Source organism: Archangium minus (assembly GCF_044360475.1).
Taxonomy (GTDB): Bacteria; Myxococcota; Myxococcia; order Myxococcales; family Myxococcaceae; genus Archangium; species Archangium minus.
The window spans coordinates 5,570,776-5,797,236 of the sequence record NZ_CP043494.1 but is presented as its reverse complement, the minus strand read 5'-3'; the positions used below and the strand labels follow the sequence as shown (position 1 = coordinate 5,797,236).

204 protein-coding genes and 1 pseudogene (2 of these 205 cut by a window edge) are annotated in these 226,461 nt (G+C 67.4%); 67 read left to right on the top strand and 138 right to left on the bottom strand.

Features of this window, described 5'->3' with window-relative positions:
- The 4 genes from thrC to F0U60_RS23750 all read right to left on the bottom strand — a co-directional run.
- On the bottom strand, positions 1–689 hold the 5' portion of the coding sequence (gene thrC / locus F0U60_RS23765; protein WP_395823581.1) for a threonine synthase. Its footprint begins 640 nt before the window's first position; only the first 689 of its 1,329 coding nucleotides appear in the window; the start codon lies at positions 687–689; its stop codon lies beyond the left edge, outside the window.
- Between the two features lie 5 nt (positions 690–694).
- Positions 695–1,258, bottom strand: coding sequence for a hypothetical protein (locus F0U60_RS23760; protein ID WP_395823579.1), 564 nt, complete (start codon positions 1,256–1,258; stop codon positions 695–697).
- A gap of 72 nt (positions 1,259–1,330) precedes the next feature.
- The gene (locus F0U60_RS23755) at positions 1,331–1,972 is read right to left on the bottom strand and encodes a protein-L-isoaspartate(D-aspartate) O-methyltransferase (RefSeq protein ID WP_395823577.1); all 642 of its coding nucleotides are present in this window, start codon (positions 1,970–1,972) and stop codon (positions 1,331–1,333) included.
- An 83-nt stretch (positions 1,973–2,055) separates the two neighbouring features.
- Positions 2,056–3,711: a glycoside hydrolase domain-containing protein gene (locus F0U60_RS23750; protein WP_395825411.1), complete on the bottom strand. Its 1,656-nt coding sequence runs from the start codon at positions 3,709–3,711 to the stop codon at positions 2,056–2,058.
- A 294-nt stretch (positions 3,712–4,005) separates the two neighbouring features.
- On the opposite strand from F0U60_RS23750, the gene F0U60_RS23745 reads away from it, so the two are divergent.
- Positions 4,006–4,368, top strand: coding sequence for an STAUR_1299 family protein (locus F0U60_RS23745; RefSeq protein ID WP_395823575.1), 363 nt, complete (start codon positions 4,006–4,008; stop codon positions 4,366–4,368).
- 61 nt (positions 4,369–4,429) lie between these two features.
- Positions 4,430–5,632, top strand: coding sequence for a DHHA1 domain-containing protein (locus F0U60_RS23740; protein WP_395823573.1), 1,203 nt, complete (start codon positions 4,430–4,432; stop codon positions 5,630–5,632).
- A 60-nt stretch (positions 5,633–5,692) separates the two neighbouring features.
- Here the strand turns inward: F0U60_RS23740 and F0U60_RS23735 are convergent, their stop codons facing one another.
- Both F0U60_RS23735 and F0U60_RS23730 read right to left on the bottom strand, forming a co-directional pair.
- Complete coding sequence (locus F0U60_RS23735) at positions 5,693–6,397, bottom strand: GAF domain-containing protein (protein WP_395823571.1); 705 nt, start codon at positions 6,395–6,397, stop codon at positions 5,693–5,695.
- Positions 6,394–6,846, bottom strand: coding sequence for a hemerythrin domain-containing protein (locus tag F0U60_RS23730; protein ID WP_395823569.1), 453 nt, complete (start codon positions 6,844–6,846; stop codon positions 6,394–6,396). The genes F0U60_RS23735 and F0U60_RS23730 overlap by 4 nt, the downstream gene beginning before the upstream one ends.
- Positions 6,847–7,137: 291 nt before the next feature.
- Between F0U60_RS23730 and F0U60_RS23725 the strand changes: the two genes are divergently transcribed.
- The gene (locus F0U60_RS23725) at positions 7,138–8,535 is read left to right on the top strand and encodes a PAS domain-containing protein (protein ID WP_395825408.1); all 1,398 of its coding nucleotides are present in this window, start codon (positions 7,138–7,140) and stop codon (positions 8,533–8,535) included.
- A gap of 9 nt (positions 8,536–8,544) precedes the next feature.
- Here F0U60_RS23725 and recG read toward each other — a convergent pair whose 3' ends face one another.
- Together recG and greA are read right to left on the bottom strand one after the other, a co-directional pair.
- Positions 8,545–11,349 (bottom strand): ATP-dependent DNA helicase RecG, encoded by a 2,805-nt coding sequence (gene recG / locus F0U60_RS23720; protein WP_395823567.1) that lies wholly within the window; start codon positions 11,347–11,349, stop codon positions 8,545–8,547.
- 91 nt (positions 11,350–11,440) lie between these two features.
- Positions 11,441–11,953, bottom strand: a complete 513-nt coding sequence (greA, locus tag F0U60_RS23715) for a transcription elongation factor GreA (RefSeq protein ID WP_395823565.1) — start codon at positions 11,951–11,953, stop codon at positions 11,441–11,443.
- A gap of 193 nt (positions 11,954–12,146) precedes the next feature.
- Here greA and F0U60_RS23710 point away from each other — a divergent pair, with 193 nt between their 5' ends.
- Entirely contained in the window at positions 12,147–12,668 is a 522-nt protein-coding gene (locus F0U60_RS23710; protein WP_395823563.1) for an FHA domain-containing protein, read from the top strand.
- A gap of 13 nt (positions 12,669–12,681) precedes the next feature.
- Here F0U60_RS23710 and F0U60_RS23705 read toward each other — a convergent pair whose 3' ends face one another.
- From F0U60_RS23705 to mutL, 6 genes are all read right to left on the bottom strand, one after another.
- Positions 12,682–13,194: a hypothetical protein gene (locus F0U60_RS23705; RefSeq protein WP_395823561.1), complete on the bottom strand. Its 513-nt coding sequence runs from the start codon at positions 13,192–13,194 to the stop codon at positions 12,682–12,684.
- 112 nt (positions 13,195–13,306) lie between these two features.
- A complete protein-coding gene (locus tag F0U60_RS23700; protein ID WP_395823559.1) occupies positions 13,307–13,513 on the bottom strand; it encodes a hypothetical protein in 207 nt (68 codons plus the stop codon).
- Between the two features lie 195 nt (positions 13,514–13,708).
- The gene (locus tag F0U60_RS23695; RefSeq protein WP_395823557.1) at positions 13,709–14,746 is read right to left on the bottom strand and encodes a tol-pal system YbgF family protein; all 1,038 of its coding nucleotides are present in this window, start codon (positions 14,744–14,746) and stop codon (positions 13,709–13,711) included.
- Positions 14,747–14,880: 134 nt separating this feature from the next.
- Positions 14,881–15,573 carry a hypothetical protein gene (locus tag F0U60_RS23690; RefSeq protein ID WP_395823555.1) on the bottom strand — a complete coding sequence of 231 codons (693 nt, stop codon included), beginning with the start codon at positions 15,571–15,573 and terminating at the stop codon, positions 14,881–14,883.
- Between the two features lie 3 nt (positions 15,574–15,576).
- A complete protein-coding gene (locus F0U60_RS23685; protein ID WP_203404273.1) occupies positions 15,577–15,732 on the bottom strand; it encodes a hypothetical protein in 156 nt (51 codons plus the stop codon).
- A gap of 72 nt (positions 15,733–15,804) precedes the next feature.
- On the bottom strand, positions 15,805–17,694 hold the full coding sequence (gene mutL / locus F0U60_RS23680) for a DNA mismatch repair endonuclease MutL (RefSeq protein WP_395823553.1): 1,890 nt from the start codon (positions 17,692–17,694) through the stop codon (positions 15,805–15,807).
- A 100-nt stretch (positions 17,695–17,794) separates the two neighbouring features.
- On the opposite strand from mutL, the gene F0U60_RS23675 reads away from it, so the two are divergent.
- The 3 genes from F0U60_RS23675 (at position 17,795) to F0U60_RS23665 (ending at position 21,274) form a co-directional block, all read left to right on the top strand.
- On the top strand, positions 17,795–18,757 hold the full coding sequence (locus F0U60_RS23675; protein WP_395823551.1) for an NAD-dependent epimerase/dehydratase family protein: 963 nt from the start codon (positions 17,795–17,797) through the stop codon (positions 18,755–18,757).
- Between the two features lie 2 nt (positions 18,758–18,759).
- Positions 18,760–20,613, top strand: coding sequence for a 1-acyl-sn-glycerol-3-phosphate acyltransferase (locus F0U60_RS23670; RefSeq protein WP_395823549.1), 1,854 nt, complete (start codon positions 18,760–18,762; stop codon positions 20,611–20,613).
- Positions 20,614–20,689: 76 nt separating this feature from the next.
- A complete protein-coding gene (locus F0U60_RS23665) occupies positions 20,690–21,274 on the top strand; it encodes a hypothetical protein (RefSeq protein WP_395823547.1) in 585 nt (194 codons plus the stop codon).
- Positions 21,275–21,625: 351 nt separating this feature from the next.
- Here the strand turns inward: F0U60_RS23665 and F0U60_RS23660 are convergent, their stop codons facing one another.
- From F0U60_RS23660 to F0U60_RS23620, 9 genes are all read right to left on the bottom strand, one after another.
- Positions 21,626–22,435 (bottom strand): sigma-70 family RNA polymerase sigma factor, encoded by an 810-nt coding sequence (locus F0U60_RS23660; RefSeq protein WP_395823545.1) that lies wholly within the window; start codon positions 22,433–22,435, stop codon positions 21,626–21,628.
- A 202-nt stretch (positions 22,436–22,637) separates the two neighbouring features.
- Entirely contained in the window at positions 22,638–22,784 is a 147-nt protein-coding gene (locus tag F0U60_RS23655) for a hypothetical protein (protein ID WP_395823543.1), read from the bottom strand.
- A 71-nt stretch (positions 22,785–22,855) separates the two neighbouring features.
- Complete coding sequence (locus F0U60_RS23650) at positions 22,856–23,197, bottom strand: rhodanese-like domain-containing protein (protein ID WP_395823541.1); 342 nt, start codon at positions 23,195–23,197, stop codon at positions 22,856–22,858.
- Between the two features lie 75 nt (positions 23,198–23,272).
- Positions 23,273–23,734 carry a DUF6691 family protein gene (locus F0U60_RS23645; RefSeq protein ID WP_395823539.1) on the bottom strand — a complete coding sequence of 154 codons (462 nt, stop codon included), beginning with the start codon at positions 23,732–23,734 and terminating at the stop codon, positions 23,273–23,275.
- Between the two features lie 12 nt (positions 23,735–23,746).
- Positions 23,747–24,172 carry a YeeE/YedE family protein gene (locus F0U60_RS23640; protein ID WP_395823537.1) on the bottom strand — a complete coding sequence of 142 codons (426 nt, stop codon included), beginning with the start codon at positions 24,170–24,172 and terminating at the stop codon, positions 23,747–23,749.
- Positions 24,173–24,385: 213 nt separating this feature from the next.
- A complete protein-coding gene (locus F0U60_RS23635) occupies positions 24,386–25,486 on the bottom strand; it encodes a metal-dependent hydrolase (RefSeq protein ID WP_395823535.1) in 1,101 nt (366 codons plus the stop codon).
- A 75-nt stretch (positions 25,487–25,561) separates the two neighbouring features.
- A complete protein-coding gene (locus tag F0U60_RS23630; protein WP_395823533.1) occupies positions 25,562–26,203 on the bottom strand; it encodes a hypothetical protein in 642 nt (213 codons plus the stop codon).
- A gap of 20 nt (positions 26,204–26,223) precedes the next feature.
- Positions 26,224–27,102 carry a diguanylate cyclase gene (locus F0U60_RS23625; protein ID WP_395823531.1) on the bottom strand — a complete coding sequence of 293 codons (879 nt, stop codon included), beginning with the start codon at positions 27,100–27,102 and terminating at the stop codon, positions 26,224–26,226.
- Positions 27,103–27,228: 126 nt separating this feature from the next.
- A complete protein-coding gene (locus tag F0U60_RS23620) occupies positions 27,229–29,562 on the bottom strand; it encodes a carboxypeptidase-like regulatory domain-containing protein (RefSeq protein ID WP_395823529.1) in 2,334 nt (777 codons plus the stop codon).
- A 198-nt stretch (positions 29,563–29,760) separates the two neighbouring features.
- Between F0U60_RS23620 and F0U60_RS23615 the strand changes: the two genes are divergently transcribed.
- A complete protein-coding gene (locus F0U60_RS23615; protein WP_395823527.1) occupies positions 29,761–30,057 on the top strand; it encodes a DUF721 domain-containing protein in 297 nt (98 codons plus the stop codon).
- Positions 30,057–31,568, top strand: a complete 1,512-nt coding sequence (locus tag F0U60_RS23610) for a CAP domain-containing protein (RefSeq protein ID WP_395823525.1) — start codon at positions 30,057–30,059, stop codon at positions 31,566–31,568. Before F0U60_RS23615 ends, F0U60_RS23610 begins: the two co-directional genes overlap by 1 nt.
- 58 nt (positions 31,569–31,626) lie before the next feature.
- Here F0U60_RS23610 and F0U60_RS23605 read toward each other — a convergent pair whose 3' ends face one another.
- Positions 31,627–31,860, bottom strand: a complete 234-nt coding sequence (locus F0U60_RS23605) for a hypothetical protein (protein ID WP_203412396.1) — start codon at positions 31,858–31,860, stop codon at positions 31,627–31,629.
- 398 nt (positions 31,861–32,258) lie between these two features.
- On the opposite strand from F0U60_RS23605, the gene F0U60_RS23600 reads away from it, so the two are divergent.
- Complete coding sequence (locus F0U60_RS23600) at positions 32,259–34,409, top strand: transglycosylase SLT domain-containing protein (RefSeq protein WP_395823523.1); 2,151 nt, start codon at positions 32,259–32,261, stop codon at positions 34,407–34,409.
- A 91-nt stretch (positions 34,410–34,500) separates the two neighbouring features.
- Here F0U60_RS23600 and F0U60_RS23595 read toward each other — a convergent pair whose 3' ends face one another.
- Positions 34,501–35,421, bottom strand: coding sequence for a pseudouridine-5'-phosphate glycosidase (locus F0U60_RS23595; protein WP_395823521.1), 921 nt, complete (start codon positions 35,419–35,421; stop codon positions 34,501–34,503).
- 352 nt (positions 35,422–35,773) lie between these two features.
- Here F0U60_RS23595 and F0U60_RS23590 point away from each other — a divergent pair, with 352 nt between their 5' ends.
- On the top strand, positions 35,774–36,706 hold the full coding sequence (locus tag F0U60_RS23590; protein WP_395823519.1) for a DMT family transporter: 933 nt from the start codon (positions 35,774–35,776) through the stop codon (positions 36,704–36,706).
- A 12-nt stretch (positions 36,707–36,718) separates the two neighbouring features.
- Here F0U60_RS23590 and F0U60_RS23585 read toward each other — a convergent pair whose 3' ends face one another.
- The 3 genes from F0U60_RS23585 to F0U60_RS23575 are packed head-to-tail and all read right to left on the bottom strand — an operon-like array spanning position 36,719 to position 40,328.
- On the bottom strand, positions 36,719–38,446 hold the full coding sequence (locus F0U60_RS23585) for a sigma 54-interacting transcriptional regulator (RefSeq protein ID WP_395823517.1): 1,728 nt from the start codon (positions 38,444–38,446) through the stop codon (positions 36,719–36,721).
- Positions 38,447–38,454: 8 nt separating this feature from the next.
- Positions 38,455–39,627 (bottom strand): DUF2314 domain-containing protein, encoded by a 1,173-nt coding sequence (locus F0U60_RS23580; protein ID WP_395823515.1) that lies wholly within the window; start codon positions 39,625–39,627, stop codon positions 38,455–38,457.
- Positions 39,624–40,328, bottom strand: coding sequence for a deoxynucleoside kinase (locus F0U60_RS23575; protein WP_395823513.1), 705 nt, complete (start codon positions 40,326–40,328; stop codon positions 39,624–39,626). Before F0U60_RS23575 ends, F0U60_RS23580 begins: the two co-directional genes overlap by 4 nt.
- 207 nt (positions 40,329–40,535) lie before the next feature.
- Between F0U60_RS23575 and F0U60_RS23570 the strand changes: the two genes are divergently transcribed.
- From F0U60_RS23570 to F0U60_RS23560, 3 genes are all read left to right on the top strand, one after another.
- Positions 40,536–41,324, top strand: coding sequence for a lysophospholipid acyltransferase family protein (locus F0U60_RS23570; RefSeq protein WP_395823511.1), 789 nt, complete (start codon positions 40,536–40,538; stop codon positions 41,322–41,324).
- Between the two features lie 84 nt (positions 41,325–41,408).
- Positions 41,409–42,734, top strand: a complete 1,326-nt coding sequence (locus F0U60_RS23565; RefSeq protein WP_395823509.1) for a tetratricopeptide repeat protein — start codon at positions 41,409–41,411, stop codon at positions 42,732–42,734.
- A gap of 48 nt (positions 42,735–42,782) precedes the next feature.
- Entirely contained in the window at positions 42,783–43,421 is a 639-nt protein-coding gene (locus F0U60_RS23560) for a hypothetical protein (RefSeq protein ID WP_395823507.1), read from the top strand.
- Between the two features lie 85 nt (positions 43,422–43,506).
- Here F0U60_RS23560 and rplQ read toward each other — a convergent pair whose 3' ends face one another.
- The 36 genes and pseudogenes from rplQ to F0U60_RS23380 form a co-directional block, all read right to left on the bottom strand.
- A complete protein-coding gene (gene rplQ / locus F0U60_RS23555; protein ID WP_203404257.1) occupies positions 43,507–43,932 on the bottom strand; it encodes a 50S ribosomal protein L17 in 426 nt (141 codons plus the stop codon).
- Between the two features lie 174 nt (positions 43,933–44,106).
- Positions 44,107–45,168: a DNA-directed RNA polymerase subunit alpha gene (locus F0U60_RS23550; RefSeq protein WP_395823505.1), complete on the bottom strand. Its 1,062-nt coding sequence runs from the start codon at positions 45,166–45,168 to the stop codon at positions 44,107–44,109.
- 199 nt (positions 45,169–45,367) lie between these two features.
- Positions 45,368–45,994: a 30S ribosomal protein S4 gene (rpsD, locus tag F0U60_RS23545; RefSeq protein WP_073563501.1), complete on the bottom strand. Its 627-nt coding sequence runs from the start codon at positions 45,992–45,994 to the stop codon at positions 45,368–45,370.
- Positions 45,995–46,059: 65 nt separating this feature from the next.
- The gene (gene rpsK / locus F0U60_RS23540) at positions 46,060–46,506 is read right to left on the bottom strand and encodes a 30S ribosomal protein S11 (RefSeq protein WP_395823503.1); all 447 of its coding nucleotides are present in this window, start codon (positions 46,504–46,506) and stop codon (positions 46,060–46,062) included.
- A gap of 68 nt (positions 46,507–46,574) precedes the next feature.
- Positions 46,575–46,958, bottom strand: a complete 384-nt coding sequence (gene rpsM / locus F0U60_RS23535) for a 30S ribosomal protein S13 (RefSeq protein WP_203404254.1) — start codon at positions 46,956–46,958, stop codon at positions 46,575–46,577.
- A 51-nt stretch (positions 46,959–47,009) separates the two neighbouring features.
- Positions 47,010–47,126: a 50S ribosomal protein L36 gene (rpmJ, locus tag F0U60_RS23530; protein ID WP_002633586.1), complete on the bottom strand. Its 117-nt coding sequence runs from the start codon at positions 47,124–47,126 to the stop codon at positions 47,010–47,012.
- Between the two features lie 79 nt (positions 47,127–47,205).
- Complete coding sequence (gene infA, locus F0U60_RS23525; RefSeq protein ID WP_043409051.1) at positions 47,206–47,424, bottom strand: translation initiation factor IF-1; 219 nt, start codon at positions 47,422–47,424, stop codon at positions 47,206–47,208.
- 137 nt (positions 47,425–47,561) lie between these two features.
- Positions 47,562–48,326, bottom strand: coding sequence for a type I methionyl aminopeptidase (gene map / locus F0U60_RS23520; RefSeq protein WP_395823499.1), 765 nt, complete (start codon positions 48,324–48,326; stop codon positions 47,562–47,564).
- Between the two features lie 87 nt (positions 48,327–48,413).
- On the bottom strand, positions 48,414–49,061 hold the full coding sequence (locus F0U60_RS23515; protein WP_395823497.1) for an adenylate kinase: 648 nt from the start codon (positions 49,059–49,061) through the stop codon (positions 48,414–48,416).
- A gap of 138 nt (positions 49,062–49,199) precedes the next feature.
- Positions 49,200–50,546 carry a preprotein translocase subunit SecY gene (gene secY / locus F0U60_RS23510; RefSeq protein ID WP_395823495.1) on the bottom strand — a complete coding sequence of 449 codons (1,347 nt, stop codon included), beginning with the start codon at positions 50,544–50,546 and terminating at the stop codon, positions 49,200–49,202.
- A 126-nt stretch (positions 50,547–50,672) separates the two neighbouring features.
- Positions 50,673–51,188, bottom strand: coding sequence for a 50S ribosomal protein L15 (gene rplO, locus F0U60_RS23505; RefSeq protein ID WP_395823493.1), 516 nt, complete (start codon positions 51,186–51,188; stop codon positions 50,673–50,675).
- An 18-nt stretch (positions 51,189–51,206) separates the two neighbouring features.
- Positions 51,207–51,461, bottom strand: coding sequence for a 50S ribosomal protein L30 (gene rpmD, locus F0U60_RS23500; protein WP_203404249.1), 255 nt, complete (start codon positions 51,459–51,461; stop codon positions 51,207–51,209).
- Positions 51,462–51,463: 2 nt separating this feature from the next.
- Positions 51,464–51,982 (bottom strand): 30S ribosomal protein S5, encoded by a 519-nt coding sequence (gene rpsE / locus F0U60_RS23495; RefSeq protein WP_204227941.1) that lies wholly within the window; start codon positions 51,980–51,982, stop codon positions 51,464–51,466.
- Between the two features lie 27 nt (positions 51,983–52,009).
- On the bottom strand, positions 52,010–52,366 hold the full coding sequence (gene rplR / locus F0U60_RS23490) for a 50S ribosomal protein L18 (RefSeq protein WP_395823491.1): 357 nt from the start codon (positions 52,364–52,366) through the stop codon (positions 52,010–52,012).
- Positions 52,367–52,462: 96 nt separating this feature from the next.
- A complete protein-coding gene (rplF, locus tag F0U60_RS23485) occupies positions 52,463–53,032 on the bottom strand; it encodes a 50S ribosomal protein L6 (protein ID WP_395823489.1) in 570 nt (189 codons plus the stop codon).
- Positions 53,033–53,086: 54 nt separating this feature from the next.
- On the bottom strand, positions 53,087–53,488 hold the full coding sequence (gene rpsH / locus F0U60_RS23480; protein WP_203404245.1) for a 30S ribosomal protein S8: 402 nt from the start codon (positions 53,486–53,488) through the stop codon (positions 53,087–53,089).
- A 176-nt stretch (positions 53,489–53,664) separates the two neighbouring features.
- A complete protein-coding gene (locus F0U60_RS23475) occupies positions 53,665–53,850 on the bottom strand; it encodes a type Z 30S ribosomal protein S14 (RefSeq protein WP_043409024.1) in 186 nt (61 codons plus the stop codon).
- Positions 53,851–53,865: 15 nt separating this feature from the next.
- On the bottom strand, positions 53,866–54,519 hold the full coding sequence (gene rplE, locus F0U60_RS23470; RefSeq protein WP_108075880.1) for a 50S ribosomal protein L5: 654 nt from the start codon (positions 54,517–54,519) through the stop codon (positions 53,866–53,868).
- A 174-nt stretch (positions 54,520–54,693) separates the two neighbouring features.
- Positions 54,694–55,023, bottom strand: a complete 330-nt coding sequence (rplX, locus tag F0U60_RS23465) for a 50S ribosomal protein L24 (protein ID WP_108075879.1) — start codon at positions 55,021–55,023, stop codon at positions 54,694–54,696.
- 37 nt (positions 55,024–55,060) lie between these two features.
- Entirely contained in the window at positions 55,061–55,429 is a 369-nt protein-coding gene (gene rplN / locus F0U60_RS23460; RefSeq protein ID WP_043409019.1) for a 50S ribosomal protein L14, read from the bottom strand.
- Between the two features lie 107 nt (positions 55,430–55,536).
- Positions 55,537–55,851, bottom strand: a complete 315-nt coding sequence (gene rpsQ / locus F0U60_RS23455) for a 30S ribosomal protein S17 (RefSeq protein ID WP_395823485.1) — start codon at positions 55,849–55,851, stop codon at positions 55,537–55,539.
- 10 nt (positions 55,852–55,861) lie between these two features.
- Positions 55,862–56,068, bottom strand: coding sequence for a 50S ribosomal protein L29 (rpmC, locus tag F0U60_RS23450; protein ID WP_203404242.1), 207 nt, complete (start codon positions 56,066–56,068; stop codon positions 55,862–55,864).
- A 60-nt stretch (positions 56,069–56,128) separates the two neighbouring features.
- The gene (gene rplP / locus F0U60_RS23445; RefSeq protein ID WP_395823483.1) at positions 56,129–56,548 is read right to left on the bottom strand and encodes a 50S ribosomal protein L16; all 420 of its coding nucleotides are present in this window, start codon (positions 56,546–56,548) and stop codon (positions 56,129–56,131) included.
- A gap of 56 nt (positions 56,549–56,604) precedes the next feature.
- Positions 56,605–57,270, bottom strand: a complete 666-nt coding sequence (rpsC, locus tag F0U60_RS23440) for a 30S ribosomal protein S3 (protein WP_203404240.1) — start codon at positions 57,268–57,270, stop codon at positions 56,605–56,607.
- A gap of 46 nt (positions 57,271–57,316) precedes the next feature.
- The gene (rplV, locus tag F0U60_RS23435; RefSeq protein ID WP_203404239.1) at positions 57,317–57,661 is read right to left on the bottom strand and encodes a 50S ribosomal protein L22; all 345 of its coding nucleotides are present in this window, start codon (positions 57,659–57,661) and stop codon (positions 57,317–57,319) included.
- Positions 57,662–57,701: 40 nt separating this feature from the next.
- Positions 57,702–57,983 carry a 30S ribosomal protein S19 gene (rpsS, locus tag F0U60_RS23430; RefSeq protein ID WP_043409002.1) on the bottom strand — a complete coding sequence of 94 codons (282 nt, stop codon included), beginning with the start codon at positions 57,981–57,983 and terminating at the stop codon, positions 57,702–57,704.
- Between the two features lie 15 nt (positions 57,984–57,998).
- Entirely contained in the window at positions 57,999–58,844 is an 846-nt protein-coding gene (gene rplB / locus F0U60_RS23425; protein ID WP_203404238.1) for a 50S ribosomal protein L2, read from the bottom strand.
- A gap of 32 nt (positions 58,845–58,876) precedes the next feature.
- A complete protein-coding gene (locus F0U60_RS23420) occupies positions 58,877–59,170 on the bottom strand; it encodes a 50S ribosomal protein L23 (protein WP_203404237.1) in 294 nt (97 codons plus the stop codon).
- On the bottom strand, positions 59,167–59,790 hold the full coding sequence (gene rplD / locus F0U60_RS23415) for a 50S ribosomal protein L4 (RefSeq protein WP_203404236.1): 624 nt from the start codon (positions 59,788–59,790) through the stop codon (positions 59,167–59,169). The genes F0U60_RS23420 and rplD overlap by 4 nt, the downstream gene beginning before the upstream one ends.
- A 53-nt stretch (positions 59,791–59,843) precedes the next feature.
- Complete coding sequence (gene rpsJ, locus F0U60_RS23410; protein WP_002625389.1) at positions 59,844–60,152, bottom strand: 30S ribosomal protein S10; 309 nt, start codon at positions 60,150–60,152, stop codon at positions 59,844–59,846.
- A 193-nt stretch (positions 60,153–60,345) separates the two neighbouring features.
- Positions 60,346–61,535 (bottom strand): annotated as a pseudogene (gene tuf / locus F0U60_RS23405) (elongation factor Tu).
- Positions 61,536–61,654: 119 nt separating this feature from the next.
- Complete coding sequence (gene fusA / locus F0U60_RS23400) at positions 61,655–63,730, bottom strand: elongation factor G (RefSeq protein WP_395823479.1); 2,076 nt, start codon at positions 63,728–63,730, stop codon at positions 61,655–61,657.
- Positions 63,731–63,869: 139 nt separating this feature from the next.
- Positions 63,870–64,340: a 30S ribosomal protein S7 gene (gene rpsG / locus F0U60_RS23395; RefSeq protein ID WP_043408972.1), complete on the bottom strand. Its 471-nt coding sequence runs from the start codon at positions 64,338–64,340 to the stop codon at positions 63,870–63,872.
- A gap of 142 nt (positions 64,341–64,482) precedes the next feature.
- Positions 64,483–64,854 carry a 30S ribosomal protein S12 gene (gene rpsL / locus F0U60_RS23390; protein ID WP_108075645.1) on the bottom strand — a complete coding sequence of 124 codons (372 nt, stop codon included), beginning with the start codon at positions 64,852–64,854 and terminating at the stop codon, positions 64,483–64,485.
- A 207-nt stretch (positions 64,855–65,061) separates the two neighbouring features.
- A complete protein-coding gene (gene rimI, locus F0U60_RS23385; protein ID WP_395823476.1) occupies positions 65,062–65,577 on the bottom strand; it encodes a ribosomal protein S18-alanine N-acetyltransferase in 516 nt (171 codons plus the stop codon).
- On the bottom strand, positions 65,574–66,290 hold the full coding sequence (locus F0U60_RS23380; protein WP_395823474.1) for a hypothetical protein: 717 nt from the start codon (positions 66,288–66,290) through the stop codon (positions 65,574–65,576). Before F0U60_RS23380 ends, rimI begins: the two co-directional genes overlap by 4 nt.
- 115 nt (positions 66,291–66,405) lie before the next feature.
- On the opposite strand from F0U60_RS23380, the gene dnaJ reads away from it, so the two are divergent.
- From dnaJ to F0U60_RS23355, 5 genes are all read left to right on the top strand, one after another.
- Positions 66,406–67,578, top strand: coding sequence for a molecular chaperone DnaJ (gene dnaJ, locus F0U60_RS23375; protein ID WP_395823472.1), 1,173 nt, complete (start codon positions 66,406–66,408; stop codon positions 67,576–67,578).
- A gap of 100 nt (positions 67,579–67,678) precedes the next feature.
- Positions 67,679–68,404, top strand: a complete 726-nt coding sequence (locus tag F0U60_RS23370; RefSeq protein ID WP_395823470.1) for a HEAT repeat domain-containing protein — start codon at positions 67,679–67,681, stop codon at positions 68,402–68,404.
- A gap of 213 nt (positions 68,405–68,617) precedes the next feature.
- On the top strand, positions 68,618–70,297 hold the full coding sequence (locus F0U60_RS23365; RefSeq protein ID WP_395823468.1) for an ATP-binding protein: 1,680 nt from the start codon (positions 68,618–68,620) through the stop codon (positions 70,295–70,297).
- A gap of 77 nt (positions 70,298–70,374) precedes the next feature.
- Positions 70,375–72,093, top strand: a complete 1,719-nt coding sequence (gene argS, locus F0U60_RS23360) for an arginine--tRNA ligase (protein ID WP_395823466.1) — start codon at positions 70,375–70,377, stop codon at positions 72,091–72,093.
- A 42-nt stretch (positions 72,094–72,135) separates the two neighbouring features.
- Complete coding sequence (locus tag F0U60_RS23355; protein WP_395823464.1) at positions 72,136–74,688, top strand: 1-acyl-sn-glycerol-3-phosphate acyltransferase; 2,553 nt, start codon at positions 72,136–72,138, stop codon at positions 74,686–74,688.
- Between the two features lie 42 nt (positions 74,689–74,730).
- Here F0U60_RS23355 and F0U60_RS23350 read toward each other — a convergent pair whose 3' ends face one another.
- From F0U60_RS23350 to F0U60_RS23340, 3 genes are read right to left on the bottom strand one after another with little or no spacing between them, the layout of a single operon-like run.
- The gene (locus F0U60_RS23350) at positions 74,731–75,168 is read right to left on the bottom strand and encodes an Ig-like domain-containing protein (protein ID WP_395823462.1); all 438 of its coding nucleotides are present in this window, start codon (positions 75,166–75,168) and stop codon (positions 74,731–74,733) included.
- A complete protein-coding gene (locus tag F0U60_RS23345) occupies positions 75,168–76,343 on the bottom strand; it encodes a cytochrome c3 family protein (protein ID WP_395823460.1) in 1,176 nt (391 codons plus the stop codon). The genes F0U60_RS23350 and F0U60_RS23345 overlap by 1 nt, the downstream gene beginning before the upstream one ends.
- Positions 76,344–77,705 (bottom strand): hypothetical protein, encoded by a 1,362-nt coding sequence (locus tag F0U60_RS23340; protein ID WP_395823458.1) that lies wholly within the window; start codon positions 77,703–77,705, stop codon positions 76,344–76,346.
- 166 nt (positions 77,706–77,871) lie between these two features.
- Here F0U60_RS23340 and F0U60_RS23335 point away from each other — a divergent pair, with 166 nt between their 5' ends.
- Positions 77,872–79,026 (top strand): type II CAAX prenyl endopeptidase Rce1 family protein, encoded by a 1,155-nt coding sequence (locus tag F0U60_RS23335; protein ID WP_395823456.1) that lies wholly within the window; start codon positions 77,872–77,874, stop codon positions 79,024–79,026.
- Positions 79,027–79,056: 30 nt separating this feature from the next.
- Here the strand turns inward: F0U60_RS23335 and F0U60_RS23330 are convergent, their stop codons facing one another.
- The 5 genes from F0U60_RS23330 to F0U60_RS23310 are packed head-to-tail and all read right to left on the bottom strand — an operon-like array spanning position 79,057 to position 92,859.
- Positions 79,057–79,977 carry an alpha/beta fold hydrolase gene (locus F0U60_RS23330; protein WP_395823454.1) on the bottom strand — a complete coding sequence of 307 codons (921 nt, stop codon included), beginning with the start codon at positions 79,975–79,977 and terminating at the stop codon, positions 79,057–79,059.
- Between the two features lie 15 nt (positions 79,978–79,992).
- A complete protein-coding gene (locus F0U60_RS23325; RefSeq protein ID WP_395823452.1) occupies positions 79,993–81,006 on the bottom strand; it encodes a fatty acid desaturase family protein in 1,014 nt (337 codons plus the stop codon).
- Positions 81,003–85,688 carry an SDR family NAD(P)-dependent oxidoreductase gene (locus tag F0U60_RS23320; RefSeq protein ID WP_395823450.1) on the bottom strand — a complete coding sequence of 1,562 codons (4,686 nt, stop codon included), beginning with the start codon at positions 85,686–85,688 and terminating at the stop codon, positions 81,003–81,005. The genes F0U60_RS23325 and F0U60_RS23320 overlap by 4 nt, the downstream gene beginning before the upstream one ends.
- Complete coding sequence (locus F0U60_RS23315; protein WP_395823448.1) at positions 85,685–91,099, bottom strand: SDR family NAD(P)-dependent oxidoreductase; 5,415 nt, start codon at positions 91,097–91,099, stop codon at positions 85,685–85,687. The genes F0U60_RS23320 and F0U60_RS23315 overlap by 4 nt, the downstream gene beginning before the upstream one ends.
- Positions 91,096–92,859, bottom strand: a complete 1,764-nt coding sequence (locus tag F0U60_RS23310) for a fatty acyl-AMP ligase (protein WP_395823446.1) — start codon at positions 92,857–92,859, stop codon at positions 91,096–91,098. Before F0U60_RS23310 ends, F0U60_RS23315 begins: the two co-directional genes overlap by 4 nt.
- A gap of 197 nt (positions 92,860–93,056) precedes the next feature.
- On the opposite strand from F0U60_RS23310, the gene F0U60_RS23305 reads away from it, so the two are divergent.
- The 3 genes from F0U60_RS23305 to F0U60_RS23295 all read left to right on the top strand — a co-directional run bounded on the left by F0U60_RS23305 (position 93,057) and on the right by F0U60_RS23295 (position 95,364).
- Entirely contained in the window at positions 93,057–94,139 is a 1,083-nt protein-coding gene (locus F0U60_RS23305) for a fatty acid desaturase (protein WP_395823444.1), read from the top strand.
- Between the two features lie 75 nt (positions 94,140–94,214).
- Positions 94,215–95,000, top strand: coding sequence for a HipA family kinase (locus tag F0U60_RS23300; protein WP_395823442.1), 786 nt, complete (start codon positions 94,215–94,217; stop codon positions 94,998–95,000).
- Complete coding sequence (locus F0U60_RS23295) at positions 94,978–95,364, top strand: DUF3037 domain-containing protein (protein WP_395823440.1); 387 nt, start codon at positions 94,978–94,980, stop codon at positions 95,362–95,364. The genes F0U60_RS23300 and F0U60_RS23295 overlap by 23 nt, the downstream gene beginning before the upstream one ends.
- 32 nt (positions 95,365–95,396) lie before the next feature.
- Here F0U60_RS23295 and F0U60_RS23290 read toward each other — a convergent pair whose 3' ends face one another.
- From F0U60_RS23290 to F0U60_RS23265, 6 genes are all read right to left on the bottom strand, one after another.
- Positions 95,397–95,612, bottom strand: a complete 216-nt coding sequence (locus tag F0U60_RS23290) for a DUF5818 domain-containing protein (protein ID WP_395823438.1) — start codon at positions 95,610–95,612, stop codon at positions 95,397–95,399.
- A complete protein-coding gene (locus F0U60_RS23285; RefSeq protein WP_395823436.1) occupies positions 95,609–97,474 on the bottom strand; it encodes a S8 family serine peptidase in 1,866 nt (621 codons plus the stop codon). Before F0U60_RS23285 ends, F0U60_RS23290 begins: the two co-directional genes overlap by 4 nt.
- Before the next feature lie 139 nt (positions 97,475–97,613).
- A complete protein-coding gene (locus tag F0U60_RS23280; RefSeq protein WP_395823434.1) occupies positions 97,614–98,246 on the bottom strand; it encodes an alpha/beta hydrolase in 633 nt (210 codons plus the stop codon).
- A 39-nt stretch (positions 98,247–98,285) separates the two neighbouring features.
- Positions 98,286–98,804, bottom strand: coding sequence for a hypothetical protein (locus F0U60_RS23275; protein ID WP_395823432.1), 519 nt, complete (start codon positions 98,802–98,804; stop codon positions 98,286–98,288).
- Between the two features lies 1 nt (position 98,805).
- Positions 98,806–99,111: a hypothetical protein gene (locus tag F0U60_RS23270; RefSeq protein ID WP_395823430.1), complete on the bottom strand. Its 306-nt coding sequence runs from the start codon at positions 99,109–99,111 to the stop codon at positions 98,806–98,808.
- On the bottom strand, positions 99,105–99,482 hold the full coding sequence (locus tag F0U60_RS23265) for a HEPN domain-containing protein (RefSeq protein WP_395823428.1): 378 nt from the start codon (positions 99,480–99,482) through the stop codon (positions 99,105–99,107). Before F0U60_RS23265 ends, F0U60_RS23270 begins: the two co-directional genes overlap by 7 nt.
- A 161-nt stretch (positions 99,483–99,643) precedes the next feature.
- Here F0U60_RS23265 and F0U60_RS23260 point away from each other — a divergent pair, with 161 nt between their 5' ends.
- The gene (locus tag F0U60_RS23260; protein ID WP_395823426.1) at positions 99,644–100,063 is read left to right on the top strand and encodes a type III secretion system chaperone; all 420 of its coding nucleotides are present in this window, start codon (positions 99,644–99,646) and stop codon (positions 100,061–100,063) included.
- A 22-nt stretch (positions 100,064–100,085) separates the two neighbouring features.
- Here F0U60_RS23260 and F0U60_RS23255 read toward each other — a convergent pair whose 3' ends face one another.
- On the bottom strand, positions 100,086–100,394 hold the full coding sequence (locus F0U60_RS23255) for a hypothetical protein (protein ID WP_395823424.1): 309 nt from the start codon (positions 100,392–100,394) through the stop codon (positions 100,086–100,088).
- Positions 100,388–100,765 carry a hypothetical protein gene (locus F0U60_RS23250; protein ID WP_395823422.1) on the bottom strand — a complete coding sequence of 126 codons (378 nt, stop codon included), beginning with the start codon at positions 100,763–100,765 and terminating at the stop codon, positions 100,388–100,390. Before F0U60_RS23250 ends, F0U60_RS23255 begins: the two co-directional genes overlap by 7 nt.
- Positions 100,766–100,879: 114 nt before the next feature.
- Here F0U60_RS23250 and F0U60_RS23245 point away from each other — a divergent pair, with 114 nt between their 5' ends.
- On the top strand, positions 100,880–101,680 hold the full coding sequence (locus F0U60_RS23245; RefSeq protein ID WP_395823420.1) for a DUF4261 domain-containing protein: 801 nt from the start codon (positions 100,880–100,882) through the stop codon (positions 101,678–101,680).
- Positions 101,681–101,711: 31 nt separating this feature from the next.
- On the opposite strand, the gene F0U60_RS23240 is transcribed toward F0U60_RS23245, so the two are convergent.
- From F0U60_RS23240 to F0U60_RS23225, 4 genes are all read right to left on the bottom strand, one after another.
- Positions 101,712–102,908, bottom strand: a complete 1,197-nt coding sequence (locus tag F0U60_RS23240; protein ID WP_395823418.1) for a class I SAM-dependent rRNA methyltransferase — start codon at positions 102,906–102,908, stop codon at positions 101,712–101,714.
- A complete protein-coding gene (locus F0U60_RS23235; protein ID WP_395823416.1) occupies positions 102,905–103,726 on the bottom strand; it encodes an HAD-IIB family hydrolase in 822 nt (273 codons plus the stop codon). The genes F0U60_RS23240 and F0U60_RS23235 overlap by 4 nt, the downstream gene beginning before the upstream one ends.
- A 156-nt stretch (positions 103,727–103,882) precedes the next feature.
- The gene (locus F0U60_RS23230; RefSeq protein WP_395823414.1) at positions 103,883–105,766 is read right to left on the bottom strand and encodes a M4 family metallopeptidase; all 1,884 of its coding nucleotides are present in this window, start codon (positions 105,764–105,766) and stop codon (positions 103,883–103,885) included.
- 379 nt (positions 105,767–106,145) lie between these two features.
- The gene (locus tag F0U60_RS23225) at positions 106,146–107,315 is read right to left on the bottom strand and encodes a hypothetical protein (protein ID WP_395823412.1); all 1,170 of its coding nucleotides are present in this window, start codon (positions 107,313–107,315) and stop codon (positions 106,146–106,148) included.
- Positions 107,316–107,447: 132 nt separating this feature from the next.
- Here F0U60_RS23225 and corA point away from each other — a divergent pair, with 132 nt between their 5' ends.
- From corA to F0U60_RS23210, 3 genes are all read left to right on the top strand, one after another.
- Positions 107,448–108,392, top strand: coding sequence for a magnesium/cobalt transporter CorA (gene corA, locus F0U60_RS23220; RefSeq protein WP_395823410.1), 945 nt, complete (start codon positions 107,448–107,450; stop codon positions 108,390–108,392).
- A 16-nt stretch (positions 108,393–108,408) separates the two neighbouring features.
- The gene (locus tag F0U60_RS23215) at positions 108,409–109,191 is read left to right on the top strand and encodes an alpha/beta fold hydrolase (RefSeq protein ID WP_395823408.1); all 783 of its coding nucleotides are present in this window, start codon (positions 108,409–108,411) and stop codon (positions 109,189–109,191) included.
- Between the two features lie 237 nt (positions 109,192–109,428).
- Entirely contained in the window at positions 109,429–110,925 is a 1,497-nt protein-coding gene (locus F0U60_RS23210; protein WP_395823406.1) for a nitrous oxide reductase family maturation protein NosD, read from the top strand.
- A gap of 30 nt (positions 110,926–110,955) precedes the next feature.
- Here F0U60_RS23210 and F0U60_RS23205 read toward each other — a convergent pair whose 3' ends face one another.
- From F0U60_RS23205 to F0U60_RS23185, 5 genes are all read right to left on the bottom strand, one after another.
- Positions 110,956–111,333 (bottom strand): hypothetical protein, encoded by a 378-nt coding sequence (locus F0U60_RS23205; protein WP_395823404.1) that lies wholly within the window; start codon positions 111,331–111,333, stop codon positions 110,956–110,958.
- Between the two features lie 45 nt (positions 111,334–111,378).
- Positions 111,379–112,395 (bottom strand): dipeptidase, encoded by a 1,017-nt coding sequence (locus F0U60_RS23200; RefSeq protein WP_395823402.1) that lies wholly within the window; start codon positions 112,393–112,395, stop codon positions 111,379–111,381.
- Positions 112,396–112,509: 114 nt separating this feature from the next.
- Complete coding sequence (locus F0U60_RS23195) at positions 112,510–113,091, bottom strand: hypothetical protein (protein ID WP_395823400.1); 582 nt, start codon at positions 113,089–113,091, stop codon at positions 112,510–112,512.
- Between the two features lie 200 nt (positions 113,092–113,291).
- On the bottom strand, positions 113,292–113,813 hold the full coding sequence (locus F0U60_RS23190) for a hypothetical protein (RefSeq protein WP_395823398.1): 522 nt from the start codon (positions 113,811–113,813) through the stop codon (positions 113,292–113,294).
- 7 nt (positions 113,814–113,820) lie between these two features.
- Positions 113,821–114,339 (bottom strand): hypothetical protein, encoded by a 519-nt coding sequence (locus F0U60_RS23185; RefSeq protein WP_395823396.1) that lies wholly within the window; start codon positions 114,337–114,339, stop codon positions 113,821–113,823.
- 48 nt (positions 114,340–114,387) lie between these two features.
- Here F0U60_RS23185 and F0U60_RS23180 point away from each other — a divergent pair, with 48 nt between their 5' ends.
- Complete coding sequence (locus F0U60_RS23180; protein WP_395823394.1) at positions 114,388–116,433, top strand: ArnT family glycosyltransferase; 2,046 nt, start codon at positions 114,388–114,390, stop codon at positions 116,431–116,433.
- A 17-nt stretch (positions 116,434–116,450) separates the two neighbouring features.
- On the opposite strand, the gene F0U60_RS23175 is transcribed toward F0U60_RS23180, so the two are convergent.
- From F0U60_RS23175 to F0U60_RS23145, 7 genes are all read right to left on the bottom strand, one after another.
- Positions 116,451–116,834 carry a hypothetical protein gene (locus F0U60_RS23175; protein ID WP_395823392.1) on the bottom strand — a complete coding sequence of 128 codons (384 nt, stop codon included), beginning with the start codon at positions 116,832–116,834 and terminating at the stop codon, positions 116,451–116,453.
- A 181-nt stretch (positions 116,835–117,015) separates the two neighbouring features.
- Complete coding sequence (locus F0U60_RS23170; protein WP_395823390.1) at positions 117,016–119,574, bottom strand: hypothetical protein; 2,559 nt, start codon at positions 119,572–119,574, stop codon at positions 117,016–117,018.
- Between the two features lie 5 nt (positions 119,575–119,579).
- On the bottom strand, positions 119,580–124,859 hold the full coding sequence (locus tag F0U60_RS23165; RefSeq protein WP_395823388.1) for a hypothetical protein: 5,280 nt from the start codon (positions 124,857–124,859) through the stop codon (positions 119,580–119,582).
- 157 nt (positions 124,860–125,016) lie between these two features.
- Positions 125,017–126,033 carry an SH3 domain-containing protein gene (locus tag F0U60_RS23160; RefSeq protein ID WP_395823386.1) on the bottom strand — a complete coding sequence of 339 codons (1,017 nt, stop codon included), beginning with the start codon at positions 126,031–126,033 and terminating at the stop codon, positions 125,017–125,019.
- Between the two features lie 455 nt (positions 126,034–126,488).
- Complete coding sequence (locus tag F0U60_RS23155; protein ID WP_395823384.1) at positions 126,489–127,634, bottom strand: SH3 domain-containing protein; 1,146 nt, start codon at positions 127,632–127,634, stop codon at positions 126,489–126,491.
- 345 nt (positions 127,635–127,979) lie between these two features.
- On the bottom strand, positions 127,980–129,125 hold the full coding sequence (locus tag F0U60_RS23150; RefSeq protein ID WP_395823382.1) for an SH3 domain-containing protein: 1,146 nt from the start codon (positions 129,123–129,125) through the stop codon (positions 127,980–127,982).
- Positions 129,126–129,237: 112 nt separating this feature from the next.
- A complete protein-coding gene (locus F0U60_RS23145) occupies positions 129,238–131,862 on the bottom strand; it encodes an alpha-amylase family glycosyl hydrolase (RefSeq protein WP_395823380.1) in 2,625 nt (874 codons plus the stop codon).
- Positions 131,863–132,086: 224 nt separating this feature from the next.
- Between F0U60_RS23145 and F0U60_RS23140 the strand changes: the two genes are divergently transcribed.
- Positions 132,087–132,515, top strand: coding sequence for a hypothetical protein (locus F0U60_RS23140; RefSeq protein ID WP_395823378.1), 429 nt, complete (start codon positions 132,087–132,089; stop codon positions 132,513–132,515).
- A 60-nt stretch (positions 132,516–132,575) separates the two neighbouring features.
- On the opposite strand, the gene F0U60_RS23135 is transcribed toward F0U60_RS23140, so the two are convergent.
- From F0U60_RS23135 to F0U60_RS23125, 3 genes are all read right to left on the bottom strand, one after another.
- Positions 132,576–134,393 carry a serine/threonine protein kinase gene (locus tag F0U60_RS23135; protein WP_395823376.1) on the bottom strand — a complete coding sequence of 606 codons (1,818 nt, stop codon included), beginning with the start codon at positions 134,391–134,393 and terminating at the stop codon, positions 132,576–132,578.
- A complete protein-coding gene (locus F0U60_RS23130; RefSeq protein WP_395823374.1) occupies positions 134,390–135,217 on the bottom strand; it encodes a DUF2381 family protein in 828 nt (275 codons plus the stop codon). The genes F0U60_RS23135 and F0U60_RS23130 overlap by 4 nt, the downstream gene beginning before the upstream one ends.
- A 118-nt stretch (positions 135,218–135,335) precedes the next feature.
- Positions 135,336–136,250 carry a hypothetical protein gene (locus F0U60_RS23125; RefSeq protein ID WP_395823372.1) on the bottom strand — a complete coding sequence of 305 codons (915 nt, stop codon included), beginning with the start codon at positions 136,248–136,250 and terminating at the stop codon, positions 135,336–135,338.
- Between the two features lie 180 nt (positions 136,251–136,430).
- Between F0U60_RS23125 and F0U60_RS23120 the strand changes: the two genes are divergently transcribed.
- From F0U60_RS23120 to F0U60_RS23100, 5 genes are all read left to right on the top strand, one after another.
- Positions 136,431–138,914: a glycoside hydrolase family 3 protein gene (locus F0U60_RS23120; RefSeq protein WP_395823370.1), complete on the top strand. Its 2,484-nt coding sequence runs from the start codon at positions 136,431–136,433 to the stop codon at positions 138,912–138,914.
- Between the two features lie 151 nt (positions 138,915–139,065).
- Positions 139,066–140,094, top strand: coding sequence for a hypothetical protein (locus tag F0U60_RS23115; protein WP_395823368.1), 1,029 nt, complete (start codon positions 139,066–139,068; stop codon positions 140,092–140,094).
- Entirely contained in the window at positions 140,094–140,981 is an 888-nt protein-coding gene (locus tag F0U60_RS23110) for a DUF4129 domain-containing protein (RefSeq protein WP_395823366.1), read from the top strand. Before F0U60_RS23115 ends, F0U60_RS23110 begins: the two co-directional genes overlap by 1 nt.
- A complete protein-coding gene (locus tag F0U60_RS23105) occupies positions 140,978–142,180 on the top strand; it encodes a DUF4350 domain-containing protein (RefSeq protein ID WP_395823364.1) in 1,203 nt (400 codons plus the stop codon). Before F0U60_RS23110 ends, F0U60_RS23105 begins: the two co-directional genes overlap by 4 nt.
- A 65-nt stretch (positions 142,181–142,245) precedes the next feature.
- Positions 142,246–142,869 (top strand): TIGR02265 family protein, encoded by a 624-nt coding sequence (locus F0U60_RS23100; protein ID WP_395823362.1) that lies wholly within the window; start codon positions 142,246–142,248, stop codon positions 142,867–142,869.
- 56 nt (positions 142,870–142,925) lie between these two features.
- Here the strand turns inward: F0U60_RS23100 and F0U60_RS23095 are convergent, their stop codons facing one another.
- The 10 genes from F0U60_RS23095 to F0U60_RS23050 form a co-directional block, all read right to left on the bottom strand.
- Positions 142,926–144,188, bottom strand: a complete 1,263-nt coding sequence (locus tag F0U60_RS23095) for a TolC family protein (protein ID WP_395823360.1) — start codon at positions 144,186–144,188, stop codon at positions 142,926–142,928.
- Positions 144,185–147,379, bottom strand: a complete 3,195-nt coding sequence (locus tag F0U60_RS23090; protein ID WP_395823358.1) for an efflux RND transporter permease subunit — start codon at positions 147,377–147,379, stop codon at positions 144,185–144,187. Before F0U60_RS23090 ends, F0U60_RS23095 begins: the two co-directional genes overlap by 4 nt.
- A 15-nt stretch (positions 147,380–147,394) precedes the next feature.
- Entirely contained in the window at positions 147,395–148,525 is a 1,131-nt protein-coding gene (locus F0U60_RS23085) for an efflux RND transporter periplasmic adaptor subunit (RefSeq protein ID WP_395823356.1), read from the bottom strand.
- A 232-nt stretch (positions 148,526–148,757) separates the two neighbouring features.
- A complete protein-coding gene (locus F0U60_RS23080) occupies positions 148,758–150,983 on the bottom strand; it encodes an FUSC family protein (protein ID WP_395823354.1) in 2,226 nt (741 codons plus the stop codon).
- Positions 150,984–150,995: 12 nt separating this feature from the next.
- Complete coding sequence (locus F0U60_RS23075) at positions 150,996–151,460, bottom strand: hypothetical protein (protein ID WP_395823352.1); 465 nt, start codon at positions 151,458–151,460, stop codon at positions 150,996–150,998.
- Positions 151,461–151,599: 139 nt separating this feature from the next.
- Entirely contained in the window at positions 151,600–152,802 is a 1,203-nt protein-coding gene (gene exoP / locus F0U60_RS23070) for a spore coat polysaccharide biosynthesis glycosyltransferase ExoP (RefSeq protein WP_395823350.1), read from the bottom strand.
- A complete protein-coding gene (locus tag F0U60_RS23065) occupies positions 152,789–153,850 on the bottom strand; it encodes a glycosyltransferase family 4 protein (protein ID WP_395823348.1) in 1,062 nt (353 codons plus the stop codon). The genes exoP and F0U60_RS23065 overlap by 14 nt, the downstream gene beginning before the upstream one ends.
- Before the next feature lie 19 nt (positions 153,851–153,869).
- Complete coding sequence (locus tag F0U60_RS23060) at positions 153,870–154,397, bottom strand: serine O-acetyltransferase (RefSeq protein WP_395825405.1); 528 nt, start codon at positions 154,395–154,397, stop codon at positions 153,870–153,872.
- Positions 154,398–154,515: 118 nt separating this feature from the next.
- Positions 154,516–156,039, bottom strand: a complete 1,524-nt coding sequence (locus F0U60_RS23055) for a lipopolysaccharide biosynthesis protein (RefSeq protein ID WP_395825401.1) — start codon at positions 156,037–156,039, stop codon at positions 154,516–154,518.
- Positions 156,040–156,059: 20 nt separating this feature from the next.
- Positions 156,060–157,163: a polysaccharide deacetylase family protein gene (locus F0U60_RS23050; protein ID WP_395825398.1), complete on the bottom strand. Its 1,104-nt coding sequence runs from the start codon at positions 157,161–157,163 to the stop codon at positions 156,060–156,062.
- 536 nt (positions 157,164–157,699) lie between these two features.
- On the opposite strand from F0U60_RS23050, the gene ccmA reads away from it, so the two are divergent.
- From ccmA to F0U60_RS23010, 8 genes are all read left to right on the top strand, one after another.
- On the top strand, positions 157,700–158,365 hold the full coding sequence (gene ccmA / locus F0U60_RS23045) for a heme ABC exporter ATP-binding protein CcmA (RefSeq protein WP_395823346.1): 666 nt from the start codon (positions 157,700–157,702) through the stop codon (positions 158,363–158,365).
- Positions 158,362–159,057: a heme exporter protein CcmB gene (locus tag F0U60_RS23040; protein WP_395823344.1), complete on the top strand. Its 696-nt coding sequence runs from the start codon at positions 158,362–158,364 to the stop codon at positions 159,055–159,057. Before ccmA ends, F0U60_RS23040 begins: the two co-directional genes overlap by 4 nt.
- Before the next feature lie 16 nt (positions 159,058–159,073).
- A complete protein-coding gene (locus F0U60_RS23035; protein WP_395823342.1) occupies positions 159,074–159,889 on the top strand; it encodes a cytochrome c biogenesis protein in 816 nt (271 codons plus the stop codon).
- Entirely contained in the window at positions 159,889–160,059 is a 171-nt protein-coding gene (locus F0U60_RS23030; RefSeq protein WP_395823340.1) for a hypothetical protein, read from the top strand. Before F0U60_RS23035 ends, F0U60_RS23030 begins: the two co-directional genes overlap by 1 nt.
- 3 nt (positions 160,060–160,062) lie before the next feature.
- On the top strand, positions 160,063–160,548 hold the full coding sequence (locus tag F0U60_RS23025) for a cytochrome c maturation protein CcmE (protein ID WP_395823338.1): 486 nt from the start codon (positions 160,063–160,065) through the stop codon (positions 160,546–160,548).
- Complete coding sequence (locus tag F0U60_RS23020) at positions 160,545–162,569, top strand: heme lyase CcmF/NrfE family subunit (protein ID WP_395823336.1); 2,025 nt, start codon at positions 160,545–160,547, stop codon at positions 162,567–162,569. The genes F0U60_RS23025 and F0U60_RS23020 overlap by 4 nt, the downstream gene beginning before the upstream one ends.
- Positions 162,566–163,105 (top strand): TlpA family protein disulfide reductase, encoded by a 540-nt coding sequence (locus F0U60_RS23015; protein ID WP_395823334.1) that lies wholly within the window; start codon positions 162,566–162,568, stop codon positions 163,103–163,105. Before F0U60_RS23020 ends, F0U60_RS23015 begins: the two co-directional genes overlap by 4 nt.
- A 74-nt stretch (positions 163,106–163,179) precedes the next feature.
- The gene (locus F0U60_RS23010; protein WP_395823332.1) at positions 163,180–164,304 is read left to right on the top strand and encodes a zinc ribbon domain-containing protein; all 1,125 of its coding nucleotides are present in this window, start codon (positions 163,180–163,182) and stop codon (positions 164,302–164,304) included.
- A 28-nt stretch (positions 164,305–164,332) separates the two neighbouring features.
- Here the strand turns inward: F0U60_RS23010 and F0U60_RS23005 are convergent, their stop codons facing one another.
- Positions 164,333–164,641 carry a hypothetical protein gene (locus tag F0U60_RS23005; protein ID WP_395823330.1) on the bottom strand — a complete coding sequence of 103 codons (309 nt, stop codon included), beginning with the start codon at positions 164,639–164,641 and terminating at the stop codon, positions 164,333–164,335.
- A 119-nt stretch (positions 164,642–164,760) separates the two neighbouring features.
- Here F0U60_RS23005 and F0U60_RS23000 point away from each other — a divergent pair, with 119 nt between their 5' ends.
- Positions 164,761–166,146, top strand: coding sequence for an MBL fold metallo-hydrolase (locus tag F0U60_RS23000; protein WP_395823328.1), 1,386 nt, complete (start codon positions 164,761–164,763; stop codon positions 166,144–166,146).
- A gap of 199 nt (positions 166,147–166,345) precedes the next feature.
- Here the strand turns inward: F0U60_RS23000 and argG are convergent, their stop codons facing one another.
- Positions 166,346–167,695: an argininosuccinate synthase gene (gene argG / locus F0U60_RS22995; protein ID WP_395823326.1), complete on the bottom strand. Its 1,350-nt coding sequence runs from the start codon at positions 167,693–167,695 to the stop codon at positions 166,346–166,348.
- Between the two features lie 465 nt (positions 167,696–168,160).
- Here argG and F0U60_RS22990 point away from each other — a divergent pair, with 465 nt between their 5' ends.
- The 4 genes from F0U60_RS22990 to F0U60_RS22975 all read left to right on the top strand — a co-directional run bounded on the left by F0U60_RS22990 (position 168,161) and on the right by F0U60_RS22975 (position 172,523).
- Positions 168,161–168,547, top strand: coding sequence for a hypothetical protein (locus F0U60_RS22990; RefSeq protein ID WP_395823324.1), 387 nt, complete (start codon positions 168,161–168,163; stop codon positions 168,545–168,547).
- Positions 168,548–168,685: 138 nt separating this feature from the next.
- The gene (gene hutU / locus F0U60_RS22985; RefSeq protein ID WP_395823322.1) at positions 168,686–170,341 is read left to right on the top strand and encodes a urocanate hydratase; all 1,656 of its coding nucleotides are present in this window, start codon (positions 168,686–168,688) and stop codon (positions 170,339–170,341) included.
- A gap of 3 nt (positions 170,342–170,344) precedes the next feature.
- Entirely contained in the window at positions 170,345–171,610 is a 1,266-nt protein-coding gene (gene hutI / locus F0U60_RS22980; protein ID WP_395823320.1) for an imidazolonepropionase, read from the top strand.
- Between the two features lie 70 nt (positions 171,611–171,680).
- On the top strand, positions 171,681–172,523 hold the full coding sequence (locus F0U60_RS22975; RefSeq protein WP_395823318.1) for a class II glutamine amidotransferase: 843 nt from the start codon (positions 171,681–171,683) through the stop codon (positions 172,521–172,523).
- A gap of 3 nt (positions 172,524–172,526) precedes the next feature.
- Here F0U60_RS22975 and F0U60_RS22970 read toward each other — a convergent pair whose 3' ends face one another.
- The 3 genes from F0U60_RS22970 to F0U60_RS22960 form a co-directional block, all read right to left on the bottom strand.
- Positions 172,527–173,615 carry a nitrous oxide reductase family maturation protein NosD gene (locus F0U60_RS22970; protein WP_395823316.1) on the bottom strand — a complete coding sequence of 363 codons (1,089 nt, stop codon included), beginning with the start codon at positions 173,613–173,615 and terminating at the stop codon, positions 172,527–172,529.
- Between the two features lie 236 nt (positions 173,616–173,851).
- The gene (locus F0U60_RS22965) at positions 173,852–174,286 is read right to left on the bottom strand and encodes a hypothetical protein (RefSeq protein ID WP_395823314.1); all 435 of its coding nucleotides are present in this window, start codon (positions 174,284–174,286) and stop codon (positions 173,852–173,854) included.
- A 90-nt stretch (positions 174,287–174,376) separates the two neighbouring features.
- Positions 174,377–175,306 (bottom strand): LysR family transcriptional regulator, encoded by a 930-nt coding sequence (locus F0U60_RS22960; RefSeq protein ID WP_395823312.1) that lies wholly within the window; start codon positions 175,304–175,306, stop codon positions 174,377–174,379.
- A 128-nt stretch (positions 175,307–175,434) separates the two neighbouring features.
- Between F0U60_RS22960 and F0U60_RS22955 the strand changes: the two genes are divergently transcribed.
- Positions 175,435–176,424, top strand: a complete 990-nt coding sequence (locus F0U60_RS22955; RefSeq protein ID WP_395823310.1) for a zinc-binding alcohol dehydrogenase family protein — start codon at positions 175,435–175,437, stop codon at positions 176,422–176,424.
- 6 nt (positions 176,425–176,430) lie between these two features.
- Here the strand turns inward: F0U60_RS22955 and F0U60_RS22950 are convergent, their stop codons facing one another.
- The 9 genes from F0U60_RS22950 to tilS form a co-directional block, all read right to left on the bottom strand.
- Complete coding sequence (locus F0U60_RS22950; RefSeq protein WP_395823308.1) at positions 176,431–177,081, bottom strand: YigZ family protein; 651 nt, start codon at positions 177,079–177,081, stop codon at positions 176,431–176,433.
- Positions 177,060–177,545, bottom strand: a complete 486-nt coding sequence (gene tsaE / locus F0U60_RS22945; RefSeq protein WP_395823306.1) for a tRNA (adenosine(37)-N6)-threonylcarbamoyltransferase complex ATPase subunit type 1 TsaE — start codon at positions 177,543–177,545, stop codon at positions 177,060–177,062. Before tsaE ends, F0U60_RS22950 begins: the two co-directional genes overlap by 22 nt.
- Positions 177,542–179,074: an NAD(P)H-hydrate dehydratase gene (locus F0U60_RS22940; protein ID WP_395823304.1), complete on the bottom strand. Its 1,533-nt coding sequence runs from the start codon at positions 179,072–179,074 to the stop codon at positions 177,542–177,544. The genes tsaE and F0U60_RS22940 overlap by 4 nt, the downstream gene beginning before the upstream one ends.
- Positions 179,075–179,077: 3 nt before the next feature.
- Positions 179,078–179,455, bottom strand: a complete 378-nt coding sequence (gene acpS / locus F0U60_RS22935; protein WP_395823302.1) for a holo-ACP synthase — start codon at positions 179,453–179,455, stop codon at positions 179,078–179,080.
- Between the two features lie 6 nt (positions 179,456–179,461).
- Positions 179,462–180,187: a pyridoxine 5'-phosphate synthase gene (locus F0U60_RS22930; protein ID WP_203404163.1), complete on the bottom strand. Its 726-nt coding sequence runs from the start codon at positions 180,185–180,187 to the stop codon at positions 179,462–179,464.
- A 90-nt stretch (positions 180,188–180,277) separates the two neighbouring features.
- Positions 180,278–181,672, bottom strand: coding sequence for a phosphoglucosamine mutase (glmM, locus tag F0U60_RS22925; RefSeq protein WP_395823299.1), 1,395 nt, complete (start codon positions 181,670–181,672; stop codon positions 180,278–180,280).
- A gap of 191 nt (positions 181,673–181,863) precedes the next feature.
- On the bottom strand, positions 181,864–183,114 hold the full coding sequence (gene folP, locus F0U60_RS22920; RefSeq protein WP_395823297.1) for a dihydropteroate synthase: 1,251 nt from the start codon (positions 183,112–183,114) through the stop codon (positions 181,864–181,866).
- A 91-nt stretch (positions 183,115–183,205) separates the two neighbouring features.
- A complete protein-coding gene (gene ftsH / locus F0U60_RS22915; protein WP_395823295.1) occupies positions 183,206–185,125 on the bottom strand; it encodes an ATP-dependent zinc metalloprotease FtsH in 1,920 nt (639 codons plus the stop codon).
- 181 nt (positions 185,126–185,306) lie between these two features.
- Complete coding sequence (gene tilS, locus F0U60_RS22910) at positions 185,307–186,677, bottom strand: tRNA lysidine(34) synthetase TilS (protein WP_395823293.1); 1,371 nt, start codon at positions 186,675–186,677, stop codon at positions 185,307–185,309.
- A 443-nt stretch (positions 186,678–187,120) separates the two neighbouring features.
- On the opposite strand from tilS, the gene F0U60_RS22905 reads away from it, so the two are divergent.
- Both F0U60_RS22905 and F0U60_RS22900 read left to right on the top strand, forming a co-directional pair.
- Entirely contained in the window at positions 187,121–187,333 is a 213-nt protein-coding gene (locus tag F0U60_RS22905; RefSeq protein ID WP_002628981.1) for a TIGR04563 family protein, read from the top strand.
- Between the two features lie 5 nt (positions 187,334–187,338).
- The gene (locus tag F0U60_RS22900; protein ID WP_395823291.1) at positions 187,339–187,566 is read left to right on the top strand and encodes a TIGR04563 family protein; all 228 of its coding nucleotides are present in this window, start codon (positions 187,339–187,341) and stop codon (positions 187,564–187,566) included.
- Between the two features lie 24 nt (positions 187,567–187,590).
- On the opposite strand, the gene F0U60_RS22895 is transcribed toward F0U60_RS22900, so the two are convergent.
- Positions 187,591–188,430, bottom strand: a complete 840-nt coding sequence (locus F0U60_RS22895; protein WP_395823289.1) for a 5'-nucleotidase C-terminal domain-containing protein — start codon at positions 188,428–188,430, stop codon at positions 187,591–187,593.
- Positions 188,430–191,171 carry a TonB-dependent receptor domain-containing protein gene (locus F0U60_RS22890; RefSeq protein ID WP_395823287.1) on the bottom strand — a complete coding sequence of 914 codons (2,742 nt, stop codon included), beginning with the start codon at positions 191,169–191,171 and terminating at the stop codon, positions 188,430–188,432. Before F0U60_RS22890 ends, F0U60_RS22895 begins: the two co-directional genes overlap by 1 nt.
- A gap of 107 nt (positions 191,172–191,278) precedes the next feature.
- On the opposite strand from F0U60_RS22890, the gene F0U60_RS22885 reads away from it, so the two are divergent.
- Positions 191,279–192,829: a ChaN family lipoprotein gene (locus tag F0U60_RS22885; RefSeq protein WP_395823285.1), complete on the top strand. Its 1,551-nt coding sequence runs from the start codon at positions 191,279–191,281 to the stop codon at positions 192,827–192,829.
- A 6-nt stretch (positions 192,830–192,835) separates the two neighbouring features.
- Positions 192,836–193,363 carry a hypothetical protein gene (locus tag F0U60_RS22880; RefSeq protein ID WP_395823283.1) on the top strand — a complete coding sequence of 176 codons (528 nt, stop codon included), beginning with the start codon at positions 192,836–192,838 and terminating at the stop codon, positions 193,361–193,363.
- 54 nt (positions 193,364–193,417) lie between these two features.
- Here the strand turns inward: F0U60_RS22880 and F0U60_RS22875 are convergent, their stop codons facing one another.
- Both F0U60_RS22875 and F0U60_RS22870 read right to left on the bottom strand, forming a co-directional pair.
- A complete protein-coding gene (locus F0U60_RS22875; RefSeq protein WP_395823281.1) occupies positions 193,418–194,410 on the bottom strand; it encodes a M91 family zinc metallopeptidase in 993 nt (330 codons plus the stop codon).
- Positions 194,411–194,678: 268 nt separating this feature from the next.
- Positions 194,679–194,969 (bottom strand): hypothetical protein, encoded by a 291-nt coding sequence (locus tag F0U60_RS22870; protein WP_395823279.1) that lies wholly within the window; start codon positions 194,967–194,969, stop codon positions 194,679–194,681.
- Between the two features lie 789 nt (positions 194,970–195,758).
- Between F0U60_RS22870 and F0U60_RS22865 the strand changes: the two genes are divergently transcribed.
- Both F0U60_RS22865 and F0U60_RS22860 read left to right on the top strand, forming a co-directional pair.
- Positions 195,759–201,080: an AAA family ATPase gene (locus F0U60_RS22865; RefSeq protein WP_395823277.1), complete on the top strand. Its 5,322-nt coding sequence runs from the start codon at positions 195,759–195,761 to the stop codon at positions 201,078–201,080.
- 198 nt (positions 201,081–201,278) lie between these two features.
- Positions 201,279–201,713: a YciI family protein gene (locus F0U60_RS22860; protein WP_395823275.1), complete on the top strand. Its 435-nt coding sequence runs from the start codon at positions 201,279–201,281 to the stop codon at positions 201,711–201,713.
- Between the two features lie 8 nt (positions 201,714–201,721).
- Here F0U60_RS22860 and F0U60_RS22855 read toward each other — a convergent pair whose 3' ends face one another.
- Together F0U60_RS22855 and F0U60_RS22850 are read right to left on the bottom strand one after the other, a co-directional pair.
- Positions 201,722–202,246: a hypothetical protein gene (locus F0U60_RS22855; protein WP_395823273.1), complete on the bottom strand. Its 525-nt coding sequence runs from the start codon at positions 202,244–202,246 to the stop codon at positions 201,722–201,724.
- 3 nt (positions 202,247–202,249) lie between these two features.
- On the bottom strand, positions 202,250–202,648 hold the full coding sequence (locus F0U60_RS22850; protein WP_395823271.1) for a hypothetical protein: 399 nt from the start codon (positions 202,646–202,648) through the stop codon (positions 202,250–202,252).
- A 138-nt stretch (positions 202,649–202,786) separates the two neighbouring features.
- Between F0U60_RS22850 and F0U60_RS22845 the strand changes: the two genes are divergently transcribed.
- Both F0U60_RS22845 and F0U60_RS22840 read left to right on the top strand, forming a co-directional pair.
- On the top strand, positions 202,787–203,401 hold the full coding sequence (locus F0U60_RS22845) for a hypothetical protein (RefSeq protein ID WP_395823269.1): 615 nt from the start codon (positions 202,787–202,789) through the stop codon (positions 203,399–203,401).
- A 319-nt stretch (positions 203,402–203,720) separates the two neighbouring features.
- Positions 203,721–204,758, top strand: coding sequence for a hypothetical protein (locus F0U60_RS22840; RefSeq protein WP_395823267.1), 1,038 nt, complete (start codon positions 203,721–203,723; stop codon positions 204,756–204,758).
- A 37-nt stretch (positions 204,759–204,795) separates the two neighbouring features.
- Here the strand turns inward: F0U60_RS22840 and F0U60_RS22835 are convergent, their stop codons facing one another.
- Positions 204,796–205,713, bottom strand: a complete 918-nt coding sequence (locus tag F0U60_RS22835) for a LysR family transcriptional regulator (RefSeq protein WP_395823265.1) — start codon at positions 205,711–205,713, stop codon at positions 204,796–204,798.
- 109 nt (positions 205,714–205,822) lie between these two features.
- On the opposite strand from F0U60_RS22835, the gene F0U60_RS22830 reads away from it, so the two are divergent.
- Complete coding sequence (locus F0U60_RS22830; protein WP_395823263.1) at positions 205,823–206,515, top strand: type 1 glutamine amidotransferase domain-containing protein; 693 nt, start codon at positions 205,823–205,825, stop codon at positions 206,513–206,515.
- Here F0U60_RS22830 and F0U60_RS22825 read toward each other — a convergent pair whose 3' ends face one another.
- Positions 206,516–207,523 (bottom strand): NAD(P)-dependent alcohol dehydrogenase, encoded by a 1,008-nt coding sequence (locus F0U60_RS22825; protein ID WP_395823261.1) that lies wholly within the window; start codon positions 207,521–207,523, stop codon positions 206,516–206,518.
- A 128-nt stretch (positions 207,524–207,651) separates the two neighbouring features.
- Between F0U60_RS22825 and F0U60_RS22820 the strand changes: the two genes are divergently transcribed.
- Positions 207,652–208,632 carry a LysR family transcriptional regulator gene (locus F0U60_RS22820; protein ID WP_395823259.1) on the top strand — a complete coding sequence of 327 codons (981 nt, stop codon included), beginning with the start codon at positions 207,652–207,654 and terminating at the stop codon, positions 208,630–208,632.
- 8 nt (positions 208,633–208,640) lie between these two features.
- Here the strand turns inward: F0U60_RS22820 and F0U60_RS22815 are convergent, their stop codons facing one another.
- Positions 208,641–210,635, bottom strand: coding sequence for a PAS domain S-box protein (locus F0U60_RS22815; protein WP_395823257.1), 1,995 nt, complete (start codon positions 210,633–210,635; stop codon positions 208,641–208,643).
- Positions 210,636–211,320: 685 nt separating this feature from the next.
- Here F0U60_RS22815 and F0U60_RS22810 point away from each other — a divergent pair.
- Positions 211,321–212,505 carry a hypothetical protein gene (locus tag F0U60_RS22810; protein WP_395823255.1) on the top strand — a complete coding sequence of 395 codons (1,185 nt, stop codon included), beginning with the start codon at positions 211,321–211,323 and terminating at the stop codon, positions 212,503–212,505.
- Between the two features lie 172 nt (positions 212,506–212,677).
- On the opposite strand, the gene F0U60_RS22805 is transcribed toward F0U60_RS22810, so the two are convergent.
- Positions 212,678–213,397, bottom strand: coding sequence for a hypothetical protein (locus tag F0U60_RS22805; protein WP_395823253.1), 720 nt, complete (start codon positions 213,395–213,397; stop codon positions 212,678–212,680).
- 66 nt (positions 213,398–213,463) lie between these two features.
- On the opposite strand from F0U60_RS22805, the gene F0U60_RS22800 reads away from it, so the two are divergent.
- Together F0U60_RS22800 and F0U60_RS22795 are read left to right on the top strand one after the other, a co-directional pair.
- Positions 213,464–214,264 carry an aminoglycoside adenylyltransferase domain-containing protein gene (locus F0U60_RS22800; RefSeq protein ID WP_395823251.1) on the top strand — a complete coding sequence of 267 codons (801 nt, stop codon included), beginning with the start codon at positions 213,464–213,466 and terminating at the stop codon, positions 214,262–214,264.
- Positions 214,265–214,409: 145 nt separating this feature from the next.
- Complete coding sequence (locus F0U60_RS22795; protein WP_395823249.1) at positions 214,410–214,985, top strand: glutathione S-transferase family protein; 576 nt, start codon at positions 214,410–214,412, stop codon at positions 214,983–214,985.
- A 66-nt stretch (positions 214,986–215,051) separates the two neighbouring features.
- On the opposite strand, the gene F0U60_RS22790 is transcribed toward F0U60_RS22795, so the two are convergent.
- Together F0U60_RS22790 and F0U60_RS22785 are read right to left on the bottom strand one after the other, a co-directional pair.
- Positions 215,052–215,471, bottom strand: a complete 420-nt coding sequence (locus F0U60_RS22790; protein WP_395823247.1) for a VOC family protein — start codon at positions 215,469–215,471, stop codon at positions 215,052–215,054.
- Between the two features lie 156 nt (positions 215,472–215,627).
- Positions 215,628–216,014: a hypothetical protein gene (locus F0U60_RS22785; protein ID WP_395823245.1), complete on the bottom strand. Its 387-nt coding sequence runs from the start codon at positions 216,012–216,014 to the stop codon at positions 215,628–215,630.
- Between F0U60_RS22785 and F0U60_RS22780 the strand changes: the two genes are divergently transcribed.
- Entirely contained in the window at positions 216,009–217,838 is a 1,830-nt protein-coding gene (locus tag F0U60_RS22780; protein ID WP_395823243.1) for an ATP-binding protein, read from the top strand. The genes F0U60_RS22785 and F0U60_RS22780 overlap by 6 nt on opposite strands.
- Before the next feature lie 99 nt (positions 217,839–217,937).
- Complete coding sequence (locus F0U60_RS22775; RefSeq protein WP_395823241.1) at positions 217,938–218,459, top strand: hypothetical protein; 522 nt, start codon at positions 217,938–217,940, stop codon at positions 218,457–218,459.
- Positions 218,460–218,478: 19 nt separating this feature from the next.
- On the opposite strand, the gene F0U60_RS22770 is transcribed toward F0U60_RS22775, so the two are convergent.
- Complete coding sequence (locus F0U60_RS22770) at positions 218,479–219,696, bottom strand: threonine aldolase family protein (protein ID WP_395823239.1); 1,218 nt, start codon at positions 219,694–219,696, stop codon at positions 218,479–218,481.
- Between the two features lie 181 nt (positions 219,697–219,877).
- Here F0U60_RS22770 and F0U60_RS22765 point away from each other — a divergent pair, with 181 nt between their 5' ends.
- Entirely contained in the window at positions 219,878–221,227 is a 1,350-nt protein-coding gene (locus F0U60_RS22765; protein WP_395823237.1) for an alpha-amylase family glycosyl hydrolase, read from the top strand.
- 12 nt (positions 221,228–221,239) lie between these two features.
- On the opposite strand, the gene F0U60_RS22760 is transcribed toward F0U60_RS22765, so the two are convergent.
- Positions 221,240–223,270 (bottom strand): ATP-binding protein, encoded by a 2,031-nt coding sequence (locus F0U60_RS22760; protein WP_395823235.1) that lies wholly within the window; start codon positions 223,268–223,270, stop codon positions 221,240–221,242.
- A 390-nt stretch (positions 223,271–223,660) separates the two neighbouring features.
- Between F0U60_RS22760 and F0U60_RS22755 the strand changes: the two genes are divergently transcribed.
- Entirely contained in the window at positions 223,661–224,950 is a 1,290-nt protein-coding gene (locus tag F0U60_RS22755; RefSeq protein ID WP_395823233.1) for an OmpA family protein, read from the top strand.
- 21 nt (positions 224,951–224,971) lie between these two features.
- Here F0U60_RS22755 and F0U60_RS22750 read toward each other — a convergent pair whose 3' ends face one another.
- Positions 224,972–225,310, bottom strand: coding sequence for a hypothetical protein (locus tag F0U60_RS22750; RefSeq protein ID WP_395823231.1), 339 nt, complete (start codon positions 225,308–225,310; stop codon positions 224,972–224,974).
- Positions 225,311–225,522: 212 nt separating this feature from the next.
- On the opposite strand from F0U60_RS22750, the gene F0U60_RS22745 reads away from it, so the two are divergent.
- On the top strand, positions 225,523–226,461 hold the 5' portion of the coding sequence (locus F0U60_RS22745) for a cytochrome P450 (RefSeq protein WP_395823229.1). Its footprint extends 243 nt past the window's final position; only the first 939 of its 1,182 coding nucleotides appear in the window; the start codon lies at positions 225,523–225,525; its stop codon lies beyond the right edge, outside the window.

Here is a 226,461-nt window from a genome sequence, read left to right as displayed (position 1 = left end):
AGCGAGTTCATCGAGTTGGCCAGGTACAGGCCCGAGTCCTGCGTCACCTGCTGCACCAGCTTCATGCAGCCGTCGAAGTCCGTGTCCAGCGACAGCACCCGCGCCCCATTGGCCACCGGCTGCACGAGCTGCGACAGCGACACCTTGTCCTTCGGCAGGAACACCACCGACGGAATCCCCGCCGCCGCGCAGTAGGCCGACAGCGCCGCCGACGTGTCTCCCGTGGACGCACACGCCACCGCTCGGATGGGCACGCCCCGCGCGCGCATGTGCTTCACCGACGACACCAGGACCGTCATGCCCCAGTCCTTGAAGCTGCCCGTCGGCGAGACACCGCACTCCTTCAAGTCGAGGCTCGCCAGCCCCAGCTCCGCCGCCATCCTCGGCAGCGGCTTGAGCGGCACCCGCCCCTCTCCCAGCGAGACCATGTCCTCCACCGGCAGCTCCGGGAGCACCCACTCGTGCTTGCCCCAGACGCCCGAGGCGTACGGCAGCCGCGAGGATCCAAAGCGCTGCTCGAAGCGGCGCCGCCACTCCTCCGCGGGCACCGAACGCAGTGCCTCGACGTCGTGCGCTACCTCCAGCAACCCCTGGCAGCGCGGGCAGCGGTAGACGACCTCCAGCAGCGGAGCACGGAATCCGCACCCCTCACTGCAGGCATACTCGGCATGAAAGGCTGGCTTGCTCATGGTTCTCATTCGGCCGCCGGAACAAGGGTCCCGCAGGTGACGCAGGCCCGGCCAGCGTACGCGGGAGAGTGGCACTTCGAGCACGTCGTCCGCGCCCCGGCCTGGGGCAGCGCGGAAGCCGTCGCCTCGGGCTGCGTCAGTCGCACCTTGGGCAGACGCATACCACAGCGATCGCACACCGCCCCGCTCTCCTGCACGTTGCGGCAGTAGCGGCAGACAATCGGACCCGTGGGCGCCGCCGTCCTGTACCCATCCGAGGCGGCTCGCCCCGTGTCTATGTCCTGAATGGGTGCCACCAGGACGTTGCCCGCCGAGGCCGAGCGGCCCGTGTCCAGCTCGGGCACTGGCTGCACGACGATGTCCCGCACCGCCTGCCGGGCCGTCAGCTCCAGGTCCGGAATGGCCGCGACGGGCACGGGCGCACGGCCTCCGGCAAGCTGGGTCTGCTCCAGCTCGGCCAGCGGCGCTACCGCCACCACCACCGGGGCAACCGCGGTGAGCTTCTTTCCACAGACTTCACACTCGGTGCCCTGAGCCTGCTGGTGCTCGCACACGGGGCAGATGATCATGAATCGAGAGGTTAGCGGCCCCGCTCCACCCGAGCAATGCACGACATCTCTCCACAGGGAGAGGAGGCAGCCTCAGTGCAGCAACCGCGGCGGCGGCGTGCTCGTCATCGGGACGAAGCGCACCGACAGCAGCTTCTCCACCGTGGGTGTCTCCCCCGCAAGCGGCCGAGTGATGCGGATCAGCTCCTGCGCTCCATGCCTCGGGCCCACTGGCAGGACCAGGCGACCGCCCGGCCGGAGCTGCTGGTAGAGGGCGGGGGGAAGCCGCTCTGGCGCCGCCGTGCCGATGATGGCGTCAAAGGGCGCGACCTCCGGCCAGCCAGCCGTGCCGTCGCCTACCAGGTAGTGGATGTTGTTGAGACCCAACCGGCCTAGCCGCTCGCGGGCCGACTCGGCGAGCTCGGGAACGGTCTCGACGGTGTACACCTCACCACACAGCCGCGAGAGCACGGCCGTCTGGTAGCCGGAGCCCGTTCCAATCTCCAACACCCGCTCCCCAGGCTGGGGGTTCAAGGCCTGTGTCATGAAGGCCACGATGAACGGTTGGCTGATCGTCTGCCCGTGGCCGATGGGCAGCGGCGCGTCCTCCCCCGCCGAGCTCCGCATCGACTCTGGAACGAACTCCGCCCGTTCGAGGTCCCGGATCACCTCCAGCACACGTGTGTTGGAGATGCCCTGCCGCCGAAGTGCCTCCGCGAGCGCCACGTCACCCATGGGGCCTAGCCTAACCACGCGGTGAATCCGATGCAGGCCCTTTCCCGCTCCCTCGTTCACCGGACGGCCCTTCCTCCCCCGCCTCACTGCTCAAGGCGGACGGGCTCAATCACGTCTCGCGACGGCAGGCCGGGGTGCTCACTCAGGTAGGTGTCCATGGCTTCGGGAACCTCGGCGCCGATCATCAGGAGGTAGCGTTGGATCAGCCGCACGCGGGCCCGCTCGAAGAGCTCGCCATCGTCGGGGACCCGCCAGGGAGCGGGGACGACCTCTCGTGCCACCTCGTGCGCGAATGCCGGATCCGCTTCGCCCACCCGCTTCAGCCACTCGTAGTCCTGCAGCCCCTGGCGGATCAGCTTGAGCCGCAGGGAGGGCAACGGCACGTCCACGGTTCCTCCAATGACGGGGACCGTCCCCGGGTAGAAGAGCGTCCCGTCCCCATTGCCGCCGTAGGTGTACTGGTTCGTCCAGGCCGTGGAGAGCATCTCCGCCACCTGGTAGTAGAGCTCACCCGTCGCCCCCATCTGGAAGGAGATCCACTCCAGGGCCCGAGCCTTCGCGGCCGGGCGATCCATCATGTACGAGGGCCAACCCTGCCCCGGCACGTTCTCGGGCCGAGAGCCACCACAGCCGTGGTTGTAGCAGCTCTGGTAGAGCCACAGCTCTCGGTTGGGCCGGCGGAGGAATGCCTCGTAGGGAGAGGGAGTACCGGCCCTCTCGGACAGCACCCGCGTCGAGAAGATGCTGTCCACCATCACCACGGCGATGTCGATGAGATCGGACAGCCCCCACCGCTCCAGGTCCTCGAGGGAGTAGATGGTCAGCATCGTCCGCAGCTGCGGCGTCAGCTGCCTCGACAGCGTGGCGCGCGCGCGCACCTCCTCGAACGAGGAGTGCCAGGGAGGCTCGTCCCCCACGACGGTGAAGGAGAGGGGCAGCAGGCCGCGCGCTCCCAACTGGGCGAGATAGTCGGCGCGCTGCGCGGGGGTGGGTTGCCCCAAGAACTGCACGCTCGTCATCCGCGCACCGGGCAGGCGCAGGGGCGCGGTCCCCCAGAGGAATGGATCCCACCAGGTCTCGAAGGTGGTCCAATCCGGGATCTCATGGGTATCGAAGTGGCTGGAGAGCGTGATGCGGTGCTCGAGCCCCAGCTTATGGAAGTAAGACAACAACCGCAGCTGGTCCTCCCGCGAGCACTCCCGCTGGCCGGTAAACGCCTTGCACACGGCGGGCGTCCACAGGAGGAAGTTCGTCCGCAGCGACGACGTGCTCGGCATCACCCAGTCCACCACCGTGAGGGACACGTCCACCTGCGCGCGGTAGCCCATCCCCACCACCTCGACCGTGCCGCGGTACTCGCCCGGAGGGGCATCTATTGGCACGTGCACGTCCACCCAGAGGGCGCGCGACTCCCGCGCAGGCACATCCATCGGGAAGGCCTGGCGCTTCTCTCCCAAGGTCTCGTCCACGTCCGGCACCAGTCCGTCCGGCCACCACCCCGCCTCCGAGTGCTGCGTGGACGGAACCGTGACGAGCAGCAGGGCCTCCCGGTAGAGGACGATGTCGGCGCCCTCGATGCGCGCGGGGCCCTCCAACGCGGGGAGGCTCGCGCTCACCCCACTCCATCCCGAGTCCCCTCCGTGCAGTCCCACTTGGAAGGAGACGAACTCATTGCGCGCGGCGAACAGCTGCACGCTCGAGCGGGTACCCGGTGCCGTCTGCGGCCGCACCTTCTCCATCGTGCTCACGGCCCAGACTGACGGGTAGGAAACCGCCCAGGCGGGCCATCCCAACACCAGCGCTAGCACACCGAAAAAACATGTGAGGGCTCTCATGGTGTTGTTCAGCATGGGAATCATTCCCCACCCCGTCGTCCCGTCCATCGGTGCGATGTGAACAAAGGGAGTGACAGAGAGGGGGCCAATCGCAGCGCGGGCCGCCGCTTCCCCAGGCGGCTGCCATGACTTCGGCGCGGGAAGTCTCTTGCGCTCGCCGTTAGGGCGTGGTGGGAATCCGCACAGGAGGATTCACGCATGGACGCCGCCGCCGACGAACTGCTCCGCCTCGCCTTCGACCGCGCGCCCGCTCTCGAGGCCAACCAGGCCATCGCGCGCATCCGCGACCAGGAGGGCGATGAGCTCTCCGGTTCCACCAGCTACGAGCTCGTCCTCCCCGCCGAGAACGTCCGCTCTTACCTGCTCGACTACACGATGCCGCGCCTCGTGGACTACCTCGAATCGAGCGGCGCCAAGCTGCCCCACTGCGGCGGCGTATTCCTCTCCGTGTTCGCCGGAGACACGCTCTACTTCCTGCACGCCAAGGACGTGGTGGAGCTGCTCTCCCGGTGGAGCGGCCTGTCCATGGCCGAGCTCAAGACGCGCTACGGGCCCAAGTAGTCTCGCCGGCGCAGGGCGCTGCAATACCTGGCTCCCGAGGCGTGTTATTCCTCCCCGAGCCATGACTTCCACCGAGCGCCTCTACTTCAGCGATCCCTTCCTCTTCCGCTTCACTGGACGCGTCGTCGCGCATGGCACGTGGAATGGTGCCCCCTCCCTCGTGCTCGACCGCACCGCCTTCTACCCCGAGGCCGGCGGCCAGATGGCCGACCGCGGCGTGCTCGGAGGCCTCGCCCTGCGCGACGTGCAGGTGGACGACACGGGCGTTGTGCACCACGTGCTGGAGCTGCCCGAGGGCACCGGGCTCCCCGAGGTCGGCGCCGAGCTGTCCGGGGAGATCGACCGCATCCGCCGCCGCGTTCACATGGCGCTGCACACCGGCCAGCACATGCTGTCACGCGCGCTGGTGGACGTGGCCAACGCCCAGACTGTGTCCTCCCGGCTGGGCGAGACGGTGTGCACCATCGACGTGGACCTGGATGTGCTCGACGAGCGGCGCGTCGCGGAGGCCGAGGACCTGGTCAACTCCGTCATCGATGACGACATCGCCATCCGCTCCTTCTTCCCCACCCCCGAGGAGCTGGCCGCCCTTCCCCTGCGCCGTGCCCCCAAGGTGACGGACAACATCCGCGTGGTGCAGATTGGCGAGTTCGATGTGTCGCCCTGCGGCGGAACTCACTGCACGCGCTCGGCGCAGGTGGGCATGGTGCGCGTGGTGGGAGTGGAGCGCTACAAGGGCAAGGGCCGCGTCCTCTTCTCCGCGGGCCGCCGCGCCCGGACCGAGCTGTGGGAAGAGGCTGGGACGCTGCGCTCGCTGGGCCGGGCCTTCTCGTGCGGACCACTTGACGTGCCGGCCTCCGTGGACAAGCTGCGTCGTGATCTCACCGATGTCCGTGAGTCGCTCGGGGCCGCTCGGGCAAAGCTTGCAGAGGCTACTGCCGCCGAGCTCGCCACGCAGTTGGAGCAATCCCCGGACAAGCGTGTGGTGGCGGTACTTGAGGGGGCTACTCCCGAGTACCTGCGCTCCGTCGCCGCCCGCCTCACGAGCCGACCCGAGGCGGTGGTGTTGCTCGCCGGCCGCTCTCCCGAGGGACTGGCGGTGTTGATTACTCGCGGCAGTGGCTCCAGCTTCGGTTGTGGCGCCTTCCTTAAGCGTGCCGCTGAGGTCGCGGGTGGACGCGGAGGGGGGCGTCCTGAGCACGCGGAGGGACGTCTTCCTCCTGGCACTGATTGGACGGCCCTCGTGGCTTCGATCCTCGGGTGAGATCCCGGGGTCTGGATACCCTCACCCTCGCCCTCTCCCAGAGGGAGAGGGGATGACTTGCTATCGCTCAGGCGATTGGACGGGCGGCGGAGCCACCAGCCCCGCCAGGGCCCCGAGGCCCCGTTGGAACTCCTCGAGCGAGAGCTTCCCCTCAGAGAACCGCTCGCCGAGGCTCAGCAGGGGCCGGAGCTCGGCGACCTCCATCCAGGCTCGCCAGGCCTTCTGGTCGGCCTCGGAGAGCGGCGTGTAGACGGGTTTCTGGCACGCCAGGCTCTCCAATCGAGCGCTCGCGCGCTGGGCCAGCTCATCCAGCTTCGCTAGGACCTCCGCCTCCAGCCGCGCCGGCTTCACGTCGATCACGCAGAGCGAGCCCACCGTCCGACCCATCACTCGCAACGGAAAGCCCACGTAGGCCCGGATGCCGTAACGCTCCACCAAATCCCTGGGCAGGTCGGGCAGGGACGTCGCGTCCTCGATCTCCAGTCCATCCTCACCCGCCACGACGAACTGGCAGAAGGACGTGCAGCGATCCGTGGCCAATGCCGCCACGAGATCCGGCGGCAGCCCCACGTGCGCTCGGAAGAACTGGATCTTCCGCACCACCAGGCTCACCAGCGAGATCGGAAATCCGCTCAACGCCGTCGCCTCGGAGACGATCGCCTGGAGCTCTGGGTCCGGCGTGGAATCCAGCAGCGACGTATCGAAGGAGGACAGCCGCTCGGTGTCGTCGAGCACCGAGAGATCCTGAGGAAGTCGGGAGTTCATCGTCCACCATCCCGCCGCGGCGGAGAGGAGAGGGTCTCGAAGCGAATCACCTGAGCAGGCCGAGGGCTGGCGCTCTGGCGAAGGCACAGCGGGAAAACGGTCTTCTCTTCGGTGTCCATCAGGGAGCGCAGGGCGTTGGACACCGTACGAAAACGCTGCCCAAGCCGCTCCGGATCCGAGTCCACGTTCACGAGAAAGCCCAGCACCGCGTTGGACATCACCGACAGGTTGGTGCGGAAGATGTTCAGCAGCGTGAGCGTGCTCGCGTCCGGGCGGGAGGCAACCACAGCCTCGTAGAGCTGATCCTTGGCCCGCTGGTGAGGCACGAAGACGTCATGGAGCTGCCGCAGCAGGCCGGGTAACTCCACGGGGCTCGCAGTGTCGCAGGCCCGGAGGAGCACACGCAGTTGGCCATGCTCTCTCTTCAACGTCTCCACACGGTTGATCATGACAAGGGAACATCTTGCCACGGATGTGCCAGCCTCCAACCATCGGAGCCCCAAGGAGGTTGCCTGGTAACCGTTGTGGCGTCCCGCCACAACTCGGACCCCCGCCCCAAGGACTGTGGCACTTCGGGACTGTGGCGTTGCACCACACGCCTCAGGTGTGAGCCGCCCAACGATGAGGGTCCGAGCACTCGCGCAGTTCTGACCTTCCCCGTTCACTGCCGTGCGCTGGGAGCCAATGGGGGCGGGCAGTCGCGAGAACGACCTGTCACGCTTCCTTGCATGCTTCCCTTGATGGACCTACCCAGCTCCGCTCCCCCACGGCTCGATCAACTCCTCGATGTCGTCACGGACGGAGTGCTCGCACTCGACGTCCAGGGACGGCCTACCTACATCAACACCAGCGCCGAGCACATCCTGACACGCTCTCGGCATGAGCTCCTGGGTCAGTGCCTGTGGACGGTGTTGCCGGAGCTGAAGCAGACGGAGCTCGGCCGGGCCTGCCAGCGCGCGCTCGCGGAGGGCATCCCCGAGACGGTGGAGGAGTACCTCGAGGCCCTGGGCGCCTGGCTGGAGGTCCGGGTGTTCCCCACTCGGGAGGGACTGCTCGTGCTGCTCCGGGACGTGACACCACTCAAGCAGGTGGAGACCGAGTATGCCCGCCTGCATGCGCTCGTGATGTGCGCTCCCGCCGTGGCCTTCGTGACGCGCGGGCCCCAGCACATCTTCGAGCTGTCCAACCCCCGCCACCGCCAGCTCCATGGAGGGCGGCAGATGCTCGGCCGGCCCGCCCGCGAGGCCTTGTCAGAGCTGGAGGGTCAGAGCCTGCTTGAGGTGTTGGATCGGGTCTACGTCACCGGCTCCCCCTTCGTCCTGGAGCAGGTGTCTCTCTGGGTGGAGGGCCCCAACGGCCAGCGCGAGGAGCTCCTCTTCCACCTCACCTGCCAGCCGCTGCGCAACGCCGTCGGACGAGTGGACGGCGTGGCCGCGTTCGCCTTCGAGATATCGGCGCAGGTGCGCGCGCGCTGGATGGCGGAGCAGGCGCGCGATCGGGCCGAGGAGGCCAACCGCACCAAGGACGAATTCCTGGCCACCGTCGCGCACGAGCTGCGCACACCGCTCACGACCATCCTCGGGTGGACCAGCATCCTGCGCGCCAACATGATCTCCCCCGAGAAGCAGGCGCACGCCTTGGAGACGGTGGAGCGCAGCGCCAGGGTCCAGGCGCAGCTCGTCGACGATCTGTTGGATCTCTCGCGCCTCGTCGCCGGGAAGATGCGCCTGGAGATGCAACTGGTGTCACTGGCCCCCGTGGTGGAGGCCGCGCTGGACGCAGTGCGTCCCGTGGCGGAGGCCCGGGACATCCGCATCGAGCCCCAGCTGGAGCCCGTCCTGGACCCTGTCCGGGGGGACCGCCGCCGGCTCCAGCAAGTGGCGTGGAGCCTCCTGTCCCTCGCCATCAAGTTCACACCGGAGGGCGGACAGGTGACGGTCCGGTTGCGGCGCGAGGAGGCGCATGTGGCGCTGGAGGTGGTCGGTGCGGAGGGCTGCGCCCCCCAGAAGCATGGGAGCCAGGGTCTGGGGCTGTCCATCGTGCGCTACCTCGTGGAGCTGCACAGCGGAACCGTTCAGACTGACAGCGAGGGCCACGGCGCCCGCCTCACCGTGCGGCTCCCGTCGGATGGGACGTGAAGCCCCGCCCTACCCGACCCGCGCGAGGGCCAGCCGACCCTCCCAGCGCTCCTCGAGCGCCTTCACCAGGCCCTGGTGCTCGGCGGCCTCGAGCCGCGGATCCTTCGCGAGGATCCTCCGGGCCTCCTCCTGGGCCAGCGACAGCAGATCTCCGTCTCGCGCGAGGTTCGCCACCGCCAACTCCGGCAGGCCGCTCTGGCGCGTGCCGAGGAACTCGCCCGGACCCCGGATCTCCAGGTCCTTCTCCGCGATGACGAAGCCGTCGCTGCTGTGCTCCATCACGCCCAGCCGCTCCGAGGAGTCCATCGAGGAGCGCGCCAGGTTCGCCACCAGGTAGCAGTAGCTCACCGCCGCGCCCCGGCCCACGCGGCCACGCAGCTGGTGCAGCTGCGACAGGCCAAAGCGCTCCGCGGACTCGATGACCATCACCGACGCGTTCGGCACGTCCACGCCCACCTCCACCACCGTGGTGCACACGAGGATCTGGATGCTCCCCGCCCGGAAGGCGTCCATCACCAGATCCTTCTCCTCGGGCTTCATCCGCCCGTGGAGCAGCCCCACCTCCACGCCCGGGAACACCTGCCGCAGCTTGTCCGCCCCGCGCGTGGCGTCCTCCAGGTCCAGCTTCTCCGACTCCTCCACCAGCGGGTACACCACGTAGGCCTGGTGGCCCTTCTGCACCTCGGACGCCACCGCCTCGTACACGCGCGCCCGCTGCTTGTCGTTGAAGACCCGCGTCTTCACCGGCGTGCGCCCAGGCGGCAGCTCGTCGATGACCGACACGTCCAGGTCCCCGTACAGCGTCATCGCCAGCGTGCGCGGAATCGGCGTCGCCGTCATCACCAGCACGTCCGGGAACACGCCCTTGCTCATCAGCGTGTGCCGCTGCAGCACTCCGAACCGGTGCTGCTCGTCGATCACCACGAAGCCCAGCTTCTGGAAGCCCACGTCCTGCTGGATGAGCGCGTGCGTCCCTACCGCCAGGTGGATCTCCCCTCGCGCCACCGCCTCGCGGATCTCCCGCTTGCGCTTCGCCGTCCCCGCCGCGCTGACCAGGCCGACCTTGTAGCCCAGTGGCTCCAGCAGCTTGCGGAACGTGCGCTCGTGCTGCTCCGCGAGGATCTCCGTGGGCGCCATCACCGCCACCTGGTAGCCGTCCTGCAACGCCAACAGCGACGCCACCACCGCCACCGCCGTCTTCCCCGAGCCCACGTCGCCCTGCACCAGCCGGTTCATCGGCTCGGTGCGGCCCATGTCCCGCGCCACTTCCTCGATGACCCGCTTCTGCGCCCCCGTGAGCTGGAATGGCAGCGCCCCGCGCGCCTTCTCCATCCGCGGCGCCGACACGTCGAAGGTGATGCCCTTCTCCTGCTTCACCCCCTGCCGCTTCAGCCCCACCCCCAACTGCAGGAAGAAGAGCTCGTCGAACGCCAGCCTCCGGTGCGCCGGGCTCAGGTGCCGATCCAGCATCTCCGGATCCGCGTCTCCCGCCGGGAAGTGGATGGCCCGCAGCGCCTCCGGCAGCGTCATCAGCTCCAGCTTCCTCCGCAGCGACTCCGGCAGCGGCTCCTCCACGTGGTTCGAGTAGGACTCGCTCACCACCGACGCCAGCTCCCGGAACATCCGCTGATCGCCCCGCTCGAAGCCCGGGTACACCGGGACGATCCGGTTGAAGTGCACCGAGGACACCTCGAGGTCCTCCGCCGGCTCGATCTCCGGGTGCGCCATCTCACGCCCCGACAGCGACGCGCGCACCTCCCCGGACAGCACCAGCCTCTTGCCCACCGGGAAGCGTGCTTTCAGCCACGGGCCCGCGTTGAAGTACGTCGCCGCGATGCTCCCCGAGCGGTCCGCCACCACCGCCCGGAAGTAGCGCTTCCCCGTCCGGCTCGGCACGAAGTCCGCCAGCTTCACCTCGCCCACCGTCACCCCTCGCTCCCCAGGCATCAGCTCGGCGATTGTCTGCAGCTTCCGTCGATCCTCGTAGCAGCGCGGCAGCAGGAAGAGGATGTCCCCTACCCGCTTCAGCCCCTTCTTGTTCAGCGCCGCCAGCAGCCTCGGGCCCAGCTTCTTGCCCATCGTCTTCAGCGGAATCGCCAACGGCCCTGAGCGCGGCGCGATCGACAGCAGCTTCGCCTCCGCCCTCGACTCCTCCTGCCCCTTCGCCGCTCGCTTCTTGCGCTTCGCTCCGGGCTTCTGTTTCTCCTCGGGCGCGGGTTTCGCTGGCGCGGGCTTCGCCGGCATGGGATTCACCAGCGGCGGCTGGATGGGTCGGGTCGGGGTCGGCCGGGTCGGGACCAGCGTCGGACGCGCTACCGCCGGACGGTGGGCCAGGGGCTGCAAGGTGCCTTCCACCACGGAGCTGGGGGGCGCTGTTCGCGTTCCCGGGGGCCCGGGAAGCGGATCCTTGGACTTCCAGGGGGGGACCCCCTCGGGACGACTCTCCGCACGGCTCAACCCGGGGTTCTCGATACCCTCACCCCGTCCCTCTCCCGGAGGGAGAGGGGTGGTGGGGGGCACTACCTGCGCCAGTTCTTCCGGTAGCGGGACTCCGCTGAGTTTGAGCCCCGCTACCACCCTCCTCAACGCCGCCTTGCGCCTCTCCACCGTCGGATGGTCCACGTGCGGCAACGCCGCTCGCAGATGCTTCAGCGCCTCCGCGTCCAGCCCCGTCGCCCCCGCCAACGCACGCTCCAACAGACTCCGAAGGTCCTTCACCGTCGACAGATGGGCGAAGTCACTCCTACAGGCGTATTTCAGGGGTCCAACAAGGCTGGCGAGCGGGTGGTTCACAGGGCTGTCCGAGCGATTCATCCTAAAGCGAGCTCTGCTCTCCGCCCACTAGAACGACACAGGGGAGCGAGCTTTCGCCCGCTCCCCCGTTCGGCTGGCCACAGGAGGGCCCTCAGCCCTCCGAAACCGGCTCGTCCTCTGGGTCCTCGAAACGGACCTCCTGCACCTCGTACTCGCGCGTGCCGCCCGGGCTCTGCACCGTGGCGATATCGCCCACCTTCTTGCCAATGAGCGCCCTGGCCACCGGCGACGTCACCGCGATCCACCGCTTCTTCAGGTCCGCCTCCAGCTCGCCCACCAGACGGTAGGTGACCGTCTTGTCGGTCTCCACATCCAGCAGGTCCACCGTCGCCCCGAACACGACCTTGTCCCCACCCAGCTTGCTCGGATCGATGACCTCCGCACGGGCGATCCAGTCGTTCAGATCCAGGATGCGGCCCTCGATGTGCGACTGCTTCTCCTTGGCCGCGTGATACTCGGCGTTCTCACGCAGGTCCCCGTGCGCGCGCGCCACCTCGATCTCCCGGGAGATCTTCCCGCGCTCAACCGTCTGAAGGTGCTTCAGCTCCGCCTTCAGCTTCCGCAGACCCGAGGGAGTCATCGGAATGTTCCCGCTCCCGCTCATCGACACTGCTCCTTCCCACGGCAAAAGGTGATCGCTGGGGCCAGCCGCCGCCCTTCACCATGGCGGCGCCCAGGCCGAAAGGGAAACTGTAAGAGAGGTTTGACGACCCGGTCAATGAAACCCGCTCGTCGCACCAGCGACAACGTACCTTCCGCACGCCGCCACCGCCGGACTTCTGGCATGCTGACGCACCGTGCTGTCCATCCAGGAACTCCGCGCGCTCGGCGCGTCACTGTCCATCGGGGCCTTCCGCCGTCAACTCGGCCCCTTCGTCCTCATCCAACGCTCGCCGGGCCGGCCCTCGTCCCTCGTGCTCGAGCCCACCCGCGTGGCCGCCGCGTCGGACATCGAAAAGGGCATGCTCTCGCTCCTCTTCGAGTTCGATGACCTGCTCATCACCACCCTCCCCCCGCTGGCCCGCGTGGAGGAGCTCGGCGTAGGCCGGTTGCCCGACTGCGACCTCGTCATCGACGACAGCTCTGTGTCCAAGCGCCACGCCACCCTGCGCTGGAGCGAGCCCCAGGGCCGCTGCACCGTGAAGGATCTCGGCTCCACCAACGGCACCTTCCTCAACGGGGCGTCGCTCGGCACGCGCGAGGCCACGATCAGGGACGGGGACATCCTCAGCTTCGGAAATGTTCAGTTTTGGTTCTTGATGACGGACACGCTGCACGCCCGGCTCCACGGGCCTCCGTCCGGGAAGCCGAGCTACTGAGGCAGGCGAACGCTCAGGGCAGCCGGCCCGCCGCGGGGTTCTTGCGCGCCGCGGAGAAGGCCCCGTGCAACCCGTCCACCGCGCCGCCCACCTCGCCCGCGTACTGCACCGCGTGGATGGTGTAGAGGTCCTGCACCTCCTCCAGGCGGCGGAACACTTCCTTGAGGCTCGTGCGGTCGCGCGAGCCGAGCGCGCACTGAGCCTCGCGATCCGTCACCCGCTGCAGCCAGGCAGTCCGGAACTCCATCCACTGCCTGTCCACCTTGCTGGCCGGCGTGGTGCGCACCAGCTTCTCCCGCTCGGACTCGAGCTGGGACCACAGCTCTTGCGCTGCATCGAGGCACTCGCGGTAGGACAGCACCTGCTCCGCCTGGGGCTTGCGCTCCGGCGTCATCGCCGCCACCGAGCGTGACACGCTGATGGTGATCGCCAAGCAGAACGCCACCACCACGGCGATGTAGATGCCGTAGGCAGCAGCTCGGAAGGGACGGAAACGGGGGTCTTTCCGGGGATCGGGCGCGGACACGGGGCCCGTCTTACGACCCTGAGCCTCTCGTGGCAACGTCCGGATGAGGTGCAGGGCGGGGGCATGGGGCCTGGAATGCCCCCTCCCGAGGTACCATCGCCCTCAGCTTCGACTACGCGAGCGCCCGCTTCTCGGGGGGCGGCACCACCTTGCCCCCCTGGGTCAGCAGCGCACGCATGAAGCGGAAGGCGAGCACGCTCTCACGAGCAGGGCCGAGGAAGGCCTCGGCGAGCACGCTGGCCTCGACGCGCAGCAGCTTCAGCGCACCAGGCTTGGGAGCATCAGCGCGGGGGGTCTTCAAGAGGGACGCGACATTCATGGGGAGCCTCCGTTGGCGGGGAGTCACCCTAAGTGTTGGCTATCCTCGTCAAGTCCTCGTGACGCGCAGGTCAATTCTCCGCGACGCCCCACTTACGAAGTTGGCTCCTCAGCACTCCAGGCGAGGACTCGGGCCCTCGATACCCTCACCCCGACCCTCTCCCGGAGGGAGAGGGAGGGGGGGTGGAGAGCCTGTTTACTGCGCCGGAGCGGGCGCGGGCGCGGACGCAGGCACGGCCGCAGGTGCCGCCGCCGGGCCAGCCGCGGGCACCGCCGCCGGAGCCGCCTCGGTGCCACCCGACTTCAGCCGACGCGCCGTCGCCAGCCGGCCACGGAACTGCGGGATGAACTCGCTGGCCGGGTGCTGCGCCACGCCGTCCATCACCGTCTGGATCGCCTTATCCAGCTCGCCCGTCTCCTGGTACGACTGCGCCAGCAGCAGCATCGCGTAGTCACGGTTCTTCGCCTTCTTGTCGCTCTCGACGAAGCGCGCCAGCTGCGGCACCGCCAGGTCGTGCTTCTTCTCCATGTTGTAGGCCACGCCCAGGAAGAACGACGCGTCCAGCAGCTGCTCCTGCGGCGGGTTCATCGCCACGAAGCGCTTGATCTCCTCGATCGTCGACTTCATGTCGTTGCGCCGGAAGGCCGCCTTGCCCCGCTCGAACGCCGCGTCGCCGATCTCCCGCCGCAGCTGCGCCGCCTTGTCGTTGAGCGCGTGGCGCTCCAGCTGCGTCAGCTTCGAGGTGTCCAGCTTCACCAGCTCATCCACGCCCTTGAGCCGCTCATCACCCGGCAGCGTCGTCATCAGCCGGAAGACCTCGGCCGCCGCACGCTGGGCCGACTGCGACGCCGTCTGCTCCGCCCGAGCCTTGTCCAGCTGCGTCGTCAGCTCGGCCACCGCCTTCTCCAGCCGCTCGCGCTCAGCGCCCGCGCTGGAGCTGCGCGCGGACGTCACCACCACCGCTCCCGCCACGCACAACGCCGCGAAGATGGCATACGCCACGCCCGAGGAGATCCACTGCCGCTTCTGGAGATCCTCGTGACGCTTGCCAATGGCCTTCACCTCGGCGTGAAGGTTCTTCAGCAGGCTGTCCGTCTTGATCACGAGGTTGCGGGCCTCGATGACCTCCTTACGGATCTCGCTCAGTTCCTTGTTTTGCTCAGGCTTCGTCTCAGCAGCAGCCATGGACATCTTCCTGTTGGGCCCGGAAATGATCTCGGCCTCTTCGCGCATCGTAGGGGCTCCCATCGGGCGGTTCGTGGAATCTCCACACCCGTCGTGTGTCGGCCCCGGAAACAGGCCCCAGGCCCCAAGGAATTTCCGGGTGCATTCCGTTGGGACAAGGGACCAGGGAAGCAACCCCCTGCTTATAATGGGCTGAACGGCCGGGAGGGTTCCGGCGCCAGCATGTACGTCACGCCCAGTGCGAACCAGTTCCCTCCTCCATTGAAGGAGGCGAGGTTCTTGTACTCGGGGCGGGTGTTGAAGACGCTCTGGCCTCGCGCAAAAGCCAGGCGGTACTCGGCGGTAATCCCCCACCGGGAAGACAGCCGAAAGGTTGCTCCCACGCTCCCTACCCAGGCCTGGGTGACGACCTCCCTGTTCCCGACGTCCTTGGCCAGCGAGTACAGCAGGGTGGGACCCGTATGCAGGCCCACGAAGGGCACCACGCCCTCGGGCGTGAGGATGTCCCACAGCGTCTGGAAGCGCAGCCCTATCAGTGCGCCATAGGTGATGTTGGTGAGCGTGGGAGCGCCCGTCAGCCGCAGCTGCTCGGCCGTGGCGAATACGTCGATGCCCAGCTCGAAGAGCTCCGACACGGAGTACCCGAAGGATCCTGCCAGGAAGGGACCCCCCGGAGAGACAGGGGCTCGCGCCATGCCCTGGTGGGCCGGCAGCGAGTAGAAGCTGTCATAGAAGGTGTTGTTCGTGGTCAACCGCCAGCCACCCTGGACGGTGATGCGGCCCACCCCATTGAGCGGGGCCAGCGGCTCCTCGTACTCCTGAGCGGAGGCGCTCGCGGCGACGAGCAGGGCGGAGAGCAGGATGAAACGACGCATCACTCAGGAGTCCTTCAGGCGCAGCGCGACTTCAAGAAACGTGGTCCGGCGACGGGACAGCGCGGCGAGCAGGCAGCGTGCCACGCACATTGAGCCGAACTCCCGCCGGACCAGGCCCAGGTTCGCCATCACGTCCCGCAGGGTGATCACGCCGCGCATGCGCTCCTCCTCGCGTCAGTCCGCCTCGGTGCTACAGGCAGGTGGCGCACCGTAGCAGCGACATTTGGAGGGTCAAATTTTCGGGTTGGGAGGCCGCAACGCGCGCCGCTCCAGCTCCAGCAGCGGCACCTCGAGCACCACCACCGTGCCGTGGATGCAGGCGGGATGGAAGTCCGCCGCGTCCAGCTCACCGAGCAGCGCCCGGAGCTTGCCCTCGGTGAGCTGGCCCTCGGCATGGCGCGCGGCGTGGCAGGCCAGCACCCGGAGGGACTCGGCCAGGGACACCGCGTCGAGCGCCCCGCCGGGAGGAGGCAGCGCGCGAGCCAGGGCCTCCAGCAGCGCCCGGGCATCCGCCCCCACCAACACGGGCGGCACCGCCTTGAGCGCCAGCGTCGTCCCACCGAAAGGCTCCACCTCCAGCCCCAGCCGGGCGAGCGCCTCACGTCCCTCCACCAGCGCCTTCGCCACCGCCACCGGCAGCTCCACGGTGGCACCGAAGAGCGTGGGCACTGGGGGCTCCTCCCGCTCCAGCATCCGCTGGAAGGTCATCAGCCGGGCCCGCTCCAGGGCCGCGTGTGCGTCGAGCACCACCAGAGTGCCCCCCGGCCCCTCGCACACGTGGAAGCGCTCACCCAGCACCCCCATGGGCCGCAGCGCACCGAAGTAACCCGGAGGCGGCGCCTCGTTGAGCTGAGGCAGGGCCTGTCCGAAGGCGGGCGAGCGCCCCGGCGCCAACGGCGTGACGGGCGCGAAGCTGGAGCCGGACGCCGCGGGCAGGGGCATGGACATGGCGGCGAAGGGCGACTCCGAAGGGCCCGCCGCGGGAGCATCCTGGGTGCCCGGCAGCGGCAGCGGCGCGCCCCAGGTGGCCTCCTGCGCACGGGTGAGGAAGCGCTCCACCGCCATGGCGTAGTGGGCGGCCTGTCGGGGCTGCTCGGGTCCCCCACCCTCCCCCTTGTTCCCCAGCCAGGGAGCGGCTCGGAGCGCGCGCGAGAGGGCCGCGTGCACCGTGTCGCCCACGCCCTTGCCGTCCGCGAAGCGCACCTCCTGCTTCTGCGGGTGCACGTTCACGTCCACCGCCCGGGGATCCACGTCGATGAACAGCACCACCACCGGCTGGCGCCCGGCCGCGAGGAACTCCTGGAAGGCTCGCTGAATGGCGCTGTTGAGGCCGCGATCCCGGATGTAGCGGCGGTTGACGAAGGTGTAGATGCCGCGCGCGTTGGGCAGCGTGTACTCGGGCGAGGCGATGTGCCCGGTGACGCTCACCCCCAGCCGCCGCTCCTCCACCGGCACCAGGTGCGGGTGCACCCCCGGCCCCAGCGCCGCGGCGATGCGCTCGCGCGGATCCGCTGGACTCGCCGGGCTGGTGAAGAGCTGCTGGCCCCCATGCTCCACGAAGAAGGACACGTCCGGGTGCGCCAGCGCCAGCCGGATGACGGCCTCCTCCGCGTGCTGCAGCTCGGTGGACTCGCGCCGCATGAACTTGCGCCGCGCCGGTGTGTTGAAAAACAGATCTTCCACCGTGATGACCGTGCCCACCCGCGGCGGAGCCTCCTCCACCTGTAGATCACTCCCGCCCTCCACCACCACCCGCGTGCCCACCTGCGCCCCGGGCTCGGCCGTGTGCAGGGTGAACCGCGACACGGAGGCGATGGCCGGCAGCGCCTCGCCCCGGAACCCCTTGGTGTTGATGGTGAACAGATCGTCCAGCTCGCGCAGCTTGCTCGTCGCGTGGCGCTCCAGGCACAGCCGCGCGTCGTCGGGCCCCATGCCATGCCCATCGTCTGAGATAGTGATACGCCCGAGCCCTCCCCGCTCCAGCGACACGCGCACGGTGTGAGAGCCAGCGTCGATGGAATTCTCCACCAACTCCTTCACGACGGAGGCGGGGCGTTCCACCACCTCGCCGGCGGCGATCTTGTTGATCAGGACATCACTGAGACGGGCAATACGTGCCATGAGAAGTCACATCATGCGCAGGACCCGTGGAGTTGGCCACCATTCCTGACGCGTCGCGGCTGACAACGTGGAACTTCTGAGCTATCACGCCCACCTCCGTATGGAAGCAACTCAGGCGAGCAAGGGGGGACTTCGCGTCGCGGTGACGGGCGCCGCCGGTGACCTGGGCGGACTGCTGCTGCCACTGTTGGAGCGAGACCCCGATGTGGAAAGCATCCTGGTCCTCGACGTGGCCAAGCCGGCCGGGGACAAGGTGGATTTCCATCGCGTAGACCTCACGCGGCACGACGCGGAGAGCGAGCTGTCCGACGTGCTCGCCGAGCTGCCCGTGGATGTCTTCTACCACCTGGCCTTCCTCTATGGGCCAGTGCGCGATGGCTCGCTGGCACACGAGCTCGAGGTCATCGGCACCATGAACGTGCTGAGCGCCGTGGGACGCGCCCGCGTGCCGCGGCTGATCGTCCCCTCGATGACGGCGCTCTACGGGGCGCGCGGCCAGAACCCGGCCCTGCTGGGCGAGGAGACGCCGCTGCTGGGCTGCCCCGGCAGCCGCTTCGTCACCGACAAGGTCGAGGTGGAGAAGCAGGTGCGCACCTTCCGTGAGCGCCACCCGGAGACGCGCGTCATCGTCCTGCGCTTCGCGCCGCTGTTCGGCCCGCACATGAACAACCCGGCCACCCGCATGGTGGCGCGCAGGGTGGTGCCCACGCTGCTGGGGTTTGATCCGCTCTGGCAGGCCCTCCACGAGGAGGACGCCGCCCGGGCGCTCTACCAGGCCTTGAGCGCCAACGCGGAGGGCGAGTTCAACATCGTCGGTCGCGGGGTGCTGCCGCTCTCCGGCCTCATCCGACAGGCGGGCGGCCAGCCGCTCCCTCTGCCTGGACCGCTCTACCGTGCAGCCCTGAGGACGATGTCCACGTTGGGGGGACCGGGATTCCCCACCGCCCTACTCGACTACATGCATTACGGATGGGTCGCTAACGGCGAACGAGCAGAAGAGGAGCTCGGCTTCATCCCCATGTTCCACGCCCGGGATGCCGTGGCGACGATGCGGAGGAGTTGATCATGGCCAAGGGAGTGCTCGGGAACGATCCGTTCCAGCGGGGCGCCGCGCAGCGTCCCTCGGAGTCCAAGGCAGTCAGTCCGGCCCCTGCCGCCCCGGAGCAGAAGAAGGCCCACGCCGCGCCGCCGCCAGCGAAGAAGGCAGCCCCAGCGAAGGCCGCGAAGAAGGCGCCCGCTCCGAAGGAAAAGCCCGCGGCAAGAGCCGCTACGCCGAAGCCGGTGGAGTCCAAGTCGGCACCCAACAAGCCCGCCACCACCAAGCCCCACGCCAGGACCGCCGCGCTCAAGCCGGTGGCGGTTGCGCGTGGAAAGAAGGCGGAGACCTCCAAGGGCAAGAGCCCCGCGACGGGGAGCGCGTCACCCCGAGCCGTGGTGAGCACACCGTCCGAGACGGCCAGTCCCTCGAGCGCCGGGAGAACGTCGCCCATCGAGGCCAGGGAGACTCCGCCTCAGCCGGAGGCCCACCTGCCGCCCGAGGCGGCCACTACCGCAGGGGCCGGGGCAGGTACGCCTGTCGCGCCGCCGCCCTCGCCTGCCTCGACTCCGGCCGGAGCAGAGGCGCGAGCCGTCTCCGAGGAGCCAACAAAGTCGCGTGAGTCTGCCAACGCCGAGCCGCCCGCCGCCGAAGAAGCGGAGGTGGACGCGGAGCTGCTGGAGCGGGCGGCGGAGGCCCTCTCTGCCGCGGAGGCCCTGCGAGAGCTGGAGAGGACCATTGGAGAGCCGCTGCCCACGGGGCCGGTCTCCATGCCCGGGTTCGAGGACGCGGTGGCGACTCCGGTGGCCGGGACGGTGGTCGTCGAGGTGCTCGACTCCAGTCAGGACGAGTACGCCCCGAGCAGCGAGGCCGAAGCCGTAGAGGAGGCGCGCATCGAGGTGGAGGTGGAAGCCGCCCTGGCGCCCGTCCTGCCCGCCGCGAGCACCACCACCCGAGACATCTTCTTCACCTCCGACTCGCCGGGAGCGGAGTCCCCGCGGCTTGGAGCACGTCTGTCGGGGTTGATGTCGCTGGCGAAGGAGGTCGCCTTCCATGCGCTGGCCAGCGAGCGGTTCGGCAAGACACTGGGCTCGGCGCAGGGGATTCTGAGCGCGGCGCTGGCGGGGATTGGCGTGGGAGGCGGCACGGCCATCGACGAGTACGGCAAGGACGCGGAGCTCGGCGGCGTGCTGCACCCGGTGCTGGACTTCCTCTACGAGCGCTACTGGCGGGTGTCAGTCCAGGGAGCGAGCCACGTGCCGGGCGGGCCCGTGCTGCTGGTGGCCAACCACTCGGGAGCGCTGCCCTTCGACGGGCCCATGTTGCAGCAGGCGCTCTCGCGCGAGCGGCCGGACCTGCAGGAGGCGCGCTGGCTGGCGGAGGACCAGGTCTTCTACGCGCCGATGCTGGGCACGTTGATCAACCGACTCGGCGCGGTGCGGGCCTGCCCGGAGAACGCGCTGCGGCTGCTGGACGAATTGCGCCCGGTCATCGTCTTCCCCGAGGGGATTCAGGGTCTGGGCAAGCCCTTCGCGCAGCGCTACCAGCTCAAGCGCTTCGGCCGGGGCGGCTTCGTGAAGCTGGCCTTGCGCACGGGCGCGCCCATCGTCCCGGTGGCCATCGTGGGAGCCGAGGAGACGGCGCCGCTGTTCGGGAAGATTCCGGCCCGCTTCCTGGGGATTCCCTACCTGCCGGTGACGCCGCCGCCGCTGCCGGCGAGGTGGACCATCCGCTTCGGCGAGCCCATCGGCATGGGCGAGCTGCCACCGGAGGCCGCCGAGGACATGTCCCAGGTGCAGCGGCTCACCGAGCGCACCCGCGAGTCCATCCAAGGCATGCTCCAGGCCCTGCTCAAGGAGCGCCGCTCCGTCTTCGCGGGGTGAGCCCCAGGCCCATCGGAGTCAGAGCAGATACCGGTGCGATGCGCCTCTGACCCGCGACAGGAAGGACGAGGGGTTCATGACCGCGCAAATCAGCGACAGCGTCCAGTACACCAACCGAACCTTCTCGCTTCGAGGCGTGAAAGGTTCGGGCCTGTTCGAACCCAGACAACACGGGCTGAATCCCCAGATGGTGTCGACAGCCTGCTACCGGGGCTACATCTGCACCTATGACGTCTCCAACGGCGGCCTGTTCCTGGAGGAGCTACTCCTCGGTTTGGAACCACGGGAGGAACTGGCAGCCAGGCATGGCAAGGGAAAGCCCCTGTTCGGCCGGGTGCCGCGATACATGGGCCAACCGCATGGAAGCGTCGTGTACGAGCAACTCCACTGGCCCACGCTGTTCTCCGGCGGGCTGCTCGTGGCTACCGACTTCATTCAGGAGCTGTCCGTTCATACGGGCATCCATCCCGCATGGAGGTTCAAGGAGGTCCACGAACTGCTCTTCGAGGAGGGCCGGCTGGTGGAAGCGTTCGACTGCTCCGTGGCCATGACCCGGGTACGCGAGCGGATGCACGTGAGCACACTCACTCCGGGCAGGTCGCTCAGCCGGAGTGAAATCGAGCAACGACTCGAGGCGCTTTTCCGTCTGGACTACAGCTGACTCCCGCGACCCAAGCCAGCACGCAGTCAGGAGCGGCAGGTCTGGACCACTCCAATCCCTCACAGTCATCAAGGCCGCGACCCGGACTCCTTGACGCAGACAGGCGGCTCGGGGTGCGAGGAGTGAGCGCAGTAATAACCCGCGGGACACTCAACGCCGTCAGCCGTATCGCAAATAATCCCGCAGGCCTTGACGGCTTTGTACTCGGCCGACCAGGGTCGCGTATGCCATTCATAACGCGTGACGGCGAGGAGGGACTTCGAAGCCGCCGTCAGGCTGCCCCCGGGAAGAACCAGCAAGGTCTCTCCCGGGGCGGCCGGCGTATGACGCCGTGACGAATTGCTTGCGGGCTCAGGCGGGCAGCGCGCGCAACAGCGCCTGGCGCACCGCCGCGCGCACGGGCGCGGGAACTTCATCTCCCGGAATCCGCCGGCACAGGGACACCGTGCGCTTGAGCGAGTCGCACGCCTCCGTACAGCGCGGGCAGCGTGACAAATGGTCCTCGAGGCGCACGCAGGTGGCCTGATCCACCTCCTGCGCGGCGAACTCCGAGAGCTCCTGCGCCAGCTCCGGGCATCCCTGGGCCTCGCCCTGGGCGCCCTCCCCCATCAGCGTGGAGAGGTGCTCGCGCAACTGGCGCCGAGCACGGTGCAACCGGCTCTTGAGCGCTCGCACCTCGATCCCCACCACCTGCGCCGCCTCCTCGGCCGTGAGCCCCTCCACGTCCCGGAGGATGAGCACCTCGCGATGGGCTTCTGGCAGCGCGAGGATGGCCGCTTGCAACACCTCCCCCATCTGCCGCGCGTGGGAGGCCATGTCCGGAGTCGCATCCTCCGCCGCGACGTGGGTGGCCGCGGGAGAGTCGAGGGACTGGAATTCCTCGGGTGCTCCGACGCGCTTGCGGCGCAGGCGGAGGCAGTGCGTGCGGGCCACCTGGTACAGCCACGTGGACAGCTCCGCATCGCCCCGGAACGCGTGGATGCCACGGAAGGCCGCGAGGAGCGTCTCCTGGAGCACCTCCTTGGCGTCCGCCTCCGAGCCGCACATGCGAAGACCGAAGCGGTACACCTGCTTCTCGTGACGGGCGAGAACCTCATCCAAGGCCTTGTCATCGCCAGCGCGCGCAGCCTCCATCAGCTGCTGATCGGTTCGCGTCGTCATCACCCGGCCACCTCCTCCTCTCGCTCCCGCCATTTCCGAGACAGGGAACGCTCGGTCGCCAGGATGCCGTCCTGGCCATCCTCATGGGGATACATAGCGGGAACCTGACGCCGGTGCTGAAGGGACAGGCTCAGCTGCCCCACGGTTCTGAGCCCCCTCCAACCTTCCACGTGTCACGCGCACCATGGAACACGAGGTTTGCTCACTGCACCTGCTGGGTGCGCAGCACGGACGGGAGGTCCTCGCCCACCGCGCGCCCCTCCAGCGAGTTGTGCAGGCGAGGCTTGCTGGCGAGGAAGCGGCGCACCGCCTCGTGCGCGTCCACGTCGAGCACGCGACGCATCATCATGGAGCACTTTGGAGAGGAGGAAGACAGCGGAGGGGACATGAGGACGACCGTGCCGAGTTCCCATCGGCTCGTCACTCCCAGGCCGACATGGGGCCGAGGTTGAAGACCTGCTGGAAGCCACGCTCCTTCAGGAGACGCTCGGCCCGGCTGCTGCGTGCACCACTGCCACAGTAGACGACCAGGGACTTCTCCGGAGCACCGAGCTCCCCGAGCCGCTGAGGCAACTCCTCCACGGGGATGTTCACCGCCCCGGGCAGGTGCCCGGCGGCGAACTCCTCCGGAGTACGGACATCCACCAGCATGGCACCCGCCTCCACCCGCCGGTGGGCTTCGGCCCCCACCGACCGCTGGTGCGTGCAGGAGACGAGGAACAGACCGACGAACAGGGCTGAGACAACGAGAACGGTCTTCATGGAACGGCTCCATCGGATTCCGAAGGCCCTTGGGCCTCCGAGTGAAGGGGTACGGCCGGGTGAGAGGTGCCGGGACTACGGTGAAAGCGTCGCGCCCAGGCTCGGCGTCTCCACGCTCGCGCTCCGTCGCGCTTGCAGCACCTGGGCGAGGTACATGCCGGCGAACATGGCGGGCACGAAGACGAACACCTGCGTCGCACCGCTGGCGAGCGAGGTGAGTGCGGGGCCGGGGCAGTAGCCTCCGAGCCCCCAGCCCACGCCGAAGAGACCCGCGCCCACGAGGAGCTTGCGGTCCACCCCGCTGGCGGAGAGGGAGGGGAACTTCGCGGCGAAGAGGGGCCGCTCGCGCTTGTGGATGAAGTGCCGCAGCGCCGCGTGCACGGCGATGGCACCGCCCATGACGAACGCGAGCCGGTAGTCCCAGTCACCGGCGATGTCGAGGAAGCCGATGACGTTGGCCGGCTTCGTCATGCCGCTGAGGCCCAGGCCCAGGGCGAAGATGACGCCGCTGAGAAACGCACTGACATTGGAACGCATGGGGAACTCTCTCTAGAAGACGTGGCGGGCGAGGAAGACGGTGAGGACGCCGGTGGCCATGAAGGTGAGCGTGGCCGCGATGGAGCGGACCGAGCCACGGCTGATGCCGCAGACGCCATGCCCACTGGTGCAGCCGTTGCCCAGCCGCGAGCCGAGGCCCACCAGCAGTCCCGCCGCCACCAGCAGGGACACTCCGCCCGCGCTCAGGGACGCCGGGGTCGCGAAGGACACGGGGCGCAGCCACGCCAGCAGCAGGCCGCCGGTGACCAGCCCGCCGAAGAAGAGGACGCGCCAGGCGATGTCGCCGCGAACGGGGGCCAGCAGCGAACCCACCACGCCACTGATGCCGGCCACCCGGCCGTTGGCCAGCAGGAGAAGGGAGGCGCTCAGCCCGATGAGCGCCCCGCCCAGGAGGGGAGGAAGAAGGGAAGCAGTCATGTCGTTTGAGAGCCAGATTCCAGAAAGAGGATTCACCCGCTCAGCACCTGGGCCCGCCGTGTCCACAGAGCCCCGCCGCGGCCTCACCGCCGGAAGCACACATGGGGCGGGATGGCCGCTCCCGGCCAACCGCGCCTGCGGGCACACGGCGCCCTCACAGCAAGGGGCCTGAGTGCCCTGAACAAGTGTTCCACTTCGCCGGAATACGCAAGCTCAGCGAGGGCGAAGCTGACGGTCCAGTTCCACGACCGCCGTGCCAATACCATTGCGCGTCCGGGAGTACCTGACGTCCTGGAGGATGACGCGGTAGCCGTCCGCCTGTTCCTCCACCTGATACGTGGGGAAACGCAGCCAATTGACAAATCCTCTCACCCCAGGAGCCTCCAGCGCGGCCTGCACGATGGGACCGGGCACTCCACGCGGAAGGCTCGGGTGGCTGATGCGGAAACGCCCCTCCTCGCCCGCCAGCCAATCCACCTCCACGAACTCGTAACGGCTGGGGACCAGCACGATGACGTCGCGTTTGAACGGATTGGCTGGGAGTGGACCCGCCATGATGCGCTCCGGCTCCATTCCCCGCTGGCGCAGCCACTCCGTCACCTGCCGCTCGGCGAGCCGCGAGCCAGCAAACATGGCCACTAAATAGACAAACAGCGTGATGCCGCAAACCGTGGCCACGCGCTCGACAGGTAGGAAGCGAACACCTCGGACGCGCAGGAACACGATGGCAGTGATTCCCACCAGCCAAAGCAGCTTCACGGGAAGCGGGGCCAGCTCCGTGGAGACGATGAGACCCGTGGTCGCCGCACCCAGGAGCAACCAGCCGCCGATGCTCCAGCGCGCCCGGGCGTCCGCCATGACAACGGCAGCCCCCGCGAGCAGCCACATCCACGGGTCGAGGATGAAGAGCGCGTCACCGTAGAACCACCGCCCATCGAAGGGCATCAGCACTCGCACGCCGTAGGTGTTCATCCAGTCCAGCAGCGGGTGGCTGAGCACGGAGAGGTAGGAGAGCGCCAGCAGCGGCCAGAAGCGCGCCGGCTCCTTCTCTGGATGTCGCCGCCGTCTCAGGTACCTGTCCCCGAGCATGACCGCGCCCGCGAGCAACCACGGCAGCACGGCCATGGCGATGACGCCGTGAGTCAGTCCCCGGCGCAGCAGGAGCGAGGTGTCGCTGCCCGCGAGCGTCGTGAAGCCGTCGATGTCCGGCAGGTTGGCGCCGATGACAAGCGTCACGGTGGCCAGCGGCGTCTTCCGCTTGAGACCAGCCTCCGCCATCCAGGCCCCTACCAACGCGTGGGCGAGATTATCCACAACCCAGAGCTCCTTACGCTTCCTGGCGGTTCACGGGCGCCAGAGGCCGGTTCACGGCTCCGATGGACTCACGAATTACGGCTGAATGAGCCAGAGGCCAAACACGAAGAACGGCGCATGCTCGGGCACGCGTTCGTCGCTGGCGTCCCGGAACTCCAGCGCCTGCTCCAGGTCCCCCAGCAGATGGTGCTCGTTCAGGTGTCGCGCCCATTGCGCTCGGAGACTCGGGGCCTCGGTCTCCGTGTAGCCGCAGTTGGTGAGGCCGCTGATGAACCCGCCATCCGCCACGTCGAAACCGAGGAACCTCCAGCCCTCCTCGCGCACGGAGGGCACCGTCTGCTCGCGGTAGGGAACTCCCTGCCAGGCGCCTTCCTCGGGCCTTCCGTCCCAGAGCCAGCTCACCGCGATGAGCGCATGCGGCTGCTTCCGCACCGCGCCAAGTGCGCTCAGGTCACTCCGCATTCGCTCCAGATCGTCCCACAGCGGCGCGTTCGGGCCCGTCCACTCCGGCCGGCTCGCATCACGCAGCCCCAGCCGCTCACGCTCGCTCTCGGGGAGTCCCTCTCCGAAGAGGGAGGGCCAGACCCGCGCATCCGTCGCCAGCGGCTTCCTCGCGTCCTCCCGGAGCAGGTAGAGCCCCCGCCGAGACGCGTCCCACTGGCGCCCCACGTCGAGCCACAGCTCTCGCGCATCGAAGCCCAGGAGGAACTCCTGCACGGGGCGGCGCTCCGGCGGGCTCACGCGCACACGCGATTTCGGCCCGCCGCCTTCGCCTCGTATAGCTTCCCGTCCGCCGCTCGCTTCAGGTCCGCCGAGTCCCGATGGTCCGCCGCCAGGATCGCGACTCCCAGCGAGATCGACACCGGGATGATGTTCTTGTCGAACTCGAAGCGCTGCTTCTCCACCAGCTTCCGCACCTTGTCCGAGAGCTTCACTGCTCCCTGCAGGTCGATCTCCGGCAGCAGCAGCCCGAACTCCTCCCCGCCGTACCTCGCGAACACGTCCTCCCGCCGGATCTTCGTGCGCAGCGTCGACGCCAGCTGCTTCAGCACGTAGTCCCCCGCCAGGTGCCCGTACCGATCGTTCACCTGCTTGAAGTGGTCCACGTCGAACATCACCAGCGCCAGGCTCCGCTCGTACCGCCTCGAGCGCGAGACCTCCCGCTCCAGCGCCTCCTCGAAGTAGCGCCGGTTGTAGATCTGCGTCAGCCCGTCCATCGTCGTCAGCCGGTAGATCTCATCGTGGTACGCCGCCTCGATGTTCCCTCCCGCGATGAACTTGAAGATCGTCCGCCCGATCTTCACCAGATCTCCGTTGCGCAGCTCCTTCTCGCCCTGCACCGGCTCGTCGTTCACGAACGTGCCGTTCGTGGACTCCAGATCCTTGATGAACACCCCCCGTCGGGTGTTCGTGATGCACGCGTGGTTGCGGCTGATGGACTCCTGGTCCACCTGGATCTCCGCCTTCGAGGAGCGTCCAATCAGGATCTCCTCCTTGGACAGATCGTGCTTCCTGCCCAGATCCAGGCCGTAGATGACCACCAGGGCCGCGTCTTGATTGACCGGCCGCTCGGAGATCTTCGAGATGACCGTAACGACCGTCTCGTTCTGCGCCATACCGGATAGGACGGTACCACCCGGAAAACGTCCGTAGCCAGCCGTTGCACATTCGTTGCTGTGCGGCGGTGTACGCGAGCCCCGTGGCTCACAAGGCGGTGTCACTCACTTTCTTATAAGGTAAGATTAAGGTGAGGTCGGGTTCAGCGACGACCACGCCACCGTCAGCGCCCCCAGCTGCGCCAGGTCCACGCCGTCCGCCTCCAGCAGTCCGCGCAGCGCCAACGCCGCGCCCTCCGGTCTCCCCATCCGGCGCAGCGCCAGCGCCTGGAGGCCGAGCGGCGAGCGTGAGCCCGTGTGGTCACCGGCGTACGTCCGATCCTCGAACCTGCCCGTGGGCTCCTCGACGGAAGCGGGAGGTATGGGCAGCCGCAGGCCGTTCTCGGCACTCGCCACGTCCATCAGCACCACCCACCGGTGCTGCGCCCGGTTCGAGAACACCGCTCGCAGCACCGTCATCGCGGGCAGCGGCGGTGATTCCGGGGGGGGCTCGAGGCGAAGCTGTCGGCCCTCGAGGCGCAAGCCCTCGGGCACGGGCAGGAAGGGCCGACTCACGACGAGCGGTGTGCTTCCCTTCGGATCAAAGGGCAGCTTCTCCAGCGTCCGGTGGATGAGCACGCTGGAGGCCAGGCCTGTTGTCGCGGCGTCCGTGTCGTTCTCGGCGGCCGAGGATGAGGCCGTGACGATCAGCTCGTACGGGCTGCCCTCGAGCCCGTGGTGCGCCGGCGCCATCCGCACGAGCACCAGTCCCGGCCCCGGCAGGCCCGCTTGCTGGTCCGTATTCGGATCCGCAGGGGTCGTGTTCACCGCCATGCCCATGCCCAGGGGCACCACACCGCGCTCCGGTACCCGTGCCACGCCCAGCACCGCCACGCTGTCCATCCACTCCCCCAAGTAGCGCGGCAGCGCCGGCACTCGGATGGCGAATGGGAAGGCCAGCTCCATGCGCTGGTCCGCGGCGAAGTCGTGGTCCACTTCCACGAAGTGCGACTGATCGCTGAAGTCCGGCGCGCCCGTGCCCGCCCCCGGAGTCACCTTCAGCCGGAACCCCACGTCCCGCACCACCGAGGAGCTGAAGGTGCGCAGCACGGGAAGGGTCTGTGCCAGCAGCTGCCCCACATCCATCGTCTCGCTCGACAGCAGAGGCAGGGACTTGAGCGGAATGTCTCCACCCAGTGCCCACGCCGTCCGCGTGCCGCATGCCCCCAGGGCCATCTCCGCCTCGGGGTTCTCCACGCCCGCGAGCGTCGCGTCGCACACGCCCGCCAGCCCCTGCGCAGACACATCCGTCACCTTCAGCGTGGTGCCCGGAAGCACCACGTACGCCCCCGCCGGCACCGTCGCCTCGCGCGTCTGCCCTCCCAGGGTGGTGAAGGTCACCCGGCGCGTCGGCCCCATCAGCAGCGACGCCGATGGATCCGTCACCCCATCCGGCCACGACAGCCCCGCCAACCCCGTGTGCATGTCCAAGCCAGTCGGCATGTTCCGGAAGGTGCCCTTGTAGCCCCCGTACCGGTCCGTCGGGTTGCGCCGCAGCGGCAGTGCCAGATGCCTCGGCTCTTCAAGGCCTCCGGACCCCGCGTACGCCACCGTGAGGAAGTCGAAGTCCCTGTGGAATACCGAGATGCTCCCCGCCCCCGTCGGCTCCGCCAGTGTCGCGACTCCGCTCGCGTCCGTCCTGGCCGAGGCTGTCACCGCCCCCAGCGCATCCGCCGCCACCACCACCGCGCCCGGGAGGGGGCGGCCCGTCTGCTCGTCCGTCACCACCGCGCGCAGCCGCCCCGGCGTCACCGCTCCCAGCACACGCACCCGCGCCGTGCACGTGGCGCTCCCCACCCGCGCCTGCACCGACGCCTGCGCCTCCTCCGTCGCCGCCGACAGCACGAAGGAAGAGGACACGCCCTCCCCGCCCCCCTGCACGCTCGCGTCCACCGCCGTCCAGGTCGCGCCCGAGGGCACCATCACCGCCCGGCCCGCCGCATCCACCGCCAGCACGGAGAAGCGCACGGACGTCCCCTTGCGCCCCACCACGTAGTCCGGTGCCACCCGGCACGCCCTCACGGCGCTCGCCTCCGGCGCCTGCGCACACCGGCCGTTGCGGCACACCTTCCCCGAACCCTCGCACTCCGCGTCCGCCGAGCACAGCGCCTCCACGCACCGGTTGTTGTCACACCGGCAGCCCAGCGGGTTGGTGTCGCACTGGGAGAGCCGGTACTGGCCTCGCCTCGCGGACGTGCAGTCCTCCTGCGTCCGACAGGCAGCAAGACAGCGCGACGTCACGGTGTCGCAGAAGAAGAGCCCGGGCGCCGGGCAGTCCTGATCCACCTGACACGCGCCCTCGTTCGGCGTGTCCGGTGACTCGCCGGGGGGCGCTAACTCATTGCTCGGAGCACAGGCGCTCCACAGGCTCGTGCACGACACCAGGACGGCGCATAGCACCAGACGAAGGGGGGGACTCATCGGCGGCTCCAGTCAGGGGGGAGGGAAACGACTCCCCTCGGACCTTGTCAAGCGGGGCTCGGCAATACCGTCTAGCGAGCCTCATGCCAGGGCCTGATTCCGCGAGCTTGCACGTCTGTAGCCCCACCAACCCGCGACAGCCCCGCCCTGCACTCGCCGGTTGGCATCCCCCCCACTCCGGTTGATGATGACTCCCTCATGGCCCGGCGCGACCCGAAGACCCTCGACCAACTCCTCCCCAACGTCCTGGCCCGACTGGCCGAACAGTCCGGGAAGGGTCGCCCTCTCGTTCCGGTTTGGAACGCCACGGTGGGGCCCCATATCTCCAAACACACCCGGCCCCACTCCCTCGAAGGAGGCACCCTGGTGATCAACGTGGTCAGCGCCGAGTGGGCCCACACCCTCTCCCGGCAGCAGGACTCCTTGCGCGAGCAGCTCAACACCCGCTTGGGGCCCGGTGCCGTGTCCGCCCTCGTCTTCCGGCTGGAGGAGTGATGCTCGCCCTCGCCCTCGGCGCCCTGCTGGCCGCTACTCCGCTCACGTCCGCCTCCATGGAGCAGCAGGCCTCGCGCTACGTCCTCCAGGAGTTCGAGCGCGTGGGCCGGCGCGCCCCCCAAGCGGACCCCGCCCTCACCCAGGCCGCGCGCAGGCTCGCCCGCGAGGCGCTCGATGACAGCCCCTCCGGCGCCGTGGAGCAGCTCGCTCTCATCGAGGCCGTCAGCGACTCGGGCGGCTCCGAGCCCAACCCCCGCTCCTACGTCATCCGCGCCTGGGAGCGCGAGCACGCCGTGGACACCCTGCTCGCCCGGAAGGATCTCAACCAGGAGCCCGCCAGCCACATGGGCCTGGGCGTGGCGGTAAAGGGAGAGCGCGCCGCGCTCGTGCTGCTGCTCACCGAGCGCAAGGCCACCCTCGAGCGCTTCCCCCGCACCTTCGACAAGGCCGGCGGTGGCCAATCCCTGTGCGGCCAGTTGGAGTCCCCGCTGCGCGGCTCCGAGGTCTACGTCACCCGGCCCGATGGGCGCGTGGATCGTCCCGCGCTCACGCGCGAGTCGGGCCCCTCGTTCTGCTCCCGGATTCTCTTCCCCACCGAGGGCCGCTACACCGTGGAGATCATCGGCCGCGGCGAGCGGGGGCCCGAGGTGGCCGCGCTCTTCCTCGTGGATGTAGGGAGCTCGAAGCAGCGCGGCGAGCGCGAGCGCCTGGTGGAGCCCACCACCGTGGAGGACGCCCGCGTGGCGGTGCTGGCCCGCATCAACGCTCTGCGCCGCGGCCATGGCCTGCAACCCCTGGCGCTCGACGACACCCTCAACGGCGTGGCCCAGGCCTACAGCGATCGCATGGCGAAGGAGGGCTTCTTCGCCCACGTGGCTCCAGATGGCTCGGACCTGCGGGGTCGCCTGACCGCTGCCGGCACCCCCTACCGCATTGCCGGAGAGAACCTCGGCCTGGCCTCCGGGCCGCTCGCCGCCCACTTCGGCATCGAGCTCAGCCCAGGCCACCGCAGCAACCTGCTCGGCACGCAGTTCACCCATGCCGGCATTGGAGTGACCTTCCAGAAGCTGGACGGGCGCGACCAGGCCATCGTCACCGAGGTCTTCTCCGCTCACGGCGGCGCCCCCGCGAACGCCTCGGTGGATCCTCTCGAGGAGGCCTATCAGGCCCTCGCCACGCACCGCGCCTCGCATGGCCTGCCGCCACTGGAGCGCAACCCTGCGTTGGAGCAGATTGCCCGGGACCATGCCCGGCGCGCGCTGGAGCAGGACCAGCCCCGCGTGCAGCTGCCCGGCTCCAAGGTGCACGAGCGCGTCTTCGAGGCCTTGGACAAGGCGAAGAGCGCGTCGGTGGACTTCTATGTGGCGGAGAGTCCTTCCCTGCTCCCGGACTCCAAGAACCTCGGGGAGCGCAAGAACACCCTGGTGGGCGTGGGCGCCGTCCGGGGGGACTCGCGCACCTACGGGAAGGGTCAGTACTGGATGGTCATCATCTACGCCGCTACGCGTTGAGCGTGGCTCCCGGCCCGGCACGCCGGGAGCCGCCCCTCGCGCATGAACGGTTGCCGCCTTAGATGGCGCGGCGCTGCGTGGCGTACGCCTCGATGCCCATCTGTGGCGGAGCCACTTGCTGGTTCATCTGGCACTTCACGCAGGTGAAGGACTGCCAACCGCGACGCACAGCCTCATCGAGACAGTTGTCGTAATAGCTGCAGTTGAGATTGCGGTGAGTCTCGACGCCAGCCCGCTTGGGCCCGGCCTCGGGGTTGATGGTCTGCGGCAGATCAGTCGGACACGGCTTCAGCATGGAACGGAGCCCTCCCAGTAGAGCTGTTTCCCCCCCGAACTCATGGGGCCACCATTGGCCCAGAACGCCTTGTCACCTCATCGGTGACCTCTCAGGTCATGCGCCTGAAAGGCCGCACAACCTAAGAAGCGCTCCCTTATGACGCAACGGGCCAGGACCACTTACGCCAAGTAACGCTCATTTCACGGGTGCCAGCGGCGACTGAACTGATTGCTGCTGGACATCCGGGTCCCTGCCGTTGCGGGGGCCGATCTAGGGCTTGTCGGCCCGGCTGTCAAACCACCCCCTGGACGGGTTGGGTACGACCTGGTGGGTGTAGTAGGTGGGAATGTGTAGTCCGGGGCTCCTGTTTCTAAGCCCTTCGCTGCGCGAGGAAAGCGCAAAAGGAGATGCACATGCGGCGGTGGACCGGGACCGGTTTGCTCACGGTGGTGTTGGGCGCGGGAGGGGCGTGGGCCCAGTCACCGCAGACGTTGGAGGCAGTACGCCTACACCGCGCCGAGGCCCGGGCTCTGGCTCGCAAGGACCTCGAGGCCTGTACGGCCAGCAAGTGCTCCGACCCCGGCCGCATCGCCCTGCTCGCGGGGACCCTCGCGCTGGCGGAGGGGGATGTGGCAGAGGCTCGCACCCTGCTCACGGGCGCGCGCGTGTCCGCGCCACTCCAGCCCTACCTGGCCTACTACCAGGGACAAGCGCATTTCTACTCGGGTGACGCGGCGGCCGCGGCGGTGGCCTTTGGACAGGCGGTGGAGAAGGGCTCACCTGCCCTGGTGACGCGGGCGCGGGCTCGGCTGGGCGAGGCGCTGCTGGCCGCGGACAAGGCGAAGGAGGCCGCCGTGGCGCTGGAGGAGGCTGCGAAGGAAGAGCCCTCCGCGGAGCTGCTCTACCAGCGGGCGCAGGCGCGGAAGGTGGCGGGCAATCCCACCGGCGAGCGGGAGGATTTGAAGGCGGTGGCGTTGCGCTACCCCGCGCACGCGTACGCGGACGAGGCGCTGACGGCGCTCGAGGCGACGAAGCCCCCCCTGCGGTTGACGCTGGCCGAGCACCTGCAGCGGGCGCGTGGGCTGCTCGACGCGGGCGCGCTCAAGCGCGTGCTGGAGGAGTTGGAGAAGGCCGAGGCGCGGAAGCTGGTGCGCACGAAGCAAGACAAGGCGCTGGTGGCGCTGGTGCGCGCGCAGGCGCTGTACGCCACTGGGAAGAGAGAAGAGGCGGAGCAGGCGCTGGCTGTGGCGCGCCAGGGGCCTCCCTCGGTGGCCGCCGAGGCCGCCTATGTCACCGCGCGCCGCGCGCTCAAGGCCGACGACAACGCGAAGGCCCGCGAGCTGATGGCGGCCGTGGAGAAGGCCTACCCCAAGGAGAGCGTGGCCGACGAGGCGGGCTTCTACGTGGGTTGGTTGGACCTGCAGGGCGGGCGCTTCGAGGACGCGGTGCAGTCCTTCAAGGCCTTTGATCAGCGGCACGCGCGCTCGCGGCGCCGCGATGAGGCCATGTGGTACCGAGCGCTGGCGCACCTCCGGCTGGAGCAGTACGGCGCGGCCCGCGAGGTGCTCGACACGCTGGCGAACACCTTCCCGCGCAGCAGCCTGGTGCCCCAGGCGCGCTACTGGTCGGCCCGCAGCCATGAGCTGGAGGGCGCCAAGGTGGACATCACCGGGCCCGGCTACGCGGCCGTCATCACCACCGCGCCCAACTCGTACTACGCGCTGCTCGCCACCGAGCGGCTGCGCGAGCTGGGCCGTGAGCCGCCCGCGGCCTTCCCCGAGTCGCCCAAGCAGCTGGAGACGGGCGAGGTGCCGCCGGAGCTGAAGCTGGCGGTGGCGCTCTCCGAGGCGGGGCTGTTCAGCGACGCAGCGGAAGAGGTGCAGTCGCGCACGGCACGCATCCGCAACCAGGAGCAGGCGCTCACCTTCGCGCACGCGCTGCTGCGGCTGGGCGAGTACGGACACGCGCACGCGGTGGCCGCGCGGCACCTGTGGGGCCGAGCCTTCGGAGCGCGAGTGCCCGAGGCGCTCGCGGCCTTCTACCCGCGCGCCTTCGCCAGCGCGGTGGAGAGCGAGGCCTCGCGCTACAAGGTGAGCCCGTTCCTCGTGTGGGCCATCATGCGCCGCGAGAGCGCCTTCCGCCCCGAGGTGGCCAGCGCCGCCGACGCGCGTGGGTTGATGCAGGTGATTCCGCCCACGGCGCGAGCCATCGCGAAGAAGCTCGAGGAGCCAGAGCCGGCGCCCGCGGAGCTGTTCTCTCCGTCGCTGAGCATCCGGTATGGGGCCTGGTACCTGTCCCAGCTGATGAAGCGCTTCTCGCACCCGGCGCTCGCGGCGGCGGCCTACAACGCAGGGCCGGACGCGGCGGTGAAGTGGGTGAAGCAGAAGGGCTCGCTGCCGTTGGATCTCTTCGTCGAGGAGATTCCGTTCCGCGAGACGCGCGGCTACGTGAAGCAGGTGCTCGCGGACCTGTATCTGTACCAGTCCTTCTACGGGAAGGACGCCACACCGCAGCGGCTGTCGCTGACAGTGCCCGCGCCCTCCGTCGAGGGCGTGAGCTTCTAAGCCAGTCGAAGAATGTCTCGTCAGGGAGCCGCGCGAGGTGGGCCCGCTGTTCTCAGGGGCCGCAACCTCGCTCTCGGCGCGCAGGAGGAGCTCAGGCCTTCGAGCCCTGAGCGGCGTAGGCCACGGCGAGCTGCCCCGCGAAGCGAGCGTTGTTCGCGAGCAGCGCGAGGTTGGCGCGCAGGGTCTTGCCGCTGGTGCGCCGGGCCATCTCCGACAGCAGGAAGGGCGTGACCGCCTTGCCACGAATGCCCTGCCGCTCGGCCTCGGCCAGCGCCGAGGCGATGTGCAGCTCCACGTCGGAGCGAGGCAGCGAGGTGTCCTCGGGAGGAGGCACCGTGAAGAGCAGACCACCCTGCCCCAGCGTCTCGAAGCGGGCCCGGGTGACGCGGGCCGCCTCGGCCGCGTCCTCTACCCGGTGCTCCAGCATCAGCCCGGACGAGCGGCTGTAGAAGGACGGCAGCTCGTCCGTCCCCACGCCGATGACAGGCACCGCGGCGCTCTCCAGCGCCTCCATCGTCTTGGGGAGATCCAACACGGACTTGGCCCCAGCACACACCACCGCCACGGGGAAGCGGGCCAGTGCCCAGATGTCCTGGGAGATGTCGAGGTGCTCGGCGACGCCCCGGTGGACACCGCCGATGCCGCCCGTAGCGAAGACGCGGATGCCCGCCACCGCGGCCAGCTCACAGGTGGCGCTCACGGTGGTGCCTCCGGTGGCGCCTCGCGCGACGGCCACGGCCAGATCTCTCGAGGCCAGCTTCAGCAATCGCTCACGACCCTCGGCGAGCCGGCGCATCTGCGGCTCCTCCAGGCCGATGCACACCTGTCCGTCCACCACGGCGATGGGGGCAGGCACGGCACCCGCCCGGCGCACGGCCTCCTCGCAGGCGCGCGCCGCCCCGAGGTTGTCCGGGTACGGCAGCCCCTGCGCCACCACGCTCGTCTCCAATGCCACCAGCGGCACGCCCTGCTCCTTCGCGCGCCGGACCTCTTCGGAGTAACGCAAGTCCATGGCCGGCATATACGCCATGGGCCCGAGGGCAGGACAAGCACGGAGACACGCCCCGCCCCAGGACCGTTCGACAGAAGGCGCGCACCGGTCAGGAGAGCTCCGACATCTCCCCCTGCTGCGTGCCAGAGTGGACTGCCTGCCCGCGGACGTGGAGGCGCTCATCGCCACGTGCTCCGCGAGCAACCCGAGGTCCTCGTACTCCACGGGGGACCGGACGAGCCCTCGACGGAGCGACGGGGCAGCGCTGTCATCCGCGCGGAGCTCGAAACGCGGGAGGGGCCGAGCCGTGCGGCTCCAACGGGCCTGAGCGCGAGGGGCCCCACCGGCATTGCCAGCGCTCCCCGGCGGCGGTATGCCGCTGCTCGCCTTGAGCACCCCCAGCACCGCTGTCGTCTCTGCCCCCGACGCCGCCCCGCGCGCGTTCTCCCTATCGGATCTCGCCCTCGTCCTGGTCGTCATCATTTGGGGGACCAACTACACAGTGGTGAAGGAGGCGCTGAGCAGCATTCCACCGCTGGCCTTCATGGCGCTGCGCTTCGGGCTCGCGGCGGTGGCCATGGCCGTGGTGCTCCACGTGCGCGAGGGGTGGAAGCCGCTGCCCCGCGCCACGCTGCTCAAGCTGGTGGGGCTCGGGTTCGTGGGCAACACCGTCTACCAGGTGTGCTTCGTCGTGGGCCTGGCCCACACCACGGCGGCCAACAGCGGGATGCTCGCCTCGGGCACGCCGGTGGTGACGGCCCTGTTGGGCGCCGCGCTGGGCGTGGATCGCCTCCGCCGGCCACTCGCGATGGGACTGGCGCTCGCGGTGCCGGGCATGCTGCTCATCGTCAGCGCCCGCGGCCCCGAGCTGGATGCCTCCACGCGCATGGGGGACTTCCTCATCCTGGGCGCCTCGCTGTGCTGGGCCCTCTACACCGTGGGCATCCGCTCGCTGGGCAACGAGCTGTCCGCGCTGCGCATCACCGCGCTCACGATGATCACCGGGGCGCCCGGGGTGGTGCTGCTCGGCCTGCCCTCGATCATGGAGCTGAAGCTGGAGAGCATCGGCCCGGGCGCGTGGCTCGGGGTGGTGTACTCGGCGCTCGGGCCGCTGGTGCTGGCGTACGTCGTCTGGAGCCGCAGCGTGCAGGCGGTGGGCAGCAGCCGCACGGCCATCTACAACAGCGGCACGCCCGTGGTGGCCGCGTTCACCGCGTGGCTCGTGCGAGGCGAGAACCCCACGTGGTTGCAGGCTGTGGGCTCGGCGCTCGTCATCACCGGTGTGCTCGTCAGCCGGAGACGCTGAGCCTCCGAGAGCTCACGCGCGCCGCCGCGCCACGGTGAGGCCGTAGTCCTCGATCTTCTTGTCCAGGGTGGGCCGGCTGATGCCGAGCATCCGGGCGGCGACGATCTTCTTTCCGCCCGCCGTGCGCAGGGCCTCGGCGATGGCATCTCGCTCCATGCGGGAGACCCGCTCCTGGAGGGTGAGCGGCTTGGGCGTGGCACTCCCCGCGCGAATCTCAGGCGGAAGACTCAGCGCGTGCAGCTGCGCGCCGGCATGCACCAGCGCGAGCCGCTCGCTGAGCAACTCCAGCTCGCGAACGTTGTGGGGCCACTCGTAGTCCATGAGCAACTGCCGGGACTCAGGGGTGAGCACAGGAGGCCCCTTCCGGGCCACGCGAGCCCCTCGAGCAGCGAAGAGCTCGAAGAGTGGAGGGATGTCAGCGCGCCGCTCGCGCAGAGGGGGCATCCGCAGCTCGAGCCCCGCGAGCTGGCGAGCCAGCGAGGCGTCCACCTCGCCCCGGGCGGTGAGCTCCGACAGCGGAGCGCTCGTGGTGACGATGAGGCGGAAGTCCACGGGCTCCTCACCGCCCTGCCGAGCAGGAGCCGTCTTGCGCGCGAGCAACCGAGCCAGGCGCTCAGCCAGGGCGCGAGGGAGCTGCTCCACGTGCTGAAGCAGCAAGGTGCCGCCATCCGCGCGAAGGAGCGCCGAGGACACAGGCGGTAATCCGGGCCCGCTGGAGCGCCCGAAGAGCACCTCCGCCAGGGAGGCCGAGTCTCGGCAATCCACGCGCACCAGCGGCCCGAGCGCCCGGGGCGAGCGCGAGTGAATGTAGAGGGCGCCCAGGGACTTGCCGGTGCCGGGCTCGCCGGAGAGCACCACAGGCGCGGCGCTGGCGGCAGCGCGGCGGGCCTGCTCCACCACCTTGCGGAAGGGACGCGAGTTGCCTCCCATGTCCACGCGAGGCGGATGAGCCCCCGCGCGCGAGCGCACCGCTGCGAAGGCCTCGCCGCCGAGCCGTCCGAGCATGGCGGCCAGCCGCCCGTCCGCGTCCGAGAACGGCTCTTCGGAGCGCTCCACGTACAGCACGCCGAAGGGCAGCCCGCCCGAGGCCACCAGGGGCGAGCACAGGGCCGTGGCGGAGCGTCCCTGCTCGGAGTGCTCCAGCGCGGCGCGGGCCATGTCGCGAGGCACCTCGACGGAGGAGGCGCCCACCACCGCCGCGGTGAGCAGGCCCTTGATGTCCCCGAGGAGCGCGGCCGCCGCGTCCGCGTGCAGCGCATGGAGCGACTCCTCGGCGACGCGCCGCAGCACCATGGCCTCGCTGGTGGCGCCCAGCAGCGCCGCTCCGGCCGAGAACAGCGCCGCCTCCAGGCCCACGTGCGGGAGCACTTCCTCGACGGGACGCTGACTCGCGTCCGAGGGGATGGAACCCACCAGCGCGGCGGCTCCGGGCGGCTCGACGAGCACGGTCGTCTTGCCCACCTGCACGCGGTCGCCGGGGAAGAGCACCACCTCGCCCGCGATGCGCTCGCCGTTCACCGACGTGCCGTTGCGCGAGCTCAGGTCCCGCAGATGCACCTGGCCGTCCTGCACAAAGAAGTGTGCGTGGCGGCGAGACATCTGGTCGTCCTCGGGGAGAGGAATCTCGCACGAGGGGCTACGGCCGATCGTGGCCTCCGCCTGGACGTCATAACGGAGGCCGGCGGAGGGACCGGAGAGAAGCAACAGGGCGGGCATGAGGGACGCGATGGATGGTACCACCGCCCTCTCTACATCGGGCGTTCCGCGATGAGCAGCGCGCGGACCTCTTCCTCGTCCAGGGTGCGACCTTCGCGGCTGAGCGCGAGGGCGTTCACATCGGACTCAGGCACCTCGACGTGGGCGCCCTTTCGCCACTCGGTGGTGTGCACCGCCCCATCCACCAGGCGGCCGACCACGGTAGCGTCCTCCCAGGAGAGCACCTCCATCCAAAGCTGCTCTGTCACCGTGTTGCCTTCAGGGTGGGTCTCGAAGGGGGCGCGCACCGCGAAGGTGAGCGGCTCCATGAGGCCGCGGCGCAGGAAGCGCGCCTTGAAGGCAGGCAGGAGGGCCTGAGTCTCCTGCCGCATGGACTCAATGCGCTCGGTGGGCTCCTGGGCGAAGCGCTCGCGGAAGGGGCGCAGCAGCTCCGCGGTGTTGTGCCGCCCATGAGGTGACACGACGGTGAGGAAGAGGCCCTCATGGCCCTCGAAGGCCTCCAGCGGCACTCCGAGCAGGTTGGTGCGCGCCTCCTCCGAGGGCACCAACATGAAGGTCTGCCCCTCGCTGGTCCCCATCTCCGTGCGCAGGAGCGGCCCCTGCCCGAAGGCCAGGTCCGTGCACAGCTCGTGCAGGAAGGCCTCAGCCGGCAGCAGATCCTGCTCGCCCAGGTGGAAGACCTCGAGGTCCCTCGCACCGAACTTCTCCATGCCGTGCGAGTGCACCCACAGCGGCGTGTCGCCCTCGATGACCTCCACGGCATGGAGGTTGACGTGGTCGCGGATGTCGAAGTCGAGCTCCGTGATTTCCGCTACGTCCTCGGAGTCATGAACCTTGGACGAGGTGATGTCCACTAGCACACCGTCCACGTGCGTCAGGACGATGCGGGCGCACATGAGCGCCACGAAGACGGGCACGGTGGGCTGAGCGCCGCCGGTCTCGAAAGCGAAGCGGTAGAAGGCCTGGGCGCGGCCGAGCGACTCCAGCGCAGTCTCACTGCCGGAGAACAGGTCCGGCGTCCACCCGGTGGGGGTGGGCCGCGACTCGAAGACGACCTCCACGCGGGCGCCCTCGGCATCGAGCGTGAAGCCGTGGCCGTCCGGGGCGAGGATGAAGGACATCTCCTCGGATTCGAAGGAGGAGCGCAGCGTCTCGGCCGGCACGGGTGAGGCGTGCGCGATGGCGACGAGGTAGACCTCCTTCACAGGTGCTTCTCGATCTGTCGGAAGAGATCCACGCGATCCACCAGGTTCGTCAGATAGTCCAGCTTGTCCGTGGGGAGAACCAGGACGGGGGACAACTTGTAGCCACTGAACCATTCCTCGTACAGGTCGTTCAACCGATTGAGGTAGGCGGTGGGGATATCCTGCTCCATCTCCCGGCCGCGCAGGCGGATGCGCTGGCGGAGCGTCTTCACGGGGCAGCGCAGGTAGATCATCAGGTCCGGCGGGTTGAGGGTCTGGGAGAAGGTCTCGTAGAGGTCGCAGTACATCTGCCAGTCGCGCTTGTCGATGTAACGCCGACGGTAGAGGTTCTTGGCGAAGATCTCCGCGTCCTCGTAGAGGGTGCGATCCTGGAGCGTGGTGCCCGGGGAGCGCTCGAGCTGGCGCTGGAGACGGAACTTGGCCGTGAGGAAGAAGAGCTGGGAGCGGAAGGCCCAGGTCTTCATGTCCTTATAGAAGTCAGCGAGGTAGGGGTTCTCCTCGTTGGGCTCGAAGAAGGGAGTGAGGCCGTACTTCCGGCAGAGGAAGGACGTGAGCTCCGTCTTTCCGGCTCCAATGTTTCCTGCGATCGCGATGAACTTCTTCCTGGCCAAGGCACTCCGCTTGTACCCCCACCGGGCGACGCACACCAGAGACAAGGTGCCGTGGTACATACGGCGATTGATGCCCCTGCCCCGCCCCATCCGCCATGAATCCAGCACGGTCGACGGTGGCCGTCCTGGCCTTGAAGGGTCGGGGTCGCTCCCCCACCACCACCGCCGGGCGCGCGAGCGTGCGGAGGGCCCCTGGCACCTGGAAGAGGTGGGGGAGGCTCCGCTGTTCGAACGTTCTTGGTGGAACAGTGGGTTCAGCGCCGTGGTGGGCTCCCCCTAAAAGCCGAGGTCGCCAGGATGCTACGCAACCTGTTGTGCATGTTGGTCACGGCGGTCGCCACCGCCGTCTTCTTTCCCCTGACTGTCGTGGTGGCGCTCGTCACCCTGAATCCGGGGGCGACGGTGTGGGTGGCCCGCCGGCTGTGGTCGCCCGTCCTCATCTGGATTGGTGGGGCGCGCGTGGTGGTGACCGGCCAGGAGAACGTGGATCCGAAGCGACCCACCATCTACGTCTCCAACCACCAGTCCACGCTGGACATCCCCATCCACTTCGTGGCGGTGCCGGTGAACTTCCGCTACGTGGCCAAGCACCAGCTCAAGTACGTGCCGCTCATCGGCTGGTACCTGTGGATGGCCGGGCACATCTTCGTCAACCGAGGCAAGCGCGAGAATGCCATCGCATCCCTGGACGAGGCGGCACGGAAGATCCGCGCCGGCACGAGCGTGTTCCTCTACCCCGAGGGCACGCGCTCGGACGATGGCCGCGTGCTGCCCTTCAAGAAGGGCCCATTCGCGCTGGCGCTCAAGGCGCGGGTGCCCGTGGTGCCCATCACCGTCGAGGGCTCCGGCACGGTGATGCCGAAGAACTCCTGGAACATCAAGCCGGGCCACGTGTACGTGAAGATCGGCAAGCCCATCGACACCACGGCCTTCGCCGAGAATGACCGCGTGGGGCTGGCCCGGGCCGTGCGCGACGTCATCATCGCGCAGAGCCTCGAGCTGGGGGGTAAGGGAGGAGATCCCGAGAAGGCCCTCGCCGCCGCCGGTGTCGAGGGCGATTCCCCCTCCCGCCGCAACGCCTCCTGAGGAGACCGTTTCCCCGTGCGCCTTCCCTCCCCCGACTCCCTTCGTTCTCCGCGCCGCCGGCTGACTGCCTGGGCCGGAGTGGCCATGCTCGGACTAGGCCTCGCCACCGGCTGTGGCCATGGTCGAGCCGCCGAGCGCCCCCTGGACGCACGAGCCCAGGCCCGCGAGTACCTGGCGAAGAACCAGCCCGAGCGCGCCCTGCCGCTGTTGGAGGCCGAGTATGCGCGAGCCCCGGAGGACCTGGAGCTGGCGCGGGCGCTGACGGAGGCCCAGGTGAAGGCGGGCCGCACGGACGCGTGGATCGCCGAGCTGCAGCGCCGCAACACCCAGGCGGAGCAAGCGGTGAACCACTACATGCTGGGGCTGGCGTATTTCTCGAGGGCCTCGGACGCGGGGACGCCAGCAGTAGCCGCCTTCGAGCGAGCGCTGGCGCTGAAGCCGAACGAGCCCGAGTTCCACTACCGCTTGGGACTCGCGCGGCTGGAGTCGGAGCAGTACGCAGCCGCGGTGGAGCCGCTGCGCCGCGCGGCGGAGCTCGCCCCGGAGCGCGCGGGCATCCGCCTGCCGCTGGCCAAGGCGCTGCATCGCACGGGGGATGCGCCGGGGGCCGTGAAGGCGCTGGGCGCGTTGGTGCGGATGAACCCGAGCCCCTCCGAGGTCGCCACGGCGCGAGCGCTGATGAACCAGATCGCCGACCCCTTCGCGCGCTTTCCGAAGGCGGCCGAGCCCAAGCTGGAGGAAGGCATGCGCTACCTCCAGGAGCTGGACGCGCCCCACCCAGCCATCGTGGCCTTCGAGGAGATTCTGAGGGACTACCCGGACCTGGCGGTGGTGCACTCACTGCTGGGGCTGGCGTGGCAGCGGCTGGACGACGCGGGCCGGGCGGTGGAGGAGTTCAAGCGAGCCATCGAGCTGGCGCCCGAGGACGGCAAGAACCACTTCTACCTGGGCGAGCTGTACCTCGCGCGGCAGAGGCCCGAGGCAGCGCGGCCGTACCTGGAGAAGGCGGTGGAGCTCAACCCGATGCTGGACCTGGCGTGGTTCCGGCTGGGGGAGATCCACCTGGAGCGCAGGGATCTGAAGGCAGCGGGCGAGGCCTTCCGGGTGTTGACGCACCTGGAGCCGGACGAGAAAGCGCCGAGAGGCAAGCTGGCGCTGGTCCTCCAGCTGGAGGGCGACTGGGCGGGCGCGGAGCGCGAGTTGATGGCGGTGGTGGACAAGGACCCGGAGGACCTGGAGTTCACCCTGCGCCTAGGCATTCTTTTCACGGAGCAAGCGCGGCAGTCCTCACGTCCCGAAGAGCGGCGGGAGGCAGCCGGGAAGGCGGAGCGCTGGCTGCGCAAGGTGCTGGAGACCCAGCCGGAGAACGCGGTGGCCTCACGAGCGCTTCAGCAGCTCAAGGGCCCGTAGGGGGGGCCAGTAGCCAGCGGGAGCCCGCGCCCTCTACACTGATGTCCGATGAGTAACGGTGCCAACCAGCCCCAGCAGCCGCGCGGGACGCCGTCCTCGGCGAACGTGCCCCGTGTGTCGCAGACGAACCTGCGCGTGATGAGCGCCGCGCGCGCAGCGCCCCTGCCGAAGGATCAGCAGCAGGCTCAGCTCAGCGAGAAGCTGAAGTCCGAGTCCGCCAACGTGGCCCTCAACGCCCTCTCCATCGTGAAGGAGACGGTCGAGGACTTTCGTCAGCAGGATCGCTTCTTCAAGTACAAGGCCTTCATCGTGGGCGGCTGGCTGTTGATCTCCGTCGTCACGTTCGGCACCACCTGGGCCCGGGGCGTGAAGCTGACGGGAGACTTCGGCGCGAAGCTCGTCGCCCCCCCGGCTGGACGCAACGCCTTGACGCTCATGAACAAGAGCGAGGACCCCTGGCTCGACGTCATCATCGTCGTCAAAGACAACCGGGGCGCGGAGTGGCGGGCGTCCGTGGCGCGAGTGGATCCCGGCAAGTATGTCACCATCACGCCCAAGCAACTGCTGGGGAGCGCCGGCCAGGCGGCCCCCTCGGACATCGTCATGCGCGGTGTCGAGATGCGCACCTCCGAGGGCAGCGCCCTGCTGCAGGAGGACGGCAACAACCTCACGGACGAAGCGCAGTAGGAACCACGCAGCAGGCCCCAGAAAGCGCGAGAGCGCCCTTCCCAAGGGGAAGGACGCTCCCGTGCACTACCCTTCGGACGGCCGACTACTCCGCCTTGGTCTCCGTGGCCTCGCCAGCGGCGGGGGCCTCGGGGGCCTCAGCAGCGGCCTTGGCGGGACGATCCACCAGCTCCAGCAGGGCCATCTCAGCACCGTCACCGCGACGGAAGCCGAGCCGAACGATGCGGGTGTACCCGCCCGGACGGTTGGCGTAGCGGTCCTTGTACTCGCTGAACACCTTCTGGAGGATGGCGCGGTTACGAACCGTCCGCTCCGCGAGGCGCACGTTGGCCAGACCACCGCGCTTGCCGAGGGTGATGATGCGCTCGGCGAGGGCCCGGGCCTCCTTGGCCTTGGGCAGCGTGGTGCGGATGGCCTCGTGCTCGAGCAGCGAGGTGACCATGTTGTGGAGCATCGCGAGCCGGTGGCTCGTGGTGCGGTGGAGCTTCCTCTGTCCAACCTTATGACGCATGGTGCTGACTCCGGGCCTTTTCGGGGCCCACCACTCTGGCCGTACGAGGTACCAGGTGGGAAGGATGGAACCGGCACAGGCTCCACCGTTGCTGTGTTGGGCCCGTGAAGGCCCCCTCCTCCCCCGTGGCTCGCTGCCATGCCACCACGCGGGAGGAGGTGCTGCGAGAGCGTACTAGGCCTTCGGCGCGGCGGGGGCGCCAGCGGCAGCCGCGGCGGCACCCGGAGCGGGAGCCGGGGGCGGGGTCTTCGGAGGCCAGTTCTCCAGCTTCATGCCGAGCGACAGGCCCATCTCCGCGAGGATCTCCTTGATTTCCTTCAAGGATTTGCGGCCGAAGTTCTTGGTCTTGAGCATCTCGGCCTCGGTGCGCTGCACGAGATCACCGATGGTCTTGATGTTGGCCTGCTGCAGGCAGTTGGCCGAGCGCACCGAGAGCTCCAGCTCGTCCACGGAGCGGAAGAGGTTCTCGTTGAGCTTGGCCTCCTCCTTGGGCGCCTCGACGGCCACGGGCTCCTCGGTCTCGTCGAAGTTGACGAACACCGTGAGCTGCTCCTTGACGATCTTGGCCGCGTAGGCCACGGCGTCCTGCGGGGTGACGGAGCCGTCCGTCCACACCTCGAGGGTGAGCTTGTCGTAGTCGGTGACCTGACCGACGCGGGCGTTGGTCACCTGGTAGTTCACCTTGCGGATGGGCGAGAACAGCGAGTCGATGGGGATGGTGCCGATGGGCGAGCCCGCCACCTTGTTGGCGGAGGCCGGCACGTAGCCACGGCCGCGGCGGCACGTCAGCTCCATGCGGACCTTGCCACCCTCGGAGACGGTGCAGATGTGGTGACCCGGGTTGAGGATCTCCACGTCCTGGTCGGCGATGATGTCACCGGCCTTGATCTCCTTGGGGCCCTCGGCCTCGATGCGGATCGTCTTGGGCTCATTCGTGTGCATCCGAAGGAGGACTTCCTTCAGGTTCAGCACGATGTCCGTGACGTCCTCGGCCACCTCGGGGATGGTGGTGAACTCGTGGTCCACACCCTCGATCTTCACCGTGGTGATGGCGGCGCCCTGCAGCGACGACAGGAGCACGCGGCGCAGCGAGTTGCCCAGCGTGGTGCCGAAGCCGCGCTCGAGCGGCTCAGCCACGAACTTGCCGTAGGTGGGCGAGAGCGAGTCCTGATCGACCTCAAGCCGGCGGGGCTTGATGAGGTCGCGCCAGTTCTTCGCAATGAACGTGTCAGCCATGTTCTTCCACTCCTCGTGACGTGCGCCACCACCGACTTACCCACCGAGGCGGCGGGAGGATGGGCACGTAGGGTTTCTTGAATAACGCCGGCCCGGGGCTGCGTGGGGGCCGACAGAAGCACGACGCCCCGGCGGTGAGGCCAGGGCGCGTACAACAGCTCCAGCGGTCGGATTCGCCCGGGAGGGCGAGCCAAGCCGATTACTTCGAGTAGAGCTCGACGATGAGCTGCTCCTGGATCGGCATGGTCAGGTCCTCGCGGTTCGGGGCGGTCTTCACCGTCGCCTTGAAGGACTTCTTGTCCAGGTCGATCCACTGCGGCACGCCGCGGCGATCCACGGTCTCCAGCGCCTCGGAGATGCGGAGGATCTTCCGGCTCTTCTCCGCCACCTCGATGGTGGTGCCCGGCTTCACCGCGAACGACGGGATGTTCACCCGCTTGCCGTTCACCGTGAAGTGGCCGTGGCGCACCAGCTGGCGGGCCTCAGCGCGGGTGTCCGCAAAGCCCATGCGGAACACGACGTTGTCCAGGCGGAGCTCCAGCTGCTGCAGGAGGTTCTCACCGGTCTTGCCCTTGGCTGCGGAGGCGCGGTGGTAGTAGCCGCGGAACTGGCTCTCCAGCAGGCCGTACATGCGCTTGACCTTCTGCTTCTCGCGCAGCTGCACGCCGTAGCCGGAGAACTTCACGCGGCCCTGGCCGTGCTGACCGGGGGGATAGGGGCGGCGCTCAATCGCACACTTGTCCGTGTAGCAGCGGTCACCCTTCAGGTACATCTTCAGGTTCTCACGCCGGCAGATGCGGCAGGCGGAGGCGGTATAACGGGCCACGATGCTTCTCCGTGTAAAGATGGTCTAGGACCGCTCCCCTCGAGGAGAGCGGCCCGGAATGGAACTTAGACGCGGCGGCGCTTCGGCTGACGGCAGCCGTTGTGCGGGATGGGCGTCACGTCGCGGATGAGCGCGATCTTCAGGCCAGCGGCGGCGAGCGCGCGGAGGGCGGACTCACGACCCGCGCCCGGGCCCTTCACCAGCACCGTCACGTTCTTCAGGCCGTGCTCCATGGCCTTCGCCGCGGCGTCACCGGCGGCCACCTGGGCGGCGAACGGCGTCGACTTACGGCTGCCGCGGAAACCGCGAGCGCCGGCGGAGGACCAGGAGATCACGTTCCCGGACACGTCCGTGATCGTGATGATGGTGTTGTTGAACGTGGACTGGATGTGGACCACGCCATTGAGGATGTTCTTCTTGCCCTTCTTGCCCTTCTTGCGCGCAGCGGCGGTCTCGCCCGCCGCGGGGGCCGCAGCGGCCGGTGCCGCAGGCGCGTTGGTCTCTTCAGCCATGGAACTCGTTGCTCCTGGAAGTAGGTGATCGACGCCAGCTCCTCAGAGGGCTGGCGCAGGTGGAAGAACTAGCGAGCGCCCGCCGCCGGCTTGGCGCGCACGATGCCGCGCTTGGGACCCTTGCGGGTACGCGCGTTGGTGTGCGTCCGCTGACCGCGAACCGGCAGACCCTTGCGGTGACGCAGACCCCGGTAGCAACCCAGGTCCATCAGCCGCTTGATGTTCATGGTCACCTCGCGACGGAGGTCACCCTCGACCTTGTAGTTGGTCTCGAGGATCTCGCGGATCTTCCGCGTCTGCTCCTCGGTGAGGTCCTTGGTCCGGGTGGCGAGGTCGATCCCCGCAGCCGTGATGATGTCGTGGGCGGACTTGTTGCCGATCCCGTAGATGTACTGGAGCGAGATCACCGCGCGCTTGTTGGGCGGGAGGTCGATGCCGGCGATACGAGCCATCTAAGTCGTTCCTTCTGGGTGGAGTTGGTCTGGAGCAAGGCCCCTAAAGGCCTAGCCCTGGCGCTGCTTGTGCCGCGGGTTGGAGGCGCAGATGACGCGCACGATGCCCTTGCGGCGGACAACCTTGCACTTGTCGCAAATCTTCTTGACGGACGCCCGAACCTTCATGGCGGTACTTCCCTTCCTTCGCTTTTAGAAAAGAAAAGCCTCGAGGGCCGGTCCGCCATTCCGCGGAACCAGGCCCTTGCTACTTCGCCCGGTAGGTGATGCGTCCCCGGGACAGGTCGTACGGGGACAGCTCGACCTTGACCTTGTCGCCCGGGAGGATTCGGATGAAGTGCATCCGCATCTTGCCCGAGATATGCGCGAGCACCTTGTGGCCATTGTCCAGCACCACACGGAACATCGCGTTCGGGAGGGGCTCCATCACGGTCCCCTCGACTTCGATGGAATCATCCTTCGGCAATCAGATAACCCTCTCGCGGACCACCGGAACTCTGGAAGCGCGGCGGGATAACACTTTGGTCCAGAAGTGGCAAGCATCCTCGCGCTGTAAACCCGAATTTCTACGAACCCCTCTGTACTCCCTCGTATTCCGCCCACCTACCCGGCCCTGCGCCGGGTGAGGACTTCCGGCCCCCCTTCGGTGATGAGCACCGTGTGCTCGAAGTGAGCGGAAAGCTTGTTGTCGAGGGTGACGGCTGTCCAGTCATCGTCGAGCAGCTCCACCTCATACGTGCCCTGGTTCACCATGGGCTCGACCGCGAGGACCATTCCCGGACGAAGTTTCATCCCGCTGCCCCGCTGGCCGTAGTTGGGCACCTCCGGCTTCTCGTGGAGGTGGCGGCCGATGCCGTGGCCGGTGAAGTCGCGCACGACGGAGAAGCCCCGCGCCTCCACATAGCTCTGCACGGCGTGACCGATGTCACCAATACGGTTGCCGGGCACCATGGCCTGGATGGCCTTGTGGAGGGACTCCCGGGTGGCATCCAGCAGCGCCTGGGCCTCGCGGCTCACCTTTCCGACCGGCACCGTGCGAGCCGCGTCCCCGAAGAAGCCGCGGTACACCACCCCGAAGTCCAGCTTCATCAAATCCCCCTCCTGCAGCTTGCGCCGCTTGGAGGGGATTCCGTGCACCACCTCGTGGTTGACGGAAGCACACAGGCAGGCGGGGAAGCCGCGGTAGCCCTTGAAGGCAGGCCGAGCGCCCTTCTTGTAGATGAGCTTCTCAGCCAGGGCATCCAGGTCCCAGGTGGTAACACCCGGCGCCACCGCCTTTTCGAGCTCGTCCAGGATCTCGCTCACGATGCGCCCTGCTTCACGCATGAGGGCGATCTCTTCCTGGCTCTTGATCTCGATCTGGCTCATCCCTGCCTCGCCATGGCTTGAACCGTCCGAGGGCGGGTTCTCACTCCACGAACCGTGCCCCTGGCAGTCAGCCTGCCTTGCCGGCGCTTAGGCCTTGCCCAGCGCCTTCTTGATGTCCTCGTAGATGCCTTCGGGGGACCCCACCCCGTCGATGCTCTTGAGCAAGCCCCGTTGCGCGTAGAACTCCTTGAGAGAGGCGGTCTCCGTCTCATACTTCTTCAGACGCTTCTCGATGACCTCGGCCTTGTCATCCTCGCGCTGGGTGAGGCCGGCGCCGTCCTTGTCGCAGAAGCCGGCCCGCTTCGGCGGGTTCTGGTAGACGTGATAGACGGCGCCACACGTGGGGCACGAGCGCCGGCCCGAGCCGCGCTCGATGAGCTTCTCGGTCGGAACCTCGAGCGAAACCACGGCATCCAGCTTCTTGCCCAACCTGGCGAGCATGCGCTCGAGCGCCTCGGCCTGGGGAGGAGTGCGCGGGAAGCCGTCGAGCACGAAGCCATTGGCGCAGTCCGGCTCCTTGAGGCGCTCTTCCACGATTCCGATGACGATCTCGTCCGGCACGTAGGCGCCAGCGGCCATCAGCGGCCCGGCCAGCTTGCCCATCTCCGTGCCCTCACGAACCGCCTTGCGGAGGATGTCACCCGTGGAGATCTGCGGAATCTTGAAATCCGCGTACAGATTCTTCGCCTGGGTCCCCTTCCCCGCGAACGGCGGGCCAAACAGGATGAGGTTCATAGGTTCCTCTTAGCTCGTCAGGAAGGAGCACGGGAGGGCTAAAGCGAGCCTCTTTCCCACTGCTCACACACCCCTGGAACGACGAGGCGCCCCTCCCCGGGGTGAGGGGGAGGAGCGCCAGGTAGACAGCTGACTTGACTAGGCAGCCACGCGAACCCGGCCGCGGATGCGGGGACCGCGCGGACCAGCGAAGCCCTCGTAGTTGCGGCTGATGAGGTGGCCCTCGATCTGCTGCACCGTGTCCAGCGCCACACCCACGACGATCAGCAGCGCCGTACCACCGAACGTGAAGGTAACGCCCAGCATGTTCGAAATGATGGACGGAATCACGCAGATGGCGGCCAGGTAGAGCGCTCCGCCGAAGGTGATGCGATTGAGCACGCCCTCGATGAAGTCCGCCGTCTGACGGCCCGGACGGATACCCGGGATGTAACCGCCCTGCTTCTTGATGTTGTCCGCCACGTCGTCCGGCCGGAAGGTCAGCGCCGTGTAGAAGTACGAGAAGAAGACGATCAGCAGGACGAAGATGCCGTTGTAGACCCAGGGGCTGGACTCGATGCTGCGCTGCACGCCCTGCAGGAACGGGAACCAGGTGCCGAGCGTGGCCGGGAAGGACAGGAGCGCGCCGGCGAAGATCGGCGGAATCACGCCCGAGGTGTTCACCTTCATCGGGAAGTAGGTCGCCTGACCGGCGAACATACGCCGCCCAGCCATGCGCTTGGCGTACTGCACCGGAATGCGCCGCATGCCGCGCTCGACGTAGACCACCACGCCGACGACGACGATCATGAACACCAGCAGGGCCGCCACGGCCGCCATGCTGACGATCTCCTGCTGGACCATGTCGAGCAGCGACTTGCCGCTGGGCAGCAGGCCGGACACGATGCCCGCGAAGATGATCAGTGAGATACCGTTGCCGATGCCGCGCTCGGTGATGCGCTCACCCAACCACATGATGAACGCGGTGCCCGCCGTCAGGCTGATGACGGTCATGAAGGTGAACCAGGCGTTGTCGTTGGGAACGACCACCTGGTTGAACCCGGCCTGGCCCGCGTCCGTGCGGCCCAGCGAGGCCAGCCAGCGCGAGATACCAATGCCCTGCACGATGGACAGGAGGATGGTGCCGTAGCGGGTATACTGGTTGATCTTCTGCCGGCCGCCGGCACCTTCCTTCTGCAGCCGCTCGAGGCTGGGCACCACCACCGCCAGGAGCTGGATGATGATGGAGGCGGACACGTACGGCATGATGCCCAGACCGAAGATGGACATCTGCTCCAGGGCGCCGCCGGAGAAGAGATTGAAGAGCGAGAACAGGCCGCCCGACTGGCGCTGGGCGTCCATGAACGCGTTCATCGCAGCCCGGTCCACGCCAGGCGTGTTGATGAAGATGCCGATGCGGTACACCGCGAGCAGCATCAGCGTATAGATGAGCCGGCTGCGCAGCTCCGCGATGCGGAAGACGTTGGCGAAGGCGTTCAGAGCCACGTGGGATCCATCCCCCAAAAAGGTTTCTGCGAGAACAGCAGCGCCCCTGTCCGAATTCGGAAAGGGGCGCTGAATGCTACACGGATAGAAAGGCGCGCACCACTAAGAGTGTGTCGCGCCCTACCCTCACGACCGAGCCTGCTTCACGCCCTTACCGGCATGCGCCTTCGCGGCGGACTCGGGCTTGTGGGCCACCAGGGGGAGCTCCTCCACGGAACCGCCCGCCTTCTCGATGGCCTCACGCGCGGTGGCCGAGGCCTTGTTCACCCGAACGGTGAGCTTCTTGGTGAGCGCGCCATTGCCGAGCACCTTGATGCCGTCATAGCGGCCCTTTACCAGGCCCCGGGCCTTCAGCGACTCCACGTCCACCGTGGCGCCCGCATCGAACCCCTCGAGGTCCGCCAGGTTCACCACCGCGTACTCGGTGCGGTTGGGGGAGATGAAACCGAACTTCGGCAGGCGGCGCTGCAGTGGGCTCTGGCCACCCTCGAAGCCCTCGAACCGCATGTTACCCGTGCGAGCCTTCTGGCCCTTGCCACCGCGGCCGGCCGTCTTGCCCAGACCGCTACCCTGGCCGCGGCCCACCCGCTTCTTGCGGTGCCACGAGCCCTCGGGGCGCTTCAGCTTGTTGAGCGTCGTCATTGTCTGAACCCTCTCGCACTAGGCCTTGCGGGCGCGCGCGGCGTCCCGGACCCGGATCTTCCGAGGCTTGCGGCGGGTGGCCTTCGGGGCCTCGCCCTGCACCGTCTCGGCCGTCACCAGGTGACGGACCTTGTTCACCATGCCGCGGATGGCCGGCGTGTCCTTCAGGAGACGCTCGTCGCCGAACTTCTTCAGTCCGAGGCTATCGATCGTCGCGAGCTGGTCCACGGACGAACCCGCGAAGCTCTTCGTCAGCTTGACCTTGATGGCCATGATTAACCCCTCGCCTCCTCGGACTTCTGCGGACCCACGTCCTTGCCGCGCAGGCGCGACACCTGCTCCGGCGAGCGCAGGTTCTTCAGACCCGCCACGGTGGCCTTGAGCACGTTGTGGGGGTTCCGCGAGCCCTGGCTCTTGGTCAGGATGTTGCGGATGCCCGCCGCCTCGAGGACCGCGCGCACCGCACCACCGGCGATGACGCCCGTACCCTCACCGGCCGGCTTCAGGAGCACCCAGCCCGCGCCGAAGTGACCGAGCACCTCGTGGGGGATGGTGTGACCCTGCAGCGGGACGCGGAACAGGTTCTTCTTCGCGTTCTCGCCACCCTTGCGGATGGCCTCGGGAACCTCGTTGGCCTTGCCCAGCCCCACGCCAACGTGGCCGGCGCCGTCGCCCACCACCACCAGCGCGGCGAACGAGAACCGCCGGCCGCCCTTCACCACCTTGGCGACGCGGTTGATGTTCACCACGCGGTCGGTGAGGTCGAGATCGTTTGGATTGATCGGAGTTGCCACTTGGGAACTTCCTTATTCGAAAGGTTTCTAGAACTTGAGCCCGGCCTCGCGCGCGGCATCAGCCACGGCGGCGATCCGACCATGGTAGGGGAAGCCGTTGCGGTCGAACACCACCGCCACGACGTTGGCCGCCTTGCACTTCTCCGCGATGAGCGAGCCCACGCGCTTGGCCTCGGCCTTCTTGTCGCCCTCGGTGTTACCCTTGAGCTCCTTGGAGAGCGACGAGGCGAAGGCCAGGGTGCGGCCCGTGGTGTCGTCCACCACCTGGGCGTAGATGTGCTTGAGGCTCTTGTAGACCGTGAGCCGCGGACGCTCGGTGGTACCCGAGATCTTCTTGCGGATGCGGTCCTTCCTCTTGAGGCGCGGATCGAGCTTGTTCGACATGGATGATTCCTTCTCCGTCCGGCGGTGATGGGGACTTCCACCGCCGGATGATTGCGCGACCCCTCCAGGAGCCGCGCGGTTGGGTGTTCACTCCGACTAGGCCGTACCGGTCTTGCCTTCCTTACGGCGGATCTTCTCGGTGGCGTACTTGATGCCCTTCCCCTTGTACGGCTCGGGCGGGCGCAGCGCGCGGATCTTCACAGCGGCGGCCCCGAGAGCCTCCTTGTCCGCCGAGCGCAGGGTCAGACCCAGGGTGGGCAGACCGTCCTCAGTGCGGGCGGCCTTGTCCACCTCGGCCGTCACGCCCTCGGGCAGCTCGAACACCACCGGGTGCGAGTACCCCAGCGTGAGGTTGATCGTCTTGCCCTTCACCTCGGCGCGGAAACCGACGCCGCGGATGTCCAGGCGACGCTCGAAGCCCGTCGACACGCCCTTCGCCGCGTTGGCCAGCAGCGTACGGGTCAGACCGTGCAGGCTGCGAGCCTCGCGCGACTCATCCTCGCGCTCCACCCGAACCTCGTTGCCCGCGACCGTCACCTTCACGCCCTTGGCGGGAAGCTGAACGACCATCTTGCCCTTGGGGCCTTCAAAATTGACCTGGCGGCCCGACACAGTGGCCTTCGTCTTGTCCGCCAGCTTGACCGGAAGCTTTCCAATCCGACTCATGATTCCCTCGTGCAGTCCAGGTCGCGGCACAGGCCGCGGTACCCGGGCGGCTGGCTAGTAGACAGTGCAGAGCAGCTCGCCGCCGACCTTCTGCTTGCGAGCATCGGAGTCCACCATCACGCCCCGCGACGTGGACAGGATGGAGATGCCCAGACCGCCGAGCACCTGCGGAATCTCACGCGAGTTGACGTACCGGCGCAGGCCGGGCTTGGACACGCGGCGGATGCCGGTGATGGCCGGAGCGCGATCCGGGCCGTACTTCAGCTGCACGCTGATCTCGTTCTGCGGCGCGCGCTCGTGAACCGTGTAGTCCCCGATGAAGCCCTCGGCCTTGAGAACCTTGATGATCTCGACCTTGAGGTTCGAGTGGGGAATGACGACCTTGTCGTGACGCGCGCGCGAGCCGTTGCGCAGGCGGGTCAGCATGTCGCCAATGGGATCGTTGACAACCGACATGAAGGATACCTTCCGTGCGGAGCGGTCTCACCGCCTCCGCGTTCGCAACCGCCGCGCCTGCCGGGCCCATCCCGGGGGTTCGCCACGGATGCAATGCACTCACTACTTCGGCCCACCCTCTCGAGGGCAGGCCAGGCACCCGGGCCCCTGCTCGGAGCCCGGACACCCGCGTCCGACTACCAGGACGACTTGGTGACGCCGGTGATCTCGCCGCGGAGGGCGCGGTGCCGGAAGCAGATACGGCACATGTTGAACTTCCGCAGGAACGCGCGGGGCCGACCGCACAGCGGGCAGCGGTTGTACGCGCGGACGGAGAACTTCGGCTTGCGCTTCGCCTGAGCGATCTTCGAGAGCTTGGCCATGGATGCGGGTCCTCGTTACTGGCGGAACGGCATGCCGAAGTGACGCATCAGCGCCAGCCCCTGCTCATCGTTCGCCGCAGTGGTGACGAAGCTGATGTTCAGCCCCTTCACCTTCTCGATCTGGTCGTAGTTGATTTCCGGGAAGATGATCTGCTCGCGCACGCCGAGCGTATAGTTACCCTTCCCGTCGAAGGCCTTGGGGGACACGCCCTTGAAGTCACGCACGCGCGGCAGCGCGACGGTGATGAGGCGGTCCAGGAACTCGTACATGCGGTCGCCGCGGAGCGTCACGGCAGCACCGATCGCCTGGCCCTGGCGCAGCTTGAAGTTCGCGATGGACTTACGGGCGCGGGTCACCACAGGCTTCTGACCGGTAATGGCACCCAGCTGGTCCACGGCGGATTCGAGGATCTTGGCATTGGCGAGCGCCTCGCCCAGACCCATGTTGACGACGATCTTCTCGAGGCGAGGAACCTGCATGGGGTTCTTGAGCCCCAGCTCCTTCATCAGCGCGGGCACGCCTTCCTTGCGGAAGCGCAGCTTCAGACGCGCCGGCTTGGACTCGAGACCCTCCTCGATGTTCGCCGCGAAGCCTGCCTTCTTGAGCTCTTCCTTCTTGCGGCCCTTCTTTTCCTTCTTCGGCGCCGCTTCCTTCTTCTCTTCAGCCATCGTCTTGTCCTCTGCTTCGGAACGCCGTCGTGGACCCAGCGCGCCGATCAGTACTGCGTGGAAACTGGAAACACCGGAGCCCTCTTGGGTCTTTCAGAGCTCCGGGTATGCACGCCCGCCCTCCCCTCGTCCGGGTAGGACAAAGGGCGCGCATACATGCCCGAACCCGCGCCCCTAGTCAATCAGGGCGTCGCAGTTCTTGCAGAACCGCTTCTTCTTGTCCCCATCGGCCCGGATACCCACGCGGGTCGGCTTGTCGCACTTGGCGCAGACCAGCTGGACGTCCGAGATGTGGATGGTGCCCGGCTTCTCCACGATGCCGCCCTCGGGCTGCTGAGGCGTCTTGCGCAGGTGCCGCTTGACCAGGCGCACGCCCTCGACGGTCACGCGCTGGGCCTCACGGTCAATCTTCAGGATCTTCCCGCGCTTGCTCGCCGGGGTCTTCTCCGAGCGCTCGGCGCCGGCGATGACCTGGACGGTGTCTCCAACCTTGAGCTTCTCCATGGTTCCTCTCCCTCCTCGCGGACCGCCTGATGCCCTACTAGAGGACCTCGGGAGCGAGCGAGATGATCTTCATGAACTTGCGGGCGCGGAGCTCGCGGGCGACCGGCCCGAAGATGCGCGTCCCGATGGGCTCCATGTCCTTGTTGATGAGGACGGCGGAGTTGCCATCGAACTTGATGTAGCTGCCATCCGGACGGCCCACCTCGCGCGCGGTGCGCACGATGACCGCCTTGGCCACGTCACCCTTCTTCACCTTGGAGTTCGGCAGCGCCTCGCGCACCGACACGACGATCACATCGCCGATGGACGCGTACTTGCGCTTCGAGCCACCGAGCACCTTGATGCAGAACACCTTCTTGGCGCCCGAGTTGTCGGCCACGTCGAGCACGCTCGTCATCTGAATCATCTGGAATCTCCTATCTCAGCTACGGCAGGCCCTTCCGGCGAGGAGGGGCACCGCGCGGCTCGAGCCACGGCCTCGCGCGCCTGGACGGCTGCGCGAGCTCGGACGGCTCAGACGTTCTTGCTCTTCTCCAACACCTCGACCACGCGCCAACGCTTGTCCTTCGACGTGGGCCGGGTCTCGGCGATACGCACCCGGTCACCCTCGTTGATGGTGACCTTGGTCGGATAGTCGTGGTCCTCGACGTGCGCCTTGTACTTCTCGCGCATGCTCATGATCTTCCCGTACTTCGGGTGAGACGCGCGGCGCGAGACGGTGACCACCACCGTCTTCTGCATCTTGTTGGAGGTCACGATCCCCACGCGGGTCTTGGGACGGCCGCGGGTGGAGGTCTTGGCAGAGGTGGATTGAGTCGCTTCAGCCATGAAAAAGCTCCTAAGCCTTCTTCTCCGCCCGGGTCTTCTCCCCCAGGACGGTCAGGATGCGCGCCAGGTCGCGCTTGTGCTGGGTGCGCTCGGACGGGTTGTCGAGCGAGCCGGTCGCCCTCTTGAGCTGATCCTGGAACAGCGTCTCGCGCAGCTCGGCCGCGCGCCGCTTCAGGTCATCCGCCGAGAGCTCCTTGAGTTCCTTCGCAGTCGCCATCTTCAAATCTCCTCGAGCCAGCGGGCGGCCCTCTTCTCAGCGGGCCACCCGGAGGCGGAACTAGAGCGCCAGCTCGCTGCGGGTGACGATCTTCGTCAGCACCGGCAGCTTGGCCTGGGCCAGCTTCAGGGCGGTGGTGGCAACCTCCGGCGTCATACCCTCCATCTCGTAGAGGATGCGGCCGGGCTTGACCACTGCCACGTAGTACTCCACACCGCCCTTACCGGTACCCATGCGGGTTTCGGCGGGCTTCTTGGTGATGGGCTTGTCCGGGAACACGCGGATCCAGATCTTGCCACCACGCTTGATGTGGCGCGTCATCGCGATACGGGCCGCCTCGATCTGCCGCGAGGTGATCCACCCCGGCTGCAGGGACATGAGGCCGTACTCACCGTAGGTGAGGTCGCTGCCGCGGTACGCCCGACCGGGCGTGCGGCCCTTGTGCATCTTGCGGAACTTCGTGCGAGCAGGCTGAAGCATCGTCGGTGTCCTTCAATCCCGAGCGAGCCGTCCCTCCCGGGACGGCTCCCGGGGAGTTAGCGGTTGGCCGCCGGCGCGGGGCTCTGGCCACCCTTGGTGGGCAGCACCTCGCCGCGGCAGATCCAGACCTTGCAACCGATCTTGCCGTAGGTGGTCTTCGCCTCGGCGAAGCCGTAGTCGATGTCCGCACGAAGGGTGTGCAGGGGCACGCGGCCCTCGCGGTACCACTCGTAGCGGGCCATCTCCGCGCCACCGAGGCGGCCGGAGCACGACACACGGATACCCTTGGCGCCGAACTTCATCGCCGTCTGCAGCGCCTTCTTCATGGCGCGGCGGAAGGCGATACGACGCTCGAGCTGGGTGGCAATGTTCTCGGCCACCAGCTGCGCGTCCGTCTCGGCCTTGCGGACCTCGACGATGTTGAGGAAGACCTCGTTCTTCGTGAACTGCTGGAGGTCCTTCTTCACCGTCTCGATGCCGGCACCGCGCTTGCCGATGACGATGCCCGGGCGCGCGGTGTGCACGTTGACCTTCACCTTGTTCGCCGCGCGCTCGATCTCCACCTTGGAGACACCCGCGTGGGCGAGCGACTTCTTCACGAACTCGCGGATGCGGATGTCCTCATGCAGCCACTGCGCGTAGTTCTTGTGCTCGAACCACTTGGAGTCCCAGGTCTTGATGACCCCGAGGCGGAACCCAATGGGATGGACTTTCTGGCCCAACGTGCTTCTCCTTCGAATCGGTTGCGTGGGGCGCCAGGCGGGCGGCTTACTTGGCCGCCTCCGCCAGCACCACGTGAATGTGACTGGTCTTCTTGTTGATGCGCGAGGCTCGGCCCATGGCGCGCGGCATGTAGCGGCGCTGGGTCGGACCCTGATCCACCGAGATCGTCTTCACGATGAGACGGTCCACGTCGACCTGACCCTTGGACAGGTCCGTCGCGTTGGCCACGGCGCTCTTGATGAGCTTGGCCACCGGAACCGCCGCGGCGCGGCTGGTGAAGCGCAGGATGTTCAGGGCCTGCCCCACCGGCTTGCCCCGGACGAGAGCCGCCACGGTGGAAACCTTCCGGGGCGACATGCGCAGGAACCTCAGATGTGCCTTCGACTCCATGTCATCTCCTCTGGCGGACGCCGCCTGTCAGCGGGGCCGGCTACTTGCCCTTGGCGACCTTCTTCTCCGCCGAGTGACCACCGAACGTACGGGTCGGGGCGAACTCGCCGAGCTTGTGGCCCACCATGTTCTCGGTCACGAAGACGGGGATGAACTTGCGGCCGTTGTGCACCGCGAAGGTGTGTCCCACGAACTCCGGCAGGATGGTGGAACGCCGGGACCACGTCTTCACAACACTCTTCTTGTTCGTCTTGATCATGTCCTCGATCTTCTTCACGAGGTACCCATCGACGAACGGACCCTTCTTAATCGAACGCGCCATTGCGTAAACCCTCGACTACTGGCTGCGCGCGCCCGGACGGCGGACGCTCACGATGAACTTGTCAGTACGCTTGTTCTTGCGGGTGCTGAGGCCCTTGGTCTTCTGGCCCCACGGCGACACCGGGTGCGGGTTACCCTGACCGGACTTACCCTCACCACCACCGTGCGGGTGGTCGACAGGGTTCATGGCCAGACCGCGGACGGTGGGCCGGATGCCCAGCCAGCGGCTACGACCCGCCTTACCGATACGGATGATCTCGTGCTCCAGGTTGCCCACCTGGCCCACGGTGGCGCGGCACTCGATGAGCACCATGCGCACGGCACCCGAGGGCAGACGCACCTGAGCGTAGCGGCCCTCCTTCGCCATCAACTGGCCGGAGGAGCCCGCGGAGCGGATGATCTGCCCGCCGCGGCCCGGCTTCAGCTCCACGTTGTGGATGATGGTACCGATCGGGATGTTGATGAGCGGCAGGGTGTTGCCCGGACGAATGTCCGCGTTCTCACCCGCCATCACGGTGTCCCCGACCTTCAGGTCGACCGGGGCGAGGATGTAGCGCTTCTCGCCATCCGCGTAGTGCAGGAGGGCGATGTTGGCGGAGCGGTTCGGGTCGTACTCAACCGCGGCGACCTTGGCCGGCACGCCATCCTTGTCCCGACGCTTGAAGTCGATGACGCGGTAGCGGCGCTTGTGACCACCACCCTGGTGACGACGGGTGATGTGGCCGTGAACGTTGCGGCCGCCGGACTTCTTGAGGGGCTCGGTAAGGCCCTTCTCCGGCGTGTCCTTGGTGATGTCCGCGAAGTCAGACACCGTCATCAGACGGCGGGCGGCGGAGGTCGGCTTGTACTTCTTGATGCCCATGGTGGTTCCTCAACGTCGGTCAGCGCCGTGCGCTAGACCGCGCCTCCCTCGAAGAGTTCGATCTTGTCCCCCTCCTTGAGGGTGACGACCGCCTTCTTGAAGTTCGGCCGCTTGCCAATCGAGCGGCCCACCCGCTTGGTCTTGCCGCGGACGATGTTGGTCCGCACGCCCTCAACGTTCACCTTGAAGAGCTGCTCGACGGCGCGGGCCACGTCGTACTTGGTGGCCTTCTTGTCGACGATGAACGAGTACTGCCGGAACTTCTCGCGGGCCGCGTCCAGCTTCTCGGTGATGAGCGGTCCCTTGATGACGTCGTTGATATTCACGAGAGCGCCCCCTCGATGGCCTTAGCGGCCGAGGAAGTGAGCACCAGGTGCTTGTGGCGGAGCACGGACTCGAGGTTCAGACCCTCGGGGGGCAGAACGTCGAACTTCGCCAGGTTGCGCACGCTGCGGTGCAGGTTGGTGTTGTCCTTGGCATCAATGACCAGCGCGTCGGCCAGCTTCAGCCGCTTGGTCAGAGCCTCGAAGGCCTGCTTGCTCTTCGGAGCAGCCAGGTTGAAGTCGCTCACGATGATGAGCGTCTTCTCACGGGCGCGCAGCGACAGGGCCGCCTTGAGCGCACCGCGACGGACCTTCTTCGGAGGACGGTAGAAGTAGTCCCGCGGCTTCGGGCCCATCGCCTTACCACCACCCACCCAGTGGGAAGCGCGGATGGAACCCTGACGAGCGCGGCCAGTGCCCTTCTGCTTCCAGGGCTTCTTGCCACCGCCGCTCACCAGCGAGGTGTTCTTCACCGCCACCGTACCCCGGCGCCGGTTGATCTGCTGCATCTTCGCGACCTCGTAAAAGAGGTTCGCGTTCGGCTCGGCGCCGAAGACCTCGTCGGAGAGCTCAAGCTCCGACACCTTCTTCAAATCCAGATCGACTACGTCGAACTTCGCCATGGCTCTTTCCTCTGGGGAACGGAGTGGAACCGCGAGGGCTCAGCCCCGCTTCCTCAGGACTTGATCTCCACGTCAACACCGGCCGAGAGATCCAGCTTCATCAGCGCGTCCAGCGTCTGCTGGGTCGGCTCGAGGATATCGAGCAGGCGCTTGTGCGTGCGGATCTCGAACTGCTCGCGGCTCTTCTTGTCCACGTGCGGCGAGCGCAGAACCGTGAACTTGTTGATGCGCGTGGGCAGGGGGATCGGACCGGCAACCTTGGCGCCCGTGCGCCGCGCCGTCTCGACGATCTCCCCAGCGCTCTGATCCAGGAGCTTGGAGTCGTAGGCCTTCAGCCGGATGCGGATCTTCTGTGTCGCCATTCGCAAAAACCTCTTTGTACGGCCTCTGCCTGCCTGTGGGAGGCGCTACGCCCAACGTCCCCTGGATGTCACAGAGCCGTCTCTTCGAAGGGGCGCGGCTTGTACCACCGCATTCCCCGTGTTTGCAACCTTATTCCCACTGCCCCGGCTTTTTTCCACCCGGAACGCCGGGGCAGATGGGTACTTCCGAATACTACGCGATGATCTCGGCCACGACGCCGGCGCCCACGGTGCGACCGCCCTCGCGGACGGCGAAGCGGAGCTCCTTCTCCATGGCCACAGGGGTGATCAGCTCCACCTCGATGGCAATGTTGTCGCCCGGCATCACCATTTCGACGTTCTCAGGCAGCTTCACCGTGCCCGTCACGTCCGTGGTGCGGAAGTAGAACTGCGGCCGGTAGCCCTTGAAGAACGGGGTGTGACGGCCACCCTCTTCCTTCGTGAGCACGTAAATCTGCGCCTTGAACTTGGTGTGCGGGGTGATGGAGCCCGGCTTGGCCAGCACCTGACCACGCTCCAGGTCCTCACGCTTCAGGCCGCGCAGCAGCGCGCCGATATTGTCGCCCGCCATGCCCTCGTCCAGCAGCTTGCGGAACATCTCCACACCCGTAACCACCGTCTTCTGGGTGGGGCGGATACCGACAATCTCGATTTCCTCGCCCACCTTCACCTTGCCGCGCTCCACGCGACCGGTGGCCACCGTACCGCGGCCGGCGATGGAGAACACGTCCTCCACCGGCATCAGGAAGGGCTTGTCCGTCGCACGCTGCGGGGTGGGGATGTACTTGTCCACCGCCTCCATCAGCTTGAGGATGGCCGGCTCGCCGATGTCCGAGGTGTCACCCTCGAGCGCCTTGAGGGCGCTGCCGGGGACGATGGGAATCTCGTCGCCGGGGAAGTCGTACTTCTTGAGCAGGTCGCGGACTTCCATCTCCACGAGCTCACGCAGCTCGGGTCGTCCAGCATGTCGACCTTGTTCAGGAAGACCACGATGTAGGGCACGCCGACCTGACGGGCGAGCAGGATGTGCTCACGCGTCTGGGGCATCGGGCCGTCCGCGGCGGACACCACGAGGATGGCGCCGTCCATCTGCGCCGCGCCCGTGATCATGTTCTTGACGTAGTCGGCGTGGCCCGGGCAGTCGACGTGGGCATAGTGCCGGTTGGTCGTCTGGTACTCCACGTGGGCGGTGGAGATGGTGATGCCGCGCTCGCGCTCCTCGGGGGCCTTGTCGATCTGGTCGTACGCGAGGAAGGTCGCGCCGCCGGTCTTCGCCAGCACCTTCGTGATGGCCGCCGTCAGGGACGTCTTGCCGTGGTCCACGTGACCGATCGTACCGATGTTCACGTGCGGCTTCGTTCTTTCGAACTTCTCCTTACTCATTGCTGCTCCTCGCGAGGCCGGCTTACCGGCCGAATCGAGAAAAGGTGCTGCGTCGTGCTCCAAACCTGCAGAAACGTCAATCTAAATCGCCCGCTCTCCTCTTAAGGGAGCTGGTCACATCAACGGTTCAGCGCGTCTTTTGATGCCGGCGCGTAGTGGCTGAACCGCATGGTGTACGTGGCTCTTCCCTGGCTGCGGCTGCGCAGGTCGGTCGAGTACCCGAACATCTTGGCCAGCGGCACCTGAGCGTGGATCGCCTGCACGCCTCCCGGCCGAGGCTCCATGCCCATGATCTTCCCCCGGCGTCCATTGAGATCGCCAATCACGTCTCCCGTGAAGTCGTCCGGGGTGACGATCTCGCAGTCCATGATGGGCTCGAGGAGCACGGGGTCTGCGGTACGCACGGCGTCCCGGAAGGCCATCGAGCCGGCGATCTTGAAGGCCATCTCGTTGGAGTCCACGTCGTGCATCGAGCCGTCGTAGGCCTCCACCTTGATGTCCAGCATGGGGTAGCCCGCGATGGGACCGCTCTGCATGGCCTCCTGGATGCCCTGCTTCGCCGCCTCGATGAACTCCTTGGTCACCACCCCGCCCACGATCTGGTTCTCGAAGACGAAGCCCGCGCCTGGCTCGTTGGGCATCACCCTCAGGTTGATGTGGCCGTACATGCCCTTGCCACCCGTCTGGCGGATGTACTTGCCCTCGGACTGCACCGCCTTGGTGATCGTCTCGCGGTAGGCCACCTGGGGCTTACCCACGTTGGCGTCGACCTTGAACTCGCGCAGGAGCCGGTCGACGATGATCTCCAGGTGCAGCTCGCCCATGCCGGCGATGATGGTCTGCCCCGTCTCCTCGTTCGTCTTCACGCGGAAGGACGGATCCTCCATCGCCAGGCGCGCCAGGCTCGTGATGATCTTGTCCTGGTCCGCCGTAGACTTCGGCTCGATGGCCACGTCGATGACGGGCTCAGGGAACTCCATCCGCTCCAGGATGATGGGGTGCTTGTCGTCGCAGAGCGTGTCGCCCGTGGTGGCCAGCTTCAGGCCCACCACTGCGCAGATATCACCGGCGTAGCACTCCTGGACCTCGTCCTTCTTGTCCGCGCGCATCTGCACCAGACGGCTGATGCGCTCGCGCTTGCCCTTCACCGAGTTCCACGCCGCAGTGCCCGCCTCCAGCTTGCCCGAGTAGATGCGGAGGAACGTCAGCGTCTGCGACTGGAACGACGGGTCGTTCATGATCTTGAACGCCAGCGCGCTGAACGGCGCCTTGTCATCCGTCTCGCGAATCTCGTCGTCGCCCTTGGGGCTCTTGCCGTGCACCGGGGGGACTTCCAGCGGGTTGGGCAGGTAGTCCACCACCGCGTCCAGCAGCGGCTGCACGCCCTTGTGCTTGAAGGCCGAGCCACAGAACACGGGGAAGATCTTCAGTCCCAGACACCCCTTGCGGATGGCGCCGCGGATCTCCGCCTCGGTGAGCTCCTGGCCCTCGAGGAACTTCTCGGTGAGCGCATCGTCCTGCTCGGCCGCGGTCTCCACGAGCTCGCTCCGGGCCGCGTTGGCCTCCTCGAGGAACTCCTCGGGGATGTCCACCACGTCGTACCGGCTGCCCTGCTCCGAGTCGTGGAACACGAGCGCCTTCATCCGCACCAGGTCGATGACGCCGCGCAGCTTCTCCTCGGTGCCCAGCGGGAGCTGCAGGCGCACCGGACGCGCGCCCAGCTTCTCGCGGATCGAGTTCACGGACATCGTGTAGTCCGCGCCCACTCGGTCCATCTTGTTGACGAAGCAGATGCGGGGGACCTTGTACTTGTCCGCCTGGCGCCAGACCGTCTCGGACTGGGGCTCCACACCGTTCACGCCGTCGAAGACCGCGATGGCCCCGTCCAGCACGCGCAGCGAGCGCTCCACCTCGATGGTGAAGTCCACGTGGCCCGGCGTGTCGATGATGTTGATGCGGTACTTCTGATCGTTCCGATTCCAGAAGGCGGTGATGGCGGCCGAGGTGATCGTAATGCCGCGCTCGCGCTCCTGGGGCATCCAGTCCGTGGTCGTGGTGCCTTCATGCACCTCGCCCATCTTGTGGATGGCTCCTGTGTAGAACAGGATCCGCTCCGTGGTCGTGGTCTTTCCGGCATCGATGTGCGCCATGATGCCGATGTTGCGATAGCGCTCGAGCGGGTACTCGCGAGGCATGTCTCCGAACCTCTCCAGAACGGGGCGGGCGTACTCCCCTGCCCTCCAACCACAAAACCAACGAAACGGATGTCAAAGACCGGAAACACCCGGACGCGGGGGGCCGCATCCGGGTGCCGGGCACTTCAAGACGCCAGGACTACCAGCGGTAGTGGGCGAAGGCCTTGTTGGCCTCGGCCATCTTGTGCGTGTCCTCGCGCTTCTTCACCGCGTTGCCACGGTTGTTGGCGGCGTCCATGATCTCGCCGGCCAGCTTCTCCATGGCCGTCTTCTCACCGCGCGCCTTGGCGTAGGTGATGATCCAGCGCATGCCCAGCGCCACGCGGCGATCCTGACGGACCTCCACGGGAACCTGGTAGGTGGCGCCACCGACGCGGCGGCTCTTCACCTCGAGCACGGGCTTGACGTTGTCCAGGGCCTTCTTGAAGGTCTTGAGGGGGTCCTCCTTCGCACGCTCCTCGATGAGGGCGAAGGCGCCGTAGCACACCCGCTCGGCGATGGACTTCTTCCCCTTGCGCATCAGGTCGTTCACGAACTTCGTGACGAGGCGGTCCTGGAACTTCGGATCGGGAAGGATCTTGCGCTTGGCTACTACGCGACGACGAGGCATTGCTCTGTATCCCTTACGCCCCGCTCCCATGCACCCGGGAGGCTTCGTGGGGCTTCAACTGCGTTGGCGAAATCAAGGAGGCTCCCCAGGGTGCGGGGCAAGCGTCCTAAGCGGATGAAACGAAGGTGATCAACGACCCGAATCAGCTCGGGCGCTTGGCGCCGTACTTGGAACGGCCCTGCTTGCGACCGGCCACGCCCACGGAGTCCAGCGTGCCGCGGATGATGTGGTAGCGAACGCCCGGGAGATCCTTCACACGGCCACCGCGGATCATCACCACCGAGTGCTCCTGGAGGTTGTGACCCACGCCCGGGATGTACGAGGTGACCTCGATCCCGTTCGTCAGACGAACACGCGCCACCTTACGGAGCGCCGAGTTCGGCTTCTTCGGCGTCGTGGTGTACACGCGGGTGCAGACGCCACGCTTCTGAGGGCACTCCTTCAGAGCGGGGCTCTTGCCCTTGATGTTCAACTTCTCGCGGCCCTTGCGGACCAGCTGGCTGATGGTTGGCACTGAGCTTCTCTTCCTTCCCGATTTGCCCCGGGCGGGTGTACCCAGGGGCGCATACAAACCTACAACTGCGCTTGAAAAAGGGCCGCGAGTATAGGGAGGGACCACCCTGTGTCAAGCACTGCCGGCCCACGGCGTTCCAACCGTGGACGACATGGGCGTCCTTTCCTGCTCTCTCCTGGCAAGCCCGGTCCTCTACTCCCCTGGCTACTAGAAGTCGAGGACCATCACGATCGCGTCCTCGGGCGCCTGGCCCTCGTCCACGTAGTAGTTCGGCCGCACGCCCACCGGGCGAAAGCCGAATGACTTGTAGAGATTGATGGCGGGCTCGTTGCTCTTGCGCACCTCCAACGTCGCCAGGCTGCACTTGCGTGCTCGCCCCTCGGACAAGGTGGCCTCCATCAGTCTGCGCCCCACCCCTCGCCGACGGTGCTCCGGCGCGGTGGCCACGTTGAGCACGTGCACCTCGTCGTGGACGATCCAGAAGATGGAGATGCCCAGCAGGCGGCGGCCTTCCTCGGGCAGGGGCTCTTCCAAGAGGAAGATGACGGACCAGTCGTGACCGAGCTCGCGCTGCAGCAGCTCGTAGGACCACGGGTTGGTGAATGAGGCCTTCTCCAGCTCCATCACCGCAGGCAGGTCCTCCCGTGTCATCCGCCGGATCAGAAACGGACACTCCAGTTTCACCTGCTCCTTCGGACGGGCCTCCTCGCGCATCCGCCTCATGGCAGCGCCTCCCGGGCGAAGGGAGCTACCCGCCGGACCTTCGCGCCCGCCCTCACCTGGGCGAACTCCTCCTTCGCGAGCTGGCCGTAGCGCTCCCGCATCAACTTCTCCCTCAAGGCGTCCCGCACCGACTCGTACGGTCCGCCCAAGGTCCCCTTGTGCTCCTCCCAATACCGCCGCGTCTCCGCCTCGCTCACCTGCGCGCGCAGACGGATCCGGCTGTCCAGGATGCGCTCGGCCCGCACGGCCCGCTCCAGCACCGCCGTGAGCTGCTCCAGGTCCGCCTCATGCCGGGCCAGGAAAGCCAGCAGTGCCGGTTCGTCCTCGAAGCGCTCACGGAAGGCCTTCAGCCGGGCATCCATCTCCGAGCGCTCCGCTGGGAAGGCCTGCAGCCTGTCCGCCCCTGCCACCAGCAATCGCTGGTTGATGGCCAGCTCGAGCGCCCCTCGAAGCGTCTGCTCATCGAGCGAGGCCTCCGCCGCCCGCACGCCCCCTCGCTGAACCAGCGCGACCCGCGTCTCGAACTCCAGCTCGCTCAGGGTGAGCACCTGGTTGCCGATGACCGCCACCACCCGGTCAATGACTCGACCCTCAGCCGCAGGGGCCGTCCGGGGCGCTTCGGCAACGGACTGCGCCACGGCGGACACCGGCACCAGTACGAGCCAGCCCGCCACCAACCCGGTCCTCGCTCGTTGTCCGCGCGGTGCTCCCATTCTTTCCCTCAGGTCCCTCCAGCCACTTTATACATCCGGGCCTTGAGGCACACGCCGTGCTGGCGCTCGCCGCATGGCTGGTTACGTTTTTGCAGTCTCGGAGGGCCACAACCCCATGGCGGACGACTACTACCAGATTCTCGGCGTGTCCCGGACGGCGTCGGCCGACGAAATCAAGAAGGCTTTCCGCAAGCTTGCCCGCAAGTACCACCCGGACGTCAACCCGGGCGACAAAGCGGCCGAGGAGAAGTTTAAGCAGCTCAACGCAGCCTTCGAGGTCCTGTCGGACGAGCGCAAGCGCAAGCTGTACGACGAGTTCGGCGACGACGCCGCCCAGTTCGGTTTCGATGAGAAGAAGGCCGAGCAGTACCGGGCCTATAAGGCCGCACAGGCGGCTGGCGGCAGACCGTTTGGTGGCGGTGGTGTCGGCGGTGCGGACTTCGACCTGGGCGACATCTTCGGTGACATCTTCGGCCGAGCGGGCGGCGGCGGCGTGGACGTCGGGGAGATCTTCGGACGTGCCGGAGGAGGCCGCGCCGCGGGGCCCACCCCTGGCGAGGACATCACGGCCACCCTCACGCTCAGCTTCAACGACGCCCTCTCCGGCACCGAGCGCAGCATCTCGCTCCAGCGACCCGGCCGCTGCCAGCGCTGCCATGGCTCGGGCCAGGTGGGGACTCCCTCCACGTGCGCCACCTGCGGCGGCACCGGCAAGGCGCGTCGCAGCGGCGGCATCCTGGGCATGGCCATGAGCGGCACCTGCCCCACCTGCCGTGGCACGGGCCGTGCCGCGCCCCCCTGCCCTTCTTGCCAGAGCTCAGGCGTCGTGGAGGAGACGGCTCGGCTCACCGTGAAGATCCCCGCCGGCGTCCAGACGGGCTCCAAAATCCGACTGTCCGGCCAGGGCGCGGCGGGCTCGCGCGGGGGACCCCCGGGGGACCTCTACATCGAGACCATCGTCGCGGAGCACCCCTTGGTACGCCGCGAAGGAGATGACCTCTATATGGACCTGCCGGTGACGGTCTCCGAGGCCATGCTCGGCGCCGAGGTCCGCGTGCCTACCTTCCAGGGAGAGGTCACGGTGAAGGTGCCCGCGGGCTCCCAGTCCGGCCGCCGCATGCGCCTCAAGGGCCGGGGTGCCCCCTCCCTGAAGGGCGGTGCTGCAGGAGACCTCTACCTCACACTCCAGGTCAAGGTGCCTGAGCATCCCTCCACCGAAGCCCGGCAGGCCGCCGAGGCGCTCGCCCGGGCCTATCAGTCGGATGTCCGGGGCTCGTTGCAGCTGTAATCGACGGCCGGTCACTGGCCATCCAAGCTTCTTGCGTTAGTTTGCGCCGCGTCCTACACGGCGCCCAAGAACTCGTTTCACCCCTCGGAGCATCTTCCTCATGGGCATCTTCGATTTCCTCGGCGGCTCCGGCCCCGAGAAAGCCCTCAAGCTCAAGTCCAAGGTGACCCAGAAGTATGGGGACCCCACCACTCGCCAGAAGGCCCTCCAGCAGCTCGGGGAGATGAAGTACCCCGAGGCCGTCACCGTCCTGTTGCATCGCTACACCATCACCGTGGAGCCCCTCACCACGGACGCGGACGAGAAGGAGCACGTCTTCGAGCTCATCAAGGGCTTCGGCAAGGACGCCGTTCCCCCTGTCACCGAGTTCCTGCGCAAGAACGAGCAGGCCACCTCCTGGGCCCTGCGGATCCTCGAGGCGCTGCTGCCCGAGTCCGAGGTCATCGACATCGTCGTGGGCGCGCTCAATACCCTGAGCGCTCAGTACATGCGCGATCCCGAGAAGAAGGTGGTCCTGCTCCACTACGTCACCGACAAGCAGGATCCGCGCATCGCCCCGGCGGTGCTGCCTCACCTCGACGACATGGCGGATGAGGTGAAGATCGCCGCCCTGAAAGCGCTCGGCCCTCAGAAGCACGAGCCGGCGCGCGAGCCCATCCTCCGCCTCCTGACCACCGCCGATACCGCACGCCGAGTGCAAGTGGCCGCGCTGAGCGCGCTCCAGGAGAGCGGCTTCGGCGTCCAGGGCTACCGCGAGAAGGTGGAGCCGCTCCTGAGCGACCCCTACTACCTCGACGGCAATGGCGTGGTTCAACGCCGCTCCTGAGTACCTGGTACCTGGTGGGTCGGGAGTCTTCCTCCCGCCCTGTGTCATCCATCGGACATGGCAATTGTCCTGCGGGCGGCCCTGTTGCGGGAGGGGCCGGGTGAGGTCTTTCCACCCCGGCTCCGGGTGGCGCAGGATCGGCATGAGCCGCGCGCGTCACCCCCACCCTGGACGGGGGCTGGCGCGCTGCCCCCTGGTTGCCGAGGTAGCTCCGTGCCGAAGAAGAAGGTTCCGCATCTGGCTGAGATCGTCACCCTCCGCCCCGAGGCGAAGAAGCCCCGACGAGTGCAGAAACCCCAGCCTCCCGTGGACAACGAGGCCGCCGAGCGCGCCCTCGTGGAGATGTCCCTGCACATCACCTCGAGCGCCGGCCCCACCGAAGCCCTGCGCGCCCAGCTGCAGATCGTCCACAACCTGATGCAGGCCAAGGCCTGCTACGTGGCGCGCTTCCTCCCCTCGCGCAACCAGCTCCACGTGGAGCACGTGCGCGGCCGCTACGACGAGCGCATCACCGCCGCTACCCCCGAGGAAGGCCTGGTCGGCCGCGCCTTCGCCGAGAAGGCGATCCTCCGCGACGAAGAGACCCTCGCCGTGCCGCTCGAGAGCCCTCAGGGCGTCACTGGCGTGCTGGCCATCATCGCCCCGCGTCGTGCGCTCTCGGACTCGCTGCTCGCCGCGATCGCCGGCCAGCTCTCCGCCTCCTATGAGGTGGCCCGCCTGCGCGACGACAGCGCCCGGCGTAACAAGGACCTCCAGACGGCCATCGCCGGCCTCAAGGCGCTCGAGCAGAGCCGCGACGAGCTGCTCGGCAACGTCTCGCACGATCTGAAGAACCCCCTCACCACCCTCAAGGCCTACCTGGCCATGATGGGCCGCGAGAAGCTCGGGCCCGTCTCCGATGCCCAGCGCCGCGCGGTGCAGGTGTGTGATCGCAGCGCGGACCGCATGTTGCGCATGGTGAATGATCTGCTGCTCATGTCCCGCCTCCAGGCCGGGAAGATGCAGCTCAACCAGCGCCCCTTCGGGCTCAAGGCCGTGGCCGAGGAGGTCATCCGCACCCTCACCCCCGCCGCCGAGCAGGCCCGGGTGCAGCTCACCCTGCCCCCCTCCACCGAGGTCTTCGTCCGCGGTGATCGCGAGCGCATCGCCGAGGCCATCCAGAACCTCGTGGAGAGCGGCATCCACCGCTGCGAGGCCGATGACACCGTGGAGCTGCGCGTCTCCGTCGAGGACGGGCTCGCCCAGCTCACCGTGAAGGACACCGGGCCGGGCATCAGCTCGGAGGACCTGGAGCACGTCTTCGATCCCTTCTACCGGCCCGAGGGCGCCCGGGGTCAGGGACGCAGCCTGGGCTTGCCCCTGGTGGCCAAGATCCTCGCGCTCCACGGCGGCCGAGTGGAAGCCTCCAGCACCCTGGGTGAGGGCACCTCCTTCCAGATGGTGCTGCCCATGTTCGCCGGCGCCGTCAGCACGCCCGACGCCGCCCAGGCCGGTCCTCGCGCTGGCGGCATCCTGCTCGTCGAGGACGACGCGGACTGCCGCGAGGTGCTCCAGCAGGTGCTCGAGCAGGAGGGCTACCGGGTGATGTCCACCTCGGGGGCGGCCGAGGCCCGCTCCATCCTCTCTCACATCCGCCCGGCCATGGTGCTGTTGGATCTCCGGCTGAGCGAGGAGGACGGACGCTCCGTGCTGCGCTTCATCCGCGGCACCGAGTCCCTGGCCGACATCGCCGTCTACATCATCTCTGGCGCCAGCGAGGTCTCCAGCCTCGGCGCCGGCCAGGGGTTGGACCGCATCGACGGATTTTTCGAGAAGCCCTTGCAGCTGCCCCGGCTGCTCGACACCGTGGCCGCCGTGGTCCGGCCGAGCCGCCGCAACCCGGCCGTCAGTTGAAAGGCAACTCCGACTCGCCGCGTTGACAGAAGGTGCGCGGAATACGCGCCGGTTTCGCTTAGTATCCGCGCGATCCAATGAATCCTTCCGTCTACTCCCGTTATCGGACTGCCTTCGTCGAGGCGCTCGCCCAGGCCCTGGGCGTGCCCGCCTCCGAGATCGACTCCCAGGTGAAGCCGGCCGACCCGGCCCACGGCGACCTCTCCTTCCCCACCTTCCCCCTCGCCAAGGCCCAGAAGAAGGCCCCACCCGCCATCGCCGCCTCGCTCGCGCAGAGCGTGAAGGTGCCGGGACTGGAGGTCGTGGCCGCCGGCCCCTACGTCAACGCGAAGTTCGCGCAGCTGCCCTTCACCGCCGAGGTCATCGACACCGCTCGCTCGCAGGGCGTGCGCTATGGCGGCGGAGACCAGGGCGCCGGCAAGACGGTGGTCATCGACTACTCGTCGCCCAACATCGCCAAGCCCATCGCCTTCCACCACATCCGCTCGACGATGATCGGCCACAGCGTGGCCAACCTGCACCGGGCGCTCGGCTACAAGGTCGAGGGCATCAACTACCTGGGCGACTGGGGCAAGCAGTTCGGCCTGGTGGCCGTGGGCTTCCAGGAGTACGGCGTCCCCGAGCGCCGCAAGGACATGGCCCACCTCGTGGAGGTGTACGTCAAGGCCAACAAGCGCGCCGAGGCCGAGCCCGCCTTCGACGAGCGCGCCCGTGACTTCTTCCGGCGCATGGAGGCCGGTGAGTCCGAGGCGCTCGCGCTCTGGAAGGAGTTCCGCGAGACGTCCGTGCGCGACTTCGAGCGCATCTACGCCCGGCTCGGCATCCAGTTCGAGCACATGGAGGGCGAGAGCTTCTACCAAGGCAAGATGGAGCCGGTGATCGACGAGATCGCCCGCAAGCCCGGCGTCAAGGAGTCGCAGGGCGCCACCATCGTGGACCTGCCCTACGCGGAGAACGAGCCGCCCGTCCTGCTCAAGAAGAACGACGGCAGCACGCTCTACGCCACGAGAGATCTCGCGGCGGCCATTGACCGGCACGAGCGCTTCCAGTTCGAGAAGTCGCTGTACGTGGTGGCCACGGATCAGGCGCTGCACTTCCGGCAGCTCTTCCGGGTGCTCGAGGCCATGGGCCGCGAGTGGTCCAAGCGCATGGTGCACGTGAACTTCGGCCGCGTGCACGGCATGAGCACGCGCAAGGGCAACGTCGTGCTCCTCAATGACGTGCTCGACGAGGCCAAGACTCGCGCGCTGGAGAAGGTGCAGGAGAACATCCAGGCGGGGAAGATCCAGACGAACAACGCCGAGGAGCTCGCCGAGCAGATCGGCCTGGGCGCCATCGTCTTCGGCGACCTGAAGAACCGCCGGACCACGGACTACACCTTCGACTGGGAGGACGTGCTCGCCTTCGAGGGGCACTCCGGCCCGTACCTCCAGTACGCGCACGCGCGCACCTGCAACATCCTGCGCCGCGGCGGTGGAGCGCCGGCCTCGTATGACGCGTCGCTGCTCACCCTGCCGGAGGAGCAGGCCGTGCTGCGCGTCATCGCCCGGCTGCCCGTGGTCGTGCAGGAGGCGGCGGATCAGGCCGAGCCGAGCTTCATCGCCCGGTGGCTGTTGGATCTGGCCGCGGAGTTCAGCCGCTACTACACGCTGGGTAACCAGGATCGCACCAAGCGCGTCATCCTCGAGGGCAATGAGCCGCTGAAGGCGGCGCGGCTCGCGCTGACGGACGCGACGCGGGTGGCGCTGGCGGCGGGACTCGCGCTACTGGGTATCGCCACGCCCGAGAACATGTAGAAGAGGTTAGACGAGGCTCTTGTGGATAAAGGGGGGCAGCACATGGACACCGCATTGCTTCAAGCTGCGAATCACAGCGAGGCATTGAAGGAAGAGTTCGGCCCCATCTCCCGGGTGCTGGGGCAGCGCTACTTCGACGGGGTGCGATTCCCCGCCGAGGCCGAGGATGAACTGCGCTCGCTCCACGCCAAGGGGTTCGTGGTGCACGTCATGCGCTCCACGGCGTGGATCAACTTCCTCTACCTCACCTGGGCCATGGTGCGCCGGGCCCTGCCCCCCGTGCGGGCGGTGGTGAACCTGCGCCCCTGGTTCACCCGCCCGTTCCGCAAGACGGCGCAGCGGGGCGACTTCGACGTGCGCTTCACCTACGCCCGGCGCCAGGGAGGCAGCGGCCTCATCTTCCTCAAGAAGACGGCCCTCCTGAGCGCCTCGGGCAAGGACATCGAGGAGAACCCCTTCCCCTCTCTCGTCTCAATGGCGCGCAAGGGGGACAAGACCGTCTACCTGGTGCCGGAGCTCTTCGTCTGGGAGAAGCGCACCTCGCGCGTCAAGCCGACCGTGCTGGATCACGTCTTCGGCAGCCCCGACGCCCCGGGCTTCCTGCACTCGATGGTGGCCTTCTTCCGCAACTACCGCCGCGCGCAGTTCCGGGTGGGCGAGCCCATCGATCTCAAGCGCTTCATCGAGGAGAACCCGCAGGACTCCGACGAGGTCATCGCGCGTAAGGTGCGCAGCGCGCTCAACCACCACCTGGCCCGTGAGACTCGCGCTGTCTTCGGGCCGCCGGTGAAGCCGCCCGTGCGCATCATCGAGGAGACGCTGCGCGACCGCACGCTGCGCAAGGCGCTGGACTCGGTGGCCACCGAGAGCAACCGCAAGCCCGAGAGCGTGCTGCGCCAGTCCCGACGCAACCTGCAGGCCATCGCCGCCAAGGCCAGCCCTACGACGCTGGCCTTCGTCTCGCCTGTGCTGGGCTGGGTGTTCAACCGCATCTACGACGGCATCGAGGTGGACGAGGCCGGACTCAACCGCGCCCTCAAGGCGGCCAGCAAGGCCCCGCTGGTGCTGTGCCCCTCGCATAAGAGCCACGTGGACTACCTGGTGATGAGCTGGGTGCTGTGGAACCGCGGCTACGCCGTCCCCCTGGTGGCCGCCGGCGCCAACCTGTCCTTCTGGCCCCTGGGTCCGCTGCTGCGCCGCTGCGGCGCCTTCTTCCTGCGTCGCTCCTTCAAGGACGACAAGGTGTACGCCGCGACCTTCAAGGCCTACGTGAAGAAGCTCGTCCACGACGGCGTGCACCAGGAGTTCTTCCCCGAGGGCGGGCGCTCGCGCACCGGCAAGCTGCTGCAGCCCAAGCTGGGCATGTTCACCTGGCAGGTGGAGTCCGTGCTCGAGGGCGCGCGCAATGATCTCATCTTCGTGCCCGTGTCCATCGACTACGAGAAGGTCGTGGAGTCGAGCAGCTACTCGAGGGAGCTGGCCGGCGGTGAGAAGAAGCCCGAGGACCTCAAGGCGCTGCTGAGCACGCCCAAGGTGCTCGCGGCGCGCTACGGCCGCATCCACCTCACCTTCGACGAGCCCCTGTCGCTGGTGGAGCTGATGAAGAGCCGCGGGCTCGACCCGAGCCAGGCCATCACGGACGAGCAGAAGAAGGGCCTGGTGCGCGCCCTCGGCAACCGGGTGATGTACGGCATCAGCAAGGTATCGACGGTGACGCCTCATGCCCTGCTGAGCGGGGCGCTGCTGTCCCATCGCCGCCGCGGCATGACGAGCCGTGAGCTCACGGACCGTATCAACATCCTTCGCCGCATCGCCGAGGAGGAGAAGGCCCCGCTGTCCACCCTGTTGAAGAACTCGCCAAGCAACCCAGAGGCGATGGGGGCCATCCAGGACGCCATGCGCACCTTCTGCTCGGACGGCATGGTGCGCACGCAGAAGGCGCACGGCGAGGTCATCTACCAGGCCGAGGACAACCGCCGCGGCGAGATGGCCTTCTACAAGAACACGCTGATGAACCTGGTGGCGGCGCGCGGCCTCGTGGCCAACGCACTGCTGGTGGGGGCTCCGGCGCCGTTCGACGAGGTGAAGGCCCGCGCGCTGTGGCTCTCACGCCTCTTCAAGGTGGAGTTCATCTACCGGGTGGGCGCGAGCTTCGACACCATCTTCGCGGAGGTGGTGGAGCGGTTGGTGCGCATGGGACTGGTGCTCCACCAGGGGGACACCCTGAGCGTGGCGCCAGAGCCCCATGCCCGGCCGGAGCTCGAGTTCCTGGCGGATCTGCTGCGCGACTACCTGGAGTCGTACCTGATCGCCGCCCAAACGCTGCCGGAGGTGGCCGCTGGCACGGTGCAGGATCGCAAGTCCTTCGTGAAGCAGGCGCTGGAGCTGGGACGCGCTGAGTACCACTCGGGGCGCATCACCGCGGCCGAGTCCCTGGCCAAGGTGACGCTCGAGAACGCGGTGGCCTACATGCTGGACCAGCGCTACCTCGTGGAAGAGGACAAGAAGCTGAAGCTGGGACCCACCGCCCCTGATGTAGCGGCAACCCGGCAGTTCACCGAGGAGATCCGCCGCTACCTGCGCCACCAGAGCTGAGCCTCGCCCCTCTCCTCTCCAGGAGGGGGGCTCCCTTCAGGCTCACGGCGCCGTACGGAAGGGCACCCGCACCTCTTGCGCGAGCGGGTTGCCCTCGTAGTCCGTCAGCGAGGTGCGCAGCACCAGCGTGTACGCAGTGCCCGGCTTGAAGGCCCCCGCCTCCGCCGCGCTCACCGTCACGGTGTACGGCACGTCCCCTCGCTCGAGGTTCGCCTCCGCGTCCGACGAAGGCGGCACCGTCAGCCGCAGGGGGACCTCCGCCCTCCCCTCGAAGATCGCAATGCCCGGGCGCAGCGTGCGCACGTCCATCGTCTCGGAGAAGAGGACCTCCAGCTGGCCACTCACAGGCAGCGTGCCCCCGGCGCTCGGCTCGGTGGACACCACGTCGGGCGGATCCATATCGCGCTCGGCGAGGAACGGATCCCCCGGCTCCAGACACGCGGCACACCCCAGCAGCCCTATGAGCAGCAACCGGCGCATCAGCGGCACCCCTTCTGCGCGAGGCTCTCCTGAGTGTGGCACTTGACGCAAGCCCGGTCGTTGGCCGCCGCCAGCCGCTTGCACGCCGCCGCGAAGCCGTCCGGATGTGGGTTCACCTGCCTCCTCACCGAGCGCTCCGAGTGGCAGCTCATGCACGACTCCTCCCGGTGGCAGGACACGCACTGCTGAATGTCGCGCGAGGCCGCGACGCCGTGATGCCGGGGCCCTGGCACCTCGACCCACTCGGTGTAGTTCGGGTGCACCTTCACGTTGCGCGGGCGCAGCGAGCGGTCCGCGTCCATGCCCACACCGGTGCGCTCATGACACGCCGCGCAGAAGGACTGTGTCCGGTGGCAGCTCGAGCAACGCGTGGAGTCCATCCGCGCCTGCACCGGGTGCAGGGTGATGTAGTCGTTGGGGTGCACCGACAGCGGCTTTTGCAGCGCGTCGTGGCACGACTGACAGAAGGTCTCCGCATGGCACGACATGCACGTCTGCCGATCTACCGACGCTCGGCTGCCGTGGTTGAACTCGTAGCGAGGCCCATGATCCAGCCCCAGCGGATCCCCCTGCATCGGCCGCAGCACGCCCGAGGGGAACGTGAGCTGCAATCGGCCCGAGGGCTCCGTCAGGTGACAGGTGCGGCACTCCTTCGAGGCCACGTTGCCGTTGTGGCACTCGAAGCAGGTGGCCATCTTCGGGAGCTGCTGCCGGGTGGCGAGCTGCACGTCCTTCATGTCGCCATGGCACGTCGCGCACTCCACCTTCTTGTCCACGTGCACCTTGTGGTTGAAGCGCAGGTTGGCCGGCGGCATGTCCACCTTCAGCGGCGCCAGGCGCACCGTGGGATCAAACCCCGGGTGGCACGCGTTGCAGCCCGCGGGAGGATCCGTCTTCGCCCCCTTCTTCGCGGCCTCGATGTCGTGGCAGGTCTCGCACTGCTCGTGACCTGGGAGGTTGCGATCCTTCGCCGAGCCACTCGCCCGGACGTCCTCGTGGCAGCTGACGCACTCGGCGCCCGCCGCCAGGTGCTGCGCGTGGTCGAACTTCAGGGGAATGTGCTGGGCCGGGTAGATGGCGAGGCTGCGCTCGCGAGCCGTGGCCGCCCAGGCGACTCCCGCCACCACGAGGGACAGGGCGACGAGCCCCACGGCTGTACGATACGGGCGCTCCATCTACAGACTCGCCTTCAAATCAAAGAGGAAGAACACCTTGGAGTCCCAGCGGGTGTACGGGTTCACGTTCTGCTCGAGCACCAGGGACACGCGCGCGGCCCGGGTCAGCATGTGGCTGGCCCACACCTGCGCGCCGAGGAAGTTGCCCGCCAGCAGCGGGTTGAAGCCGTCATCGATGCTCGCCACGGAGAGCCGCCCGTCCAGGCTGAGGCGCCCGTCGCCGAAGCCATAGCCCGCCGTGAGATCCGCCCAGAGCTGCGAGCCGCCGAAGCCCTGTCGGAACGACACGTCCAGCGCCGAGCGGAAGCGGCCTCGCTGCAGCGCCGCACCCGCCGAGCCGCCCGCCGTATAGGACGGAGCCCCTCCGGGATCCGCCGCCCTCTTCGCCACATCGGACTCGCTGTTGAGCGCCGTGTGGTACAGGCTCGCCACACCCTGCACGTAGTAGCGCAGCGGGCCTCGCGGGAAGTAGTCCACGCGCACCCGCGCCTCGTCCCTGGGCGCGAAGGCGAACCAGTACCAGATGGAGTCCGCGGAGAAGACCGGGGAGACCCTCAGCGCCTCGCCGCTCACCGCCAGCCGCTCCCCGTCCCACCGCACCTGGGCACGCGCCTGCGCGAGCCCCATCCGCAGCAGATCGAAGTCCACCCCCGCCAGCGCGCTCACCCCCAGCCCCTGCCCGTACCGCACCTCCGCCGTTGCGCGCTCGAGGTCCGTCTGCCCCTCCACCAGCGCCCGGCGGTAGCCCAGCGCGGCAGACAGGCCCGACAGGGCGCCCGGTCCCTCCAGCAGCAGCTTCCCGCCGTACATCGGCTCCAGCGCCGACAGGGAGGGGTCCGCCCCGGCCACGCCCTCCTCCAGCCGGCGCGAGTCGCTCTCCCGCGTCCCATCGGGCTGGTACACCGACGAGGACAGGAAGCCGGCCCCCTTCACCCACAGCCCGCCATACACCTCGGCGCCGATCCCCAGCGGGCTCATGTAGCGCACCCGCAGGCCATCGAAGGCCAGGATGTCCCCGACATCCACGTAAACCTGTCGCCCCAGCCGGCCCTCGAAGCCGTTGCCCCCGTAGCGCACGAAGGCGTGGAGCAGATCCGCGTCCTCCGAGCGCACCCCGTCAATCCTCGCGGCCTCGCCGCGCGGCAACCCGAAATCCGCGAAGACCCGCAGGCTGGACTCGAAGCCCACATCCTGCCCGGTGATGAGCTCGTATCCGTTGACGCCCAGGTACTGGACGATCCTCCGGCGAGGCAGCAGCACGGGCTCACCCGCGGAGGAGTCCCTCCAGGCGCGGATCTGATACACCTGCGCCTCCGTACGCGCCTCGAGTTGGAACGCGGAGGCCGACGCGGTTGTCGACATCAGCAGTGCCGCCAGCGGACCCGCGTGACGCAGAGCGCCTCGCCCGATATCCGTTCTCCGTCTCTGCGTTCGTTCCGGGAAGCGCATAACAGTGCAGGCATTATAGAAGCGACTCGTCCCGGTGCGTCGGGTTTTGAGCACCTCTCCCTCAAACCGGAGAAAACCGGTGGAAGAAGTCAGTTCCAGTCCTCCACAACCCCCCTCACCTCTCCTTTGGGATCCCCGCACCGTGGCGGTGGTCGCCACGATGGCCGTGTTCGTGGCCTTCCTGGTCTCGGGGCTGGCCGTGCAGCCCCTCAACGTGGCCTTCGGCATCTGGTTCACCCAGATCTTCGTCTTCTTCGGCGTGGGCTGGTTCGTGCTACGCGCCACCGGGAGAGACCCGGTGCGTTACACCGGCCTGTCCTTCCCGAGCCTGGCGCCAGTGGCCTTCGGGTTCGCCGTGGGAGTGGTCAACTTCTTCGCCATCGTCGCGCCCGTCCAGTACGTCTCCCAGTCGCTGATGCCCAAGTCGTGGCGGGAGATCTACGACGTCGCGGACATCTTCCGCGGACAATCGCCGGTGGAGATGGCCCTCATCGTGGCGAGCGTGAGCCTGGGGGCTCCGGTGTGCGAGGAGTTCTTCTTCCGGGGCATCTTCTTCCAGGGCCTGAAGGCGCACGGGGGGCGGCCCCTGAAGACCCTCGTGCTCTCCGCGGTTGTCTTCAGCGCGTTCCACCTGGATCCGGTGGGCTTCCTGGCCCGCGTGGAGCTGGGAGTGCTGTTCGGCTGGCTGCTGCTGCGCACCGGCTCGCTGTGGCCCAGCATCCTCGCGCACGCCGCCAACAACCTGGTGTCCACCGTGCTGTTCTTCAGCGCGAAGTACCTCGAATCCCCCCAGGAGCCCACCAGCCAGCAGGAGGCGATGACCCTCTTGATCTTCGCGCTCGTGGGCTGCGGAACGCTCTGGGCGCTGCTGTCCGCCACGCGCCGCTTCCCGGTCCTGCTGGGGGGCCCGCCCCGTCCGGCGGAGCTCGTGGAAGCCCCGGAGCCTCCGGTCCGGCTGGAGCCCCTGCCCCGGCTGCTGCGACTGGCGATCCCCTGGATGCTCGCCGCGGCGCTGTCCCTGGGCACCTACGTGGCGTTGGATCCGCTGGGTGTCCAGCTCAGCCAGATTGATCTGCGCTACCCGCTGACGCCCGTGCCCGAGGACGCACCGGATGCGCTGCACGCCGAGCGAGAGGCCCTGTTCGAGCTCCGGGTACGTGCCCGCCGAGGTGAAATCCCGCTCGGGGAGTACGTCCAGGAGCGGGCGAGGCAATCCAGCCAACCGAGACGCTGAGCGCTCACCCGCTCGTGACGCGCCCCCGGGTCACAACCCCGGGGCGGAAGGAGGCGACTCGGGCCAGCGTGGCGTCTCCTCGCGAGCCGACGAGCGCTGGCCCACCTCGGCGCGGATCCAGGCGTCCACGCGCTCGAGCACGGGCTCGGCTTTCTTCGCCCACCGGAAGTGGTGGAAGGACTCCATGCCGTAGTCTTTCGCCTGCAGCTCCACCTGCGTGACGCGCGCCTGCCTCAACTTGCGCGCCAGGAAGTCGGCGCAGGGCTTGGGAACGAGCGCATCCCCCGACAGCGACAACAGCAGCACAGGGATGTCGAGCTGGCCCAGCGCCCTGTCGTAGTCCGTGGAGTCGCCCTTCACCTTGTAGCGGCCCGTGAGCGCCTCCTGCGTCCAGTCCAGCATCATGTTCATCGGCTGCTTGCCGCCAAAGCCCAGCTTGTGGCCCGGGAAGAAGCCGAGCGTCCGGGCGATGACGTGCACCGCGCCGAGGCCCACGCGGCGTTTGAGCTGAGCCCCTTCCGGCATGGAGCCGTAGAAGTTGGAGCCGCCCGCGATGAGGATGACGCCGTTCACCTCGCCCGGATGCTGGCTGGCGTACAGCAGCGCGAACTGCCCGCCCAGGCTGTGCCCCGCCAGCAGGAAGGGCTTGTCCCCCGCCTCCCGCTTCAGCGCGGGCACCACGGTGGCCAGGTCGATGTTGAGGACCTCGTTGTACCCGAAGTTGTGCCGCCGCACGTCCCGCACGGAGCTGTCTCCCATGCCCCGCATTTCGATGGCGGCCACACGGTAGCCAAGCTGAGCCAAGGCCTCGGCCATCCGGCTGTAGAAGTCCACCTTCACGCCGAGCGCCGGCAGGAAGGCAATCAATCCCTTGTCCGGCGTGGCGTCCGCGCCAAACCACTTCACGACCGTCCGTGTCCCGTCGGGAAGCTCAAACGTCTGTGCTTGCATGACTGCTCCTCCCTTTCAGCTTGCGTTACAGGTCAGTCCTTCCGTCATGCGTTTGCCCTTCCACACGCGGAAGAGCGGAAAGGGCGCTGTCAGGTACTGCAGCTTCTCCTCCTGGAAGATACGGTGCAGCTTCTGGAGGTTGTAGAAGGGGCAGCGCGGGTAGGCGTGGTGCTCAACATGGTAGGTGATGTTGGCCCACAGCCAGCCAAGCACGGGGTTGGCCACCGTGATGGTGTTCTGAGACATGTCTCGCTTCCGGGGATCCCCCGGCGGGTACAGGGTGATGGGCGAGTGCTCGTACCCTCGGGTAATGGGATTGATGATGAACGTCACCACGGCCATGGGCACCCAGAAGATCCAGAGCAGCTTGAGGCCCAGCCCCTGGCTGATGAGCACCACGTGGATGACGGCCCAGACCAGCAGGTTGAAGCCCTGCTCCACCAGCACCCGGTTGCGCACGCGCCGGCCGTAGCGGGTGAGGGCCTGGCGCGTGTACCACTCGTAGTAGCGCCACAGCCGCGGCCAGATGTCGCCGAGATCTCCCGCGAAGTAGTACTCGTCCGGATCCCGCTCGGGATCCGAGATGTGCGAGTGGTGACGCATGTGCGTCTCGCGGTTCACCGAGAACGTCATGGTGAAGACGGTGGCGTAGAGCCGCCCCATGAGTCGGTTGAAGAAGTCCCGGCGGAACGCCGTGCCATGCATGCAGTCGTGATGCAGGATGAACAGCAGGTAGATCTGATTGCCGATCACCGCCGACAGGGCGAGGTTGATCCAAACATTGTCCACCAGGAACTGCGCGGTGACGGCCGCCGCGTAGAGGAGGATGTAGGGGCTGGCATACAGCAGGTGTTTGAACCCGTTGGGACGGATCAACGCCTGGATGTCTGCCTTGCGTTGTGGGCAGAGGAGCCACTTCTGGGGCGCGGGCTTCCGCTTGGGGACGTACGCGTCCGACTCGACTGTGACGACGTCTAGTTTCTCGACTTGCTGCTCCTTCAGCACGACGCACTCCTTTCTTCTGCTCATCCACGCATCGCCACGAGGCCCTCGAGAACCCGGCGGGAGCTCGAGACGCGCCGTGCATCAATCAGCCCGGTGTGATTCAGGACGTAGAGCAGCCACGCGTCGATGTCGGCGGTGAGCCGCTCCGCCGTCTCACGGCCGAGCACCTGCTTCATGTAGAGGGCCGTCTCCACGTGCTGGAGCTCCTCCTCGAAGGCCAGCGCCGCGGCGAACGGGTCGTCCACCACGTGGGAGATGAAGCCCAGCTCATGGGCTTCCCGGGCGCTCAGCTGCTCGCCGAGCATGACCAGACGCCTCGTGCGCGGCAGGCCCACCAGCTGCTTGAGATAGGAGAGACCTCCCATGCCAGGGATGAGGCCGGACTTGATCTCCGGCAGCCCGACCTTCACGCCGTCACGCACGAGCTGGAAGTCCGTGGCCAGCAGCGTCTCCAGCCCACCGCCCTGGGCGGTACCGTTGACCACCGCCACCACCAGGGCATTCATGGACGCCAGCAGTTGAAGCAACGTGCGAGCCTTGTCCGCGAAGGCCGCCAACGCCTCCTGCTCGCCCGCGGCCAGCCGGCGCACCACCTCGTCGCGATCGCCACCCAGTGAGAAGTACTCGCCGAAGTGGGACAGGAAGACGAGACGGTTGCAGAACAGCTCCGGCACCAGCTCGGGCAGGCGCCGCAGCGTGGTGCACAGCTCCCCCAACAGCTCGTCCGTGAAGGTGTTGGCAGGGGGGTTGTCGAGGAAGAGCCAGAGGTTGTCGCGTGCATCCTGGTACAGCGCCAGACGCCGCGGCGAGGGGAGCTCGCCCCGCGTCACCCCTGCCAGATCTACCGGGCGAAGCTGGCCGGCCAGGGCACGTGGCAGCTCCCTCTGAGAGGAGACCTCGGGCCGCGCCGGGCGAGCCCCAGCGGCCTGCCGCACCTCGCCGTCACTCCACGCCACGAAGATCTGCTGAGCCCCCAGCGCGGGGACCGAGTCATCGGCCGGGACGATCGGGCGCACCGCGACGAAGCCCTCATCCCTCAGGAGCGAGGGCCAACCGGCCGCGGACACCAGGGGCGAGTCCGGCAGGCGCTCGTGCGAGTCCACCGCGCTCCACCAACCCGGCAGGAGGCCGAAGGTGTACGTGGAGAACTCCTGCACCTCGACGCTCTCGTTGAGGAGCAGCGTCCCGCCCGGCCGCAGCAACTTCTTCACGTGCCGCAGCGAGGCGTGCAGATCGCGCGTGGCGTGCAGCACGTTGGTGGCCACCACGACATCGAACTCCTCGCGCAAGCCCTGCGCCGCCGGGTCCGTGCCGATGTCCAGGAAGCTGAAGCGCAGCGAGGGATGCACTGGCCCCAGGCGCTCCTTCGCCTCGGAGACGAGCTTCTCCCACAGGTCGGTGTACCGGTACTCGCACGCGATGCCCGCCTCGCCCAACTCACGCAGAATCTCGACCGTGGTTGAACCCGTGCCAGCCCCCACCTCGAGGATGCGCAACGGCCGGCGCTCCTGGGGGGTGGCCAGGGCGCGGACGGCCTTCGCCACCGCCTCGTTGTAGAAGCGGGAGACCTCGCTCTCACCGTAGACGGGGCGTACCAGCCGCGAACTGCCGCCGGGGAAGACGACCTCCGCCGCCGATTGCTCCCCACTGAGGATCCGCGGATAGGCAGCGAGGCTGGCCCGCAGCAGGGGCACGAGGTGCCGCAATGGCGCGTGCTCCTCGGCGAGCCGGGTGATGGCCTCGTCGAAGGCCTGCTCACTCAGCTCCTCCGCGCCGGCCCCCCCCGAGGCCTCCAGCCGCCGCAGCAAGGCCCTGACGAGAGAGGCGTGCTCGGCCACGATCCGTCCCTTCTTGACGGCCTCGTCCACGGAGAGCGCCTCCGGGCCCAACAGCCCGAGCTCTCGCAGCACCCTCGCCACGCGGCGCCGAGCCAGCGACACCAGCACCTCCAGCGCCTGCTGCGTCTGCGTGAAGACGGGGCGGTAGGACTCCACGTGCTCCGGAGCCACGGAGACGGGAGCGGCCCCCCCGACCTCGCGCACGGGGGCCCTCCCAAGCACGAGCGCCCGGCTCAGCCCCATCTCCTCCAGCACCCGCTCCTCGGCCGCCACAATGGCCGCCTGCTCCCAGCCAGAAGCCAGCACCTGCTCGAGCGCCGACAGCGCCTCGCCCGCGCGCAGCCCGTAGACCCCCTGGCGCGCCAGGAGGCCGCGGTACACGTCCGTCGCGACAGCGCCCACCTCGCTCCAGAAGCCCCAGTTGATGACTACGACGGGATGACTCCGCCGTGCCCGCAGCACCGCCGCATGGCCGTCCAGGAAGGTGCTCGCCGCCGCGTAGTTGCCCTGTGAGGCGTTGCCCACGAAGGACTGTACCGAGGAGAAGAAGAGGAGGAAGTCCAGCTCCAGCCCCTCGGTGACACGCGCCAGCACCTCGGCGCCGGCGACCTTCGGCCCGAGCACCCGGGCGAAGGCGTCCGCGTCCATGTCCGCCAGGCGCCGATCGTCCAGCACCATGGCGGAGTGGACGATGCCATTCAGCCCACCCCACCGGGTACGCACTGTCCGCAGCGCCTCGGCCAGCGCGACCTCATCCTCCACGGAGGCCTGCACATAGAGGATGTCGCGCCCATACTCGCCCTCGGCGGACAGCCGGTGCCGCAGCTCCTCCTCCGGCCGACGTCCCACCACCGCGACGCGCGCGCCGTAGTGGCGACGCAGGTGACGGACGAACTCCATGCCCACTCCACCGGCCCCACCCAGCACCAGGTACACACCGCCCTGGCGCAGCGGCACGGAGCCCCCCGCAGCGGACGGCTGCACGCCGAGGAGCCGGCGCTCATACAAGCGTCCCGCGCGCACAGCCCGCAGCTCCCGCGTGTGAGCCCCAACCCGCTCCACCCGCGCCAGCAGCCCGTCATCCTCCCCGCGGACCGCGCTCTCCACCTCCGCGCGATCGAGGTCCACCTGAGAGACACGTACCGCCGGATACTCTCGCGACAACGACTGGAGCAGGCCCCACACCCCGTGGCCCGCGCCCCTGTCCGGCGCCTCGTCGTGGACACGGAAGGCATTGAAGGTCAGGGCCTTCAGCGCGAGGGGGGACTGGAGACGCCCGGTAGCCAGCAGCGCCTTCACCAGGGCGAATGCCTCGTCATGCCCCGCCCCCACCAACCAGATCTCATCACAGGTGAGCCCCTGCTCCAGCGCGGAGCGGAAGTCCGCGACGGCATCGGTGCTCCCCTCCGAAAGGGCCTGGAAGCAGGCACGGCTGCCCAGCCACTCCACCAGGCGTGGCATGAGACCGCCCGCCCATCCCGAGCCCAGGAGCGCCACCGTCTTCCCCACTCCCGCGGGCCCGATGTCGCGCACGGGCAGCCAGCGGGGCACCAACACCTGAGGCCTCTCCTCGGGGCGCCTGTCCTCGGCCGCCGGGGTGGCCGGCGTCTCCGCTGGGACCTTCTCCGCCTTGGAGACGAACAAGGCCCCACTCCGCCTGGCAACCGCCTCCGGAAAGCTCTCCCGCAGGTAGGCCGCGAGCGCGGCGGCGGTGGAGCGTTCGAAGAGCAGGGTCGGGTAGAGCTGGACGTCCAGCTCTTTCTCCAGCGACTCGGAGATGTCGAGCAGCGCCAGCGAGTCCAAACCCAGATCAAAGAAAGGCGTCTCGGCGCTCTCGTCCGACCAGTCGATCTTCCCGTGGCGCGCAATGAGCGAGCCAATGAGTCCAAGGATCGGCTCTCCCTCCCATTGCACAGGGGCGTCTGGAATGGCCTCGAGGGCCGCGACAGGGGCCGGGGCTGGCGCCACGGGCACCGGCTGGGGCTCGGCGACGGTGATGGTGCCAGCTCGGGCCAGCAACCGGCGGATGCCGTCCAGCGCACGCACTCGCTTGACGCCGAACTTGCGGAAGCGCACCAGCGGCTGCCCTTCCATGTCGTAGATGCCGAAGCTGTGGTGGATCAGCTCCCGGTCGGCGATGTCCCCGTCCGGCTTCTCCACCCACACCCGCACCTGCCGCTGCCCCTTCAGCGACCGAGCTTGGAACTCATCGATGGCGAACGGAATGAAGAGATTCGCCTCGTCGAGCCGGTGACGGAGGTGGAACAGCGGGACGATGGTGGAGCAGTCGAGGAACACCGGGTGCAGCAGGAAGTCGCGGCCACGCGCGAGTGCCCGCTCTCCGAGCGACACCGTCCCCACGAAGTCCCCCGAGGGCAGAGGTGCCACCGTGCCCATGCACTTCATGAAGCTGTCGTGGAAGATGCCGATGTGGCGGGTGACGCCGTAGCACGCCTCCAGGTTGACGGGCTCGCCCAGACGCGAGGCGAGGTCCGCGGGCAGCGGCGGCAGCTCGGCCCGCCCGGTGAGCTGGAAGGTGCACGTCATGTGTGACGTGACGCTGTCGGACAGCGCCCGGTCCCCCTTCCAGGGCACGCTCGTCACGCTGATGCGTCCCTGCTCCCCCGCCTTCTCCACCGTCACCGTCAGCTTGCGATCCATCTCCGCATTGGTGACCACAGGCTCGTGGAACAAGATGCCGCGCAGCACCACCGAGTCGGTGTCTATCTGGGCCGCCGCCATCACCTTGTAGGCAGCGTCGAGCATGGAGACACCGGGCAGAATGTGGATGTCCTGCACCCGGTGCTCCGACACCAGGGGATCAGTGTCACGCACCATCACGCTGCTACGAATCCTCGCCGTCCTCATCCGTTTGCCCTCTTCCCTTCGTCCGACAGTTCCTCGATCCACACGTCCTCCAGCGCGAGCAGGGCCGCTACCTCGGGCTCTGGCTCTGGCGCGGAGGAGACCGTCACCGGCCGCGCCGGGTGCCAGGCCACGACCAGCTCCTCCTCAGGGATGGGCCGTGGCGCCGCCTCCAGCTCTTTGGGCCGCCGCGCCTGCTCCGGCCGCTCCGCCACAATGAGGTGCACGTTCGTCTTGCCGAACCCGAACGAGCTGATGCCGGCACGCCGGGCTCCCTGCCCCTCCCACGCCTGGGCTTCGCTCTGCGGATGGAAGGGCGTGCGGTCGAACTCGAAGCGCGGGTTGACGCGCTCGCAGTGCAGCGTGGGCGGCAGCATGCGGTGGTGCAGCGACAGCGCCACCTTGATGAGGCTGGCCACCCCAGCCGCACACAGCAGGTGACCCAGGCTGGTCTTCACGCTGCCGACGCCGCAGTGCTCCGGCGGCTCCTGCGCGAAGGCGCGCGACAACGCCTGCAGCTCGATGGGATCCCCGATCATCGTCCCGGTGCCGTGGGCCTCGACGTAGGAGATGCTCCTCGGCGAGCAGCCCGCGTTGCGCAGGGCCCGGGTGATGACGTCCACCTGGCCCTCCACGCCGGGCGTGGTGATGCCCAGGGTGTGGCCATCGTTGTTCATCGCACTGCCGTCGATAACGGCATAGATGGGATCCCCATCGGCCAGGGCCCGCTCCAAGGGCTTGAGCAGAACGCAGCCCACGCCCTCACCCGGGACGAAGCCGTTGGCCTTCTCGTCGAAGGTCCGGCAGCGACCGTCCGGAGACAGCGCGTGCGCCGCGCTCAGGAAGAGGTAGGGCTTCTCATCGAGCAGCACCTCCACGCCTCCAGCGATGGCCAGCTCCGAGTCCCCTGCGCGCAGGCTCTGGCATGCCAGGTGGACGGCCGCCAGGGAGGAGGAGCAGGCGCAGTCCAGCACCAGGCTGGGGCCTCGCAGGTCCAGCACGTGCGAGACGTACGCGGAGATGAAGTTCTGCCCGATGCCCGTGATGCTGTGCTTACCGGGCACCGCGATGCGCTCGGCGTACCCGCTGGTGCGAGCCCCTGTGAAGACCCCCACCCGCCGCCCCTGGAGGCCGTCCCGGCCGTAGGGTGAATCGAGCACCGCGGCCAGGCTGCACTCGGTGAACAAGCGGATGAGCGGATCCACGTCAGCGGCATCCTCGGCGCTCAGTCCGAAGAGCGAGGGGCTGATCCGCTCGATGCCGTCGACGAAGCCTCCCCATTGGCTGATGCTCTTGCCCGGCGAGTGCCGTGGCGCATACGTGGCCTGCCTGTCCCATCGCGACGAAGGAACTGGCCCCACGCAGTCCACGCCCGCCACGAGGTTGCGCCAGAACGACTCCTTGTCCGAAGCGCCCGGGAAGCGGCAGGCCATGCCGATGATCGCCACGCGGAAGGGTCCCTCCTCACGCCGTACCGGCTCGGTGGCGGACACAGTGGCCTGTGCCTTCGCAGGCGACTCGCGCACAGGAGAAGCCGGAACGGGCTCGGGCTGTGCCGGCTCCGCGGAAGGCACGGACAGGGCCTCGGGCGGCATCCGGTCCGCGAGGTAGCGAGCCACCGCCGCGAGCGAGTCACAGCGGATGAGCTCGGCAGGATCCACCTGAAGCCCAAGCCACGTCTCAACCTCGGACGTAATCCCCATCAGGACGATGGAGTCGATGCCGAGCTCCTCGAAGGGGGCCTCGTCGTCGAGCTTGGACTCCTCCGTCTCGAGCTCCTTGGCCACGATGGCGCGCAGCTTGCGGCGCAGTTCCTCCTGGCCAGCGTTGGGCGCATCGCTCCGAGAGGGAGTCACGGCGGCCACCGGCTGGGGAGCACGCTCCGGGGTGGGCCGCACCATCAGCGAGGAGTCCCCCTCGGCGAGCACACAGAGGCTCGGACCCAGCGAGTCCCCCGCGGCCAGCACCCGATGCAGCGCCTCGAGGCACGCATCCACCTCCAAGGGGAGACCGCTGCCATCCGCCGCCTCGCGCGTTCCCCGAGCCAGCCCCAGCCCCTGCCAGCGCGTCCACTGAATGGAGTGGTAGTACCGGTGGCCGTGCGCATGCTGGTACTGGGCGAAGAGATCCAGGAACCGGTTGGCGGCCGCGTAGTCCAGCACTCCCGCCGCTAGCCGGGGCGCGACCGAGGAGACCGAGGAGAACAGCACGAAGGCCCGCGGTGGCTCCTGCTCGAACAGCGAGTGCATCACCCGCAGCGCGTCCACCTTGGGACCCATCACCGTTGCCATGGAGCCCGCCGTCTTCTGGAAGAAGGCCGGCGCCTGCCGATCCACCGCACCCGCACAATGGAAGACATGGGTGATGCGGCCATGCGCGGCGCGGAAGTCCTCCAGGGCCTTGCCCAGTGCCTCGGCGTCCGTCAGCTCGCCCCGGTAGAGGACGACGGCCGTGCCTCGGCGCTCCAGGTCCTCGACGAGAGAGCGCTTGTCGGGCGACAGCTCCCGGCGGCCGGTGAGCAGCAGGGCCCGGAAGCCCCGCTCCACCAGGTCACCCGCGACGCGCAGGCCGATGTCGCCGGTCCCTCCCGTAATGAGGGCCACACCGCCCTCGCCTCCCGCCGTCCGTGCTTCGGGAGCCGCCACGCGCTCCATCCTCCGAACGAAGCGCTGTCCCTGGTCATAGGCCAGCTCGCTCTCACCATCGGAGTGCTCCAGCTCGCGAGCCAGCTGGCCCGCGATCACCTCGGCATCGAAGTCACCGGCCGGGAAGTCCATCGTCCTGCTCCGGCAACGCCGGTACTCGGCCCCGAGGCTCGCGAACAGCCCCGCATCCTGCGCGCCAGCGAGTGAAACAGGCGCACGGCCAGGCCGCCCCAGGTCCTGTAGCCCGAGCGTCACCTGCACCAGCTCGAGGAGCGCGCCCTTCTTCAGCGGTCCGCCGACGAGGTGCCGCACCCACTCCAGCTTGCGCAGCACCTGCCGGCTGTCCCGATAGGAGTCCTCGTCCAGGGGCGAGAGATCCACCACCGCCCCTACCCGCTCCATGTCTCCGAGCAGCTCCGCGGCCATCGGTTGCAGGGCCCGCCCTTCCTCGGGGCACTCGGAGATCCGCAGGGGGAGCCGAGGCAGCATCCGGCCAACCGCCTCCGCCACATGCCGGCCCTTCTCTCCCCCGACCAGCACCACGAGCGCGCCGTCAACCCGCGAGTCAGCTACCTGCAGCGGCTTCGGCACCCAACGCGCCGCATAGAAGGCCGCCCCAGGCCGTCCAGATGCCTGACGCACCCAGAAGCGCTCGCGTGCGAAGGGGTAGCCAGGGAGCGAGACCAAGGAGGAGGCACCTCGTGGGAACACCTGCGCCCAGTCGATGACCAACCCCTGCGTCCACAGCCGCGCCAGCTTGCGCAGCTCCCCCTGTGCCACCATGGCAGCCAATCGCTGCGCCAGCTCGGCCTCATCCGAGAACAGCTCCACCCACTCTGGCGTCTCACCGCGGACCGTGCCCGTGAAGACCTCGGGGGAGCGCGCGCCCTCACGCGCATAGCGGCGGAGCTGCTCCACCAGCCCGGACACCGAGGTGGCGACGAGGGCCAGCCGGTGCGGCAGTGGCGTGCGGCCCTGGCGCAGCGTGAACGCGACATCCTCCAGGTACGCCTGCTCGGCGGATGGAGTCTCGAAGTGTTGCGCCCCCAGATGATCCGCGAGCCGAGTGGCCCACGTGACGAGCGCCTCCTCACTCCGAGCCGACAGCAGGAACAGCCGCGCCTCGGACTTCGCTGCTGCACGCTCGGGCACTGGGGGGGCCTCCTCCAGCACCACGTGCGCGTTGACGCCACCGAACCCGAACGAGCTCACGCCGGCACGCCGGGGCCCCACCGGCAGCGAGACGCCGTCCTGAGTACCCTCCCAGGGCAACACCTCGCGCGAGATGCGGAAGGAGGCATCGCTCAAGTCGATGTGGCGGTTGAGCTGAGTGAGGTACGGACTGCCCGGGATGGACTGATGAAGCAGCGCGGCCACGCCCTTGAGCAGACCCGCCAGCCCGGCAGCCGCCTCCAGATGGCCAATCTGCGCCTTCACGCTGCCCAGGAAGAAGTGCGGAGCCACCGAGGTGCGTCCGTGCTCCCCGTGGAGCCGAGCAAAAGCCTTCTTCAGCCCCGACACCTCGATGGGGTCGCCCAGGGACGTGCCCGTGCCATGCGCCTCCACGTAGCCGATCCCCGCCGGGTCCACGCCCGCGTCCCTCGAGGCGGCGACGATGACATCCGCCTGCGCATCCGGGTTGGGGGCGGTGAGCGAGTTGGTGCGCCCGCTGTGCCGCACGGCGCCGCCCTTGATGATCGCCAGGATGCGGTCCCCATCGCGCACCGCTTCCGAGGCCCGCTTGAGGACGACACACGCCACGCCTTCGCCCCGGACATAGCCCGCGGCGCTGTCATCGAAAGGCAGACAGCGCCCCTCGGGGCTCAACATCCCCGCGTCCGCGAACACCTGGAAGGGCGTGCGCGAGGCGAGCACGTTGACGCCCGCCACCAGGGCCAGCCCGCTCTCTCCCCGCCGCAGCGACTCCACAGCACGGGACAGCGCCACGAGCGAGCTGGAGCAGGCCGTATCAATGGCCTCGCTCGCCCCCTTCAGGTTGAAGTACTGGGAGATGCGGTTGGCGAGGATGGCATGGCTGATGCCCGTGCCAATGTGCGTGGTGCGCGCGGCCTGCGTGCGCACCAGCAACTCGTAGTAATCGAAGCTCGACGCTCCCACGAAGACGGAGGTGTTGGAGCCGGAGAGCCGCTCCACCGGGCACCCCGCGTCCTCGAAGGCATGCCACGCACACTCCAGCAGCAGCCGCTGTTGAGGATCCATGGCGAGGGCCTCGCGAGGCGAGATACCGAAGAAGGCCGCGTCGAACGCCTCCACGTCCTCCACGAAGCCGCCCTGAAGGGAGCGAGGAGCGATGGCACCCGGCTCGGAGGCAGGGGCGCGCTCCGCGGGGAACTCGCGGATCCTCGACTCCCCGCGCGTGATCAGCGACCACAGCTCTTCCAGGCTCCGGGCTCCCGGCACCCGCAGCGAGACACCGATGATGGCCACGTCCCGCTCGGAGAGGCCGGAGTCTGGAGCCCGCGCGGATGAGGGACGCGGCTCGGCGCGCGGCTCGGGAGCGGGCTGGGCTCCGGCGATGAGCCCCGCGAGGTGCTCAGCCGTCTCTCGCACCGAGCTGAACTCGAAGAGCGCCTCGGGCGTCAGGGGAACACCGAACTCCTTGCGCAGGAACGCGGCGATGTCGACGTGGTTGACCGAGTCCAGTCCGAGCTCACTCAGCGAGCGCGACACGTCAATGCTCTCAGCCGGCTCGTGGAGGAGCTGGGCGATCTGCCGCCGCAGAAGCTGTTCAATGGCCTGGGACTTCATCGACCCCTCCCCTCACCCGCCGCGGCGAGCAGGAAGTGCTGCTCCGCCTCCTCTTTCCGAGCCGGCACGAAGACACGCTCCAACCGATCGCTCAGGTACAGCTCGCGGCAGTAGCTCCTGCGCACCTTGCCGCTGGTCGTCTTCGGGAGCGTGGGCGGTTTGATGAGGACCAGGTCAGCCAGCCGCAGCCCATACAGCTCCGACACCTCCTTGCGCGCCTTGGCCAGGATGGCCTGCTGCAGCTCTGGGGTGAGCCGCGCGACGGCGGTGCGATGCACCTCGGCGATGACGACAAGCTTCGTCTCCTCCTCGCCGTCCACGGTGAACGCCGCGGCGCCGCCGGGCCGCAGCGCCTCGTGACAACCGCTGACGGTGGCCTCGATGTCCTGCGGGTAGTGGTTGCGACCGCGGATGATGATCAAATCCTTGAGTCGCCCGGTGACGAACAGCTCGCCGTCCTGCCAGAAGCCCAGGTCGCCGGTGCGCAGGAAGGGGCCCTCGCCACGGGAGGTTCGCGCCTGGAAGGTGGCCGCCGTGGCGTCTGGCCGTGCCCAGTAGCCCGCGGCCACCGAGTCACCGGAGATCCACAACTCACCAATGCGTCCATCCGGAAGCACCTCGAAGGACTCCGGATCCACTACGCGCACCACCTGCCCACCGTGAGGCGTGCCGCAGCCGACCAGCACCGTCGAGGAGTCCTCCTGGCGGGTGACGAGGTTCCGTGCGAGCGCCTCCGGCTCCACCGGCACCTGCACTGTCTTGGCCGTGGGCGCGCCCCCGGTGACGAAGAGCGTGGCCTCCGCCATGCCGTAGCAGGGATAGAAGGCCTCCTCGCGGAAGCCGTAGGGTGCGAACTTGCGGCTGAAGGCATTGATGACCTGCGCCTTCACCGGCTCCGCGCCATTGAAGGCCACCTTCCAGGAGGACAGGTCCACCCCCTGCATGTCCTCGGGGGACACGCGGTGGACGCACAGCTCGTAGGCGAAGCTGGGCGCGCCGCTGGTGGTGGCCCGCCAGTCGGAGATGGTCCGCAGCCACGTCACCGGAGACATCAGGAACACGGTGGGCGCGAACAGCACCGAGGGGATCCCCAGGTACAAGGGTTGGAACACGTTCCCGATGAGTCCCATGTCGTGGTACAGCGGCAGCCAGCCCGCGAACACGGTCCGCTCGTCGTGGCCGAAGGCGCCCCGCACCATCTCCTCGTTGTGGAGCAGGTTGCCGTGGTTCACCATCACGCCCTTGGGCAAGCCCGTCGAGCCCGAGGTGTACTGGAGGAACGCCAGGCGCGAGGGCTCGAAACCCTGATGCCGGAATTCATCCGCTGCGGACTCGGGCACAGTGTCGGTGCTCAGCCAGGTCATCCCAGAGAGGGCCGAGTCCCCATCGGGAAGGATGCGCTGAATGGAGGGCCGGACGGCGGTGTGGGTGAGCAGGAAGCGGCTCCCCGCGTCGCCCATGATGCGGGCCAGGCGAGGCAGATCCCTCGCGTTGCGCAGCGGCTGGACGGGCACCGCCACCACTCCCGCCGCGAAACAGGCCAGGATGGCCTCGATGAAGTCCAGCCCGGGCAGATACATCAGGATGGCGCGCTCACCACTCGCCCCCGCCTCCTGTAGCCGCGCCGCAATGGCCCGCGCCCGCCGAGAGAGCTGGGAGAACGTCAGTGAATTGCGGCTGCCATCACTCTCCAGGAACACATAGGCAGTGGCATCAGGCCGCTCGGACGCGTGCCGCACCAGGACATCGAACAAAGACATAGAAGCGCTCTCCATCCACCAGGACTTGCCTTCGGAAGAGGGCGCGTTCGGGATTTGTGATGCGTGAGCTCCGGAATGAGTCGTCAGCCCGAACACCTCGGGTGCTCGCCTCCTCTCCGGGCGGTCAGCCGCCGCGGCCTCCACTCGGCGTCACCTTCCGAGTGGGCTCCCTCTCTCCCAGAGAAAGGAACCCCCGCATGGACGCGTTGGCCTCTGTCAGCGACATCCGCAAAGCACTCGCCGGGTATGCCGTGCCTGACACGAGGCGAGGCGTGATGCTCTTCCTCCTGGACCTGGCCCTCTTCCTGGCGGGGATCGCCACCGTGCTCTTCGCGCCTGGCTGGGGCCTGCAGGTGCTGGGGAGCCTCGTGGCGGGCCTCAAGGGAGCCACGCTCTCGACGATCGGCCATGACGCCGCGCACAACAGCTTCACGCGCTCACGCCGGCTCAACACGCTGATCGCCGTCGTCTCGCTGCTGCCGGGGCTCTTCAACTACAAGCTCTGGGTGTACAACCACCACGCCATCCACCACGCCAGCACCAACGGCAAGCACCGCGACGCGTACACCCCACTCTCCAAGGAGGAGTACGACGCGCTCTCGCCCCTGGGCAAGCTACGGGAGCGCTTCTTCCGCGCACCCTCACTCCTGCTGTTCGGCCCCTACTTCATCCTCGAGCGTTGGTGGTCGGACAAGTTCTTCCCTCGGCGGCACATGCCCGCCCAGGTCCAGCGCGCCGCGTGGCCGTACTTCGGGCTGCTGGTGGGGTTGCTCGTCAGCTATTCGGCGCTGCTGCTGTGCGCGCCGCTCTACTCCTCGCAGACAACGTCCCTGCGCGCCCTCTTCCTCGGGCTCATCCTGCCCTTCTTCGTGCTGCACTCGGTGTTCAGCCTGTCGGTGTACCTGATGCACACCCACCCCCGTGTGCCCTGGTTCAAGGGCCGGCCGGACATCAACGGGGATGGGCGGCAGGAGTTGGTGACGGTCCACCTGAACCTGCCGCGCTGGAGCTCGGCACTCATGCACAACGTGTTCAACCACGCAGCGCACCATGTGCACCCGGCCATCCCCTGCTACCGCCTGCGCGAGGCCCAGACGAAGTTGAACGAGATGCTCGGACCGTATGCCGTCTCCGTCCCCTTCTCCCTCGCGCTGGTTCGCGACATCCAGCGGCGCTGCAAGCTCTACGACTACGAGAACCACCGGTGGATCGACTTCGAGGGCCGGCCCACCACGGAGGTCCTCGCCCTCTCGGTGCGCCGCGAGCAGCTCACGAGCTGACGGAGCCTGACCTCCTGGAAGCAGTGCTTCCGAGTGGTTGCGTGGGGCTGGTAGTGTCCGGGCGAGGATCTACGAGTGAGAACAATCACCGCGACACGCTACGTCACGCCGCTCCGAGAGGGCGGCTCAGTACCCGCCATCATCGAGGCGGAGGACTCGGGGCTGTACGTCCTGAAGTTCCGGGGTGCAGGCCAGGGCATCAAGGCGCTCGTGGCCGAGATCGTCTCGGGCGAGCTGGCGAGGGCGCTGGGACTGAGGGTGCCGGAGCTGGTGCTGGTGGAGCTGGATCCAGCCCTGGGCCGCGCCGAACCGGACGAGGAGATCCGCGATCTGATCAAGGCGAGCGCGGGCCTCAACCTGGGCATGGACTACCTGCCCGGCTCCATCACGTTCGATCCAACGGTGGGCCCCGCCCCGGAGGCGGCGGAGGCCTCGGCCATCGTATGCTTCGACGCCTACGTGACGAACGTGGACCGCACGCCGAAGAACCCGAACATGCTGTCCTGGCACAAGGCGCTGTGGCTCATCGACCACGGCGCATCCCTGTACTTCCACCACGCCTGGGACGACTACCTGGAGCGCAGCCAGAGCCGCTTCCCCGCGGTGAAGGATCACGTGCTGCTGCCCTGGGCCTCCGCACTGCCGGAGGCGGAGGCAACCCTGCGCCAGCGGGTGACGGCGGACGTCATCCAGCATGTCGTGGCGTGCGTGCCTGACGCGTGGCTGGGCCCAGCCATGGAGCCACGGTTCGCGACGGTGGCGGAGCACCGAGAGGCCTATGCCTCCTACCTGCTGAAGCGCCTGGAAGCGGTGTCGGCGTTTATCGAGGAGGCACAGCGTGCCCGCGCACAGCTCGTTTGACTACGCCATCATCCGCGTCGTGCCGCGAGTGGAGCGCGAGGAGTTCATCAACGCGGGCGTCATCCTCTACTGCCTCACCCGGCGCTTCCTCGATGCGCGGATAGAGCTGGACGAGCGGCGCCTCACGGCTCTGGCACCGGAGGCCGACGTGGAGCTCATCCGCAGCCACCTGGCCTCCATTCCCCGCGTCTGCGCGGGAGGCAAGGCGGCGGGGCCCATTGGGCAGTTGCCACAGAAGGAGCGCTTCCACTGGCTGGTGGCACCGCGCAGCACGATGATTCAAACGGGCCCGGTGCACTCGGGCCTGTGTATGGAGCCGGAGAAGGCGATCGAGCACCTGCTCCAGCGGATGGTGAGGCTCTAAGCCCCACCACCCACCGCACCCGTCTTCACGGGTCAGATGAAACGGTAGGAGGCCACGTTGAACACGGGGCCCGTCATGGCGAAGGTCATCACGTCTCGGGCCACGTCGCCGTGGACCTCCACCCGCTGGCCGTCCTTCTTGATCTTCCGATCGCCGCCCGCGAGCTGGTAGGTGTGCCCGTCATCCGCCTCGAGCACCCAGACGCCGCCCTCGATGTCGCGGAACACCACGCGTCCGGTGAGCTTCATACCGCCGACTCCTTGCGCAGCAGGGCTCGCGCGATGAAGAGGCAGATGAACGTGTTGATCACCAGCCACGGCACGGCGAGGAAGGAGAAGGGCATCCACGCCAGGGCGGGCGCATTGCTCCAGGCGGCGTAGGCAAGGAAGCCGGCGAAGCCCAGCGAGAGCCCACCGATGGCCGGCCGGAGCCCCCGGTACTTGATGGCCAGGAAGGACAGCAGCAGCGGGATGAGCGAGCTGTAGAAGAGCGGGTTGGCCAGCTTGCCCCGGCCGAAGATGATGCGCTGCCAGTCGGGGATGGGCAGGTACGCCGCGTCCACCACGTCTCCCGCCACCCCCGAGGCCCCACCGAACCACGAGCGCGCGAAGAACACGCCCACCGTGGCCAGCACCAGCGGCACCAGGAAGCTCGGACGGAAGAGGATGTTGAAGTAGCCCGGACGCTCACGCCCACGCATCGTCAGCAGCACCAGCGCCAGCAGGGCCAGGGCCCACCACAGCGACGGCCAGCGCGAGGCCCCACTCCCGAGCGCCTTCAGCGAGGCCTCGGCGTCCAGGAGCCCGTGCCCGTACTCCTCCGTCCAGGCCTGGCCCCCGACCCGCTTCGCCCCGGCGTAGAGCGCCTTCTCCACCTCGTCCGGACCGCTGGCGCCCTCGGCGTACAGCAGCGCCGCCACCGCGGCCACGTGCGGGGTCGCCATGCTCGTGCCCTGGTAGGCCGCGTAGACGGAGCGCGACACATCCCGCGGATCAATGGTGTTCTGCAGGATGCCGCCCGCGTCGCCCTGGCGCTTGTCACCACCCGGGGCCGCGATGTCCAACTCCTTGCCATAGGACGAGTACGGAGCCCGCGTACCATTCGGGCCCACCGCGGCCACCGCCACCGAGCCCGGGTACGCCGCCGGGAACTCCACCCGCGAGCGCCCCGCGTTGCCCGCCGCAGCCACCACCGTGACGCCCTTCTTCCGCGCGTACTCCACGGCGTCCGCCATCACCTTCGAGTAGCCGCCACCACCCAGGGACATGTTGATGACGTCCGCGCCGTTGTCCGCCGCGAAGCGGATGGCCTCGGCGATGTCCGCCGACGTGCCGGCACCGAAGTGGTTGAGCACCTTCACCGGCATCAGCGTCGCCTCGAAGGCCACGCCGGCCACGCCCTGGCCGTTGTTGGTCGCCTGCGCGATGGTGCCCGCCACGTGCGTCCCGTGCCCGTGGTCGTCATTGGCGTGCGCATCGTCGTTGACGAAGTCGTACCCCGTCTTGAACTTGACGCCCTTGAGGTCCGGCACCTGCTTGAAGTCGTCGTAGTCCTCGTAGGCCACGCCCGTGTCCAGCACCGCCACCACCACGCCCTTGCCCCGGCTCTGCTGCCAGGCGCTCGGCATGTGGATCATCCGGAGGTTCCACTGCTTGGGGTAGTCCGGATCATTCGGGGTGAAGCCGTCCTTGCCCAGCTCATCGAGCGGCGCCTCCAGCCCGGACACAGCCGCCTCCGCGGGCGGCACCGAGTACACCTTCAGCGGCTCGGCGGACTCGACAGCCGGGTTCTGGCGGATGTGCGCGAGCACCTCGTCCACGGACCCCACACCCCGGGCGATCGTCACGCCCGTGCGCTCGCCCTCCACGGAGTTGAACTCGAGGTTCACCCCCCACTCGGACTCCCAGGCATCGAACTCGGCCTTGGAGGTGCCGTCCTTGAAATCCACGACGATGCCGCCGGGCTCCTCCTCGGCCAGCTCACGCCGCGAGGTATCCACCGCGGGCGCTTCCCGCGCCTTCTCGCCCCCGGACTCCGGGGGAGACGCGCAGGCCGCCGCCATCACCAGAGCCAGCACCGCACTTGCCAGGGTCCAACGCTTCATGGGCATGGGCGCTCCTTTGACGACCCATACGAACGAACCGCGGAACGATTGGGTCTGATCGAATCTGTTTGATACCCCTCCCGGCGGGCAAGTTCCCTCCGGGATGAGGAACCTTCGTCAAATCAATAGGTTACACAGCACGGGGTCATTTGCCCGACAGCCGCTTCAGCCAGGCGCGCACGGCTTTTCCCACCTGGGGCAAGGCGTGATGGAAATTGGCCCCAGCACCTTCCACAACCTCCAGAGTGCCCCCCGCCGCATCCACGGCCTGGGCCAGCTCCGCCCGGGACAGGGTGGCGTCCAGCTCACCCACCACCACCAGCAACCCCCGTCCGAGCCTGGCCAGCTCCCGAGCCTCCACCTCCCTGGGACTCACCAGGCACAGGCCCGCCACCTCGGGATGGTGCGCGCGAAGCTCGAGGGCGACCCGGGCACTCCCATGGAGCGCGGCCACTGCCGCCGCGGGCGAATGCGCATTCTCCAGCACCACGGCCAGGGCGGCCCCGGCGTCCTGGACCAGCGCCTCGCCCGAGCCCCGAGCCCCCTGGCTCCCACCGACGCCGCGGTAGTTGAAGCGCAGCGTGGGGTGGCCGGCCGAGGACGCAGCGAAGGCCAGCTCGGCGCCGATGACATGGTCCATGCCGCCCCCGTCCTCGGGCCGAGGCGGGAGGACGAGCAGCGGGGGACGCTCGTCACCCCGGTGCGCCATGCCTTCCATCACCTCGGACCCCAGGGGAATGAGCGTGGGGCGCTCGAGGAACTGACCTTTGAGGACCATAGAGAACCCGGAGCTTAGCGCGGAGCAAGTCCGCGCGCTTCACTCCTGGAGAACTTCCTCCCGAGCAGTGAACGCCAGCCGAGCCTCGCAGGACAACGGGCTGCCCCCCGCGCACGAGGCACAGCTCGACTTGAGCTCCACCACGCCCCGGGAGATGGTGTCCAGGTCCTCGAAGACGATGCGCAGGGCCGTGGACTCCAGAACCTGGCCATCGGCCGACACTTGCACCCGCTCGGCCGAGAATGAGTCGCCGCTCCCAGCGATAGCCCCCGAGAGCCTCACCGGCGGGGTGTCTCCGAGCCGCCAGCCCCCCTCGGGAGCTTCCAGCTCCAGGAAAGCCCGGTCGGGGCTCCCGGCCTCCCAGACGGTCCAAATGAAGTCGCGGTAGAGGTTGCGATCCTCCACCCGCGGAGAGGGCGGCGTCCCCCCGAGATAGCAGGAGGCCGCAAGCGCCGAGAGAGGCGCGGGGTCCACCGCCACGCGGTAGCGCCGGAGCTCCTCGCCGCCTCCACAACCGGCGAGCACGGTGAGCAGCACCACGGTTCCCAGCTGTCGCATATCAGGTCGCTCCCGCCATTTCCGCCGCGTGCTCCTCGCGGACCCACGCATAGTACCGATCCGTGTTCTCAGGGGTGTGGAAGAGGACGAGGAGCGCCACATGCTTCTCGTCCCAGAGCTTCGTCAGCAGCCCCCAAAGTCGGTGAGTGAGATCTCGTTGCTCTGCATCGGGCACATCGAAGACTTCCAGGGCCCAGTCCCGGCCCGGAAAGTCACCTTTGGTGGTTCGATGATCCGTCCACCTGATCGGCCGCTCCCCGACGATCTCCCTCACCCTCCTGCGGATCTCCTCCCGTTCATTCACCATGTCGGCTCCTCTCCAAGCACATGCCGGACGATGGCCGTAGCCGTCTCCAGCGCTGTCCTTGCACGCTCGACCGTCAGGTCCTCTTCGAGATAGTCCGCAGCCACCCGCAGCCGCCCCAAATCGTACAGTCCCTCACTCGCCTGCTCGTCGAGCACCCCTGTCCTACGCGTCTCGTACGGCAGGGGCTCATGCAGGAAGTAATATACACCGGACCTGACCTCTGGAGTAGGGATACCCGCCTCATTCATTGCGTGCCAGCACGCATGGTAGGCCGCGTAGTACGCCCGCGAGGCCGCCGCATTGGGGCACGGATCCTCAACGTCCAGAAGCACACGCGCCGCCGCCAGGTTCTCCCACGCCTTCCGCTCCATCGCCCTTCCCCTCCACCACCTCCCTTCCTACCGCCCACCTCTGACATGGGGCAGCCCGCCCCCACCCCAGCGGTCATCCTGGGCTGCATTCCTCGCGGTGCCGGGTGGGCTGCTGCTAACGTGCCCTCGGAAAAACGACGCCTCCTGGAGGCGGAGGACCCATGACCCGCGACGAAGCGCAGCGACTGGTGCAGGCGTTCATGAAGTCCCTCGGGCAGCCGAGCGAAGGCCTCAACCCGCAGGGATTCGGAGGAGCGGTGCTCGGCGAGGCGCAGCTCTACTTCGAGTACCACGCGGACAAACAGGCGCTGGAAGCGAGCGCGCTCGTCTACAAGTTCCGAGATCCCCCCAAACCCGGTGTCCTCGAGGGCTTCCGCGCCGAGGAGAAGGCCGGCACGGACACGGGCGGTGGCGCAGTGGACTACGAGCCCGAGAACAAGAGCCTCTTCCTGAGCCGCACCTACTCCACGGTGCCGCAGGACGCGGCCTTCAAGGAGGACATGCAGCGCCTCACCCAGGCGAGTCTCGTATGGGGCGACGAGGTACTGGACCGCGTGGCCTCACGCGTGTTCAAGCACTGAGGACGAAAGCCTCGGAGCGACGTCAGGTCGCTCCGGCCATTTCCGCCGCGTGCTCCTCGCGAACCCAGGCGTAGTACCGGTCCGTGTTCTCGGGGGTATGGAAGATGAGGGTGAGCGCCAGGCGCTTCTCCTCCCATACCTGTCTCATGATTCCCAGGAACAGGCGACCGTGAAGTTCGCGTTGCTCGGAGAAGGGCACGTCGAAGATCTCCAGGGCCCAGTCACGCCCCGGAAAGTCTCCCTTCGTCGTCCGGTGATCCGTCCACCGCACAGGCCTGCCCCCCACAGCCTCCCTCACCTTCCGTCGAATCGCCTCTCGCTCATTCACCATGTTGTTTCTTCCCCCAGGAGGCGCTGAACGAAGCCCGCAGCAATGTCCACAGCCTCCCTCACCAATTCGACCGTCAAGTCATCCATGACGTAATCCGCTGCCACCCGAAGCTCGGCCAGCCAGCCCAGATCCTTGCTTGCCTGCAAATCGAGCACCCCTACCTCAAATGCGTCTCGAGGCAGAGGGTCATGCAGGAAGTAATATACACCCGGCCTGACTTCGGGAGTAGGGATACCCACTTCATTCATCGCATGCCAGCACGCATGGTAGGCCGCGTAGTACGCACGTGAGGCCACTGCGTTAGGGCACGGCTCCTCAATATCCAGGAGTACGCGCGCTGCTATCAGGTTCTCCCACGCCTTCCGCTCCATCGCCCTTCCCCTCCCACACCACTCATTGCTATCACCCACCTCTGACATGGGCTCGCGCGTCCCCACCCGAGCGGTCATCCGAGGCGCTGCTCTGGCGTGGGGAGAGGAGGATGGATGGGTTTCTTGCGGAAGAAGTCAGTGGACGTGGAGGCGCCAAAGCCGCGGCGCAACGTGGGCCTGGCAATGGTCACGCTCGATCGCGCGAGGCCGCTTCCCGAGGGGGCCCTGCTGGCTTTTCTGCAGGACAACTGGAAGGACCTACCGCGCCCAACGGAGGTCAACCACGAGGGAGACACCCTGAGCTTCGAGCTGGGCGGCGCCATCGTTACCCTCACGCTGATGCGAGTCCCCATTCCGTGGGGAGACTTGGAGGGCCCAGCGCGCGCCGCGTGGCACTGGCCCGAGGCCAAGGAGCGATTGATGGTCCACCTGGGGCACGTCATCGTCGCCGTGCTGGCGCCGGGGATGGACCGCGTCTCGACGATGCTCCTGCTCACCCGGGTGGTGGCCGCAGTGGCCGCCACGGCCGATGCCTCTGGCGTGTACTGGGGCGAGGGCCCGGTGGTGAACGCACCGGAGGACTTTGTCGAGGAGGCCAGACGCACCTCGCGCGAGCGGCTCCCCCTCTACCTGTGGCTCGCCTTCCAGCTCGTGCGCAACCCCGATGGCACCTTCACGCTCTGCACCTCGGGCATGAAGAGCTTCGAGCTCATGGAGCTGGAGTGGGTGGCGTGCCGGACGAAGCCGGCGGAGCTCGTGGACCGAGCCTTCAACTTCGCGCACTACCTGCTGGACCACGGGCCCGTACTGAAGGACGGGGACTCCATCGGCCTGTCAGCGCAGGAGCGCTTCCGAGTCCGGCACCTGCCCTCTGTCGTGGAGCCGTCTCGCACGGTGTACCGGATCGACGTGTGAAACACGCGAGCCCCACGGGCTCGCGCGCCGGTTACACGGACGCCATCACGTAGAACTTCAGGTAGCGGCCCTCGGGGAACTGGAGCCGGATCGGATGGTCCGGCGGCTGGTAGCGCTCCTCCACCATGGCGAGGTCCACCCCCGCCTTGAAGGCCGCCTCCTTCACCGCGCCCAGAAACGCCTCCGGGCCCACGCGCGCCGAGCACGAGGCCGTCGCCAGCAAGCCCCCGGGCCGCAGCAGCCCCAGGGCCTGACGGTTCAGCGAGGCATACCCGTCGATCGCCGCCTGCACCGCCTTCTGGCTCTTCGCGAACGCGGGCGGGTCCAGGATGATCAGATCGAACGTCCGCCCCTCCTCGCGGAAGGACGCCAGCAGCTTGAACACGTCCGCCGCCAGGAAGTCGTACTTCTCCGCCGGCAGCCCGTTGCGCGTGAAGTTCTCTCGCGCCAGCGCCACGGCATCCGGATCCAGGTCCACTGAGAACACGCTCTTGGCCCCACCCAGCGCCGCGTTCACCGAGAACCCGCCGCTGAAGCAGAAGCAGTTGAGCACGTCCCGCCCCTTGGCCAGCCGCCGGATGAGGTAGCGGTTCTCTCGCTGATCCAGGAAGAAGCCCGTCTTCTGCCCGCGCCACGCATCCACGCCGAACTTCGCGCCCCGCTCGAGGATCTCCAACACCTCTGGCGCCTTCTCGCCCCAGAGCATCCGCCCCGAGCCTCGGCCGTCGTCGTCCTCCGCGTCGTCCCGGCCCACCTCGTCTCGGCCGATGAGCCCCTTGAGCTCCGGCACCGCCGCCTTCAGCGCCTCGACGATGAGCCCGCGGTACGGCGTGAGCCCCGCCGAGTACAGCTTCAGCACCGCGTACCGGCCATAGAGGTCCAACACCACGCCCGGCAGCCCATCCCCCTCGCCGTGGATCAACCGGAAGCTGTCCGTGTCGGTCAGGTCGATCAGCGAACGACGCTCGGCCAGCGCCTGCTTCACCCGCTGCGCGAAGAAGGCCGCGTCGATGTTCTGCCGCGGGTTGCGCGTCAGCACGCGCACGGCGATGGCGGAGTGCGGATCGAAATACCCGCGCGCCACGAACTTCCCGTTCTCGGCCAGGTCCACCACGCTGCCGGGGGGAATCTTCGGCACCTTGTCCAGCGCCTTGCGGAAGACCCACGGGTGCCCCGCGCGCAGGTGACGGCCCAGTCCCGGGGCCAGCTCCAGCTTGACGACGTTCACGCTCCGACTCCTCGACGAGGGGCCCTGCGGGCCCGTTGGGCGAGAATGGCGCGGGCCAGCTCCTCGAAGCCCCGCCCCTCCTCCGCCCGAGTGATGAAGGCCGGCGGCGTGTCGATGCGCTCCAGCACCCGCCGCACGTTGGCCACCCCGACACTCAGGGCGAACTCTCCAAACATCGGGGCATCGTTGAAACTATCCCCGGCATACACAAAGCGCTGATCCCCCGGCTCCAGCCGCAGCCCCCAGGCGAGCTTCAGGAAGCGGCGCACCGCCGAGCGCTTGTCAAAGCGGCCCAGCCAGCAGTTGATGTGCACCGACGAGCGCACCGCCGTCACTCCGCGCGACCGCAGCAGCGCTTCAATCCGCTCGGCCCCCTGCTCGCCCAGCCGCGCCTCTTCGTTGTAGTCCACGGCCAGGTCCACCTCGGTGTAGGCGCTGTCCACGGACAGGCGCGCTCCCGGGACCTGCCGCAGCACGGCCGCCACCTCGGCCTCCAACCGCCGCCGGTTTGACTCCCGGACGCGCGGAGACTCGGCGTACACCTTGCGCAGCCTGCCTCCGGACCCCCGCAGGAAGAACAAACCCCCGTTCTCCGCGACGACGCCCTCCACCGGCATCGTGCGCGCCCAGGCCTCGGCCCAGCCCGCCGGGCGTCCGGTCACCAGCACCAGCTTGAGGCCGGCTTCCGACAGGCGCTCGAGCGCCCGCACGGTGGTGGAGCGCATCCGGTGCGCGGTGGTCAGGGTGCCGTCGACATCGGTGAAGACCCCTTCTACCCGGGAGAGGTCCGCGTCGCGCAAGGGTCGGGGGGAAGCCATACGGTCCGCCGCACCTACACCCTTCCCGGCTCCACGGGAAGGCCCGGCTTCACCTCGCGTCGGATTCCGGTGTCTCCCCTCCCGCAAAACGAAACCCCCGGGAGGCGGTGCCTCCCAGGGGCCGTTCAGCTCAGCTCGCGTTCACCGTGCTCGGGACTAGTACGTGCCCTTGATCGAGGTGCTGGAGTAGGAGCTGTAGCCGCGGATCATCACGTGGATGCGGGTGGTCACGGTCTTCGCGGCGACGTTGCACGTCTCGTTGTTGCCGCTCAGGTACGGACGGCAGTCGTACGAGGTCGTGGTCGGCTGCGAGCCCGCCTTCACGTACAGGTCCGCGTCACCCGTGCCGCCGCTCAGGACGAAGGACGACGCCCTGCCGGCCGGGACGTCCAGGTAGTAGTACTTCGCCGAGCTCGCGGCGCCCGAGATGCCGGTGATCGCCACGCCGTTGGTCAGCGGGGTAGACGGAGCGAGCACGCCCACGCCGACCGCCTCCCAGGCCTTGGTCACCGCGGCCTGCTCGGCCGAGCCGGAGCCGTAGAGCGTCGCGGCGGCCGACTCCGTGTACGTCTTCGCCTGGGCGAAGGTGGTGGACGCCGTGAAGAGGTCCGTGTTCGCCTTGTAGAAGATGGCGCCGGCCTTCTGCACGCCGATGCCCGTCACCGCGGTGGTCGTCTTGCCGCGCGGGTGCGTACCGCCCTGGCTCAGCAGGTAGAAGGCCAGGTTGGCGATACCGGAGTTCGAGTGCACGCCGCCGTTGTCGGAGGTGCCCGTGTAGCGCTCGGGGTAGTAGTCGTAGGACGAGCCGTCCTGCGTCGGGTTGTTCATGTAGCGGAGCGCGTCACCCGCGGTGTTCGGCGTCCACACGTCGTCGCCGATCTTCCACACCGCCGCGTCCACGTTCCAGCCCTTCGTCCACGCCTCGCAGTACGCGGCGAAGATGTCGCTCATGCCCTCGTTGAGCGCGCCGGACTCGTTGGAGTAGGTGAGGTTGGACTCGGAGCTGGTCACCGCGTGGGTCAGCTCGTGCACCGTCACGTCCAGCGACTTGCCCAGCGGCGCGGACTGCACGCCATCGCTGTCGCCGTACACCATCTGGGTGCCGTTCCAGAAGGCGTTGGTGTAGCTGGTGCTGTAGTGCACCGTGCTCTTCAGCTGCGCACCCGCGTTGTTGTACGAGTCGCGGTTGAAGTTGGTCTTGTAGCAGTTGTAGGTGGTGCCCAGGTGAGCGTAGTTGTCGTCGATGTGGGTGTCACCGGTGGCCGCGCCCCCCTCGGAGCGCTTGAGGGTACCCGGCAGCGTGGTGCCGTTGTTGGCCGTGTACACCGCGCGGTTGAGCACCGAGTGGATGCCCGTGGCGACGCCCTCGATGGAGCCATCCTGCGCGCTCACGTACACGTGATCCCGGATGGGCAGATCCAGGCCCTCGCCCGTCACCACCACCTCGTAGATCAGCTTCAGCTTGTTGTCCTTGCTGGAGCGCACGTACGCCAGGCGCGGCGCGCCCTCGATCTCCAGGTGGCGGCCCGTGGTGGCGTTCAGGGCGGCGATGCCCGCGGCGCTCGAGTCGATGCGCGCCTTGGCGGGAACCAGCTCGCCGCCACGCGCCGAGCCGTTGGCGGCGTAGATGACGCCTTCGATGTCCTGGTGGACGATGAGCTCGCCACCGATCACCGGCAGCCCGTTCTTCGTCTGGCTGTAGCGGATGTGGGTGTTGCCCTGCTCGTCCGTGCGGATGCTCTTCGTGACGAGATCCGCGGACTCCAGGCGGAACACCGCGGCGATGTTCGACAGCGACGAGCCCGCGGCGAGGCTCTGGGCGCCGCTCAGCCGGCCCTCGATCATGAAGGGAAGACCGTCATCGTGCGAGCCCACGATGCGGGCGGAGGGCAGCGCCGCCAGCGCGGCCTGCACGTCACCGAGGGAGTCAGCGGCCTCGTCGTACTTCTGGGCGCCTTCGGGCAGCTGCGAGTTGTCGGTCTCGCAGGCGGCAAGGGGAAGGGCGAGCAGTGCGGCAGCAAGGAAGCGGGTGCGAACCAAGGGGGGTTCCTCCTGGCCAACGGCGGGTTGCCGGTGGACGCAGAACGACTGAGCAGGAACCGCGCCAACTTCGCAAATCCCGAGAATATGAGCCTTTAGGAATTCCTCTCCATGTCGGATGGAGCGCGGATGTCGCAACCCACATGTTTCCGGATGTAATGGAAGTTTACATGTTCAAAGGAAAACCTTCTGGTTCCAAAGGCTTTCAGGGCATGCGCAGGAGGTGTCCTCATATGGGACAGAGGTGTCCTGATTCATGACAGCCCACCCCACTCTCATACAGAGAGTGTCCGGCGACACACAGCCACATGTATACAGCCGAATGTATACCCTTCAATGGTTTGAGATGCAAACACCTTGGTGCTCGCGCACCCGGCACTCACATCATGTCCAGTCCGGCCAGCAGGGACTGGAGCGTACTGATGAAGGAGTCCAGCTCGGCGCCGGAGAGCTGGGCGAGCGGGAGCTTTCGCGCCTTGCGCAAGAAGCCATCGAGCCGGGGATCGCGCCCGTAGAGGGACTGGGCGCTGGCAGCAGCCTCGGCCAGAGCCCTCGCGGCCCCCGTGGGATCCGTGCTCTTCAGCCCCAGGGCCCGCTCGAGCCGCACGCCGCAGCCCGCCCACACCTCGCGGTCATGGGCGAGGAGCACCTGCCGCTGGTTCACGCTGGAGAGCGAGCGCACGAAGGAGTCCAGCTCCTCCACCAGCGACAACACCTCCTGCTTGCGAGGGGCGTCCTGGATGGCCAGCTTCCCCACCCTACCCCGCAGCTCGATGATGTGCCGCTTGTCCTGCGCGCGTAGGTGCTTGTACGCGGCGGTGCGCCCGAAGGCATCCAGCTCCGTCTGGAGCTGCTGGGCGTTCCACTGCACGTCCTCGGGCTCGGCCTCGCGCACCTTGGACAGCCGCGCCGAGACGATGCGCGACAGATCCGCCACGATGGCCCGCACCATCACCGCCGCCTTCACCTCGGCCTCGTGGCCCGGCACCACCTGCTGCCGCGTCACTGGCCCGAAGGCACTGGCGGACTCGAAGACGAGGTTGCCAATCTGCTCGCGGAAGCGCTCGCGCAGCCGTTGGATCTCCGCCAGCAGCGTCCACCGGTCCGACACGACCGCGGGGTTGCGCATCGTCTCGCCGAGCTGGGTGACGCCGTGGGCGAGCTGCTGCATCCACCCCTGGAGGAGCTCGGAGGCGTCCTTGGCCCGCCGTGCCTCCACGGTAGCCGCCAGGAGCGCCCCGGGGGCCGCCGGCGCGGCTCCCACCGGGCGCGCGGAGAACTGCTCGCGGATGACGTTGAGCAGCCCGTTGACGTCCACCACCGTGTCCCGGATGACGGGGGCCATCTCCTCCCAGAGCGATAGGTCCGGGCTCTCGTCCACGTGAGCTGTTTCGTACTTCAACAAATCCAGATCGCTCAGGCGGGTGATGGCCTGGCTCGCGGCGCCGTAGACCTTGCGCAGTCGCTCGGAGAAGGAGCGATCGGACAGGGATTGGAGCAGCTCTTCGAGCCTGGGAGAGAGAATGGGTGAAGGAGTCGCGGAATCCACGGCGCGCCCACTCTAACGACTCTCACGAGGCGCGTCGCGGACTTCAACTCCCAGAGCGTGTGGATCCTGGCACTTTCCCCGGGGGGCGGGTGCTCGACTTTCGTGGGGCGTGCGGATTAAGCACGCGCGCGCATGCTCCAGGTTCTGCTCCTGAACGAAGGCAAGGTCCTCACCGGCGGTGAGGAGCTTCTCGACCAACCCGGCCCCAAGTGGATCGACGTCGTCCAGCCGACGGAAGACGTGATGAAACGGCTCGGAGATCGCTACGGCCTGCACAAGCTGGCCATCGAGGACTGCCTCCACCTGGACCAGCGACCCAAGCTGGAGGAGTACCCCAATCACCATTTTCTCGTACTGCAAGGATTCACCTCGAAGGACGGGAACGTCTGTGAGCTGACGCTGCATGAGCACCACTTCTTCCTGGCGCCGGACTGGCTCATCAGCGTGCACGAGCTGCCCTTCGAGGGGATGGAGGCAGTGCGTCAGCGAGTGCTGATCGATCCGCAGACGATGATGGGGCGTGGGTTGGACTTCCTGCTGTACCTGCTGGCGGACGCGCTGGTGGACCGGAACTTCCCCATCCTGGATCGCTTCAACGACGAGCTGGAGGATCTGGAGTCGTTGGTCTTCGAGAATCCCCAGCCGGAGCAGTTGCAGCGCGTCTTCGAGATGAAGCGGACGCTGGTGACGCTGCGGCGGGTGCTGTCACCGCAGCGGGACGTGCTGGGCCTGCTGGCCAGGCGCGGCATCCCCAACGTGGGCGAGCGCACGGCGCTGTACTTCCGCGACATCTACGATCACCTGGTGCGGCTGTACGAGCAGATCGACGCGGGGCGGGACTTGTTGGGCAACGTGATGGACGGCTACCTGTCGATGGTGGCCAACCGGACCAACGACATCACCAAGCAGCTCACCATCTTCTCCACCATCTTCCTGCCCCTGTCCTTCATCACGGGCTTTTTCGGACAGAACTTCGACCTCCTGTCGCACTCGGGCTTCTTCTGGTTGATGTTGGTATCGGTGATCGGGCTGCCCGTGTCCTTGTTGTTCTGGTTCAAGAACAAGCAGTGGATTTGAGACCCTGGAGGAGCCCATGCCCACCATCACCATTGAGGGTGTACCCCTGCACTACCGCGACGAAGGCCGCGGGCTGCCGGTGCTGCTGTTCCACGCGTTCCCGTTGAATGGGGACGCCTACGCGAAGCAGGTGAAGGCGCTGTCGGGGCGCTACCGCTTCATCATCCCGGACGTCCGGGGCTTCGGGCAGAGCGGTATGGGCGAGGGCCCCACGGAGATGTCGCGCATCGCCCAGGACGCGCTGGCGCTGCTGGATGCGCTGAAGGTGGAGTCGGCGGTGGTGGGCGGGGTGTCCATGGGGGGGTACGCCAGCATGGCGCTGCTGCGGGAGGACGCGGGGCGCGTGCGAGGACTGGTGCTGGTGGACACGCAGGCCACAGCGGATGACGAGGCGGGTCGCGCAAGGCGGGAGACCTCGGCCCAGGAGGCACTGAGGGAAGGTCCCGAGGCGTCAGTACGAGCGCTGCTGCCGAAGCTGGTGGCGGAGGGACCGGACTCGGAGGTGGGGCGCGAGGTGGCGGCACTCATCCGGACGGCCACGCCCGGGGGGATCGCGGCGGCCCAGCGGGGCATGGCGCTGCGGCCGGACAGCAAGGACATCCTCGCGCGCTACGCAGGGCCCGCGCTGGTGGTGGTGGGCGAGAAGGATCCGGTGACGCCCCTGGAAAAGGCGAAGCAGATAGCGGACCTCATCTCTGGCGCTCGGCTGGAGGTGATTCCGGACGCGGCCCACCTGACCAACCTGGAGCAGCCGGAGAAGTTCAACGCGGTGCTCGACAGCTTCCTGTCGAGCCTCTGAGCCTCCACCCAAGCTCGAAGAGGAGCATCCACGAACACCTTGGACAAAGTCCGAGAGCCCGTGGATGTCCCCTCTCCCTCTGGGAGAGGGCGAGGGTGAGGGTATTTCCCTGATGTGTTGCAATGTGAAGCAGGTGCGCTTCATGCGCACCTCACCGCAGGGCAGCCCCCTTGATGCCGGCGAACCTCGTGACGACCTTCGGCGCTTCGATAAGGGTCGGACAGGGAGGGGCACAGGGTGACGCGAGGATCGGGTCGCGAGGGAAGCCTCAAGGGGACGTGTGGACTGTTCACCTGCCTGCTCTTGCTCGCCTGTGAGCCGGAGCTGCCCGCCACGGACAGGCCCGCCGATGATCAGGCCCCGCAGGTGCTGCAGCCCGCCCCAGAGGAGCCATTACCTCCGGAAGCCTCGCCACCAGAAGCCTCTCCTCCCCAGCCCTCGCCTCCCACTCCCGCGCCCACGCCACCCGCGCCCCCACCCCCGGTGCCCGCGGGCCGCAGCTGGTACGTGAGCACGAAGGGCTCGGACGGCGGCGCGGGCACGCTCGCTGCTCCGTTGCGCACCATCGGCCGAGCGGCGGCGCTCGCGAAGCCGGGCGAAGTCATCCGGGTGCTCCCCGGGGTGTACTCGGAGGAGCTCGTCCTCGAATCGCGAGGCTCGGGCGTCGCCGCCATCACCTTGCGCGGAGAAGGCTCGCCCCGCCCTACCCTCGTTCCGAAGGACAAGGTGCGAAGCGCAGTCATCCGCGTGCAGGGGCGCTGGAACCTGGAGAACCTGCACATCGACGTGGGAGGCGCACGGATGTTCGCCGTCCTCTTCGACGCCAACGCCAACCAATCCATCCTGTCCGGAAGCGAGCTTCATGGAGGGACCTCTGGCGCGGGGGTGTACGTGGAAGGCGCGCGGGATATCACCCTTCAAAACAACACCCTCCACCACTTCATCAAGCCAGGAGATGACGCCCATGGCGTCGTGGTGGTGGGGCCATCACGGAACATTGTCATCCGGTCCAATGACATCCATCACAACTCGGGTGACTCCATCCAATGTCAGGCAGGTACTGCCCCGGCCGAGAGTGTGCTCATCGAGGACAACACGCTGCACGACGAGGGCGAGAATGGGGTGGACATCAAGCAGTGCGTGCGTGTCACCGTGCGAGACAATGTCATCTCCGGGTTTCCCAACACGGCCATCCGCGCGGCCGGCTCGTCGGCCGGGGAAGCAGTGCTCATCCACGCGTCCGCCCGAGAGATCCTCATCCAGGGCAATTCCATCTCCCGAGCGGGCCGCGGTGTCTCCGTCTTGAGCAGCAGCACGCCCGTTGAGAATGTCCGGATCGAGGGCAATCACTTCCGGGACATCCGCAACATCCCCGCGGGCAACGGACACGGCATCCGCATCGCGGGCGCCAAGAACGTGAAGGTGACAGACAACATCCTCGAGAACACGGCCAGCTACGGGCTGATGCTGGCCGCCGATGGCGGGGTGGTCACCGGACTCGAGGTCAGGAACAACTTCCTGCGAGGAGGCACACAACCGCTCCTCCTCCGGCTGGGGGCCGAGCGCTTCCGCCCAGGGCTCGTGCAGCGGGAGAACCACTACGCCCGCGGGGGCGTCCTGAAAGCCGATGGCGAGAACTTCCCCGGAGAGCAGCTCACCGTCTCGTCTCCGGAGAAGCTAGAGGTGTGGCGACAGGTGCTCGGGGTGGACCAGGGGGCCACCGTGCTGGAGTAGGTCCCCGCGAGCAGCCCGCCTGGAGTCAGCTCACGGCTGGCAGTTGGCGAAGCCGCCGCTCTCGGTGCACGTGGTGCACGTCCTGGACTGCACCAGGACGCCCATGCGGCACTCCAGGATGGCCTTGCCATCGGCCGTGCACAGGCCACGGCCCTCGGCGGACGCCGCGCACGCATCCCCCGCGACGTTGCCGCGCATGTCGCAGGTGATGGAATCACCGGACTCATTGCACCCCGAGGCGCCCCTGCAGGGCAGCTCGCGCCACACCTTATCGCGGCACTCGAGGGCCGCCTCCTCCGAGGCGCACATGTAGCCCGCTCCCTCGCACGAGTCACCCGCCTTGGTGCCACAAGCGGAGAGCAGGAGGGAGCCGATCAGCAACGAGAACAGGATGGGGGGGCGGTTCATCACGGCGCCGACGATTCCAGGCGCCGCGAGTCCGGTCAACCCATGTCACGCCCCGAGCGTCTCGCGGAAGTACCTTCGGAAGTTGTCCCCGAGGATGCGCTCCACGAGCGCCTCCGGGTGACGGCGCAGCAGCACCTCGGTGAGCTTGGGCAGGTCCGTCACGTCGCGGATGCCCTTGGGCATGGCCACCATGCCGTCGTAGTCCGAGCCGAGCCCCACGCCCGCCTCGCCCATCACGTTCAGTGCGTGCTCGATGTGCCGGACGACATCGTCGATGGCATCTCCGCCCAGGTACACGGGGGCGAAGATGATGCCCACCACCCCGCCCCTGTCCGCGATGCGGCGCAGCACCTCGTCCGAGAGGTTGCGCCAGCCACCGCCCGCCCCGCGCACGCCCGTGTGCGAGGAGAAGATGCGCGCAGTGGGGTGCGCCAAGATGTCCTCCAGCGTCCGCTCCGAGGCATGGGCCACGTCCACACTCATGCCCACTCGGGCCATCTCCTCCAGCACCGCCTGGCCCAGCGGAGACAGGGGCCGGTTGCCCATCAACGGGAAGGAGGAGCCTCCCGCCTCATTGTTGGACAAGTGGGTGAGGCCCATGAAGCGCACGCCCCGCTGGTACAGCTCGGCCACGCGCTCCACCCGACCCTCGATGGCGTGAGCACCCTCGATGCCAATCACCGCCGACAGCCGTCCCTCGGCGAGGTTCTCCTCCAGCGCCTTCCCCGTGGTGGTGATACGCACCTGCTCGTTGGAGCGGCGGCAGAACTCGGCCAGCCGGTCCACCTGCCACAGGGCGCGCGTCCACTCGTTGGCGCGGGCCTCCCGGGGCCAGCCCCGCAGGGTGGCGAAGGCCTCGAAGCCTCCGATGAAGGGAAAGCCGCGGGTCACCACGGTGAAGCACTGCAACTTCACCCCCACCTCGAGCAGGCGGGGGAAGTCCACGTGGCCCTCGTCGGAGCGCTCGCAGAGATCCCTGTTCCACATCAACGAGTCCGCGTGCCCATCCGCAATGCACCAGCGCTTGTGAAGCTCGAGCACGTCACGCGTCGTCAGAGCCATGACACCAGTCTCGGGCCTCCGCCGCGCCATCACAAGCGTTCCGACAGAGCCCCTGTCATAAAGCAACGGCCCCCGCCCGGAGGCGGAGGCCGCGTCCCCACGACGTGCGCGGGATTACTTCTTCTGCTTGCCCGGGTGCTGCGCGCTCTGCTTCGTCACGTCGATGCTGCGCAGGACCATCTGGCCGTTAGCATCCGTCTGGTAGGAGGCACGGACCTCGTCACCGGGCTTCAGGTCGGACAGGGACACCGGCTTGTCGTCCCGGGTCACCTGGACCTGCTGATTCGCCTGGAAGCTCATCACCTGGTTGTTCTTGTCCGGGACGATCAGCGAGAGGCTGCTGGCGGACGCGGACTTGATGGTGCCCTTCACCTCCTCGGCCTTGACGTTGGCGTCGGAGTTGGCCGTGCCGCTCCCACCAATGGCCTCGTCACGCTGCTCAGCGGCCTGCTCCTGCTCGGCCTGAGCCAGGTCCTTCTGCTCCTCGTTCAGGTCCTGCTGCGCCTCGTTCACATCCTTCTGGGCATCCTGGCGCGTCTCGGCGACCTCGGTGTTCACGTTGTGCTGCGCCTGCCCCAGCTCGCTCTGGGCCTCGGCCACGTCCTCGCGCTCCGACTGGACCTGGCTCTTCTGCTGGCAGCCCGTCACGAGACCCAGCCCCGCCACCGCCGCCACCGCAATCATGAGCTTCCGCATGTCGACCGCTCCTTTCAGTTCCCAACCCGGGAGGTCTCTCCCGGCGTGTGGCAGGAAACTGGTGGCCGGCCCTGCGGCTGCACAGCCTTGTCTGAGCGAGTGAGCGGATACAGGGGGACCGACCTGGATGCAGGACGCTCGGGCGCCTGCCTGCTGAAAACGGGAAGGATTTCGCGGACTTCCCCGTATTGCCCTCGGGTTCAGGTCCCCGAGTCCGGGGTCCCGCCGTCATTGCACAGAGGGGCACCGCCGGCTGCCCACCGGTCGATGAGCAAGCGCTCTTCTTCCGTGGGCTCGGGGAGACCTCTCCGGGGGGGTGGCATGTCGCGGTAGGTGACGACGCGCGCATGGATGCGGGGCGCCATCAGCTTCGCTCCGGCCACTCCCCCGTCGGCCTCGTACAGGTCCAACCGGAAGTCCGACCGGCCATTGCTCCCTGTCGTGTCCGCGCCATGGCACGAAGACACGCAGTTGGCCGCGAGGATGGGTTGAATGTCCTGGCACCAGGTGGGCACCCGCCCATCGTTGGGGTCGGAGACACCGGGGGCGTTGAGCACCTCGCAGGTGCGCCCCACGCCCGGACGTGCCGCGACACAGGTATAGGACTTGGGGCAATCGGCGATGGACTCGCACGACTTGCCGGAGAAGTCGGGGGCCTCGATGGTGCAGCCGGCGACCGCGGCAGCGCAGAGGCCCAGCAGGCTCAGATGGATGCGGTTCATGGGTGCCCTACGGAGTACCACCATCGGAGCAGAGGGGAGTACCGCCAGCGATCCAGCGCGTGAGGAGCTCCCGCTGGGCCTCCGAGGGAGCGGGGACGCCCGCGTCCGCGGGAGGCATCGTCTGTTGATCCACAGCGCGGGCCTTGATGCGCGGGGCCATGTCCCGGGCACCAAGCACCCCACCACTGGCCTCGTACATATCCAACCGGAAGTTCGAGTACCCACTGCCCGTCGTGTCCGCGCCATGGCACGAGGACACGCAGCTGGCCGCGAGGACGGGCCGGATGTCCTGGCACCAGGTGGGCACCGGCCCGGCATCAGGAGTGCCCGCGTCACTCTCCTGCGGGCGAGGCGGATACATCACCTCGCAGGAGCCCTGGCCCGCGGAGACCGTCACGCAGCGGTAGGAATCGGGGCACTCGGAGTCGTCCGAGCAGGCATGCCCCGGCCCGGCATTCTCGGAGATGAAGCAGCCGGCGGCCGCCAGGACGCAGACGGGCACCAGGGATTTCAGGAGGACGCGCATGGAGAAGAGTCCCTCGAAGTGAGGGGGGAGATAGTATGCGAAGAACCCATGGACGCACCGCCGCCCTGGCATCGGCACATTCCAGACGCCCTCTGTGTGAGCGCCATCCTCCTCACGGGGATGCTCGCGCTCCTGCCCGGGCTGGATCATCCGGGCATCCACAACTGGGATGAGGCCATCCACCTGGTCGTCTCGCGCGGCTTGATGGAGACGCCGCTCCGACCCCACGTCTACGCCGAGCCGTTCCACGGCCCAGCCATTGACGACTGGATCAACGGAGGGCTCTGGCTCCACAAGCCCATGGGCTCCCTGTGGTTCGCGGCGCTCTGCATGCACCTGGTGGGGGTCGGCACGGGGGCGGCCCGCTTCGGCTCCGTGCTCGGGATGCTGTCCGCGGCGCTGGGCGTCTTCTTCCTCATGCGCACGGCCGCCGGGCGCTTCTGGTCCACACTCGCCGCCTGCGCGCTGCTCACCCTCCCCTTCACCTACGAGCTCACCCAGGGCTTCATGTTCGGGGACCTGACCGACACCACGCTCGCGGGCTGTCTCGCGCTGGCGATGGTGCTGCTCGTCGCGTCCATCCGGCGTGACTCGCTCCGGCTCGCGGCGCTCGCGGGGATCGCCGTGGGCCTCGGCTACCTGTGCAAGAGCGCGCTCGCCCTGACACCGGTGGGCGTGGCGGGGGTGCTGACCGCGGGCCGATTGCTCGGACTCACCCCCGGCCCCAAGCCACGTCAGCTCGCCCTCCTCCTCGTATGCGCCGCCGCGGTGGCGCTCCCATGGTCGCTCTACGCGCAGCACGCCTACCCCGAGCTCTGGTCCATCGAGTCACACGTCACCCGGAGCCACCTGTTCCCGGACGAGGCCCGGAGCAACCCGTCCATCGTCATGTGGATCCGCCCGATCGACGCGATCTTCAATGAGATCCACATGCGCACCCTGGAGCCCTTCCCGGTGGCGCTGTCGCTGCTCGCCGGGCTCTGGCTCCTCTACCGAGCGCTGCGCACCCGCGAGCTCGAGCTCCTCGCGGTGGCGCTGTGGCTGTGGCCCACCTGGCTCGTCCTCTCGCTCGCGGCGGCGAAGGTCCCGGCGACGAGCTGGGGCGCAGTGACGGCGGTGTTCTGCGCGCTGGCGCTGCTCCTGCGGGACAGCATCCGCCGCCCGGTGCTCGCGGCCGCGGTGGTGGGCGCGCTCTCCACCCCTTTCCTGCTCCCGAGGCTGGCCTTCCTCAAACCCCTTCGCACCCGGCTGCCGGACGCGCTCGCCCAGACCCGGACCGACTACGGGCTCTTCGAGGGCCTCTGTCTCACGCTCGCACTGGTGCTCGTCGTGGGCGTCCTGCTCCTCATCCCTCGCATCCGCCGACACCTCTCGCTCGGGCTCGGAGTGGCGTGCAGCGCGTTCGCGCTCTACTTCCTCGTCCCGCGCACCGTGCTTGCACACCAGAAGATGCGCGCGGCCAAACTCGACGTCGGCGAACGGACGAGCACGAAGGAAGCGGGACTCGCCGCGGCGAAGCTCCTCCCAGAGAAGGCGATTGTCTGGATGAACATCCAGACGGACGCGCCGGAGCAGTTCGAGCAGCACAACTTCATGTTCTGGAGCGGCCGGATGGCGTTCAAGGGCAGCCCACGGTTGGACTGGGGGCAGACCCAAGGCTACCGGCACTACCTCGCCTCACCGGCCGCCGAGCCCTTCGCACCGCTGGACGTGCCGGCCGGCTCGGCACTGCGCCTGTACGATCTCTCCACGCCCGCGCCGCTCCCGGACCTGCCACCCGGAGCACAACGCCTGGACGTGGAGACCGTCAACGTACGGGTGAAGGGCGTGGCATTCGTCCGCACCGGGCAGACACGTGACCGGTGGGCCTTCTACGTCGCGCCGCGCGGCGAGCCAGCCACCCTCTCCGTCACGTTCCACCTCAAGGGCGGCTTACGCCAGACGATGCTCCTCACGCCGGAGGCCTCCCTCCGAAACCGGACGACCCTGAAGGACACGGCGTGGTTCATCATCCCCGTCCTGGGCCCGAAGGCAGACGAGGTGGAGAAGCTCGAGTTGCCCGGGATGAAGGCCCCGGTCGCGCTCGGGGGCTGACCTCCTCCTGTTCTGACTCAGAAGCGGAACGTGAGACTTGCCTTCTCGGCCGCGGGCTCCGGGAGCAACTCCAGCACGAGCCCATAGACGACCGTGACCCCCGCCACGGCGTAGAGCACGTTGGCGGTGGCGGCATGGGCGCGGGCCCGATCGAGCGCGGCGGTGGACTCGCGCGCCGAGGAGAGGGTCCGAGCGCGATTCGACTCCCCCTGGGCGAGGTAGCCGAAACCAGCGCCCCCGAGGAGCAACACGCCCCCGGCGACGAAGGCATACCGGTGACCGTAGAGACCCGAGGGAGCCCGCGCGGGGGCATCCGGGGCGCGGGGGGACTCTGCAGCGGCGGGCAGCCCGAGCGTCAGCACCAGTGCGGAGGCCACGAGCCTGCTTCGAACGAAGAACATGCCCCCGAGTATAGCGAGAGGTGGCGGAAGCGAGGGATTTGGGTGCGTGCCGGGCACGCAGCCGGACGACCCCCCACCCACGCCGAGCTCCGTGGGCTTGAGGAGACTGGCGGCACGCTCCCACGCTCCGCCCTGACGCACGGAGGCATCACGCCGAAACGTACACCCTTCGACAGCCTGCTCATTCTCGCTCTTCTTTGCCTTTGATGCGCTTCATCAGCACGGGCGCGGACATGTCTGCCTTGGAGATGTAGCCCTTGGGTTGCCCATCGGGGCCCTTATCCAGTGAGGCGTTCCGGGCGTATTCGGCGGATCCAGCAAAGAAACACTTGAATGTGTCCGGCTGGTGGACAGCCGAGGGACAAAGAATGCTCGCGTAGAGATCCTCGAGCGTCTTGAGAGGCCCGAATGCATTGATACGCAACCGGAAGTACTTCTGGACCCAATCGAGCTGCGTGAGCTCGGACATCCCAGCCAATTCGTCCAATGTTAGCGGCTTCTTCTTCCGTTCAGGATCTTCCTCATTCCGGTTGAGATCCTTCACGGCGACTGGCGTGAATTGGATGAGACCCACCGCATTCTTGTTGTTATAGGCCCGCTTGCTGGCACTGAAGGTATAGTCCGTTTCGTGGGCCATGCACACCATCAGGTCATCTGCACTGATTTCCAGATCGGCGCATATGGCCTTCACCTTCATTCGGAACTCCGGCGAAACCAATTTCCCGAACAACAGCGTACCGGCGACATTGCGCGGCTCATCGCCGATGAACAGAGAGGCCTTTTCAACCTCCACATTCAAGGCCTTTCCTTTGTTATCCAGAACATAGGCATCCAAGCGGAACTTCCCCTTGCCCAGGAGCCTCTGGACAGCGTCAGTGCTTTTGATGCGAGCCGAGAACTGACCTTGGGGATCACTCAGCCCTCCCTTGCTCTTGTTCTTGGGAATGTCGTACCAGAACCTCACGGCTGTCAGCAGAATGGGCTCATCAAGCCCCGTCATGATTTCGTAGGCACGAAAAGCGATCGCGGTGCCATCGCCCTTCCCATTGGGAATGTGCTGAGCACGGCACTTCGCCTGAATATATGACGTCTCCTCCGTGAGCTTGACGACGTTCATCCTCACATCGCTGAGCTTGGGAACACACTCATAGGGGAAGGGCGCCATCTCAGGAGGCGCGACTGTGTCCCCCCACAGCTTTGCTTCGGGCTTGGTGAGCTTCCCCCGGATACTCACCTTCTGACCAAGGAGTTGCTTGTCCGCCAGGGGAACGAGCGCTTCATGAATCCTGGGGTTGTTGGCCGAGGGCTTCACCTTGAGCTTCACGAGTTCCTTCTCACCCAGCTCGTCGTAGATGGAGAAGGAGGGGGCCGCGTCCTTCCAGTACTGGATATCTCCCACGAGCTTGAAGGCAAGGCGCAGCTGGTTGCCTTGCACGCCAGCAGTCACCTCTCCGAAATGGGGAGTCCGCGACGGACGCAGCTTCAGCTCCATGGAAGCGATGGCGGTTGCCAGCTCCTTCGGCGACTTCTGCGTCTTCGACACCTTCTTCCCCTTCCCAGGAGTGGGGGGCTCGAGCCAGAGCTCGTCGTCGTCGAAGGGAAAAAAATTCTTTTCGTCGTAATCCAGAACCGCGCTGACGGGCACATAGGTCTCGCTCCCCGTCAGCGTCTTGGGGATCCTCAACAGAGCGAAGAGCTTCTGGCTCTCATCCCTCAAGGTGAGGTCGGAGTTGAACAACTCCAGGAACCAATTCGATTTGGACGCCTCCGCCTCGGTCGGCCGTGTGACGGGATTCATCACATGGACCGGCGCGTCGGGAGCGAGTGGCTGGTGTACCCAGAGCGAAAGCTCGAGCGGCAGAGAGAAGCCCGGAGCCAGGTTCTTCACCTTCGCGACCACATCCCCCACCACATTTCCCATCTGGGAGATGTCGAAGCCTTCCAGCTCCGGTTTTGGGAACGAGATGGCCTTGGCTTTCTCCCAAACGAGGTACTTCTCCTTCTTTCCATCCTTCTCGTCGATGATCTCGAGCCGGAGAGTATAGGTGTAGAGCTTCTGGTTCACGTCAAGATAGGTTAGCAGGAACCTCCCGTCGCTTTCCGCACAGCCCGCGCGCCAGCTCTTGCTATCGTCGTGATCGTCAGCGTCCCATTCGAAGACGGTATAGGTCGAATCCGACTGTCCCGTCTTGAAGACAGAAAGCTTGAGCACAGTGTCCTTGAACCTGCTGCTGACCTTCGGCTTGAGCTCGATCTCCTGCCCCAATAGGACCTCGAGGGACTTCCCGTCCGTGGGGTTCAGCGGACTGAACTCCAGCGGATTGTCGAACCGCGCCACGGCCCCCCCCACCGGCCACTCCGTCGCGAACGGAAAGTCCGGAATAACGCTCAGGTCGACCGTTCCCGTGCCAAAGAAGCCCGACTCGATGGCATCCACCTCCAGTTCGATCGAGCAGCGGTTACCTTCGAGCTGCATGGGAACGCTGCTGACATCCGACGGCCGCGGCTTACCGAAGGCGTTCGCCTTCACGATGACACGACATGTCGTGCCTTCTGGCAGGTTCTGGTGCGTGCCCACCATCTTGATCTTGTACGTGCGTCCGCTCCCCTGAAAGGAGGCCAGCTTGAGGTCGAGCGTGATCGGAGGCACGGCGATGAGACGGAAGACGCCCTCCGAGCCTGGCTCGATCTTCAGCTCAAAAGCCTTCTGATTGGGCTGGGGCTGAACTGTCGTTGGCATCTCGTCTACCTCGTCGTTCCAGGAGAGGAATCCTGCACATCATCCGACTCACTGCGATGCAGGGCTGTTGGAAGGACTCGCGTTTTCTGATCCTCACAACCCAGTTTCTTGTTCGCGGGCTTCACGGGAACGACTCGAATCTTGTATTCCACGCCACCGTCGAGCGCGGCCGCCACGTCACGCAGATCCACCACGGCTTCGAGGACGCCATTCTGGTTCGTGAACCCGCCCCCTTCCTTCTTGTGGGGTAGCGAATAACGGACACTCTTCTTCAGGAGAGCCTCCTGCGCCTTGAGCGTCTCGTTCCACTTCTTCTTGCTGACCGACGCGGGTTTGACAGGAGGGGTGGGATTGAAGATCTCGATCCTGAAATGGCTGCCCATGGGAACGGCATGCGTCGAAACAGTGAGCTTCTTCTCGAGCGACTCGTCGTCCTCCTCCGGCACCACCTCGAGCGTAGCCCGGGGAGTGGTGTTATAGGGAACAGGCCTCGCGGGCTCGACGTCGATCGACTCGCTCTCGAAGGCCACACCCTTCTTCATGACCTCAGCACCAATCATGAGGCTCACGTTCGTGACTCCAGCCTTGCTGAAGTCCAACGACCGTACGACACGAAGCGTGCCTCCGTTGGAGATGAGGGTGCTCGTCTTCTTCGCGTCCTTATCGAGATCTTCCTTTGTCGTCTTGATGATCGGAACAGCTGCCTTCCAAAAACCAAGATCACCCCCCAGAAGATCCACACTGATCTGAATGCCTTGCGAAGTGAGTTGCAAGACAGGAGTACCGAAACAGGCACGATGCAGGACCTCGGAGACCTGGCTCGACCACAGCTCCAGATGACCCCCTCGAGCGTTGCTCTTCAACTCCGCGAGATTCACCCGGAAGTACTTCCTACCCATCGAATCCGACGGAAGGAGATTCTCATCCAGCGACCCCCCTCCATTCGGGAAGAAGCAGCCGAACTGCACCTCCATTTGCTCGTCGGGCTCGAGCTGCTTCCGGAGCTCGGAGAAAGCAGCTCGAGGATCGAACTCGAGCACGAGCACACCGGGGTGGTCGACCGAACGGGGCTCCTTCACCGAAACACGGAATGCACCCGGCTCCTCTTCCTTGAAGTCCGCGAACCACCCGGACCCCTTCACCTTGTCCAGGGCCGTGCGCAGCTTCTCCGTCGCGGCCTTGCCTGAGGGTGAGGCCTTGACCAGCAGGGAGAGTCCGTCCATGGAGAGCGCGGACAACGACACGACCTGGCGTGCCGCATACTCACATTGGATACGCTCCATCGCCTCGACGAGATCCCAAGCGATCCGAGGCTCGGAGCCCGCAGCCACTTCCTGCCCCTTGGCCGCCTCAAGGAATGCCTTGTACGTAAAATGCTGCGTGATGTAGGTGTCGACCTTCGCGACCTCCCCCTTCTTGATGAACCCATCGGAGATCTCGAATCCAGCCTCCTCCTTCAAGGCGGTGTCCTCTCGGGCCTCGATGGGAATCGCCACATCTACCACCTCGAACGACGGGGTGACCTCCAGAGCCGGTTCGGCCGTCTGCTCTTTCTCGGCCGGCTTGCTCTTCGCGGGGACTTTCTTCTCTGCTATCTTGCTCTTCGCCACGCGCATGACGATCCATCCGCGCAAGAGCCTGGGACAATTGGCCCTGAACGGAATCCGCCATGAGAACAAGCCATCCTTCTGGGCAATGGGCCCCTCGGCGATGTCGGCCGATTGTGTGCGCTCCGACTTCGCGGGCTCGGGCGCGTTCAAAAGGAGGGGAAGAGGAGCCTCCAGGATCAGGTTTCCGAGTGCCTTCGCACCAGGGTTGACCAACTGCCAGCGACCCCAACCCGGCACCTCCACGGGCTGGGCGAACACACCCTCCGTGAATGAGCCATGAGCGATTGGGACCGTCAGATTAACTCCCTCCGCATCCAGCTTCGCCTCCACGATCACGGGGTCATCACCATTGCCTCTCTGCAATGCGCAGACATAGGCCAGATCCCCCACCTGGCGAGGCGGATTTTCTTCTTGAGCCGGCAACCAGCCAAGGGCGGCGAGCTTCTTCATTTCATCCGACCGCCAGAGCGGCGTGTCGATGAATTGGATGAAGTTATGCCGGGTCAAAAGCATCAGGAGCCAGGCAAAAGTGACCGGATGAGGATTGTCGAGCTGGGTGTTCTCGGATAGCTGCTCCGAGTCCGGTGCACCTTGATTCTTGAAGAGAGGCTTTTCATCTCCTTGAGGGCCCAGGAAGGCCTTCTCCTTGGCGCTCGACCACCATGCAACGGAGTTCGCGTACTTCTTGATGATGTCGTCTGCTTCTTTTTTCTTACTGACCTCCAGGACATCCTCACCGATCTGCATCTCCCCATGAGTCTGGGCTGCCAAGCGAGCATGCACCTGCGACGTGATGCTCTCGGGGTGCCATTGATTGGGGTGCCGGAGAACGACATTGCGCCAACGAACCCTCGCCAGCTTCTTGAAATGCCCGACATCATTCATCAGCGCGTCCTTGCCCAATCCGCCTGCTGACTTGAGGAAGAAGCGTCCCTGCCCGTTCTCACTTACAACCGGCTCTACGAGGATCTTCCTGGCCTTGGCGGGCAGGTAGATGCGAACGCTGGCTTGCTGCCCATCATAGTCGACCTCCACCGCATCGCATGCGGGCTCGAAGGTGAACCTGAGCTTGTATTTTCCCTTGGGCAAGCAGTTCTTGTAGTTCTCGATGAACACCTCGGCGGGATAACGGGGCTCGCCCGACGAGTCGGCATCGCCCGCCGAGAACGGCAGCGACTGGTTCGACCGCAGTAGGCCCTGGAGCGCAGCCAGGTCATAGGCGTTCCGGAACTTCGAGAGTGACGGGTGCTCTTTCTCCCCCGCCTGCTTCGCCGAGGGCTCCATCTCCAGCAAGGAGTCGAGCTCGCCGATCTTTTCGGAGTTGAGGCGGGGCTCAAAATAGTTGTTCTGTTTGCCTTCCGCCTCTTTGAAGAACTTGAAGAATGGCTCGTTGCCCTCCTTCAACTGAAGCTTGTCTTCCGCGAACTTGAGGAACTCCTCGAGTTGCCCCTTGTCACTGGGGGCGAGGATCTCCCAGTGGAGGAAGCCATCACCCACGGCCTCGCTCTTGTCGTCGATGTAACCAAGCAGATCTCCCGCCCGGACCTTCAGATAGGGGTGAGAGAAGGTCACGATCTCGCCTTCTCGCAGCGCCTTGTGTATCTGCTCCAGGTCACGATCCGGCTTCTTCCAGACCGCACGCAATCGGTCTCCTTCTCCCTCCTTTGCGATAAGCTGGAGCTGCTGGGGTGTCGCGAGACTCGCCCCCATGGTGGAAAAGGTGCCGCTGCTCAGGGTGACGAGCTCGGATTTGTCCGTCAGGTCGACCCCTGACGGAGCGCTTTGGAGCCATCGAACCTTTCGGAAGGCTTCATGCTGTGGATCGATCACTGTCACACAACCCTCGCGACGAGCCAGCGCCTTGAGCCAGGCCACATCCGTATACGTCTTCGAGGGGTCAGTGGAATCGCCCGACACGGGCGCGGCGCCCTGAGACTTCCCATCCGTTGGACCGGCATCACCCTTCGTGCCGGGTTGCCCTTGTCCGGAGGCCGCCGGAGCCGGCCAGTTCGGGGGAACCAGGTGCATGTAGAGGCTATAAAACGTAAAGCGTTTCGCCTCTTGCTTCTCCTGCCCTTCCTTCGGCTTCGGCACGATCTCCTCGACGTCGTGCCTGAGCAGGATGAAGGAGTTGTGATTGCCGATGAAGATGTTGGCCAGCTCATTGGGTCCAACAACCTTCTGCTCGTCCTTGCTGGCCGCAACGCCCTGCTTGCTGGCCTTGCCGGACCCAGCACCTTGCGAACTGCCTTTACTGGCCCCGGCATCTTGCTGGGGCTCTGGACTTTTTTTCTCCGGAACACCCTTCTCCAGCCGAACGGCCACGACGTATCCCGGAGCAAGGCTGCAGACCTTCTTCTTCTGGGGCCCCGATGAGCTCTTGGCCCCCTGCTGCCCCTGTGCGGTCTGTCCCTTCGCCTCCGCCGTCTTTCCCTTGGCGCCCGTCGCCTTTTCCGGCGTCTTCGCAGGCTGCTCGGTAGCCGAGGGAGAAGCCTCCGTCACGAAGCGCGAGGTCTCCAAATGGACACCTGAGTGGAGGCTCCGGTCTGCCCCGAAAGGAAAGAGGCCCGCCAGGGATTCTTCCGTTGCCGCGTAGCAATTGCTCGGACGAAACCGTTCTTTACGGCCGTCAAAAGGGAAGGCGACGACTCGCGCAACGTTGCTGACGAGGAACTCGGAAGGCACGAGCGTCCATCGATGCGAATAGATGAAGGCTCCTCCCTTGTGAGTATCGTTGTAATAATCCATGTAGAGGTCGCCGCGGGCAGTACTGAGGACATTGTCCTCGAAGAGCTTCCTGGCCCTGATCAGTACCAATGAGGCCTTGGAGGCCGTATCCTTCGCCTTCGACCTCGACCCGGGAATCAGACGAATCAGATCATGTTTCCCAGTCAGAGGATTTTTTTCGAGTTTGTCCACTCCATCCCCGGGCGAGGGTGGGAAGAACATGCCTTCAGTTATCTTCGAATTCTGGGACGACGGATCAGCAACCGCCAACCATAGGTGCAGACCTGTATTATCCATCAGGTAGGCATAGCCTATGATCAAAATGAGATGGATCGGCCGTTCCTTGGTCAAGGAAAAGCCCGAATAGAAAATGACCGGGTTGTTGGCGGAGACCGCATTGAGGATCTTCTCCATCTGCGACTCGAGGAGGCTCGGATCATTCACGATCTGGGCCGCCAGAGCCTTACGGTTGCGCTCGTTGTAGGGCAACAGCTTATCGTAGGAGAAACCAAGAATCTTGGATGCGGAATAGTCCTGGCTTAGCTCGAACTCCTCTGGCGGCGCGACCACAGCGACATCGCCATTCAAATAACCCGGATTCGAAACCGAGTAGGACTCCTCGACGTTGCGATCATGAGGGGCCTGTGTCGGCAAGGTATGAAACGCGCGCTCCCCTCCTGGGTAGCGGAGGTCTATGAAATACCCCTGTTTATCGGCATTCCAGTGAGTAATGAATCTGGACTTAAAATCCCCGCCCTGCACGACCTGATAATAGTTATAGGCCATGGTCGCCGATGTTCGTCCGCACCAATTTTCCGGGCTGGTTGGGTGGAACTGGCTGAGCAGTGGCACCTTGAGGATATGATATTGATCGAGCGCGCTCCCCAGATTATCCAGCGCTCCTGCTAGATCATAATCCAAATCCGGTTCGTACCTGGTCACTGCCATGATGCGATGTCCCCCCCTCGTGATGAGGATTATCTACTGAGCCCCTCCGAATGAAGGGGTATTCCACCGAATATTCAGCACTTCGGCTCAAGAAGACGCCAACAAGCCGTAAACATCGCTCCCCTGCTCTAGAGGGGATTAATTTTCGGATGGGCCGTTAGGGCCCGCCCTGAGCGCAGGGATGGTGCTTTTCCGGATGTCTTCGGATGTTGGAGGAATAGGCCGTGTCCCCCAGGTACGCAATCTCTTCCTCAGACATCGGGAGCTTGAACAGTTGCCGCGTCGTCCCCCCGTAACGCCCTTCGTATACCAACTCGAGAGCGTTATCGCGCTTCTCCACAGAGGATATCCAATAGACGGCCGGCGCTTCTGCCCCTACATCCTCGAGGAGGATGTTCCAACGGCCGTGTATGTCCGGCATGAACCGAAGAAGATAAGGCCTCTTCCAGCAGTCATTCCATTGCATCAAAAGATTGCCCCACTCGTCGGGCTTCATCAATCCCCACTCCTTGGGAAGCCCGTTCAGGAGGGCCTGCGAGGCATTGTCCAGGACGAACTGACCGACAGGGAGATCCCACTTGTCATCGCGGGCCTTGTCAATGCCCAGGAAGATGGATTTCTCCATCACAGGAGACACGCTGAAGCTGACCTGCTCGAGAACCTCTCCCGAAAGGATCTCGGTCTTCTTGTTGAGCTTGTATTTGCCACGATAGACAAACACGTTTTCGGCATTCGCGAATGTAACGACAAAGAGGTCCTTCTTCGTTTCAGCGCGGACCGTAACGTCCTTCAAGTCGCTCGAGCTACAACCCCTGAGACAGGTGAGCACATCCTTCCAACCACACGAGCATGAGAAAGCCCGCTTCATGGTCGGTTTCTTGAGGCGAGCAGTGAAATCAAAGTTCTTCTCGAAGAAGAGCTGTCCCAACTCCTTCTGCAGCTCGACGTCCTCCGGCGAGAGCGTCGCCGCCCGCAGGGCGCTCTCCTCCCTCTGAGCGAGCGTGAGCTTGGGATCGCGCGCCTGGGCGCGGAGCGCCTCGACGGAGGGCTTCTCTGCTCCCATGAGGGAGGCCGAAGCGTAGCCCTCCTTGTCCCCGCAGCGCACCTTCAACCACTCCGCTTGGAGCTTCTCGAGGACGAGGCAGTCCGTTCCAATCTGGAGCTTCTCGATCACCTCCGCGTCCTTGGAGGGCTCCTTGCGCAGGTTGATGGAGGAGCCGAGCACGTACACCCGTTGCTCATCTGCGACGGCACTCGTAGCAGGGGCAAGCAAGAGGAAGAGTAGCAGCGTTTGCGTCATCATGGCAGCGCATCCATCCAGGCCAGCGAAGTACCGGTCGAGAGCCTCGACTCTCCTGGAGTGTACCAGCAAACCATGGAGTGATCGTGGTCGTTCGGCTGCAGAGCCTGGACTTGACAGGTAGATAGGAAGCCCCCGACCCCTCAAAAATGTACGCGGTACAACCACCCCTATTCTCCAGGCCGAGACCCGAGAGCTTGCGGAGACTGAGCACTACTCTCCTCCGCATCGTCCTGGTACTCGGAGGTATCGCGCCAGAACGCACCTCCCTCTTTGCGTGGGAGGTGAGCCTCGCGCAATCACCAGCGCGGCGGAGGAACCGGGAACCGTTAGGGTCCGCCCTGAGCGCAGGGATGGTGCTTTTCCGGATGTCTTCGAATGTTGAAGGAATAGGCCGTGTCCCCCAGATACGCAATATCCTCCTCGGATACCGGAAGCTTGAACAATTGGCGCGTCGTGCCCCCGTAACGCCCTTCGTATACCAACTCGAGAGCGTTATCGCGCCTCTCCACAGAGGATATCCAATAAACGGCCGGCGCTTCTGCCCCTACATCCTCGAGGAGGATGTTCCAGCGGCCGTGTATGTCCGGCATGAACTCAAGGTGGTAAGGCCTCTTCCCGCAGTCACTCCATTGCATCCAGAGATTGCCCCACTCGTCGGGCTTCATCAATCCCCACACCTTGGGAAGCTCGTTCAGGATAGCCTGCGAATCATCATCCAGGACGAACTGACCGACAGGGAGATCCCACTTGTCGTCACGGGCCTTATCGATTCCCAGGAATACGGATTTCTCTATCACGGGAGACACACTGAAGCTGACCTGCTCGAGAACCTCTCCTGTCAGGACCTCAGTCTTCTTGTTGAGCTTGTATTTGCCGCGATAGACAACCACGTTTTCGGCATTCGCGAATGTAACGACAAAGAGGTCCTTCTTCGTTTCAGCGCGAACCTTGACGTCCTTCAAGTCGCTCGAGCTACAGCCCTTGAGGCAGGTGTTCACAGTTTCCCAACCGCACGGACATGAGAACGTCCGCTTCATGGTCGGTTTCTTGAGACGCGCAGTGAAATCAAAGTTCTTCTCGAAGAAGAGCTGTCCCAACTCCTTCTGCAGTTCGACGTCCTCCGGCGAGAGGGTTGCCGCCCGCAGGGCGCTCTCCTCCCGCTGAGCGAGCGAGAGCTTGGGGTCGCGAGCCTGGGCGCGGAGCGCCTCGACGGAGGGCTTCTCGGTTCCCAGGAGGGAGACCGATGCGTAGCCCTCCTTGTCTCCGCAGCGCACCTTCAACCACTCCGCTTGGAGCTTCTCGAGGACGAGGCAGTCCGTTCCAATCTGGAGCTTCTCGATCACCTCCGCGTCCTTGGAGGGCTCCTTGCGCAGGTTGATGGAGGAGCCGAGCACGTACACCCGTTGTTCCTCCGCGGCACCACTCGTGGCAGGAGCAAGCAAGAGGAAGAGCAGCAGCGTTTGCGCCATCATAAGCAGTGCATCCAGGCCAGCGAAATACCGGTCGAGAACCTCGACCCTTTTGGAGTGTACCAGCAAACCGAGGAGTGAGCCCGGTCGTTCGGGAGCAAGACCCGGACCCAACAGGTAGATGGGAGCATACCGACTCATCACGGATGTAGGCGGTACCGCCACCTCTGCTCGCTGGGCTGTGCCCTCATGCCTCCAGGCTGGAACCCGAGAGCTTGCGGAGACTGAGCACGGCTCTCCTCCGCATCGTCCTGGTACTCGGAGGCATCGCACCAGAACGCACCTCCCTCCTTGCGTGAGAGGTGAGCCTCGCGGCAATCACCAGCGCGGCGGAGGAACCGGGAACCGTTAGGGCCCACCCTGAGCGCAGGGATGGTGCTTTTCCGGATGTCTTCGGATGTTGGAGGAATAGGCCGTGTCCCCCAGGTACGCGATGTCCTCCTCGGATACCGGGAGCTTGAACTGTTGTCGCGTCGTCCCCCCGTAACGTCCTTCGAGCACAAGCTCAAGAGAGTTGTCGTGCTTCGTCACAGCAGATACCCAATAGAAGGTCGGCCCTTCCAATCCTATATCTTCGAGCAGGATTCTCCAACGGCCGTGCATATCCGATACGAACCGCAGGAAGAAGGGCCTCTTCCCGCATTCATCCCATTGCATCAAGAGATTGCCCCACTCGTCGGGCTTCATCAACCCCCACTCCTTGGGAAGCCCGTTCAGGATGGCCTGCGAGGCATCGTCCAGGACGAACTGACCGACAGGGAGATCCCACTTATTGTCAGGGAACTTGTCGATGCCCAGGAAGATGGACTTCTCCATCACGGGAGACGCATTGAAACTGACCTGCTCGAGAACTTCTCCCGTCAGGATCGTGGTCTTCTTGTTGAGCTTGTATTTACCACGGTAGACAAACACGTTTTCGCCATTCGCAACTGAGATGACGAACAGGTCCTTCTTCGTATCAGCGCGGACCTTGACGTCCTTCAAGTCGCTCGAGCTACAGGCCCTGAGGCAGGTGTTCACAGTTTCCCAACCACACGAGCATGAGAAAGCCCGCTTCATGGTCGGTTTCTTGAGGCGAGCAATGAAATCGAAGTTCTTCTCGAAGAAGAGCGTCCCCAACTCCTTCTGCAGCTCGACATCCTCCGGCGAGAGCGTCGCCGCCCGCAGGGCGCTCTCCTCCCGCTGAGCGAGCGTGCGCTTGGGGTCGCGCGCCTGGGCGCGGAGCGCCTCGACGGAGGGCTTCTCGGTTCCCATGAGGGAGGCCGAGGCGTAGCCCTCCTTGTCTCCGCAGCGCACCTTCAACCACTCCGCCTGGGGCTTCTCGAGGACGAGACAGTCCGTACCAATCTGGAGCTTCTTGAGCACCTCCGCGTCCTTGGAGGGCTCCTTGCGCAGGTTGATGGAGGAGCCGAGCACGTATACCCGTTGCTCATCCGCGACAGCACTCGTGGCAGGAGCAAGCAAGAGGAAGATCAGCAGCGTTTGCGTCATCATGGCAGCGCATCCATCCAGGCCAGCGAAGTACCGGTCGAGAGCCTCGGCTCTCTTGGAGTTTACCAGCCATGACGGCTCGATAACCGCTCAACCCTCCCCCGGGCCTGGCGCCTCAAGGGATAGTGAGAACCGGGGTGTCGTCGAGCACCAACGGGTCCACGGTCCCATCACCGCCCCAGAACTTCCACTGCTCGGCTGTGGGGACGAGCGGCCGATAGCCTCCGTCGTAGTCCCAGGTGGTGACGTACACCTTGACGCCAGCGAGGCTCGTCAGGCCCGCGAACAGCTGGTTTGGCAGCGTGAGCATGACGGTGTTCGAGGCCGCATCCACTTCGATGGATGCCGCGGGCGAGACGGGAGTGCCGTCCTGGGTGGCTGAGGCGCCTCGGGTGTCGAAGAGGGCATTGGACCAGCCGTGGACCCGGATGCGGTAATCCCAATCCATGCCAGCGGGGACGGAGGCGTTCTGCTGCGGCATGACGGTGAGGCCCGTGCGGCCAGGCACGTCGACGAAGATCGTGAAGGCCACGTGGTCGAAGCCGTTCTGCGGGTTCCACGTCGTGGTGATGGCGGCCGTCTGGAGGGCCAGCTTCAGCACCGTCCCGGAGCCCTGGAGCGTGACACGACGCAGGTCCCCCTGGTGGTTGTCTCCCCACGAGGTGTCCGTTGGGTAGTGGTAGCGCCCCTCGGGGCCGGTGTCATCGCCCGCCGGGTCCTCGTGGGTAACCAGATCCTTGAAGGCGCGATCCACACGGAACGTCAGCGTGTCGGACAACACCTGGGCCTCTTCGTTCCAGGCCACGAGCGAGTGTTGGACATCAGGGTCCACCATGCCGCCCACGGCGACGGTCGTGCGCCAGGTACCATCCGGCTCCACCGCCACCTGTTGCGCCGTGCCGAGCGCCCCATCCACCACCACCTGGAAGCTGGACACCCCTGTTGCGGTGCCGGTCAGCTCGAAGTCTCCCGCGACCGTGCTCCCGCTGGCCGAGGACAAGGTGATGCGAGCGGTCTCCGGTGGAAGCGGGGTCGTCGTCCCGTCCGGCCTGAAGACTCGGGCGGCGCGCGCGGGCAGCTTCAGGGAGAGCCGCCCCCCTCGCCCCACGGTGGCATCACCTGCCCCGGAATCCAGGCTCGCCAACAGCTTCAGCCGACTGCCCTCGGGCAGATTCGTCTGTAGGTTGTCCAGCAGCGTGTCTTCATCCGAGGTGTTGAAGACGACGAGGACCAGGTCCGCCCCATTGCGCATCTCGTAGGCGAAGACGCCGCTCCGAGCATCGTTCTGCCGCAGCACCGAGGGCGTGCCGTGGCGGAACACCGCGTGCGTCTTGCGCAGCGTGGTCAGCTCGCGAATGAGGGAATACAGCGGCGCCTCCGTGTCGAAGTGGTCCTCCCCTCCTGACCCGTAGCCCCGCGCGAACATGGCGCCCCGCTGCTCGGTGAAACCCTGCTCGGTGCCGTAATAGATCACCGGAATGCCGGGCACCGTCATCATGAACAGGAGCCCCTGCCGGAGCGCGGCCTGCGAGCCTCCCGACAGGAAGCGGTCCACGTCATGGTTGTCCAAGAACGTGGGCATCAGCTGCGGCCGAGGGAACAGCGCGGCGCCCCGTTGCATTCGGAAGGCCAGGTGCGACGTGGGGCTGCCCCGAGCGAAGACGTCCCCAGCCGTGCGGTACAGCGGGAAGTCGAGCATCCCTGGTAGCCGCTCCTCGCCGGTGACCGGGTCCTTCATGTACAGGGCCACCTTGCGGGACATCGTGTCCTCAAAGGGCTTGTCGCTGGCGAAGCCCTCTCCAAAGGCGAGGAAGCCGTCCTTGCCCAGGCTCCGGGCATATTCGAGGACGCCCGGGTGAGCCGTGTCCTGGGAGTGGAGGAAGTCTTGGACGGTGGTCGGGGGCACGTAGAAGACGGTGTCCACACGGAAGGCGTCAACGCCCACCTCGCGAATCCAGAAGTTGTAGCTGTCCTTGAGGGCCGCGACGACAGCGGGGTTCTCCGTGTTCAGGTCGTCCAGATCGGACAGCTGCCAGCCGAGTTCCTGCTCTCGGTTCGCGTAGTCCGCGATGGTCGGCGTCCAATGAAAGACATGGGCGTCGCGGTGCTCGGGCCGAGTGAGATCCCACTGGTCGAAGGGCGCCTGGGTGGGGCCACAGGCGGGCTTGGCCCCCGTGTTGAGCACCACACCTGCCGTCACGTCCGCCGGGTCGTAGCGCGTGTAGCGGAAGCAGTTGGCCATGTGGTTGAGGACAATGTCCTGGACCAGGTACATGCCGCGCCCGTGCAGGGCTCGGGACAGGCTCCGGTAGTCCTCCAGCGTGCCCTGGTGGGCGTCCACCCGAGTGAAGTCGAGCGCCCAGTAGCCGTGGTACCCGCCGTAGTTGACCAGCGGATCCCACCACTGGTTGGCGACAGGCGGGGTGATCCAAATGGCTGTGGCGCCCAGCCCCTGGATGTAGTCCAGCTTGCTCTCAATCCCCTTCAGGTCACCCCCGCTGTACTTCGCCCCGTTGCCGGGATCGAACTCGCCAGCGCCCTGGTCGTCATTGCCCGGCTCGCCATTGGCGAAGCGGTCGGTCATGACGAAGTAGATGATCTGATCCCTCCAGTCCGGCGAGGGCACGTGCAGCAAGTCCACCGGAGGTGTGGGCGGTGGAGGGGTGGATTTACAACCGAGGATCGTGCCGGCACCGAACGCGAGTGCCAGCAGCTTCGACGAGAGGGAACGCGCTTGCATGGGCAGGCAAGCTATCCCGGGACATCGAGGCGGCGCGTCACGGAACTCCCGTCCGGAAGCATTTTTATTTCAGGGATGGAATGGCTTCCTTCTTTATAAGGAAAAGCGGTTTTGGGTTTGACGGAGAGTGAAGACCTTGTGAACCATATACGCAGGCCACGCCCCGTGGTCCGTGAGCCACCGTGAGGAGCTCACCCACCCTCTCTGGAAGCCAAGGACAACCCATGAAGATCTCTCGCCCCCTGAGCGCGCTGTGTGTTCTGCTCCCGACCCTCGCGTGGAGCAGCCCTGTCCACAGCGTCTGGTCCACCTCCGCAATCGAGGTCAAGGATCCGACCGGCTGGTACAATACGAGCTCCGCGAACGCCTCGTTGAGCTGGAACCAGTTCACCGGCTTTGCGTTCGTCAACGCCCGCGCCACGAGCACCACGGGTAACGTTTACGAGTTCCAACTCGTCTCCACGACGGCCAGCACCACGGCCGACGCGATCGTCGGCACCTGGAATGTCACCAAGAACGGCATCCCGCTGTGCACCAACTGCACGGGCTCGGCCTATGGGCTGACCGGCGGAGTGGGCAATTACTTCAAGATCTACGTCAACGGCGAGACCTACGGACTCATCGCTTACATCTCGAGCGCCTACCACTACTGAGTCTTGCGCCCCAGCGGTGCCGCGGGCGGGCCTGGACGTGAGACCCAGGCCCGTGAGCGCTCAGCGCCAGTCCGGAGGGGGAAGCTTGACGTGGGGCATCGGGTAACCCTCGGGGCCCTGCAGCACCGTCTCGAAGCGAGGGTTGTTGAGCACGACGCTGCCTGGGTCCTTCTCCATCCGTGCCGGGTCCACCTTGTTGCCAATAAAAGGCAACCGCGCATACGTCGGAATGCCGTACTCGAGCAGGTCATCCACGGCTACGCCGCAGATGGGCCAGGTGGCACCATCCGGCGTCTGGAGGCGATCGAACCGCAAGTAGACGCGGTTGGGCGTCGTCACTGCCTCGCCCGAGATCATCACGCGCAGTTCCTTCCCCTTCACGTCCGCGAACATGGAGGCAATCACGGGACCCGACTTGAGGTTGAGGGGGCCGCCCTCCTCAATGGTCTCGTCCGAAGCCGGAGTGCCTGTCTTCAGGAAGGAGGCATTCTCCTCGGAGGTGAAGCCCAGCTTGACAGGGGTGGCGCGAGCCTCGGGAGAGCAACTCGCAAGGTAACCAGCGGGATCGGGCCGCACGGGCGCGGAGGCACACCCGGCGAGCTGGGCGGCGGTCACTCCCAACACGCTGGAGAGCAGCACGCACAGGCGTGAGGGGGTCTGTATCAGGGTGGAAGAGGAAGGAGTGGGTTCGGAATGGACGGGAGCGGACACGAGCTGCGTTCCTTTCTCGGAAGGCGCCGGAGGAGCCGACGCGAGCATCCACCCTATCCCGAGCAGCCCCAGTCCGAGGGCCAGTGCCGTGAGACGCACCGGCCAACACCCAGCCCTCCAGGTATGCCAGAAGGAACGGGATTCCTCCGTGGGCAATGACTCCAGCCCGGACGGCGCCTCCAGCATGTCCGCGTCCGGAAACAGCGTTCGCGTCCGGTCACGCTCGGAGGGCCGTTCCGCTGGCGCCAGCCAGGGCTCTGTGTGTCCCTCCTGCTCACGCAATCGTTCCAGCTCCTCGCGCACGACTCGGGCACTCGGAGGGCGCTGCTCGGGCTCCTTCGCCAGCAGCCGCAAGGCCAGCGCGCACAACGATGCGGGGGCCTCGGGGGCGAGCAGCCCTGGCTCCGTGGGGGGTTTGGCGAGAATGGACGCCAGTAATTGCTCCAGTGGCGCCCGGGTGCTGAAGGGGCGACAGTTAGTGAGGATTTCATACAGCAACACGCCAACGGCATACAGGTCGGCGGCAGGACGAGCCTCCAGCCGTTCGCCCCGAGGCGGGTCCTCGGAGAGCAGGGACACCAGGAAGAGGACAACCTCGGGTGGCTGGCAGTAGAGCGTCCCCGGAGCGATCCCCTCCGTCAGCACACGCGCCCAGGGCAGGTGGACCGTGCCGAAGTCGATAAGAAAGGATTTGTCATCCCCCTGCCGCACCAGGAGGTTGTCTGCCTTCACGTCCCGGTGGCAGATGCCGCGCTCGTGCAGTTCCTCCAGCGTCTTCAGGAATTCACAGAGCACGCCCACCGAGCGGTACAAAGGGACACGCTCGCGCCAGCGCCATACATGGAAGGTGCTTCCAGAGACATAGGGCGTGACGAAGTAGCCATAACCCGTCCGTGGCTCGGGCCATCGGCCCCACTCGAGCACCGGTAGCAGGTTGGGATGCTCCAGATGCTCCAGCGAGGCCACCTCGCGGCGCATCCAGGCGTCTACCTTGTCCGGGTCCTTCTCCGAGGCTGCCCGGGCCGCCATCTTCAGGGTGTAGCGGTGGCCTCCGCGCTCCACCAGGAAGACGAAGGCAAAGCCCCCCACACCTAGCCGGCGGACGACGCGGAAGTCACGCACGCGGCTCCCTGTGCGGAGTTGGTCCGGGCGCAGCGAGCTTCTCATGGTGGCGTGGGCTCCTCTTCCGCTGGCAGGGACAGGAATCCACCCGGGGCGTCCTCTCCGTCCAGCGCCAGTTCCAGGCGCAAGGCCCCTTCTGGGAGGAGGCTGGTGAACACGTGACGCTGGCGCCTCGCTCTAGAGGCGCCAGCGAGGAGACGAACGGGCCACTCCAGCAGGACTCCATCCGGGAGCATCGCCCGCAGCCGCACCTGCACCAGCTTCCAGGGCGAGTCCCCTTCCCGGTCACACCGCACGGACACAGCAGCGAAAAGGCGCCGCCCCATCCAGAGAACGGAGTCGACACGCGCATGCGAATTTCCTGGAGCAAGCACCTGCCGCGGAACGACGTGGGTGACACGGGCCTCGGGTGTGGCGAGGAGCTGCCGCGCCAGGGATTCGGCGGCGTCCTCGTCGGCGGAAGTCCCGTCGCGCACCACGCGCACCTGCACGTCCGCTTCACCGGGCCGGGTGACGAGCAAGAACCGGAGAGGTCCTGCCTCGGGTCCGGCGTCCAGGGTGAGTGGCACCCGCTCGCCCTCGACCAGGTCCGTGCCGGGCACGAGGAGCCACGAGCCACCGTGCACCGGGACAAGCCGGATGCGAGCCTCACCTTCCGGGAGCCTCGGCGTGCCCGGGCCCACCGGTACTTCGAGCTGGATGAACGTGGCCACACCGGCCGCCACGTGGATCGTCAGGGGAGGAAGCTCCCCAATCCGGGCGGGGAGCACGAGCATGCGCCTTTGGAGCGTGGGCCCGCCGCTCCGTTCACGAGCGGCGGCCGATACGGACAGCAGGAGGGACAGGAGGAGCCAGGGACCAGGACGCACGCGGGGCCTCCACGAGCAGGCGCGCACGCTACGGGAGGCCCGCTCACGGGGGCAAGCACGAAACCACTTCTCCCGTCACTTCGACGGGAGTGACTCCTCGAATCACCTCCCCGGCGCTTCAGCGCCTGCTCTTGGAGGTGGGCTTCTTCTTCGGAGCGGGCTTCTTCGTCGACCCCTTCTCCGGCAGGTTCGGGCCCGAGGCGAGGTCGAACTCGTAGGTGCCGCCGAGCAGGAGGCGGAACTGGTAGATGTCCGAGAGGTCCGGCGTCACCGCGATGCCAGCCACCGCCTCCAGCACCAGGCCCGGGTACACCTCGCGGCGCACCACGGGGATGATCTCCACCTGGTTGGCGTTGTTCGTCCACGCCGGGGTGATGGCGTTGGCGAAGTAGCGGCGGCCGATGACCTCCAGGCCCACCAGGGTGAAGTTGTCGATGTTGTACGTGCCCGCGACTCCCAGCTGCACGGCGTCCGGGACGTCGAAGTCCGGGAGCGCGCCGCGATCACGCGTTCCATGGTGCAGGTAGGTCGCGTTGAGCATGAAGCGCAGATCCTTGCTCACCCGCAGCTCGCCCACGAGCGTTCCATCGAAGTCCCACGTCCCGTCGGACAGCTCCGGGGGGATGACGTCCTGGTCGCTCGGCCCGGTGGGGAAGACGACGCGCCCATAGGCCGCGAGGGCGAAGGGGCTCGACTCGAAGAACGTCCACTGCAGACCGAGCGGGATGTCACCAAAGGCCAGCTGGAAGTTGTCCTCGCCAGGGTTACCGAGCCCGAGGACCTCGAAGTAGACGTTGGCCTCCAGGTTGTCGAAGATGCCCCAACGGATGCTGGGTGAGAGCTGATGGTAGGGCAGCGCCTTGTCCGACTCGAGGGCGAAGAAGCCCTGATAGCGAAGACCGAGCTCCAGGTTTCCGTTGCGTGTCGTCTCGGCGGTGCGTGTCACCATGGCCCGGTAGGGCTTGGCCCACGCGGTGGGCGAGAGAAGACAGACAGCGGTGGCGAGAGCGAAGGTCGAAAGCCGAGCGTTCATGCGGCGGGACCATAAACCATCTCCTCCTCGCCGGTGCGAGCACAGTCGTGAACACAAACCCGGCCCTTCGGAAGACTCAACCCCTGAGAAGATCCGAACCGGCGGAAAGCTACCGCCAGATGGAACAGTCGATTTCAACGGGTATCGATCCCCCGCGCCTCTTTGTTTTAAGAGGCCGGCATGACGACGATTCCCCTGCGAATGACGACCCCCCAGGCGCTGGCCGAAGCACCCACGCCGCCCCAGGCCACGGCCCACCCTGCCCTCTGGCCCCAGGCGCGCAGCCCCGAGTCCTTGAGCGACGCCCAGACCGAGGCACGCATCGAGTCCCTGCTGGCCCGACTCAGCCTCGAGGAGAAGGTAGGTCAGGTGATCCAGGCCGACATCGGTTCGATCAAGGCGGAGGATCTGCGGACCTATCCGCTGGGCTCCATCCTCGCGGGTGGCAACTCCGGCCCGAACAACGACGACCGCGCCCCCGCTGCCGAGTGGTTGAAAGCTTCACGTGAATTCCGCGCGGTGTCGCTCGAGGAGCGTCCGGGCCACACGCCCATCCCGGTCATCTTCGGCGTGGACGCCGTGCACGGGAACAACAACATCCCCGGTGCCACCATCTTTCCGCACAACATCGCCCTGGGCGCGATGCGCGATCCGGAGCTGATCCGTCGCATCGGCGAGGTCACCGCGCTGGAGAGCGCCGTCACCGGCATCGACTGGACCTTCGGTCCCACGTTGGCCGTGCCTCGCGATGACCGCTGGGGTCGCACCTACGAGGGCTATTCCGAGGACCCCGAGGTGGTGGCGAGCTACGCGGGCCCGATGACGCTGGGACTCCAGGGCGAGCTCCGTCCGGGTCAGCCGCTGGCGCAGGGCCGTATCGCCGGCTCGGCCAAGCACTTCCTCGCCGATGGCGGCACCTCGAGCGGCAAGGACCAGGGTGACGCGGAGATCAGCGAGGAGGAGCTCATCCGCATCCACGCCGCGGGCTATCCCCCGGCCATCAACGCCGGCATCCTGTCGGTGATGGCCTCCTTCTCCAGCTGGAACGGGGTCAAGCACACCGGCAACAAGACCCTGTTGACCGACGTGCTGAAGGGCCGGATGGGCTTCACCGGCTTCGTCGTCGGCGACTGGAACGCCCACGGCCAGCTGCCCGGCGCCACCAACGAGAACTGCCCGCAGGCGCTCATCGCCGGGCTCGACATGTACATGGCCCCCGATAGCTGGAAGGGGCTGTACCACAACACGCTCGCCCAGGCGCGCGCCGGTGAGATCCCCCTGGCGCGCCTGGATGATGCCGTGCGCCGCATTCTCCGCGCCAAGTTCAAGGCCGGGTTGTTCAACTCGGAGCGCCCGCTGGAGGGCAAGCTCGAGCTGCTCGGCGCCCCCGAGCACCGGGCCGTCGCTCGCGAGGCGGTGGCCAGGTCGCTCGTCCTGCTGAAGAACGAGGGCGTGCTGCCGATCAAGTCGTCCGCTCGCGTCCTCGTGGCGGGTGATGCCGCTGACGACATCGGCAAGCAGTGTGGTGGCTGGACCATCAGTTGGCAGGGCACCGGCAACACGAACAGTGACTTCCCGAACGCGCACTCCCTCTACGCCGGCATCCGCGACGCGGTAGCGGCCGGTGGCGGCACCGCCGAGTTGAGCGTGGACGGCTCGTTCACGAAGAAGCCCGACGTGGCCATCGTGGTCTTCGGCGAGAACCCCTACGCCGAGTTCCAGGGCGACATCGCCACGGTCGAGTACCAGCCGGGAAACAAGACCGACCTGGCCCTGCTCAAGAAGCTCAAGGCCCAGGGCATCCCCGTGGTGTCCGTGTTCCTGTCGGGACGGCCGCTGTGGGTGAACCCGGAGATCAACGCCTCGGATGCCTTCGTGGCTGCGTGGCTGCCCGGCACCCAGGGCGAGGGCGTGGCAGATGTCCTGATTGGCGACGCGAACGGCAAGCCCCGGCGCGACTTCACCGGCAAGCTGTCCTTCTCCTGGCCCAAGAAGGCCATGCAGACGTCGGTGAACCGGGGTGACGCGAACTACGACCCGCAGTTCCCCTATGGCTATGGCCTGACCTACGCCCAGCCCGCCAAGGTGGGGACGCTGTCGGAGGATCCGGGTCCGACGGTGGCCGCCACGAGCACGGACCTGTTCTTCGGCGCGGGCAAGGTGGCCGAGCCCTGGTCGCTGGTGTTGTCGGACACGGGCGGGTCGAGCCCCGCGTTGAAGGCCAACGGAGAGAGCCCCAACCGCGTGGTCTCGGTCCGGGTGGTCGACGCGGGAGCCCAGGAAAACGGCCGTACCCTGACCTGGACGGGGACGCAGCAGGCCACCGTGGCCATCATCGGCCCGGCCGTCGACCTCAGCCGTCAGACCACGGGCGACATGACGGTCGCCATCCGTTACCGCCTCGACCGCGCGCCGACGGCTCCGGTGCGGCTGGTGCTGACAAGCGGCGACCGTCCGGCCTCGCTCGACATCACGCGGCTGCTGACCCAGGGCTCGGCCAAGGAGTTCCGCATGCTCAAGGTGAAGCTCAGCTGCTTCCGCGACGCCGGCGCGAACATGGCGTCGGTGACGTCTCCGCTCGCCCTGACGACGGAGGGGGCGCTGTCCTTGACCATCACCGACCTGCGCCTGGCCACCAACGACGGTGACGCGGTCTGCCCCTGAGGACTGCCTCTGAGGTCAGCTGCCCGAGTGACGGTTGATGAACCCCTAGCCGATCCCCTGGCTGGCGCGGGGCATCAACCGTCACCGGAACGGGCACGGGAGCCCCCCTGTGCCCGAGCAAGCCGGCCGTAGCGCAAGTATGCTGCGGCCCGTGAGCAACCTCCTTTCGGATCTGCGGCCCCTCGCGCTCGGAGAGATCATCGATCGCGCGGCCACGTTCTGGCGCAAGCACTTCAAGCAGCTGTTCCTGCTGAGCCTCGGCTTCAACCTGGTCTCCTACATCCTCACCAAGGCCCTGCAGCTGGCGATGCAGCGGAAGTACGTGACCCTGCAGGATGCGATGCGCGATGGGGATCTGGGGGTCATGGGTGCCGAATACGGCCAGATCATGGTCGCGATGGTGGGGCTCATGGTGATGTCCGTCTGGCTCTACTCCCTGAATACGTTGGTGGTGTCCCGGTATGTGGTGTCGACCCAACTGGGAGCGCCCGCGCGTCCGGCGGAGGGGGTTGAGCGCGCGCTGCGGCGCCTGGGCCCGTTCACCGGCGCGTACCTGCTGTCGCTGCTATGGGGCGTGGGCATCACCCTGGTCTTGATGGTACCCGGCGGAGTGATGGCCGCTGCGGGCACGGCGATGCGAGTGATGTCGGAGGGCCTGGGCTCCCGGATGGGCAGCGTGCTCCTGTTGGTGGGAGGGATCCTCCTCGCGGGCCTCGGCTTCATCGGCGGCATCCTCTGGTACCTGCTGCGCTTCTCCCTGCTCGCGCCCGTGTTCGCCCTGGAGGATCTCCCGGCCGTGCGCGCCTTCCGGCGCTCGGGCGAGCTGCTCTCGGGACGGGTCGAGCCGGGCTTCACCGGGCGCGTGACGGTGCGCGCGATGATCCTCGTCACCGTGGTGTCGCTCATCCTGACCGCGGTGAGCATCCTGTGTGGGCTGCCCTCGCTGATCGTCCAGTTAGTCTTTGGCCGTCCGTTCGACCCCGTGGCCGCCGCGGCCAACCCCGTGCCGCAAGCGATCCTCGTCCCCGCGGAGCTGGTGCAGGTGGCGGGACAGGCCATCTTCAACCCGCTGGGGCTCGTCGTCTACGCGACGCTCTACCTGGACATGCGCGTGCGCCGGGAGGGACTGGATCTCGAGCGACGCTTGGAGGCGCGTACTGAGCCGACGGTGTCCGCGTGATGTCCGGGCTCGTGCTGCTGTGGCTCGCGGCCCTGCCCTGTGAGGACTCCACCCGGGAGCTCCAGCAGCTCACAGAGCTGGCCGTGCGCGCGCCCGAGTCCCTGGACGCGGAGCTTGAAGCACTGGAATCGCGCTGGGACGGCATGCCCCTGCGCTCGCCAGACGACCAGACTCCCGCGGAGCGCGTGGAGACGGCAACCCGCCGCATCCAGGGAGTATGCGCAGGGCTCGAGGCGGCGCAAGGCTCGGTGACTCCCCTGCCCCAGTCCGACCGGGAGCGGCTCCAGGAGATCCTCTCGCGGCCCGAGTTCGCCCAGGCGAGGCAGCGCTATGGGGATGTCATCCAGCGGCTGCTTCGGAGGTTGATGGCGTGGCTGGAGGAGCTGCTGCAGACGAGCGAAGCACAGGGGTTTGCGACGAGCACGCGGACGGTGGTGCTGGTGCTGGGATTCGCGGTGGTGCTCTTCGCAGTGCTGCGCCTGCGCCACTGGCGGCGGGGACCGGCGCGACAGGGAGGACGCGTGAACACGGACACGGGCCCGGCGGGGACGCTGCGGCTCGATGCCCCGGGTGAGCACCTGGCGCGGGCGAGGACGGCCTTGAGCGCCCAACCCCGAGAGGCCATTCGCGAGGGGTTGCTGGCACTGCTGTCCTCGCTGGAGGCGAAGCGGCTGGCGAGGCCGGATCGAGTGAAGACGAACCGCGAGCTGGTGGGCGAGCTGCCCCGGCGGGGAGCCTCCGCGCAGCTCACGGGTGAGGTGGAGCGACTGGTGCGCTGGTACGACCGGGCCTTCTACTCGCTCGAGCCGGTGCCCTCCGAAGACGCGGCTCGCTTCGTGGACGAGGTGGAGCGGCTCCACGAGGGCCTGGCAGGAGCGGCGGCATGAAGGGCCTTCGGACCGCGGCCTTCTATGGTGTGCTGGTGGCGCTAGCGCTCGCGCTGGGGCTCGCGGTGAATCAGTCACCTCCCCCGTCGACGACACTGCCCTCGGTGGACAACCCGGGGCCCCTGGGGCTCCGAGCGCTGTACCTGTACCTCCAGGAGGCGGGCGCGCCCGTGTCCGCGCTCCGGGAGTCCTTCGAGGGAGCAGGGATTCCAGAGGACGTTCAAACGGTGGTGGTCGCCGCGCCCACGAAGCGGCCCGTGACGGAGGCCGAGGCCGAGGCCCTGCGCCAGTGGGTCTCCCAGGGCGGGACGCTCGTCTACCTCGCGTCGCGGGACGCGACAACGCAGCAGCACCTGAACGACTGGCTGCGCATCTCCAAGGGTCCGATGCCACCACCGGATGCCGAGGGGCTGCCGCCCGAGGAGGCGGACCTCTCGGGGACAACGGTACGCGTCTGGGTGCCCATGGGCGCGGCGCGAGGCCTGGAGCGGTTCCGCGTGACGCTGGACCAGAGCCTCCGTGTGGAGCGACCTGAAGCGGTGCCGCTCGCGGGAGCGAAGGGAGCCGCGGTGCTGTGGCGGGTGCCAGAGGGCCGCGGCGAGGTGTACGTGGCGGCGGGCGTGGACCTGGCGGAGAACCGGCGGCTGGAGCTGCTGGACAACCTGCGCTTCTGGGACGCGCTGGCGGAGCGTGGGCCCCTCGCCTTCGACGAGTACCACCACAGCGTGGCCCCGAAGCAGGAGCCCCCATCGCCTCGAGCCCTGTGGGTGTTCGTGGCACAGGGCCTGGTGGTGGGGCTGCTCTACGCGGTGTCGCGCGGGACACGCTTTGGCCCTCCCCGGCCCTGGGTGGTGGAGAAGCACCGCTCGGCGTTGGAGTACGTACGCTCGCTGGGCTGGCTGGCGCGGCGCTCGAAGGTGGAGCGCGAGCTGGTGCCAGAGCTGGCACGCCAGCTGCGGCGGCGCATGCACGAGCGGCTGGGCATTCCCCTCACGCTCCCCGAGTACGAGGCGGCGCGGCTCCTGGAGCAGACCTGCGGGCTGCCAGCGTCGGACTACCTGGCCGCCAGGGAGGAGCTGGTCCGCACGATGGATCAGCGAGAGATCCGCCCCTCGGATTACGCGCGGCTGGTGCGCCGCTATGCCCACTTCGAGGACGTCATCACGGGCCGGACGACCCCCCCACCCACGCAATCGTAACCCGTGACACACTCAGGCGAACCCCGAGTGGCGCGGACGAGAGAACGGGAGGCAGACTCAGGGACGTGAATCACTCGACGGGGGATGGAGCGGGCGGCTCCTGGCCAATCGGCTCCGAGGAGGATCTTCAGCAGCGGCTGGCCCTGGTGACGCCAGAGGACACCACGCGCGGGCTCTTCATCAACGGGGTGCTCGAGGCCGTGCGGCAACTGGGAGGAGAGCCCGCGGTCCAGCACTGCCTGGCGCAGAGCCAGGAGAAGCGGTTCATGGACCTCTTCAACTACCCCTTCGCCAAGCTCATACGGGTGTCCTACGCCGGGGCGAGGCACCTGAGTGACGAGAGCCGGAGCTTCGACGAGGTCATGCGCCAGATGGGCTACGTGTCGGCGAAGAGCTTCGCCGCGTCCCGGATAGGAGCGCTCATGCTGCGGACGATCTTCTCGGCTCCCCGGCGGCTGGTCGACACGCTCCCCGTGAGCCACCGGATGAATACGAGCTCGGGCGAGTGCACGGTCCAGTGGACGGGAGTCAACAGCGCCGTCGTGCGCATCACCCGTCAGTTCCTTCCCCCCTCGTACACGGAGGGCTCGCTGCAGGGCGCGTTCGAGGCCGCCCGGGTGCAGGGGCTGACGGTGCGCATCCACTCGATATCGCTGCTCGACAACGAATACGAGCTGTCCTGGGGCTGAGGGCCCCGCCCACCTGGAGCGAGCGGAGCCCCCTGCACAAGGGCCGTGTGGCCCTCTCAGTCGTTCGCCGTGAAGAGACCGGCGGCCCGGAGCAACCGCAGGGCCGCGAGCGACGTCTGCAGGCGCTCGGCGATGGCGCCCACCTCGGCGTTCGTCAGCGCGGAGTTGGCGTCCGCCACCTCGAGATAGGTGGCCACGCCTGCCTTGAAGCTGATCTCCGTGAGACGCTGCGTCTCACGCGCCAGCGCCAGGGTCTCCTCGGCCTTGGACAGGTTGGCCTTGGCGCTCTCGAAGTCCAACCGGGAGCGGGAGACTTCTTCCGTGGCGCGCAGCTCCGCCTGCTTCTGCAGGGCCGTGGCCTCGGCCACGCGAGCGGACTCCTCGCGCAGGGTGATCTCCCGCAGACCGCCATCCCACAACGTCCACTGCGCGCTCAGCGTCAGCGCCCAGATGTCGTTCTGCCCCGCGAAGCCCCCGGCGTTGCTGATCTGGTAGAAGCCGGAGAACCCCACCGTGGGGGCATAGGCGAACCACGCGCCCGTTCGGCGACCCACCGCCAGGTCCAGGCTGCGCCGCGCGGCGGCCACGTCCGGCCGCTGCTCCAGCGCCTGCTTGACGAGATCCACGTCCTGGGAAGGGACCTGGGGCACCGGCGGCAGCTCCAGCGTGAAGTCCCCCTCCCGCTGGAGGAGCGTGGAGAGCGCCAGCTTCGCGGAGGCGTAGGAGTTGCGCGCCCGCACCAGATCCTGCTCCGCGCGCGCCCGGTCCAGCTGCGCGCGCAGGAGCGCCACCTTCGTCACCGTCCCCGCGTCGAAGCGCTTCTGCGTGTCCGCCTCGCGCGCCTTGTTCACCTCCAGCAGGAACTCCGAGGCGCGGATGGCCTCCTGGTAGCTCGCGGCGCCGAAGTAGGCCTGGGCCACGCCGAAGAGGACCTCCCGGCGCACGTTCTCCGTGCTCAGCTCCGCCACCTCCTCGGAGATGCCCGCGTTGCGGATGGCAGGCCACAGCGACGGGGCGATGATCGCCTGCCGCACCTCGGCCCGGGCCGCGAACTGGTCGTACGGCTGGATGACGATCTCGCCAAACCCCGGAAGCGACACGACCGATTCCGCGGAGTTGCGGGTGTAGCTACCACCCACCGTGATGGTGGGCAGGTAGCCGGCCCACGCCCTGTTGGTCAGCAGTCGCGACTGCTCCAACCGGGCGCGCGCCACCTGGATATCGAGGTTGGTTTGACGAGCCGCCTGGAGCGCCTCGTCCAGCGTGAGCACCGGCGTCGCGGTGCTCACGGTCCATGTCAATGCGAGTAGGGCAATCATGCCGCCTCCTCTGTGTGTGCCGGGCGCAGCTCGGCGAGCGTGTCGCCGCCATAGGCCCGGGCCACCTCCGCCTCGCCCGTCTCCTCCGGCGAGCGCTTGGAGCCAAACTTGCGCTTGTACCAGGCCGACACGTCATCCAGCAGCGAATACGCCACCGGCGTCACCAGCAGCGTGAGCACCAGCGACAGCGTCTGGCCACCCACCACCACGCCGGCCGTGGCCTGGTTGAAGCTCGCGCCCACGCCCTTGGACATCAGCAGCGGAATCATGCCTGCCACGAACGACAGCGTGGTCATCAGAATGGGGCGCAACCGGTCCTTGCTTCCGCGAACGATGGCCTCCAGTCGCGGCAACCCCTCGTGCCGCAACTGGTTGGTGTGGTCCACCTGAAGAATCGAGTTCTTCTTCACCACGCCGAAGAGCACCAGCAGACCCAGCATCGAGTACATGTCGAGTGACTGCTTGAACAGCAGCAACGACAGCAGCGCGAAGGGCACCGTGAGGGGCAGCGACAGGAGGATGGTGATGGGGTGGATCCACGACTCGAACTGCGCGGCGAGGATCAGGTACATGAAGATGAAGGCCAGACCGAAGGCCAGGGCGAAGTTGCCCACCGTACGGCCGATCTCGCGGGACTGACCCGCGGGCTTCGCCTCGTAACCGGCCGGCATCTTCGTCTCCGCGATGATGCGCTCGAACGCCGCCACGACCTCGCCCGTGCTGGCACCCGGCGCGGTGTTGGCCGAGAGCATGATCTGCCGCTGACGGTTCATGCGGTTGATCTGCGAGGGACCCTCCTCGCGCTGCAGCTTCACTACGTCCGTCAAGGGCACGGCCCCAAGGCGGGCAGAGGGAACGGTGATCTGCGCCAGGGCATCCACATCGTCACGCGAGGCGGGCTCGGCGCGCAGCCGCACATCGTACAGGTTGCCGTTCTCCACGTAGGTGGAGACATCGAGACCGCCCACCACCATCTGCATGGTGGTGGCCACGTCGGGCACCTGCACCCCCAGGTCCGCGGCGCGCGAACGGTCGATGTACGCGCTCACCTCGGGCTTGCCGATGATGAGGTTGCTGTCCGCGTCCACCACCCCGGGGATCTGCTTCATCTTGTCCAGCAGCATGGTGGCCTGCTTACCCAGCTCATCGAACTCGGGACCCGTCACCACGAACTGGACCGCGGCCTGCGTGCCGGCGCCGCCGAACAGAGGCGCATTGGACACGCTCACCCGGTACTCCTTGGGCATCTTGGAGGTGATCTCCTCGCGCACCCGGCTCATGATGTCGTCCTGGCTGGCCTCGCGCTGATCCGGGTTGACGATCTTCACGAAGATGCCAGCCACGTTGGGCGACTTGTCCGCGCTGTCACCGATGGTGACGAGCGTGGAGGTGACCTCCGGGACCTTCTCGCGCATCTCCCGAGCCACACGCTCGGCGACCAGGAGGGTGGAATCCATACTGGTTCCCTCCGGCATGCGGACGTTCACCTGGAACTGGGCCTCGTCGCTCTTGGGGAGGAAGCCCTTGGGCACCGCCCCCATGAGGGGGCCGCACGAGCCGAGCGTCACCACCGAGGCCACGACGGCCACCCAGCGGTGCGCCATCACCCAGCGCAGGGAGCGCTCATAGGCGCGCTCCATGGGCATGTAGATGACGTCGGTCATGCGCTCGAGCAGGGGCTTGCGGTGGCCACCATGCTCCGGAGCCGCCGAGCCACCCACCAACCAGCGGGCGCACAGCATGGGCGTGAGGGTGAAGGACACCAGCAGCGACACGGCGATGGCCGCGCCCATCGTCAGGCCGAAGCTGCTCAGGAAGCGCCCGGGCATACCGCCCATGAAGGCCACCGGCAGGAACACCGCGAGCAGCGACAGCGTGGTCGCGAGCACCGCGAGGCCAATTTCCTTCGTGGCCAGGATGGCGGCCGGGAAGGGCTTGAGCTTCTTCTCGTGGATGAAGCGGTGGATGTTCTCCAGCACCACGATGGCGTCGTCGATGACGATACCCACCGCCAGCGCGAGCGCCAGCAGGCTGATGGTGTTGAGGTTGAGATCCAGCATGCTCATCACCGCGAAGGTGCCGATGATGGACGTGGGAATGGCGAGCGCGGAGATGATGGTGCTGCGCCAGCTTCCGAGGAACAGCAGCACCACCAGTGCGGCGAAGATGCCACCCAGGATGAGGTGCTCCTGCACCGCGTGCACGGCGGTGAGGGTGGTCTCCGAGTTGTCGCGCACCACCTCCAGCGAGTAGCCCGGCGGCAGCGACGTGCTCAGCTCGCTCACGCGCCGACGCACCTCGTCCACGAGCGCCACGGTGTTCTCACCGGACTGCTTGCGGATGGACAGCAGCACCGCGGACTTGCCGTCGCGCACGGCGGCCGTGTCCGCCTCCACTTCCCCGTCCTCCACCCGCGCCACATCCTTCACGCGCAGGATGTGGCCGTTGCTCTCGCGCAGCACGAGCTCGCCCAGCTCCTCCACGCTGGTGACACGTCCACGCAGACGCAGGGTGAGCCGCTGTGGGCCCGTCTCGATGCTGCCACCGGGCAGCGACATGTTCTGCCCGGCCAGCGCCATCTGCAGCTGGGCCGCGCTCACGCCCGCCGCCCTCATCCTCGCCGGGTCCATCCACACGTTCACCTGGCGCTTGCGGCCACCGACGATGGACACCTGACCCACGCCCGGCACCGTCTCCAGCCTGCGGCGCAGCACGCGATCCGCGTACTCGGTGATCTCCCGCACGGGCCGCTGCGCCTGCACGGACAGGATGACGACTGGCACGGAGTCCGGATCGAACTTCTGGACCAGCGGCGTCTCCACGTCCTTGGGCAGCTCGTAGGCAATCTGATTGATGCGGTCACGCACCTCCTGCACGGCCACGTCGATGTCCTTCTCCAGGACGAAGGAGATCACCACCAGGCTGCTGCCCTCGGTGGTGGTGGAGGTCATCTCGTCGATACCGGAGATGGTGTTGACCGCCTCCTCGACCTTCTCGGTGACGTCCGTCTCCATCTCCTCGGGAGCGGCGCCCGGGAGGGCCGTCATCACCACCACGGCCGGGAAGTCGACCTTGGGGAAACGGTCGACGTTGAGCTTGAGGTAACCGGCGGCACCGACCACGCAGATCAGGAGGATGATGACCGACGCGAAGACGGGTTTACGGACACAAATACTCGCGAGCCATTGCATGTGCGGAGCCCTCGCCTACTGCAGCTTCTGGCCGTCGCGCAGGTCCTCGCGCGCAACCGACACCACGCGCTCGCCCACGCGAACGCCTGCCATCACGCCCAGCGAATCCGCCGTGGACTCGCTCACCTGGACGAACCGCTCCTCCAGCCGCCCATCGCTCACCACGAAGAGCTTGCGGCGCGCACCGTCCTCCAGCACCGCCGTGCGGGGCACCACCGGCAACTGCTGCTCGCCCAGCTGCACCTTCGCGGTGGCGAACTGGCCCGGCAGCAGCGCACGATCCTTGTTCGGGACGAGCGCCTCCACCACCAGGTCCCGCGTGCCGCTGCGCAGGCCCGGGCCCACGAAGGACACCTTCGTCTTGTGCACCACGTCCGGCGCCGCCGTCAGCGTGAACTCCACCGCCTGATCCTTCCGGATGAAGGCCGCCGAGGACTCCGGCACGGTGAGCGACAGCCGCAGCGGATCCAACGCCACCAGCGTCACCACCTTCGAGTCCTGGCGAACGTACTCGCCCACGGACACCGCGCGCTCGGACACCACGCCGTCGAAGGGAGCGCGGATGGTGGCATCCGACACGTTCAGCTCCAGCATGGACAGGCGCGCGTTGGCGGAGGCGAGCTGCGCCGCCGCGTTGCGGCATTGGGCCTGGGCGCGATCATGATCGGCCGTGGAGATGGTGCCGCTGCCGAAGAGCTTCTCGTTGCGCTCGCAGTCCGCGTTGGCCAGCGCCTGCTGCGACCTGGCCAGCTCCACCTGGGCCCGGGCCTCCTCGAGGCTCGCCGAGGAGGCGCGCGCATCGAGCCGCACCAGCACCTCGCCCTTCTTCACCACGGAGCCGCGCTCGACGTGCACGGACAGGACCTTGCCCGCGGCGCCGGCCGCCACGTCCGAGTCCTCGTAGGCCGACAGCGAACCGGTGAGCGTGAGGAAGCGCGGAACCTTCGCCTCCCCCACCTGCACCGTGTCCGCCTTCACCGGGGCTTCCTGCGCCGCGGCCTGCTGCGTCGCGGCGCCATTCTTGGCCGCCGCAGCGTCCGAGCGCGAGCCACAGCCCGCGCCCAACGTCAGCACCAGTCCGCCCGCCACCAGCACCTTGAACGTCGGGCCATTACCCGTCCTGCCATGTCGAAGAAGCTTCTGCATACCCGTGCTCCCGTGCGCCCTACCCCTCCACGTTGGGAGGAGCAGTTCTTCGCCCCGAGATAAGTTAGTGACGGCAAACTAACTAATCTGGGGGTGAGGGAGTGTCAAGCACAGGATGCGGCAGGCGGGCAGGCGTCGTGGGGGGGGTTGAATGTGGGCAAAAACCTTAGCCACAGCGACGTGACACGGTGCCCACCCACTGGAGCGGGAGAAGCCCGAACCAGCGCTTCTGTTAGAGGAACTGGAGAAAAGGCTGGGCCTTGTTCGTTCCAGAGACAGGGGCCCTGCGAGACGCTGCACCATGGAGGACGGTGAGCTGCCGCACCACTCGCTCGAGCTGCGCCTGGAGCAACGGCTCTTCCACCCTCTGGGCCACCTCGCCCTCAGTGGATCCCTCCCCTCCGAGGAGCCCGACGAAATCGGGCATCGGCTCGGGTGCTCGCCCCTGCGCGACCGCGCCAGCGAGATCCTCCAGCACCTGCTCCGTCTTCATCGCGAAGCGCTCCAAGGTGGCCCGAAGCCGCTCCGGCCCTCGCTCGTGATGGGTCGAGAAGGCAATCACCGCAGCCGAGAAGCGACGGGTATAGGCGAGCAGTGTCATCAAGGGCTCGAGCGGCTCCGTCCGCCTTCGAGGCTCGGAGAGCAGCCGCTGGAAGGAGGTCTCCGCGTTGATGGTCGCCAACCCCACCTTCCGCCGCGCCTCGCCGAACGTCGGCTCCTGCCCCTTCGAGTCCCCGAGCCAGGTGGAGAACACCTGCCGGAAGTACTCGCGATTGGCCCGCAGCGCCGCTGCGAGCTGCGCGGGAAAGAGCTCCTTCTCCGGCCGCTCCCAGAGGAACCAGGTCCCTGCCAGCGCCAACGCTCCGCCAATCAGGGTGTTGATGATCCGCACCCCCGCCAGACTCCAGTCTCCGCTTCCCACCTCGGCCAGGAGCACGAAGGTGACCGTGAGGAACACGGTGTAGAGCCCGTAGTTGACCGAGATGACGGCCACGCTGATCGCCGCGGTGAAGAACACCAGCACCGAGATCGCGTGCGGATTGTGCAGCCAGGCGGCGACCACCGCGGCGAGGATGCCTCCCACCACCGTGCCGACCACCCGCTGCAACCCCTTGAGGAAGGTGGGGCCGGTGTACGGCATCATGATCGTGAGCACGGTGATCGTGATCCAGTAGCCGTGACTCTGCTTCAAGCTGGCCGTGAGCCAGACCGCGATCGCCGTGGTGACGCCCACGCGGAGCGCATGCCTCAGCACCATCGAGTCCTTCGAGAAGTTCTCCCGCAGGGGCTCGAGGAACGGGCGCTTGCGCTCGGCCAGGTCGATCCCCAGCAGCGCTTGTCCGAGCGAAGAGGGACGATCGTCCGCGAGGCTTGCGGCCGTCTCCACCGCGACGCCCGCGTACTCCCGGAGCCGCGTCAGCAACCGGGCCGCGTGGAGAGCCTGTGCCCGATCGACGACCCGCATGGCCTGAGCGCCCTCGGCGGCATCGGCCCTTGCAAGCACGTCTCGGAGCGCCTCCGCGCCCCAATCCAGCGCGGGCAACTGCCTGGCGCGCCCCTCGGTCTCCACGACCCGCGCGAGCTCCTGGAGCGACCGGGAGAAGGCAGCGAGGGCACGCTCCACCTCCACCTGCACCGGACGGACCCCCGTCCCGTGCGACAGGATCTCCATCACGTCGGCCAGGGCGATCACCGTCCCGAAGGTGGTGTCCGCGATTTGGAACAGGACCAGAAGCCGCTCCCCTCGCCCACTCTCTTGGCGGCCCCGGCGGATGGCAGCCAGGGTGCCCCGGGCCTCCTCCAGGAGCTCGCGCATCCTCCCGTGATGGCCCTGAATCAGTGCCTGCCAGGCCGCGCTGTCGCCCCCGGAGGACAGCCGCCCCACCTCGCCCACGAAGTCCGACAACGCCCGGAAGCAACGGCCGACGGCGAAGCGCGCGGGCCTGTAGGGACGGATTGGCCAGAGGACGAGTGAGAGCAGCATCGCCCACAGGGCCCCCACCAGCAGGAAGCCCACGCGCACGAGGGCCTCGAGAAAACTGGAGGCGGGCAGACCCAGGGAGATGACGAAGGCGCTCGCCGCGATGTTGCCCACGAAGCCCGCCGTGGGTCCGTACACCCCCGCGTAGCTGCACGCTGTCACCCAGACCAGGGCCACCGGGATGGCCAGGAGGGGCTCGCCTCCGGCCAGACCTCCCACGAAGACCGAGAGTGCCCCCGTGAGCGCCACCGCCCCCATGCTGGACGCGCGAGAGCGGTACGAGCCGCCCTTGTCAGCAAAGGAGGTGTTGAAGCCGCCCACGCTGAGCCAGAGGGCTTCCGAGAGATGGAAGCCACTGGCCACCAGCAGGGGGAGGATGCTGGCGATCGCCGCTCGGAACCCGGCCCTCACCGCCGGCCGGACTGGGGCGAACCGGGCAACCTCCTTCGCGTGTTCGATCAGACGCCGGGTGCTCATGTCGACGCGGCATTAACTGGAGCGATCGCACGGGGGAAGCAAGCCGAAGTGCTTCCGCACACGCTCCGCGGGCTCTCGTTGGCCCACGCGCTCCAGCTGATCGGCGGCCCACGTGAACGCCGGCTCCATTCGAGCGTCGATGAAGTAGGGGCAAGGCCGCTGCCGCACATAGAAGAGGATGTTCAACCCCAGCCGGAGGAACGGGGAGGTGAGGACGAAGGCCTCGCCGATCACCGATTCCCGGAAGAGCGGATCATGGCACTTCACCCACTCGTGCAGCCGGTGACGCAGCTTGGGCGACATCACTCCGCCCTGGCGCAGATCCGTGACGACAACGTGGGGCTCCCGCCGAAGCAGGTAGGACAGCGAGATGTCCAGGAACTCATCGAAGTGCCGGGTCGTCGCGTCCTTGACCATCCGGACGGTGAGCAGCGGCCAGAGTGAATCGTCGAAGATGAAGAAACGCGCGGCATTCATGGGGGGGAGCAGGTCCACATGGGACCCGATGCGGGGGGAACCTGCTCCTATCAACAGAGCCCCACGAGGGATACATCCGTGAGTGAGGTTCCCGGCGACCCACCCAAGCCGCGGCGGGCGGGACGCCGAGAGCCGGCGGCTACAGGCTCCGTCCGGCCTTGACCATGGCCTCGCCCACGAAGGCGCGGATCTCCTCCACCTTGGCTTCCCAGCTCTCGTGACGGATGCGCTCGGCGCGCTCGCGGGAGGGGCCTGCCCCCTCGGCCAGGCATTCGTCCACCTTCCGGACGAAGTCCTCGGTGTCGCCCGCCAGCTTGCACAGCCCCACCTTGCGCACCTCGGGAATGTCCGAGGACACCACGGGCAGGCCCGCCGCCAGGTACTCGCGCACCTTGAGCGGGTTCGCGTTGAGTGTGAGCTCGTTCACCTTGAAGGGCATGAGCGCCACATCGAAGGCACGGCAGTAGCCAGGCAGCGCCGAGTACGGCTTGCGTCCGAGCATGTGGACGTTGGGCTCGGCCGTCAGCACCGAGGGATCCACGTCCGGCGCCACCTTGCCGATCACCACCACCGAGCCCTCGCGGTGCGCTCGCGCCGTCGCGGCGATCGCCTCCAGGTCCACCCAGTCCGCCACCAGCCCGAAGAAGCCGAAGATGGGCTTGGGCAGCTTCGCGATGTCCTCCGGAATGGGCGTGGACGGATCACACGCCTTCACGAAGTGGTTGAAGTCCACGCCGTGGCGCACCAGCACCGTGTTCGGGTTGACGCGCACCTTGTTGTCCCTCAGCCGGTCCGCCGAGGTGATGCACAGGTCCGCCCGACGCAGCAGCTGCTCCTCCAGCTCCGCGATGTGCCGCCCGTTGGTGTCGCTGAAGGCGGAGAACTCGTCCACGCAGTGGTAGACGACGAACTCCTCGCCCAGCCGCCCGGACACCGGCGCCGAGGCCGGCAGGAAGGACCAGGAGATGGGCCGCTTGAAGTGCAGCTGCCGCATGGCGCGCAGCACCTGGGCCCGCAGCAGCGTGCGGTTGAAGGCACGCACCGCCTCCGAGCCGTAGAACGGCACCGCCAGCGGGGCGAGCACGAAGAGGTTGGGCTCCACCTCGCGGATGCCCTCGGTGAACGAGGACAGCTTCTTCCAGATGCGCTTCACGTCGTGCGCATTGGCCTTGGGTGCCCGGTTCCCGATGCTGTTCACCCAGAGGACCCGGTTGTCCCGGGAGAGGATCCGCATGATGTGGACCTTGGACAGTGGGTCCCCATCCCAGTCATTCGAGAAAACCACCAGGTCCCTGCCACGCAGGGCCCGGCGGGCCAGATCCAGTTCCTCACTGCGCCGCATGTGTCTCCCCTCCACCCAAAACCACCGGTTGCGACAATTCGCCGTACAGCTTCAGCAGCACCGGACCCGCGTCCGGTGACACCACCTGCGCGGGCCCGTGCGTGAGCGCGCGGTGCACCTGATCCGCCAGGTCCACCGCGCTGCCCCCGCGGAAGGTGTACGTCCCATGGGGCCGCCCGCACACGTCACTGGCCACACAGGGCACGCCGAGCGCGAGCGCCTCGCGCACGGAGATGGCATCGCCGTCATGCGTCGTCGGCCGCACGAAGGCATCGCAGCGCGCGATCAGCGCCAGCGCCTGCGAGTGCTCCAGCTCGCCCATGTCCTCGATGAGCTCCTCGACCTGGCACTCTCGCGCATCGCGCAGGAACGCCTCCGAGCGAGTCCCCGGCCCGAAGACAGCGAGTCCCAGGCCAGGCAGATCGTTGGCGAGCATGCGCAGCGCGCGGAACATCAGCCCGCGGCCGTAGACGGGCGAGGGATGGTGCGCCATGGCCAGCAGCGGCCGACGGCGGTTGCGCGCCTCCTGCACCGCCTGCGTCACAGGTCCCGGCCGCACCTGCGAGCCGCAGAAGGCCGGGTACACCACAAGCTTCTCCTCGGGCACGCCGCAGCGCACGAGCGCCTCACGTACCGCCTCGGACACGGCCACCACACGCGAGTAGCCGGCCAGCGCCACGCGCGCGAAGGCCCGACGCGACACGGAGGCGGCCAGGTACTCCGGCAGCAGCCCCGAGTGCAGCGTGATGACGCGCTGGGAGCGGGGCGCCCTCACGCCGGCGGTAGCGGCGAGCATCCAGGACTTCGGGTTGTTGCCGCTGGTGTGGACGTGGACGGTCCACCCCTCGCGGAGGAAGCCCGCGAGCCGCTTGCCATACTGGGTGGGCGTCCGGACGGGAATGACGTCCGGAGCCGGCCGTCCCCCCTTCCCGATGTCCAGCACCACCGCCTCCACGCCGCGCTCGCGCAGGTACCCGTGGAGCTGCTGGACGTGCACGGCCACACCACCATGTGGTGGCGGATAGTCTCCGACAAGGAGCACTCGCATGTGCAGCTCTCCTCTTTGGCTATTGCGCGGCGGAAGCGGGCGGAGGAACAGACGGCACTGCCTCGGGGCGCCGCACCGGCGGGCGCAGCCCCATCTCCCGCTCGTAGGCGGCGAGCGGATCCGGATCCTTGCGGATCTCCCGCGCCGGGATGCCACCCACCACCGTCCCCGCGGGCACGTCCCTCACCACCACAGCGTTGGCACCAATGACGGCGAAGTCCCCAATGCGAACGTTGCCGAGGATCTTCGCGCCCGCACCGATGCGCACATAGTCGCCAATGACCGGCAGATCCTTGAGCCCCGAACGTCCACCAATCGTCACCTGGTGGGAGATGAGGCAGTGACGGCCAATGCGAGCGTCCTTGTGGATGACGATGCCCATGCCACCGTAGCCCAGCTGCGTCCCCTCACCGATCTCCGCCTCGACCGGGATGTACGAGCCGTGCAGGAAGTGGATGGCCTTGCGCAGCACGGCAGGCACTACGGGGATGCCCCGTAGGTAAAGCTTGCGCCCCATCCTGTACAACGTCATCGCATCAATGCCCATCACGCCTCTCCCCTGGTTGAACGGTTTCCCAAGCTAGGTACCGGCCTTCCACTGCGGGACCCCCCCTGAATCCCGCACCGTCCACTGTCCACATGTCCAAAAGTCTGATGCCGAGCGCTCATGCCGCGCGACGCGCGCGCAGGCTGCCGAGCAGTCGCAGCGGCCTCACACCCGTGGCGTACAGCACACCCACATAGCCCATGGCGAACAGCGCGCCGGCCACCGCGAGTGGCAGAGCCCTCCAGATGAGGCCCTCGGGCAAGCCGTTCCAGGCATGCACCGTGCCGACGCGCAGCAAGAAGACGCTCGCCGCGGCAGCCACGGCCGCCAGTGACGCCTTGCCCAGCTCGCGCCAGGGGATGATGTCCCGGATGCGCAGCGTCCGTGTTGGAGTGGACAGCGCCGCGGGCACGCGAACGAGCAGCGCACCCTTGCCCACCACCTCCGCCACGGCCCAAGACACGACGCCGCCCATCATCCCGAACCTCTTCACGCCGAACCAGACGAGCGGCGCCGTCACCACCGCCTTGAGCAGGTACGACAGGAAGATGGCGCGAGTGTGTCCGCGGGCACGCAGCACGCCGTCCATGGGGAGGATGGCGAGCACCACGCCCACCACGCTCACCCGGAAGATGGGAACGGCCGGCAGGAACTTCGCGCCGAAGAGTGCACCGATGAACTCAGGGGCCGCGGCGAAGAGAAACGCGGCGAAGGGCAGGAAGACGAAGGCCAGCTTGCCCGCGGCCTCGCGGAAGGCCACCACGCCCTCTTCCATGCGCCCCAGCTTGTCCAGCTCGCCCAGGCGCACCATGAGCACCTCGCTGGTGGGCGTGTAGAGCAGGTCCACCACCGGGAGCTGGAAGCACCCCACACGGTAGAGGGCATAGAGCGCCGGGGCCACGGCCCCCGCCACCATATAGAGGTGGGCGTTTTGTTGAGGGATGGCGAGCGCCATCGCCGCACCGAACGGAGCCGCGTAGACGAGCTGCTGACGCCACAGCCCCGGGCGAAGCAGCGGACCGCTCGACCCGCGAGGCACCACCACCCAGGCGGCCACGTAGCGCAGGAAGGCAAAGCCCGCCACCGCCAGCATCATCCCCCGCAGGCCAAAGCCCAACAGGCACGGCACGACCATGGTGGCCGCGCGCAGGGCATCCGACACCAGGTAGGCGAGCGCCGATTGCTTCGTGCGGCCCTGGCTGGTGAGGGAGATCTCCAACGGAAAGGAGCCGAGCAGGAAGGCGGTATAGGCCGCGAGCGTCCCCCGGTGCGCGAGCAGCGCCGGGTTGTCGAAGTGCTTCGCCAAGGGCCCGATCAGCACCCACACGAAGCCCGCCGCCACCACTCCGGCGACGGACATGAAGAGCAATGTCTGCCCCAACCAAGGCCGCTTCTCCTCGGAGCGGGGCAGGAAGTAGTAGAGGCTCTGCACCACCCCGAAGGGCAGCACGTAGTAGAGCGTCGTGGCGATGAGGAAGAGCTGGTAGTAGGTGCCGTACTCCTCGAGGCTCAACACCCGCGCCAGGACGAGCGGAATGGACAACGTCAGCCCGGCCGTGAACAGCCGGGCAAGAACCAGGGGCCCCGCCTTCCCCAGGAACGAGGAGGCGGGCACCGCGGGTGCGGCAGGTGCTGCGGGCACTGCGGTGTCCGGCTTCCCGTTCACCAGCTCACCTCCTCCGGCGGGCCCTCCGGCCGCAGGGTGTTGGTGGAGGTGGGCGTCGGAATCGCTAAACGCTGCGGACGCCGGCCGGGCACGGGCTCGCGCATGCCCAGCGTGCCGAAGCAGTCGTCGAGCTGGCACACGGTGAGGCTCCGCGAGAACCCACCCGTCAGGCCCAGGCTGAAGTTCTCCCAGAGCACCTTGCGCTTGAGGGTGAAGGGATCCCCGCCAATGCGGTTGGGCATGTCCTCGGTGGTGACGGCCGAGCGGAACCCGTTGCGCACCAGGACGCGGATGAGGTCATCCGAGTACCAGCCGTTGCAGTAGGCGAAGTCACGCACGGTGATGCCGGCCTCGCGCTCGATGAGGGCCTTGGACTCGCACACCTCCCGCTCCACCACCTCGAGTGGCTCGTGGGTCAGCACCACGTGCCCCAGGGTGTGCGCGCCGAACTCGAAGCCGTCCTTCACCATGCGCCGCACTTCGTCCCAGTCCATCAGGTCGCCCTGCTCGGGGAGCAGGTCCGGACCGGGGCCGAGCTTCTCCTCCAGCACCTGGATGGTCTCCGCGAGCGCGGCGGAGGAGTACTGGCCAATGAAGTCGTCGAGCGCCGCGGACAGCCGCTTGCGGCCGGAGAGCACCGTGTCCAGCAGCTCCGCGGAGGGCTTGGGTATCACGTCGAACAACGGCTTGTAGCCCCGGGCCTGCGCGAGCCGCAGCAGGTGGAAGAGCCGGTCGTGGTGGAAGCGCTCGTTGGTGCCGATGAGCGCCGCCGGCAAGTAGGTGATGGCCGGCACGCCCATCTCCTTCAGGACGGGATAGCCGTACCGGTACACGTCGCGGTAGCCGTCATCAAAGGTGACGACACACAGATCCTTGCGGGCCGTCCGGCGTCCGGCCATCACATCCAGCGCGTCTCCGATGGTCGCAAACTCGTAACCGGCCGCGGAGAGCCCCTCCAGGTGCCCGCGGAAGGTCTCCTGAGAGATGAGCAGCCCCGGGATGGAGCGCTGCAACTCGCCGGTGAAGTCCCCCACCACACGGTGGTAGCTCACGATCAGAATGCGACGCCCACCGGATTGGTACCTCCTGTAGGCCGCCAGGGCTTTACGAAGGCCGCTGTGGTGCAGCACCCCCGCCGCCGCTGATTTCATCGCCCGCCGCACCGTTCCCCGCATGTCCACCATTGCTACTTCCTCCCAGATGACGCCGCCGCCCATGCTTCCCCGTGCGAGGAGGTTTGCATTCGGAGTGCCATCCGCCCAGCGGGGTGCTGTCTGGAATTTCGAGTCACTGTTGACGGTAAGTCCGTTCCCATCCGCGACGCCTACCGGGTAGGTCCGTTGCAGGTCCGGAGCCAGTGGATCGAAAGATCTTCCGTTCTCTCGAGGACAAGTCCCTGTTTCCTCACAACCCGGGTGCCCCCGCCGCCCATTGCGACGGAAGATCAGGTCAGGAAGGTTGAAAAAACTTCCACTTCCCGTGTGCCACGGTGTTTCCCATCCAGGAGCAAGAGGGCTCCTCCCATCCCACTCCCCTCCCGGGCGCTTCAGGGCCACACCTCTTGGTCCCCAACCGAGCAGTCGGGCTTGCTTTCTCTGGAGTGTGGGAAAGTTTCCAGTTACGAACGCTCCCGCCGATGGATGCCCCCACCGCCGCGCCCCCTCCCGCGCTCGTCCTCCACGATGTCAGCAAGCGATATGGACGTCGCTGGGCACTCGCGCGCCTTAGCTACACCCTCCCCCCGGGCCGCTCCCTGCTCCTCACGGGCCACAACGGCTCCGGCAAGACGACGCTGCTGAGGCTGGTGGGCACCGCGCTCTCCCCGACTCATGGCCGAGTGGAAGTGCTCGGTCACAACTGCGTGACGCAGCAAGAGACGGTGCGCCGCAAGGTGGCCCTCCTGTCCCACGCGAGCTTCCTCTATGAGGATCTCACCGCGCACCAGAACCTGATGGTGCTGGCGCGGCTGCTCGGGATGGACTCGCCCTCGGACGTGGCCGGGGCGCTGCTCACCAAGGTGGGGCTGACGAAGCGCTCGGATAGCCCGGTGCGTCAGTTCTCCGCGGGCATGCGCAAGCGCCTGGCCATCGCCCGGCTGCTGATGAAGGCCCCCGCGCTCGCGCTGCTGGACGAGCCCTTCGGCGAGTTGGATCCCGCGGGCATCCAAGCCATGGAGAAGATCATCGGCGAGCTCAAGGATACGGGCGTCACCGTCGTTCTGGCCACACACCTCATCGAGCAGGGCATGTCCCTGTGCGAGGAGCGCCTGCACCTGCAGGAAGGCCGGGCGGTGGCGGCATGAGGAAGCCACGACCCATCTCCCTGCTGAAGACGGTGGGGGTCCTGCTGGCCAAGGATCTGCTGATCGAATGGCGCACGCGTGCGCGCCTCAACGCGCTCATCTTCTTCGCGCTGGCCACGCTGCTGCTGTTCTCCTTCGCAGTGGGGCCGGACACGAAGCTGCTGGCGCGCAACGCGGGCGGCTACCTGTGGCTGGCGCTGCTCTTCGCCAGCGTGCTCGCGCTGGGCGAGTCCTTCCGGGTGGAGCAGGAGAACCTCACGCTGGACGGGCTGCGGCTGGCCCCGGCGGACGCGCGCGCCATCTTCCTTTCTAAGGCTTTGGGAAACGCACTCCTGCTGGTGCTGCTGGGCGCACTGCTCATCCCCGTGATGGTGGCCCTCTACTCGGTGAACGTGGCCATGGGGGTGGGAGCTTTCGCCACCACCCTGGTGCTCGGCTGCATGGCCATCAGCGCACCGGGCACGGTGTATTCGGCCATCGCCAGCAATGCGCGGGCAAGAGATGTGCTGCTCCCGCTGTTGCTGTTCCCGCTCATCATTCCCGCGCTGCTCGCCGCCGCGAAGGCGACATCGCTCGTGTTGCAGGGTGACCCGATGAATCAGCTGGGCTCATGGTACTGGCTGCTATTCGGGTTCAATCTGATTTATTGGGGGTTGGGATTCGTTCTGTTCCCCCGGGTCATCGAGGATTGAGGTCAGGAGTGAGGTCATGAACACGGTGCTGCAGGTGGTCTCGGCGGCGGCGGCGCTGGCGTCTGTGGGTATGGGAGTCCGGCTGGGCATGAAGTGGGCGCCCCCCGGGTCGAAGTACAACGCGAAGCCAGCACTGCTGGTCATGACGGCGGCGGCGCTGCTGCTGTTGGGCATCGGCTCGTACCTGGCGCTGGTGTGGACGCCGCCCGAGCGGGAGATGGGGGACGTCTACCGCATCATCTACGTGCACGTGCCGGCCATGTGGATGGCCATGCTGGCGCTGACGGTCAACTTCTGCTGCTGCGTGGCGTACCTGCTCCATACGAGCTGGAAGACGGACGCGCTGGCCGAGTCCACAGCCGAGGTGGGGCTGCTCTTCGGAGCCTACGGGCTGGTGCTGGGCTCCATCTGGGGCAAGCCGACGTGGGGCACCTACTGGGACTGGGATCCGCGGCTCACCGCCATGGCCATCATGCTGGTGACGTACGTGGCGTACGTGGCCCTGCGCGGCTTCGTGGAGGATCCCGAGAAGCGCGCGGTGTGGAGTTCCGTGGTGGGCATCATCTCCTTCGTCAACCTGCCCATCGTGTGGTTCTCGGTGAAGTGGTGGCGCAGCCTGCACCAGGTGCAGTCGACGCCCAAGACGGTGGACCCGGACATGGTGTTGTCGCTGCGCGTCAATGCCTGGGCCTCGCTCATCATCCTCACCCTCTTCTTGCTGCACCGCTACCGGATCGCCCTCGCCCGGCGCGAGGCGGAGGTGGCCCTGCCCGAGGCGCTCCCCACGGACGCGCCTGCCCCGCGTGACAACCGCGCTTCGGAGGTAGCCTGATGTCCCCGCACACGTACATGCTGCTCGCCCAGGTGGGTGTGGGCCGCATCCAGGGAGGCTGGGAGTACGTCTGGGCCTCCTTTGGCATCGCCTGGGTTTCCCTCTCACTGTACGCACTGTCCCTTTGGCTGCGCCGTCCCGGGCAGGCCGTGAACGACTCGAAGGAGTGAGCCATGACGCAGCAGACGCGCAACCGTCTCATCGCCGTGGTAGCCCTGCTGGTGGCCGGTGCTGGCCTGACGCTGGTGGCCTTCGGCAACATTGGTGAGAACCTCGTCTATTACTGGCGGCCCTCGGAGATGATGGCCCAGGGTGAGAAGGCCTATGGCCCCACCATCCGCCTGGGCGGCCAGGTGCAGCCGGGCAGCATCCAGTGGAACGAGCAACACACCACCCTGCACTTCCGCGTGATGGACAGCGAGGAGCCCGGCGCGGCCCACGTGCTGGTGCGCACCAGCGAGGTGCCCCCGCAGATGTTCCGCGAGCGCATCGGCGTGGTGGTGGAAGGCACCTTCGACAAGTCCCAGGTCTTCCAGGGCAGCCGGCTCATGGTGAACCACTCCAATGAGTACCGGGCGCCGAAGACGGACGACGACGTGAAGAAGATGTTTGAAGAGATGCAGAAGCAGGAAGCCACCACGGCGGCGAGGACTCAGTGAACGCGACGCTCGGATACGGGCTGGTGCTCGGGGGGCTCGCGTTCGCGAGCTTCGGAGCACTGGTAGGCCTGGTGGGCGGGATGCGCCGCGACGACGCGGCCTTCCCGTGGGTGATGCGGTGCGTGTGGGGCTTCTTCGCCTGCATGCTCGGCGCCAACGTGGTGATGGAGTGGGCGCTCCTCACCAATGACTTCAGCGTCCAGTACGTCGCGCAGGTGGGCAGCCGCGCCACGCCGACGGTCTTCAAGATCGTCTCGCTGTGGAGCGCGCTCGAGGGCTCCATCCTCTTCTGGGGCCTCATCATGGGCTCGTACGTGCTGGCCTTCGCGGTGGTGCACCGTCGCGAGCACGCGCGCTACATGTCCCTGGCGCTGGGCACCATGCTGGCGGTGGGCGTCTTCTTCACCTTCCTGATCGCCGGGCCGGCCAACCCGTTCCACGCGGTGTCGCCTGTGCCCATGGACGGGCCGGGACCCAACGCGCTGCTGCAGAACCACTGGCTGATGATCATCCACCCGCCCATGCTGTACCTGGGCTACGTGGGCATGACGGTGCCCTTCGGCATCGGCGTGGCCGCGCTGCTGCGCGGCGAGATGGGCGATGCGTGGATGGCGCCCCTGCGCCGCTGGACGCTGGTGGCGTGGCTGTTCCTGTCCATCGGCATCATCCTCGGCTCGTGGTGGGCGTACGCGGTGCTCGGCTGGGGCGGCTACTGGGCGTGGGATCCGGTGGAGAACGCGTCCTTCCTGCCGTGGCTGACGTCCACCGCGTTCATGCACTCCACGCTGGTGCACGAGCGCAAGAAGATGCTGAAGCTGTGGACGCTGAGCCTGGTGCTCTCCAGCTTCGTGCTCACCATCCTGGGCACGTTCATGACCCGAAGCGGCATCTTCAACTCGGTGCACAGCTTCACGCAGTCGGACATCGGCCCCACGTTCCTGGTGTTCATCGCCGTGCTGCTGTTCGTGTCCATCGCGCTGCTGGCCACGCGCGGACACCTGCTGGTGGCCGAGAGCAGCCTCAAGTCGATGCTGTCGCGCGAGGCCACCGTCCTGGTGAACAACCTGGTGTTCGTGGCCATCACCTTCACGGTGCTGCTGGGCACGCTCTACCCGCTCATCTCCGAGGCCCTGCGCGGCATCCGGGTGAGCGTGGGCGAGCCGTACTTCAACAAGATGGCGGTGCCCGGCGGTGTGATGGTGCTGTTCCTCATGGGTGTGGGCCCAATGCTGCCGTGGGGTAGCTCGGATCCGAAGACGGTGCGCGAGCGCTTCTGGGTGCCGGCGGCGGTGGGCCTGGCGGTGGTGGGCGCGTGCCTGGCGGGCGGCCTGCGGGGCTTCTACCCGCTGCTCACCTTCGGGCTGGCGGGCTTCGTCACCGTCATCACCCTGCGCGAGCTGGCGCTGCCGGTGAAGGTGCGCATGAGCGAGCGCAAGGAGGGCTTCGTCACGGCGCTCGTGGGCAGCGCCACCAAGGCGCGGCGGCGCTTCGGCGGCTACATCGTGCACCTGGGCATCGTCATCATCTTCGTGGCCGTGGCGGGCTCGTCGGCGTACGTGACGCATACCTCGGGCACGGTGCGCCTGAACGAGACGCTCAAGATTGGCAACTACCAGGTGAAGTACCTGGGGCTCACCAGCGGCCAGGAGCCGCACCGCACCTACGTGGCCACGAAGGTGCAGGTGACGGCGCCGGACGGCAGCGTCAGCGAGCTGGCGCCCCGGATGAACTACTACGAGCGCATGACGGATCCGGTGGGCACGCCGGCGGTGCGCGAGACGGTGAAGGAAGACCTCTACCTGTCGCTGATGGCCTTCTCCGAGGAGCGGGGCACGGCGAGCTTCAACGCGTGGATCTTCCCGCTGGTGGGGTGGATCTGGTGGAGCATCCCCGTGCTGGTGCTGGGGACGCTGATCGCGCTGTGGCCGTCGCGGAAGGCGCGCGCGGTGGCGCAGGCCGAGACGCCGGCGGCGGGTGCTCCGCCCGAGGCAGGCAGTGAGATGAATCGGGGTGCGGCATGAAGTGGCGCGTCACGCTCAGCTTCGTCGTCGTGTGCCTGGGCCTGCTGGCGGTGCTCTACAAGGGCTTCGGCAGCAACCCGCGCGAGGTGCCCTTCATGCTCAAGGGCCAGCCGGCACCGCCCTTCACGCTGCGGGCGCTGGACAGCGGGATGCGGGTGAGCCTGGAGCAGTTCAAGGGCCGGCCCGTGGTCATCAACTTCTGGGCGTCCTGGTGCGGGCCCTGCAAGATGGAGCACCCGGTGCTCGAGTGGGGCGCGCGGGAGTTCGGCAGCCAGGCCCAGTTCCTGGGCTTCATCTTCGAGGACACCGAGGACAACGCGCGGCAGTTCCTGTTGCAGCTGGGCGCGAGCTTCCCTCAGCTGGTGGATCCCGGCTCGCAGGTGGCGGTGGACTACGGCGTGGCTGGCGTGCCGGAGACGTACTTCATCGACGCGCAGGGCGTCATCCGGGGCAAGCACGTGGGACCGATCGATCCGGAGTCGCTGGCGAACTGGCTCAAGGAGCTGTCCGCGAGCGCCCCGACCGCGAAGCAGTAGCCTCGGAACTCCAGTAGAGTCCGTGAGGTAAGACCCGAGGGCCCGAGCGCCCCGGGTGCCGGAGGCCGTAGCCCATGCGGTGCAAGGAGTGCGGAGAGGGCGCCAGGGACAACACCCTGCGCTACTGCGAGAACTGTGGGGCGACGATGCCCACGCCCCCACCTGGCTCCCTTCGCCGGACAGGCACCCGCGCCGCCATCCAGACGTCGGGGAGATCGCGGAGCACCAGTGCGGCGCCTGCGGTCTCCACCCAGGACGAAGCCGAGGACACGGAGCCTCAACCGCGCCCGGTGCGCGTGAACAATGAGGACGAGCGCACGGATCCGGGCCTGCCCCCGAAGCCGCCGTACGAGGGACCGGTGTGGCTGGCGCACGTCCCAGGGCACTCGCCGAGCGTGCTGGGCGTGGGGCTCGTGGGGGTAGCGCTGGTGCTCTCCATCCTGCCCTTCTTCGCGGGAGTGGGACCCTTCTGGTCCCTGGTCGTCTTCGCGGGAGGGTGGCTGGTGACGGCGCGCGAGCTGCGCGAGGCCGGCCAGAAGCACCCCCTGGTGGATTGGGTGCCCGACAGCCTGCTGCGCCCGGTGGTGCCGGCGGTGTTCGTGGTGGTGACGGCGGCGCTGGCGATCCGGATGCTCGGTATCGGCCTGACACCGCTGCTGTGGTTGGCGGGCGCGGGGCTGCTCGGCTTCGACCAGTACCGCAAGGTGTACGTGGGTGAGCACGGGTGGAGCCGCCTCTTCGAGCCGCGCCAGTTGCTCCAGGGAGTGGCCCCGGTGGCGCTCGGGGGCATGGCGCTGTGCCTGACGGCGCTGTTCCTCACGTGGGTGCCCACACGAGCCTCAACGCACAGCACGGGTCCGGTGCCCCAGGCTCCGCCGGAGCTGCGCGTGATGGACGCGCCGCGCCCGTCCGACGACTTCCTCTACAACCTGCTCGAGGAGTCCTACGACAAGGGCTGGGACCAGCCGTTCTCCGTATCCATGGAGCTGCTGCTCCTCGCGGTGCTGGGCGTCATGGCGCTGCGCCCCGAGGTGCCGAGACCCAACTGGTTGCGCTTCTCACCCATCGGGGTGGTGGTGCTCGGCCTTATCTGGATGCTCGTGCACGGAGGGCTGCTGGCAGGCCCGCTGCTGTTCCTAGCGGGCCTGGCCGCGGTGGGCTTCGCCTCGGTGTACCGGGCGTTCTCGCGAGAGGCGTGAGCGCGAGAACCCCACGCCTCCGGCGCACTTAGTGAAGCTGCTCCGGCTTCTTGATGGCCGGACAGGTCTTCTCGCAGGACTCGCTGGCGGAACGGAACTTCTCCGAGCAGCGAGCCATGCACTTCCCAGCGGCCTCTCCATTGTTCGCGTCCTGCTTCGGGCAGGCCAGGGCGCAGGACTCCGCCGCCGCGTTGGCCTTCGCCGAGCACTCGGACCTGCACGTCTCCGGGTCATTCCCCTTCCCCTTTCCCTTCCCCTGCGCCGCCGCCGGCAGCGCCAGCAACAACCCACCGACCAGCACCGCACTCCACCACGAGGAATTCTTCGCTCGATTCATGGCTCGCATCTCCTCCTGCTGAAACGGTTCGCGTGAAGCCAGGCGCTCACGTGTTCCGCAAGTGGAGAGGATAGGAGGGCTCGCCGTCTCAGGGAAGCAGCTGGGGTAGAGTGCCGGGCATGGCCTCCATCCAATTCCTCGGCGCCGCGGGAACCGTCACCGGTTCCAAGTTTCTCCTCGAGTACCAGGGCAAGCGGGTGCTCATCGATTGCGGCCTCTTCCAGGGGCGCAAGGAGCTGCGCCAGCGCAACTGGCGGGCCCTGCCCGTGCCACCCAAGAGCCTCGACGCCATCGTCCTCACGCACGCCCACATTGATCACACGGGCAGCCTGCCCCGCGTGGTGCGTGACGGCTTCCACGGACCCGTCTACAGCACGCCCGGCACAAGAGACTTGTCCGCGCTGCTCCTCCCGGACTCGGCACACCTCCAGGAGGAAGAGGCCCGCTACGCCAACAAGGAGGGCTTCTCCAAGCACCACCCCGCCCTGCCCCTCTACTCGGTGGAGGACGCCCAGCGCGCGCTGAAGCTCTTCGAGACCTTCGGCTACGAGCGCACCAAGGAGATCCTCCCCGGCATCACCCTCACCTTCTACCGGGCGGGGCACATCCTCGGCTCGGCGCTGTGCGTATTCCACCTGGAGCGAACGAACCAGCGCGTGGTGTTCAGCGGGGACCTGGGCCGCTACCACGCTCCGATCCTGAGGGATCCGCAGACGATCCGCTCGGCCACCACGCTCGTGGTGGAGAGCACCTATGGGGACCGCGAGCATGGGGACAAGCGGCCGGTGGATGCGCTGTGCGAGGCCGTGGTGAGCGCCTACGAGCGCAAGGGCATGCTCGTCATCCCCGCCTTCTCCGTGGGCCGTACCCAGGAGCTGCTCTACCACCTGGGCAATCTGGAGCGGGAGGGACGCATCCCGGAGCTGGACGTCTTCGTGGACTCGCCCATGGCGTGTGATGCCACCCCCATCTACCTGGCGCACGCGGAGGAGCATGACCTGGACATGTCCGCCATCGTGGAGCGAGGCGAGTCCCCTCTGGCCACGAAGCGCACGCGCTTCATCACCTCGCCGCTTGATAGCAAGCGGCTCAACCAGCGCGAAGGCCCGGGCATCATCATCTCCGCCTCGGGCATGGCCACTGGGGGCCGCATCCTCCACCACCTGAAGAACCGGCTGCCGGACCCGCGCAACACCGTGCTCTTCGTGGGCTACCAGTCCGAGGGCTCGCGCGGCCGGCGCATGCTGGACGGCGAGAAGGAGATCAAGATCCACGGCCAGTTCGTGCGCGTGGAGGCGGAGGTCCGCACGGTGAGCGGCTTCTCGGCGCACGCGGATTGGACGGAGACCCTGCGCTGGATGGACGGCTTCGAGGCTCCGCCGCGCCAGACGCTGCTCGTCCACGGCGAGCCCTCCGCGCTCCAGGCACTCAAGGGACGGGTCGAGGCCCGCGGCTGGCCGGCCTACATCCCCGAGTACCTGGAGAAGGTCGAGCTGGCGAAGTAGATCCGCTCCGTCTCGGAACGACTACCGCGACGGGGTGTCGTACCGGACCAGCAGCTCGCGCACCCGGTCGAGCGGAAGAGGCTCGATTGTGTTCGCCCGGGCGGAAGATGCCCGGCGCGATGCCGAGCTCACGAGCCCGGACGGGAGCATGAACGGCAGGCGCCATGCCGCGAGCATAGGCGGCACGGCGCCAGGGCGCTCACTCCTCCTCGCCGTCACCCAGCAACTGCGAGATGCCAGTGCCGGTGGTGCCACCGGAGAGGCGGCGGATGCTGGAGAGGTGGTGCAGCAGCAGGCCGCGGTTGTCGCCCACGGAGAGGTTCTGCATCTCCAAGGCGCCGATGCGGTCCTCCGGGGTGAAGGCGCTGGCGACCTTCTCCATGGAGAGCTTGCTCGGATCGTAGGCCATGTGCTCGGCCTGGGTGTCGAGCAGGGTGTAGTCGTCGCCGCGGCGCAGCTCCAGGGTGACACTGCCGGTGATGCTGGGCGCCACCCACCGCGTGAGCGAGTCCTTGAGCATCAGCGCCTCAGGGTCGAACCACTTGCCCTCGTAGAGGAAGCGGCCGAGGCGGCGACCCAGGGTGAAGTAGAGGTCGGTGGTGGACTCGTTGTGGATGGCCGACAGCAGGCGCTCGTAGACGATGTGCAGCAGCGCCATGCCGGGAGCCTCGTAGATGCCGCGGCTCTTGGCGTCGATGACGCGGTTCTCGAGCTGATCGCTCATGCCCAGGCCGTGCCGCCCGCCGATGCGGTTGCACTCCAGGAAGAGCTCGAAGATGGACGGGAAGCGCTTGCCGTTGAGGGACACGGGCAGGCCCTGGGCGAACTCCACGGTGACGCGCTCGGGGCGGATGTCCACCTCGGGGCGCCAGTGGGCCACACCCATGATGGGCTCCACGATGTTCATGCCCTTGTCCAGGTGCTCCAGGTCCTTGGCCTCGTGCGTGGCGCCGAGCACGTTGGCGTCGGTGGAGTAGGCCTTCTCGGTGCCCATCTTGTAGGACAGGCCGATGGAGATCAGGTACTCGCTCATCTCCTTGCGGCCACCGAAGGCGTTGACGAACTCCTGGTCCAACCAGGGCTTGTAGATGCGCAGCTCCGGGTCCACGAGGATGCCGTAGCGGTAGAACCGCTGGATGTCGTTGCCCTTGTGGGTGCTGCCGTCGCCGAAGACGTGCACGTCGTCCTCGCGCATGGCGCGGACGATGGCGGTGGTGGTGACGGCGCGACCGAGCGGCGTGGTGTTGAAGTACTTCTTGCCGCCCACGGACAGGTGGAAGGCGCCGCACTGGATGGCGACGAGGCCCTCGCGAACCATGGCCTCGCGGCAGTCCACGAGCCGGGCCTGCTTCGCGCCGTGCTGCATGGCCACGGGGGGAATGTCAGCGGGGTTCTTCTCATCGGGCTGGGCGAGGTCGGCGGTGTAGGCGTACACCTCGAGGCCCTTGCGCGACATCCACGCGACGGCGGCGCGGGTGTCGAGACCACCCGAGAAGGCAAGACCGATACGGGTACCAGCGGGGGGAAGCGAACGGTAGATGCGGCTCATGGCGCGGTGCGTGCTAGCACGGAACAGCCCGGACGTCCCGCCTCTCGTGCGGGGAGTGTGCGCTACGCTGGGGCTTCCCATGAAGGCCTCGAAATCCGCCAGAGGCGGAGCCGCCACCGCCCTGCTCCTCCTCCTCTGCCTGTTACCACTACCGGGCCTGACGTCATCCCCAGGGACGATGGCTCCCCTGCCCTCTCTCGTGCTCAGCACGCCCCCTCTGCCTGGAGACGAGTCGATCCGGGCCAGGCTCAAGGCCTGCATCCTCATGGGAGACCTCAACTGCGTCGTCAACCAGTACCTCCTGCCGAGGACATCGGCCGGGTACCAAGGTGGCTGGTGGCTTTCCAGAACGCATTCGCTGTCGCCAACCGGAAGGCAGGCGAGTGCGAGAGGGTCGCGAAGACCATTCACGAGGCTCAGCACGGCGTCGTCGAGTCACGTCGTGTATGAGGTGGTGCAAACGTTATGAGTGAAAAGAAGATCGCGAAGGTAGAGCCACTCCCCGAGGAGTGGCGTGGACGCAGAGTAGGGCTCATGGATGCACTCCTCTACGCACGAAAGCGCATTCTCGAGAGACGAGGGCTGTGGTCCGTCACTGGATTCGACACAGTCGAATCACTCGCCGCATTCACTATCGGGTGGGCATCCAACACCCAATTCAATGGTGGCGAGGATCTGGAGTGGCAGGAGTTCTGGGACTGGCTTCGCGATGAGAAGCACGAGATGCCCTACGAGGGCTGGCACGTGAAGTATCTGCGAGACTGTGATGGAGACCACGAACGCGCGGCCCTGAAGTTCCTCGACTTCGCCGCGGAGTTCGTCGCCCTGCGGCGCAAAACGCCCTCCTCCTGATGTCCGCGGAGCCCGCTCGCCAGCCTCTCCCGCTGATGGCGGACATTCCGTCTCCTGTAGTGGGAACCCCACAACTCGGACGCACATCTCCCGCCCACTTCGGCTAGGCTCCGCGCGGCGAAATCTCCGAGGAGACACATGTCCCGTACCATTCGTGCCCCCCGTGGAACCGCCCTGTCCTGTAAGGGCTGGGTCCAGGAAGCGGCCCTCCGGATGTTGATGAACAACCTGGATCCAGACGTGGCCGAGCGCCCCGAGGATCTCGTCGTCTACGGCGGCATCGGCAAGGCCGCCCGCGACTGGCCGTCGTTCGATCGCATCGTCGACAGTCTGCGCCGCCTCACCGACGAGGAGACGCTCCTGGTCCAGTCCGGCAAGCCCGTGGGCATCCTCCGGACCCACCCGGACGCCCCTCGCGTCCTCATCGCCAACTCCAACCTCGTGGGCCGCTGGGCCAACTGGGACCACTTCTTCGAGCTCGAGAAGAAGGGGCTCATGATGTACGGCCAGATGACGGCCGGCTCGTGGATCTACATCGGCACCCAGGGCATCCTCCAGGGCACCTACGAGACCTTCGCCCAGGCCGGCCGCGTCCACTTCGGCTCGGATGACCTGTCCGGCCGGCTCGTCCTCTCCGGTGGCCTCGGCGGCATGGGCGGCGCCCAGCCCCTGGCCGCCACCATGAACAACGCCGTCTTCCTCGGCGTGGAGATCGACCCGCACCGCGCCCAGCGCCGCGTGGAGACACGCTACCTGGACGTCGTCGCCAAGGACCTCGACGAGGCCATCTCCCTGGCGAAGGAGGCCCAGCAGAAGCGCGTGGGCCGCTCCATCGGCATCATCGGCAACGCTGCCCAGGTGTACCGCGAGCTGTACCGCCGGGGCCTCAAGCCGGACCTGGTCACCGACCAGACGAGCGCGCATGATCCGCTCAACGGCTACATCCCCGCGGACCTGTCGCTCGAGGCGGCGGCCGAGCTGCGCCAGCGCGATCCGAAGGGCTACATCGAGAAGGCCCAGAAGTCGATGGCCATGCAGGTGGAGGCGATGCTGGACTTCGCGCGCGCCGGCAGCCACGTCTTCGACTACGGCAACAACATCCGTGCCCAGGCGCAGCTCGCCGGGCTGGAGAACGCCTTCGACTTCCCCGGCTTCGTCCCGGCCTACATCCGGCCCATGTTCTGCGAGGGGCTCGGGCCCTTCCGCTGGGTGGCCCTCTCCGGGGACCCCGAGGACATCCGCCGCACGGACGAGGCCGTGCTGGAGCTCTTCCCGCAGAAGGAGTCGCTGCGCCGGTGGATCAAGATGGCCCGCGAGCGCGTGGCCTTCCAGGGTCTGCCCGCGCGCATCTGCTGGTTGGGCTACGGCGAGCGGGCCAAGGCGGGCCTGCGCTTCAACGAGATGGTGCGCAAGGGCGAGGTGAAGGCCCCCATCGTCATCGGGCGCGATCACCTGGACTGCGGCTCGGTGGCCTCACCCAACCGTGAGACGGAGTCCATGAAGGACGGCACGGACGCGGTGGCGGACTGGCCCATCCTCAACGCGCTCGTCAACGCGGTGAACGGTGCGTCCTGGGTGTCCTTCCACCACGGCGGCGGCGTGGGCATGGGCTACTCGCTGCACTCCGGCCAGGTTATCGTCGCCGACGGCACCCCCGAGGCCGCGCGCCGCATCGAGCGCGTGCTCACCTCGGACCCGGGCATGGGCGTGCTGCGCCATGCCGATGCGGGTTACCCTGAAGCCGTCGAGGTCGCCCGGACCCGTGGCGTGCGCATCCCCGGCATCACCGAGTGACGCATGGAAACCCTGGAGCTGCTGATCCGCAACACGTCCGAGGTGCTCACCGTGGAGGGCTCCCACCAGGAGCCCGCCGAGCAGGCCCTCACCCCGCGCCCCAACGCCTGCGTGGGCGTGCGCCGGGGGAAGGTCTGGTACGTGGGCTCCGAGGGCAGCCTGCCCAAGGGCGCGGTGGGCCCCTCCACCCGCGTGGTGGACGCCCACGGGCAGTTCGTGGGCCCTGGCTTCGTGGATCCGCACACCCACGCCGTCTTCGCGGGTGAGCGCGCGGCCGAGTTCGACCTGCGCTGCCAGGGGGCCACGTACCTGCAGATCGCCCAGGCCGGGGGCGGCATCGCCAACACCGTGCGCGCCACCCGCTTCGCCAGCGAGGAGGATCTCATCCGGCTCGCCCTGCCCCGCCTCCAGCTGATGCTGGAGTACGGCATCACCACCGCCGAGGTGAAGAGCGGCTACGGCCTGTCGCTCCAGGACGAGCTGAAGATGCTCCGGGTGGTGCAGCGGCTCTCCACGCTCCAGCCCCTGGAGCTGGTGCCCACGCTCATGTGCGCGCACGCGGTGCCCGAGGAGTACCGTGAGTGGCGCGAGGCCTACATGGATCTCTGCATCAAGGAGATCATCCCCGCGGTGGCCGAGCAGGGACTGGCGCGCTTCTGCGACATCTTCGTCGAGGAGAGCGCCTTCAGCCACGCGGAGGCCCGCCGGATTCTGGGGGCCGCCACGAAGCTGGGGCTCAAGCCCCGGCTGCACGTGGACCAGCTCACCTCCTCGGGAGGCGCCGAGCTGGCAGCCGAGCTGGGGGCCATCACCGCCGATCACCTGGAGCACGTGAGCGACGCGGGCATCCGCGCCCTGGCGGATGCGGGTGTCACCGCCGTACTTGTCCCTACAGCCACCCTCTTCCTGCGCGTGCGGCCCTACGCCCCTGGGCGCAAGCTACGCGACGCCGGCGTCAACGTGGCGCTCGGCACCAACCTCAACCCGGGCTCCGCCATGAGTGAGAACCTGCCCCTCACGCTGGGACTCGCCTGCCTGGAGAACGGGCTGACGGCCGCCGAAGCCTACTGGGCCGCAACCCGAGGGGCCGCGCTCGCCCTTGGTTTGAACACATACGGCCGGATTACGGTGGGAGATCCGGCAAACATTGTCGTTTTTTCGTGTTCAAACTATCGCCATCTTCCCTATCACCTGGGAATCAATCACGCACGGATTGTCATTAAAGACGGCCATGTGGTGGTAGAAAACGAGCGGGCCCTCTGTTCGTGACCTCAGGTGGACAGAGGGACGTGACGGAACTTCCCGTCTGGGCCGGTCGTTATAATCAAACAAGAAGACCATGTGCCGTCTCTTCGGCTTTCGTTCCTCTGTTCCCGCTGCGGTCCACCCGTCCCTCGTGACGGAGAAGAACTCACTTCTCCAGCAGTCGAGGGAGCACAAGGATGGTTGGGGCATCGCCTCGTATGAGGCCGAGCAGCCGCTCGTCGCCCACGGGCTCGGACCCGCGTACTGCGACCCCGACTTCGAGCGGGTAAGCAGCCGTGTGTCCTCTCGCACGGTCGTCGCGCACCTGCGCCTGGCTTCTGTGGGCGCGGTGGAGAAGCGCAACGCCCACCCGTTCAACCATGGCCGCTGGTGCTTCGTGCACAACGGCACGGTGAAGAACTTCGCCCGGCACCGCGCCACGGTGGAGTCCCTCATCCGCCCGGAGCTGCTGGCGAACATCCGAGGCGCCACGGACTCGGAGCGTTGCTTCTATTTGTTCCTCACGCGGCTGGAGAAGCGGCAGTCGCTCGAGGGGCCAGCGTGCGTGGAGAAGGTCGCGTACGCGCTCGCGGAGACGATGGGGCTGGTGTCGGCCATCACCGATGAGCCGGGACAGGCGCCGCAGGAGCGCTCGTCGATGAACTTCCTCGTGACCAACGGGGACGTGATGGTGGCGACGCGGCGCAACCGGACACTCTTCCTGTCGGACACGGCGCCGGAGACGGGCAGACGCCCGCACCGCCTGCACGGGGGTCCACCGAAGCCAGGGACGCAGCTCGAGCAGTTCGTGCTCGCCAGCGAGCAGCTCTCAGGCGAGGACCACTGGCACGTCATCGACGAGGAGGACATCGTCGGCGTGGACAGCGGCCTCATCCTGCACCGGTGGAAGGTGCAGGACCTGTGCACCCGCCCCTGAACCTTACTGCCAGCTGCCCAGCGGCCCTCCGTAGGCCCCAATGTCCTCGGGCGTCCCGTCCCGGTCTCGCCCGAAGCTGTCGAGGCATCCGGCATCGAGCAACGGAGAGCCGGCTGCTGGGTGGAAGTTGCCCGCTTCCGGGGACAAGAAGAGCGGCTCCAGCTCGACATTGCCGTCCTTGCCCATTTCGAACCGAGGCGGCTCCAGGTAGAAGTCCGCTCTGTTGGCACCATTCTCGAAGAACACGTTGCAGCGGACGCGCCCCGTCTGGATGTACGAGTAGAAGACGCCTACCTCCGAGCGGGCCAACACGTTGTTGATGATGTCCAGGTACGCCGCACTGCTGACGATGGCTTCCTGGGTGTTCTCCCAGAAGACGTTGTTCGCCACGAGCGCCACGTCCTGGAAGTGGTTGGCCACGAAGCCGTGGGTATTGCCCACGAAGAGGTTGTTGCGCACCACCGCGCGCGCGTGGAAGTAGAGCATCGCGCCGATGGAGTTGTTCCGGAAGATGTTGTGCATCAGGAGGGCCGACGTCGGCGCCTGTCCCTCGTCGGTGTGGCCATCCGCGAAGACCGCGGACGAGTACCAGTTGCCGCTGCAGGACATCACGTCGATGTCATCGCAGAGGTTCCCCGTCCCCACGTTCTGGAACGTGAACCCGGCCACCACCACGTCGGAGGCTCCTGAGAAGTCAACGAGCTTCACGGGCGCGCCGCCCCCGTCCAGGACGGTCCACCGCGCGCCACTGCCGAGCAGCCGGATTCCGCTCTTCAGGCGCACCGTCTCGAAGTAGGTGCCCGAGCTCACGCGCACCGTGTCCCCGGCCTTCGCGGCATCCACCGCGGCCTGGATGTTCGTGTAGTCCTGTGGCACGCGGAGGACACGCGGCAGCTTCGCCTCCTCCGGCCAGGTGGAAGCCCCCACCTGCACCATCGCGGTATCCGCCAGCGCCCCGGTACGGTCCAGCACGGACACCGCCAGCACCTCCCCCTGGGTCCCGGGAATCTCAAATTCCTGAGACCCTGCCCCCACCACCGTCACAGACTCCTGAGCCGGACGCGACGCATGCAGGCGCGAGACCAAGAGCACAGCACCCGACTCCCGCAGCCCCTCAAGGAGTGGGACCCGGAGAGAGGTCGGCCCCGAGGGCTGTTCCGAGGGCTGTTCCGGGCTCTCGGGCGAGGAAGGAACGAGAGGATCAACGGTGGGTCCCTCGGGCGAAGACGGTTCAACGCAACCGGTCAGCAAGAGACCCGCGAGCAACGGAACGGACAGCAGGGAGCGCACGTTCATTCTCCGCTCCCCAAGCAATGCCCAGACCAGCGTCAGTCCCTGTTGGGGGGTCCCAGGCTCGGCGAGCCCCAACGGTCCACGGTAACGGGCACCGTCATGTCCCCCTCCACCCGGAAGGAGTGGCGAGGCGACTGCGCTCCATCCGCGGAGAGCGCGGGGCACCACGAGTCCTCCAGCCAGACCTCGAATGAGACGTCCGCCTCGAGAGCAAGGCGCACCGAACCGACGTAGTGCTCGCCTTGACGGCGCAGGTGGAAGCCCGGAACCGTGTCGCCACCAAGCGAGGGCTCCGAGCCCACCACGGTGACGACCGCGTTGGCCGGGGTGTCCTTGGGCACCGTCACGTCAAAGGTGACGGTGGCGTGGGGGTACGCCTGGGGAGGCGGCTCGATAGCGCCACATCCCACCAGCATCGCGCTGGCGAGCGGGAGGAGCAGGAAGCACTTCGCTGCGTGGGAGAGGGTCATGGGCACAGGATAGACCCGGAGTGGATCCCCTCTGATAGCGAGGAGGGGGACAAGCCTCCCTCTCAACGGTCCCCTGGGAAAGAGGGGGCCTTACGATGTTCGCCACTCAGCAACACCGCCTCGGAAGGTCTTTTCCAGCATCTCGACGAAGCGGCGCACCTTGGCCGTCACGTAGGGAGCAGGCGCATAGATGGCGAACACCCCGCGACCCACCGGGATGAAGCGTCCGAGGACAGCTTCGAGCCGCCCAGCCGCGAGGTCCTCCTCGACGAGGTAGCGAGGCAGGTCGGCGATCCCGAGTCCAGCGAGCGCGGCCTGGCGCAGGGCGTGGGTGTTGTTGACGTGCAACCGGCCCGAGACACGAATGGGGGAGGTGTGCTCCGCGTCCTCCGTGGCGCGCAGGTGCCACGTCTCCACGGGCTGACCCGCGACGAACACGATGCAGTCGTGGTCCGTGAGCTCGCTGGGCCGACGCGGGCGACCTGCCCGGGCGAGGTAGTCGGGGCTGGCGCAGAGCACGCGCCGATCATCACCGAGCCTGCGGGCCACGAAGGCCGACGGCGGCTGGGCCGTCATGCGGATGGCCACATCGATGCCCTCCTCGACGAGATCGATCCTACGGTCCGAGAGCTCGACGTGAACCTTCACGGCGGGATACGCGTGTTGGAAGGCAAGCACCACCGGCATCACCTGGACCTGGCCGAGCACCGTCGGCGCGGTGACGCGCAGCGTGCCGTGGGGCGTGTCCTGGACGCTCTCCGCCTCGCGCTCGACGGATTCGATGGACTCCAGGATGGAGCGGGCCCGCTCACAGTAGCGAGCACCGGCCTCCGTGAGCTGCATGCGGCGCGTGGTGCGCTGGAGCAGCCGTATCCCGAGCCGGGCCTCGAGGCGCGACAGTTGCTTGCTCACCGCGGAAGACGTCATGCCCAGCTTCGCCGCAGCGGCGCTGAGCGAGCCGGCGTCGACGACAGCAACCAGGATGGACATTCCGGTGATGGCCTCGCGGTGCTCCTGCATTCGTGAATCCTCGTCAAGAGTGCTCGTCCCCAGGAAGCCTTTTTCATCCACGAGGAACAAGGCAATTTCTGGGTCATTCGAGGCGCTGGCCTCGAGTTGTTCCACCTTCTTCCGAAAAGAGAGCCACCATGGCCCCCGCCAAGACCCAGAAAGTCCTCGTCGTCAGCCCCGCCGATACGAGCCGATTCGAGCTCGTGGAGCGCGAGGTCCCTCAGCCCGGCCCGCATGATCTGCTGGTCCAGGTCAAGGCCGTCTCCGTCAATCCCGTCGACACCAAGGTGCGCGCGAAGCGACCGGGCCGGGTTCTTGGCTGGGACGCCTCGGGTGTCGTCGTCGCTCGGGGCTCGGAGGTGAAGCGCTTCCGCGAGGGCGACGAGGTCTACTACGCCGGTGACATCACCCGGGAAGGCACGAATGCGCCGCTGCACGTGGTGGATGAGCGCATCGTCGGCCGCAAGCCGCGCAAGCTGGACCACCTCCACGCCGCGAGCATCCCCCTCACGGCGCTCACGGCCTGGGAGGGCCTGTACGAGCAGCTCCGTGTCGAGCAGGGTGGCACCCTCCTCGTCATCGGGGCGGCCGGAGGCGTCGGCTCGCTCGTCGTGCAGATGGCGAAGCGGCTGACGAAGATGACCGTCATCGGCACGGCCTCCCGCGACACCACCCGGGACTGGGTGAAGAAGATGGGCGCGGACCACGTGGTGAACCACCGCGAGAACCTGCCCACGCAGCTCGCGGCGCTCGGCCTGAAGAACGTGGATGCCATCTTCTGCTGCGTCGGCACGGACGCGCACTTCGAGACGATGGCGGAGCTGATCGCGCCGAGTGGACGCATCGTGTCCATCGTGGAGCCCGAGCAGCCGCTGCCGATGGGAAAGCTCTTCAGCAAGAAGGCGAGCTTCTCGTGGGAGTTCATGTTCTCGAAGTCGATGTACAACACGAAGGACCTGGCCACTCAGCAGGCCATCCTCGACCGCGTGGCCGACTTGTTGGACGAGGGCGTGCTCACCTCGACCCTGACGGTGGACGCGGGCGTGCTGGAGCCCGCCGCGCTCGCCGAGGCGCACCGGACCCTCTCCTCCGGCAAGATGGTGGGCAAGCTCGCCTTCCGTCTGTAGGCGAGGTCAGTCCCGCGGCTCCTCGAGCTCGACGAGCACCTGCCCGTTGGTCTCGTCGAGGAGCGCCTTCCGGAACGCGTCCACCTGGGAAACGGGAAGCTCGAGCCGGTAGCCCACGGTGACCGCGTACTCCTCGGAGAGGACCTCGGCTTCGTAGGCGGCGAGCAACCGGCGCACGCCTTCGATGTTCGCGTACTCCAGCTCGACGGCGAGGCGCGCCTTCCGGACGCGCTCGCGGGTGGGCAGGCTCTCGAGTGCCTGCTGGACACAGCCGGTGTAGGCCCGCACCAGCCCACCCTTGCCCAACAAGGTTCCACCGAAGTAGCGGGTGACGACCGCCGCCACCTCCCCTACCCCGCCATGGAGCAGCGCGGTGAGCATTGGCCGGCCCGCGGTCCCATGTGGCTCGCCGTCGTCACTCATCCCCACCGTGCTGGTCGAGCCGGGCGGCCCCACCACGTAGGCCCAGCAGTTGTGGTTCGCGTCGGGAAACTCCTCGCGGACCCGGGCAACGAAGGCCTTTGCCTCCTCCGCGGTGGGCGTGTGGGCGACCGTGGTGATGAAGCGGCTGCGTTGAATCTCCTGCTCCACCCGGTGGAGGCCCGCCGGAATGAGGTAACGCTTGTCCTCGCCCATCAGCTCGCCGCGGGCAGCCACGCCTCGAGCAACTGCGTGGGCCTCGAGCCCCAGGCCTCCGCGACCAGCTCACGCGACTCTTCGCCCGTGTCCCGGAGCGTGACACGCAGGAACTCGCGAGGCGCGGCCTGCGGAATCTTGTCCAGCCACTCCACCAGCACCGCGCCATCCCCTCCCACCAGGTCCAAGAAACCCGTGGCGTACAGCTCGTCGTAGTCGGCCAGTCGGTAGAGGTCCGCGTGGTACAGCGGCACTCGACCCCGGTACGGGTAGACGATGGCGAACGTGGGGCTGGCCACCTCCGAGCGCGATACGCCCGCGCCCTCGGCCACACCGCGCACCAGGTGCGTCTTGCCCGCGCCCAAGTCGCCCACCAGGCCCACGAAGTCCCCAGGCTGGAGCAACTGCCCGAGCCGGACACCCAACCGATGCGTCTCCTCGGGCGAGCCCGACAGCACCGTGCGGCTCAGCGAGGGCGCGCTCATCGGTTCCACCTCGTCCACACGTTGCACAGCCCCTTGGCCACGTCTGTGGCGATCAGCCCCAACCGGCCACGGCGGGCTACCATGAGGTCTCCCGAAAGCCCGTGCGCGTACACGGCCGTCCAGGCGGCCTCGGGAAGCTTCAGACCCTGTCCCAACAGAGCACCCAGGAGGCCGCTCAGCACATCGCCCATGCCACCGGTGGCCATGCCCGGGTTGCCCGTGGGGTTCACGTAGACGGAGCCATCGTGGTGCGCAACGAGCGTCCGGGCGCCCTTGAGCACCAGCGTCACCCCGTGCGTGCGAGCAAAGTCCCGAGCCACCTCCACGCGAGCCTTCTGCAGGTCCTTCGTGGGCACACCGGTGAGCCGCGACATCTCGCCCGGATGCGGAGTGAGCACCAGCGGCCCCTTTGCCCGGCGGAGCACCTCGAGGTCGGTGGCGACGGCATTGAGCGCATCCGCGTCCAGCACGGCGGGAGCCTCCACGCGCGAGAGCAGCGTCCCCAGGAGCTTCACCGTCTCCTCACCACGAGGGATGCCCGGGCCCACGACGAGCACGTCCTTCTTGTCCGCCGCGGCCAGCAGAGGCTCCAGGTCCGCCATGCCGAGCGGCCCTCGATTCTCCAGCGGCCACCCCATGACCTCGGGCGTATGACCGAGCACTGACTCCACCACCTCGGAGCGGGTGGCCACGGTGACGAGCCCCGCCCCACCGCGCAACGCGCCCAGGGCCGACATGGCCGCAGCGCCGGACTTGCCGTGACTGCCGGCCACCACCAGCACGTGCCCGTAGGAGCCCTTGTGCGTATCCGAGCGGCGCGGCGCAATGGCCCCTCGCGCGTCAGACTCCTCGACGAGGAACACCTCCGCACCCTCGCGGGCCTCCACGGCCTCGGGAGGAATGCCGATGTCCACGCACCGCAACTCGCCGCACAGGGTGGCGCCGGGCTCCAACACCTGGCCCTGCTTGACGAAGCCGAAGGTGACGGTGAGGTCCGCCTCCACGCAGGGCTCGAAGGGCTCTCCGGTGTCCGTGTGCAGCCCCGAGGGGATGTCCGCGGCCACCACCTTCACCCCCGCCGCACGCCAGCGGCGCATGTGCTGGATGGCCTCGGCGAACTCTCCCGCTGGAGCCCGGGTGAGCCCTGTGCCGAAGAGCGCGTCCACCACCACGTCGCCGGCCCTCGCCTCCCCCACCGTGCCGAGCGACTGGGGCTCCATGCGATAGGGCGTCAGCGCATGCAGGTTGCGCTTGGACTCGGGCGTCAGCTTCGCCCGGTCACCGACCAGCACCAGCGTCACGCGCAGGCCGTGGGCGTGGAGGAACCGCGCCGCCACCAGCCCATCTCCCCCGTTATTGCCGGGCCCGCACACCACCACGTACCGCGCGCCTGGGGTGCCCAGCTCGCGCGCCGCGTCCGCCAAATACCGGCCGGCGTTCTCCATCAGCAGCGGGGACGGCATGCCGAAGCGGGACTCGGCGGCCTGGTCGGCCGCGCGCATCCGAGCGGCGGTGAGGACACGGCGCATGACTCAGCTCCTTTCCTGGAGGACAACCGTCGCGGCGGCGACCCCCGCGTCATGGGTGAGCGCGAGGAAGGCCTCCGCGCGCCGCTTCTCCATCTCCGCGAGCGCTACACCCGAGAGGCGAAAGCGCGGCGGACCGCCCTCGCGCACCACCTCCATGTCCAGCCAGGTGATGCCCGGCGGAGCACCCAACGCCTTCACCAGGGCCTCCTTGGCGGCGAAGCGAGCCGCATAAGCACTGGCCGCGTCCGCCCTCGCGCTACACAGCGCGCGCTCGGCCTCCGTGTACACACGTGCGAGGAAGCGCTCGGCGCGCGGCCCGTCCAGGATGCGCTGGATGCGCGCCACCGAGCAGATGTCCATCCCCAGGCCGAGGATCGCCATGACGCCCTATCCCGGGTTGCGCATCAGCTCGACCATCTCCCGCACCGCCCGCTCGAAGCCCACCAGCACGGCTCGCGCGACGATGGAGTGGCCGATGTTCAGCTCGTCGATCTCCTGGATGCGCGCGATGGGCAGCACGTTGTCGTAGTTGAGCCCATGGCCCGCGGCCACGGTCATGCCCAGCCGCGCCGCCGCCTTCGCCGCGTCCACGATGCGGGCCAGCTCCCGCGCACGCTCGCGCTCGTTGCGCGCCTCGCAGTAGCGCCCGGTGTGCAGCTCGATCCGGTCCGCGTCCACCTTGTGCGACGCCCGCACCTGGTCCAGGTCCGGATCGATGAACAGCGACACGGGGATGTCCCCGTCCTTGAGGTTCTTGATGATCTTCGCGATGTGATCGCGCTGCCCGGCTACGTCGAGCCCGCCCTCGGTGGTGAGCTCCTCGCGGCGCTCGGGCACCAGCGTCACCACGTCCGGCTTGTGCTCGTAGGCGATCTTCACCATCTCCTGGGTGGCCGCCATCTCCAGGTTGAGCAGCGTCTGGACCGTCTCCCGCAGGATGCGCAGGTCACGCTCCTGAATGTGACGCCGGTCCTCCCGCAGGTGGATGGTGATCTGCCCGGCTCCGGCCAGCTCGGCGATCGCCGCCGCCGTCACGGGATCCGGATACGTGGTGCGCCGCGCCTGACGCAGCGTCGCCACGTGGTCCACATTTACACCCAGTCGCTGTCCCATCTCGGCCGCTCTCCTCGCGAGGGCATCAGACCGGAGCTTGCCTCGCTCCGGCCCGCGCGCGCCCTTCTATTCGCGGCCAGCGACCAGATGTCAACCGTTGAGCGCCTTGGAGAGCGCCTCGGCGATCTCCCGGGCGTACTGCTCGTTGCGCGCGGCGTCGATGCCCTCGATGAGGACGCGGGCCTTGGGCTCGGTGCCGGAGAAGCGCACCAGCACCCGGCCCTCCTTGCCCAGCTTCTTCTCCACGTCCTGGATGGCGCGCATCACCGTGGGCAGCTCGCCCAGCTCGCGCTTCTGCTTCACCACCACGTTGACGAGCGTCTGCGGCACCGGCTCGAAGATGGAGGCCAGCTCGCTCACCGGCTTCTGCTGGCGGCACATGACGGCCAGGAGCTGGAGCGCGGCCAGGGTGCCATCGCCCGTGGTCGTGTGGTCCAGGAAGATGAGGTGGCCGCTCTGCTCGCCACCGATGTTGTAGCCGTTCTTGCGCATCTCCTCGACGACGTAGCGGTCACCCACCTTGGTGCGGACGACCTTCACGCCCCAGCGAGACACCGCGCGCTCCAGGCCGATGTTGCTCATCACCGTGGACACGAGCGTCTTCTTCTTCAGCTCCTTGCGGGTGACGAGCTCGCCGGTGCAGATGGCCATGATGGCGTCGCCATCCACCACCTTGCCCTTCTCGTCCACGACGATGAGGCGGTCCGCGTCACCGTCCAGCGCGATGCCCACGTTCGCCCCGTGCTTCACCACCGCCCGCGCGAGGTTCTCCGGGTAGAGCGCGCCGCACTTGTTGTTGATGTTCTTGCCGTCCGGCTGCACGCCGAGCGCGATCACCTTGGCGCCCAGCTCCTCGAGCACCGCCGGAGCCGTCTTGTAGGCAGCGCCGTTGGCGCAGTCGACGACGACCGTGAGCCCCTCCAGCGTCAGCTCGCGGGGGAAGGTCGTCTTGAGAAAGACGATGTAACGGCCGCGCGCGTCCTCGAGGCGGAAGGCCCGGCCAATCTTGGTCGCGGTGGGGCGGATGGAGTCGATGGCGCCGCTGGCCACCAGCTCCTCGATCTTCGCCTCCGTCTCATCCGGCAGCTTGAAGCCGTCGCGCCAGAAGAACTTGATGCCGTTGTCCTGGTACGGGTTGTGCGAAGCGGAGATGACCGCACCCGCGTCCGCGCGCATGGAGGTGGTGAGATTCGCGATGCCCGGGGTGGGCAGAGGACCCACCAGGTCCACATCCACGCCCATGGAGATGATGCCGGCGGCGAGCGCCTGCTCCAGCATGTAGCCCGACAACCGCGTGTCCTTGCCGATGATGACGCGGTGCCGGTGAGGCCCGTTGCGGATGAGGTGCGCGAGCGCACGACCCAGCTGCATCGCGACTTCCGCCGTCATCGGGTAGACGTTGGCCACGCCCCGGACGCCGTCCGTGCCGAATAGCCGCTGAGACGCCCTCTCTTCCTTGGGGGGCATGTTCATCCTGTACGCCATAGTGTGCCGCTCCACCTTTCCAGGCCGGCTGTGAGGCCGGACCGCCAACGCCGAGGGCTTATATCCCGCCCTCCACAGCGCCCGAAGCTAGGGAGTAGAAGCTCCCTGGACAAGCTTGCGGCCAATCAAGCCACCCCTACCCCTTGGTAGGTCGGAACGCCTCATACATTGTCCCTGACGGAGAATGTCTCTCACCCTCGCACCCTCGGCGACTGGTAGAGAGACCCTCCCTCGAGCGCTTCGCGCACGGCATCGGCCACCGCGAGTGCGTCTTTCACCTCGGAAACGTCGTGTACTCGAACGAAGTCCGCGTCCCCCGCTCCGGCCATGACTGCCACCGAGCCCAGCGTCGCGGCCAGACGTTCGGTCGCCGGCTTGCCCCCCGCGAGCTTCCCCAGGAAGCCCTTGCGGCTGGTGCCCACCAACAGCGGTAGCCCCAGCACGCGCAGCTCCTCCAGCCGCCGGAGCAGGAAGAGGTTGTGCCCGAGCGTCTTGCCGAAGCCGATGCCCGGATCCACCAGCACCCGCTCGCGCGGCACGCCCGCGGCCACCGCTCGTGCCACACCTTCCTCCAGGAAGGCCAGCACCTCGTCCACCACGTCCTCGTAGCGAGGGTCCTTCTGCATCGTCTCGGGGGTGCCCTGGATGTGCATCAAGCAGCAGGCAGCCCCTGCCTCGGCCGTCACACGAGGCAGCTCGGGATCGAAGGTGAAGCCGCTGATGTCGTTGATGAGCACCGCGCCGGCCTTCAGCGCCTCGCGGGCCACTGCCGCCTTGGTGGTATCCACGGAGATGGGCACGTCCGTGCGGGCGCGCAGGCCCTGGATGACGGGGAGGATACGAGCCACCTCCTCCTCGGCGGGAACGGGAGGAGAACCCGGTCGAGTGGACTCACCGCCCACGTCCAGCACGTCCGCGCCGGCCTCGGCGAGCCGCAGCCCGTGGGCCACGGCGGCCTCCGTGCTGAAGTGACGCCCGCCATCGGAGAAGCTGTCCGGCGTCACGTTCACCACGCCCATGACATACGTGCGCGCCCCGAAGGTGAAGGTGCGCCCGCCCAGCACCAGGGGAGCCGGTGGCAGCGAGGACGCCAGCACGCGCGCCAGCGCCTCTGCGAGCCCTGCCAGCTCCGGCCGCTCCTTCGCCGCGGAGATCACACGCTCAAACTGGTCCTTGCGTCCGGAGAGCAGCCCCGTGCCGGGCCTCGTGCGCTGATCTCCCGCGACCCACGAGGGGAACTCCTCACGCCCGGGAGCCGTGGACTCCGCGAAGAGACCGGAGAGGAAGCGGCCCTGCTCGCGCTCCAGGCCCGTGAGCAGCACGTGCAGCGAGGGCAGCTTCTCCAGCAGGTACTCGCGAGCGGGCGTGGGCAGCCCCATGCGGAGGAAGGCCGGCTCGAGGTCGGCGGGGCGGTCAGCGCGGACGGGGCGGGCGCGAATCATGTCGGGACGGCTCCGGAGGAGGCAGAAAGCAGAAGGGCCCTCCCCACGTGAGTGGAGAGGGCCCGGGTTCTACACGGAAGCGCGGCTCAAGCTACGCCTTGTTCGGCTCCATGTTGGGGAGCCCCTCGAGCGCGTCGAGGATCTTCCGCTTGTCCTTCTTCTCGGTGGACTTCGTGGGCGGAGCCATGACGCGAGGAGGCGGGCGCTCGCGGGTGAGCTGACCACCCTGCAGGAGGATGTTCACGTCCTCGGCGTCCAGCGTCTCGTACTCCACCAGCGCATCGGCCACGCGCTTGAGGCCCTCGAGGTGCTCGGTCAGCAGCCGCTTACCGTTCTCGTAGCAGCTCATCACGATGCCACGCACCTCGGCGTCGATCTGCCGCGCGGTGTCCTCGGAGTAGTCCTTGGCCGAGTTGAAGTCGCGGCCCAGGAACACCTCACCGTCGCTCTTGCCGAAGGCCAGGGGCCCCAGCTTGTCGCTCATGCCCCAGCGGCACACCATGGCGCGCGCCGTCTCGGTGGCGCGCTCGATGTCGTTGGACGCACCCGAGCTCATCTCGTTGAAGATCAGCTCCTCGGCGATGCGGCCACCCATGGCCATGGTGATCTGATCGAGGATCTGCTTCTTGTAACCGTTGACCTTGTCCTCGGTGGGCAGGCTCCAGGTGAGACCCAGGGCCTGACCGCGCGGGATGATGGTGACCTTGTGGAGGGGATCGCAGCCCGGCAGCAGCTTGGCGATGAGAGCGTGGCCGGCCTCGTGGACGGCGGTGTTCCGCTTCTCCTTCTCGGTCATGATCATGGACTTGCGCTCGGGGCCCATGAAGACCTTGTCCTTGGCCTGCTCGAAGTCGCTGAGGTCCACGCGCTCCTTGTTCTGGCGGGCGGCCATCAGCGCCGACTCGTTGACCAGGTTCTCCAGGTCCGCGCCCGTCATGCCCGGGGTACCGCGGGCGATGACCTCGAGGTCCACTTCCGGAGCCAGCGGCACGCGGCGGGTGTGCACCTTGAGCACGCCCAGGCGGCCCTTCAGGTCAGGACGCGGCACCACGATGCGCCGGTCGAAGCGGCCCGGGCGCTGGAGCGCGGGGTCCAACACGTCCGGACGGTTGGTGGCGGCGATGAGGATGACGCCCTCGTTGGACTCGAAGCCGTCCATCTCCACCAGGAGCTGGTTGAGCGTCTGCTCGCGCTCGTCGTGACCACCGCCGAGGCCCGCGCCACGGTGACGGCCCACGGCGTCGATCTCGTCGATGAAGATGATGCAGGGGGCGTTCTTCTTGCCCTGCTCGAACAGGTCGCGCACGCGGCTGGCGCCCACGCCCACGAACATCTCCACGAAGTCCGAGCCGGAGATGGAGAAGAAGGGAACCCCGGCCTCACCGGCCACCGCGCGCGCCAGCAGCGTCTTACCGGTACCCGGAGGGCCCATCATCAGCACGCCCTTGGGGATGCGGCCGCCGAGCTTGGTGAACTTCTTGGGATCCTTGAGGAACGCGACGATCTCCTCCAGCTCCTCCTTGCACTCGTCGGCGCCGGCCACGTCCGCGAACGTGACCTTGTTGTGGCTCTCATTGAGCAGCCGCGCCTTCGACTTGCCGAAGGTCATCGCCTTGCCGCTGCCACCCTGGAGCTGGCGCATGAAGAAGATGAAGAACAGGAACAGGAAGACGACCGGCATCCACTGACCGAGGATGGTCAGCCAGAGGCTGTTCTGCTCCTCCCGCTCGTACTTCACGTCCACATTGTTCTTGCGCAGTTGCTCGAGGACGGTCGCATCCGCCTCGGGGCCGGTGGTCCGGAACTTCTCATCGGTGTCGGTGAAGACACCCGAGTAGGTGTTCCCCTTGACCGAGACGGCCCGAACCTTCTTGTCCTCCACCTTGGCCAGGAATTGGGTGAAGGTCGGCTCCTGCACCTGGTCGCTGCCTGTGGAGAAGAAATTGTAGAAGGCGACGAAGAGGACGATCAGGATGACCCAAAGGCCGATGGTCTTGTAAGTCGAACGCACGTGTCAGCTGCCCTTTCGGTGCTCGGCGGTATGAGGGCACGGCCGAAAAATGCCCAGCAGTTTCGACCGTTTGTCACGACACCGGGCGTGTTGCCCGTTTATCGGACGGTATCAGCAACAGCAAAAACGCCTCAACTATTTTGGGGGTTCCATCCCCTCAGAGCCCCCGCAGTGGTCGACTCTATAACGAAGAGGTGCCGGGCGTGCTCGCGCCCGGTGGAGTGGCCCACAGGAAGAGCCGTACAGCGGACACGGCCGGCGAATTCCACACCCCTGGAATCCAGAGGAGGTTTCCCTCGGCGTCCGTCACCACCGGCAGCGCGTCCCGGAGCTCGGCGGGGATGCGCCGGTCCACCAGCACATCCTGCAGCTTGCGCGAGCCCGCGGGCCCTCTCACTCGGTCCCCAGGCCTCCGTGTCCGCACGGTGAGGGGCCAGGAGGTCCCCTCGGGGAGCGACAGCCCCAGGGTGCCCGGCGGCGGAGGCTCTGGCGCCACGGTGAAGGCCCAGCCCGTCCTCGGCTGAACCCCCGAGGCCCCCTCCCCCGCCAGAACCAGCGCCGGAGATGGTTCTCCAGCTCGTTCAGGGCGCACACAGCGCACGCGTCCTCCCGTGGTTCGGAGGAGGAGCCCCCCGCGCGCCCCTCCACCCCGGAGCGTCACGGTCCGGCCCGTCTCCACGGCACTCAGCGCCCGAGCCAAGGAGGCATCATCCACCTCCGCGCCGGCCTCGGACAGCAGGCGCGCCAACACCCGGCGTCGCAGGGGCGGCTCCAGGGCTCGCACTCCCACTGCATCCAAACTCCCGTCCGCGAGCACAAGCCGGCTCCAGGCTCCGTTCGCCAGCTCGCCCAGCAGGGCCTCATCCTCGGCAGCCAGACGGGCGAAGGTGGCCAGGCGTGGCACCACGGGGAAGCCCGCGGCCCGTGCGAGCACCGGCAGCACTTCATGCCGAATGCGCGTCCTCAGAAAGGTCGGGTCCACGTTCATGGGGTCCGTCACGAAGGGGATGCCCTGCTCGGCCAGGAAGGCCTCTACCTCCTCGCGTGTCCGCTCGATGAGTGGACGAACGAGGAAGGGCCGGGCCCGATGGATGCCCGCTGCGCCTCGCAGTGCAGTCCCACGCACCAGCCGCATGAGGAGCGTCTCCGCCTGGTCCGAGGCCGTATGCGCCGTGGCCACCACCTGAAGGCCGCGCTCGCGCCGCAACGCCTCCAGCTCCGCGTAGCGGGCCTCGCGTGCCCGGGCCTCGATTCCGGAGCCCGGGGCCAGGTGCAAGGCTCGCACGTGACAGGGCAACCCCCAGCGAGCCGCTAGCCGAGCGACTGCCTCCACCTCATGCCGAGCCTCGGGCCTCAAGCCATGGTCGAGGGTGGCCACCTCCACTCTCAGTGAGAGCGCCTCACGCACTCGCGCAGTCCCCACGAGCAGCGCGGTCGAATCCGCTCCTCCAGAGACGGCCAGCAGGACGGAGCCGCCCACCAGTCCGAAGTGGCGGTACGCCGCCTCCAGGGTCGTCGAAAACAGGACGCTCGCGTCTTCTGTGGGGGGCATTGAACAGGGAAAGGAATCAGAATCGGGTGAGTCCGGTTACACCGGATGCGGCCGGTTGAAGGGGCCGACGACGATTCTTATGATCGTCATGAAGGTCGCGAGGGTCGGGTTGGTCGGGGAAAAATGGGGGAAATGGTCGCGCGACACAGGATGTTTTGAACGTGGATTTTCGACGGAGTTGGGCCTAGGGGTCCCCCCCCTCCCCCTCTGGGCCCACGGGGCCGCCGGGATATGTCCTGGCGGTCCTTCTTTCCGGAACGCCCCGGGTCCTTTTTGGCAAGGACCCGGGGCGTTCCCTTTTGCGGGTTTTTTTCGCGGACGGCGCATGCACGGCTGCATACGGTACGGGAGCACGCCGAAACCGTTGACCCGTCAGGGCGTCTGTCGGATAACCGCCCCGGTGTGTTCAGGTCGTCACCTCGTATCCGCTGCGGAGATCCAGGATGGCAGGCACCGACAAGCGTAAGCAGTCCCTCTACTTCCCCGAGGAGATGCTGAAGGAGATCCAGGAGGAGGCCAACCGCCAGGATCGCTCCCTCTCGTGGGTCGTGCAGCAGGCCTGGAAGATCGCTCGTGACCGAATCAAGTCGTTCCCTGCGGTGAACGACGTGACGGGTGACGAGCGACAGGACCCCCGTGAAGAAGGGAGGTCCTGAGCTTCATGGCCGCCACTGATCATCGAAAGCAATCCCTCTACTTCCCCGAGGACATGCTGGATGAAATCCAGCGTGAGGCGACGCGGCAGGATCGCTCGCTCTCGTGGATCGTTCAGCAGGCGTGGAAGGTGGCCCGCGCCGAGCTGCGCAAGATGCCGTCACCCAACGACGTCTTCGGCCCCACGCCCACCCAGCCCAGCGGGCCGGAAGGGTCGGACGGGTCGCAGTCCTGATGAACGTGCCCCCCGCTGTCGGCCCTACTGCACCACGGGCCGACCGGGCCGGGCACAGTGGTTGAAGATGACGCGGCCAGCCTCCTTCAGGGCCTGATTCTCGGTCGGGTGTTTCGCCCGCATATAGGCCTCGGTGAGGTTGGCGTCTGTGGCCTTGCCCTCGGCCGACGTCGCCGTGACGGGGTTGCGAGACAGGTCCGTGGCCGCGTCCTTGAAGATGGCGCCGTAGCCATCCCCTCCCTGCAGAAGGAAGACGGGCATCGCCACGCGGTAGCGGATGCTCGGGTCCGCACGCGCAGGAAGCGGCACCGTGCGCTCGTTCACCTTCAGCTCCACCACACGCTGCCCCCGGGGGCGCTCGCAGTCCACGTGCACCGTGGTGCCCTCGGACACGTGCAGGAAGGCGCCGGAGGGCGAGACGATGGGCTGGCCCACCGGGGACAGCTCCGCCACCGAGAGCTCGAACATATCCACCAGCTGCTGCTCGGTGAGGTCCACCGTCACCACGGAGTTCTCGAAGAGGAGAATCTCGTGCAGCAGGCCATTCTCGAGCGGGCCCTTGGGGATGACGGTGCGGGTGACGCACAGGCCCTCGGCGCGCAGCGAGCCTCCATTGATGATGCCGAGCTCCGCGGGCGCCGGAGTGCCGTCTGAAGCATGGCGGAAGGCATCCGCGGCGAGCTGGCCGAGCGCATGGTTGTCGTGACGGGCGAAGGGCTTGTCGAGGAAGACGTCGTCGGCCAGGTAGCCGATGACGGCCTCCGGATCGTCCACCAACGGCCGGCACTGGTCGTTGTACTGGAGACAGCCGAGCCCCGGCACGAGCGCCAGAGCGAGGATAGTGGCGGTAAGCGAGCGAGACATCAGTGACGGGCCCTCAAGGTGAGGAAGGCGGAGACGCCCTCGCGCGGAACCAGGCCGGGCATGCGGTCTGGCCGAGGGGCGTCGTCGCGCATGTCGGAGTTGAAGACGTTCTGCACCACGACAGCCAGCTCGAAGTGGTCGCCAATGGGCTCGGTGCGCACCTGCGCGGTGATGAGGCTGTAGGCGGGAATCGTGTAGCGGCGGATGAGCTCCAGCACGGAGCGCGTGTTGTTGCGCCGCTCGGCCCCCGCGCGCATCACGAGATCGAAGTTGATGAAGTCCCCAATCGGCATGGACACGCCGGCGTTGAAGCGCGCCTGGGGGACATCCGTGAGGTACTTGTGGTTGGCCGGCAGCTCCTGGTCCTCGGCGCGGAAGAGGCTGGCGTTGACCCAGGCACTGGCGCGCTTGGAGGCCTCCAGGCGGGCCTCGCCCTCCACGCCGTAGACGAGCACACCCAGCTCGCGGTTGCGCACCGGGACGATGTTGCCCGAGGTGTCCACGGCCGTGATGGGGTTGGAGAAGCTCTCGAGGAAGGCGTTGGCGCGCAGACGCACACGCGCCTCACCGGAGGACTGGATGAGGTCCGCGCCGGCCTCGAGCGTGTTCACCACCGCGGGCTGCAAGTCCGCGTTCCCCTCGAAGCGCCCCTGGTTGTAGTCGGTGTTGGGGATGGTCTCCACCAGCTCCTGGAGCGTGGGCGGACGGAAGGCGCGGCCGTAGAGCAGCTTGAGGACGAGCGAGTCCGTGGCCGAGAAGACGAGCCCCACCCGCGGGTTGATGCTCGGCACCATCCGGGAGCCGATGATGACCTTGGCATCATTCACGGAGGGGAGCTGGGTGGCGTCTACGCGCACGCCGAAGGTGAGCGTGAGCGGCTCCACCACCGTCCACTGGTCCTGCGCGAAGGCACCGAACGACAGGCGCCGCGAGGCCGCGCCGTCCGCGAGCTCCAGGATGTCCACCACCCCCTCGGGCGTGGTCAGCGAGGGCCGGTGCCGGCTGTCCAGGGTGTAGTTGGTCGTGTAGCCGTAGTCGCCCAGCGTCTGCAGCTCGGCCACGGCGCCGAGCGAGAGGCGGTTGCCCTCGAACAGGGAGATGTCCGAGTCCACGCTGGCGCCGAGCGAGAGCACGGAGACGCGCGTCTGCTCGAGCAGTCCCTCGGGGAAGAGCTGATCGTCATCCGGGCCGGTGCGGAAGTTGTCCGGGCCGATCTGGAAGAGCCGGTCCGTGTTCTGCTGGTCGCCGTAGAGGCGCGCGCGCAGGCTCACCCGGTCGTTCAACTCGTGCGCGTAGGTGATGTTGCCGAGGAACACCCGCCAACCCAGGCTCGAGTCCGACCCCACGGTGTCGAAGAGACCCACCAAGGCGGAGCGCTCCTCGGAGATCATCCGCGCGGAGACGCTGAGCTGGCTCTTGGACGACAGCTCGAAGTCGAACCCCAGACCCAGGTTGAGCAGGAAGCGCTTGTCCTGGGTGTAGCCGACGGGATCCAACGCATCGCGCATCTTCTGGGCGAGCGTCTCCGCGTCGAGCGCATCCTTCTCAATGGGCTCCGAGTCCCCCTTCTGGTACCAGACGTCCGCGTCGCCGAAGAGCTTGAAGCGGCCGAAGGTGTGAGCGCCGGAGACATGGCCGTCCAGGGTCGGAGCGAGCTGGTTGCTGAGCTCGGGAAAACCGCCACCGGAGACGGCGGCGAGCAGACCCTCGGCACGCTGGGTGACGATGTTCACCACCCCCAAGAAGGCGCCGGCACCGTACAGCGCCGAGCCAGGCCCACGGATGACCTCGATGCGCTCGAGGTTCTCCACCGGCAGGTTCATCAGGGCCTTGCCGTCGAAGAAGCTGTTGAGGCGCTGGCCGTTGAGCAGGAAGAGCACCTCGGCGTCATTGCGCAGGCCGCGGATGCCAACGCGGTAGAAGCCCTGCACATCTCTGCTGATGGTGAGACCAGGCACCACGTCCAGCACGTCCGCCACCGTGCGAGCACCGAGCGTGCGGATCTGCTCGCGCCCGAAGGAGGCGGCGATGGCGGGCACCTTCTTCACCTTCTCCTCATGCCGGGTGGCGAGCGCCAGCGTGTCCTCGGCGCTGTAGAGGGCAAGATCCTCCTCCAACTGCGAGCGCTCCGGCTCGGGCTGCGCGGGCTCAGCGGACCGGGCGGACCGTGCGGGGACCTGAGGCGCTGCAACAGGCTCGCTCTCGGGAGGCACGTCGGCTGTCAGGGCCGCCATCGCCTCATCGGATTCGGAGACTTCGGACTTCCGGGCGGGCTCGGGCCTGCGCTCGGCCTTCGGGGAGGGCTCGCTCCTCCGAGCGGGCTCGGACCTGAGCGGAGTCCGAGTCGAAGGCACCTGCCCCACGATGATGACGCGGGCCGGACGCGTGGCGCTCTTGAAGAGGGGGATGCGCTCCCCACCCTGGGTGAAACCCTCCACGTAGTACTCGACACCCGGTGGGACCAGGCTCACCGCCGGAATGATGCCCCGGTAGAGGTCGCCGTACTGCAACTCCATGGTGGCTTCGGAGTACGGCTCGCCGGGCCCGCGGTAGCGCAAGACGATGCGCGTCATGCGCTGCGTCCCGGTGAGCACGCCATCGACCACGAGCGCCACGCCGGGCTCCGCCTGCGCGGGTGCGGTGTGGAGCAGGGACGACTGCTCCTGGGCATGGACAGGCAGCGCCGCGAAGAGCACGAGCGCGAAGAGGACGGATCGTGGGCTCGAAAGGACGGACTTCACAGGTAATTCCGATGGTCCCCCCAGGGGTTCGGTACGTCAAGGAACGGGGGTGAAGGGGCCGCCGAATTTTTGCCGGGGTGGCGAGCGCATGCGAGTGGTGAGCGTCCATGCGCGCGTCGCTCGCTCTCCACCTCGCCCTGTTCCGTCGCCAGAAGGCCCAGATCGCCCGGGCCATCGAGGGACAGTCGGCCGCCTTCCGAGCCTATGAGGCCCGCTACCGCCGGCGCACCTCCGAATACCGGCGGATCCTCCCCGCCTCGGCGGTGTCTCAGCAGGTGCAGGCGGCGGACGTGGTGTACGTGGGCGACTACCACACCCTGCCGCTGGCGCAGGAGACGTACCTGGAGCTGGTGGAGGGCGTGCGGGAGGCGGGCCGTCGGCTCGTGCTGGCGCTCGAGTGTGTGGAGGGTCGACACCAGTCCTTCGTGGAGGCCTACCTCGCGGGGCGCCTCTCGGAGCGCTCACTGCTCGCCCGGCTGGGACATGGCACGAGCCAGGGCACCTGGTCCGGGCTGCGCACACTGCTGGCCTACGCGAAGCGTCATCGGCTGCAGGTGGTGGGGATTGATCGGCGCGCCCAGGGCGAGCGCTCGCTGGAGCTGAGGGACGCGTACGCGGCGGAGCGGATCGCCCGAGCGGTGCGAGCAGAGGACAAACCGCGGGTGATGGTGCTGGTGGGCCAGTACCACGTGGCGCCCTGCCACCTCCCGGCGCAGGTGGAGCGTGCGCTCGGCGAGGGACACAGACTGCGCGGGCTTGTGGTGTACCAGAACGCCGAGGGCGTTTACTGGCGGCTCGCTCGCGAGGGCAAGGTGGGCATGTCGCAGGCGGTGGAACTGCCGGACGGCGCGCTGTGCCTGCTGAACGCCTCGCCGGTGGTGTGCCAGCAGAGCTTCCTGGACTACCTGGAGGCAGAGTCCGGGGACTCGCCGCTGCGGGAGCGGAGCGCGGCCGAGCGCTTCCGGGAGATGGCGAGCCTCATTGGCCGGCTGGCGGGCGTGCCGGTGGGCCGGTGGCTGGACGAGGTGGAGGTGGTGACGGCGGCGGACGAGGACGCGCTGGTTCGCATCCAACAGCGGGGCCGCTTCACCCAGGGAGAGCTGCTGCAACTGCGGCGGCACATCCTCTCCCGGGAGAGCTGCTACATCCCCCGGGCCCGGACGGCGTACCTGGCCTCGCTGTCGCTGAACCACGCGGCCGAGGAGGCGGCGCACTTCGTGCGGCACTGCGCGGTGGGAGACGCGATGGAGGCGCCACGGCGGGCCTCGGATGCCTTCTACGCGCGATGCCTGGAAGAGGCGCTGGGGTTCTTCGGCTCGAAGCTGGTGAACCCGCGGCGCGTCTGCGTGGGATCGGGCGAGTGGGCGCTGCGCTTCGCCCAGGCCCGGGGCGTGGAACGGCAGATCGCCGCGTTCGTCCTGGCGCACAAGGCAGCGGAGGTGGAGGTGCCGGACGAGGCGGTGAAGCTGCTGCCCCTGCGCAAGGACCGGCTCTTCCACGGCGTCAGCCACGCGCTGGGTTACCTGCTCGGGGACGCGCTGTACCGGGGCTTCGACGGGGACCAGGTGGACCGGGCGGAGCTCCGAGCGCTGTTCCGGGATCCGCTGGAGGATCCCCGGGCCACCTACTTCGATTGGGTCCGCCGCCTCTCCCGGTGACGACACATGAAAGCCAGAGCCTGGAATCCACTCGACTTCGATGACCCGGTGATCGCGCCGGCCCTGACGGTGCTGGAGGCACTGCAGCGGGAGAACGTCGGCGACGTGGTGCGCTACCGCATCCCAGCCGACTTCGGCCCCTACGACGAGGCGCTGGCCGATGAGATCATCGAGCTCCAGCAGCGGGTGCTCGACACATTCCGGAAGCTCGTCCCCCCGGAAGCGCACCTCGCCGTCGTGGACCCCGAGGACCATCACCCTCCCCTGCTGTTCCATCACCACGTGCGCTTCGAGGAGGGCCTGAGTCGCGAGCGGCTCTGGGGCTACAAGCACTACGTGATGCCCGCGTGGTGGGTGGGGCTGCTGCCCGATGGAGACAGCTGGTGCTTCGTCGGCCCCGGCTTCTCCTGGGAGGCGCGCTACTCCGTCTCGGGTCCCTCGGAGATCATCATCCGAGGAAGCCGCCTCATCTCCGCGCTCGACCTGCCGTCGATCCGGCTCCTCCGGCGCTTCGAGCAGATCTCGCTCCGTTGATCGTCGCCCCCAGGGCCCAGACGAGGGACGACCTGAGAGCGGAGCGGCACGCGCTCACTTCTCCAGGTGATCGAGGATGGGCTGGATCGGCGGCTGGGGATTGAGATCGAACAGCTTGGTGGTCCAGCTGCGCTGCTTGAGCAACCCCGCGTTGATGTTGTCCGCCAGCTCGTTGACGGTGGCGGGGGTCTGTCCCGAGTAGTCATTCCGCAGAGGCAGCCCGTGCTCCTGGCGGATCATGTTCTCGTTGGGCGCCCACCCGTCACGGTTGGGAGTGTGCGGAGTGGGCTTCATGCCGACGGTCTCGAACTCCTCCTGCATGTGCGAGTGGCGGCCGATGACCTTTCCGACGATGGGATCATTGTTCTGGAGGAAGGGGTCGTTCCTGCGCGGGCTGACCTGCAGGGGGCTGACGGCGAGACCATTGGCATTGCGCCAGGCGTGGACCGACTCGTGACCCAGGCTGTTGAAGCGGGCACCCGGCCGCTGCGCGTCGAACCGCTCGTCGTACTTGATGTTGCTGGGCAGCCCGGCGTTGGGGACGCCGTCGTAGCGGTACGCCTGCTGGATACTGCCGTAGGTGCCGTCGTGCCGCGGGGAGTTGGAGTTCGACATCTCCACTCGGTCGCGGCCCGAGGAGATGTCCGCCACCGTCAGCGGATTGCGCAGGGTGCCGACCTGGCCGGGGTTGACGGCCTGGGTGCGGCCGTTGAGCTCCGTCAGCAGCCGGTTGCCGTTGGGCTGGCTCATCAGCGCGCTCGTGGAGTGGCGCACGTCGCCCGTGAAGTCGGCGAACTGGTGTCCCGCTTGCCCGCTGTCCCGGCGGGTGCGGATGCCCTGCAGGTCCGGATGCACAACGCCGTAGTCGGCCGGCCTCAGGTTGTTCTTCCCGGCCTGGAGCTGCTCCGGCGTGGGCACCTGGGGGCGGGGGGGCAGGCCGCGGGGCTGCACGGGCGAGGTCGGCGCGCTCCGGGGTGCGTTCGGGGCGCGGAGATCATTTGTCCTCAGGTTGGGCAGCGAGGGCGGACGGAACGAGCGCAGCTTCATGGGGGCATCCTTGAATGTCGGTGCGAGGGGCGGGTCAGCGGGTTGCCCACATCCGAGCATGGAGTGTGCCAACCCTTCGGGACCCACGGCCCCGGGCAGGCCCCTTGGTTTTCGGGCACTTGCAGGGCCCCGCCGGTCGGCCCGCCCGTTTCGAGGGGATGACTGCGCTCACCAGATGGTGACTGCTGTCACCATGCGCGTTGAAGGGTTACCAACGCCTCCTCAGGGTGACTGCCATCCGGCACCCCGAGGAGGCGTTTGTTATTCTCTATTCCGAAATCCAGCCCGAGTCCTCGCAGGAGACCGAGCAGTACTGCTCGCACTTGGTATAGACGTTGTCATAGTAAAGGCTCGCCGGCGTCCCGCAGCCCGCGGCCTTGTATCCGAACGTCTTGCCGTCCGTGGGGCAGGTGAAGTAACCCCTGTCACCGCATACCTGAGCGTGAACCCCGCCCGTGTTGTTGTCCTCCGGCGCCTCGGTTTTCTCGGGAGCGGGACCGCAAGCAGTTCCCGCCGCAATAGAGAACATCGCCGCGAAGGCCATCATCAAATTCTTCATGTGGATTGTTATTCTCGGGTTGTGAGTGGATACATCTAATGCGTCTGCTTTCTCTGCAGGCCTGGTCTATTTCTATGAAATAGACACGCCTGCCCTCCTACGCTTGTCTTCGAAACCATGGGCTTCGAAGGGCGATATGAGTCTTATTGGGATTGGAACGACGCGCCGCTCGGGCCGAGGTGCGGGAGCGGAAGGAGTGCGAGTGATTGCGGAGCACCTGGGATTGCCCACGCCAGGGCCCTGCGGTTTCGCTCAGTATGGAATTGCGTACGCGAATGCAGAGATTGATTCGTGCAAGCGATGCACCGGGAACATCCTATGGCATTGACACTCCAAACGCTCAGGAAGCACACGTCGGCGGTGATGCACCGGTAGGTCTCGATGTCATGGCTCGACAAAGTAGCAAGAACGCAGACCACTTCGCAACAAAAAGCACGAACTCGCGCATGTTCGCACAGAAAAGGCGGACGGAACGCCGCGACAAAGGGCCGGGAGGTGGGCTCCGGTGGTCGCATCCATCTCGAAGAACATCTCCAGGGGGGCGTAGTCGCCATCAGGCGAGCCGGGGTTTTCTTTTTCCGCCGAGACCGCGAGGGGCAGCCGGGTGGAGAAGCCGCGAAGCCCCTTGGGGTACACGCCGTGCCCGGTACCACGACGAGCATGCGCCCGAGAAGCACCCACGAGTGGGAGCACTTCCACTCGCCGCGCCCCTCCTGCAACGGCATACGTTCGGGAGTGTGGCGCCCTGCTTCGCCGAGAAGCGAAACTCGCCCACGAGGGCACTTCTTCATGTTGGACATCCCAGGTTACAGAGTCCTAGGCACCCTCCGGGCAACGGGCTCGAACGTGCTGTTCCACGCGGTGCGCGAGGCCGATGGTGTCCCCGTCATCATCAAGACGCCGATGGCCACCGCCCCCGGAGCCAGCGAGAACGAGCGCTACCGGCGGGAGTTCGCCATCCTGCAGCGGCTGCGGGACGTGCGGGGGGTGGCCAGGCCCTACGCCCATGAGCGCGTTCACGAGCGGCCCGTGCTTCTGCTGGAGCGGGTGCAGGGCGAGCCCCTGTCCGAGATCGCGGGCCAGCCGATGGAGGTCTCCCAGTTCTTGCGCCTGGCCCTCTCGCTGGTGTCCACCCTGGCCGAGGTCCACTGCCGCGACATCATCCACAAGGACATCAAGCCCTCCAACATCCTCCTGGAGCCGTCCGGCGAGGCGCGGCTCATCGACTTTGGCGTGGCCACGCTCCAGCGGGTGGAGCACCTGGAGGCGGCGCCCGCGCATCTCATCGAGGGCACGCTGGCGTACATGTCGCCCGAGCAGACCGGGCGGATGAACCGCGTGGTGGACTACCGCACGGACTTCTACTCGCTGGGCGTCACCTTCTACGAGCTGCTCACGGGGCGCAGGCCCTTTCAGGCCAAGGACGCGCTCGAGTGGTTCCACGCCCACATGGCGCAGCGCCCAAAGCCACCCCACGAGCTGAATCCCCAGGTGCCGCCGGCCTTGTCCGCGCTCGTGATGAAGCTGCTGGCCAAGGTGGCCGAGGAGCGCTACCAGAGCGCCGAGGGCTTGAAGGCCGACCTGGAGCGCTGCCGAGAGGCGCTCGGCCAGGGCGTGCGGGAGGTCTTCCCCCTGGGGACCCAGGACACGCCCCAGCGCTTCCAACTGCCGCAACGGCTCTATGGGCGTGAGGCGCAGGTGGCCTCCCTGCTCGAGGGCTTCGAGCGCGTGACGCGCACGGGCCGGCCGGAGCTGCTGCTGCTCAGCGGCTACGCGGGCATCGGCAAATCCGCGGTGGTGCACGAGTTGTACAAGCCGGTGGTGCGCCGGCGCGGGTTCTTCCTGAGCGGCAAGTTCGACCAGTTCCAGCGGGACATTCCCTACGCCACCCTGGCCCAGCTCCTGCGCGGGCTGGTGCAGCAACTGCTCGCCAGGAGCGAGGAGGAAGTCGCCCGGTGGCGTGAGCAGGTGAATCGAGCTTGGGACGGCCAGGGCCAGGTGCTCGTGGACCTGGTGCCCCAACTGGAAGTACTCGTGGGCCGGCAACCCAGGCCCCAGGCGCTGCCCGCCAGCGAGGGGCAGCTGCGCTTCTTCCGGGTGGTGCGCCAGTTCGTGTCGGTGTTCTCCACAAAGGAGCAGCCGGCGGTGGTGTTCCTGGATGACTTGCAGTGGGCGGACCCCTCCAGTCTGCGGCTGCTCGAGCAGATGGTGTCCCATCCGGAGAGTCCCCCGGTGTTGTGGCTCGGCGCCTACCGAGACAACGAGGTGGGCCCCACGCACCCACTGATGGCGGTATGGGAGAAGGCGAGCGAGGCGGGAACGCGCCTCACGGACATCCGGCTGGAGCCGCTGCGCGTGGAGCACGTGGAGCAGTTGGTGGGCGAGACGCTCCCGGGAGCGGGCCCGGAGGAGGTCGCCCCCCTGGCGGTGCTGGTGCACGAGAAGACGGGAGGCAACCCCTTCTTCCTGCTGCAACTGCTGGTGACGCTCCATCAGGAGGGTCTGCTCGTGCGCCTGCCCAAAGGAGGCTGGCGGTGGGATGCCGAAGGGGTGCGCGCCCGGGACTACTCGGAGAACATCATCGACTTCATGGTGGGCAAGCTGCGCCAGCTGCCCCCGGACACCCAGCACCTGCTGCGGCTGGCGGCGTGCGCGGGCGCCATCTTCTCGCTCCAGATGTTGGGCACCCTCTCGGGACTCTCCGAGGTGGAGAAGGTGGAGCAGGGTCTCGAGCCCGCGCTGCGTGAAGGCCTGCTGGGGCGCGTCGGAGCGGAGACGTACCGCTTCCTGCATGACCGCATCCAGCAGGCGGCCCATTCGCTCAGCTCCGAGGCGCAGCGCCAGGAGGTACACCTGCGCATCGGTCGCCTGCTGCTCCAGAGCCTGTCCCCGGAACAGGTGCGCGAGTCCCTCTTCGAGGTGGTGAGCCAGCTCAACGCCGGGGTGGCGCTCATGGAAGCGCCCACCGAGCGCCACCACCTCGCGCGGCTCAACGCCGAGGCGGGGAAAAAGGCCCAGGCCGCGCTCGCGCTGCGCCCCGCCCTCACCTACTTCGCGACGGCCTTCGCGCTCATTCCCGCGGACCCCTGGGAGACGGACCACGCCCTGGCCTTCCAGGTGCGGCTGGCCCAGGCGCACACGGAACTCATGAGCGGCTCGCCCTCCGAGGCCCAGCGCCAACTCGAGGAGCTGCGCCCCCGGACACGCACCCGCGCGGACACCGTGGCCCTCTACCTGCTGACCCAGGACATCCACTTCGCCACGGGTGCGTTCCTGGAGGGCATGAGCTGCCTCCGGGAGTGCCTGGAGCTGCTGGGCATGCCCGTCCCGCGGCAACCCACCTGGGAGGACGCCGTGGCCGCCCATGAGGAGGCCTGGGCCCTGTTGGGGCAGCGTCCCATCGAGAGCCTCCTCGAGTTGCCCCTCATGACCGACCCGGACATGAAGATGGCCGTCGTCGCCCTCTTCAAGCTCTTCCCCGGCGCCTACTCCTCCGACCCAAACCTGCTCATCATCATCCTAAGCCGGATTGTCTCCCTCACCCTGCGCCACGGCGTCGTGGACGCCGCCGTGCCCGGGTTCACCTGGTTCGGCGTCATCACCGGCTCGTTCTTCAAGCGCTACCGGGAAGGCTTTGCCTTCGCACAGCTCGCCCTCGCATTCGTCGAGCGCTACCATCTGTCCACCTACCGAGGGGATGTGCTGCTCGGCATGCAGTTCAGCAGCTACTGGGTCCAGCCCATCCCCCGCGCGCAGGAACTGCTCCTCAACGGCCTGCGGTATGCGCTTCAAGTGGGCGACATCGCGCCCGCCACCTATTGCAGCGTCTATCTCGTCACCAACCGCCTGGCCATGGGGCACTCCCTGGACGAAGTCCACCAGGAGTCGCTCGTGCGCGACGAGTTCCTGCGCAAGGCGGGCTTCGTGGATCCCCAGGAGGCGCTCCTCGTGAGTCAGCGCTACGTGCAACAGCTGCGTGGCCACTCCCTGTCGTTCTCCACCCTGAGCGGGGAGGGCTTCGACGAACGGGCCTGCGAGGCGCGGATGACGCCCGATCGGCTCGGCGGCACGCGCTGCCATTACTGGATCCACAAGATGCAGTCGCGCTTCATGTGCGGCGCCTATGCGGAAGCCCGAGAAGCGGCGGACAAGACGGCCGAGTTGTTGTGGTCCTGCTTCGGCACCCTCAATGCCCGCGAAGGCCACTTCTACCGCGCCCTGACCCTGGCCGCGTGCTTCGAGGAGGCCACGCCCGAGCAGCAGCGGGAGTGGCTCGTCGCCATCGAGCATCACCACCAACAGCTCGCCGAATGGGCGGCGCTGTGCCCCGAGAACTTTCGCGCGCTCGAGCGGCTCGTCTTCGCGGAGCGGGCCCGGCTCCTGGGGCGCTCGGAGGACGCGACACGGGCCTACGAGCAGGCCATCCGCTCGGCCCGGGAGAACGGAGCCACCCAGTACCTGGGACTGGCCAGTGAGCTCGCGGCGAAGTTCTGGCGCACGCGCGAGGCGCCCATCGTCGCTCATGCCTTCGCGCGCGAAGCCCGGGCGGCCTACCAGCGGTGGGGAGCGCGGGCCAAGGTCCAGCACCTGGAGTCCCTGTGGCCAGAGCTCGCGTCCACCCAGTCTCCCCAGAACACGCTGACCACCAGCAGCACGGACTCCACCCACATCGACGCGCTCACGGTGGTCAAGGCGCAGCAGGCCGTCTCGGGTGAGATCGAGCTGGAGCGCCTGGTGACGGCACTGATGCGGGCGGCGATGGAGAACGCGGGCGCGCAGCGAGGCGCCCTGCTGCTGCCCGACGGGGACGCGTTCTCGGTGGCGGCCCTCTTCCAGCTCTCGCCGGAGGGCGCCCTGGTGGCCTCGGACGAGGCAGGCCACCACGAGCTGCCGTGGACACTCCTCGCCTATGTCCGGCGCACGCGGGAACACGTGCTCATCGGCGATGCCTCCCAGCCCCATGCGTTCTCCGCCGATGCCTGGCTGGCGCGCGGCGGAGCCCGCTCGGTGTTGTGCCTGCCCCTGATGAGGCAGGAGCAATTCTCCGGGGCCCTGTACCTGGAGAACGACCTGGCCACCAACGCCTTCAGCCCGGCGCGCCTGGCGCTGCTGGGACACCTCGCCTCCCAGGCGGCCATCTCCATCGAGAACGCGCGGCTGTACGCGGACGTGCAGCGCGCCCGGACGGAGCTGCGCCGGGCCAACGACGAGCTGGAGCGGCGGGTGGAGGAGCGCACGCGCGAGCTCAAACAGGCCCAGGCGCGCCTGGTGGACACCGCGCGCGAGGTGGGCATGGCGGAGGTGGCCTCCAACGTGCTGCACAACGTGGGCAATGTGCTCACCAGCGCCGTCGTCAACATGGAGATGATGAGCAAGGCCGTGGGCGCCCTGCGCGTGGGCCGGGTGAGGCAGACCGGAGCCCTGCTGCTGGAGCATCGGGAGACCTTGGCGGACTTCCTGACGAAGGATCCGCGGGGCGGCCAGCTGCCAGAATACCTGGTGGCGCTCGGCGACGAGCTGATGCGCGAGCAGACGCACCTGCTGGAGGACATGGCGGTGATGAATCGGCACATCGAGCACATCCGCGCCATCGTCCAGGTGCAGCAGACGTATGCGCGCAACGCGCTGATGACGGAGGAGTGCGAGCTGTCCCAGCTCGTCGACGACGCGCTGCGCATCCAGATGGCGTCGCTGCGACGTCACGGCGTCACCGTCCACCGGGAGCTGTCGGAGGTGCCCCCGGTGAAGGTGGACAAGCACAAGGTGCTGCAAATCCTCATCAACCTGCTGAGCAACGCCAAGCACGCGCTGGACGAAGTGCCCGAGGGCCGGCGCAACCTCTGGGTGAGGCTGACGGCGGTGGGGAACGTGGCGCGCATCCAGGTAGCGGATGATGGGGTAGGCATCGCGCCGGAGCAGATGGACAGCCTGTTCGTCTACGGCTTCACCACGCGCAAGGACGGCCACGGCTTCGGGCTGCACTCGAGCGCACTGGTGGCGCAGATGCTCAAGGGTCGCCTCACCCTGGAGAGCGAGGGCCTCGGCCAGGGAGCCGTGGCCACGCTGGAGCTTCCGCTCACCTCCGAAGGGAGTCCCCGCGCGTCATCGTGAGCAGCGCGGCCTTCCAGGAAGCGCTCCCTGCCCTAAGTCCTGGAACTTACGAGGGTTTTGTAGGATGACCGGTGGCGGCGATCGATTTTTTTGGGGGGCGTGTCGATCCGTGCCGGGCTCGTTCGTCGCCATTTTGAAAGGAGGCGCTAACGGTCATCCCCGGCCGGAGCGTCCTCCCATCGCGAAAGGAAAACGACAATGCGCGTCATGGTGATCATCAAGGCAACGAAGAACTCCGAGGCCGGCGTGATGCCCAACGAGAAGCTGCTCGCCGACATGGGCAAGTACAACGAGGAGCTGGTGAAGGCCGGCGTCCTGCTGGCCGGCGACGGCCTCCACCCGAGCAGCAGGGGTAAGCGCGTGCGGTTCTCGGGCGGAAAGAAGAGCGTCATCGACGGTCCGTTCGCCGAGACGAAGGAGCTCATCGCCGGCTACTGGATCTGGCAGGTGAAGTCGATGGAGGAGGCCGTGGAGTGGGTGCGTCGCTGCCCAGAGCCCATGCCCGGTGAAGAGGCGGAGATCGAGATTCGTCCGGTGTTCGAGGCGGAGGACTTCGGCAGCGAGCTCACGCCGGAGCTGCGCGCACAGGAGGAGCAGCTGCGCGCCGAGGTCGAGCGGCAGCGCAAGTCGTGACGCGCGACTCACTCCGGAGCACGCGTCAGGAAGTGGAACCGGTAGCCCGCCGCGCGAAGGGCGACGAACCGGGTGACGTATTCGTCGCCCGCCTCTTCGAGCAACTCGCGCAGGGCCTCGAGGTCGGCCCGCCACGGGTCCAGGGTGTGGGTATTGAAGTCCCAGGGGTCCGCGCCGAAGCAGGCCGCGAGCGCGTGAGCCTCTCCAGAGTCGAGGTTCGCCTCCACGAAGTGCACGATCATCGGAGTCCCCTCGCGAGTCCCCTCGTAGAGGTTCGCCGGGTACTCCAGGAACGGCACGAGCTCACGACGGAACGGACCCACGGCGAGGATCTCCGCGGTGCGACTGGGGCGCGCCGGTTCGCGAAGACGTCCATGGGTCCGGAGGATCTCCTGGACCGTCACATGCGCATCGGCGAGCCCCGCACCGGTCACTCGTCGCACGTACACCAAGGCCTCGAGCGCGCCATGGGAGTCGAACAGCCGAAGGACCTCGGCCCGCTCGGGAGGAGAAAGAGGGAGTTCCGAGGGCATGCGCTAACCGTTGGGAAGGAAGAAGAACTCGAACCCCGCCTCGCGCAGCAGGATGAGCTTGTCCACGGGTAGAGAGCTCGCCCGCCGGCACGCCTCGCAAGTCTCCCGTGCCGGGAGGCTCCGGTGCGCCGCACAACCTGGCAAGTAGCGCCCCAGAAAGGCCCGCAGCGCCTCGAGGTCCACCCGCCAGGGGTCGAAGACATGGGTGTTGAAGTCCCACGGCTCGACCCCCAGACAGTGGGCGAGCTCGCGACCGACGGTGTTCCCATGATGAAGCATGGGAATCACGCTCTCGACGAGCGACACCCCTTCGCGCGTCGCCGCATACCGCTCGGCGGAATGACTGAGAACAGGCAGCAGCGCGCGGCGAAACGGGCCAATTGCGAGCACTTCGGCGGACATCCCCATGGCCTGAGACCATAACCGAGTTCTGAGGAACCGCTTCCTGGCGCGCTTTGCTCACGTGCTTCTACACTCAGTCCCCTAACGAACGGACTGCCCTTTGAGCGCGCCACCCTCTCACGACCCGGGAGCCCCGGCATGAATACGGCAAGACCCTCGATAGAGCAGGTCGTCCAGGCGCTCGAGTCCCGACAGAAACGTGCGGCACGAGCCCTCCTCCACGCATGGTGGATGCCCCTCAAGACAGAGTGGCTGCCAGGAGGCCCCGTCTGGGTCGTTGGCCGCAATTTCCACATCCCGTTTCAGCAGCCTCTGTTGCACGCACTCACCCAGCTTCCCCATGAGGCAAAAGGGATACGCCTGTGCGTTGACCGCATCGACTTCTGGCGTCTTGCCGCGACCGAGCTGTGGGAGGCCAAGCGGTTCGACACGCTGAAGCTGCGGCTCTCGGGAGCACTCTCCTTCTACAACCCGTGGACCTATCTCCTCTGGGGTCGTCTGCTGGCACGAGAGAACCTGACCGCCGACGCAGGCAAGTATCTCCTGCTCTCAGGGCTCTACCAGTCGCATGAGGAGGGCTGCGTAGAGGCGTTCAAGAAGCGCTGCCAGCACATGTCGCCTCAGCAGGTCATCTCGCAGTTCCCTCGCCCCTGCCACCAACGTTGGGCACGTGCCCAGTTTCCAGAGCGCGTGCTTCGTGACTGCTCCGAGCTTCCGTGCCCTCCCTGGTGGCTCAGGCGGGTCGTGCTGTAGGGGTGAAAGTCATTCCACTCTCCGTGCCCCCAGACGCTGCGTACGATTCAATCGCCAGAGGCCAAACACAGACAGTCCCACCCCGTACACACCCAATGTGTATCGCCTGCCTGTGCTTTCTGCCTGGCGCCTATACATCACTGCTTGTCGTCCCCGCAGAATGTTCCAACCGAAACACAATTGTGCCATTGCTTTATACAGCTTCCCGCGAACGACGGCTCTTCCACGGAAGACCTGCCTCAGTCGTTTATTTCACGCACAAACAATGTGAAGGGGATTCTGTATGTATTTCCCGATGTCTCGAAGAAGCATCCGCCTGATGAGTGCCTTGGTTCTGATTCCCGCGCTGGGATGCCAGGGAAGTGAGAGCGATATCGCTGGGGCGGAGGCAGAATTCCATGCCAGCAGCCAGCAGCTCGACTGCGGGGCCAGCCTGGTGCCCACCCTGACCAGCGCGACCGCGCCTGGCGGCAGCGTGACCCGCTCGGGCGTCTATAGCTCGTCCTATGAGGCCTGGCAGGCGTTCGACAGCAACACCTCGTCCATGTGGATCTCCCAGGTGGGGCAGACCCCGGCGTGGATCGGCTACGAGTGGCTCGACGCGCCCCGGACCATCACCCGCTACGCCATCACGTACTCCAACGGCTCCATCACCACGCGCGCGCCCAAGGACTGGACGTTTGAAGGCTGGAACGGCAGCGCCTGGGTCGTGCTCGATACGCGCACCGGCCAGACCAACTGGCTGGGCACCGAGCGGCGCGAGTACGCGGTCACCACGCCTGGCGCCTATAGCAAGTACCGTCTGCACTTCACCGATGACAACGATACCCGCACGGGTATCGAGACCATCTCCATGGGCCGCCTCGAGCTCTTCAACTGTGGCGAGTGCGTGGTGCCCACCAGCCAGGTGCCCACCCTGACCAGCGCGACCCCGTCTGGCGGCAGCGTGACCCGCTCGGGTGTCTATAGCTCGTCCTATGAGGCCTGGCAGGCGTTCGACAGCAACACCTCGTCCATGTGGATCTCCCAGGTGGGGCAGACCCCGGCGTGGATCGGCTACGAGTGGCTCGATGCGCCCCGGACCATCACCGGCTACGCCATCACGTACTCCAACGGCTCCATCACCACGCGCGCGCCCAAAGACTGGACGTTTGAAGGCTGGAACGGCAGCGCCTGGGTCGTGATTGATACTCGCACCGGCCAGACCAGCTGGCTGGGCACTGAGCGGCGCGAGTACGCGGTCACCACGCCGGGTGCCTACAGCAAGTACCGCGTGCACATCACCGACGATAACGATACCCGCACCGCCATCGAGACGATCTCCATGGGCCGCCTCGAGTTCCTGGGCTGCAAGTAAGCTCCCGGTCGAGAGCACTGCGAAACACTGACGCGGTTCAGGCTCCTGGAGCCCCCTCCAGGAGCCAATCACGCACCGCGAGGAAGCGCGCCGTGGGAGCCGCGGCCTTGCGCCAGGCGATCCAAAGGGTTCCGCGAGGACGCCGAATCGTGCGCCGGCCAGACTCCGGTGCAAGCACCACCACCCTCCCCGCTCGGACCGCAGGCTCCACCAGGTAGTCAGGCAGCACCGCGATGCCGCTGCCCGCCTCGGCGAGCGCCAGCATCTCATCCAGGTTGGCAATGTGGCACACCACCCTCGTGGGCAGCGGCTCGCGGGAACCGAAGGCCGCCCGCCACCACGGGCCGAGCATCGCCAGATCGGCATCGAACGCGATGAAGCGATGGTCCGCGAAGTCGCGCGCCGTCCGGGGCGTGCCCCACCGTCGCACGTAGCCCGGCGAGGCCACGGCCACGAACTCCTCCTGGCCCACTTGCCGCACCTCCAGCCCCGGGGCCTCGGGCAACACGCCGAGGAGGGCCACGTCCAGCTCACCCGCGAGGAGCCGACGCACGAGCAGACTCGGCACGTCAAAGCGCACGCTCAAGCGCAGCTCGGGATAGCGCTCCAGCAACGCCGGCAGGCGCGGACGCAACCAGAACCGGTAGAAGGGCCAGGGCCCGCCCAACGAGACTTCTCCCCGCACCGCCCGTTGGGCCTCGGACGCCTCTTCGAGCGCCGCGTCCAGGGCGGGCAGATGCTCCTTGAGACGCTCGACGAGCGCCGCCCCCGCGGCCGTGAGCCGGGCTCGCCGCCCCACCCGCTCGAACAGCGCCACGCCCACGCGCGCCTCCAGCGCCTTGAGTTGCTGTCCCACGGCGGAGGGCGTGATGCCCAGCCGCGCGGCCGCGGCGGCATGGGTGCCTGCCCGACTCACCTCCCAGAGCGTCCACAAGGCTTCATGATTGCCAAGCATGCCTTCACATTATGCGAAGAGCTCCTCGATTTTCTTCAGTCAGAGGCAGCGCTACTTGTCAGCTCCGTTGGCCCCCAAACCCGGTGGGCCCGATGAAGGAGCACGCACCATGAAGACCCTGACGGCCATCAAGATCCTGCTGATCGTCACCAGCCACACGCAGATGGGGAACACGAAGGAGTCCACCGGCTTCTGGCTCGAGGAGCTGGCGACGCCCTATGCCGAGTTCACCAAGGCGGGCGCGCAGGTGGACATCGCCTCGCCCCTGGGCGGAAAGGCCCCGGCGGACCCCAAGAGCGAGAAGGAGTCCTCCGAAGCCACCCGCGCCTTCCTCGCGGACGACGTGGCGAAGAAGAAGCTCGCGAACACCCTCGCCCTCGAGAAGGTGAAGGACACCTATGACGCCTACTTCGTGGTGGGCGGCCACGGCGTGATGTGGGACCTGGCGACGCACGCGCCGCTGCACTCGCTGCTCACGACGGCGTATGCCCGGGGCGCGGTGGTCTCGGCCGTCTGCCACGGTCCGGCGGCCCTCGTGGGCGTGAAGGGACCCGATGGCAAGCCCATCGTGGCGGGCAAGCGCGTGGCGGCCTTCACCAACGAGGAGGAGAAGGCGGTGAAGCTCGACTCGGTGGTGCCCTTCCCCCTGGAGACCCGGCTGCGCGAGCAGGGTGCCCGCTTCGAGTCCGGCCCCATGTGGGGCAGCTTCGCGGTGCGTGATGGGCGGCTCATCACCGGTCAGAACCCGGCCTCGTCCGCGGCCGTCGCGCGCGAGGTCCTCGCCGCGCTGCGTGAGAAGTGATCAGGGGCGGACACGGATGACGAGCTTGCCGAACGGCCCGCGGTCCAGATGCTCCAGCGCCTTCGGGAACTCGGCGAGGGGGTAGATCGCATCGACGACCGGCTCGATCGCGAGCTGGTCCACCGCGCGCACCAGGTTCTCCAGTCCCCGCCGGTGGCCGACGAAAATGCCCTGGAGGTGGCCCTGCGTCTGTAACAGCGGAAACACCGGGAGGCGGGCCTCGAACCCTTCCAGCACGCCAATCAGGGAGATGCGCCCGCCAGGCGCGAGGGCGTTCACCGAGCGGGCGAGGTTGTCACCACCGACCAACTCCAGGATGTGGTCGGCGCCCTGCCCTTCCGTGAGCTCGAGCACCACCTTGGCCCAATCGGGCGCGTGGCCGCGATGAATGCCATGGGCCGCGCCCAGCTCCCTGGCACGGGAGAGCTTGCCCTCGTCACCGGAGAGCACGATGACCCGCGCCCCCATGGCCGACGCGAGCTGCACCGCGAACAGGGACACGCCGCCCGTGCCCTGGGTCACCACCGTCTGCCCCGGACGGAGCCCGCCCAGCTCCAACAGCGCGGTCCAGGCGGTGAGTCCGGCACAGGGCAAGGTGCTCGCCCGCACGTCATCGAGCGTCGTGGGTGAGGCGACCAGCCAGCTCTCGGGCATGGCCACGTACTCGGCCAGGACGCCGGGCGCGTTGCCGCCCAGGCTTCGCATCGGCCGGGGCGGTGGACCCTCCACCCAGTCGGTCTGGAAGTTGGCGATGACCCGCGCTCCCTCCTTGAAGCGCCGCACACCCGTCCCGGTGGCGACGACCTCCCCCGCCATGTCGGAGGTGGGGACGAGCGGCAGGGGCATGTCCAAATAGCCGCTGCCATCCAGGAAGAGCTTCTCGCGGTAGTTGAGCGACACGGCCGAGACTCGGACCAACACCTCGCCCGGCCCCGGCTTGGGAATCGCCACGTCCACCAACTCCAGATGCGCCCGACCGGGCTGCCGCAACTGCCAACGCTTCATCATGCCGCTCATCGTCTGCTCCGTGCTCATGCGTGAAAGAGGCATGGGAGATATAGAGACGAACTTCTTTCGCCAGTAGCGACACTTCGTCCGCTCACTGGGGACAGAAAGTCGCCAATCGGAGCGGAGTCATGACGGATCGCATCAGTGGAGTCCTCGCGTTCGTGCAGGCCGCCGAAGCCGGGAGTTTCGCGCTCGCCGCCCAGCGCATGGGCCTGTCGCGCTCGGCCATCGGCAAGAGCATTGCCCGGTTGGAGGAGCGGCTGGGAACGCGTCTCTTCCAGCGCACCACGCGCCGACAGAGCCTCACGGATGATGGCCAGGCCTTCTACGAGCGCTGTGTCCGCGCGCTGGCGGAGTTGGAGGCCGCCGAGGCGGAGCTGGACTCCGGGCGCCGCGCGCCCACCGGCCGCCTGCGTGTGAGTGCGTCGGTGATGTTCGGCCGGCTCTGCGCGGCGCCTATCCTCTGGGAGCTGACCCGCCAGCATCCCGGGCTGCAAGTGGAGCTCTCTTTCACCGACCGCGTGGTTGACCTCATCGAGGACGGCTACGACCTGGCGATCCGCATCGCGCCCCTGGCGGACCATGCCGGCCTGACGGCCCGCCGGCTGGGAGTCCAGGAGCTGGTGGTCTGCGCCGCGCCGTCCTACCTCGCCAGGCACGGTCATCCCACCACCCTTGAGGAGTTGGACGGTCACGAGGCCATCGCCTACGGGCGCAATGGCATTGCCAGACCCTGGCGGTTTCCGGATGGACAGGGTGGCGAGAAGCTCGTGTCCGTTCCCTCGCGCCTGCTCTTCGACGACGTGGAGACCATCGCCGACGCGGCGGTGCAGGGCGTGGGACTTGCGTGGCTTCCGTGCTGGCTCGTCGCGGAGCGCGTGCGCGGCGGACAGCTCGTCACCCTTCTGGAGCAGGAGCGCCGCTACAGCACTGAAATCTACGCCGTCTGGCCACAGAACAAGCACCTGCCCTCGAAGGTGCGGGCCGCCATCGACGTGCTCGTCGCACGCATCCCGGAGCGGCTGTCGGATGCCACCCGCCCGGTCAAGGCGTCCACCCTGCCTCAAACGGCTCACCCTCGGCCCTCGCGAGGGCTGAACGTCCTTTAACTCACGCCTCAGCCGCCGCGCAGGCGCTCAGTCGCGGCGGAGAGGACGGCGAGCAACTCCGTCGCCTCGACGGGTTTGGGCACGTGCATGTCGAAGCCTGCGCGCAGCGCCCTCGCCCGGTCATCGGCCCGCGCGTAGGCCGTGAGGGCCACCGCCGGGGTGAGCCCGCCCTCCTCGGGGGGCAGGGCGCGGATGCGCTGGAGGAGCTCGTAGCCATTCTCCCCGGGCAGCCCGATGTCCGAGACGAGGAGGTCCGGCCGCCACTCCCGGAAGCAGTGGAAGGCCTCCGCCGCAGAGGACACCGCCCGAAGGTGGGCTCCCTGGCCCTCCAGCAGCACGCTGAGCATCTCCCGCGTGTCCTCCTGGTCCTCCACAAGCAACAGGCGCAGGCCAGCAAGGTCGGAACGTGCAGGCGGCACCGCGTCCAGGGGGGCCTGGGAGGCCGGAGTGACGAGAGGGGTGGCGCGAGGCTCTCGAGGCAGGTGCAGGACGAAGCTCGCGCCGAGGCCCTCTCCCGGGCTGTGCGCCGAAACGCGGCCTCCGTGCAGCTCAACAATGTGGTGCACGATGGCGAGTCCCAGTCCGAGCCCACCATGGGCTCGGCGGCTGCTGCTGTCCTGCTGGCGGAAGCGCTCGAAGATGTGAGGCAGGAAGCTCGGGGAGATGCCCATGCCGGTGTCCGTCACCCGCAGCTCCACCGTGCCGTCGAGCGGACGCAGTTGGACGGTGACACGGCCTCCTCGAGGCGTGAACTTGATGGCGTTGTGCACCAGGTTCCACACCACCTGCTGGAGCCGCCCGGCGTCGCCCCGCATGGGCAGGGACTCCGCGCCGGTCTCCAGCTCCAGCGTCACGCCCTTGGTTTCGGCGAGCGGCCGCGTGGACTCGAGCGCGGCCTCCACCACGGCCTTCATGTCCAACGGCCCGGGCTCCAGGTGGAGCTTGCCGGTGATGATGCGCGAGATGTCCAGCAGGTCCTCGATGACCTGCGCCTGAGCACGAGCATTGCGCTCCAACGTCTCCAGGGCCCGGCCGCGCTTCTCCTCGGACAAGCGCCCGGAGCGCAGGAGTTGAAGCCAGCCGAGCATCGCCGTCAGTGGCGTACGCAGCTCGTGGGACACGGTGGCAAGGAAGTCATCCTTGAGCCGGTTGGCCTCCTCTGCCGCCGAGTGGGCCGCCTGCACACGCCGCAACAACTCCAGGCGCTCCTGAGTGGCGCGCCGTTGCTCGTCGATGTCGGTACACGAGACGATCCACCGCAGGATGCTCCCGTCCGCAGCTCGCGCGGGCTGGGCCCGAGAGACGAACCACCGCCACTCCCCATCACGGGCCCGACGTATCCGGATCTCGGCCTCGAAGCGCTCGCCGGTCTCGAGTGACCGCTGCCAGTGCTCCAGCAAGCGCGACAGGTCCTCCGGGTGCACCACACGCGTCCAATCGTACCCGAGCGACTCCGCCATGGAGAGCCCGGTGTACTCGTGCCAGGGCCGGTTGACGAACTCGCAGGTACCGTCGGCCCGGGACATCCAGGCCAGGTGGGGAAGCGTGTCGATCAACAGCTGGAACTGCCGTGCCTGCTCCGCCCGAGCCTCCTCGGCCCGTTTACGCGCGGTGAGGTCATGCACCACCAGCGCCGCGCCCACAATGCGCCCCTCGGAGAGGATGGGAGCGTTGGAACAGAGGACGGGGATGAACGAGCCATCCCGGTGGATGAAGAGATCCTCATGGTCCCGCAGAGTCTTCCCCTCGGTCATCACCAGCCCGAGGCGGCACATGCTCATCGGGAAGGGAGTCCCATCGGGGTGATGGTGGTGGACGAGGTCGTGTAGGAGCTGCCCGAGCATCTCCTCCCGGCTCCAGCCAAACATGCGTTCAGCGGCAGGGTTGGCGTAGGTGACATGCCCCTCAGCATTCATCAAGAAGAACGCCTCGGCCGCATGGCTGGCGAGTAGCTGGAGGAGCTGACTCTCGTCTACCCAGTGGGTACGGAGAGAGGAGCTCATCGCAACCCCAGGGGAGGAGGCGAACCGGCGGGGCACCCAAGGAGCGCCCGTGCAAAGAAGGAGAGGCCAACCATCGCACCACCGTAACAGCGCCCCGCCCACGAGAAGGTCCCGGTGACGTTGGGAGAAGAAGGCGCTGGAGGTGACGCCCGTATAGCAGGAACGAGCGTCATGAGATTGGGCGAAGGAGAGGCTTACCCCGAAGCAGTCCTGCTCACGACCGTACGATGGGTGAGCTACCTGACGGACGGCACCCCTGAACCCATTTCCCCTCTCCCCCTGGGAGAGGGACGGGGTGAGGGTATCGAGGCCCCGGGTTATGCCTCCCGGTGAGCACGTGACGACCGTTCGCACCCAACACGCGACCACTCGCCCACTCCGTCCGTAAGCACAGCGCGCGTCCCCCGATAGTCGGGACATGCGACGCAAACTCCTCCTCCTCCTCACGACGTCAGCGCTGTGGCTATCAACGCCTCATCTCTGGTTTCTCTGAAATCCTCGCAGCGTTGCTGAAACTGTACTGCCCGGGGTCGAGACCCAGCGAGCCACACTCCACCGAGCGGCAGCTTCCCGGTAAGCTGCCGTGGCATGCAGCACCTGACCGGAACCGTCCCACTGCTCCCGGCCTGTTCCAACCGGCTGTCCTGGCGCCCTTCGAGGCCGTGCAGGCTCGAGGTGGCATGACATGTGGCTCGCGCTCACGCTCCTCCTCCTCGCCGCTGTCATCGCCGGGCTCGTCGTCGCGTGGCATCTCCGCCCGACGCCGTCCCTCTGCCAACCCCAGCAGTACGACGCCGTGCCGCAGCCAGGGACATTCGCGGTGCGGCCGCTCGAAGCGATGCCGCCGATCGTTCGCGAGACGCCCATCCTCGAAGCTCAATCCCCCGCCTGGCGCGAGGCCATGGCGCAGGCGGGCCTCCGGCTGCGCCGCGCTGGGGTGCGCCATGTCATCTTCGTGCACGGCACTTTTGTCGGCCATGACCCCACCCTGCTGCTCTCCGCGCTCGAGGGGCCCCTCTCGGCACTGGGGCCAGGGTTCATGCCGTCCCTGCAACGCCTCTCCAAGCTCCCGAGCGATCGTGTCCTGCGGGATCTCGGCAATTACACCCCCGAGTACGTCACGCTCTTCCAGAAGTCACTGGGCGGCGACATCCCCACCACGCGCTTCGTCTGGTCCTCGGCGAACAACCACGTCGCCCGCCTGCGCGCGGCCGTGGAGCTGCTGCGGCTCCTGGCCACCTCGGAGCTTGGGCGCAAGCGGGCGCTGCTCCTTGGGCACAGCCACGGCGGCCAGGTGCTCGCCCTGCTCACACAGCTCGTCTACCCGGCGCGGACCGCGGAGGCGCTCTGGCAGGCCGTGCGCGACGCCGGAGAGCCCACGGAAGCCCTCCAGGAGATGGCGCGCACGGTGGCACGCGCGCGGCTCGACATCGCCACCTTCGGCATGCCACCGCGCTATGGCTGGGCCACGGGCCGGCAGTGCCGCGTCCTCCACGTGATCAATCACCGAGGCGCGGAGCCGCGCGGGAGCACCATCGCCGGCGTCCTCAACACCGAGAACGGCGACTACGTGCACCAGTGGGGCATCGCCGGTTCGGACATTCCGCCAGGTAACGCGAAGGAGCGGGAGTTGGCCGCGCGGCTCGATGCCATCCTCGGCGAAGGCTATGACGTGAAGGCGTGGCTTCAGCACGTGCGCCACGGCGCGCGCGTGCCGCGGGACGGGTTCAGCTACCTCGTCGACTACGGCGACCGGGGCACGGGCGCCCTGCCGAACTGTCTGGCGACGTGCTTCGGGCACGGCATCTACACGAGCTACGACGCCATGCTCTTCAACGCCCGCCTCCTCGCGGACCACTTCTACCGGTAGTACCCCAGACTCCACCGAAAGGAAGAGAGTGCTCCCCCGAACGCTTAGAGCGGGAGGCGCTCGCCCACCGGCGGCGGGGTGAAGGGACGCATTGCGTTGTCCTTCCGCTCGCGCTCCAGCGTCAGGAGGGTCGGCTCCGTCTGGACCCAAGCCTGCCGGAAAGCCAGGGTCATCAGCGGCCAAAGCAACGGCGCCAGCACCAGGTGCATGAGCGCGAGCACGGCGGCTCCGACAGCCAGGCCTCGGGGACGCCAACCGCGCGCTCGCGAGCGCCACGCTGCCACGAGGACCCGAGCCCAAGGAGTCCTACGCCCACCAGCGTGGGACGGACCTGCTCGCCGGCAATCCAGAGGTGCATCCACAGGCCGAACAGCGCGGGCACGGCAGCCACCAGCGCATTGCGGTTGGCGATCCACCCCGCGACCATGAAGTGCGCGCCGTCGATGGCGAAGAGAAACAGCGCGAGCGCCCCAATGACTCCCGGGAGGAAGCGCCTCAGCAGCGCGCCGAAGAGCGCCACCAGTCCCAGGTACCAGACGAGCGAGTGCAGGTGCCAGCCCACGGCGTTCCGGCCGAAGAGGTTGTAGTCCATCACCGCGAGCGCGCTCGACAGGGGTCGCCAGAAGGTCAGCTTCAGCTCGGGCAGCGTCCACCAGGGATAGGGTCCTTCATCCAACAGGGGCTGGAGGCCCGCGGGATCTCCACCCGCGAAGCGGAACAGGTCCCACGGCGTTCCCGGAGCGGGAAAGCCCTCGAGGATGAGCAGGTGGATGAAGTCGTCGCTGATAAAGCCGAGCCACGCCGTGGGCAGGGCGAGCACCAGCGCGGCCAGCAGCGAGAGCCAGAGCATGCGCGGGAAGGCGAACCACCGACTCCGGGAGGGAGTGTCCATGGCACTATCTTGCCCAAAAAGAAGGTCAGGCCGGTGGACGGCAGCACCCCACACCATGGAGAGGGAATGAAACCCACGCAGGAGACCCGCAGACCTATTGCCCCCGAAGTCGCGCGTTACGGGGCTGAAGTCGTGAACCGCCTTCGGACGTTGCTCGGTGGCGAACTGGTGGGCACGTACCTCATCGGCTCGGTGGCCCTGGAGGGCTATGAGCCAGGGCGGAGCGACATCGATATCATCGCCGTCTGCGCACACCCGCTGGAGACCCGCACCAAACAGGCGATCGCGGAGGCACTCGATCACCGGGCCCTCCCCTGCCCCGCCCGAGGCTTGGAGTTCGTCCTCTACGCGAAGGATGCGGTGGCCTCGCCCTCCAGACCCCTGCGGTTCGAGATGAACTTCAACACAGGGGCCGGCATGAACCACTGGCTCGGCCTCAATCCCGAGGAGGAAGCGACTCACTGGTTCGTCATCGACCTCGACATCGCGCGCGGTCATGGCGTGCCGCTGGTGGGCCCTCCCCCGAACGAGGTGCTGGCACCGCTTCCACGTGCCTGGGTGCTCGACGCCATCCGGGACTCGCTCACCTGGCACTCCCGAGCGGAGCCGGTGAGTCCCAACAACGTGCTCAACGCGAGCCGGGCCTGGCGCCATGTCGAGGAGGGCGTGTGGAGCACCAAGGCGGCTGCCGCCACCTGGGCCCGCGAACGCCTCACCAATCCATCGCTCATCGATGCCGCGGTCGCGAAGCGTCACGGCGCCCCAGGTCCTGCACTGGACCCGGAGGCAGTGCGCGCCCTGCACCAGCAGGTCCTGGCCGCTGTCGAGCGCGCTGTCCAGCGGATGGACGGTTCAGGTCCCGCCTAAAAAATTCCATCACGATCAGGGGCTGCCCCGACGCCAGCAGGCCAGCCCTGCACACGGAGGTGCAGTTGGTTCTCCACTGGCCACTGGATTCTGTTGAAGTGCCGGGCGCTGAAAGAAGGGCACCCGTCATCTCGGAGGAGAACCGATGAAGCTCTACTACAACCCCAAGAGCCGTGCGGCGATCAGCAAGTGGATGCTCGATGAGTGTGGCGCGAAGTACGAGATCGTGCCCATCAACTTCGAGAAGCGCGAACACAAGACGCCGGAGTTCCTGAAGATCAACCCCGCCGGCAAGCTGCCGGCGCTGGTGGATGGAGATGCGCGGGTGTTCGAGGGCGCGGCCATCTGTATGTACATCGCGGAGAAGTACCCTGAGGCCAATCTCGCGCCGAAGCCGGGCTCGCCGGAGCGGGGGCGCTACCTCTCCCTGATGGTGTACTCGACGTCGCAGCTCGAGCCCGCGATGGGCGACAAGCTCATGAAGGTGGAGACGCAGCCCCAGCGCGGCTGGACGGACTTCGAAACAGTCTTGAACGTGGTGGAAGGCGAGCTAGGCAAGGGGCCCTACCTGTTCGGCGACTGGTTCACTGCGGCCGATGTGATGATCGGCTCGATGTTCATCTGGATGCGCATGTGGGGGACGAAGACCGGCCGGCCCACGATTGATGCCTATGTTGATCGGCTGCTGGCCCGTCCCCACTGCATGAAGATGGGCGGGTAAGCCAAAACAGACAGGCTGAACGCTACGCCCGGACCCGACCCCCTGGCGTAGCGTCATCATCGGCAGTTACTTTCGCCCGTCTGGCCACGGAGCACCTTTCAGCTCCACGACGTTGCCCTCGGGATCCGTCACATAAATCGACGGCCCTTGGCCTTCGGCCCCATACCGGGATTCCACCTTCCCGGGGTCAACCCCTTTGCTCTTCAGATACGGGATGATCTCGTCCGCATCGAACGGGTCGATCCTCAAACAGAAGTGGTCGAGGTTGCGGCCTTCCTTCCCGGGTGCCGCCCCGCCCATCCGCCCAAGCCGGCCATCCACGGGGATCAAGTCGATGAGCGAGCTGCCCGCTCGCACCTGGTACAGGCCGGACTCCTCCTGGATCTTCTCGAGAGAGCAGCCGATGACGTCGATATAGAAGTCCATCGTGCGCTTGATGTCAGCCACCCTCAGCACAACATGATCGATATGTCTTATCTTCAGCATCGGTCCTCCGCTAACTCGGTGAGCGCACGAGCCTCGCACACGGAGTCCTGATGTCGAATCGGATGCCGTCCACCGCTGGCCCATCGCGCTTCGGCGCTATAGGAAGGCGGGGTCATCATGCTTCCAGTATCCAGCTCCCGCGCCTCGCTGGCCCGTTCAACGCTCCTCAAGATGGGAGTGGGCATCGGGGTCATCATCGCCCTGTCCACGCTCTTCAGCTACCTCCACCTGCTCCGGACTCTGCGCGGCGAGACGCTCGTGCAGTTGCAGCAGTATGTGTCGGAGCGCGGCGAGCGCGAGCAGTCCATCTTCGTGTTGGCGGAGGACAACCACGCGGCCCTCAGGAAGGCCATGGAGGAGGAAATCCGGGCCCACCCACAGGAGGACGTGAGCGCGCGCTTCGAGCGCCTGTTCGTGCGGCTGCCTGATGGCACGGTCCGCAACCGACCTGAGCGCTTTGACGGCACGAAGATGGTTCAGGTCTTCATTGCTCCGCACGTGGCCCTGGATGACGCATTCCGCGCCCGGCTTATAGCCGTGCACGACGTGCTCACCCGGTACGGGCCTGCCTTCCACATCCGCTTCAGGACAACCTTTGTCACCCTCCCGGAGGGCGCGCTCTTGGGCTATCTGCCGGGGGCGCCCACCTGGAGCCAGGAGCTCAAGGCTGGCTTCTCGACCGCTGGCTACGAAGACTTCGAAATCGGCCTCCCTCAGAACAACCCACAACGGCAGACCCGCTGGACCGGCATCTACAAGGAGCCCGTCTCCCATAAATGGATGGTCTCGGTCTCCACGCCGGTGGACGTGGACGGCCGCCATGTCGCGACGATTGGGCACGATGTCCTCCTCGACGAGCTGATGGCGCGCACCATCAATGACCACCTGCCCGGCGCCTACAACGTGCTCTTCCGCGACGATGGCCAGCTCATCGCCCATCCCGCGCTGAAGCTGGAGAGCGCCACCAGCCCCTACAACATCCTGAGCGACACCGAGCAGCCCGACCTCGCGGCCAGTCGACTCGGCGCCCAGGAGAACGCGACCCACCTGCGGAGCATCTTCGAACGGGTCAAGAACCGCGCGTCCGGTCAGACCATGCTGGAGCTCCCGGAGTACGGCGAGTACATCGGCATGACGCGGCTGCAGGGCCCCGGCTGGAACCTCGCCACGGTGTTGCCCAGGAGCGTGGTGTCCCAGCCCGCGATCCTCGGGTCGCGCTACGTCCTGCTGCTCGGCATCGTGTCGCTGCTGCTGGAGCTGGCCATCATGTACCAGGTGCTCCAACAGCAGATCTCCCACCCCCTGACGGCCCTGATCCAGGCCACCGACAAGGTGGCGGCGGGTGACTTCACCTGCTCGGTGTCGCTGAACACCGCTCGCCGAGACGAGCTGGGGCAGCTGGCCAGCGCCTTCCAGCTCATGGCCAACGAGGTGCAGCGGCGCGAAGAGGCGCTCCGCCAGGCCAACGAAGGGTTGGAGCAGCGAGTCGACGAGCGCACCCGCGAGCTCAAAGAGGTCCACATGCACCTGGTGCAGACGGCTCGCCAGGCGGGCATGGCGGAGATCGCCACCAACGTGCTGCACAACGTGGGCAACGTGCTCAACAGCGTCTACACCTCGGCTCAGGTAGCCAAGGAGCGGATGACGGGCATGAAGCTCGAACACGTGAGCCGGGTAGCCCATATGCTCGAGGAGCGCCGGGGAGACATCCAAGTCTTCCTCACCCAGGATGAGCGCGGGCGGCACCTCCTCCCCTTCATGAACAAGCTGGGGGAGAACCTGCTCGAGGAGCGCCAGGAGATCGTCTCGCTGCTCGAGGACGTGGGCCGCTACACCGAGCACATCGGCGACATCGTCAAGGTGCAACAGAACTACGCCCGCACGCCCCGGCTACACGAGCCCGTGCAGCTGGCGGAGCTGGTCGAGGACGCCTTGCGCATCAACTCGGCCGGGCTCTCCCGTCACCAGGTGAAGGTGCAGCGGCACATGGTGTCCCTGCCGCCCGTGATGTCGGACAAGCACAAGATGCTGATGATCCTCGTCAACCTGGTCAGCAATGCCAAATACGCCATGGACACGGTGGCACCGAGCGAACGGCTCCTGACGGTGACGATGGAGCAGACCCCCGCCAACAGCGTCCGCATCCAGGTTCACGACAACGGCATGGGCATCGCGCCGGAGATGATGACTCGCATCTTCCAATATGGCTTCACCACCCGTGAGGAGGGCCACGGCTTCGGCCTGCACTCCAGCGCCCTGGCGGCCCAGGAGCTGGGCGGCTCCTTGACGGTCCACAGCGACGGGCCCGGGCAAGGCGCCACCTTCACCCTGGAGCTGCCCTACAGCCCGGTCCAGAAGCCGGCGTGAGGCCCGCGCCCGGGAGCGCACACCGCTGTCCGCCGGGCCCGATTTTGTAGAAGTTTACAATCCAGGTATAGAAAGAGTCCCCTTCCGGAGATCCCCCGCATGTTCGGCAGACTTCTTCTCTGGGCGCGGCGCAACTCGCGAAAAGCGGTCGCGCTCGCGCTCGCCCCTGGCCTCATTGCGCTGGCCTTTGATGCCGCCATTGGGCACTGGGCTGGGAAGGACTTCGACAACCGACTGCAAGCGGTCCCGGTGGTTTATGGCGTCATCGGCTTTGTCTTGCTGACGCTCGTCTGCATCCCGAGCTCCCGCCCGGTGTTCGCGTGGACGGCGCGCCTCGTCGGCGGCGCGGGCGTGGTCATCGGCCTGGTGGGGACGGTCATCCACTTCCTCGCGCTCCTGGAGGAGCTCCAGGGGCAGTACTCGTACGCAAGCTTCGAAGGGGCCTTCTCGGTGGCGCCGCCCCTGCTCGCTCCGCTCGGCTTCACGGGCGTGGGCGCCGTGCTGTTCCTCCTACCGAGCGCGAAGCTCCTGCTCCGGCTGCGCATCGGCAGCCCTCCCACGGTGAGCGCCCACTCGGCCAACGTCGTGGAGTACCCGCGGGACCAGAGACGCGCGGGCTGAGCCTTCCACCCGGGGGCGCTTAGGCCTGCTCGAGCAACCGGAGAAAGGCGCGCGCGGCGTCCGCGTCCCCGAGGCTCGTGAGTCCCTCGCCCACTTGAAGCTCCGTCTCGACGATTCCGGGCACACGCGTCGGGCTGAAGCCGTTGGCCACCCAGACGCCGTGCTCGCGCGCGATGCGGTCGCGCTGTGCCGCCAACGCCGCCGGGTCTCCGCGCAGGAAGACGCGGAACAGGTTCGTCTGCACCGGCCGAGGTAGCACCGTAAGCCGAGAGTCCGCCGCCAGCGCCTCGGTGATGGCCTTCGCACGCTGGACGTAGCCCGGAATGCGGGCCAGCACCTCGTCCAGGCGCATCGCCGCCGACGCGACGTAGGGCCACATTTGGAAGATGTTCCCGCCGTGCCGGTGCCGCCAGAGGCGCGCCGTGCGGATGAAGTCGCGCCCGCCAACCAGCATCGCCCCGCCCATGGCCCCCACCATCTTGTAGAAGGACACGTAGACGGAGTCGAAGCCACGGCAGATGTCCGCGTAGGAGCGCCCGTAGAAGGGCTGGCTCTCCCACAAGCGCGCCCCATCCATGTGCAGCTTCACCCCTTGCTCGCGACAGGTGCGCTTGAGCTCCTCGAGCTGCTCCCAGGTCTGCAGCTGTCCGCCCAACCACCGCACGGGCAGCTCGACGCTGACGACATCGAGCGGCTCGCGGGCCTCTCGCACGTCACTGGCGAGCACCGGCCGGGCCCAGGGCGAGAGCTGCACCGCGCGCAGCCCGTGCAGCACGGAGTAGCTGTCGTTCTCGTGCAGCACGTGATGGGAGGAGGGGTGGAGACCCACCGTGCGTCTGCCCCCGGCGTCCGCGTACATCCGCAGCGCGATGAGCTGGCCCATGGTGCCGGTGGGCATGAAGCACCCGTCCTCGAAGCCGAGCAGGCCCGCGATGCGCTTCTCGAAGGACTGGACGAGCTCGCCATTGCCGTACACGTCCGTCCCCAATCCCTGACGTTGCACCCACTCGCCTACGCGGCTCAGCTCCGCGCCTTCGTTCCCGGAAGAGCCGAGCACGAGCGCGGCACGGCAGTCGCGGCGCAGTTGTTCCCGCGTGGGGCCGCCAGCGGCGTCCTTCTTCGGGGGTGGAGCCGCCTTAGGCGCGGCGGCTTCCGCCGTGCCCCGCAGAAGTGAGGAGCCGGCCAGCAGACCAGCAAGGGCGAGAAACTCGCCCCGGTTGAAATCGCGGGGAGCCATGGGGAGGACCTCTTCGTGAAGGATGACGGCGCGACCGTAGCAGGCCGCCTGCCTGCATTGGGAAGCGCCGAGCCAGCGGTGCCCAGGTCGTCGTCCCTGACATGAAGTGACCTTGAGGCAGCACTTGCGGGTGCATATCCCTGGCGGGATGCCTTCAGAGACCCTGCCAGAGCCAGCTTGGGTGCATGACGCGGTTTTCTACCATGTGTACCCACTGGGTGCCTGCGGTGCGCCCGCCACGAACGACTTCCAGAGTGCCCCCATCGCGCGGCTTGATCGCCTCTTGCCTTGGCTCGACCACTGGGCCGCGCTGGGGGTGAACGCCGTCTATCTCGGACCGCTCTTCGAGTCGTCCTCCCACGGCTACGACACGGCGGACTACTTCCACGTGGATCGCCGCCTGGGTGACGAGGCCACGCTCGCCCGGTTGGTGGAGGGGCTGCATGCGCGTGGGATGCGGGTGATTTTCGACGCGGTCTTCAACCACGTGGGCCGGTCCTTCTGGGCCTTCCGTGACCTCCGCGAGAAGGGCCCGTCCTCACCGTACCGGACGTGGTTCCGTGGCCTGCGCTTCGATGCGCGCAACCGCTTCGGCGATCCCTTCGTGTACGAGGGCTGGCACGGGGTGGAGGAGCTGGTGAAGCTGGAGCTGCGCCAGGAGGCGGTCCGCCAGCACCTCTTCGACGCGGTGACGCACTGGGTGAAGCGCTTTGGAATCGACGGCCTCCGCCTCGACGCGGCGGATGCCATGGACCTCGACTTCTTCGACGGCCTGGCCTCCTTCTGTCGTGGACTCGGCCGGGAGTTCTGGCTCATGGGCGAGGTCATCCACGGCGACTATCGCCAGTGGGCTCGGCCCGGACGGCTGCACGCCACCACGGATTACGCCCTGTGGAAGGGACTCTGGTCGAGCCACAACGACCGGAACTACTTCGAGCTGGCCCACACGCTGAAGCGGCAGGTCGCCCCCAGCGGCATGTATGAGGGCCTGTCCCTCTATACCTTCGCCGACAACCACGACGTGAACCGGGCCGCGAGCCTCTTGAAGGATGCACGTCACCTTCCCCTGCTCTACCTGCTCCTGTTCACCCTCCCTGGCGTGCCGTCCATCTACTACGGCAGCGAGTGGGGACAGACGGGGCGCAAGGAGGGCGGAGATGACCGTCCGCTCCGCCCCGCTCTTACCGAGCCCCCCGGCCCAGCGAAGCCTCCCCATCCCGGACTGCGAGAGGCCATCACCCGCTTCGCCTCGCTCCGGCATCAGCACGAGGCCCTCCGACAAGGAAGCTATCGGGAGCTGTTGGTGCGCAACGAGCAGCTGGCGTTCGCCCGGGAGCGCGGGGCCGAGCGCCTCGTCGTGGCGGTGAACGCCTCGGACAAACCGGCGGAGGTGGAGGTTCCGATGACCGGGACGCCGGATGGCGACTGGATCGATCTGCTGGAGCCCGGGCGCCGCTTCTCCCTGCGTGGGGGACGTCTCCAGCTCGGGGCGCTACCCGCCACCTCGGGTCGAGTGCTGCGCCAGGCATGAGTCCAGAAGGCGCTACCTCGTAGGGCCCAACGGCAGCTCCAGAGTGAAGGTCGCGCCCTGCCCTGGCGCGCTCTCCACCCGGATGATTCCGCCATGGGCCTCCACAATCTGCCGGGTGATGTAGAGGCCTAACCCCAGCCCTCCGTAGTTCCGCTCGGAGACGGCGCGCTCGAACTTTCCGAAGATGCGCGAGAGCGCTTCCTCCTGGATGCCGATGCCCTCGTCCCGTACGACGAGCCGCGCCCCTCGCTCCCCTGCTCCGACCTGAAGGTGGATGGGTTTGCCCGCGCCGTATTTGATGGAGTTGGAGAGCAGGTTGGAGACCACCTGCTCGAGCCGCAGCCTGTCCCAGCACCCCAGCAGGGCGCCGTCGCTCCTGATTTGCAGACGGCAGCCGACCCGCTCCGCCTCGGGCTCGAATCGGGAGCACACCTCGTGAACGAGCGCCACCAGGTCGACCTCTTCGAGCGCCAGTGACAGCCGGCCCGAGCTGATGCGCGACACATCGAGCAGCTCGTTCACCAGATCCGAGAGACGCTTGACCTGCCGGCGCATCACGTCGACATCTCCCGGCAGCCGCCGCTCCAGACCCGCGAGCCCCCCATCATTCACCGAGCGCGCCAGGGCATGGAGCTTGAGGCTCAAGGGCGTGAGCGGTGTCTTGAGCTCATGACTGGCCACCGAGAGGAACTCATCCCGGAGCCGTACCGCCTCCTGCGTGGTGCGCAGCAGCCGGGCGTTCTCCAGTGCGGACGCCGCGCGGCGGGCCAGCTCCTCGGCCATGTCCACGTCGCCCTCATCGAACCGCTCGGCCGCGCCCGCGCGAGCGAACGTGATGACGCCCCACGATCGCTCCCGTGTCTTCATCGGCACCAGGAGCACGGAGTGTGGATCCAGTCGATCCAGGATCTCCAGGTGCGCGGGGCTCACAGCGCTCTGCCGCCGATGCTCGAGGGTGAAGTCCGTGTAGAGCTTCGTCCAGCCATGGCGCAGCGCCTCGGCCACGGGCGTGGAGACGTCGGACCGGGGAGTGAAGCGCCGGACCTGCTGGATGACGTCCTCCATGGACGGCTCCTGGTGCGCCACGGCCACACGCTGAAACCCTCCATCCTCTTGGAGCAGGTCCACCACACAGTAGGTGGCCACCGACGAAGCGGCGAGCCGCGCCACGCGCTGCAGGGCCTCGTCCGGCTCCAGCGACTCGGTCAGCAACCGACTCGCTTCGGAGAGGAAGCCAAGCTTCTGCTCACCGCGCATCCGCTCCGTGATGTCCAGGGTGATGCCGACCATGCCCACAGGCATACCGTCCGGGCCACACTCCACGCGCCCGCGCGCCGCGACCCAGCGCAGGCCTCCGCCTGGAGGCACGACGCGATAGTCGGCGGAGTAGTCAGCACACGTGGCGATCGCCCGCTCTACTGCATTGACCATGCCCTGGCGATCCTCCGGATGGATGAGCGACAGCAAGGCCTCATACGAGGACAGCTCCCAATCGGGAGGCACGCCGAAGTTGCTCTTGCAGCCCTCCGACGCTTCCAGCCGCCGCGTCGGGAGCTCCAGACGCCAGTGCCCCAAGCCACTGGCCTGGAGGATGAAGCGCAACCGCTCCTCACGCTCCGCCAAGGCGACCCGGGCGCGGCGAAGCTCGGCGTTGCGCTGGTGCAGCTCGATGAAGACGGACACCTTGGCCCGGAGCACCTCTGGATCATGTGAGCTGGCCAGACAGTCCACCGCCCCGAGCGCATGGGCCTCCTTCACACGCGCGGGCTCCGGCGTCTCCGTGAGGAGAAGGAGAGGCGTGGAACGCGAGCGCCACACCTCGCGGAGCAACCGGGCCGAAACGAGCCCCTCCTCCCATTCCTGGTGCACGTCGAGGAGGATGAGGGCGAAGTCCTCGTGCAGGACCCTGCGGAGCGCATCCTCGGCCGAGCTGGCCGTCACCAGTCGTAGGTTGAGTGGGGCGAGAGTGGCTTCGAGCGTGAGGAGACTTTCCTGGCGGCCATCCACCAACAACAGGCTCGCGTGCAGAACTTCATGCACCACCTAAAGACCTCCCAAATCGCGTGCTCCCATCAAGAACCACATGTGAAGAGTCCAATCAGAGCACCACTGCGCTAGCGGGAGGCCCAGGCGCACGGTCGCTAGCGAACAGAGCGGGCGACCATGCGACCTGGAAGGAAACGATCTACTGACCGACGTCGAACTCGCCCGCGCTCCGAGCTCGGTGATGGGTCGCCCGTGCCGTGGACGGCAAGTGCATGGATCTCACCTGAAAACCGAGAGAGGAGGCTCTCATCGGCTGAGAAAAGCTATACCAGGAAGAGCTGAAATTCGAACGGTTGCTCGTCTCTTGTGGGAGCGAGAACGACAGAAAGAGGAGGAACACGACCAATATGCGATAATGGGACCCCCCACCCGCTTGGACCCCCACTCTTGGACTCGCTGCTAAAACTCGGATTGCTCACGGGACTGCTCGCCGTTGACGCGGTGCGTGCAGAGCAACCGTCGTCTGTTGAGCAGGTACGTGCCGAGCTGGACCGGCAACTCCAGGAGATGGTGAAGAGCCCACCGGCGGAGGTGCGGCTGCTCTTCGCGGGACTGGATCCCTCCGGGTTCAGGCTTGTCGAGGTTCACTTCACCCTGGACGGCAAGCCACTCGAGGTCCCGTCGGTGGAGAAGCTCGGCGCCCCCGGCCCTCATGTGCTGACGACGCTACAGGTGGAGGACGGCCCGCACACGCTCGTGTCCAACGTCGTCTACATGGACGCGTCGTGGAACCTGTTCAGCCCGACATCCGGCCTGCTGTGGAACATGACCTCCACGCTCAACTTCCAGACGCAGCGCGGGCTGCGCGTGGACGTGAAGGCCACGTCTGTGCTGGTGCCGGAGGCGAAGGACCCGCGGCAGAAGGTCAAGCTGTCGCACGATGTGACGGCGGAGATGATCGCGAAGCTCGAGGACAGCATGCCTCCCGAGCCCCTCCCGGAAAGGGCCCCGGTCCCAGACGCGGGTGTGGCGATCGCACCGGTTCCGACGACACCTGAGCCGACAAAGACTCCGAGCACTCCCGAGCCCCCACCCGCCACCACGGCCCAGCCGCAGAAGGCGAAGCTCCTGGTCCGGGCAACGGTGCTCCGCAAGCCCGTGGCGGCGACGCTCTCCGTGCGCGGAGCCACGTCCCAGAAGGTGGCGCTGAAGCGGGGGGCCAAGACCCCCACGCCGGTGGAAGTGACTCCGGGCGAGTACACGGTGGACGTCATCGCCCCCGGCTTCCTCGCGCAGACGCGCCGAGTGGTGCTCTCCGGAGGCAACGCGCAACCGCTGGAGTTCACGCTGGTGCGCGCGCCGAAGAAGAAGCTCGTGAAGGAGAAGAACGACCGGCTCGAGCTGCTCAAGCCCCTGCGCTTCCCCCAGGGCAAGGAAGCGCCGCTGCCGGGTGGCAACGTCCTCCTCGAGCAGCTCGTGGACACGCTCGTGCGGAGCCCCATCCAGCGCATCCGTATCGAGGGCCACACCGACAACCAGGAGGGCGATGAGAGCGCGAGGAAGCAGCTCTCCGAGGCTCGGGCCAAGACCGTGGCGGAGCTGCTCGTGCAGGCGGGGGTGGACCCTGCGCGCATCGAGACGACGGGCCTCGCGGACACGCGGCCCAAGGCGCCCAACATCACTCCGCGCGGACGCGAGCTCAACCGGCGCGTGGAGCTCGTCATCCTCGAGCGCTGAGCCTGGCTCCTGCCTTGGGGCTCAGTCGAACAAGAACGCGAGGAGATCGTTTTCCATGAGGAAGTGGAAGACGCCCACGAAGAGGAACCCCACGCCGAGCACGATGTAGAGCCAGGCCATGCCGACGGCCTGGGCTCCGGTAGCCTCCACGTGGAGACCCTGGTGCGCCTCCATGACCTGGGGAACCTCGTACTGCTTCCGGGCCTCGGTGAGGATGGAGCCCAACAGGCCAGGCCAGGCCTGCTTCGAGGCAGGGTTGACCACCATCATCCGCTTGCGCACCAGGGCGCGCACACCGGAGATGAGGAAGAAGAGGCTGAAGCCTCCCGTGAGGATGCAAACAGCTGGATTGATCTGCATGAGGCTGTCCCCCTTGGTGGCGCGACGGTAGCACGCCACGTGGCCTCACTTCCCTTTCTTCCATTTTGAACGAGCCACCCGTTCGATTCGACCGGCTCGTCCGAGACACGCCTCTCTCGTGGACGAGGTTTCCCCTCGAACACCCCCGGGCACCAGCGGCTGGCCCGCCATTTGCCATCTCCGGTTCCAAACCCAGCCCGAGGAACCGCGCCATGGACCAGCCCCTCCACTTGATGACCCCCGAGGCGAGAGCCAACCCCTACCCCCTCTACGCGGAGCTCCGTCGAAGGGCGGTGTGCCAGGTGGAGCCCGGGGGCATGTGGGCCGTCAGCCGCTACGACGACGTGGTGACCGTTCTCAAGGACCCGAAGCGCTTCTCGTCGGCAGGCCTGGGCCAGAGCTTCCTGCCCCCCTGGCTGGAGCGCAATCCCACGGCGGACTCGCTGGTCATGAAGGATCCGCCGGACCACACGCGGCTGCGCGCCATGGTCAGCCGGGCCTTCAGTGGCGCGGCGCTGAGTCGGTGGGAGTCACGCATCCGTGACATCGCCGAGGAGCTCGCCGAGGCCGCCGTGCGTCGCCAGGAGGTGGACTTCATCTCCGACTTCGCCCTGCCCCTCCCCTCCCGCGTGCTCAACCTCTTCTTCGGCCTGGAGCCCGCCATGGCCCTCCGCTTGAAGGGTTGGGCGGATGATCTGGTCAGCATCCCCGCCAGTCAGCCTTCACCCCAGCGCATGGCGGAGATCCGCCACAGCCTCGCGGAGATGGAACGCTGCTTCAACGCGCTCATCGAGGCGCGGCGCACCGAGCCTGGAGAGGAGCTCGTGAGCGAGCTGATCCGCACGGAGGCACTGACGCACGAGGAGCTATTGAGCTTCCTCTTCGGGCTGGTACCCGCCGGTGTGGAGACAACCGTCTACCTCCTCGCCAATACGATGCTCGTGCTCTCGGAGCACCCGCGGGAGTTGGAGCGCGTGCGCGAGAATCCCACGCTCATCCCCCAGCTCATCGAGGAGATCCTCCGTTACGATCCCCCCGGGCAGAGCAGCCTCCGCCTGACGACCGAGGACGTGGTGCTCTCCGGGGTGACGATTCCCCGCGGCTCCGTCGTCGTCGCCCTGATTGGCGCGGCCATGCGCGACGAGGGCCGC

Excerpts from the sequence above, each read along its gene's own strand:
- F0U60_RS23760 (WP_395823579.1), bottom strand. The coding sequence starts at position 1,258 with ATGATCATCTGCCCCGTGTGCGAGCACCAGCAGGCTCAGGGCACCGAG.
- F0U60_RS23755 (WP_395823577.1), bottom strand. The coding sequence starts at position 1,972 with ATGGGTGACGTGGCGCTCGCGGAGGCACTTCGGCGGCAGGGCATCTCC.
- F0U60_RS23750 (WP_395825411.1), bottom strand. The coding sequence starts at position 3,711 with ATGGAGAAGGTGCGGCCGCAGACGGCACCGGGTACCCGCTCGAGCGTG.
- F0U60_RS23745 (WP_395823575.1), top strand. The coding sequence starts at position 4,006 with ATGGACGCCGCCGCCGACGAACTGCTCCGCCTCGCCTTCGACCGCGCG.
- F0U60_RS23740 (WP_395823573.1), top strand. The coding sequence starts at position 4,430 with ATGACTTCCACCGAGCGCCTCTACTTCAGCGATCCCTTCCTCTTCCGC.
- F0U60_RS23735 (WP_395823571.1), bottom strand. The coding sequence starts at position 6,397 with ATGAACTCCCGACTTCCTCAGGATCTCTCGGTGCTCGACGACACCGAG.
- F0U60_RS23730 (WP_395823569.1), bottom strand. The coding sequence starts at position 6,846 with ATGATCAACCGTGTGGAGACGTTGAAGAGAGAGCATGGCCAACTGCGT.
- F0U60_RS23725 (WP_395825408.1), top strand. The coding sequence starts at position 7,138 with ATGGACCTACCCAGCTCCGCTCCCCCACGGCTCGATCAACTCCTCGAT.
- recG (WP_395823567.1), bottom strand. The coding sequence starts at position 11,349 with ATGAATCGCTCGGACAGCCCTGTGAACCACCCGCTCGCCAGCCTTGTT.
- greA (WP_395823565.1), bottom strand. The coding sequence starts at position 11,953 with ATGAGCGGGAGCGGGAACATTCCGATGACTCCCTCGGGTCTGCGGAAG.
- F0U60_RS23700 (WP_395823559.1), bottom strand. The coding sequence starts at position 13,513 with ATGAATGTCGCGTCCCTCTTGAAGACCCCCCGCGCTGATGCTCCCAAG.
- F0U60_RS23695 (WP_395823557.1), bottom strand. The coding sequence starts at position 14,746 with ATGCGCGAAGAGGCCGAGATCATTTCCGGGCCCAACAGGAAGATGTCC.
- F0U60_RS23690 (WP_395823555.1), bottom strand. The coding sequence starts at position 15,573 with ATGCGTCGTTTCATCCTGCTCTCCGCCCTGCTCGTCGCCGCGAGCGCC.
- F0U60_RS23685 (WP_203404273.1), bottom strand. The coding sequence starts at position 15,732 with ATGCGCGGCGTGATCACCCTGCGGGACGTGATGGCGAACCTGGGCCTG.
- mutL (WP_395823553.1), bottom strand. The coding sequence starts at position 17,694 with ATGGCACGTATTGCCCGTCTCAGTGATGTCCTGATCAACAAGATCGCC.
- F0U60_RS23675 (WP_395823551.1), top strand. The coding sequence starts at position 17,795 with ATGGAAGCAACTCAGGCGAGCAAGGGGGGACTTCGCGTCGCGGTGACG.
- F0U60_RS23670 (WP_395823549.1), top strand. The coding sequence starts at position 18,760 with ATGGCCAAGGGAGTGCTCGGGAACGATCCGTTCCAGCGGGGCGCCGCG.
- F0U60_RS23665 (WP_395823547.1), top strand. The coding sequence starts at position 20,690 with ATGACCGCGCAAATCAGCGACAGCGTCCAGTACACCAACCGAACCTTC.
- F0U60_RS23660 (WP_395823545.1), bottom strand. The coding sequence starts at position 22,435 with ATGACGACGCGAACCGATCAGCAGCTGATGGAGGCTGCGCGCGCTGGC.
- F0U60_RS23655 (WP_395823543.1), bottom strand. The coding sequence starts at position 22,784 with ATGATGATGCGTCGCGTGCTCGACGTGGACGCGCACGAGGCGGTGCGC.
- F0U60_RS23650 (WP_395823541.1), bottom strand. The coding sequence starts at position 23,197 with ATGAAGACCGTTCTCGTTGTCTCAGCCCTGTTCGTCGGTCTGTTCCTC.
- F0U60_RS23645 (WP_395823539.1), bottom strand. The coding sequence starts at position 23,734 with ATGCGTTCCAATGTCAGTGCGTTTCTCAGCGGCGTCATCTTCGCCCTG.
- F0U60_RS23640 (WP_395823537.1), bottom strand. The coding sequence starts at position 24,172 with ATGACTGCTTCCCTTCTTCCTCCCCTCCTGGGCGGGGCGCTCATCGGG.
- F0U60_RS23625 (WP_395823531.1), bottom strand. The coding sequence starts at position 27,102 with ATGGCGCAGAACGAGACGGTCGTTACGGTCATCTCGAAGATCTCCGAG.
- F0U60_RS23620 (WP_395823529.1), bottom strand. The coding sequence starts at position 29,562 with ATGAGTCCCCCCCTTCGTCTGGTGCTATGCGCCGTCCTGGTGTCGTGC.
- F0U60_RS23615 (WP_395823527.1), top strand. The coding sequence starts at position 29,761 with ATGGCCCGGCGCGACCCGAAGACCCTCGACCAACTCCTCCCCAACGTC.
- F0U60_RS23610 (WP_395823525.1), top strand. The coding sequence starts at position 30,057 with ATGCTCGCCCTCGCCCTCGGCGCCCTGCTGGCCGCTACTCCGCTCACG.
- F0U60_RS23600 (WP_395823523.1), top strand. The coding sequence starts at position 32,259 with ATGCGGCGGTGGACCGGGACCGGTTTGCTCACGGTGGTGTTGGGCGCG.
- F0U60_RS23595 (WP_395823521.1), bottom strand. The coding sequence starts at position 35,421 with ATGGACTTGCGTTACTCCGAAGAGGTCCGGCGCGCGAAGGAGCAGGGC.
- F0U60_RS23590 (WP_395823519.1), top strand. The coding sequence starts at position 35,774 with ATGCCGCTGCTCGCCTTGAGCACCCCCAGCACCGCTGTCGTCTCTGCC.
- F0U60_RS23575 (WP_395823513.1), bottom strand. The coding sequence starts at position 40,328 with ATGGGGCGGGGCAGGGGCATCAATCGCCGTATGTACCACGGCACCTTG.
- F0U60_RS23570 (WP_395823511.1), top strand. The coding sequence starts at position 40,536 with ATGCTACGCAACCTGTTGTGCATGTTGGTCACGGCGGTCGCCACCGCC.
- F0U60_RS23565 (WP_395823509.1), top strand. The coding sequence starts at position 41,409 with ATGCTCGGACTAGGCCTCGCCACCGGCTGTGGCCATGGTCGAGCCGCC.
- F0U60_RS23560 (WP_395823507.1), top strand. The coding sequence starts at position 42,783 with ATGAGTAACGGTGCCAACCAGCCCCAGCAGCCGCGCGGGACGCCGTCC.
- rplQ (WP_203404257.1), bottom strand. The coding sequence starts at position 43,932 with ATGCGTCATAAGGTTGGACAGAGGAAGCTCCACCGCACCACGAGCCAC.
- F0U60_RS23550 (WP_395823505.1), bottom strand. The coding sequence starts at position 45,168 with ATGGCTGACACGTTCATTGCGAAGAACTGGCGCGACCTCATCAAGCCC.
- rpsK (WP_395823503.1), bottom strand. The coding sequence starts at position 46,506 with ATGGCTGAAGAGACCAACGCGCCTGCGGCACCGGCCGCTGCGGCCCCC.
- rpsM (WP_203404254.1), bottom strand. The coding sequence starts at position 46,958 with ATGGCTCGTATCGCCGGCATCGACCTCCCGCCCAACAAGCGCGCGGTG.
- rpmJ (WP_002633586.1), bottom strand. The coding sequence starts at position 47,126 with ATGAAGGTTCGGGCGTCCGTCAAGAAGATTTGCGACAAGTGCAAGGTT.
- map (WP_395823499.1), bottom strand. The coding sequence starts at position 48,326 with ATGAGCCAGATCGAGATCAAGAGCCAGGAAGAGATCGCCCTCATGCGT.
- F0U60_RS23515 (WP_395823497.1), bottom strand. The coding sequence starts at position 49,061 with ATGAACCTCATCCTGTTTGGCCCGCCGTTCGCGGGGAAGGGGACCCAG.
- rplO (WP_395823493.1), bottom strand. The coding sequence starts at position 51,188 with ATGACGACGCTCAACAAGCTGAAGCGCCCCGAGGGCTCGTGGCACCGC.
- rpmD (WP_203404249.1), bottom strand. The coding sequence starts at position 51,461 with ATGGCCATCAAGGTCAAGCTGACGAAGAGCTTCGCGGGTTCGTCCGTG.
- rplR (WP_395823491.1), bottom strand. The coding sequence starts at position 52,366 with ATGTCGAACAAGCTCGATCCGCGCCTCAAGAGGAAGGACCGCATCCGC.
- rplF (WP_395823489.1), bottom strand. The coding sequence starts at position 53,032 with ATGAGTCGGATTGGAAAGCTTCCGGTCAAGCTGGCGGACAAGACGAAG.
- rpsH (WP_203404245.1), bottom strand. The coding sequence starts at position 53,488 with ATGTCGGTTGTCAACGATCCCATTGGCGACATGCTGACCCGCCTGCGC.
- F0U60_RS23475 (WP_043409024.1), bottom strand. The coding sequence starts at position 53,850 with ATGGCCAAGCTCTCGAAGATCGCTCAGGCGAAGCGCAAGCCGAAGTTC.
- rplE (WP_108075880.1), bottom strand. The coding sequence starts at position 54,519 with ATGGCTGAAGAGAAGAAGGAAGCGGCGCCGAAGAAGGAAAAGAAGGGC.
- rplX (WP_108075879.1), bottom strand. The coding sequence starts at position 55,023 with ATGGAGAAGCTCAAGGTTGGAGACACCGTCCAGGTCATCGCCGGCGCC.
- rplN (WP_043409019.1), bottom strand. The coding sequence starts at position 55,429 with ATGATTCAGATGACGAGCGTGCTCGACGTGGCCGACAACTCGGGCGCC.
- rpsQ (WP_395823485.1), bottom strand. The coding sequence starts at position 55,851 with ATGGCTGAAGCGACTCAATCCACCTCTGCCAAGACCTCCACCCGCGGC.
- rpmC (WP_203404242.1), bottom strand. The coding sequence starts at position 56,068 with ATGGCGACTGCGAAGGAACTCAAGGAGCTCTCGGCGGATGACCTGAAG.
- rplP (WP_395823483.1), bottom strand. The coding sequence starts at position 56,548 with ATGCTTCAGCCTGCTCGCACGAAGTTCCGCAAGATGCACAAGGGCCGC.
- rplV (WP_203404239.1), bottom strand. The coding sequence starts at position 57,661 with ATGGAGTCGAAGGCACATCTGAGGTTCCTGCGCATGTCGCCCCGGAAG.
- rpsS (WP_043409002.1), bottom strand. The coding sequence starts at position 57,983 with ATGGCGCGTTCGATTAAGAAGGGTCCGTTCGTCGATGGGTACCTCGTG.
- rplB (WP_203404238.1), bottom strand. The coding sequence starts at position 58,844 with ATGGGCATCAAGAAGTACAAGCCGACCTCCGCCGCCCGCCGTCTGATG.
- rplD (WP_203404236.1), bottom strand. The coding sequence starts at position 59,790 with ATGGCGAAGTTCGACGTAGTCGATCTGGATTTGAAGAAGGTGTCGGAG.
- rpsJ (WP_002625389.1), bottom strand. The coding sequence starts at position 60,152 with ATGGCGACACAGAAGATCCGCATCCGGCTGAAGGCCTACGACTCCAAG.
- fusA (WP_395823479.1), bottom strand. The coding sequence starts at position 63,730 with ATGCCTCGCGAGTACCCGCTCGAGCGCTATCGCAACATCGGCATCATG.
- rpsG (WP_043408972.1), bottom strand. The coding sequence starts at position 64,340 with ATGCCTCGTCGTCGCGTAGTAGCCAAGCGCAAGATCCTTCCCGATCCG.
- rimI (WP_395823476.1), bottom strand. The coding sequence starts at position 65,577 with ATGAGGCGGATGCGCGAGGAGGCCCGTCCGAAGGAGCAGGTGAAACTG.
- F0U60_RS23380 (WP_395823474.1), bottom strand. The coding sequence starts at position 66,290 with ATGGGAGCACCGCGCGGACAACGAGCGAGGACCGGGTTGGTGGCGGGC.
- dnaJ (WP_395823472.1), top strand. The coding sequence starts at position 66,406 with ATGGCGGACGACTACTACCAGATTCTCGGCGTGTCCCGGACGGCGTCG.
- F0U60_RS23370 (WP_395823470.1), top strand. The coding sequence starts at position 67,679 with ATGGGCATCTTCGATTTCCTCGGCGGCTCCGGCCCCGAGAAAGCCCTC.
- argS (WP_395823466.1), top strand. The coding sequence starts at position 70,375 with ATGAATCCTTCCGTCTACTCCCGTTATCGGACTGCCTTCGTCGAGGCG.
- F0U60_RS23355 (WP_395823464.1), top strand. The coding sequence starts at position 72,136 with ATGGACACCGCATTGCTTCAAGCTGCGAATCACAGCGAGGCATTGAAG.
- F0U60_RS23350 (WP_395823462.1), bottom strand. The coding sequence starts at position 75,168 with ATGCGCCGGTTGCTGCTCATAGGGCTGCTGGGGTGTGCCGCGTGTCTG.
- F0U60_RS23345 (WP_395823460.1), bottom strand. The coding sequence starts at position 76,343 with ATGGAGCGCCCGTATCGTACAGCCGTGGGGCTCGTCGCCCTGTCCCTC.
- F0U60_RS23340 (WP_395823458.1), bottom strand. The coding sequence starts at position 77,705 with ATGTCGACAACCGCGTCGGCCTCCGCGTTCCAACTCGAGGCGCGTACG.
- F0U60_RS23330 (WP_395823454.1), bottom strand. The coding sequence starts at position 79,977 with ATGCAAGCACAGACGTTTGAGCTTCCCGACGGGACACGGACGGTCGTG.
- F0U60_RS23325 (WP_395823452.1), bottom strand. The coding sequence starts at position 81,006 with ATGAGCAGAAGAAAGGAGTGCGTCGTGCTGAAGGAGCAGCAAGTCGAG.
- F0U60_RS23320 (WP_395823450.1), bottom strand. The coding sequence starts at position 85,688 with ATGAGGACGGCGAGGATTCGTAGCAGCGTGATGGTGCGTGACACTGAT.
- F0U60_RS23315 (WP_395823448.1), bottom strand. The coding sequence starts at position 91,099 with ATGAAGTCCCAGGCCATTGAACAGCTTCTGCGGCGGCAGATCGCCCAG.
- F0U60_RS23310 (WP_395823446.1), bottom strand. The coding sequence starts at position 92,859 with ATGTCTTTGTTCGATGTCCTGGTGCGGCACGCGTCCGAGCGGCCTGAT.
- F0U60_RS23305 (WP_395823444.1), top strand. The coding sequence starts at position 93,057 with ATGGACGCGTTGGCCTCTGTCAGCGACATCCGCAAAGCACTCGCCGGG.
- F0U60_RS23290 (WP_395823438.1), bottom strand. The coding sequence starts at position 95,612 with ATGAAGCTCACCGGACGCGTGGTGTTCCGCGACATCGAGGGCGGCGTC.
- F0U60_RS23285 (WP_395823436.1), bottom strand. The coding sequence starts at position 97,474 with ATGCCCATGAAGCGTTGGACCCTGGCAAGTGCGGTGCTGGCTCTGGTG.
- F0U60_RS23280 (WP_395823434.1), bottom strand. The coding sequence starts at position 98,246 with ATGGTCCTCAAAGGTCAGTTCCTCGAGCGCCCCACGCTCATTCCCCTG.
- F0U60_RS23275 (WP_395823432.1), bottom strand. The coding sequence starts at position 98,804 with ATGCGACAGCTGGGAACCGTGGTGCTGCTCACCGTGCTCGCCGGTTGT.
- F0U60_RS23270 (WP_395823430.1), bottom strand. The coding sequence starts at position 99,111 with ATGGTGAATGAACGGGAGGAGATCCGCAGGAGGGTGAGGGAGATCGTC.
- F0U60_RS23265 (WP_395823428.1), bottom strand. The coding sequence starts at position 99,482 with ATGGAGCGGAAGGCGTGGGAGAACCTGGCGGCGGCGCGTGTGCTTCTG.
- F0U60_RS23260 (WP_395823426.1), top strand. The coding sequence starts at position 99,644 with ATGACCCGCGACGAAGCGCAGCGACTGGTGCAGGCGTTCATGAAGTCC.
- F0U60_RS23255 (WP_395823424.1), bottom strand. The coding sequence starts at position 100,394 with ATGGTGAATGAGCGAGAGGCGATTCGACGGAAGGTGAGGGAGGCTGTG.
- F0U60_RS23250 (WP_395823422.1), bottom strand. The coding sequence starts at position 100,765 with ATGGAGCGGAAGGCGTGGGAGAACCTGATAGCAGCGCGCGTACTCCTG.
- F0U60_RS23245 (WP_395823420.1), top strand. The coding sequence starts at position 100,880 with ATGGGTTTCTTGCGGAAGAAGTCAGTGGACGTGGAGGCGCCAAAGCCG.
- F0U60_RS23235 (WP_395823416.1), bottom strand. The coding sequence starts at position 103,726 with ATGGCTTCCCCCCGACCCTTGCGCGACGCGGACCTCTCCCGGGTAGAA.
- corA (WP_395823410.1), top strand. The coding sequence starts at position 107,448 with ATGCTCCAGGTTCTGCTCCTGAACGAAGGCAAGGTCCTCACCGGCGGT.
- F0U60_RS23215 (WP_395823408.1), top strand. The coding sequence starts at position 108,409 with ATGCCCACCATCACCATTGAGGGTGTACCCCTGCACTACCGCGACGAA.
- F0U60_RS23205 (WP_395823404.1), bottom strand. The coding sequence starts at position 111,333 with ATGAACCGCCCCCCCATCCTGTTCTCGTTGCTGATCGGCTCCCTCCTG.
- F0U60_RS23200 (WP_395823402.1), bottom strand. The coding sequence starts at position 112,395 with ATGGCTCTGACGACGCGTGACGTGCTCGAGCTTCACAAGCGCTGGTGC.
- F0U60_RS23195 (WP_395823400.1), bottom strand. The coding sequence starts at position 113,091 with ATGCGGAAGCTCATGATTGCGGTGGCGGCGGTGGCGGGGCTGGGTCTC.
- F0U60_RS23190 (WP_395823398.1), bottom strand. The coding sequence starts at position 113,813 with ATGAACCGCATCCATCTGAGCCTGCTGGGCCTCTGCGCTGCCGCGGTC.
- F0U60_RS23185 (WP_395823396.1), bottom strand. The coding sequence starts at position 114,339 with ATGCGCGTCCTCCTGAAATCCCTGGTGCCCGTCTGCGTCCTGGCGGCC.
- F0U60_RS23180 (WP_395823394.1), top strand. The coding sequence starts at position 114,388 with ATGGACGCACCGCCGCCCTGGCATCGGCACATTCCAGACGCCCTCTGT.
- F0U60_RS23175 (WP_395823392.1), bottom strand. The coding sequence starts at position 116,834 with ATGTTCTTCGTTCGAAGCAGGCTCGTGGCCTCCGCACTGGTGCTGACG.
- F0U60_RS23170 (WP_395823390.1), bottom strand. The coding sequence starts at position 119,574 with ATGCCAACGACAGTTCAGCCCCAGCCCAATCAGAAGGCTTTTGAGCTG.
- F0U60_RS23165 (WP_395823388.1), bottom strand. The coding sequence starts at position 124,859 with ATGGCAGTGACCAGGTACGAACCGGATTTGGATTATGATCTAGCAGGA.
- F0U60_RS23155 (WP_395823384.1), bottom strand. The coding sequence starts at position 127,634 with ATGATGGCGCAAACGCTGCTGCTCTTCCTCTTGCTTGCTCCTGCCACG.
- F0U60_RS23150 (WP_395823382.1), bottom strand. The coding sequence starts at position 129,125 with ATGATGACGCAAACGCTGCTGATCTTCCTCTTGCTTGCTCCTGCCACG.
- F0U60_RS23145 (WP_395823380.1), bottom strand. The coding sequence starts at position 131,862 with ATGCAAGCGCGTTCCCTCTCGTCGAAGCTGCTGGCACTCGCGTTCGGT.
- F0U60_RS23140 (WP_395823378.1), top strand. The coding sequence starts at position 132,087 with ATGAAGATCTCTCGCCCCCTGAGCGCGCTGTGTGTTCTGCTCCCGACC.
- F0U60_RS23135 (WP_395823376.1), bottom strand. The coding sequence starts at position 134,393 with ATGAGAAGCTCGCTGCGCCCGGACCAACTCCGCACAGGGAGCCGCGTG.
- F0U60_RS23125 (WP_395823372.1), bottom strand. The coding sequence starts at position 136,250 with ATGAACGCTCGGCTTTCGACCTTCGCTCTCGCCACCGCTGTCTGTCTT.
- F0U60_RS23120 (WP_395823370.1), top strand. The coding sequence starts at position 136,431 with ATGACGACGATTCCCCTGCGAATGACGACCCCCCAGGCGCTGGCCGAA.
- F0U60_RS23110 (WP_395823366.1), top strand. The coding sequence starts at position 140,094 with ATGTCCGGGCTCGTGCTGCTGTGGCTCGCGGCCCTGCCCTGTGAGGAC.
- F0U60_RS23105 (WP_395823364.1), top strand. The coding sequence starts at position 140,978 with ATGAAGGGCCTTCGGACCGCGGCCTTCTATGGTGTGCTGGTGGCGCTA.
- F0U60_RS23095 (WP_395823360.1), bottom strand. The coding sequence starts at position 144,188 with ATGATTGCCCTACTCGCATTGACATGGACCGTGAGCACCGCGACGCCG.
- F0U60_RS23090 (WP_395823358.1), bottom strand. The coding sequence starts at position 147,379 with ATGCAATGGCTCGCGAGTATTTGTGTCCGTAAACCCGTCTTCGCGTCG.
- F0U60_RS23085 (WP_395823356.1), bottom strand. The coding sequence starts at position 148,525 with ATGCAGAAGCTTCTTCGACATGGCAGGACGGGTAATGGCCCGACGTTC.
- F0U60_RS23080 (WP_395823354.1), bottom strand. The coding sequence starts at position 150,983 with ATGAGCACCCGGCGTCTGATCGAACACGCGAAGGAGGTTGCCCGGTTC.
- F0U60_RS23075 (WP_395823352.1), bottom strand. The coding sequence starts at position 151,460 with ATGAATGCCGCGCGTTTCTTCATCTTCGACGATTCACTCTGGCCGCTG.
- exoP (WP_395823350.1), bottom strand. The coding sequence starts at position 152,802 with ATGCGGCGCAGTGAGGAACTGGATCTGGCCCGCCGGGCCCTGCGTGGC.
- F0U60_RS23065 (WP_395823348.1), bottom strand. The coding sequence starts at position 153,850 with ATGCGAGTGCTCCTTGTCGGAGACTATCCGCCACCACATGGTGGTGTG.
- F0U60_RS23060 (WP_395825405.1), bottom strand. The coding sequence starts at position 154,397 with ATGGGCATTGATGCGATGACGTTGTACAGGATGGGGCGCAAGCTTTAC.
- ccmA (WP_395823346.1), top strand. The coding sequence starts at position 157,700 with ATGGATGCCCCCACCGCCGCGCCCCCTCCCGCGCTCGTCCTCCACGAT.
- F0U60_RS23040 (WP_395823344.1), top strand. The coding sequence starts at position 158,362 with ATGAGGAAGCCACGACCCATCTCCCTGCTGAAGACGGTGGGGGTCCTG.
- F0U60_RS23035 (WP_395823342.1), top strand. The coding sequence starts at position 159,074 with ATGAACACGGTGCTGCAGGTGGTCTCGGCGGCGGCGGCGCTGGCGTCT.
- F0U60_RS23030 (WP_395823340.1), top strand. The coding sequence starts at position 159,889 with ATGTCCCCGCACACGTACATGCTGCTCGCCCAGGTGGGTGTGGGCCGC.
- F0U60_RS23025 (WP_395823338.1), top strand. The coding sequence starts at position 160,063 with ATGACGCAGCAGACGCGCAACCGTCTCATCGCCGTGGTAGCCCTGCTG.
- F0U60_RS23015 (WP_395823334.1), top strand. The coding sequence starts at position 162,566 with ATGAAGTGGCGCGTCACGCTCAGCTTCGTCGTCGTGTGCCTGGGCCTG.
- F0U60_RS23010 (WP_395823332.1), top strand. The coding sequence starts at position 163,180 with ATGCGGTGCAAGGAGTGCGGAGAGGGCGCCAGGGACAACACCCTGCGC.
- F0U60_RS23005 (WP_395823330.1), bottom strand. The coding sequence starts at position 164,641 with ATGAATCGAGCGAAGAATTCCTCGTGGTGGAGTGCGGTGCTGGTCGGT.
- F0U60_RS23000 (WP_395823328.1), top strand. The coding sequence starts at position 164,761 with ATGGCCTCCATCCAATTCCTCGGCGCCGCGGGAACCGTCACCGGTTCC.
- argG (WP_395823326.1), bottom strand. The coding sequence starts at position 167,695 with ATGAGCCGCATCTACCGTTCGCTTCCCCCCGCTGGTACCCGTATCGGT.
- F0U60_RS22990 (WP_395823324.1), top strand. The coding sequence starts at position 168,161 with ATGAGTGAAAAGAAGATCGCGAAGGTAGAGCCACTCCCCGAGGAGTGG.
- hutU (WP_395823322.1), top strand. The coding sequence starts at position 168,686 with ATGTCCCGTACCATTCGTGCCCCCCGTGGAACCGCCCTGTCCTGTAAG.
- hutI (WP_395823320.1), top strand. The coding sequence starts at position 170,345 with ATGGAAACCCTGGAGCTGCTGATCCGCAACACGTCCGAGGTGCTCACC.
- F0U60_RS22975 (WP_395823318.1), top strand. The coding sequence starts at position 171,681 with ATGTGCCGTCTCTTCGGCTTTCGTTCCTCTGTTCCCGCTGCGGTCCAC.
- F0U60_RS22965 (WP_395823314.1), bottom strand. The coding sequence starts at position 174,286 with ATGACCCTCTCCCACGCAGCGAAGTGCTTCCTGCTCCTCCCGCTCGCC.
- F0U60_RS22960 (WP_395823312.1), bottom strand. The coding sequence starts at position 175,306 with ATGCAGGAGCACCGCGAGGCCATCACCGGAATGTCCATCCTGGTTGCT.
- F0U60_RS22955 (WP_395823310.1), top strand. The coding sequence starts at position 175,435 with ATGGCCCCCGCCAAGACCCAGAAAGTCCTCGTCGTCAGCCCCGCCGAT.
- tsaE (WP_395823306.1), bottom strand. The coding sequence starts at position 177,545 with ATGAGCGCGCCCTCGCTGAGCCGCACGGTGCTGTCGGGCTCGCCCGAG.
- F0U60_RS22940 (WP_395823304.1), bottom strand. The coding sequence starts at position 179,074 with ATGCGCCGTGTCCTCACCGCCGCTCGGATGCGCGCGGCCGACCAGGCC.
- acpS (WP_395823302.1), bottom strand. The coding sequence starts at position 179,455 with ATGGCGATCCTCGGCCTGGGGATGGACATCTGCTCGGTGGCGCGCATC.
- F0U60_RS22930 (WP_203404163.1), bottom strand. The coding sequence starts at position 180,187 with ATGGGACAGCGACTGGGTGTAAATGTGGACCACGTGGCGACGCTGCGT.
- glmM (WP_395823299.1), bottom strand. The coding sequence starts at position 181,672 with ATGGCGTACAGGATGAACATGCCCCCCAAGGAAGAGAGGGCGTCTCAG.
- folP (WP_395823297.1), bottom strand. The coding sequence starts at position 183,114 with ATGATTCGCGCCCGCCCCGTCCGCGCTGACCGCCCCGCCGACCTCGAG.
- tilS (WP_395823293.1), bottom strand. The coding sequence starts at position 186,677 with ATGCCCCCCACAGAAGACGCGAGCGTCCTGTTTTCGACGACCCTGGAG.
- F0U60_RS22905 (WP_002628981.1), top strand. The coding sequence starts at position 187,121 with ATGGCAGGCACCGACAAGCGTAAGCAGTCCCTCTACTTCCCCGAGGAG.
- F0U60_RS22900 (WP_395823291.1), top strand. The coding sequence starts at position 187,339 with ATGGCCGCCACTGATCATCGAAAGCAATCCCTCTACTTCCCCGAGGAC.
- F0U60_RS22895 (WP_395823289.1), bottom strand. The coding sequence starts at position 188,430 with ATGTCTCGCTCGCTTACCGCCACTATCCTCGCTCTGGCGCTCGTGCCG.
- F0U60_RS22885 (WP_395823285.1), top strand. The coding sequence starts at position 191,279 with ATGCGCGCGTCGCTCGCTCTCCACCTCGCCCTGTTCCGTCGCCAGAAG.
- F0U60_RS22880 (WP_395823283.1), top strand. The coding sequence starts at position 192,836 with ATGAAAGCCAGAGCCTGGAATCCACTCGACTTCGATGACCCGGTGATC.
- F0U60_RS22875 (WP_395823281.1), bottom strand. The coding sequence starts at position 194,410 with ATGAAGCTGCGCTCGTTCCGTCCGCCCTCGCTGCCCAACCTGAGGACA.
- F0U60_RS22870 (WP_395823279.1), bottom strand. The coding sequence starts at position 194,969 with ATGAAGAATTTGATGATGGCCTTCGCGGCGATGTTCTCTATTGCGGCG.
- F0U60_RS22865 (WP_395823277.1), top strand. The coding sequence starts at position 195,759 with ATGTTGGACATCCCAGGTTACAGAGTCCTAGGCACCCTCCGGGCAACG.
- F0U60_RS22860 (WP_395823275.1), top strand. The coding sequence starts at position 201,279 with ATGCGCGTCATGGTGATCATCAAGGCAACGAAGAACTCCGAGGCCGGC.
- F0U60_RS22855 (WP_395823273.1), bottom strand. The coding sequence starts at position 202,246 with ATGCCCTCGGAACTCCCTCTTTCTCCTCCCGAGCGGGCCGAGGTCCTT.
- F0U60_RS22850 (WP_395823271.1), bottom strand. The coding sequence starts at position 202,648 with ATGTCCGCCGAAGTGCTCGCAATTGGCCCGTTTCGCCGCGCGCTGCTG.
- F0U60_RS22845 (WP_395823269.1), top strand. The coding sequence starts at position 202,787 with ATGAATACGGCAAGACCCTCGATAGAGCAGGTCGTCCAGGCGCTCGAG.
- F0U60_RS22840 (WP_395823267.1), top strand. The coding sequence starts at position 203,721 with ATGAGTGCCTTGGTTCTGATTCCCGCGCTGGGATGCCAGGGAAGTGAG.
- F0U60_RS22835 (WP_395823265.1), bottom strand. The coding sequence starts at position 205,713 with ATGCTTGGCAATCATGAAGCCTTGTGGACGCTCTGGGAGGTGAGTCGG.
- F0U60_RS22830 (WP_395823263.1), top strand. The coding sequence starts at position 205,823 with ATGAAGACCCTGACGGCCATCAAGATCCTGCTGATCGTCACCAGCCAC.
- F0U60_RS22825 (WP_395823261.1), bottom strand. The coding sequence starts at position 207,523 with ATGATGAAGCGTTGGCAGTTGCGGCAGCCCGGTCGGGCGCATCTGGAG.
- F0U60_RS22820 (WP_395823259.1), top strand. The coding sequence starts at position 207,652 with ATGACGGATCGCATCAGTGGAGTCCTCGCGTTCGTGCAGGCCGCCGAA.
- F0U60_RS22815 (WP_395823257.1), bottom strand. The coding sequence starts at position 210,635 with ATGAGCTCCTCTCTCCGTACCCACTGGGTAGACGAGAGTCAGCTCCTC.
- F0U60_RS22810 (WP_395823255.1), top strand. The coding sequence starts at position 211,321 with ATGTGGCTCGCGCTCACGCTCCTCCTCCTCGCCGCTGTCATCGCCGGG.
- F0U60_RS22805 (WP_395823253.1), bottom strand. The coding sequence starts at position 213,397 with ATGGACACTCCCTCCCGGAGTCGGTGGTTCGCCTTCCCGCGCATGCTC.
- F0U60_RS22800 (WP_395823251.1), top strand. The coding sequence starts at position 213,464 with ATGAAACCCACGCAGGAGACCCGCAGACCTATTGCCCCCGAAGTCGCG.
- F0U60_RS22795 (WP_395823249.1), top strand. The coding sequence starts at position 214,410 with ATGAAGCTCTACTACAACCCCAAGAGCCGTGCGGCGATCAGCAAGTGG.
- F0U60_RS22790 (WP_395823247.1), bottom strand. The coding sequence starts at position 215,471 with ATGCTGAAGATAAGACATATCGATCATGTTGTGCTGAGGGTGGCTGAC.
- F0U60_RS22775 (WP_395823241.1), top strand. The coding sequence starts at position 217,938 with ATGTTCGGCAGACTTCTTCTCTGGGCGCGGCGCAACTCGCGAAAAGCG.
- F0U60_RS22770 (WP_395823239.1), bottom strand. The coding sequence starts at position 219,696 with ATGGCTCCCCGCGATTTCAACCGGGGCGAGTTTCTCGCCCTTGCTGGT.
- F0U60_RS22750 (WP_395823231.1), bottom strand. The coding sequence starts at position 225,310 with ATGCAGATCAATCCAGCTGTTTGCATCCTCACGGGAGGCTTCAGCCTC.